The sequence below is a fragment of the Erwinia sp. MYb375 genome (assembly GCF_037479175.1).
Lineage (GTDB): Bacteria > Pseudomonadota > Gammaproteobacteria > Enterobacterales > Enterobacteriaceae > Erwinia > Erwinia rhapontici.
In genome coordinates this window covers 345,718-576,403 of sequence record NZ_JBBGZS010000011.1, presented here as the reverse complement: position 1 = coordinate 576,403, position 230,686 = coordinate 345,718, and the positions used below count along the sequence as shown (strand labels likewise).

Here is a 230,686-nt window from a genome sequence, read left to right as displayed (position 1 = left end):
CAGCGGGTGAAGTGATAGGTTTGCAGATGGGATTATCCTTTGCCACCTTCTTCGATCCGAGTAGCCGCCTGAATATGCCGGTACTGGCACGCTTTCTGGATATGCTGGCCATGCTGCTGTTTCTGTCGTTCAACGGTCATCTGTGGCTGATTTCGATGGTTGCCGACAGTTTTCATACATTGCCCATCGGCGGGGAACCGCTCAACGGCAATGCGTTTATGGCCCTGACCAAAGCGGCAGGCCTGATTTTCCTTAATGGCATGAGATTAGCGCTACCGTTAATCACTTTGTTACTCACCTTAAACCTGGCCCTGGGTTTGTTAAACCGCGTTTCACCTCAACTCTCCGTTTTCGCTATTGGTTTCCCTGTTACCTTATCAATCGGTATGGTGTTCATTAGCCTGATGATGCCGCTGCTAGCGCCCTTCTGCGAACATTTGTTCAGTGAAGTGTTCGACTTGCTGGCAACATTGCTCAGTGAATTACCTGGTAAGTAAACTTACCTATTCTCATTTTTGTGCAAAGTTATTGTTAAGCGTTGAAAATACATCTGTGTATTTTTTGGGCCATTATTTGCAGAATATCCTTAAGGAAATTCTGATAAATGCACTAGCACGATGAAAATCATTCTTATTAAAACGCACTTAGCGTATTTTATCCCCTCAAACCGATGATTTGTTGCGAAAGAGTTAACGGTTAAAAAACACTCAAATGACTGTTTTTTATGGAAATTTTATTTTTCGCGGTTTTCCTTGTTTTAAAATACATTTTCCGGCATTGTCAATGCTCTCCGCGAGTCTACACTTTCGGAAAATGAATGCTTTTAAGAATCGTCCTATCAGAGTTTTCTGTTTTCTGCGCGATAGTGTGTCGATGCAGGCAGAAAGCTGCGTCAAATGCTGTGTTAAGTCAGATTGCTAAGCGGAACCTCTGCTTTTGCACTGACCCTGGTACTCAGACAGGTTTTCACCTCGTCAAAACTCAAACTACCTGTCAGCAAGGATGAATTAAGTACCCTCGCCGTCAATGGCAAGCTTTGCTAACGCTGGGTAAATATAACAAGACCGTGAAACAGAACTCTTGCTCTCGTACCGAACGCGCGTAATTCATCGTTGATTTAAACGGATAACAAATTGGTGAGGGTCGCTATTATGCCAACGATTATTATGGATTCATGTAACTATACACGGCTAGGTTTAACTGACTATATGGCAGTGAAAGGGGTTAAAAAGAAAAATATAACCTCAGTTAACGATATTGAGCAGTTACAAATAAAGTGCCAGCAGCTTCAACCCGGCGTTGTTTTTATTAATGAAGATTGCTTCATTCATGAATCCGATGCAAGCCAACGAATCAGAAACGTTATTATGCAGCATCCTGATACGTTGTTTTTCATTTTTATGGCCATCTCTAATATCCATTTTGAGGAATATCTCTACGTTCGTAAGAATCTGATTATTACATCAAAATCGATAAAGCCGTCGACCCTGGATTCATTACTTAGCACGTACTTTCAAAAGAAACTTAATCTGTCACCTCGCTATTCTTCGGGCTTCGACGTACATCCACTGACGCTCAGTCAGACGGAGTCAAACATGCTGAAGATGTGGATGTCAGGTCACGACACCATTCAGATTTCAGATAAAATGCAAATAAAAGCGAAAACGGTGTCATCACACAAAGGTAATATCAAACGTAAAATAAAAACGCATAACAAGCAGGTTATTTATCATGTGGTTCGTTTAACTGATAACGTTACCAGCGGTATTTATGTCAACGTAAGATAATCATCCAGGGGAGGCTGGTACTCACCGGCCCCCCGCCTCCTATCAGATAATACTCATTTTGTGAGCCTGCTCGCACTTCCAGCCCTAATCCTTTTAGCCCGTATGCCGATGTTTTGTAGACGACCGGAGTATGACTTCGTCCCTACCTGACAGAGAGCAATGGATATGAAATCACAATTACAATCTAACGAACATCAGGCTATCAGCTTCTGGCAACACCTGCGTCTGGTTCCATTGTTCGCCGCCATTCTTGGCGGAATTTTGCTACTTTTTGCCCTGTGTATCGGCCTCGCCAGCTACTTTTTGATTCAGAGTAATCAGTCACTGAATGATGTGACGGAAGAGATCCAGATACGCACCGCACTCTCAAACAGCTCTAACCACCTGCGAACCGCCCGTTTAACGGTGATCCATGCAGGGGCCTCTGCCCGTATCGGTGAAATGGACGAATTCAAGGCGAATCTGGCAACAACGGAAAAGCGCATCAAAATGGCGCGCGACAGCTTTGCTGTTTATCTGAACCGTCCGGTCAAAACCCCGGCCGGCGAAGCGCTGGATATTGACCTGGAAAAACGCTTTGAAGCCTATATCAGCCAGGGGCTGGTGCCGATGGTTAAAAGCGCCAGCGATGGCAGCTTCGAAGGTGTGATCGCTCAGGAAACGGATTACACCCGTAAGCTGGATGATGCTTATAATGAACTGCTTTTCAAAGCCATCAAATTGCGTACTGAACGCGCTGAAGGTCTTAATAACGCGGCGAAGTCTCAGACCCGCGTTGGCTTTATTATGATGGCTGGCGCGTTTGGCCTTGCGCTGTTATTAACGCTGGCGACCTTTATCTTCTTGCGCCGGGTGGTTATTACCCCATTACGCCAGGCGGTAGAACGCATTGAACATATTTCTCGTGGCGATCTGACCGCGCCACTGCAAAACTGGGGACGCAGTGAAATTGGCAGTCTGGGGAATAATCTGCAGCTGATGCAGCAGGCCTTAGTGAAAACCGTTGGCACCGTGCGTGAAGGAGCCGTGGCGATTTATCAAGGCTCCAGCGAAATATCAGCAGGTAATACCGACCTCTCCTCCCGTACCGAGCAGCAGGCCTCGGCGCTGGAACAGACCGCTGCCAGTATGGAAGAGCTGACGGCGACGGTAAAACAGAACGCTGAGAATGCCCATCACGCCAGCCAGCTCGCCTCTGATGCCTCCGGCAAAGCCCGCCAGGGCGGCGATATTGTCACTGGCGTGGTAAATACCATGAATAATATTTCCACCAGCTCGAAGAAAATTGCCGAAATCACCACCGTGATTAACAGCATCGCCTTCCAGACTAATATTTTGGCACTGAACGCCGCCGTTGAAGCTGCACGTGCCGGTGAGCAAGGTCGTGGTTTTGCCGTGGTGGCCAGCGAAGTGCGCAATCTGGCGCAGCGCAGCGCCGGGGCAGCGAAAGAGATCGAAGGGCTGATTGCTGAATCGGTGGATTTGATCGGCAAAGGTTCGGCACAGGTTGGCCACGCCGGTAATACGATGGGTGAAATTGTTGATGCCGTCCGTCGGGTGACCGATATTATGGCGGAGATTGCTGCTGCCTCTGACGAGCAGAGTAAAGGCATTCAGCAGGTGAGCATGGCGGTCACCGAGATGGACAACGTCACCCAGCAGAACGCCTCACTGGTAGAAGAAGCGTCTTCTGCGGCGGCGTCTCTGGAAGAACAAGCCGCGCGCCTGACTCAGGCGGTGTCCGCATTTAAATTGAATAGCGCCGCAGTAGCCACAGTAAAAACCAGCAGCACAGGCATTAAGCCCAAAGCATTAGCCGCCCCACGGCCTGCGCTGGCGTCCACCAGCAATGACCACTGGGAAACGTTCTGAATTGTTGATAACACGGCGAAGGGGCGACCGAAAAAAAGGGTCGCCCCCCCAACGTGTTATCTGAGTGCTTAGGGGTGCGGTTCAACGAAAATGCCGTCGTCATGACCGACTTCATTAAAGAACCAGATCCCCAGCGGGTAGTCCTCGAGTGCGACCAGAAACATCGTGCCTTCACTGAAGTCCTCAACCGCGAGAACCGTCCCTTCACGACGCGGTCCGCCATCCGTTTTCACTGTTACCCGTTCATTGACCTTCATAACCCCTCCTGCGCCATTTTTGGATGAGTTTAACCGAAAATCTCCTACTGCGCAGGCACTCACATCAATGATTAGCGACGGGCAATGATCCAGACAGCATGGACGATGCCGGGGATATAACCACATATCGTCAGCAGGATATTCAGCCAGAAGGCACCTGCAAAACCAACCTGCATAAACACACCCAGTGGGGGTAATAGAATCGCAATTACAATTCGTAAGAAGTCCATAAATTCTCCATTATCTGTTTTATCGCACGGGATGACCCGCACAAAGAGTATAGCCAGGGGGGCTTCACATCACTGTCTGCGGCGGGTAAAGCTGGGTAAAGCCTTACCCCGTCAGGATTTTTCACTTTCTTTACTCTTCACAGTGAGATTTCTCACGGCATAACCCCTTAGAATATTCTTACTGCGCCAACCCCAAAGGGCAGACGGTGATGTCCATTCAGTGGGCAGCGCCCAAGTAACAAGGATTTTTGCCCGCGCAGCGCGGGCTTTTTTTTGCCAGGAATAACGTGCATTCCTTCTGAGTGCCTGACCTGATAGCCACTGGCAAAAAAAATCCCGACCAAACCAGGCCGGGATAAAAGTGTTTCTCACAGGAAATGAAGTTCGTTACATCTGGGAATTCTTTAACGTTAGCAGACTAACCGATCCTCACGTTCGGATAAATCTTAATACACCGCCTAATGTGTACAGCCTGAGAATTTTCGTACAGCTTAAACGACGCTAAGCTGCACCCCATCTGGCTTCTTATTCCTGCCGGGATAATCACGCCCGTTATTTAACCCTGTTTTTTTTAAGATAATTCCTGGAGTGAACGGAAGCCTTGCCTCAATCTCCTCCCCACCCTTCTCAGTGCAATGGCTGAGCTATACTGACGGTTCTACTGCCGATTGACCCATCATCGGCGCAGCAATATCACTCTGAGGTAGGGCTTATGCCGACGTTGCAGGACCCACTGATGATCGTCACCGATCTCGACGGCTCGCTGCTTGACCACCACACCTACAGCTGGCAGCCTGCTGAACCCTGGCTGGCACGTTTGCAGGCGAACCACATTCCGCTGGTGATCTGCTCAAGCAAAACCGCAGCAGAAATTATTCCACTACAGCGTGCACTCGGGCTAAGCGGTGCGCCTTTTATTGCTGAAAATGGTGCCGTCGTGAGTGATGGTCTCGCCCGTACGTCCTTACCACACCTTACTGAAAGCCCAGTTGATTACCCTTCATTGTGCCTGCAGTTAGCACAGCTGAAGCAGCAGTATGGCTTTAAGTTCACCGGTTTTTCTGAGGTGAGCGAAAAAGAGGTTTCCGAATGGACGGGACTGACGCCCCATGATGCTGCTCTGGCCCGATTGCGCGAAGCCTCCGAAAGCCTTATCTGGCGTGATAGCAGTGAACAGTTCGCACTTTTCTGCCAGCAACTGGAAGTCCGGGCATTGACGTTAGTTCAGGGCGGACGCTTCTGGCATGTCATGCGTCAGGGCAGCGGAAAAGGTGCCGCACTGCGCTGGCTGCTTCAGCACACCGCGCAGGGAGATAAACCGCCCGTCACCATCGGACTGGGCGATGGCCCCAACGATGCGCCGATGCTGGATGCCGTCGATTATGCCGTCGTGATCAAAGGCTACAGTAAAAATCCCATCATCCTGCAACGGCAGGACAAACATCATATCTATCATACCGCGCATTTTGGCCCCGAAGGCTGGAGCGAAGGGCTGGCGCATTTTATCACTCAGTAAACTGAGGCGATTTTTAAGGGGTAAGCGATGAGCGATTTTTACCAAAATGGCGTGATAACGAATTTTCATAATCTGACCGGACGCTCCGTAGAGGCGCTGGAAAAAGATCTGGTGCGCTTTTCACGCAAGCGCAAAATGGGGTTGATCCTGCCTTCACTCTTTTCCGAACTGGAAGGTCCCGCCCTCAGTCATATTGTCGATGAACTGGCAAAAGTCCCCTACCTGTCTGAGATCGTTATCGGGCTGGATCGCGCGGACCGCGACCAGTTTCTGCTCGCCCGCGAGTTCTTTTCGCGTCTGCCACAGCGTCATCGTATTTTGTGGAACGATGGACCTCGCCTGAAAGCGCTGGATGCGGAGCTGGACAAAGAGGGACTATCGCCTTCTCAACCTGGAAAGGGCCGTAACGTCTGGTTTTGCACCGGCTATACCCTGGCGTCCGATAAGTCGGCCTGCGTGGCGCTGCACGACTGCGATATTGTTACCTATGAACGGGGAATGCTGGCCCGCCTGCTCTATCCCCTGGCTAACCCCAGCTTTCAGTATGAATTCTGCAAAGGTTTCTATGCGCGGGTCGCCGATAACAAGCTGAACGGTCGTGTGGGGCGACTGCTGGTCGGGCCGCTGTTACGTTCGCTGCAAAAAGTGTACGGCCACTCTGAGTATCTGGACTACCTGACCAGCTTTCGCTATCCCCTTTCCGGGGAGTTCGCCATGCGCACGCATGTGTTGAACGGCATCAAGCTGCCGGGCGACTGGGGACTGGAGATCGGTGTACTGTCAGAAATATACCGCAACTACACCACCCGTCAGAGCTGCCAGGTAGAGATCGCGGATAATTACGATCATAAGCATCAGCCGCTGGCTGAAGAGGACGGCACCGGCGGTCTGAAGCGCATGAGCAACGACATTGTGCAGTCGCTACTGCGCAAAATGGCCACGATGGGGGTCAGTATCACCAGCGATTCCTTCCGCGTACTGAAAGCAACCTATTATCGCAATGCGCTGGATATGATGGAAATCTACCACCATGAAGCGACCATGAACGGCCTGACGTTCGATCAACATGCAGAAGAAGCCGCCGTCGAAACCTTTACACAGTCGATTCTTGATGCAGGACAAGCCTTTATCGAACGCCCGAATGAGAAGCCGTTTATCCCCAGCTGGGGCCGGGTACAGTCCGCCTTTCCTGATATCATGCAACGCATTTATCAGGCGGTCGAAGATGATAACAGCGGCGACGTTTAAGCTCCGCTATTAACGCAGTTACGGCCGGCGGCTTTTGCCTGATAAAGCCGGCCATCTGCCACCGATTGCAGGGCATCTATCTGGTACTCCTGCTGCTCTTCGCTGCTGCTCACGCCCAGGGAGGCGGTCACCTTCAGCGTATGAGTGGCGTCAATCAACACCTCTTTTGAGGCCAGCTTGCCGCGAATTAGCTCCGCTATTTCTACTGCCTCTACCAGCCCGGTATCGGGTAAGACAATGCAAAATTCTTCGCCGCCTACCCGTCCCAGCACATCCACTTTTCGCACGGCGCTGGCGATGATGGCCGCCGCGTGGGTCAACACCACATCGCCCGCATGATGCCCGAGCGTATCGTTCACCGATTTAAAGTGGTCAAGATCGAGCTGAATCAGAGAAACAGGCTGCTGATGACGTTCGCAGAACGCTGACAGGCGTTCAGCATGGTCGAAAAAGGCACTGCGGTTTAACAGGCGGGTCAAACCATCATAGTTCGCGCGCCAGCTCAGGGTTTCCTGAAGGGTCAATAATCGCCCGGTCATACGAATGATCGCCTGATGTGACGCCAGCAGCGTCAGGCTGAACAGCATCCACATCAGCAGCAGTATCAGCATGACCCGCCCCGCTTCACCCTGCAGCGCTTCAGGCAGGGTTTGCACATTGACCAGCAGTCCGTCGAAGTTTTGTAAATGCATCCAGGTGATTAACTGCATTCCTGAACGGATCTGCCCACTTTGGTTCGAAGTAACCTGGCTGAAAATATTGGCCACCTGTGCAGCATCGAGTCCGTGTTCCTTCAGCGATTGACCATCCGAAATCGCCACCGCGTGCTGGCGGCTATCGAACAAGATGATGCTGCCGTCCTGCCACTTGGGAAGGGCGTGCTTTAAGTACTGTTGAATGACATGGGTGGAAAAATCCATCGCCAGAACGCCATACCAGTATTGGTGATGGTCGACGGGCAGAGCCACCGTCACCACATCCCCTTCGTTATCGACGGAGCGATAGGTTCCAGACCAGCGCAGCCTGCGCTGAGGGTTTTGTTCCGGGCTGGCACTGAGGAAATAAGGGCGGTTGATAACGCGGCTGTAGCTTGTCATCGTCTCTGCATGATCGTCCGGCACTGAACTCAGATAAAAACCGGCGCGCGAGATATACCAGAGGCGGTAGTGAAAATCCTGTTGAGGATTGTTGAACTGCAGGATGTAGCTCATCTCCAGCGCGGCAGTTAGCTCATCGTTCAGGCGCTGTGGATCGCTGCGGTCGAGTAACGGCAGGCGCTGTACGGCAGCATCGGAAATTCCCGCGATCGGGATGCTGCGCTCGGTATTAATAGAGATGCTCCACAGCGGGCTTTGCCGCTCGCCAGCAAAGACGGTTAACGCATCACGGGATTTATCGGTTTCCAGCGGATCACCAAGCGCATGGCGCAGCAAATTACGAAAGAAGAACATCTCATCAATACTTTGCTGCCACTGTCGCTCAAGGTTGCTGCCCGCCTGAGTCAGCCAGGCACGCTGGGTGGTATCATGTGAAGATTTCAGCACCATTGCTTCATGCACGGTTAAAATGCTGGAGAAGGCAAAGACAATCGCAAAACACAAATGAACAATGTTTTTAGGTCGAAAAAAACGCGAATTGTTGTCAGGCATAACTTAAGCATTCTCCGCCGCTACTCTTCTTGGTTTTTACACAGTTTAGACCGCTGCCTACTGCGCAGCCAGCACGCGGCGTTCGTACGAAAGAGTGATGACATTTTTATTGATCTCCTTCAGGCCAAACCCCTTTCAACAGGGTGAAAATAGCGCTATTACTGTAAAGAGTATTCGCCTGAGGCCCTGCTGGTACAGGAGGTAGTAATGGCCAGATTTCCTAAAGGCAGTATTGTGCGCCATAAAACGGGACAGATTAAAGGTGTGGTCCTTAACGTCTTCGATCAAAGCGACCGATCCGCAGGATATTACATCAAGTGGGATGACGGAAACCACAGCTATCACGCTGAAAACGAACTGATATGGGCGAATATTGACCGCCCAAGAATGCATGATGGTCAACAATCACCAAAATAACGTGCTGCCCCCAACAAGCGCTAAAATCAAGGTATACTGCATCTAGCTGAATCGGGACCAACCGGCACGCCAGGGTTCCCGATCTCCCTTTTGTGAAGAGACCGTCTAACTTATATGTCTGAACTCTACCGTTATGACCTGCCAACCAAAGCAGGTGACCAGCGCCAACTGGGGCAACTGACTGGCGCGGCCTGCGCCGTTGAATGTGCCGAAATGGTTGAACGTCATCATGGTCTGGTGATTTTGATTGCGCAGGATATGCAGAATGCACTGCGCCTGCAGGATGAAATTAAACAGTTTACCTCCCATCCCGTGATGGCGCTGGCAGACTGGGAAACCCTTCCGTACGACAGTTTTTCTCCCCATCAGGAAATCATCTCCTCCCGGCTTTCCACTTTATATCAACTTCCCGGGCTGGAGCGCGGGTTACTGATTATGCCGGTCAATACCCTGATGCAGCGCGTTTGCCCGCATAACTTCCTGCACGGGCACGCGCTGGTGATGAAAAAAGGGCAGAAGCTCTCGCGTGATAAGCTGCGTGCCCAGCTTGAACAAGCGGGTTATCGCAGCGTAGACCAGGTCATGGCGCACGGTGAATTTGCTACCCGTGGCGCCCTGCTCGACCTCTATCCGATGGGCAGTGAACGTCCCTATCGCATCGACTTCTTTGATGATGAAATTGACAGCCTGCGTCTGTTCGATATCGACAGTCAGCGAACGCAGGAGGAAGTGACAGCGATCGACCTGCTGCCCGCCCATGAATTCCCGACTGATAAAAAAGCCATCGAGCTGTTTCGCACCCAGTGGCGCGAGCATTTTGATGTGCGCCGTGAACCCGAACATATTTATCAGCAGGTGAGTAAAGGGACGTTGCCTACCGGGATTGAGTACTGGCAGCCACTGTTTTTTGAGCAGCCCCTTCCCGCACTGTTCAGCTATATGCCGGCCACCACGCTGCTGGTGATTTCCGGCGATATGGAAAGCAGCGCTGAGCGCTTCTGGCAGGACGTCAATGCGCGTTATGAAAACCGTCGCGTCGACCCGATGCGCCCATTGCTACCGCCTCCAACGCTGTGGCTGCGTACGGATGAGTTGTTCAGTGAACTGAAGCTGTGGCCTCGCGTACAGTTGAAAACCGACCTGCTGGCTGACAAAGCTGCCAATACCAACCTGCGTTATGAAACGTTGCCGGACCTCGCCGTACAGGCACAGGCCAAAGCCCCGCTGGATGCGTTGCGCCGTTTCCTTGAGTCTTTCGATGGCCCGGTGGTGTTCTCGGTGGAAAGCGAAGGCCGCCGTGAAACGTTGCAGGAATTGCTGGCACGCATCAAGTTAAAACCCACGGCTATCGACTCGCTGCCGCAGGCCGACCAGCCCGGTCACTATCTGTTAATTGGTGCCAGCGAACACGGCTTTATTGACCGGCTGCGCAACCGCGCCCTGATCTGTGAAAGCGATCTGCTGGGGGAGCGCGTCAGTCGCCGCCGCCAGGATAGCCGCCGGACCATTAACCCGGATGTCCTGATCCGTAACCTCGCCGAGCTGCGTCCAGGACAACCCGTGGTGCATCTGGAGCACGGCGTTGGCCGCTACATTGGCCTCACTACCCTGGAAACGGGGGGGATTCAGGCCGAGTATCTGATGCTGGCCTATGCCGGGGATGCCAAGTTATATGTGCCGGTCTCGTCACTGCATCTGATCAGTCGTTATGCCGGCGGCGCAGAAGAGAATGCTCCACTGCACAAACTGGGCAGCGATGCCTGGTCACGTGCACGGCAAAAAGCAGCCGAGAAAGTGCGTGATGTTGCAGCAGAGCTGCTGGATATCTACGCACAACGCGAGGCAAAAACCGGGTTCGCGTTTAAACACGACAAACAGCAGTATCAGTTGTTCTGTGAGAGTTTCCCTTTTGAAACCACCCCGGACCAGGCGCAGGCCATCAACGCGGTACTGAGCGATATGTGCCAGCCGCTGGCAATGGATCGCCTGGTGTGCGGCGATGTTGGCTTCGGTAAAACCGAAGTGGCCATGCGTGCCGCCTTCCTGGCCGTGGAAAATCATAAACAGGTTGCCGTACTGGTGCCGACCACCCTGCTGGCCCAGCAGCATTACGACAACTTCCGCGACCGTTTTGCCAACTGGCCAGTGCGTATTGAGATGCTGTCACGTTTTCGTACCGCCAAAGAACAGACACAGGTGCTGGCAGAAGCGCAGGAGGGTAAGGTCGATATTCTTATCGGCACCCATAAGCTGCTGCAGAACGACATCAAATGGCGCGATCTGGGGTTACTGATTGTCGATGAAGAACATCGCTTTGGCGTGCGCCATAAAGAGCGTATCAAAGCGATGCGCGCTGACGTGGATATCCTGACGCTCACCGCCACGCCGATCCCGCGTACGCTGAATATGGCGATGAGCGGAATGCGCGATCTGTCGATTATAGCCACGCCACCTGCGCGTCGTCTGGCGGTGAAAACCTTCGTGCGTGAATATGACGATATGGTGGTGCGCGAGGCCATCCTGCGTGAGGTACTGCGCGGCGGTCAGGTGTATTACCTGTACAACGACGTTGAGAATATTGAAAAGGCGGCAAAACGCCTGTCGGAACTGGTGCCGGAAGCCCGTGTGGCCGTCGGTCACGGTCAGATGCGTGAGCGCGAGCTGGAACGGGTGATGAATGACTTCCATCACCAGCGTTTTAACGTGCTGGTCTGTACCACCATTATTGAAACCGGTATTGATATCCCGACCGCGAACACCATCATCATCGAACGCGCCGATCACTTTGGCCTGGCACAGTTGCATCAGTTACGTGGTCGTGTCGGGCGTTCGCACCATCAGGCCTATGCCTGGCTGCTGACGCCACATCCAAAATCGATGACCACCGATGCGCACAAACGTCTGGACGCCCTTGCGTCGTTAGAGGATCTGGGTGCCGGATTTGCGCTCGCCACGCACGATCTGGAAATTCGTGGTGCCGGGGAGTTGCTGGGTGAAGGTCAAAGCGGCCAGATGGAAACCATTGGATTCTCGCTGTATATGGAACTGCTTGAAAATGCCGTCGATGCATTAAAAGAGGGACGAGAACCCTCGCTCGAGGACCTGACCAACAATCAGACCGAGATCGAGCTGCGTATGCCTGCGCTACTGCCGGATGACTTTATCCCTGATGTGAATACCCGTCTTTCATTCTATAAACGCATTGCCAGCGCCGTGCAGCCGGGTGAACTGGATGATCTGAAGGTTGAGCTGATTGACCGTTTCGGCTTGCTGCCGGATGCGGCACGCAATCTGCTGGATATCGCGTCTATGCGTCTGGTGGCGAAAACGCTGGGCATCCGCAAGGTCGAAGCCAGTGAGAAAGGCGGTTTCGTTGAGTTTGCCGAGAAAAACAAGGTCGATCCGGTGTGGCTGATTGGTCTGTTACAGAAGGAGCCGCAGCACTGGCGTCTGGATGGGCCAACGCGTCTGAAATTTATCCGTGAGCTGGGCGAACGTAAGGTGCGGATGAAGTGGGTGCAGACGTTCATGCAGCAGATGCTGGAGAATGCCACGGGCTGACATCAAAAAAGGGACCATAAGGTCCCTTTTTATCGTATAGCGTCAACCTGCTGACTTACGCTTTATTACTCAGCACCAGCTGACCATTATCGTCTAACGGAATACGTGTACCCGGGTCATTCTCCATGCGGATTTTACCCTGCTGGTCGCCAATCTTATAAGTGACGTCATAACCCAGCATTTTTTCCTGCTTATCATAGACCGTCTTACAACGCTGCTCGGTCGTGGTGTAGGTATCACGATCCTGCAATGCACCCTGGACCTGGTTACCGCCGTAGCCCCCCGCCAGCGCCCCGGCCACGGTGGCAACATCACGACCACGACCGCCACCAAACTGGTGACCCAGCACACCACCGGCAACAGCACCCAGCACGGAACCGGCGATGCGGTTTTCATCCTGAACAGCGCGACGATGAGTCAGCGTGACGTTACGGCACTCCTGACGTGGATTCTTCAGGGTCTCTTTAATCGGCGTGGCTGAAAGTACCTGCGCGAACTGTGGGCTGCGATCGAACACATTCATACTGGCCACCGCCGCTACACCGAGTGCAGCCACAACACCAATACCAATACCCGCTAACATTGATTTATTCACAGGAAACCTCCTGACATTGTTACCGCGCATTCTTGATTACTGCGACATCCTGAACAGGTGCGGCATATTCGGCGTGCGCGACGCGCCGTGGTAATTGATAAGAATTCTGCTACCAGCCGGGGATTGTGACAATAAGAATACTGGACGAAAATCGGATCAGGCATGATAAGAGAAAGTTTTTAAGAGAGTTCTTATCAGAGGGGATGAGGGGGTGAGTCAGAAGAACGGCTTATACCCCCACAGACAGTCATCCGGGAGTATAAGCCGTTTTTTACAGCTTAGTGCAGCTTGAGGCGTGGACGGATCGCGCGGTTGATACTGCCCACCAGCACCATCAACCCAGTTTTAAAGTAACCGTGCAGCGCAACCTGGTGCATGCGGTACAGCGAGATATAGACGAAACGCGCAATACGCCCCTCGACCATCATCGAACCACGCATCAGATTGCCCATCAGACTCCCCACGGTGCTGAAGCGGGACAGTGAGACCAGTGAACCGTGATCTTTATAGACATACGGCTTCTGCGGTTGCCCTTTCATCTCCGCCAGAATATTGGCCAGCACGCGTGAGGCCATCTGATGTGCGGACTGAGCACGCGGAGGAACAAAACCACCGGACGGCAACGCACAGGACGCACAGTCGCCAATCGCGTAGATGTTCGGATCACGGGTCGTCTGTAAGGTTGGCTCAACCACCAGCTGGTTAATACGGTTGGTTTCCAGCCCACCCAGCTCTTTCATAAAGTCCGGTGCCTTGATCCCCGCCGCCCAGACCATCAGATCGGCATCAATAAATTCGCCGCTCTTGGTGTTCAGGCCTTTTTTATCCGCGCTGGTCACCATCGTCTGTGTCAGCACGCGTACACCCAACTTGGCCAGCTCGCTGTGAGCAGCGCTGGAGATGCGTGGTGGCAGTGCAGGCAGAATACGTTCACCGGCTTCCACCAGCGTCACGTTCAGCGCCTGGCTGTCCAGACCTTTATAGCCATAACTGTGCAGCTGCTTCACCGCGTTATGCAGCTCGGCTGACAGTTCAACGCCCGTAGCACCTGCGCCGACGATAGCGATATTAACCTTATCCTGCGTCCCCTCACTGGCGGAGAACTTCAGGAACAGGTTCAGCATCTCGTTGTGGAAACGGCGGGCCTGGTGTGGGTTGTCGAGGAAGATACAGTTGTCTTTTACGCCCGGCGTACCAAAATCGTTTGAGGTGCTCCCCAGCGCCATCACCAGCGTGTCATACGCCAGCTCTCGCTCCGGTACCAGCAGCTCACCCTGCGCATCGCGAATTTCAGCCAGTTGCAGACGGTTATTCTCACGATCGAGGTTGGTCAGCGTTCCCAGCTGGAAGCTGAAACCATGTTTGTGCGCATGCGCCAGGTAGCTCAGGCCGTCAATGCCTTCATCCAGCGACCCGGTGGCCACTTCGTGCAACAAGGGTTTCCACAAATGGCTGTGGTTACGATCCACCAGCGTAATGTGTGCTTTCTTCTTGCGGCCCAGTTTGTGCCCCAGCTGAGTCGCCAGTTCAAGACCTCCGGCACCTCCGCCAATGATTACAATTTTTTTCATAGGTGTTGTCAAACGACCCTCTCTAAAAGTAAACCAATCGTTAACTAAAAGTTAAATAAATAACCTTAGTAAACATAGGGTTGGCGATGTTAATTCGCGAGCTGGGGCCAGAATAACACGAGGGAATTCATCTGTTCTAAGAAAATTGATCCTGGTCAATTTTATTAGCAAAACTAAGAATAGTACGAATAAAGGCCCTGCATCCAGCCCGCCTTTAAGCGGGCATGAAGTCTGTTTTCGGGGGGAAATAAACGGGGATTAACCTAATGATTTGAACGCTTTGATTCGCGGAAGATGATGGGAGATGTTCTTGAATTTATGCCCTTCCACTTCATCCCATATCAGCTCGTAAAAATGTTGCAACGCCTCGGCACTGCGCTGGTTATCAAGCGCCTCGTCATGACGGGAAAGAATGGTCATACAGCGATCACGGTTCTTCTCACGGAAATTGCCGACGCATTTGGTGGCAATATCAACATACTCTTCCGGGCGGTCAATTTTGCCTTCCATCACTTCCTGTGGCCACAGGTTAGGGTTGAACATCACCTGGCGCACATCACACAAGAAGCCGATACGTTCAGCCCAATAGCCGCCCAGACCCACACCGCAAATCAATGGCCGTTCGTCATCACTTTGCTGCAACATCTTGTAGGTTTCTTTCAGCAGATGCTGCATATCGTGTTTCGGATGCCGGGTGCTGTAGCTGAGCAACCGGACATCCGGGTCAATAAACTGAAGTTGCAACACTTTTTCATGGTTGCCCGGGCTGTTTGAATCAAAACCGTGCAGATAAATAATCATCGTCATCCTCACCGTTGATGCGCCGCAGGCAGCCTGAAATCAGATGCCTGCCGCCGCTTTATGTTCCTGCCAGCGTTCCTGCAATTGACTCAGTGTGGCACTGGTCTCTTTCCAGCGTGTCGAGTCACGCAGTTGCTGATGGGTAAATGAGCTTCGATGGTAAAGCTGCGTCACCCTTTCAGCATTGATCGGCGACAGGTTATCCAACACGCTCACGGCACCCTGGCGATTATTACACACCAGAATCATGTCACACCCGGCATCCAACGCGGCCTGACCCCGCTCGGCATAGCTGCCCATAATAGCCGCACCTTCCATCGACAAATCATCTGAAAAGATGACGCCGTCAAAGCCCAGCTCCTGACGCAGCACGGTTTTCAGCCAGTGCGACGAACCGCTGGCCGGGCGTGGATCAACTTCAGTATAGATAACGTGGGCCGGCATAATCGCATCCAGCGCCTTTTCCGCAATCAACTGCCTGAAGATTGGCATATCATGCTGACGGATCTCGGCTTCACTGCGCGTATCACGTGGGGTTTCTTTATGGGAATCCGCACTTACAGCACCATGTCCCGGGAAATGCTTACCCGTGGTTTTCATTCCCGCGTCGTGCATCCCACGAATAAATGAACGCGCCATTTGCAGGGCAACCTGCGGATTTTCATGGAATGAGCGTTCGCCGATGGCCGCGCTGCCGTGACCAATATCCAGTACCGGGGCGAAGCTGATATCAATGTCCATTGCAATCATTTCAGAGGCCATCAACCAGCCTGCCTGCTGTGCCAGCGCCTCGGCCTGCTCACCACGATGTAATGCGGCAAAAGCCTGCATCGCCGGCAGACGCGTAAATCCGTCGCGGAAACGCTGCACACGGCCGCCTTCCTGATCAACCGCCACCACCAGACGATGACGCGAGGCCACACGGATCTGCCGCACCAGCTCACGCAGCTGCGCCGGATCGTGATAGTTACGGCTGAACAGGATCAGCCCTCCGACCAGCGGATGTTGTAAAATTTCACGCTCTTCGGCATCCAGTTCGCCGCCTTGTACATCTAACATTACCGGTCCCACACTTCACCTCTTAACCTGATGACATGCGCTGCCAGCCCTCGGCTGCCAGCGTCTTAAATTGGTGTTCGCCACTTTGCTGCCAGCGTAACTCATACCAGCTGGTCGCCAGTAGATCGAGCCACGGTAACCAACGGTCAACCTGCCGTCGTAGTGGGTCATAATCAAATTGTTGCTGCTCCGAATAATGGACAATCAAACGCTGCTGCTGCTGTGCATCCAGCCCGTTACCCATCATGATCGCGGCCAGTTCCAGCGCCACATCGCCATCGCCAGCGTACTCCCAGTCAATCAGCCGCAGGCGCCCGTCATTGACGATCAGATTCCCGCAGTGAATATCCATATGCAGTACGGCCGTGCGTAATGGTTTCGGCTCTCCCTGCCGCTGACAGCGCTTTAGCGCCCGCAGCCAGTGTATCTGGCGCCGCGCAGGCTGGCTGCGCTGCCAGTAGCTTATCAGCAGCGGCAACAGCTGTAGGGGATACCCTGACAGCGGCTGACGGTGCAAGCGGACGACTTCATTGACCAGGGGTTCCACCCACCTGTCCCACTGCCCTGTCGACAGCACTTTACCCGGCTGCCAGGCCAGAAGCAGCCAGTCCGCATTGCGTCCATAAACGCGCGGTGTAAGGCCGCTGGCGGCCAGTTTACGCAGCAGGCGGTATTCACGCTGGCGATCCACTCCAGGCATGGTCTGCTGCCCTGCGGCACGCCTGGCCAGCAAGGAAACCCCTTCAAGCACAACCTGAACACTGCAGCCGCTCAATCCCTCAAGGGGGGAAAAAGAAGCGGCGGCTCGCGCCGCCGGAAATTGTTGCATGATCAGCCGCTCAAGGGCGGGATCAGTGCACAACGGCACCGCTGCCTGACCAGATGATTTCGCCGGTCTGCACCAGCATTAACTGCATTTGCAGCGTGGGTGATTTCACCTCACCTTCCGCATTGCTGTACAGCACATACTGTGCACCCACGTAACGCGCCAGACCCACCGCTTTACTGCGTGAGACCAGGCTGTCATCCGCTGACAGACCGAGCGTCTGCTTCGCTACTGCCAGTTGTTGTGGCGTCACCAGCGTAAACTGGGTGTTATCCTTCAACGCACTTTGCAGCGCAGCCGTCGCTTTAGCACTTTGCAGGCTGCCGTTGGTGCTGTTTTTTACATTATCCACCAGCAGCACGCCGCCAGGGGTAACGCCGTCCGCTTTGAGCATCTGGGCAATCAGCGGAGAAACACTGGCTGGCCAGTTGAGGGTTTGCATTTTCGGCGGCGGTGGCACGTTCTGGCCCGGCTCTGCTTTTGGCTGTTCCGGCACAGTAATCGGTGGCTGCACCGGTTCAACGGGCGCAGGGGGGGCCGTTTCCTGTTGCTTCTGAAAAAATACACAGCCGCTCAGAAAAAGCGCCAGCATCAGCACTCCTGAGCGTTTAACGATGTTGCTGTTCACGCGATAACTCCTTACAGATACAGATAGAGACGAACTTTGCTCGCCGTCAGATTACCGGTTTGAGATGAAATTTCGGCTTTACCATGAGCGGGTACCGTCAGGGTATGAGGTCGTTCAAACGGCAAGATTTCCAGCCCTTTGTCATCATACCAATAGAAACGGTAGGTCACCTGGACCGGTTTTTCCTGCTGATTAAATAGCACCGTTGACGCGCGCTGTTGCCCTTCTGTCTCGCGGATCGTCGGTTCGTCGGTCGTGATCCCCGCTGACAATACTGACGATTCCATCACCAGTGACTGTGAGGTATTGATGGCAGTACGATCGCTGCTGCATCCGGTTAATGCTATCAGTAACGTGATGGCCGTTACGCTTGCCCGCATAGGATTATGTCCGTATTTGTTGGCGTTCAGGACGCCAGCATTGGGCCTAAAGGTCGGCCACCGACAAGATGCAGGTGGATATGATAAACCTCCTGACCGCCGTGTTTATTGCAGTTCATGATCAAACGGTAGCCGTCTTCAGCAATCCCTTCATCCTTCGCGATTTTAGCCGCTACGGTGATCATACGTCCCAGTGCGGCTTCATGCCCGGCGACAGCATCGTTAGCCGTGGCAATCAGCAGGTTAGGAATGATGAGAATATGCGTCGGTGCCTGCGGGGAAATATCGCGAAATGCCGTGACCAGTTCATCCTGATAGACGATGTCGGCCGGGAGTTCACGGCGGATAATTTTACTGAAAATGGTTTCTTCAGCCATGCTATCTGTCCTTGTGTTCATGTCGTTAACGTTATCGCAGTATGAGCGAGAGAATCGTTTTCTTTCAACCTGCAACTGACTTTTCTTTGGTTAATCGCTCGGCTTTACGGCATTTCTCTCTCTCAGCGTTGCCCTTCACCCTCTTTCTGTGCTGTCCATCAATAAAATGAACCGTCACTTTCGATAAAAACAAAACACTGTTTTATAAATTTAGATGTGTGACACACCGATGACGGCCATTTTGCCACTTTGTTGCCTCAGATGGCAAAAACGGCAAGGTTCAGCCATCGCGAACGCTCTATTTTTCCAGCATCCGTATGAGTTGTCCGGAACCTGTGGCTAAAGCCACCCCATCGCGCAAGGAGTTTTCCTGATGCACACTCGTAAGATCGGACTGGCAAATTATCTCGCCTACGGTTCCGGTGATTTTCTCGGTGCCGGCACCACTGCCCTGACCGCCGCCTGGCTGCTTTATTTTTACACCACCTTCTGTGGCCTGACGCCCATTGAAGCGACCTTTATCTTCGCCCTTGCCCGGGTGCTGGATGCCGTGATCAGTCCACTGATGGGCTTTCTCACCGATAACTTCGGCAGCACCCGGCTGGGTAAACGCTTTGGCCGCCGTAAGTTCTTTATTTTGCTCGGTATTCCCTGTGTGTTCAGCTACAGCCTGATGTGGGTCGGGGATATGAGCTACCTGTGGTACCTGCTCACTTACCTGCTGTTTGATATCGTCTACACCATGGTGCTGGTGCCCTATGAAACGCTGGTACCGGAAATGACCGACGATTTTAAGCAGAAAACGCGCTTCTCCGGTGCCCGTATCGCCCTCGCCCAGCTTTCTGCCATTCTTGCCGCCTTTTTACCGGGCATCCTGCTGGGGGTTTTCGGTAAGGACAACGCAGTGTCATTCTTCTATTCCAGCCTGGTGTTTTCCACACTCTGTGCCATCGTACTGACGCTGGTGTGGTTCTTCACCTGGGAGCGTCCGGCCGATGCTATGTCGGAAGAGTCAAAACGCGCAGAGGAGGAGAAAAAACACCTCACGCTGGGTCAGAGCCTGAAACGCCTGTATGTCGAGCTGGCATCAACGTTACGCATCCGTATATTCCGCCAGCATCTTGGTATGTATCTCGGCGGCTACATCGCTCAGGATGTGTTTAACGCGGTGTTTACCTGGTACGTGGTGTTTGTGCTGATGCAGAGTGCGCAGCTGGCCTCCAACCTGATGGGCACCATGGCGGTCCTGCAATTTATCGCGGTGATTGGCATGATCCCGTTATGTATTCGTATTGGACCTGCCCCGGCCTATCGCCTGGTGGTGGCACTGTTTGCCGCCAGTGCCCTCTCATACTGCCTGCTGTGGTACGCGGGTATGAGTAATAACCTGGCACTGCTGCTGTTGATTTCCGCGGTAGCGGGTCTGGGGCGTGGTGGCATCAACTATATCCCGTGGAATATTTACACCTACATTGCGGATGTGGATGAAGCCATTACCGGCCAGCGGCGCGAGGGGATTTTTGCCGGAATCATGACGCTGACGCGCAAAGCCTCACAGGCAGGTGCAGTGATGGTGGTCGGTATCGTCCTGCAACTTTCCGGGTTTGTCTCAGGCAAAGCGGAGCAGCTTCCACAGGTCGGCCATACCATCGTCGTTATTCTCGGTGCCGGCACGCTGGTGATGCTGACATTCGGCTTTATTATCTCCCTGCGCTTTAAACTCAATCTTGCCACTCACCATACCCTGCGCGAAGAAACGCTGAAAATGCGCCAGGCCGATGGCGTAGTTCCGCAGCAGCTGACACCGGAAGCGCGTGCCACCGTCGAAACCCTGACCGGTATGCCGTATGAGAATCTCTGGGGTAACAATAATGTTGGCTACCTCAATCGTCATAAACCTCAGGCGGCAGCGTTGTCAGAAACACGCGCCGCCTTCCCTTCTATCCGACCTCAGGAGCACCACGATGACAGTTTACCCGGTTAAGTTCAGCGCACTGCTGCGCCAGCCCGAATATCTGCTGCCGCGCACCGCGCTACAGCAGCTGATTGCCCGCGTCAGTGATAATCTGGTCGGCATTACTGATGAAAGCGGCGAATTTTTGCTGCGCCTGGATGATGGCCGGGTGATTGATACCAAGGGCTGGGCTGGCTGGGAGTGGACGCACGGCATCGGGCTGTACGGCATGTATCACTATTACCAGCAGACCGGCGATAAGCTGACGCTACAACGTATCGATGACTGGTTTAGCGCACGGCTCCAGGAGGGTACACCGACCAAAAACGTCAATACTGTCTGTCCGTTCCTGACCCTCGCGTACCGCTATGAAGAAACGCGCGATCCGTCCCTGCGCCCGGTACTGGAACGCTGGGCAGAATGGGTGATGTATGACATGCCGCGCACTGAGCATAACGGCATTCAGCATCTGGTCTACAACAATGAGAACCACCAGCAGATGTGGGACGATACGCTGATGATGAGCGTGATGCCGCTGGCGAAAATCGGCCAGTTACTTGATCGCCCGGAGTTTGTCGAAGAAGCCACCTATCAGTTTCTGCTGCATACGCAGTATCTGATGGATCGCCAGACCGGCCTGTGGTTCCACGGTTGGACATTCGATGGCCAGCATAACTTTGCCAATGCCCGCTGGGCGCGCGGTAACAGCTGGCTGACCATCGCCATTCCCGATTTTCTAGAACTGATGAACTGGCCAGAGCAACACGCCACCCGCCGCTACTTGCTTCAGGTGCTGGAAAGCCAGGTGAAGGCGCTGGCGGCGTGCCAGCATGAAAGCGGGTTATGGCATACACTGCTGGACGATCGTGATTCGTATCTGGAAGCCTCGGCGACTGCCGGTTTCGCCTACGGCATCCTGAAAGCTGTGCGTAAACGCTATCTCAGCCGTGACTATTATCCTGTGGCCGAGCGGGCACTGAAAGGTGTGATGGAACACATCAATGATGACGGTGAGCTGACGCAGGTGTCATTCGGCACCGCGATGGGCAGTGATTTAGATTATTATCGCCAGATACCGCTGACCTCGATGCCCTATGGGCAGGCGATGGCACTGCTGTGCCTGACCGAGTATCTGCGGGTCTATCTCTGAGGCATAAAAAACGGGGCGCTTTCGCGCCCCTTCTGGTCACTATACCGTGATCATTTCGAATTACGGATAAAGTCATCCATATCGGTTTTCAGGTTATCGGATTTAGTACCGAAAATCGCCTGAACACCAGAACCTGCCACGACCACACCGGCCGCACCCAGTTTCTTCAGACCCGCCTGGTCGACTTTGCTCACATCCGCCACGCTAACGCGCAGACGGGTGATGCAGGCATCCAGATTGGTGATGTTGTCTTTACCGCCGAAGGCAGCCACCAGGTTACCCGCCATTTCACTGGCGTTCCCGACAGTCTGCTCGCTGGTCGTTTCTTCACGCCCAGGTGTTTTCAAATCCAGCTTGGCGATCAGTACACGGAAAATGGTGTAGTAGACCAGGCCGTAGACGATACCCACAATCGGGAACAGCCAGATTTTGCTGCTGTTACCGCTCAGAACGATGAAGTCGATCAGACCATGCGAGAAGCTGGTGCCGTCACGCATACCCAACAGGATAGCGATTGGGAAGGCCAGACCCGCCAGGATTGCGTGGATTGCATACAGAATCGGCGCAACGAACATGAACGAGAACTCGATCGGTTCGGTGATACCGGTCAGGAATGAGGTCAGCGCGGCGGAGATCATGATGCCGCCCACTTTGGCACGGTTCTCAGGTTTCGCTGAATGCCAGATAGCAATCGCCGCGGCTGGCAGACCGTACATTTTGAACAGGAAGCCACCTGACAGCATACCTGCCGTTGGGTCACCCGCCATATAACGTGGGATATCACCGTGGAATACCTGGCCTGCGGCATTGGTGAATTCACCAATCTGCATCTGGAAGGGAACGTTCCAGATGTGATGCAGACCGAATGGCACCAGCGAACGCTCAACCACGCCGTAAATGCCAAAGGCGACGACCGGGTTCTGATACGCCGCCCACTGTGAGAATTCCTGAATCGCAGTACCAACGGGTGGCCAGATAAAGGACAGCACCACACCGAGGAAAATCGCGGTAAAACCGGAGATGATCGGAACGAAGCGTTTACCCGCGAAGAAGCCCAGATACTCAGGCAGCTTGATGCGATAGAAGCGGTTAAACATATAGGCCGCGATGGAACCGGCGATAATCCCGCCCAGTACACCCGTGTCAGCCAGGTGCTTAGCCGCAATCTCTTCGGCAGGCAGGTGAAGGACCAGCGGTGCCACGACGGCCATCGTTTTCACCATGATGCCGTAAGCAACAACGGCGGCCAGTGCTGAAACGCCATCGTTATTGGTGAAGCCCAGTGCCACACCAATCGCGAAGATCAGCGGCATATTGGCAAACACCGAACCACCGGCTTCGGCCATCACATGAGAAACTACCGCTGGCAGCCAGTCGAAGTTGGCAGAGCCAACGCCCAGCAGGATCCCCGCAATCGGCAGCACCGATACGGGCAACATCAGCGATTTACCGACCTTTTGCAGGTTCGCAAATGCATTTTTGAACATAGTGTAAAGCTCCTGAGTATGAGTGCTTTTCTTCGCGCTGTGCGCGTTGCAAAGGGGGAGGATCCTTTGCGGGTAATGCAAAATAAGGAGCGTCTTAAGCGCTCTCGGTATTTATTACGAAGGGTAAAATAAATCCGCTCAAATTTGTTTGATGGCTATCACGTTTCGTTGAACGCGTGCCACTTCTTTAGTAAAAGTTGGCGGGAAACGCCAGTTTTTTGCGCAAAAAAATGCAGCACCCGATTTAAGGGCGCTGCACTTTACGACTTTTGCTTATTAATTACGAGCTATAAAAGAAATCTCCGCCTCAATGTCAGTCTGTCAGACGCGACATTGGCACATGGAATAAGCGGGAGAAGTTTTCAGTGGTGGCCTGCGCCATCTGCTCAATGCTGACCCCTTTGACCACCGCCATGTATTCCGCCACATCGCGAGTATAAGCAGGCTGGTTTTCTTTGCCACGGTACGGCACCGGGGCAAGATACGGCGAGTCGGTTTCCACCAGCATACGGTCCAGCGGCACATGACGGGCGGCTTCGCGGATCTGTTCAGCGTTCTTGAATGTGGCAATGCCTGAGAAAGAGATATAGAACCCCATATCCAGCAGTCGGGTGGCGGTTTCACGATCTTCCGTAAAACAGTGCAACACACCACCACACTCTTCCGCTTTCTCTTCCTTCAGGATCGCCAGCGTATCTTCGCGGGCATCACGAGTATGGACGATCACGGGCTTATTCAGATCGCGCCCGACGCGAATATGTTCGCGGAAAGAAGCCTGCTGACGCACCATCGTCTCTTTTTGGTAAAAATAGTCCAGGCCGGTTTCACCCATCGCGATAACGCGCGGGTGGGCGGCCAGCTCGCGCAGTTCAGCGAAGTCATACGCCTCTTCCTGATTCAGCGGATGCACACCGCAGGAATAAGCCACGTTTGGACGTTCACCAATCAGGTCAACCATCGCTTTGTAGCCCGGCAGCGTGGTCGCTACTGCCAGCATAAATTTCACATCGCGGGCAGCAGCCTTTGCCAGCACATCCGACACATCCTGGTGCAGGGTTTCATAATTCAGGCCATCGAGGTGGCAGTGGGAATCAACTAAAAACATAATGTACTCTCTAAAGCGGTGAACCGGCAGATGCCGGGTTAAGCATGGCTTCCCAGCCCAGCAGCTGATTGGTCAGTAGCAATTCACGGTTGACGGCGACCACATTCAGCAGGCGGTCGCGACAGATAATCCACTGGCGCAGACTGGCATCAATAGCGCTGGTCGGTAACAGGGTGGCGATACGCATCACATCCGCCTGGCGATCGACGTTGCTGATAAACTGCCCGCCCCCTTGCTGCCATTTCACGGCATCGATCAGCAGTGAACAGAGCCAGCCAATACGCTGAGCGGCATCATCATGATGTAACGCGGGAAGCAGGCTCAGCATATCGCCCTGCAACGCATCAGGTAGCGCCTCGCAGACCCGATGACGTTGCTGCCAGATTTTATCGTCCAGTAACGCCAGAGCGGCAGCAGGTGCCCCCGCTGACAGGCGCAAGGCGGCAGTACGTTCGTTCAGACCGGCCGCAGACTGTTTCTGTAACCATTGCAGACTTTGTGCTTCTGCGGGGGGAGCGAGGTGCCACAGTAGACAGCGGCTGCGCAGCGTCGGCAGCAGGCGCGAGGGTTCGCGGCTACTGAGTAAAAACCAGGTATTTTTCGGCGGCTCTTCCAGCGTTTTCAGCAGCGCATTCGCGGCGGCCTCAGTCAACTGTCCGGCATCCGGCAGCCAGACAACTTTTGCCCCTCCCTGCTGCGCATGATGGTACAGCTTCTCAGTGACACTGCGGACTGCGTCAATGCCGAGTGAGCTTTTGCCTTTTTCCGCTTCCAGCCGATACCAGTCCGGATGCGTTCCGGCCAGCATCAGCTGGCACGCGTGACATTCACCACAGCTTTTCAGGCCATCAGGCCGCTTGCACATCAGCCAGCGGCTGATCCCCCAGATAAGGGCATCATCGCCCATCCCCTCCAGCGCCTGAATCAGCAAAGCATGATGGCCGCGCTGTGCCTGATGCTGGCTGAGGATCTGACGGTAGCTGTGATTCAGCCACGGATACCAGTTCATTGCTGTTCCTGTAACCACTGGTCAAGCGTCTGGCGCAGCGAGACGGTAACCTGTTCCAGTGACTGGGTGGCATCCACGGTTTTGATACGGGTATCAGCGGCTGCCAGCGCCAGATAACGGTCACGCGTGCGGATAAAGAAGTTGAGGGATTCCTGTTCAATGCGGTCCAGCGCGCCACGGGCACGGGCACGTTGCAGGCCAATTTCAGGCGTGACATCGAGGTACAACGTCAGGTCCGGGGAAAAATCGCCCAGTACTGCCTGCTTCAGGCTGCGCATTAACTCGCTGTCCATGCCGCGTCCTCCGCCCTGATAAGCCTGCGATGAGAGATCGTGACGATCCCCTACCACCCAGGCACCGCGCGCCAGCGCCGGTTTAATGACATTTTCAACCAGCTGTACGCGGGCGGCATACAACATCAGCAGTTCGGCCTGGTCGGTGACAGGTTCATCGTTAATCCCCTCCTTGATCAACTCGCGGAGTTTCTCTGCCAGCGGCGTACCGCCGGGTTCGCGGGTAAAGACAATGTCGTTAATGCCGTGGCGCTGAAGTTCGCTGACCACGGCATCGCGTGCGGTGGTTTTCCCTGCGCCTTCCAGGCCTTCAATAACGATAAATTTACTGTTCATTTTTTTCCTTCATCGCCAGGCGATACACCTGTACGGCTTTATTATGGCTGGCCAGATTGGTGGTAAAGGTGTGCCCTCCTTTTCCATCGGCCACAAAATAGAGGAAGTTGGTTTTATCCGGGTGCGCTGCCGCAGCGAGCGAGGCTTTTCCCGGCATGGCAATCGGGCCTGGCGGCAGTCCGTTAATCGTATAAGTGTTATATGCCGTGGGCGTTTCCAGATTCTTGCGTGTCAGCGTGCCTTTATAGGCATCACCCATACCATAAATCACCGTCGGGTCGGTTTGCAGGCGCATACCCAGACGCAGACGGTTGATAAATACCGAGGCGACGCGGCGACGCTCGTCACTCACCGCGGTTTCTTTCTCAATGATCGAGGCCATGGTCAGCATATCATTTTTGCTTTTATACGGCAGGTTATCCATTTTACCCTGCCATTCACTGTCAACCAGCGTCACCATGCGATCATGTGCACGTTTCAACAACGCGACATCGGTGGTGTTCGCCGTATAAAGATAAGTATCGGGATAAAACCAGCCTTCCACGCCGGCCTGTTCCCCCTCCAGCTTTAACGCGGCAGCCACCGTCGCGAGTTTGTCATACGTCAGCGTGTGTTTAATGTAAGGGGCATTGCGAAGCTGACTGAGCCATTCCTGCATACGCGTACCTTCAACGAAACGCACGGGAAATTGTGCCTCTTTACCACTGGCCAGCAGCGCCAGCATCTCCCGCACGGTCATTCCCGGCGTGAAGCGATAGGTTCCGGCTTTAAATTTCGCCAGCTCAGGTTCCAGCTTCAGCAGAACGCCAAACCACGGGCCATCAGACACGATGTGCTTCGACTCCAGTTGAGCCTCCAGCACTACGCGGCCTGAGCCTGCTGGCAGGGTAAAGATCGTTTCTTTGTTAATCGTTAACGCAGAATCAGCCAGCTGGCGTGTTTGCCAGTAACCGTATGCGGCAACCATCAGCACGAATGCGAGTAGCACTACTATCGTTTTTCGGAGTTTAGTCATGAAGGTCCCACGTCATTCATTATGGTGGTTGAGCAGACCAAAAAGCTGGCGCGATGAATAATGCCAGTTCTCAACCTGGTAAACCGGCAATACGGGCATCAGTGCGTTGGTGATCAGCACTTCTTCTGCCGACGCCAGTGCGTCAATCTCAGCACGGACTTCTGTCAGGGTGAAGCCCAGTTGAACCACCTGCTGCATCACCCATTGACGTTGAATGCCGTTCACACCGGATGTTGTTAAATCGGGGGTAAACACCTGATTTCCCGTACGCCAGAATAAATTAGCCGCACAGCATTCCACCAGCATAGCGTCACTGTCAAGCACCAGTGCCTCATCGGCGGCAGTCTGCTCAAGCTCTGTGCGGATCAGCACCTGTTCAAGACGATTAAGATGTTTTATGCCCGCCAGATGGGGATTTTTTCCCAGACGCACACTGCTGAGTGCCAGGCGCGCGCCAGTCTGACGGAGCGTATGATAGTGAGCAGGATAGTCAGAGAGAGACAGGATGCGTACTGGTTGACTGCAGCCTGTTGCGCTGTAACCGCGTCCGCCGCTGCCACGCGTCAAAATCACCTTCAGCACGGCATCGCTGCGGGTTGTCGCAGCAAAGCTCATTTCTTTTTCAAGTTTATACCAGTCAACGTCACCGATCATAAGACGTTCGCAGGCCTGCTGTAAACGCGTCAGATGAGCCTCAAGCAACCTTACCCTGCCCTGTTGAACACGCGCCGTGGTAAAACAACCATCGCCGAACTGAACTGCGCGATCGCGGATATCGATATTGTCCCGCGTGTCACCATTGACCCACATCATGCTCACTCTCCGTTATCATCAGTGCCAAGATTACCTGCCAATGCCGCCAGAATCATCTGATTGTCGCTCACTGACGACCAGAATAAAAAAAGGCCCGCACAGTGCGGGCCTTTCAATCGGACAGAACAAACTCAGATCTTACGGAAAATAAGCGAACCGTTGGTCCCGCCGAATCCGAAGGAGTTACACAGAGTGTACTCCAGGCCTTTTGTCTGACGCGCCGTGTGCGGAACAAAATCAAGATCACAACCTTCATCTGGGTTATCCAGATTAATGGTTGGCGGAACGACCTGGTCGCGCAATGCAAGAATAGTGAAGATCGACTCCACCGCGCCCGCTGCACCTAACAGGTGACCGGTCATGGATTTCGTCGAACTGACCATCACGCTGTTTGCGCTGGCACCAAAAACGGATTTCACTGCCTGCGTTTCTGCTTTATCCCCGGCCGGCGTCGAGGTGCCGTGCGCATTGATATAGCCGATTTGCTCTGGTGACAGTTGTGCATCTTTTAGTGCATTCACCATCGCCAGTGCCGCACCCGCACCGTTTTCCGGTGGAGAGGTCATGTGGTAAGCATCGCTGCTCATACCAAACCCGACGATTTCAGCGTAAATTTTCGCTCCGCGTTTTTTCGCGTGCTCATACTCTTCCAACACCACCAGACCTGCACCGTCACCCAGTACAAAGCCATCACGATCTTTATCCCACGGACGGCTTGCTGCCTGCGGGTTGTCGTTGCGGGTAGAAAGCGCACGTGCAGCACCAAATCCACCCACACCCAATGGTGTACTGGCTTTTTCAGCGCCACCAGCCAGCATAACATCAGCATCGTTATAAGCGATGATACGTGCAGCGTGACCAATGTTGTGCACGCCAGAAGTACAGGCAGTTGCGATGGAGATACTTGGGCCTTTCATGCCAAACATGATCGTCAGGTGACCCGCAATCATGTTAACAATGGTCGAAGGAACAAAGAACGGGCTGATTTTACGTGGGCCACCATTCACCAGAGAGGTGTGGTTTTCTTCAATAAGACCAAGACCGCCAATGCCGGAGCCAATGGCAGCGCCAATACGTTCAGCGTTCTCTTCGGTGATTTCCAGGCCAGAATCCTGCATGGCTTGGATGCCAGCAACAATTCCATATTGGATGAAGGCGTCCATCTTGCGCTGATCTTTACGCGAGATGAATTCATCACAATTAAAATCTTTTACTAAGCCAGCAAAACGCGTTGCGTAGGCACTAGTATCAAAATGGTCGATGAGGCTGATGCCACTCTGACCGGCAACAAGAGCATTCCAGGTGGACTCTACGGTATTGCCGACAGGAGACAACATGCCAAGACCAGTCACAACTACACGACGCTTAGACACGTTCGTCCTCCAGAGAGGGAAAAGTTGACACTGTGTGGGACGTTCAGATAAAACTCAGGCGGTCGAGTGACCGCCTGGAGATGCTCACTTATGCCTGGTGACCATTGATGTAATCAATAGCAGCCTGAACGGTAGTGATTTTCTCAGCTTCTTCGTCCGGAATCTCGGTATCAAACTCTTCTTCCAGAGCCATTACCAGCTCAACGGTATCAAGAGAATCAGCGCCCAGATCTTCTACAAAAGAGGCAGTATTAACAACTTCTTCCTGCTTAACGCCCAGCTGCTCGCCAATGATTTTCTTAACGCGTTCTTCGATAGTGCTCATACTATTAAATTTCCTATCAAAACTCGCTTTCGCGATGGTTTTCGTAGTGTATAAAATGTTGAAAAAGATGCAACTAAATCCCGGCTGGTCCAACCACGATTTTACGCTATTCTGCGGCCTTTACCCCAAATAACGCAAATATTTTCGTGATTTTCAGACCATGTACATTCCGCCATTGACGTGCAGCGTCTCACCAGTGATGTACGCGGCCTCGTCAGAGGCTAAAAATGCAACGGCATTAGCGATCTCCTGCGCGCCGCCGAGGCGACCTGCAGGAACTTCCGCCAGAATGCCCGCACGCTGATCTTCGCTCAGTGCACGCGTCATGTCGGTTTCAATGAAACCAGGTGCCACGACGTTAACAGTAATACCACGGGACGCGATTTCACGCGCCAGTGATTTGCTAAAGCCAATCAAACCCGCTTTTGCTGCCGCGTAATTTGCCTGACCCGCATTACCCATTGTTCCAACTACGGAGCCAATGGTAATAATTCGACCCGCACGTTTTTTCATCATGGCACGCATTACCGCTTTTGACAGACGGAATACTGAAGTCAGATTGGTGTCCAGGATGTCCTGCCACTCATCGTCCTTCATGCGCATCAGGAGATTATCACGCGTGATGCCTGCATTATTGACTAAAATGTCCACTTCGCCAAATTCGGCGCGAATATTTTCCAACACGCTTTCAATCGATGCGCTGTCGGTCACGTTCAGAAGCAGGCCTTTACCGTTATCACCCAGATAGGTACTGATAGCGTCGGCGCCACTTTGGCTGGTCGCAGTACCCACAACTTTGGCACCACGTGCCACCAGGGTTTCTGCAATCGCACGGCCGATTCCACGGCTTGCACCGGTTACCAGCGCAATTTTACCTTCGAAGTTCATGTTTCTCTCCGTGTTATTGTTCAAGCGCCGCTGTCAGGCTGGCCTGGTCGTTTACCGCCGCCGCTGTCAGGGTGTCAACAATACGTTTAGTCAGCCCGGTCAGAACTTTACCCGGACCCACTTCCAGCAGCGACGTTACGCCCTGGCCGGCCATAAATTCTACACATCCGGTCCAGCGCACTGGATTGTACAACTGGCGTACCAGCGCACTACGGATAGCTTCTGCTGACGTCTCGCACTTCACATCAACGTTATTCACTACCGGGAAGGCAGGCGCGTTGAAGGTCAGCTGTTCGAGTGCTGCGGCCAGTTTATCTGCCGCAGGCTTCATCAGTGCACAGTGTGACGGCACGCTGACAGGCAGCGGCAGTGCACGTTTCGCGCCGGCGGCCTTACAGGCAGCACCCGCACGTTCTACGGCTTCTTTGTTACCGGCAATCACAACCTGACCCGGAGAGTTAAAGTTCACCGGAGAAACAATTTGCCCCTGAGCAGACTCTTCACAGGCTTTGGCAATAGACGCATCGTCCAGACCAATAATCGCCTGCATCGCGCCAGTTCCTTCCGGAACGGCTTCCTGCATCAGTTTGCCGCGCAGTTCAACCAGCTTAATCGCATCTGCAAACGCCATGACACCTGCACAAACCAGCGCACTGTACTCACCCAGGCTGTGCCCTGCAAGCATTGACGGCGCTTTTCCGCCTTTTTCCTGCCAAACGCGGAAAATGGCAACAGAAGCAGCCAATAAAGCAGGCTGAGTTTGCCAGGTTTTGTTCAATTCTTCAGCAGGGCCTTGTTGCACCAACTGCCAGAGATCGTAACCCAGTGCGTCAGAAGCTTCACGGAAGGTTTTTTCCACAAGCGGATTTGTTGCAGCCAGATCGGCCAACATACCTACCGTTTGCGATCCCTGTCCCGGGAAGACCATTGCAAATTGCGTCATTGTGATTTCCTGTTAATCGCTATTTTTGCTTAATTAAAAGCGAACCAGTGCAGAACCCCAGGTGAACCCGCCACCAAAAGCTTCCAGCAGAATCAACTGACCACGTTGAATACGGCCATCACGTACCGCTTCATCGAGTGCGGTCGGCACAGATGCCGCCGACGTGTTGCCATGACGATCGAGCGTCACAACGACTTTATCCATGTCCATACCCAGTTTGCGGGCAGTGGCACTGATAATACGCAGGTTTGCCTGATGCGGCACCAGCCAGTCGATAGAAGAACGATCAAGCTTATTGGCTTCCAGCGTTTCATCAACAATGTGAGCCAGTTCAGTCACTGCAACCTTGAACACTTCGTTGCCCGCCATGGTGACGTAAGCTGGCGTGTCCTGATTCGCACGATCCTGATTAGGCAGCGTCAGCAACTGGCCATAACGGCCATCTGCATGAAGATGAGTAGAGATGATCCCCGGCTCTTCACTGGCACCCAATACCACGGCGCCTGCGCCATCACCAAACAGGATAATGGTGCCACGATCCTCAGGATCGAGCATACGAGCGAGAACATCAGCGCCGATCACCAGTGCGTGTTTCACTGCACCATTTTTAATGTACTGATCGGCCACACTCAGCGCATAGGTGAAGCCTGCGCAGGCAGCGGCGAGGTCAAAGGAAGCGGCATCATCAATTTCCAGCATCTGCTGAATCATGCATGCTGAGCTTGGGAATGCGTGGCTGGACGACGTGGTCGCTACCACGATCAGACCGATATCATTTTTATCGATACCGGCCATCTCCAGCGCGCGCTCGGCCGCATGGAAGCCCATGGTTGCGACGGTTTCGTCCGGGCCGGCAATACGACGTTCACGAATGCCAGTACGAGTCACAATCCACTCATCCGACGTTTCTACCATTTTTTCCAGATCGGCGTTAGTCCGCACCTGCTCGGGCAAATAGCTGCCCGTACCGATAATCTTCGTATACATGTACGCTCAGTCACTCTTAGGTAATACCGCTTGAAGGCGCGCAGCAATTCGCTCAGGAACTTGCCGCCGCACCGCCTGCTCTGCCTGTTGGATCGCCACAGTAAATGCGCGTTGATTGGCCGCGCCATGACTTTTAATCACGGTGCCACGTAATCCTAACAGGCAAGCGCCATTGTACTGGTCGGGATTGAGATGGCCGAACTTCTTTGCCAGACGTTTCTTGAGCCAGCGCCCCAGCAATCCCAGCCACCAGGCCTTCTTTTTACCTTCGCCCTGTGAATTCAACAGCGAAAGGAACATTCTTACGACACCTTCCATCGTTTTCAGCGTAACATTGCCCACGAAACCATCGCAAACAAGCACGTCTGTCTTACCGGTGAGAAGATCGTTACCCTCGAGGTATCCAATATAGTTAAGTTCTGGCGATGCACGCAGTATTGCCGCGGCTTCACGTATCGAACTTAACCCTTTAGTCTCTTCCTGACCAATATTAAGCAGTGCCACTCTCGGTCGGTCGATGGCTAAGATTTCCTCTGCCACCACCGCGCCCATAACGGCAAACTGTACCAGCATAGCACTGTCCGAATCGACATTAGCGCCTAAATCCAGCACCACGGTTTTCCCGTATTGCTGATGCGGTAACACGGTCATCAACGCCGGGCGATCAATGCCGTCCAGCGGTTTTAATAATAATTTAGCTAACCCCATCAGCGCACCGGTATTGCCTGCACTGATACAGGCCTGCGCCTGCCCTGCTTTCACCTGCTCCAGCGCGACACGCATAGAGCTTCCACGACTGGCGCGGATCGCCTGTGAAGGTCTGGCATCACTGGCAATAACCGATTCGGCAGCAATGATCTGCAGACGTGCCTTAAGGGCAGAATCAGCTTTGGCAAGTAATGACGTGATGGTGTCGGGATCGCCGACCAGAAGGAGATGCAGATGCGGATTTAAGGCCAGTGCCTGCAGTGATGCAGGCACTGTCACGCAGGGACCGAAATCCCCGCCCATGGCATCTATCGCCAGGGTCAAACGTGTCAAAGTAGCGCCGCGGACCGCGGAATTACTTAACGATGACCTTGCGACCGCGGTAGTAACCATCCGCAGTGATGTGGTGACGCAGATGAGTTTCACCAGAAACTTTATCTACGGAAAGAGCTGCTGTGGTCAGCGCATCGTGTGAACGACGCATGCCACGTTTGGAACGGGTTGGTTTATTCTGTTGTACGGCCATGGACCTTACTCCTATTACTTACGCTTTAAACTGGCTAATACGGCAAATGGGTTTGGTTTTTCTGCCTCTTCAGGCAACTGACCAAAGACCATGTCCGCCTCGGACACTTCACAGTGTTCAGAATCATGCACCGGAACGACAGGCAGGGCGAGAATGACTTCATCCTCAACCATTGCCAGCAGATCGGTTTCGCCAAACTCGTTGACGTTGATCGGCTCGTACGCTTCCGGCAGTGCTTCGGCCTGTTCGTCAGTGACGACCGGGCTGAAACAGTACGATACGTGGACATGCTGCGGAAAAGTCTTGTTGCAGCGTTGGCAGCACAGCGTCACTGAAACTTCGGCCGTACCTTTCAGTACTGCCAGACGCTGCTCGTCAATCGCAAACGACATGACACATTCTACATCACTGTCCACACTCACTACCGACTCGGCAATCCGCTCAACCTGCTCAGGGGTGTAAACACCCTGGTAGTCCAGGCGTTTTTGAGCGGTACGAGTCGCATCGAGAGTTAGGGGTAATTTTACCTTTTGCATAGGGCGCGCATATTAACTTTGTAACGACATAGAGTCAAAGAAAAAGGCCGTTTTGCGGCATCTTTCACCCATGATTCGCATCCAGTGCGGCGCATAGTTTAAAATGCCTGACACTGATTCGCTATATATTCTGGAAAAAATTATGCGCCACCTGGTATTAGCCTCCACATCGAGCTATCGAAAAGCCTTATTAGCCAAACTGGAACTGCCGTTTATTACCGCGGCGCCAGAGGTGGATGAAACCCCGCTGGCCGATGAAGATGCCACTGAACTGGTGGTAAGACTGGCAACCGCCAAGGCGCAGGCGCTGGCCGGACACTACCCGGACCACTTGATTATTGGTTCCGACCAGGTCTGCGTGGTGGCCGGAAAAATTTTTGGCAAACCTCTTACAGCAGCAAGGGCGCAGGAGCAATTGCGTGCAGCCAGCGGCCACAGCGTGGTGTTTTATACCGGTCTGGCGCTCTATGACAGCCGCAATACGTCACTGCAGGTGCTTTGTGAACCCTTCAGCGTCGATTTTCGCACACTGAGCGACGAGGAAATCGCAGCCTATATCAGCAAAGAGCAGCCACTCAACTGTGCAGGGAGCTTTAAAAGTGAAGGACTGGGTATCGCACTGTTCGATCGCCTGTCAGGGCGTGACCCCAATACACTGGTAGGGCTACCGTTGATTGCCCTGTGCGACATGCTGAGAAACGCCGGTGTTAATCCACTGATGTGATGGAGAACCGAAGCACGGTATGGGGCCTGGGTCAGGCATACCTGCCCGCAACAAAGTCGGTGTCCTTATGTAGGGGCGAGGCACGCCTCGCCCTGGATCAGGTTGCGGGATGCTGTTTACGCAGGATCTCCAGACAACGTTTCAGTTCGTTATCCAGAGGCGCTTCCACACGCATGACTTCCCCGGTATTCGGGTGCGTGAAGCGCAGCGCAGCGGCATGCAGGAACAGACGTTTCAGACCGGTCCCACTTAGCTGTTGGTCAAAATCGGCTTCGCCGTAGCGATCATCAAAGGCAATCGGATGCCCGGCATGTAATGTATGTACGCGAATCTGGTGAGTACGCCCGGTGACGGGGCTGGCTTTGACCAGCGTGGCCATGGCATAACGCTCTTCCACTTTAAACAGCGTCTCAGACGGCTTGCCTTCACTGTTCACCTTCACAATGCGCTCACCGCTTTGCAGGATATTTTTCAGTAAAGGTGCCCGAACCGCTTTCACATGGGATGGCCACTGCCCGCGTACCAGCGCGAGGTAATCCTTCTGCATGCCCTTCTCACGCAATTGCTCGTGCAACGAACGCAGCGCGGAACGTTTTTTGGCCACCAGCAATACCCCGGAGGTGTCGCGATCCAGGCGGTGGACTAACTCCAGGAAGCGAGCATCTGGACGCAGCGCACGCAACCCTTCAATCACACCGAAACTCAAACCACTGCCACCGTGTACGGCAGTGCCGGACGGTTTGTTCATCACGAGAATGTGGTCATCTTCATAAATGATGGCGTGCTCCAGTGCGGCCACTTTCGCCAGCTTAGGGGACACATTATCGTCTTCACGTTCCGCCACCCGCACCGGGGGAATACGCACCTCATCCCCGGCTTCCAGTTTGTATTCCGGTTTAATACGTTTCTTGTTCACCCGCACTTCGCCTTTACGCAAAATGCGATAAATCATGCTTTTCGGCACCCCTTTCAACTGGGTGCGTAAAAAGTTATCGATGCGCTGTCCTGCTTCATCAGCAGAAATGGCAATAAAATGTACGGCTGGAGTATTGGTTTTCATGGTTGGCGATTCTAAATAGTGCGCTGTGATAGCGCCACCTCTTTTTCTGTGCTTAACTGACAGAGACGGTTACCGCAGGAAGTTGTGACCGGTTTTTAGACAATCTGCTGAAAAGCACTGCAATACGTTCTAAAAGCTGAGAGAAACTTCTCAACGCGGATAAAGTCACCTTGCGATCACCGCCTTAGCAATGGAATAATATCTCCGTTTTTGACGCTAAGACTTGCGAACGTAAGGGAATAGTTAGCGTGCACCCAATAGATTTCGTGTTGCAGCAAGGCAAGCGAAAGAATCCCCGGAAACAGACATAAGTCGGTATTTGGAGATGAATGAGATCAGCCAACATGGCTGCGGCTCGAAAGATGAAGGGTGAGAAATTTTGCCGGATAGCCCATACACGCAGCAATGGCGTAAGACGTATTGTGCAATCAGGCATTTAGCGGGCTGCGGGTTGCAGCCTGGACGATAAAACGGGATTGGTTCACCTGGTATTTTACTGGCGGTTCCCCCCTTAAAAGCGCTGTTTTTCCATATGTAAAACAGGCTACCGAGTTTTTGCACCCCTTTAGCTGCTGACAACCGGGAGGTTGACGGCTTTGCGATGAGACACGGGGTCATCGGTTTTCATGTCCAGCGTTACTTTGCCCGCAGCTTTGTCACTAATGTAAGAATAATGAGTAAGTTACGATGAAAAGAATGTTGATAAACGCAACTCAGCAGGAAGAGTTGCGTGTTGCCCTCGTGGACGGACAACGTCTGTACGATCTGGATATTGAAAGCCCTGGACACGAACAGAAAAAAGCCAACATCTACAAAGGCAAGATCACTCGCATTGAACCCAGCCTTGAAGCAGCTTTCGTTGATTACGGCGCTGAACGGCACGGTTTCCTACCTCTGAAAGAAATTTCCCGCGAATACTTCCCCGCTAATTACAATTCTCACGGTCGTCCCAATATCAAGGATGTACTGCGCGAAGGTCAGGAAGTCATTGTTCAGATCGATAAAGAAGAACGTGGTAATAAAGGCGCAGCCCTGACCACCTTTATCAGCCTGGCGGGAAGTTATCTGGTTCTGATGCCCAACAACCCACGTGCCGGCGGTATTTCACGCCGTATCGAAGGCGATGACCGCACTGAACTGAAAGAAGCCTTATCGGCGCTGGAACTGCCAGATGGCATGGGCCTGATTGTACGCACCGCGGGTGTGGGCAAATCTGCCGAGGCGTTGCAGTGGGACCTCAGCTTCCGTCTGAAACACTGGGAAGCCATCAAGAAAGCCGCTGACAGCCGCCCTGCTCCTTTCCTGATCCATCAGGAAAGCAACGTGATCGTGCGTGCCTTCCGCGACTATCTGCGCCAGGACATCGGCGAAATCCTGATCGACAATCCAAAAGTGCTTGAGTTGGCTCGCCAGCATATCGCCGCACTGGGTCGTCCAGATTTCAGCAGCAAAATTAAACTGTACACCGGTGAAATCCCGCTGTTCAGCCATTATCAAATCGAATCGCAGATCGAATCTGCATTCCAGCGTGAAGTGCGTCTGCCTTCAGGCGGATCGATTGTTATCGATTCCACCGAAGCGCTGACGGCTATCGATATCAACTCCGCTCGCGCCACCCGCGGCGGCGACATCGAAGAAACGGCGTTTAATACCAACCTGGAAGCGGCCGATGAAATTGCCCGTCAGCTGCGTTTACGTGATCTCGGTGGCCTGATTGTTATCGACTTTATCGATATGACCCCGGTTCGCCATCAGCGTGCGGTAGAAAACCGCCTGCGTGAAGCCGTGCGTCAGGACCGTGCTCGTATTCAGATCAGCCACATTTCACGCTTCGGTCTGCTGGAGATGTCGCGTCAGCGTCTCAGCCCTTCTCTGGGTGAATCCAGCCATCACGTTTGCCCGCGCTGTAGCGGCACCGGCACCATCCGTGATAACGAATCGCTGGCTCTGTCCATTCTGCGTCTGATTGAAGAAGAAGCGCTGAAAGAGAACACCAAAGAAGTTCATGCCATCGTACCGGTTCAGGTTGCTTCATACCTGCTGAACGAGAAACGTGAAGCCGTCAGTGCCATTGAAAAACGCCAGGGCGGCGTGCGTGCCATTATCGTACCCAACGATAATATGCAGACACCGCACTACTCCGTTCTGCGCGTGCGCAGTGGTGAAGAGACGCAAACTCTCAGTTATCACCTGCCTAAACTGCACGAAGCAGAAATGGCGTTGCCTTCTGAAGAAGAGCACGCTGAACGCAAGCGCCCTGAGCAGCCTGCCCTCGCTGCTTTCGTGATGCCAGATGCACCGCCAGCACCACAGGAAGAAATTGCAGAAGTAGCAGCAGCCACGCCGGTTGCACAGCCTGTCGCGAAAACACCTGCCGCTGCCGCTCAACCAGGCCTGGTTAGCCGCTTCTTCAGCGGGTTGAAAAAACTGTTCGCTGCGGAAGAGAAGCCAGCAGTAGAGCCACAGCCACCTGTTGTTGAAGAAAAAACGGCCGAGGCCGCGGCACCACGTGGTGAACGTCGTAATAACCGCCGCCAGAACAATAACCGTCGCGACCGTAACGGTGAACGTGGTGAGCGTTATGGCGACCGTAATGCGGATCGTAGCGATCGCAATGGCGAACGTAACGACCGCAATGGCGAACGTAACGACCGCAACGGCGAACGTAACGACCGCAACGGCGAACGTAACGACCGCAATGCTGAACGTAACGACCGCAACGGTGAACGTACTGAACGTGCACCACGTGAACGCAACAACGAAGCACGTGAAAATGGTCGTGACGACAACCGTCGTAACAACGCCAACAAGCGCAATGCACCGCAAACGGATGCCCGTAGCGAGCGTATGGTGCCGGACGAATTTGAACGCAGCGAAACCTCGCAGCCACGTCAACCTCGTCAGGAACGCCAGCGCCGTCGTCCTGGTCAGAACCAGTAATAAACACGCCCGGTCGTACAGGAAGAGAGCATCGTTGAGCCGATCATCGAAGCCGTAGAAAATCTGGAAGCACAGGAAGAGAACGTACAGGTGATGCCGCGCCGTAAGCCGCGCCAGCTGAACCAGAAAGTGCGTATCGAGACCGCTGAACAGACCGCTGCACGCTCGTTTGAACCGCAAGAAGAAGTGACCCCGGCAGCAACGCCAGCGGTTAACGAACCTGTCGCTGAGGCTGATGATAACGACGATCGTGATGGCAACAATATGCCACGCCGTTCACGTCGCTCTCCACGCCACCTGCGTGTGAGCGGTCAGCGTCGTCGCCGTTACCGTGATGAGCGTTATCCAACACAGTCACCGATGCCGCTGTCTAACGCTGCTGCATCGCCAGAAATGGCATCAGGTAAAGTGTGGGTTTCTTATCCGGTTGCTCAGACAAGCGATCACGAAACGCATGAAGAGCATGGTCATTCAGTGGTCCCTCCTTACGGTCATGCAGAGGTTGAAACGCCGGTTGCAGAAACCACAGCCGCTGTCGAAGCCGTTAGCGCGGTAGAGGCTGTCGCTGCCACCACGCCTGTGGTTGAAACCCCTGTGGTTGAAGCCCCAGTCGAAGAGCAGGCAGAACCCGTGCAGCATGCCGAGCCACAGCCATAAAATCTGCCACAAATCACGCCGGTGATTGCTGAAGAGACGGCTGCCATCGACGCACCGGTAAACGAAGAGCCTGCCGTGATTTCTGCCGCTGACGACGTTGTCGCGAAAGAGACTGCAGCAGAAGCGACGCCTGTGGAAGACGTTCAGCCTGAGCCAACCTTCGCCGCGGTTGATGCTGTTGCGGATATCGTGGAAGAAGCCCAGCAGGCAACTGACATTGCCAGCGTTGCTCCGGTAGAAGTCAGCCCTGAAGTTGAGCAGCAGGTTGCCGAGGTGCTGCATGCACCGGAAGTGACTGAAGCACAGCAAACGGTGGCGACCAGCGAGCCGCACGCTCCGGTTCCGGCCCGTGATGAGCCTGTTGAGGCTGCACCGGTTGTTGCTGAGCCAGTGGTTGATGCTGCACCGGTCGTTACCAGCACACCTGCTGCTGCCGAACCCGTGGCCGCTGCGCCAGTGCAGAACAGCGCACCGCATCATGCTACCGCGCCAATGACGAAAGCCCCGGCTCCGGCTTACCAGCCAGAAGCACCAAGTCAGAGCGACTGGGTGCGTCCGGACTTTAACTTTGAAGGTAAGGGTTCCGCAGGCGGTCATGCGGCGACTCATCAGGCGACTGCTCCGGCAACCCGTCCTTAATACCTGATAACGCGTCAATCAAGCCCTGGCTACCTGGCCAGGGCTTTTTTTATCTGCTCTTCCCCCCTCCTTTTACTCCATTATCTCTGTGTTCACCGATCTGTTATCGCAACATATTCGTGTCTGTAAGCATACATCCCCCCGTCGTCATCAGCCTCGCGGTTCAAAACCAACAGTTCGTCATCGGGAGGTCGTTAAACGATTCGGGGCACAACGCTTCGGGAGAGGGAATAGCAGGCAAAAAAAACCCGCTGTCAGCTTTGGTTACTGGCAGCGGGAGAAACTGAACGTACCCGGTTAAAGCACGTTCAAATCTTAGAGGTCAGTCTAGGAATTCAGGTTAAACAGAGACAGTTTGGACATCTGCTGGAAGACAGTATACGAAGCCTGTAAGGCCGCCTGCTTCATGGTATAGCTGGAGATGGTCTCGGTGGTATCCGCGCCAATCAACCCACTCATCTGGGTTTTCAGGTTCAGTATGGTGTCATCACCTTTAGCATCAAGCTTACCCAGTTCATCCAGGTTCGTCCCGATCTCAGCACGCACCTTGGAGACATTTTCCTGCGCATTGCTCAGGCCACGGTTAGCTTTGCCCATCTGGACCGCCTGTGCATCAATAGCGGTCTGATCGGCATCATTCAGCGGCACTTTCAGGGATTTAATCGCCGTATCAAGAATAGTGAAGATATTGCTTTCGCTGGGTGTGCCATCAGGCTCTTTCTGCGCACTGCTGGTCAGTGAGTCAAAAACCTGCTTGCCGGTATGGTTAACGGTCAGCGTACGGCTGGCATCCACTTTCTGCGTAATCGGAGATGACCCACCGTTATAAGTGGTATCACCTGTGGTGGCATCGGTGGTAAAGGGTGCTGTATCACTTTCATAACCGGCGAACAGATAGCGGCCGTTGCCGTCTGTGCTGTTGGCCAGGTTAAGCAGTTGTGCGCGAATACCTTCCAGCTGCGTGGCATAAGAGGTGCGGTCATCATCAGACAAAATGCCGTTTGACGCAGCCACGACCGTCGTCTTGGCACTAATGATGACATCGACCACCTGCTTCAGCGTGGTTTCTTCCGTCGACTGATTCTGTGTGGCAAACACACGCGCCGTTTTATACTGTTCGGTTGCGGCCTGAGACTGTGACACCACCACCGCCTGCGCGGCCGCCACCGGATCATCCGAAGGACTGTTTACACGGTTGCCCGTAGCAAGCTGTTGGCCCACTTTCAACCAGCTTGCCTGCGAAGTCTGAATGCCGCGCATCTGCTGGTCATAGATCATGCCGGTACTGAGTCGCATGGTTTAATTCCTCAAAAAATTAGCTGACAGCACTGATGAGTGACTGAAAAATAGTAGAAGCCGTCTGCAGTACCTGGGCGTTTGCCATGTAGTACTGCTGATAGCGCGTCAGGTTGGCATACTCTTCATCCAGGTTAACCCCTGAAACCGACTGCTGCTGGTTAGTGAGCTGCGTCACAACTGCCGACTGCGTAGCACTGGTGGTTTCCAGCGTATTGGTTTTATTACCGACATTGGCCACCAGGCTGGCATACGCCTGCGTCAGGGTGCTTTTGCCGTTAATCACACTGGCAGTTTGCAGATCCAACAGCTTCTGCGCATTCTCATTGTTACTTGCACCACCGGTCGAGCTGGCCGCAGCCAGTTTGGATTCTTGCGTGACCAGCACGCTCATCCCGCTGACGACATTAGTGACAGGCTGAACGGTAAAGCTGTCTTTGGACGCTGGCAGCTGATCATACGCCACTGAGAGGCCATCGAATGACAGTGTCTTAGCCGTTGCATCAACGGTCACCGTTGATTTGGTGTTATCTGACAGACGGGTTGCCGTCCAGTTAGTGCCGTCATAGCTGACGGTGTAGTTGGAGGCCTGCACCTTGCTAGTATCAGCCCAGGTGGCAGTCAGCGAAGCACCGCCGGTATTTTTGCTGTTCGAGATCACAGATGGGCTACCGAGCGCAAAGAAAGCGCCGCCGTCCGCGCCGTCAATATCTTTCCCCGCTTCATGCTGGGTGTTAAAGCTGGTGCCCAAAGCCATCGCCAACTGGCCAATCTGGTTACGCACGCTGTCAAGATCGCTGCGGAAGGCCAGCAATCCGCCCAGTGAACCTGTGGTGATCTGTTTTTCAGAGATCTCGACTTTTTGGCCCGTTACGGAATCAACGGTCGCGATCGTGGTACGCGATGGATCGGCACTGGAAGGCACGGCCGCCAGCTGGCCGTAAGTGTCGCCCTGCACCAGAGAAATGCCGTTACCAATAGAGATATTGTAGCTACCGCCATCCTGCTGAGTAACATTAACGCCGACCAGCTTATTCAGTTCACTGACCAACTGGTCGCGCTGATCGAGCAAATCGTTCGGCTCACTACCCGCACCCGCCCCTTTCAGTTTGATGATCTGCTGGTTAACGTTAGCGATCTGTTTCGCGTAGTTATTAATCTGTTCGACAGTGGCTTTCACCGACGTATTCACACTGCTGTCGAGGTTAGATAAAGAGGTATTCGTTACCTGGAACTGATTGACTAATCCCTGCGCCTTGCCGATCACGGCCTGACGGGAAGAGGAGTCGCTGGCATTACTGGACAACGTCTGCAGTGATTTGAAGAAATCCTGCATATTGGTCGACAGCGTGTTAGTGGTACTGGACAGCATGTCGTCAATACTGGAAAGCTGGTTGTACTGGGTGGAGTAGGCACTGGACTGAGCGCTGGCCGCACGCAGCTGGTTAGTGATGAACTGGTCATATTCACGGTATACCGAGGAGACATTGGCACCGTTGCCATAGTAATTACCACCACTCAGGGTACTGTTGGCCTGAGCAAGCACGGTCGTCTGGCGTGAATAACCCGTCGCTGCATAGTTGGTGATGTTGTTACTGGTGGTGCTCAGCGCTGCAGATGCGGCGCTTAACCCGCTCATCGCGGTATTGATTAAGTTTGCCATTTCGGTTCCTTGTTCACCGGCAACTGCAGAGCCAGCATTGACGAATCGTTTGCCGGGAGGTCATTAACGCAATTCCGGCCTGAAAAGGTTATCGGTTAAGCCGGGGCAAACTTGAGCATTTCCCCGAAAAATTTAAAACAAATCGCCGATATCCTGGCTGTAGGCTTTGACCACTTTTTCACCCATATTTTTGAACTGCTGGATCATACCCACCAGCTTCTGTGCATATTTAGGATCGGTGGCATAACCCGCAGCCTGTAACGCTTGCGCACCCTGTTCCGGGGAAGAAGCGGTCGTCACGGCCGCATAGCGGGGATTGTTACTCAGCAGTTTGACGTAGTCGTTGAGGGCATCGAAATAGGAGTCGTAAACACGGAATTTTTGCTTCACCTTTTTCGCTTCACCGTTCTCAAATTCGGTGGTCATCACATCGGTAGTTTTACCCTGCCAGCTGCCCGTCGCTTTAATACCAAAGACGTTATAGCTTGGCTTACCGTCACGGGTGAGGATCTGGCGCTGCCCCCAACCTGATTCGAGTGCGGCCTGGGCCAGAATCAGGTGATGAGGAATACCACTTTGCTCACTCGCCGCCTGTGCCGGTTTTGACAGCATCGCAATAAAGTCACCATTGCCACCCGACAATGGCGTCTCTGCGCTGGAGAAACGCGGTACCGCTTTACGGACAATTTGTTCCATCGCCAGCGGAGGTAATGTGTTGATAAAGCTCTTATCCAGCGGCATGGGCACCGTACCGGATTTCTCATCCAGCGGCTTCTGCCCTTCCATCTGTTTCACGATAAGGTCAGCCAGACCGAGGCCTTTCGCCCCGATCTCCTGGCCAATCTGCTGATCGTACATTGAGGTATAAAGCCGCGTCTGCTCGCTACTCATCAGGCCATCCTGCGGTAACGCCTGGCGCATGCTTTTCAACATCATCTGGACAAACATCCCTTCGACCTGTTTTGCCACTTCGCGCGCATGCGCTTTCGGGTCATCACCGGCTAACCGTTTCAGGGTGTTCAGCGAACGGCTGTCATACGCCGCGCTGCTCAGAGACTGGCTGTTGTCGCTCATCAGATAATTTCCAGTTTGGCGTGCAGGCAACCTGCGCTTTCCATCGACTGCAAAATAGACATCAGATCGATAGGCGTCGCACCCAGCGAGTTCAGTGCACGAACCACGCTGTTCAAATTCGCGCTGGCGTTAACCGTTTGCAGTGCGCCCCCGCTCTGACGCATATCAATCTGCGTTTGCGGTGTGACCACTGTCTGACCACCGCCAAATGGCGTATCAGGTTGACTGACGTTCTGCGTCTGATTGACCGTGACCGACAGACTGCCCTGGGCGATCGCACATTGCGTCAACATCACTTCACGGTTCATGACCACCGAGCCAGTACGTGAGTTGATGATCACTTTGGCGTCCTGAATCGGAACCGAGACATCAATATTCTGGATATCCGCCAGCAGACGTACCTGAGAGGTGTTATTTGCTGTTGAGCGGATCTGCACCGTGCGGCCATCGACGGCCTGCGCCATCCCGTAGCCACCACGGCTGTTAATGGCGTCGCTGATGCGCTGCGCCATGCTGAAATCTTCCTGGTTCAGATACAGGCTAACGATATTGCTGGTGGCGAAGTTATTCGGCAATTCACGCTCAATCGTGGCACCGCCGGTAATACGACCGCCGTTCACCTGGTTGACCTGCACGCTACTGCCACCGGCCGCAGCACTGGCACCGCCGATCAAAATGTTACCCTGCGCCAGCGCGTAAACCTGGTTATCCACCCCTTTCAGCGGGGTCATCAGCAGCGTACCGCCGCGCAGGCTTTTGGCGTTACCCATGGAGGAAACCACCACATCAACCACCTGCCCCTGACGGCCAAATGCTGGCAGTTTTGCAGTCACCATCACCGCCGCCACGTTTTTCAACTGCATATTGGTGCCGGTAGGAACGGTGATCCCTAACTGCGACAGCATGTTGCTCAGGCTCTGTGTGGTAAATGGTGTCTGGGTTGTCTGGTCACCGGTGCCATCGAGTCCCACCACCAAACCGTAGCCGATCAGGGAGTTATCACGCACGCCGCCCACGGTCGTGAGATAGCGAATACGATCGGCCTGCGCCAGGGCGCTAAACCCTACCGTCAGCAGCAGGACACATCGAATCAGTACATTACGCATTAAAACCTCTTACATCGGTGATATGTTCAGGAAGAACCGTTGCAGCCAGCCCATATTCTGCGCCTCATTGATGTAGCCGTTACCGACGTACTCAATGCGGGCATCAGCCACCTGGGTGGAAACAACACTGTTGCTGGCGCTAATCGTGCGTGGGTTAACCACACCGGAGAAGCGGATAAACTCTGTTCCCTGATTAATTTCAATCTGTTTCTCACCGACCACATTCAGGTTGCCATTAGGCAATACCTGGTTAACGGTAACGGTGATGGTGCCAGTAAAGGTGTTATTCGCTGAAGCGCCCCCTTTTCCTGCAAAATCATTTTTCCCTTCTCCGGCGAAGGTGGCTTTGTCGCCACCCAGCAGTCCGACGAGGGCGCGCGGTGTCGCGCTTAAGCCGAAGCTGGAAGATCCATCACGTCCGGCATTGGCAGAAGAACTCTTACTCGCGCTGACATTTTCCTGCAGCGTGATGGTTAATGTGTCGCCAATATTACGTGGGCGGCGATCCTCGAACAGCGGCTGATAGCCGTAGTTCATCGGCATCACGCCCTGAAAAATAGAACCGTTGACCAATGCAGGTGAAGCAGGCATCGGCTGGGCCGTCGTCGAGCCTTCGACCAGTGGCTTACGGGGAACTAACGCACAACCGTTAAGCGTTAGCAGCAACGTGGCTACCAACAAACGTCCAGGCAATGAGATCTGCTGCGCCATGGATATAAACCTTTCATTACGAGAATATTGTATTAACGGGCCGGGCAAGCCCGGCACCTGTAACGGTCAATCAGTCCGTCTTACTTTTACAGCTGAGTCAGTTTCGCCAGCATCTGGTCAGAAGTACTCACGGCCTTACTGTTAATCTCATAAGCACGCTGAGTCTGGATCATGCTGACCAGCTCTTCCGCTACGTTAACGTTTGACGTTTCCACATAGCCCTGGTACAGCGTACCCGCACCGTTGTTGCCCGGGTTACTTTCCGTTGGCGCACCGGATGCCTGTGTTTCCTGATAAAGGTTTTCACCCATACTTTCCAGACCGGCATCGTTGACAAAGGTGCTCAACGTCAACTGCCCTACCTGAACCGGGTTAGTCTGGCCCTGCTGGGTCACGCTCACCACACCATCACGACTGACGGTCATGCTCAGGGCGTTTGGCGGGATCGTGATAGCGGGCTGGACCGGGAAACCACCGTTGGTAACCAGCTGACCATTCTGGTCCGTCTGGAAAGAACCATCGCGGGTATAGGCGGTGGTACCATCAGGCATCTGAATCGAGAAGAAGCCCTGACCACTGATCGCCACATCCTTCGATGAGCTGGTCTGCGACAGGTTGCCCTGATTATGCAGGCGCTCTGTGGCCACCGGACGCACACCCGTACCAATCTGCAAACCAGAAGGCAGCGTGGTCTGCTCAGATGACTGAGCACCCGGCTGACGCATGGTCTGGTACATCAGATCTTCAAATACCGCACGCTGACGTTTAAAACCGTTGGTGCTAACGTTTGCCAGGTTGTTGGCAATCACGTCCATATTGGTCTGCTGAGCATCAAGACCGGTTTTGGCAATCCATAAAGAACGAATCATCTATTATTCCTCTGATCAGCTCATTGACAGCAGCTGGTTGGCTCGTTGTTCGTTTTCATCGACGCTGGAAATCACTTTCATCTGCATCTCGAAACGACGGGCGTTGGCAATCATATCGACCATGGTCTGCGTACTGCTGACGTTGCTGCCTTCCAGCACACCCGGCATCACTTTCATTGTCGCATCGATAGGTAACGTGGCACCGCGTTGGGCCACCGCACTGGCTGAGACGCGAAACATGCCGTCATCACCGCGCGTCAGCTCACTGCCCGTGGCTTGTACCAGCTTAAGCCTGCCCAGCTGCACCGTGGCATTCGGCGCATCGCCCGGATTCAGCGCAGTAATAGAACCGTCAGCCGCGATGGTGAGTTCAGCGCCCTGCGGCACCGCAATCGGTCCGCCGTCACCCATCACCACGTTGCCCTGTACAGTAAGTTGCCCGGCAGGGCTGACTTCCATATTCCCGTTGCGGGTATAGGCTTCGGTGCCGTCGGCAGTCTGCACTGCCAGCCAGCCGTCACCCTGCATCGCCACGTCCAGCGCACGCTCGGTGTAATCCAGCGCGCCCTGGGTCATATCTGCTCCCGGCGTCGACGCCGTGACCAGCGTACGGGTAGGCAATGACAACCCTTCCACCGGCACCGCACGCGCAGCACTAAGCTGCGCACGGAATCCCGGCGTTGCGGCGTTGGCCAGATTGGCCGCCGTCACTGCCTGCTGATCGAGGGTCTGACTGGCAGCCCCCATTGCGGTATATATTGCGTGATCCATAGGGCCGTCCTGTTAACCGAATTAGCGCAGGTTGACCAGTGTGTTAAGAATCTGGTCCTGAGTTTTGATGGTCTGCGCATTCGACTGGTAGTTACGCTGCGCAACAATCATGTTCACCAGTTCTTTACTCAGATCAACGTTCGAGGATTCCAGCGCACCCGCGGTCAGCGTACCGAGGTTACCGGTGCCGGCGATACCGGTCAGTGCCTGGCCAGAAGACGACGTGGCAGACCAGACGTTGTTACCTTCTGATTTCAGGCCTTCCGGGTTAGCGAAGTTAGCCAGGACGATCTGCCCCAGCACCTGAGTCTCTTCGTTGGAATAGGTACCCACCAGGGTGCCATCATCATTGATCTGATAGCTGGTCAGTTCGCCAGGCTTATACCCATCCTGCACCGGGTTACCAAACGTGCTGGTCCCGTTGTTCTGTTGCAGGCTGCCGGTGATGTCAACGGTCAGGTTGGTTGGGCCTGCTGAACCGTTCAACGCGCCCATAGTAAAGCCCACCATGCCACTGGCTGGGGTGGTCAGATTTCCGCTGGTGTCAAAGACCAGTGGCGTGGACGTTCCCGTGGTGCCGGTTGAAGAATCAACAGGGGTAACGGTCCAGTTGTTATTCGACGTCTTGTTAAAGTACAGGTTAACGATGTGCGAGTTGCCCAGCGAATCAAACGTCGTCATTGATGATTTGGCGTTGTAGGTCGTTGAGTCGGTGATATCTAAATCCGCTAACGCTTTAACGCTATCGGTGGAGTTCAGGTTCGCCGTCATTGTCACGCCAGTGGTCGCTTTAGCTGACATCGCGGTGGTTGGCACGCTCAATCCTACCGGGTTAGCACCGGTCTGGATGGTTGGCGGGGTACCGGTAGCCGGATAACCGGTCAGCTGCAGGCCCTGCATGTTGACGATATTACGATCTGCATCCAGCGTGAACTGGCCGTTACGGCTGTAATACACCGCACCACTGGTATCCGCCATACGGAAGAAGCCCTGCTGGCTGATCGCCACATCAAGACCACGGCTGGTGGTGGTGGTGGTACCATCGTTAAAGTCCTGTACCACGGCCGCAACCTTAGTACCCAGACCCACTTTAGAACCGGCAAACATATCAGCAAACGCGACGGTGCTGGATTTAAAGCCCGCTGTAGCGGAGTTCGAAATGTTGTTACCAATAACGTCGAGGTTGCTGGATGCTGCGTTTAAGCCGCTGACTGCCTGTGAAAAGCCCATGTTGTCACTCCTGAAGCATAAATTAGTGGATTAAATAATCTGACGTACGTTTTCCAGGGTGGTCGTCCCCATGGTGCCCAGGTCAAGTACAGCACCTTTGGCCGTGCTGCTCACGCCGTTCACTAAGGCATAGTTCAACGGCTGTGCAACCAGCTGACCGGTGGCATTGCTGGCGCTGATTGAAACGGTGTATTTACCATCGGCCGCGACGCTACCATCGGCCGCTTTACCGTCCCACTGGAAGGTGTGCACACCAGCGGTTTGTGCACCCAGCTCAATAGTCTGGATCACGGCACCACTGCCATCTTTAATGGTGGCGGTGGTCGCGGTGGAAGCCTGCCCCAGCTCAACACCAAACGGCGTAGTGGTGCTGTTGCCGACCAATACCTGTGAACCATTGACCATCACGCCGTGACCAATCAGGGTCGAGGCCTGCAAGGACTGGCCGGAGGTAATCTGACCGGAAATGGATCCCAGCGTGGTGTTCAGTTTCTCAATACCACTGAGGGTATTAATTTGTGCCAGCTGCGAGGTCAGCTGACTGTTATCCATCGGATTGGTCGGGTCCTGATTCTGCAACTGGGTGACCAGCAGCGTCAGGAAGTTACTCTGCAAGTCCGCCGCTGACGTATCAGAAGAAGACGAGGAAGATTGCAGCGTTGTGGTGGCCTGCTTTTCATTTACACCAACAGCAATACTCATCGGGAAGCTCCTTATTGACCCATGGTTAAGGTTTTCAACATCATCTGTTTAACGGTGTTTAAAACCTCAACATTGGCCTGGTAACTGCGCGAGGCTGACATGGTGTTCACCGTTTCTCCTACTACATCCACATTGGGCATTTTCACGTAACCTTTGGCATCGGCCATCGGGTTACCGGGCTCATACACCAGACGCGCCGGTGCAGGATCATCGATCACCTGCGCCACTTTCACGCCACCCGTCGGGGACCCCGGTGCCGCGTCGGTTTGAAACACTACCTGTTTCGCTACATAGGGCTGACCATCCGGCCCGGTAACGCTGTCGGCGTTGGCCAGGTTACTGGCACTGACGTTAAGACGCTGTGACTGTGCAGCCATTGCCGAACCGGCAATATTAAAAATATTTAAAAGTGCCATCGTTATTGCCCCTGTAGCACAGACATCATGCCTTTAATCTGACTGCTGATAGCCATCAAATCCGTCTGATATTTCAGACTGTTATCGGCAAACTCTGTGCGTTCGCGGTCCATATCTACCGTGTTGCCGTCCAGCGCAGGCTGGTCAGGAATGCGGTACATCAGGTCCATCGAAGGCGGTTGAAGATTTTCCGCAGGAATATGGCGTGCCGACGTCACCGCCAGCGACAGCCCGGAACCCTGCGCCCGCCCTTGTTCCAGCACCTTATTCATCTGGCTGGCGAAATCGATATCGCGAGCCTGATAGCCCGGCGTGTCAGCATTGGCGATATTGGATGCCAGGATTTCCTGTCGCTGTGCACGCAGGTTCAGGGCTTCGGTGTTAAACCGTAGTGCTGCGTCCAGTTTGTCGAGCATGCGTCCTCCGCAAGTGAGAATTTAGAGCTGACAGCATAATCTCGAGGGGGAAAGGACTATCGTTTGAATAGCGCTAAAAATCGTCGCTAATTTGCGCCTTGACAATATGCATCTGAGGGTAGAATCGGTGCCATGTTGAAATTTAGGGGGTCTCTGATGCAAGGATTCACACGACTACTGGCCGTTTTACTCGCTCTGATAAGCGTCTCTGCCAGCGCTGTCGACCTTAACGCACAGCTCAATGAATTTTTTAAAAATCGCTATGGGCAAAGCGGGCAGTCTGCCGATAACCTCACCGTGGTGGTGAAAACTCCGCAGACGATGTGGCCTGCCTGTGAGCAACCGCAGTTCTCACTGCCGGGCAACAGCCGCATGTGGGGCAATATCAGCGTTGCCGCCAATTGCGATCAGAATCGACGTTATATTCAGGTACAGGTTCAGGTCAGTGGCCAGTATCTGGTTGCCACCCGCCAGGTGCCGCGCGGCGCGACGATCTCCGCCAGTGATATGCGAATGGAGCAGGGCCGACTGGATACCCTGCCCGCCCGCACCCTGACGAGTTCCGCTGACGCGGTCGGCGCTATTGCCCTGCGCGATATCAATCCTGGTCAGCCCGTCACACTGATGATGATGCGCCAACCGTGGCGAGTGAAAGCAGGCCAGATGGTTACCGTTACCGCCAGCGGTGAAGGGTTTAATATCAGCAGCGAAGGCAAGGCAATGAACAATGCCACGTCCACGCAACCGGTCAGAGTTCGGATGAGTTCAGGGCAAATCGTGATGGGTAAGGTCGACGCTAATGGGAATATTCTGATATCGCTATAAACCACTAAAGAAGGCTACAGTTCTGCCGATAGTGTTAATAACGGTCATTGTACTATTAGAATATTGAACATCAGGTTGTGAGAACCTGAGTTAACAGGAGCGCATATGAGCATCGACAGAACCCAGGCATTAAAACCGGCAAGCACTGTACAGTCACGTGATACCAATGATGTTGCCCAGCCAAAAGCGCGTGCAGCAGAAAGCAAAACCACTGAAACCACAACCGGCACTCAGGTTGTTCTCAGCGGCGCACAGTCACAGTTGAGCAAAGCCAGCTCACAGGACATTAATACAGCTCGTGTTGAAGAGCTGAAAAACGCAATTCGCAACGGCGAACTGAAGATGGACAGCGGCAAAATTGCCGACGCACTGATTCAGGAAGCTAAAGACTCACTGCAAGGTAATTAATCCATGGATAAGCTGCAAAACGCACTTGATAAAATGCTTGAAGTTCTTTCGTCGCTGGCCGATGTCATGAATGCGGAGCAAGAACAGCTCTCGGCAGGTCAGGTCAATAGCAGCTTATTGCAACGGATTACCGAGGATAAAAGCTCTCTACTGGCTACCCTCAATTTCCTGGAAGAGATGCGCCGTGACGCTGAAAAAGTCACCGGCATGCATGTGCCTTACAGCCAACACCCGGCACTGGCACGACGCTGGGCGGCTATTCAGGAACAGACGGTAAAACTGCGTGATACCAATTTACATAACGGTATGTTGCTCAACCATCAGATCAGTCATAACGAGCATGCGCTACAAGTCTTGAAGCCTTATCAGTCACAAAAATTTTATGGTCCTGACGGCCATGCGGTTACCCGCGCTCCGGTAAGCCGCAAAGCGTAATATCCGTCAACCCATGTTCGACTTTACCCCGCTGCGCCCTTGCGCTGCGGGGTTTTTCTGTTTGTTATTCTCTTACTGCGCCGTTCGGCGAGAGAAGTGGCGCGGGCGGAAGCCAAGAGCGCCCAACACAAAAAAATACACGCCCCCCCCCACTGCGCAGACCGCTGCCAGACGCAGCAAACGCGACAACATATTGCCGCTGGCCCAGTCAGGCATCACGTACATCATGCCCAGCAGCGCGGCAGCCATCACAACAACAGCAACTCCCAGACGCATCAGGAAACTGAACCAGCCCGGCTGCGGCTGGAAAATATCCTGCTTACGCAATTGCCAGTAGAGCAGCGCGGCATTCAGGCAGGCAGCCAGCCCGATAGACAGCGACAGCCCGGCATGTTTCAGCGGGCCGATAAATGCCAGGTTCATCACCTGGGTGGCCAGCAGCGTAAACAGCGCAATCTTCACCGGGGTTTTGATGTTCTGCCGCGAGTAAAAACCCGGCGCCAGCACCTTGACCACAATCAGCCCCATCAGTCCGACCGAATAGGCCACCAGCGCCCGCTGCGTCATGGCGGCGTCAAAGGCGCTGAACTTGCCGTACTGGAAGAGCGATACGGTCAGCGGTTTCGCCAGGATCCCCAGCGCTACCGCGCTGGGCAGCGCCAGCAGGAAGCAGAGGCGCAGCCCCCAGTCCATCAGTTTGGAATACTCGTCCTGGTTACCGCTGGCAAAACTCTTCGCCAGCGAGGGCAGCAGAATGGTGCCCAACGCCACGCCCAGCACCCCGGAAGGAAATTCCATCAGACGGTCAGCGTAGTACATCCACGACACCGAACCGGACACGAGGAAGGAGGCAAAGATAGTATTAATGATCAACGAAATCTGACTGACTGACACACCGAGGATCGCCGGCCCCATCTGACGCATCACGCGCCACACCCCCGCATCCTTCAGGTTAAGGCGCGGCAATACCAGCATGCCTATTTTCTTCAGATGCGGCAGCTGATAGCCCAGTTGCAACACGCCTCCCGCAACCACTGCCCACGCCAGTGCCATAACGGGAGGATGGAAGTGCGGTGCCGCAAACAACGCAAAGCCGATCATACTGACGTTCAGCAACGTGGGTGCAAAGGCGGGAACGGAAAAACGGTTCCAGGTGTTGAGGATCGCCCCCGCCAGCGACGCCAGGGAAATCAGCAGAATATAAGGAAAGGTGACCCGCAAGAGCGAAGACGTCAGCGCAAACTTGTCCGGCGTATCGGCAAAACCCGGGGCGGTAATCAGGATCACCCAGGGAGCCGCGAACATCCCCAGCACCGTGATAATCGCCAGAGCCAGGGTAAGCAGCCCGGACACATAGGCAATAAAGACTTTGGTCGCTTCTTCCCCCTGCTTACTTTTGTACTCCGCAAGAATCGGCACAAATGCCTGAGAAAATGCGCCTTCGGCAAAAATACGGCGTAGCAGGTTTGGCAATTTGAAAGCAATAAAGAAGGCATCGGTCGCCATCCCCGCGCCAAACACGCGCGCCACAATGGCATCACGCACAAAGCCCAGCACGCGTGAAAACAGGGTCATGGAGCTGACCGCTGCCAGTGATTTCAACAGGTTCATGTAATTCCTGATTCTGATATCCGGGAAGACCGGCTTGCGACAATCACGGCCCGACGATCTTCGGGCCATTTAAGGTGCGGATAGTCTACTGAAGTGAAAGGAAATAACCACAGTGGATTGTTACGGGGTTTGTGCTGTAAACCTATTCCCGCTCGGCATCACGCCATAATTTTTCGACCATACGCTGGGCCAGCAACGCCTGCTCGCCGCTGACTTGCGGCATTGTCTGATTTTCCACACAGCGGATAAAATGATGCGCCGCGCCAACAAAACCACGCTGCTCCAGTGTGGTCTGCCAGCCGGGGATCGGGTCAATACTGATCTGCCCCGCTTTCTCCTGCTGCCAGTCACGCATATCGCTGACCTGATAGACCGCCCCCTCGTCCACCGCCATCACGCGTTCCATCTGGCTGCCAGCACGACGATGCATACTGGTCGTGACCTGAACACCCGCCACGTTAAAGTGGTGTTCGGCGTACAGCATCTGCCCGCTGTCATTGGTCTGCAACGTGCCACTCAACAACTTTCCTTCCCCGCCACCCAGCCACAGCGCGCTGTCGACCACATGCAAATAGTCATCCAGCAAGGTGAAAAACAGATCCTGTGGCCCCACGCTATCACTGCGGTGTTTATCCATACGTATCGTCGCCGGTTGCACCAGCGCTGACTTCAACTGGAGATAACGTGGTGCAAAACGGCGGTTAAACGCCACCATCAGTTTACGTCCGCGTTTATCGGCGAGGTCCACCAGCCGCTCCGCCTCACTCAGCGTAGCCGCCAGGGGTTTATCAACGCAGACATCCACCCCGGCGCGTAACAGCCGATCAACGATCGCATAGTGGCTGGCGGTGGTGCTGTGGACAAACACGGCATCGCTGGCCGCCGCCAGATCGTCAAGGGAGCGGAATAAGGGAATACGATAGCTATCGCAGACCGGGCGCGCCTTTTCCTGATTCGGTGAGAATGCACCAGCAATCTGCCAGCCGTCTGTCTTCGTCAGCACCGGCAACCAGGCTTTTTGCGCAATGCCACCCAGACCAACAATCCCCACTTTTAATGCACTCATTCTGCCTCCTGCCCGGCCAGCAGCCGGGCAAGCTGCTGTTGCAGCGCCACAACCTGCTGTTCAAGGGAGACCACTCGCGCTTCCAGCCCGCTGTCATGGTCATTAACAGGGCTGGTAGCCAGTGAGCTTTCATCCACATCACCGCTAAACAGGTGCATATAGCGGCTTTCGCGTTTACCCGGTTCCCGTGCCAGACGCACCACCAGCGCACCGGATTCGCGCTGTGCCAGCCGCTCCAGCGTCTGTTCCACTTCGGACATATCAGCAAAATCATGCATACGCGTACTGCGGGTGCGCAACTCACCCGGCGTCTGTGCGCCACGCAGCAGCAGTGTTGTGATCACCGCCACTTCGGCCGCAGTAAACTTCAACTGACCAAATTCCGAGTTACAAAAACGCTGTTCATACTTCACTACCCGGCTGCCAAAACCGTTCAATGCCGTCAGCTGGTGTTTTTTCACCAGTAAATCGAGGGTGTTCTGCACATCGCTATCGGTCAGCGACATCACCGGTTCACGGTTGGACTTCTGGTTACAGGCGGTGACCACGCCGTTAAGCGACATCGGATACTGATCCGGAGTAGTGACCTGTTTTTCCAGCAGGCTACCGATGACGCGCGCTTCAACGGCGGTAAAAGGGGTTTTGATCATCTGGGGGTTACACTCCGCGCCTGTCCGGCGTCCATTCGTGGGAGGTCAGCGCCGTCAGAACATGGTCCTGCCAGCGCCCGTCAATCAGAAGGTAATCTTTGGCATAGCCCTCTTTTTCAAAACCAAGGCGCGCCAGTAAACCGCCACTGCGGTGATTGTGTGGCATGTAGTTGGCCATAATACGGTGAATGCGCTGCTGACGCTGCATATAACGAATCACACTTTGCAAAGCCTCAAACATCATCCCCTGCCCCTGCCATTTTTCCCCCAGCGAATAGCCGAGATAGCAGGCATGAAATGACCCGTGCAATATGTTGCTGAAGTTGGCCACGCCGCGCACTTCATTTTCCTCCGGGTCCATCACTGCGAAATAGAATGCGCTACCCTGCTTCTGCATTTCAGCAATCAGCCCGAGCCGCGCCTGCCAGCCGGAGGGATAACAGTGACTTTCATCACGCACGGGTTCCCAGGGTTTCAGGAAAGCGCGGTTTTCCGCATAGTAATCAGCCAGTCGCCAGGCATCACGCTCATTGACAAGACGAACCACCAGTCGATCGGTCGTCAGGCGCACTTTCGGCGCAGCAGTACGGTAGCCAAACATCTTCTCTCCTGAAATCCCTGGCCGGGTGTAAGTTTGCGGGGGGATTTATCGGCGAAAAAGCACGTTATCCCAATCGCTTTACTATAACCGCCATCCGAATCCCCGGTAAAATACTGCCGACTAAAAATTCGCAAAATTGTGGAGAAAACAACGAATGTCAGGGACAGGTTTGCCCTATGGCGGGTTCTCTTCCATACTTCCTTTGTACATTCAGATAGTTGATGATTGCTCATCATTTATCCCAATTTAAGGGGGGACCGCTTGAAACTCTATATTTATGACCACTGCCCGTTCTGCGTGAAAGCCCGCATGATCTTCGGCCTGAAAAACATTCCGGTTGAACTGGTGGTGATGATGAACGATGACGAAGCCACGCCAAACCGCCTGATCGGCCAGAAAATGGCCCCCATCCTGATGAAAGAAGACGGCAGCTGCATGCCGGAAAGTCTGGACATTGTGCAGTACATTGATCGGGTGGATCATGACCCCCTGCTGACCGGTAAAACCAATCCGGCGATCAGCGACTGGCTGCGACATGTCCACACCTATGTGAATAAACTGCTGTATCCGCGCGTTGCTGAAGCGCCGTTTGCTGAGTTCGCGACTCCGGAAGCACGCAGCTATTTTAAAAACAAAAAACAGGCCGTTGCCGGTGATTTCGCGGAGCTGAGAGAACACTCAGCAGGCTGGATTAAAAATATCAATGATGACCTGCGTAAGCTCGACAAGCTGATTGTTAAACCGAACGCGGTGAGCGGTGAATTGTCGCTGGACGATATCCACCTGTTCCCGCTGCTGCGTTCACTGACGCTGGTGGCCGGGGTGGAATACCCAACCCGCGTGGCGGATTACCGCGACAATATGGCAAAACAGACCCAGATCACCCTGCTCTCCTCTTCCGCTTCCTGACCTGTTCGGGCCGTCAAACGGCGGCCCGACACATTCCGTTGTTATTTTTCCCGGTTTCTCTCAGCGTTGTCCTGGTGACGGGCAGGCGCGAGTGGTGCATGCTATCCCCCTGCTCCGGTAGGATCGACCGGTGATTTGAAACAGAGGAACATCATGAAAAAAATACTTTTTGGCCTGAGCGCTTTACTGTTAGCGGGTTTGGTCAGCGGCTGTAATGATATTGCCCAGTACAGCATCAGCGAGCAGGAAGTTAACCAGGCGCTGGTGAAACATAACAACTACGAGAAGAATATTGGTGTCTCCGGGCTGGCCGATGCGCATATTACCCTGAGCGATCTTAGCAGCCAGATTGGCCGTGAAGAACCAAACAAAATCACCCTGACGGGCAAAGCTAACGTCAACATCAGTTCTCTGTTTGGCCCGCAGCAGGCAGAAATGATGTTAAAGATGAAAGCACAGCCCGTGTTTAATCAGCAGGAAGGCGCAATCTATCTGAAAGATATGGAACTGGTTGATGTAACAGTGCAGCCGGAGAAAATGGCAGGCGTACTGAAAACCCTGACACCGTATCTTAACGAGTCGCTGAAGAATTACTTCAATCAGAAACCGGCTTATATATTAAGCACAGACCGCAGCAAAGCAGAATCGCTGGCGAAACGCTTTGCCAAAGGGCTGGAAGTAAAACCTGGGGAACTGGTGATCCCATTTACTGACTGACAGAACAAGGCGGTACGGTCTGCCCGTACCGTTTTTTATCCCGGCGCGCATAAACCTGGTGCATTCCCCCCGTTTTATCCCTATCCTTTGTACCCGGCCAAAACCTGCCCTTTTCCCACTTTGCCGGAGCACATCGCATGACCACACAACCTCAGCAATTGATTATCCGCCGCCCTGACGACTGGCACATCCACCTGCGAGATGGTGATATGCTGGAGGCGGTCGTGCCGTTTACCAGTGAGGTGTGTGGCCGCGCCATTGTGATGCCAAACCTGGTGCCACCCGTCAGCAGCGTTGCTGCCGCCCGTGCCTACCGTGACCGCATCCTTGCTGCCGTTCCTGCCGGGCATGGTTTTACCCCGCTGATGACCTGCTATCTGACCGACGGTCTGGACCCGGATGAGATCGAAACCGGCTTCACTGAAGGCGTGTTTACCGCCGCAAAACTCTATCCAGCGCACGCCACCACCAACTCTGCCCACGGCGTGACCAGTATTGCGTCCATTGCCCCGGTGCTGGAGCGTATGCAGAAAATAGGCATGCCGCTGCTGATCCACGGTGAAGTCACCGATGCGCATATCGATATTTTTGACCGTGAAGCGCGTTTTATTGAGACTGTGCTGCACCCGCTGCGCCTGCAATTCCCGGAGCTGAAAGTGGTGTGTGAGCACATCACCACCAAAGAAGCGGCCGCGTATGTGCTGGAAGGCAATCGTTTCCTTGGGGCCACCATCACGCCTCAGCATCTGATGTTTAACCGCAACCATATGCTGGTGGGCGGTATTCGCCCGCATCTCTACTGTCTGCCCATTCTGAAGCGGAACATTCACCAACAGGCGTTGCGTGACGCGGTGGCCAGCGGTCACGACCGTTTCTTCCTGGGCACCGATACGGCGCCGCATACCCGCGATCGTAAAGAAACCAGCTGCGGCTGCGCCGGGGTATTTAACGCCCCTTCTATGCTCTCCGCCTATGCCACAGTATTCGAAGAGATTGGCGCCCTGGCCCACTTTGAAGCCTTCTGCTCCGAAAATGGCCCACGTTTCTATGGCCTGCCGCTGAATGAAGGCACCGTGACACTGGTCCGTGAGCCCTGGACCGTGGCGGAATCCGTCTCCGTTGGCCGCGACGGCCACACCCTGGTCCCGTTCCTGGCGGGTGAAACCCTGAACTGGAAGGTCGATATTTAATCGCCCCTTCCCCGGGGCACTTCGCGATAATGATTGCGCACGGTTGAATTACTGTATATATTCACAGTAATTCAACCGGAGGCTATCATGCGTATTGAAGTCACTGTAGCAAAAACCACGTCCCTGCCTGCAGGCGCCATTGATGCGCTGACGCAGGAACTCAGCAAGCGAATCGACAAACAGTTTCCAGACGGCACCAATACCATATCGGTACGCTATGCCGGAGCCAATAATCTGACGGTGATGGGTGGCGGAAAAGAAGCCAAAGATCAGATCACCGATATTTTACAGGAAACCTGGGAAAGCGCTGACGACTGGTTTATCGCCTGAGTTAATGCGGTTGTGATGTCAGGCAATACCGCTATTCCCGTTCGATTCCATAATGATTGTGCCGTTTTTGCCGGATACGCCATCCGGCTTTTTTATGTGCGCGTCTTACCGCTGAACGCTGATAGACGGCTCGGGTAGAATATCTTATTCTGAGGCTGACATTTATTACTGAGGTTTTTCCTATGGCTGCCGATAATCCAGATGAGGCAATGACGTTTGGCGAACTGCTGGCGATGATTGGTGAACAGCAACGCCGTCTGACAGTATTAGAAAATGCCTTTTCCACCCTCTCTTTCTGTCTTGATGACAAAGCTAACCAACTGTTAATACACAGTTTAAAGCTTGAAGGACAGAACCAGAACTACGATGAACAGCTCCAGCAGCATTTCATCCGTCTGGCCGGGGAACTGGAAAAACGCCTGGGTGTGTTACCGATAATACCGGATGTATCTTAAATATAACCTGTATTATCACACCTGAAATAATGCTGCCGTTCATCAGCAGGGTGATTATTTTCCACCCTGCGATGCTTAATTAGCGTGCGAATAGCGCCTGATTTTTACGCAGAACGAAATTTAAGTCTGCGAACAAAAAAACTCCTGTTATAATTAGAAAGCTCTAAGAAAAAAAGCCGCATTGAACCTCGATAAAACACTTCGTTGTCATCTTTCACGAGTAATAGGGGGTTATAATGGACAGAAACAAAGAGGTCATCCAGACACATCCCCTCATCGGATGGGATATCAGTACCGTAGACAGCTATGATGCCATGATGATCCGTCTGCACTCGCTCTCTTCCGATCATCAGCCGGCAGAAGATGCTGAAGTCGGTCAGACCTACTGGCTGACAACTGATGTTGCAAGGCAATTTATTTCCATTCTTGAAGCTGGCATTGCCAAAATAGAAGCTACCGAATACCAGGACCGTGATTACAAGAAGCACTAATCTGCAACTGAATCTTGTTTCCCAGGGCACCCAACAGGGTGCCTTTTTCATGCCTGCCATATTTGCTATTCTGCTTCAATTGCTTGATTAACAGAGGCTGATACTGATGGTTTACGATTTAATTGTGGTGGGCAGCGGCTCCGTCGGTGCTGCCACCGGCTGGTATGCCACGCAGGCGGGTCTGAAAGTGCTGATGATTGACCGCCATCATCCACCGCACAAAGAAGGCAGCCATCATGGTGAAAGCCGCCTTATCCGCCACGCCTACGGTGAAGGTGCACGCTATGTCCCAATGGTTCTGCGCGCCCAACAGCTGTGGGATCAACTGGAACAGCAGAGCGGCGAGCGCGTCATGCAGCGCAGCGGCGTACTGAATCTTGCCCCACACCACTCCGAATTTATTCAGAATGTTATCCAGAGCGCAGAACAGTTTGCGTTGAACGTACAGATCCTGAACGAAGCGGAGATCCGTCAGCGCTGGCCGCAGATCAGCGTGCCCGACGGGTATATCGGCGTGTTTGAACCACAGTCGGGCTACCTGAAATCAGAGGTTGCCGTTAAGAACTGGATCCGCATGGCGAAGGATGCCGGCTGCGCCCAGCTTTTCAACTGCGGCGTCACACAGATTGCAACCGAAGACGGCCTGCAAGCGGTCACCACCTCTGACGGCGTTTATCGTGCGCGCAAACTGCTGATCAGCGCCGGAACCTGGGTGAAAACGCTGTACCCTTCCCTGCCGGTCACCCCGGTACGAAAAGTGTTTGCGTGGCATCAGGCCGACGGTCGCTACAGCGAGGACAATAAGTTCCCGGCATTCACCGTCGAGATGCCGGACGGCATCCACTACTACGGTTTCCCCGCTGATAATAACGCCATCAAAATCGGTAAACACGAAGGTGGGCAGCCCATTGATACGCCGGATGGACGTAAACCTTTTGGCAGCGTAGCGGAAGACGGCAGTGAGCTGTTTAACTTTATGCGCACCTTCCTGCCAGGCGTTGGCGTATGCCTGCGCGGGGAAGCCTGCACTTATGACAACTCCCCGGATGAAGACTTTATCATTGATACCTTCCCCGGTGAGCCGAACCGCATGCTGATCACTGGCTTAAGCGGCCACGGTTTTAAATTCGCCAGCGTACTGGGAGAAATTGCCACCCAGTTCGCCCAGGGGAAAAGCAGCGACTTTGATTTAACGCCGTTCGCGCTGAAGCGCTTTCAGTAGTCACGGATTCAAGGCCCCTGCTTTGGGTTGCGTGTTTTAGTCGTCTTACTGGACTGGCCTGCTCCCTGGCAGGCCGTCAGGATAGCGACGTCTGTTCCGGTCCCTGTTCTAAAAACTACCAGACACCATACGGATATACTTTGCCCTTAATAAATTCTTTTGTATTTTCTCCGTATTCATAACCGTTTGAAAAACGTGTTATCCCTTTGCAAATCTCTAATTTTTCCCCGGAGAGCGTTTTCAGGACAGACGGGGTGACACGATAATTAGGCTCAAATCCTACCCCCCTTAGCCAGATAGCCACCTTCCCCTGCGGCGCCAGCCCAATCTGGATATTGTCGTAATACGCCGTTTTGCCAAGATAGTTTTTATATACGCTAGGCCTGCGCATTTTATCTACTACGTCCCAGGGGAAAGTCAGATGGGTTTCATAGACCTTTTTATCAATCACAGAGTCCCAGCAAAAAATAATATGCTTGGGCGGTTTTTCAACGTGATTCCAGTGTCCGCCAGGTGCCCGCGAAATGTCGTTCCACTCACCGATGACCTTATCCAGATCCGGGGTGTTGTTGAGCGTATTAAATTGATAAACGGTGCCAACCGCATCCTGGACCACGACAAAGGTCACCAGGGCAGGCAACGCTTTGGGCGTGAAAAAGTTGAATGTCCACTCTTTTGGCTCCGTGTTTTGAGTCGCTTTGTTGAGTTGTCCTGCTCCCTGGCAGGCCGTCAGGATCAATAGCGAAAGCAGCCCGGCAATACGTTTTATTTCCATATTCTGTTCCCGTCCATATCGTAAATCGTCCGTTGCCAGCGTTCATCCGGCCGGTTAGTAAAAGTCACCAGTTTCGCGGGCTTCACCGCCCCGGTAATACTTCCCTGCCCGTCTTGTATCACGCTGTTCCAGTTGGACGAGCAGTGAAGGTATTTTCCCGCCAGCGCAGTAATTTCCTCCGTGGTAAACCCGTTACTCGATTGACCATTGCGGACGGCGCGGCCCATCATAATCGCTTTTTTATACAAACCGGTAAGTTCGGTCGGTAATGAAAGGTTGTCATCTTTAGGCAGTATGGGTTCAAACACTACCCCCGCATCCTGCGCGGCATCGATCATCACCCGTAGCGCCACTTTTGACCAGTCATTGCGCGTGGGGCGTTCAAGGGTCAGCGCGGCGCCGCTGCGTTTTTGCAGCGTGCCGTAGCGGTCGGCGGGCATTCGGTCGTCATGCCAGGCTCTGAGTTTAATCGTGTTGCCCTGCAACAGCGGCGCAATGGCCGGAAAATGTTGCAGAGTCCTGAACACTGCCCTGGCATGCCGGTACGTTCTGGTCTCTTTATCAGAAACAGAAACCGGCACGGTTTCAAACTGCGGGCGCGTAAGGAAGCAGGCTTCATGCTCGTCAGGATTATACCCGCCGCCAATATCCGAATGCGCCCCGGGCAACACCAGCTCTGGCCACGCAGGTTTTACGCTGTTCAGTGCAAAGTTAAAGCGGCACTCATGCTGCGCGGTAATATGGAACACCTTCTCCGCCACGCCGGGACGCAGCGCGATATTCACCTCTCCGGTATCCGCGCTGTGCGGGTTAAAACCGTTAAGCGGCGTACCGATGCCCGCCACAGTATCAAATATCCCCAGAAAACGCGTTTTCCCACCGGGGGTACCCGTAAATTTAATCTCGCCCAGACCAGCGTTAATGGCCGCCATAATGGCAACATCCTGCTCGAACACCCGGTTGGCAAAATGCCGCGCCGCCGCTGCCCCCCGGCTAAAACCGAAAATATCAAACTGTAATTCTTTGATAATACAATCTTTGGCTTCAGGGAATCTGAAAAGATAATCCTGGATACCCGTTACCAGCAACGCCACCGCCTTATCGGTTTTACTGGCTACGCCAGTGTTACCTCTACCGGTTCCCATCCCGTAAGAGCTGTCACCCTTTCCGCTTTCTGTACCAATTCCTTCGATATAAATGGCACTCTGTCCATGTCCGGTATCGGTGGTAATTTTCTGGTTATACAGCGTATTCAGCCAATACACATTGGTGTAATAACCAAGATAACTTCCTGCGGCAATACCGCTATGACTCCGTTTCAGCCTTACGCACTGAGATAACGTAGATTCGGCATCCCCGTCACTCATGCCATAATGCTCGCCTGCACAGGCATTCTGACGGTCAGCACTGTTATCCGCATTATTCCCCGTCCCATCAAAAAACACCCCGATCGTCAGCGTGATTTCGCGCCGCTTTGTCTTCGCGGACTGGGCATGTTGTTGCGGTTCGTCTGCCTGAGAGGGGGCGAACAGGGAGAGTTCAATCGGCTCTGGCTTGCGCTGCGTTACGCTGGCGGGTTCTTTGCCGTAACCGTCAGGAATGGAGGAAATAAACGTCGCCCCGCAGGGGCAGGAACTGACGCTGTCGAGCGTGCCGGCCAGCGGCATCCCGCCCACTCTGATTTTGCCAGGCCCGCTGATGATGCTGTACGTCATACCGGGGTTCTTACCGCAGGAGACCAGACTGCCCTCCCGCGGAAGCTCCGCGCCACGCAGAAAGACGGTCGAGTGACCGCTCAGTACTTCCCCACCGCAGGTGGTTTTATCGCCGACGCGAAGAAAATAGCCCTTTGCCATATGCTGTCCTTAGCCCGTTTACGTTGAACATAAAATGTGCAAAGGACAACTTAACCAGAAATTTTCATAAAAAAAATACGCGAACCGGTAACCCGGTCCCCGTATTTTTACGATTTATTATCTGAGTTTGTGTATTTTCAGATGAGGGATTTACTTCTCTGTAGCCGCAGAGGTTTTCTTCCCGCGCAAACGCAGTTTATCCACCAGACGCTGCGCTTCTGCACGGCTGCCAACCGACGGCGCCGATCCTCGTAGTGGCTTGCGTGCCGTTTCACGCAGGGTGAAGACGGTGATCACCCCGATAATCCCCGCGCCCATCAGATAGTAAGCAGGCATCAGTAAGTTACCGGTTTTCTCCACAAGCCAGGTGGTGATCAGCGGTGTGGTGCCGCCAAACAGCGACACCGACAGGTTAAAACCTATCGCCAGCGCACTGTAACGAATATCGGTGGAAAACAGCGCCGGTAAGGTGGCAGGCATCGACCCGCTGAAACAGGTGTGAATCACGCCCAGGATCATCAGGCCGAGGAACACCAGCCACAGGTTTCCGGTGCCGATCAGCATCATGCACGGCACCGCCAACAGGATTAGCGCGACTGCCCCGCCCCAGATCACTGGACGGCGACCCAGACGATCGTTCCAGTGCCCCCAGAACAGCGTCAGCGGCATCATGACGAACATCACCACCATAATCAGCAGCAACGAACTCAGCTCACTCAGGCCGAGGATCCCGGTCAGGTAACTCGGCATGTAAGACGTCATCATATAGTTCGAGACGTTAAACAGCAGTACCAGACCAATACACTTCAGCATCGCCGCACGATACTTTTTCAACATCTGCCACAGGTTAAGGCGGGGTTTGCTGTGTTCCAGCTGCTCCTGCTTTTCCATATGCTTCTGGAAAGCCGGCGTCTCTTCCAGCTTAAGGCGAATATACAGGCCAAACAGCCCTAAAGGCGCAGCAATAAAGAAGGGAATACGCCATCCCCAGTCAAGGAGCGCCTGTTCCGGCATTGCCGCCGTCAGTCCGGTCACCAGACCTGCGCCCAGCAGATAGCCGCCTAGCGTACCAAACTCCAGCCAGCTCCCCATAAACCCACGCTGCTTATCGGTAGAATACTCGGCAATAAACGTTGCCGCTCCGCCATATTCACCGCCCGTCGAGAATCCCTGTAACAGACGCGCCAGCAGCAGCAGCACCGGAGCCATAATACCAATGGTGTGATAGCCAGGGATCAGGCCAATACAGAAGGTACCGATCGACATCATGATCATCGTCAGGGCCAGCACCTTCTGGCGGCCAATACGGTCGCCCAGTGGGCCAAACACCAGCCCACCGATCGGACGCACCAGAAACGCGGCGGCAAAGGCACCAAACGTTGCCAGCAGCTGTGCCGCCGGGCTACCGCCAGGGAAAAAGACCTTACCGATGGTCACAGCCAGAAAGCTGTATACCCCAAAGTCGAACCACTCCATGGCATTGCCAAGAGCCGCAGCCCCGACGGCCCGCTTCAGCATCGATTTATCGACGATGGTAATATCGTCGACACTCAACGCCGGTTTAGCGGACTTATCTTTATTCCAGAAATGTTTTTTTCGGGGCTGTTGCCCCTCTGATGTGTGACCCATTGTATGCTCCCGGTGTGACTATCAATGAGCAGCCTCATAGCTTTCGTCGCCTGACATAAAATGGAAAATAGTGAAGAGGAAGAAAGCTATAACGCAGCAAATTAAGAATGGTAATTAACGGTAAATTTTATAGTGAACGTTACTGACACGTCTTTACGGTAGACAATATCTCGCAAAAATTCAAGTTAAGAGCGATATTCACTGGCTTAATGATAAATTTCAATCACAGGCACTCCCCCTGTGACTTTGGGTGAGATCATCGCTTCAAATAGGGGATAATTACCTCTGGCAATGCATTAATTTTCATAACGATTAAACCCTGCCTGATATTGACATAACGTGACAAAAAATTGACATTACCTTAATTAAACAGCAAAAAATCAGAACATCATACTTTCATCAAACTGCCGTCAAAGCGCCAACAATAAGTCAGATAGCGCCGACACCCCCTCTATGCCTTCTGAATTACTGGGCATGATTCAATATTTTGTTCAAAATATTTCACGCCATGAGTGAATTTTAAAACCAGTAAAATTATTTGTTGATTTTGCCCTTACATCTGGTCAGTCTTATTGAAAATTCTGACAAACGGGTCTCTCAATGCAATTGAAAAATAGCGTGTTGCGTTATGGCTCACTGAGTATCGCTTTGCACTGGCTGGTGGCGGGTACCGTTTACGGTATGTTTGCACTGGGTCTGTGGATGGTCACCCAGGGCTATTATGATACCTGGTATCACAAAGCGCCGGAGCTGCACAAAAGTATCGGTATGGTGCTGTTTGTTGTGATGCTGGTGCGCGTGGTGTGGCGTTTTGTTTCGCCGCCCCCTAAACCTCTCAGCAGTTATACGCCGCTGGTGCGTTACAGCGCCGTCGCCGCCCATCTTCTGCTTTACGGCATTCTGTTTGCCATTTTAGTCAGTGGCTATCTGATCTCAACTGCCGAAGGTAAACCTATTGATGTCTTTGGCGTGCTGCCGGTGCCCGCGCTCTTCTCCGGGCTGGGTGAACAGGCCGACCTGGCCGGTGATATCCATCTCTGGCTGGCATGGAGCGTGGTGATCCTCTCCGGGCTGCACGCGCTGGCCGCACTGAAACACCACTTTATCGATCGCGATATTACGTTGAAAAGGATGCTGGGTCACCGCATCGACTAACTAACAGGAATGGAGAACACCATGCTGAAGAAAAGTATTCTGGGTTTAACGACTGCCGCACTGCTGATGACCGCAGGCACCGCCAGCGCCGCAGATTATAAAATTGATAAAGAAGGACAGCATGCCTTTGTCCAGTTCCGCATCAAACATCTGGGCTACAGCTGGCTGTACGGTACGTTTAAAGATTTCGATGGTAGCTTTACCTTTGATGAGGCCGACCCGGCGAAAGATAAAGTCAATGTCACCATTAATACCGGCAGCGTGGACACCAACCACGCCGAACGCGATAAACACCTGCGCAGCGCTGACTTCCTGAATGCCAGCAAATTCCCGCAGGCAACGTTCGTTTCAACGGGCGTAGAGAAACAGGGTGAAGGCCTGGCCGTGAACGGTAATCTGACACTGAACGGCGTGACCAAACCGGTGAAACTGGCTGCGAAGCTGACCGGCGAAGGGAAAGATCCGTGGGGCGGCTACCGTGCAGGCTTTGAAGCCACCGGGACCATTGCCCTGAAAGATTTCAATGTTAAATCCGATTTAGGCCCGGCATCCCAAGACGTTGAGCTGATTATTTCTGTCGAAGGCGTGCGTCAGTAACGCCAGACTGGCCTCTCACCGGAACATCGCCCGGTGAGAGGTCGATACACCCGGTTACTCTTCAGGCGAAGGGATGTGCATCGTGGTACTCAACAGGCCACGGGACTTGTTGAAAATCTTATTACCGTTCTCACGACCCGCACGGCGGGCACGCTGCTCTTCCGGCGGTAACGCCAGCTCTTCCATACAGATTGGGCTACAGCAGTGATTAAATTTCTCAGCGCAGCTCGGACACTGAATAAACAGCAGATGGCAGCCATCGTTCAGGCAGTTGACGTGGGTATCACAAGGCTCACCGCACTGGTGGCAGTTCGCAATAACATCCTCGGAAATTCGCTCCCCCATACGTTCATCAAAGACAAAATTTTTGCCTTTAAAACGCACCGGTAACCCCTGTTCACGGGCACGACGGGCATATTCGATAATCCCGCCTTCAATGTGGTACACATTTTCATAGCCGTTATGACGCATCCAGGCACTGGCTTTCTCACAGCGGATGCCGCCGGTGCAGTACATGACAATTTTTTTGTCTTTGTCCTGCTGCAACATGTCCACCGCCATCGGCAGCTGGTCACGGAAGGTGTCCGCCGGAATTTCCAGCGCGTTGTCAAAATGCCCCACTTCGTACTCATAGTGGTTACGCATATCGACAAATACTGCCTGTGGATCGTCCAGCATCGCATTCACTTCGGCGGCTTTCAGATAAGCACCGACATCGCTGGCATCAAAACTGTCATCCGTGATGCCATCAGCGACAATGCGCTCACGCACTTTCAGGCGCAGCACCCAGAAAGATTTACCGTCGTCGTCCAGCGCAATGTTCATTCGCAGGTCGTTCAGCGCCGGATGGAAGCTGTACAGCGCGGCTTTCATCTGCTCATACTGGCTGGCCGGGACGCTGACCTGCGCGTTAATGCCTTCTGCCGCCACATAAACGCGGCCAAACACTTTCAGCTTTGTCAGGGTGACATACAGGGCGTCGCGAAACGCGCGGGGATCGTCAATAGTGAAGTACTTATAAAAAGAGACTGTGGTACGCGGTTCGGTTTCGGCCAACATGCGCGCCTTCAGCTCTTCATTGGAAACAAGGTTATGTAACACTGGCATGGTGTACGTTCCTGCATTCAAAGAGAGGAAAAATTTGCGGCGCTATCATACCTGAGGCATGGTGGATTGTCCTTAGTCACAGCCCTTTTTCATCACAGCAATCCACAGATAATGTAAAATATTTCGTTGTAAATCGCACAATTAGCCATAATTAAACTTTTATATCTATACATAATTACTCTAATTTACTTGCGATCCGGACACTCATGACACAGCTTCCCCACTTCAATCGCACATTGCTGCATCCCCGTTATTGGTTTACCTGGTCAGGGATTATCCTGCTTTATCTGCTGGTTTTACTGCCCTACCCGGTGCTGTACTTCATTGGTTGCGGCCTGGGAAGAGTCTCAATGCGCTTCCTGAAATCCCGGGTGACCATTGCCAGACGTAACCTTGAACTGTGCTTCCCGCAGATGCCGAATGCCGAACGCGAAGCGATGGTCATCTGTAACTTTGAGTCACTGGGCATGGGTCTGATCGAAACTGGCATGGCCTGGTTCTGGCCCGACTGGCGCATCAAAAAATGGTTCAGCGTTAGCGGGCTGGAGCACATCCAGAAGGCGAAAACGGATGGAAAAGGCGTGCTGCTGATTGGCCTGCACTTTCTGACGCTGGAGCTGGGTGCGCGCATTTTTGGCATTTATAATCCGGGAATTGGCGTTTATCGGCCCAATGATAACCCCCTGATTGACTGGTTACAGACCTGGGGACGGATGCGGTCCAATAAAAGCATGCTTGACCGTAAAGACCTGAAAGGGATGATCCGCGCCCTGAAGAACGGCGATATCATCTGGTATGCTCCCGACCATGACTACGGTCCCAAAAGCAGTGTGTTCGTGCCGCTGTTCGCCGTAGACGAGGCCGCCACCACCAAGGGAAGTTACCTGCTGATCCGCAGCGGCAACCCGGCGGTGATCCCTTTTGTTCCACGACGTCTGCCTTCTGGCAAAGGCTATGAAATGGTGATCCTGCCAGAGCAGACCTCCGCCATTCCGCTGGACGATGAACGCACCACTGCCATACATATGAACCAGATTATTGAGCACGCCGTCTTAATGGCCCCCGAACAGTATATGTGGCTGCATCGCCGCTTTAAGACCCGTCCTGAAGGGCAACCCTCTTTTTACGACAACTAACGGGTCGCCGATCCGGCCTATTCCAGTATTTGAAACAGTTTTTCATTTTTTTTGATCGCACGTCGGTTAGCAGCAGGATAAGCGCGTATACTTGGTGAGCTAATAGTTCAAAAGGTGACCCTTTATTTTATGTCCACGCCCGCTGCCCCCGCTGCTGCCATCAACTGGCAAAGAAATCTGTTCGTGACCTGGATAGGCTGTTTTCTGACGGGAGCAGGATTCAGCCTGGTGATGCCCTTTCTGCCGCTCTACGTGGAGCAACTGGGCATCACCGATCCACAGGCACTGAATCTCTGGTCAGGACTGGTTTTCAGCATTACGTTCCTTTTTTCCGCGATTGCCTCCCCCTTCTGGGGCGGACTGGCCGACCGCAAAGGACGAAAAATCATGCTGTTGCGTTCGGCGCTCGGGATGGCCATCGTGATGATGTTGATGGGGATGGCAACCTCTATCTGGCAATTTCTGGCGCTGCGTGCCCTGCTCGGTTTGCTGGGGGGATTTGTTCCTAATGCCAATGCACTGATCGCCACCCAGGTTCCGCGCGGTAAAACCGGCTGGGCGCTGGGCTGGCTCTCTACCGGTGCGGTCAGTGGCGCACTGATTGGCCCGCTGATTGGCGGCCTGCTGGCCGACAGCTTTGGTTTGCGCCCGGTGTTCTTTATCACGGCAGGCGTGCTGTTTACCTGCTTTTTGATGACGCTGTTCTGCGTACGCGAAAGTTTTATTCCGGTGCAGAAAAAAGACATGCTGCACGCCCGCCAGGTGCTGAGCTCACTGAAAAACCCGCGCCTGGTGCTGGCGTTATTTGTCACTACGCTGATTATTCAGGTCGCCACCGGCTCCATTGCGCCGATCCTCACGCTGTATGTGCGTGAGCTGGCGGGACATGTCTCTAACCTGGCCTTTATCAGCGGGATGATCGCCTCGGTGCCTGGCGTCGCGGCGCTGATGAGCGCGCCCCGGCTCGGCAAACTGGGCGACCGCATCGGCCCTGAGCGCATTTTGATCACCATGCTGATGCTGTCCGTGCTGTTGCTGATCCCGATGGCATTTGTGCAGAATGCGTGGCAGCTGGGGATTCTGCGTTTCCTGCTCGGCGCTGCCGATGGCGCACTGCTTCCCGCCGTACAGTCTCTGCTGATTTATAACGCCAGCAACCAGGTGGCCGGGCGCGTGTTCAGCTACAATCAGTCATTCCGAGATATTGGCAACGTCACCGGGCCGCTGATGGGTGCGACCGTCTCAGCCCACTTTGGTTTTCGGGCGGTGTTTATCGTCACCGCCTGCATTGTGCTGTTTAACGTGCTGTATACCTGGATCACCCTACGCGGCCGTAGCGAAATGATGGTGGTGCGGGAAGAGTAATGTCATCCTCAAACCAGGGCAATATGCAGTTTTTCCAGCAGCTGGCACATCTCTTCGTCGGGCCACGCATCCACCACCAGCGTGCTGGCCAGCGAGAGATCGCCGATGGCAAAGGCCGAGGCAGAGTTCAGTTTTTCCTGCGATACCAGCACCACGGTTTCTGCGGCCCGCTCTGCCAGCGCCCGTTTTACGCAGGCCTCTTCATAGTTTCCCGTGGTTAGCCCGGCGCTTTTGTGTACCCCGGTCACCCCCATAAAAAACAGATCGGCATTGATGCGGCGTATCCCTTCCATCATCGCCGCACCGACCGTCACCACCGAATGCTTGTAGAGTTGCCCGCCAATGATAATCACCTCAATCAACGGATAATCCACCAGCCCGACTGCCACGCCCGGACTGTGCGTGACCACGGTAAAGGCCCGATCCCTCGGCAGCAACGTGATCATCTCAGCCGTGGTCGTGCCACCGTCGATCATCACTACCTGACCGGGCTGGATCAGTGCGGCCGCTTTCTCCGCCACCCGCCGTTTTGACGCCATCTGCACGCTTTTTCTCGTTTCGAAGGGGGCAATCGCGGCAGACACCGGCAGCGCACCGCCGTGAACGCGTTGCAGCAATCCTTCTGCCGCTAACTCTCTCAAATCCCGACGAATAGAGTCTTCTGATACGGAAAAATACTGGCTCAGTTCACGCGAAAGTACCTGCTTTTCGCGATCGAGCATGGCCAGGATCTGCTGTTTGCGCTGACTGGAAAGCACGATTCCCCCTTCACGATTGATCTTGATATTGCACGATTATGCATGTTAGCGTGTTTTATGTCACCACAATAAGGGCATAAACATGCAAAACATGCAGGAACGCGTACGCAACATCCGCGAGCAGCTGCTGTCGGATAACTGGTACACCCTGAAAAAATACACGTTTGAACTGCTGCGCCGCGACGGCAGCTGGCAGGAGCAAAGCCGGGAATCCTACGATCGCGGTAACGGCGCCGTGGTGCTGTTGTACCACAAAGCCCGAAAAACCGTGGTACTGACACGGCAGTTTCGCTTCCCCATTTTCGTCAACGGACATCACGGTTTTCTGATTGAAGCCACCGCAGGCCTGCTGGATAACGCCTCGCCGGAAGCGCGCATTATTGCCGAAGCCGAAGAAGAAACCGGCTTTCGCATCACGCACATCGAAAAGGTGTTCGAATCCTATATGAGCCCCGGTTCAGTGACAGAAAAACTGTTTTTCTTTATCGCCTAATATTCTGACGACGATCGTCAGGGAAGCGGCGGTGGCGTCGCGGAGGAAGGGGAAGATATCGAAGTACTGGAGTGGCCCTTTTCCCGTGCACTGGACGCCGTGCGCAGCGGCGAAATTATGGATGCCAAAACCATCATGCTGATCCAGCACCTGGCCCTTAACCCCATTTTTTAGGAAACCCTTATGAAATCACTGCAAATTTTAGTGGCAGGCCCGGTACGCAGCGGCACAGGCGACCGTGAAGACTTAATCCATGCCAACCTTGAACGTATGGAACAGGCAGCCTTAGCCATTTACCAGAAAGGGCATATTCCGCTGATTGGCGAGTGGCTGGCGTTTCCACTGGCACGGATTGCCGGGTCGCAGAAGATTGGCGATGCGATCAGTGAAGCGTATTTATATCCGGTCGCACATCGACTTATCGGCCACTGTGATGCCATTCTGCGTTTACCGGGGGAGTCACGCGGAGCCGATAACGACGTACGCATTGGCCATGAGCTGGGGCTGACGATTTATCAGCATCTGGATGAGATTGCACAAGTTTAATCGTGCCGGGGTGGCATTGAAATAAACGCCACCCCTGGTTAATCAGAAACTGATATCGGCGGCCAGGCCACCCATTAACGCATCCTGAACCTGACGCACGCCGCCCGGTTTAGTCACAACTTGCAGGTTGGGACGTATATTCAGCCAGCGGGTGGCCTTCGCGTTGTAATAGAGTTCATAGTTCCATTCCGCGCCCTGTTGCAGGGGCAGATAAGCAGGATTATGATAATCACTCACGCCGTTTGCGGCGTTCTGCCCCTCACGCATCTTTGTGTAGTCGCTGTTAACATGGATACGGGCCATGCCGATGCCGATCTCATCCGCGGGACGGGCATCAAAGGGCCCTTTCCACGCCAGTGCCAGCGACTGATAATTGTCCATCTTCGCCGTACGATGGTCGTTCATCACATACTGGAAACTCACGCTCAGACCACGCTTGTTATCACCGTCCATCGCGAACAACTGCTGCTCGGCCAGCAGATAGCCGCCGTAAGCACGTCGGTTATGCTGATACTCCCCATCCTTAAACGAGTGAAAATCCCCGCCCTCGGTGGAACTGTAGAACATCCCCAGCCGATAATTACCCTGAAGTTTGTCCTGCCCCAGCTGCGGCTTCCAGCCCAGTTCAACCGGGATCAGGTTTCCTTCGCCGTGGCCCATATCAAAACGAAATCCGTTCGCTTTTGTGTCGTTGGCACGGTTCTGGTTATAGACCCCGACCTGGAAATAAACGTCTTCGGGCAGATTGAGTTTGAACCGCCCTCCCCACTGCGATACCGGGGCGTTAAACCAGCGGTCGTTACGCCAGTGGCCCGGCTGACCGCCGCCCATCGCCCAGTTCTGGAACATTCCGACGCTGGCCGTATCGAAATCTTCGTTGGTGGTGACGCGGCCCAGCTTCACTTCCAGCCAGTGATCAAACAGCGACTGATTGAGCCAGAACTGCGTCAGACGCAGATAGTCCCCGCGTGCCGAAATACCCTGTACGTTAGACAGGCCACCGGTTCGCGGATCGTTAATATAGGGCGTAAGATTTTGCCCGTTGCGGTTGGTCAGCGTCACCTGAAACTGACCGCCCTGCCAGTTCATCAGTTTATCCAGATCGAGCTTACTGCCGAACGTCCACTGATCGGCATAGCGCATCGTGGTGCTGGTACGGTAGCCGCCGGCCAGGTTGGCTGCCGACTGCGTGGTATAGTCCACCTGGAAATCCACGCCTTCATCCGCCAGATGTTTGCGGTAGCCCGCCCAGTCACCGAGCAGCCACGGGGAATCCGGGTCAAAAGGGGCATCATTCGCAAACACAGGCGCGGCAAGAAAGAGAAGACTGCAGGAGAAACGGGTGAGAACGGTTGTGCGCGACGCTCTGCACGTTAAGGCTGATTTATCCATATCACTGATCCTGAAAAGGGGGTGAACAACCCGGCACACCGCCAGAGTCGGGGCAGATCATTTGCCCGGCGCTAATACATCATATTTCAGAAACAGAACCCCATTAAAAACGTGCGAAAAACCGCCGACAGCACACGATGCTGGCGAGCCAGAGAATTCCTGGGAGATGGAGTTGTGTGCATTCTGGTGAATGCACTGCTGATATGTGAGGACCTGGGGATGAAGCCGGCTTGAGAACAGGCTCATCCCGGCTTAAAGGGCCGGGGTGATTTACATTTATTACCCTATCGCTCTGGCGCAGAAAAATTTCATCATGCAGAATCAGCGTAAAGTGTCTTCATTGAGATTAAAGATCATGAGTAAAAAACACTCAGACATCAGCAAATTTTTAAGTTATGTTTTACGCCATCAACCTGAATCTATTGGTTTAACATTAGATAGCGAAGGTTGGACAGATATCGATACATTGATTGCCTGTGCAAAAAATGACAGTAAAAACCTCACTCGAGAGACTATTCTGTCCATTGTTGAAAGCAGTGATAAGAAACGATTTTCACTCTCAGAAGATGGATTGAAGATCCGAGCCGTACAGGGACATTCATCACAGCAGGTTGATATCAATTATCAAGAAAGCACGCCTCCTGACGTTTTATACCACGGCACGGCCACACGGTTTCTTGAGTCGATACTAATACAGGGATTAATCCCTGGATCGCGCCAGTATGTGCATTTATCTGCGGATGAAGCGACAGCATACAGCGTCGGGAAACGGCATGGTAAACCCGTTGTCCTGAAAATAGATGCCCGGGTAATGTTTAAGCAGGGCGTTAAATTTTATCAGGCAGATAATGGGGTCTGGCTGACGAAAGCGGTAGCCAATACGTTTATTATTCAGTGAAATTGTAAATTTCGATAACATATTTGAGTGCATGGTCTCAAGAGAAAGGTCGGAAATCATCTGTTTGATCCGTCGTTTCTCGTCCTCCAGATCTTTTATATTTTTAATATAAGATGTCACCATAATTAGACTTCGAGTTGTCTGGTAATCACCTCCCGCTCGTGCGAACCTGAACATCCGTTGACGCGCGACAGATGCTGGAGCGAACCGCTGCCCTGTGGGATAAAGCGCAGCAGGAGCTGTGCATTCTGACTGAATGAATATAACATTGAGCGCCCCCATGAATCCCTGAATAACCTGACACAGGAAGAATACCGGCTGATGGCTGGAAAACCGAAAATATCAAAAAAATATGTGGTATTAAAACAGGTGTACTGATAAGTCACCCCACACTTAATCCACCATACGTAATACCCGTCATCCCCCGCTTCGTTCTTAACTACGGAGCAGGTCAGCAACTGATGAGTTTATGGCCGATTACAACCGACGATTTGCGAAATCTCACCCGCATGACTTTGATGTCCATCGGCCACTTGAAAATCATCCACCCAGCTTACGGCTGGTTAAAAGATTGCTCCTGTCGCCGACCACGTCACCGGACGGCACCTTACATAGTCAGGAGTCCACATGTTTGGGGTGCAGTCTAAATATGTCGGGACTCTTCTAACTCAGAGCATTTTTCTTTTCTTCGTAATCTTGTAAATATTTTTCAATAGGGTATGCAGTTCCAAGTTCATGTACTTCACCCGTATCCTTATCAACTATAAATGGCGAATTACCTGCGAGCTGCGAAGAAAACTCCCCAGTTTCAAGGTATTCTCGAGATTGAAAACAAAAAAACCACCCTTCAGAAAAACGTCCATGCAGGGTAATAACAACCGGAATATCAGTATCTTTTAGATATTCTGTCGCTTTTTCTACAGCCTCTTCATAACTAACCATTAATTAGTCCTCAATAACTGGAATGATTCAAACTTGCTGAGATTAGCAGGTTTACCTGTTTGCCCATCAAGGAATCGGACTGTTCCGTTTTGGTTTACAACATTAAACACGTGTCCAGGTTGACCTGGTCCATATGAACCAAAAACAATCCCTCTGGAACCAGAACCTGCACTTGCCATTTGCTGTGTAATACTTTCGGGCGAAGAAATATACTTAAATTTAGTACCGTATTGTTTTTCCAAAACGGTCAAAGGAATACCGTTTTTATGGTTTACAGGCAACGCCGATGCAGGATTTCCAGCCAGAGTAGCATCGGTGGCAACAGAGCAGTTTACACAATTATGTGTTCTACCCGGTTCTGGGTATCCTGGATTAACGTTTTTAATAGAGCCAGCAGTTTCTCCGTGCGCTCCAATTCCCTTCATGCCATACACCGCGCCACCAATCGCCGCAGCGGTGTGCACCCCCGCCATGCTGGTATACAACGTTGAAGCCGTTTCTAAGCTGACGCCCCAGTTAGTGGCGATGGTCTGGATGTCTTTCGCTTTCTGCGCCTGCGCATCTGCTGTCGCATATTGCCACAGCAGATTATCGACTTTATCAGCACCCTCTTTATAAACACTGGCCATGGTGCCGATGTACTGACCATCAAGCTGGGCATCGTAACTCTTGCCCATTGCCGCCAGTTCCTGACGCATCCCCCTACAGTCCGCTGATGACAGATTCTTGCACGCCGCATCAATCGCTGCATCGAATGCTTTATCCTTCACATTCAGGTCAGTGACCAGTTTCTCTGCCTGTGCTTTCTTATCGCCTTCCAGATACGGTAGCGCCCATTTAGCATCCTGTCGTGTCTTATCATCGGGGGCTGACAGCGCATTATTATCCACCGCATTCTTGCCCGCAAGCGCTCCGGTCGTTGCGGCTGCCGAGCTGTTGCCTGCTACCGCCCCCGCGGCTCCGGCGGCAAGCGTGCCCAGCAGGCTCAGCTGCTCTTTGTCCGCCTGCGACAGTCTGGCAATCTCCTCTGGCGTGCTGGCGTGATAAAACGCTTCGGCAATAAAGCGTGTGGCCAGCTCACCGCTGAACGCTCCGGCGGCACCCGCGGCGGCATTGCCTCCCGACATCTGCGCCGCCACCGCACCCCACACGGCATGCGCCATCGCGTTGGCAACCACATTCGTGTTGCCGCCGGCATCGGTGGTTTGCGCTTTGATGACCTGCGCCACCAGTGGGTTGGCCGCTCCGGCAACCGCCTGTGAAATATTTCCGTTAACCAGTCCCTGAAGCACACCGCTTACTGCCTGAACCACCATCTGGTTCTTGCTGCCCACGCCGTAATCGGACATGGCTTTCTGATAGGCATCGCTTTCTCGTAATCCGGCCAGCCATTTGGCCCTTTCTTTTTCTGTCGCGTTATCTTTAAGCGGTGCAGCGCCTTTTTTCGCCTCTTCCAGCCCTTTGATATCGCCCATCGTGTTCACGATGCTAACCATCTGGCCGGTGATTTCCCCCACCGCCTGTGCCGTCTGTAAACGCTTCTGCTCTTTCTCTTTATCAAAAATCGGGCTGATGCTGCCGTTGGCCGAGGCAGTATCACGGCTCAGGCTGGCAACGTTCTGCTGTTGGTTAGCCATATCGCGGATAACAATCGTGCCCTGTTCTACCGCAGACTGAGTGGTGCCTTCCGCATGCCCCTTGCCGTTGAGCCCCGCCAGCAGCGTGCTGGCCGAGTTCGACAGCACGTTGCCCAGCATCTGGCCGCCCATCGACCCGCCGTTGCTCATGCCGGCGCTGATCCCGCTATGGCTGACCTTATAGTCGGCTTCATTCCCCAGGTCGCTGAAGCCCAGCGTGCCGGTTTCCAGGCGATTGTTATCTGCCCCTGCCTGGCTGGCAATCACTGCTCCGTTCAGCTGGGTGTGGTCGCCGACCTGAATATCGAACCCGCCCTTGCCCGCATAGATACCGCTCTGCTCCATGACGCTGTCATAGGTGCTGTGCATTTTGTCCTGGCTGGCATTGATATAGCCGGACGCCGTCATCGACCCAAAGGTGAAGCTGCCACCGGCGCCAAAGCTGGTCTGCTTCGAATCGTAGCGATCGCTGTCCTGCTGGCTGGTGATGGTCAGGTTGCGCCCGACATCGGCGCTGACCTTATTACCGTTCACCTGAGCGCCGGTTAACGTGGTGTCACGTCCGCTGTTCAGCGAGACGTTGCCACCGCTGTCGAGGGTGGTTTCACTCCACTGCGTCCCGTTACCGGTGTCTTTGCCTTTCGCGCCGTTGACACTGGCAAAGATGCTCAACCCGGCGCTGCCGTTGCCCACGCCAAAACTGATGCCCACGCCGCCGCCGCCGCTGGAGTTACTGCCCGTGGATTGCTGCGTATTGGCCGCGCCGGTTAACAGGATGTCATTCGCCGCCGTCAGCGTGGTGTCGCCGCCCGCTTTCAGCTGGCTGCCGCCGATAGCGATATCCCCGCTGTTAGCCGATTGACCTTTACCCGTCGCGGTAATCGCCAGGTTCTGCCCCGCATTCAGGGTCGAACCGGATACCGCATCACTCACCTGCTGCGACTGGGATTTAGACTTCTGCGTGGTCAGCGAAATACTGATGCCAATGCCGCTATTCGGGTCGCCGCTGACCTGCGCCTGCTGGCTGGCCAGTTTTGCCTGCACCCCTGAGAGCGCGGTTTTTGTCGCCTGCAGGGCCGCCAGACGACTGTCACTTTCCCCTTTCGCCGCCTGTGCAGTGGCGATGGCATTGTTGATTGCTTCACCGACTGCGCCGGAGAGCGCCAGCGTAATCCCCGTGGATTTTTGCTCGAATCGCTCGTCCGCGGTGCGCTTATCATGACCCGGCGCGATAACCACGCTGTCACCGTTGACCGTTAACGATTGACCCGCCACCAGGTCAGCACCGCTGATCTTCACGCCGTCAGCCGCGCTGACCGTCACATTGCCCCCGGTGCTGCCGACGGTACTGACGCTCTGGCTCTGGGTCGTGCCCTTCACTTTTAAGTCATGCTTCTGGCTAGAGGTGCCGATGGTGATACCAATCCCACCCGTACCCATCAGCCCGCTTTTTTTCGTTTCACTGAAACGCCAGCTGGAGTCCGTGTTGGTCGCGGCAACAATATCGATATTACTGGCCGCTTTCAGGGTCACGTTGTCGTCCCCCACCACCTGCGATCCTTTCACCAGGATATTTTTACCGGCCTCCACGCTGACGTTATCACCGCTCAGCAGGGTGCCTTTCTCCGAAGTCGAATAGTCCTCTTTGATGGTGTGGGTGGTTTTTTTGCTAAGGAATCCTTTTTTGGTTTTCGTCTCTTCTTTGTAGAAATAATCACTCTCGGTGGCCGTCGTCAGGTTGACGTCATTCCCCGCGTTCAGGGCAATATCCTGCTGTGCCGTCACCTGGGTGGCCGCGCTGTTAATATCCCGCCCCGCCTGCACCGCAGTATTGCCGCCGCTGGCAATCTCCGTGCCCTGCTGGCGCACCGCTTCGTGGATTTCCGTACGTTCGCTGCTGCGGTAGCTGTCACCTTTAGTGGTGGTGGCCGCCAGCAGATTCACATCCCTGCCCGCCTGTAATGTCACATCGTTATCGGCCACCAGGCCTGCCGCCTGGCTGTTCAGATCGCGGCCTGCCCTGAGCGTCAGATCATTGCCGCTGGTCAGCGTGGTGCGATCCTGACCGGTGACATGGTTTTCCCCTTTGCCCTTGCTGCTGCGCTGCGCGGTGTCTGCTGCATTCAGGTTGAGGTCATGCCCTGCCGACAGCGACAGATCCTTTGTCGCACTGATGGCGCTGGCGGTGGCGCTGAGATCGTTTCCGGCATTGAGCGTTAATGAACCACCCGCAGAGAGATTGCTGCCGACGCTGTCGACCTTGCCGCTGCTGGCGATGTTTTTGCCTGCATACCCGGTATAGCGACTGCTGCTGGACGTCTGATTGGCATTGATAGCAATATCGCCTGTCGCATCCAGTTTCAGATCGCCGCCTGCCGCCACCTTACTGCCGGTGACCGTAATATCCTTGCCCGCTTTCAGCGTTACGCCCTGCTGTGCGCTCATCGTTGCCGTTGTGCCCAGCTGGGTCTGGCTCATTGCCGCACCGGAGCCAAACCAGCCTTTGCTACTGGCGTTCCACTGCGTGGCCAGCGTCTGGTTATTAATGCTGCCGTCGAGGCTCTCGAGCGTCAGGGTTTTACCGCTGATAGCCGAACCGATATTGTTGATATCGCCCAGTGCGCTGAGGTTCATATCCCCGGCAGCGCTAATCAGGCCAGCGTTCAGGTTACTGATGCTGTTCTGGCTGTTGATATTCAAATCGGTTTTGGCGGCCAGCGTGCTGCCGTTGTTGTTAAGTGTTCCGGCGTTGAGTTCCACCGAGTTAGCGGCAATCACGCTGCCGCTGTTGACGGTAACATCCTTCGGCGACAGATAGAGCTTAGGCACCATCACGGTTTCGCCGTTAATCTGCGTCGCTTCCCACCAGACAATGCTGTGCTCAAGCGCAGCGACCTGTTTGGCATCCAGCGATACGCCAAATTTTAATCCCAGCGACTGCTGTGCACTGGCGGCGTTATCCAGCAGATAGCGCATCTGTTCCAGGTCAGAACCCACCCCGTTCAGATAGCGGTTGCCGGTCTGGTTAAGCAGCGCATTGCTGACATAGCGAGTATCAAAGGCCGCATCGCCCAGCAGACGATAGTCGTAGTCAGGCTTAAGATTGAGGCGATCCAGCAGGTAGGACGATCCAAGGAACTGTTTCTGGTCGGTGTAAGCACTGCGCGTTTCCTGCGGTGCGCTGCCCGGCTGTTTACCCAGTAATGCATTCAGATCGCCAAACAGGTTGTGATCCAGCTTGCCCAGCCCGTCGAGCTGTGGGTTGGTGACGATCAGATACGGGCTTTTGGGATCGCTGGCAGGAACAAAATAGCCGTTATTGCCGGTGGGCAGCGGCCACGCGCTGGTATCCACACCCTGAGCCACTGGCTGCTGCAACGAGGCCGGGTTTTTGGTAAACAGCGAAGTGCCGTTGTTATTATTCGTGCGCTGATCGGCCAGCGTCGCCAGCGGCTGACCGTTGCTGTCCAGGGCTTTGCCACCACTCATTTGTTGCAGGGCGGACTGTATCTGCGACTGCCACTGGGGTGAATTAACCGTCACTTTTTCAGTGCCGGACAGAGCCTGTTGTTGCACAGTACTGCCGATACCCTGCTGGCTGAGGGTATTGAGCACGGGTTTTGCCAGGGTACTGGTGATCGTGCCGGTATTGGCACGGGTAGTCGTATTGCTGATGTTACTGGTGAAGCTGGCGGTCAGTGCACCACCGGCCTGGATCACGGCCGTGTAAGCCGTTCCGGATTTGGTTGTAAACTCAGGCCCTCCGCTAATTTCAAAACGGAAATTACCCGACGTAATAGGTCTTCCACCTCCTGCTATGTCAGTTTTATTAACATAGGTCTGGTATCGCGAAATGATTCCGTTTTCTACGGAATCATTGTTAAGCTGATTTCCCGTGAGCTTAATCCTGTTGCCTGCCAGTAGCGAACTTGCATTATTTTCAAGATCGCCCGCTCTTACAATAAGATCACCCGCTGCGGCAATACGTGATGCCCCGCCATTTGCGGTGGCTGTTATTGATTCTGTACTAACCAACTGCTTACGAGTTTTATCTTCTTTATTTTTCAAACTGGCCGTATAGCTATTGTGACAACTATCATTACGCCCACCACCACACCCGCTCATATTCTCGTAAAGAATATCCTGTGGGTTAAAACTGCTTAACGGCACATCAACATAGCCCGCACTGGCATCGATTATATTAGTAATCTGGCGAACAACGGTCAGCCCGTCGCGCTGATTAAGCAGATGCGCGGTGGCCATCGTAATATCGCCGTTGCGCGTCTCAATGGTGCCGGAGGTGTTAATGATTTCACTGTTGGCATTGCCTGCGGCATCACGCTGCATCCACAGGTTATTGTCAGCGAGGATATCGCCGCGCTGGTTGCGGATGCTGTTGGCCTGCAGACGCATATCCTGGCCGGCATAGAGTAAGGCTGTGTTAATGATGCTGCCCGGTGCCGTCAGCGTCAGTGACCCACTGGTTCCGGTAAAGCCGGCGACATTGATATCGCCGCGGCTGGTCAGCGAGATATCGCCCCCGCCCTGCACGCTCCCGGCGTCATTGAGGTTGATCTGGCTACCGCTCAGGGTACTGGTTCGAGTGCCGGAGGTGATTTTCCCACTGTTGCTGAGGAGGCTCCCCGCGCTGAGGTTAACGCCCTGCCCCTGCATCACGCCCTGGTTGTCGATGGCACCGTTGCTGATGATCGTCAGCTGATTGCCTGCCGCCAGTGTGCCGCGATGCGTGAAGGCGTTAGCCAGTGTGGCCGTCACATCCCCAAGGGCCACCAGTTGACCGGTGGGGGAGAGTTGGTTGGCCTTCAGCGTCAGATTACCGCCACTCAGCAGTTTGCCGCCGCCCTGTTGCTCGACATTTGCGGCAGTGACATCTAGCTGCTGGTTGCCGAGCACGGTGCCGCTGTTGTTCAGTTGCTGATAGTTAACCGTCAGTCGATCGCCCTGGACACTGCCCTGATTGATCAGACTATTGCCGGTAAAGGCGCCCTGCTGTTGCGCCAGCAGCGTGCCTGTATTCTCTACCTGCGCCGCCTTAAGCAGTAGATCGGTCGCCTGTAACCAGCCCCCGTTATTCAGCTGCGACGCGTTAAACGTCAAATCATCGCTGAAAAGGAGTTTTCCGTTATTCTGTGCCGTTCCGGTGATATCCAGCCGGGTCTGTTTCCCCCCCTGAATCACACCGTCGTTGGTCATCTGCGCCGCCTGCAGCGTCAGCGCCTGCTGGCTGAACAGTATCCCGTTCTGATGATTGGTCAGGCGATCGCCGAGGACCAGCGTCAGGCCGTTATCCCCCTGTAACCTGCCGCTGTTCTCCAGCGTGCTGCCGTTCATGGCCAGCGTGTTGCCCTGAATACGGCCAGCATTCTCTATTGAGGTCGCATTCACGCCCAGCGCACCGCCGCTTAACAACGATCCGGCCTGCTGCTGTTTTAGCGCACCCGTCAGGCCCAGGGTCAGGTTATCCACCCCACTGATGGTGCCCTGGTTATCCAGCGCATCGGCCGTCAGCGCGAGATTTTTAGCCGTCCACTGCCCCTGATTGCTGAGGGTGGCGGCATGCAGTAACGCTTCACCCTGCGCACCGATCTGGCTGTTGGCAGCGGAGGTCAGCGTATCACTCAGCTGCAACTCCAGGCTGTCGGCGCTCTGTATGCGGCCCTGATTGCTCAGCGTGCGGGCGTTGGCGACAATATCCTGCGCCTGCCAGATGCCGTCATTACTCAGGCTGTCGCCGTTTATTCTCAGAGTGCCCTGGGTCAGCAGCTTACCGCTGCCGCTATAAATACGTTGCACTGCTGGTGTTGCCGCCAGCGCCATGCGTGCCACAGCGGCGGGGAGAGAGCCGAGGGTCAGGGCCTGCAACCCCACCAGCGTGCCGTTGTTGGTCAGCGTTGCGGCGTCTACCGCCAGCGTGCTGCCCTGCACCGCGCCCTGATTAGTGAAGCCAGTGGCACGCAGCGTCACGGCATCTTCGCCGAGCAGCTTGCCGGTATTGTTCAGCGTCGCAGCATCAAGCTGAATGCCGCCCTGGCTTAAAATCTCACCCGTATTCGCCAGCGTATCCCCGACCTGTGCCGAGATGCCTGCGCTGCCGATGGCCGTTCCGAGGTGCTGCCAGCTCTGCGCCGTGACGCTAACCTGCGCCCCCTGCAGGGTGCCGTCAGTGGTCAGCGTATGGCTGCTGAGTTCCAGCATGCCGCCGCTCAGGGCCTGCCCGCTGGCGCTCTGCGTCAGTTGCCCGGCGGTGACGCCAAGGTGTTGATTACCCTGCCACAGGCCGCTATTGCGGAGGACATTACCGCTGAGTGCCAGATCCTGCGCGGTAATTTTTCCCGTATTCAGTAAGCTGTCTGCGCTGACCTTGCCGTCTGCCAGGCTACGGATCTGTCCACTGTTATCCAGCGAGGTGCTGTCAAGCGTCAGCCGCTCATCGCCCTGCATCAGGCCGCCGTTGATCAATGACGTCGCGTTCAGCGCCAGCGTGCGACCTGCCAGCAGCTGGCCCTGGTTATTCAGCTCGCGCGCCGTCACATCCAGCGCTTCACTGATTTGCAGTAGCCCGTCGTTGCGCAGACTGTCAAGCGTCAGCGTCAGTCCGCCGGAATCAATCAGCGCACCGCTGGCAGTATTGACCAGCTGCCGTGTGCCTAGCGTCAGTGCGCGGTTAGCCTGCAACAGGCCGCTGTTGGTCAGCGTCTGCGCAACCGTCAGTTCTCCCTGATGGTTCATCAACAGCGTACCGCTGTTATTGAGATTGGTGCTGCTCAGTACCAGGTGACCGGCTTGCAACTGACCACCATTATTCAGCGTGGTGCTGGTCAGTTCGGCGCGGTCGCCACTCACCAGAGTGCCACCCGTGAGGTTATCGATCGTTGCGCTGTTCACCACCAGCGTATTATCACCCTGCATCCAGCCACGGTTCACCAGGCTGGCACTGTTCAGAGTCAGAGCAGGCGTGACCATCTGCCCGTCATTCACCACCGTTGCCGCATCAATGGCCAGACTGCGGGTGGCATTCACCTCCGCTCCCTGCTGGTTAGCAAACTGCTGAACCAGCGTCAGGGCCAGCACCGCCCCCTGAAGCGCACCGCCGTTGTTCAGGCTATCGCCGTCGATGCTCAGCGCGCCATCCGAGACCATATCGCCCTGGCTGGTGATAGTGTGCGCCTTCAGGGCCAGACTGTCGTTGCCCTGCAAGGTGCCACTGTTTTCGATGCGATCGCCCGAAACATGCAGTGTCGCCGCCGCTATCTGTCCGGCATTATCCAGTGACTGGCTGACGGTCGTCAGCTGCCCCTGTGCCAGCAGCAGGCCACCCTGCTGATTGTGCAGATCGAGATAATCCGCGCTGAGATTGTGCGCGTTAATTTCACCGCGGTTAAACAGGCTGTCGCCGCTCAGGGTCAGATCGCCATCGCTGGCGATCAGCCCGGCGTTATTCAGCCGTGCGGGACTCAGTGCAAGGTCACCTGCGCTGTGCAGCGTGGCACCCTGTAGGTTATCGAACAGATCGGTCTGCAATTGCAGGCTGTGGCTGCCATCCAGCAGGCCGCCGTTGGTGAGGTGCTGTGTGCTGAGCGACAGTTCGGGCGCCACCAGGGTGCCGTGGTTTTTCAGGTTGTCGGCGGTCAGGGCGATGCGCGCCGCGTTACTTTTGCCGTTATGGTTCAGGGTGGTGGCGTTGACGATGAGGTCACCGCGCGCGGCGTGGGTGCCGTTCAGCGTCGCCTGCTGCGCCGCCAGTTTGAGGTTACCGCCGCTTTGTACCTGCGCAGTGCTCTGGGTCGTCAGCGTCCCGGCATTCAGCGTCAGATCGCCGTCTGCGTTAACCTCCCCGCCCAGCTGCATCTGGTCGGCCTGCAGGTCAATCGCCTGCTGGCTGGTGATGCGTGCGCCCTGCTGCTGATTCAAACCGTCGCCGCTTAAATACACGCCGCGATCGCCCGACAGCAGTCCCTGCTGCTCCAGTTGCCCGGCATGAATCGACAGTAAACCGTCGCTGAGTATTTCTCCCTGAGCGCCCTGTGTCAGCCTGTCGCTGAGGGTCAGGCTGGCCTTCGTTCTGGCACTGAGCGTGCCGTTCTGCTCAAGCCGGTCGCCAGTGAGGGTTAACGACCCGCCGCTCAACATCTTTCCCTGATTTTTCAGCTGGCTGCCGCTGACCGTCAGGTCGCCGCTGCTCTGCATTGTGCCGCTGTTACGTTGCGTGGTGGCGCGGGCATTCAGGTTTCGGCTGGCATTCAGCGCACCGCGGTTATCCAGCGCGTCCGCGTTAAGCGTAAGATCCTGTCCGGCGGTCATCTGACCCTGCTGCGAGAGCAGGGTGGTCGCGGTGGCACGGATATCTCCGGCTGCGTTCGCCTGGCTGGCGCTATCCAGCGTCAGCGCATCGCCGCTGAGCTGAATATCCCGGCCCGCCGTCAGTTTGCCGCTCTCCAGAGCCGCTGTTTTCCCGGCGCTGATTATCACATCCCGATCGCTGACCAGCGCCGTGTTTTTCAGCGCCACGTCACCGTCACTGCTGACCGTGATGTCGCCTCCGGCTTTATGATCGCCGCTGAGCGCGACCGTCCCGGCCCGGACGCTGAGCGCCCCGCTGGCCAGACTGTTGTTCACCGTCAGTTTGCCGCTGGCATCCAGGATGATATCCCCCTGACGGGCATTAAGGTTGCCAAGGTTCACCCCCACGCCTTTGTCACTCGACACCAGGCGGATGCGGTTGGCGTACATGCCGCCCAGCGCGCCCGTATCCACCGCCACCGAGGGCTGCGGGTCCTGAGATCCCTGCGCAGTGACCTTGCCCTGCGCATCAACGCGGTTCGATCCGGCAATCACCGTCAGATCCCGGGCATGGATATCGGCGTTGATTTCAGTGGCGCGTGCGATAATGGACAGCGCATCGCTCTGGCTGGCATTCAGCCCCTGCCCTTCAACGATGATAGTGCCTTTAGAAACCGCCAGGCTGCTGACATTACCCTGGCTGTCAAAGGTTGGTTTCCCGGTGGTTAACGTCACCTGCGGCGTGTTGATAAAGCCGCAGCCGTTACAGGTGATCCCGTACGGGTTAACCACCATCACGTTCGCGGCCTTGCCCGCCACCTCGGTAAAGCCCTGCAGCTGCGAGCGGTTGCCGCCAACCACCTCATTGATGATCCCGCGCGCCTCTTTTCCTGCCTTCAGGTTCGGGTTGTTCTGGATCAGCCCGCCCAGCTGGGTCTGCGTCAGCCTGTCGGTGGCGTTATTGAGGATCAGCCCCGGTTTGCCGACATTGTAATCACTGAACTGGTTATGGGAGATCCCTGCCTGGTTTGGCGTGGCGATATTCAGCACCGGTACGCCGTTGGCCGCCTTGTCCATCTGGCTGCCCGGGGTCACCGGGGTGATGGCGGCAGCCACCGCTGGCAGCAGCGGCTGCCCGGCAATCAGCGTACAAATCAGATAACTCAGCAGACGCTGAGAACGGCGAACCGGTTGCTGATGATTGTCCATAATCCTGGCCTCTTAAAAAATCAGTGAGATGCGGTACTGCACGGTGAGGTGATCGGGCGCCAGCCAGTCCGGATAATCCAGCGGCGTGCCAACGGTAAACTGCGTGGAGAAATAGCGCTGACTGGTGGTCAGGCCAACGGCGCTGCCCCACAGGGTGCCCGCCGCCCAAGGGTCGAGGCGGTCGCTGTGCAGCCAGCCACCGTCCAGCGCCGCCAGCGCGCTGACCTGCCCCAGACCCGGCAGGGTAAACAGGGCGTAGTTCAGCTCATTACGCCAGTAGCCCCCGTTATCCCCGGAGAGATACTGCTCTTTAAAGCCGCGTACCGAGCTTTCACCTCCCAGCGTCAGGCGCTCGCTGCCGTACAGACGGTCCGGTGACCACTGGCCGTAAAAGCTGCTTAACCACCACAGGCTTTGGGTGACAGGGAGCTGATAGCTGCCGTTCAGGCTCCATTTACGAAATTCTGCCTTCGGCAGATCGCCGTTTTTCCCCTCATCGCTTTCCGCCGAAAACCACGGCATTCCCCGCGTGAACATCGGGTTCAGGGTGGCGATACCTCCGCCCAGCTTCTGCGTATGATTAATACCGATTTGCAGGCTGGAGAGTTTGCGGCTGCTGCTCTGCAACAGCGCATCGTTCAGCCAGTTACGACTGATGCGATGAGTAATGCCGAAAGACAGGCCGGTTTTGATATCGCTGTTGCGGTACAGCCCCTGATAAAGACCGAGCCGGTGGGTTTTGGTGTCACCGCGTGACAGCCAGTCAAAGCCGTTGTTGTTGATGGTGCTGAGGTAGTTGCTCCAGCTGTAGCTGTAGTCCAGCAGGCCGTAGCCATAAGGCACGCTGACCCCGGCCTGGAAATTTTGCGCATCGCGTGCGCTGGAAAATGCCGAGCTGCGGCCACCGCTGATAAACCAGCGGTCAGCCAGGCCCAGCGGATTGTTTGCCGTCAGCGCCCCGCTGAGTTGCCCGGTGCCGGTACTTTTCTGCCCGCTGTTATCCAAGCCCGCGGAGAGACTGAGCGGAAACTCCGGGGTGGCGGTCAGATTCACCACCGAGTACCCCGGCTGGTCAGCAGGCAGGATTTCAATCTGAACCGGCGTGGTACGCAGGCGATTGATCTGTTCCATTCCCTGTTCGATATCGCGCAGATTAAGGATTTTTCCTTCGAGCCCAGGGAAAGCCATATTCAGTTCACGCGCCGGGGAACCGTCAAGACGAATATGCTGTAATTTGCCTTCCAGCACCGCCAGCGTTAATTCCCCCCCGGAGAGATCCTGTTCGGGAATAAACGCGCGGCTGGTGATATAGCCACGGCTGATATACCAGTCGGAGATGCTGTGGGTGAGCTGGCTGATACTGGCCATGTCCAGACATGAACCCTGCCAGGGTGCCAGCAACTGCTGCTGGTGACGGGGGGAAATCAACGTCACGCCGGTCAGACGCAGCGTATTAACCCTGAAGCAGGGGCCGGCAGAGGGCAGCACCGGGCGCGGAGGCTGCGCGGACGGTAACGCCGTGCTGCGCTCCAGCTCATCACGCTGCTGCTGGTTTTGATCGAGGATTTGCTGCTGTTGCTGGCGTACGGCGTCACGATCGGCCGGGCTGAGCATGGCCGCTGAAAGAGTAAAACACGCACCCGTCAGCAGTAATGCCGTCAGTGTCCTTACCGGGGTTAACATCATCATGATATAAGTTAAATAAATGTGAGTAGGGGGAAAATTCAATGCGCACAGATTACCTGCTGTGAAATAAGAATAAACTTAATTCATTCAGTTTGAATACTCCCTCCAGTAATTTACGTTAAGTCAACAACACAGGCTGATTTAATTAAAATAGAAAAGATGAAAAATAATAAAGGCCGTTTACTCCTGATGTATTTAAGTAAAATTTACCCGTTCAAATATTGACCAGATATCGCTAAGCGACAGAAATTCTTGTCAATCGGCCTCATGCACGGTACACAAAATTTCTTCTTTACCGCCTTGCATCCTGACGCACAGCGACAACAATTACTCTTTACCAATAAAACCAGGGAGATGACCATGACACTTTATGCCACGCTGGAAGAAGCCATTGATACGGCACGTGAAGAGTACCTTGCTGCCAATCCGGAGGTCGACGAAGATGACGCCGCGGTGAATCAGTTCAATCTGCAAAAGTTTGTGATGCAGGATGGGGACATTATGTGGCAGGCGGAGTTTCTCACCGAGGATGGAGATGAAGGCGAGCTTGTGTCGCTGTACAGCGGTGAAGCCGCGCAGGCCATTTTTGACGGTGATTTCGACGAGGTCGAGTTACGAAGCGAATGGTTGCCTGAAAATACCCTGCATGAATGGGATGAAGGGGAATTCCAGCTTGAGCCACCTGCCGACAGTGAAGAAGCTGAAGCGGCAGCAGAAGAGTGGGAAGACAATAATACGGATGCCGATAACCGTGCCTGAGGTACGGTAAAAGGGATTACTCGTACGGACCGTGGTGCGCATCCACCGGTAACAACAAGGTATCCACCACCAGCGACAGCGGCAGGTCGATAATGGTGATCACGCGCCACGCCGTATCACGCACATCCCACTGTACGCCGGGATAATACTGATTGCCGTGCCCCTGTCCGGGCACGGTTCTGCTGATAATACTGCCACACCCGCTCAGTACCAGCACACTGACTGCCAACATCACACCGCGTAAAAACATGCTCACCACATTATTCCCGAATAAAAAACGCACTATCTTACCGTCTGTACATCACAGCGCCATAGCACTCAATGCAAAAAAAACGTAAAAAAGCCGGGACACAAGGCCCCGGCTTTTATCTTCCCGCCTGACGGGCTGACCGGAAAAGAAGGTCAGCCTCTACAAGATCGGGTATGCCATCACGTAGAGGTCGGGCATGCCCGACCCGCATACTATTTAGCGTTATTCAGCGCCAGTGGATTCAGTTTCAACGTATGGTAATGATCTAACCAGTCGTGATACTTATCGGCGTGCTGCCACAGGCGGTAATGCATGCGTGACAACGTGACCGGGTCGCTTAACAACGCCAGGCGCTGATCGCGGTCCAGCTTCGCTGGCGATTCACTGAGTGCCTGCTCAATACGACGGTCACGGGCGAAGTCGAGGATATCGCTCTTCAGGTGACGCGATGTCGCCATGGCGCTGGCCAGTGCGTTAAACGAGGGGTGGAACATGGCGTGCATAAAGCCATTATCCAGCTCACGTTCGCGGTTCAGCTCAACGTAACGATCCGTATCCACCAGTTCCTGCGGCGGGCTGAACTCTTCCGGTATCAGGAACAGTTTACCGCGCTTCGATGCCTGACCGAGCGTACGACGGCTGGACCATACCGAAACAAACGGAGACAGGATCAGCGAGAAGACAATCGGCGACAGCCACCAGAGGAAGTTAAGATCCAGCCAGCCCATACCGCCCGCCCAGACCAGGCCAAGCAGCATCTGCGAACCGTGGCGCTTAAAGGCTTCACTCCATGGCGTAGCATCATCGTCACGCTGCGGTGAGTTCCACACCACTTCCCAACCGAGGAAGGCACTGACCACAAACACCGTATGGAACAGCATGCGCACCGGTGCCAGCAGCACGGAGAACAGCATTTCCAGGAACAGGGAAGCCAGTACGCGCAGCGCACCACCGTAAGGTTTCGCGCCCTTGAACCACACCAGCACAATACTCAGCAGCTTCGGCAGGAACAACAGCACCAGCGTGGTGGAGAACAGCGCTATCGCCAGTTCCGGACGCCACTGCGGCCACACCGGGAACAGCTGGCGCGGTTGCAGGAAGTACTGCGGCTCCATCAGCGTATGCACCACCTGAAGAGCAGTGGAGAGCGCCAGGAACATAAACCACAGCGGTGCTGACAGATAAGACATCACGCCCGTCAGGAACACCGCACGGTGGACCGGGTGCATCCCTTTCACCAGGAACAGACGGAAGTTCATCAGGTTACCGTGGCACCAGCGACGGTCACGCTTCAGTTCATCCAGCAGGTTTGGCGGCAGTTCTTCATAAGAACCCGGCAGATCGTAAGCGATCCACACCCCCCAGCCTGCACGGCGCATCAGGGCCGCTTCCACAAAGTCATGGGACAGGATGGAACCGGCAAACGAGCCCTCGCCCGGCAATGGCGCCAGCGCACAGTGTTCGATAAACGGCTGCACGCGAATAATCGCGTTATGGCCCCAGTAGTGCGACTCACCCAACTGCCAGAAGTGCAGACCGGCGGTAAACAGCGGACCGTAAACGCGTGTCGCAAACTGCTGACAGCGCGCATACAGCGTATCCATACCCGACGCTTTTGGTGATGACTGGATGATGCCCGCTTTTGGGTTCGCTTCCATCATGCGCACCAGACCGTTCAGACAGTCACCGCTCATCACACTGTCGGCATCCAGTACGACCATGTAGCTGTACTGGCTGCCCCAACGGCGGCAGAAGTCATCGATGTTGCCGGATTTGCGTTTCACGCGGCGACGACGGCGGCGATAGAAAATACGCCCTTCCCCACCGACATCACGCACCAGCTCCATCCAGGCCTTCTGTTCAGCCATGGCGATATCCGGATTGTAACTGTCGCTGAGGATATACACATCGTAGTTCGCCTGCTCACCGGTACGCACCACAGATTCCCATGTGGCACGCAGACCGGCAAATACACGCCCGACATCTTCATTACAGATGGGCATGATCAGCGCGGTGCGGTGTTCCGGGTTAATCGGTTCGTCGCCGTTGGTCAGATACGAAATACTGTATTTGTCCTTGCCGATCATCAGTTGCAGGAAGCCCATCAGTGCCGTCCAGAACCCCGCAGATACCCAGAGGAACAGGATGGCAAACAGGAACAGGATCCCGGTCTGCAACACATAAGGCAGGATCTGCAACACCGACTGCTGCCAGTTCTGGTTGATCATCTCCATAGGATCGATCAACGCCCAGCCCTGGTAAGGCAGAATGGTTTTCATATACCAGGTGGCCACCACCGTCTGGAAGACGGAGAGGAACAGCAGAATATAACGACGAATAGAGCCAACATGGCGCCATTTGTCTTCATTTTTCTGCTCTTCGCGGCTGTCGTAACGCGGTGTGCTTTTACGCCCACGCAGGGAATCCCATGCACGCGCCACCGGGTTGGTCCGCCACTCTTCCGGATACATAGAAGAACGGGTGTGTTTCGGCATCGCTTTCAGCGTGGTGCGATCCAGCGCGTCTTTGTCAAACTGACGACCGCCATCAACAGAGTCAGGCCAGCTCATCTCGACACGCGCTTTTACCGATTCCTGCGGAGCATCATCGGGGCGCGTTTCGACCGGGCCGTCTTCGGCCAGCTGATAGTGCAACTGGCTGAAGGTATCGGACGGCTGTTCTGGCAACGCATCACGCAGCGCCCCTTTCCGCTCCGGGGAAAGGGGCAGCGCATCGATATATTCGTTGGGTATTACGGTAGACTTATTCATTGGCAGGCAACTGATTGCTCCAGGTTTCCGTCAGCGTTTTGTCACCGTTAACCAGTGCAGCACGCATCTCGGTCGGCTGTTTATTGTCTTTAACACGAACACGCAGCACCAGACGCCAGCCTTTGGTGACCGGGTTATAGCGCACGCTGTTTTCTACCAGCTCACCATTATTACCGATGCTCACCTGCGGCGTGACCGGGGTGTTTTCCGGCAGCTTGCTCATGTCCGGGCCAACAAAGTCGACGATAAACGCCACTGTGCCGTCTGGCTGACGCACCAGATTAGACTGTTTCACATCACCCAGAGAACGCAGCGTGCTTTTCACATAGGCGGTATCCGGCGTATGCAGCTGGCTTTCGTCACGTGTAAAGTGCAGGCGATAGGCAAACTTCATCTCTTTGCCTGGCTCTGGCAGACTTTCCGGGGTCCAGAATGCCACGATGTTGTCGTTAGTTTCATCGCTGGTTGGGATTTCGACCAGCTCAACGCGGCCTTTACCCCAGTCACCCTTAGGCTCGATCCAGCCGCTTGGGCGCAGATCGTAGCGGTCATCCAGATCCTGATACTTATCGAAATCACGGCCACGTTGCAGCAGACCGAAACCACGTGGGTTTTCCACGGTGAAGGTGCTGACGGCCAGGTGTTTTGGATTATTCAGCGGACGCCAGATCCATTCACCGTTGCCGGCATGGATCGACAGGCCGTTGGAATCATGCAGCGCCGGGCGGTAGTTCGCCACAGGAGACGGCTGGTTCGCACCGAACAGATACATGCTGGTTAACGGAGCCACGCCCAGTTTGCCCACTTTGTCACGCAGGTAGACTTTTGACTGCACATCAACGGTGCTGTCTTTACCTGGGGTGATCAGAAAACGATAGGCGCCAGTCGCACGCGGCGAATCCAGCAGCGCATAGATCACCAGATGTTTATCCTGCGGCTTCGGACGCTCAATCCAGAACTGTTTGAAGCGCGGGAACTCTTCACCGGACGGCAATGCCGTATCGATGGCCAGACCACGGGCAGACAGACCATATACCTGGCCCTGACCAATCACGCGGAAGTAGCTGGCACCCAGGAAGCTGGAAATCTCGTCTTTCTTATCTTTACTGTTCAGCGGGTACAGCACTTTAAAACCGGCAAAACCGAGGTTTTTCACGGTATCCGGATCGTGCTTCACATTGCCGAAATTGAAATATTCCGGAGAGTATTTGATCTCGCGAACGCTGTTAGCCGTCACTTCATTGAGGCGTACCGGCGTATCGAAGTACATACCCTGATGGTAAAACTCAAGTTTGAAAGGGGTCTTCAACTTGTTCCAATAGGCTTTTTCATGATTGAACTGGATCTGCTGATAGTCGGCATACTTCATATCCCGCAGCTGTGACGGTAGGTTACTTTTTGGCGCTTCAAAGCCTTTACCGGCTAACTCTTTCGCCTGTTTTGCCACATCGTCAATGTTGAAAGCCCAACTGGTGTTGGCATACATTGAAAGCAAAACTGCCGCGCCAACCCAGCGCAATTTCATCAGTTTTGGTTTATTGTTCATTTTAGTTCGCACATCCCCCCCTTTCGGGTGCTTAAATCAATGGATCCATCTTAAAGGATAATTCAGCATTCCGACAGCCTGAGCCCGTATTTGTTCCACTATTCCGAGTGGCTAATAGCCCGATTCTCAAGCGTTTAGCGGAAACAGATTCGGCTGATAGTATACGCGGGTTTGCTCTATTAAAGTAAGCGGTAAGCTTTAGACTGGTTCAGGGTGAACCGGGTGATTAACTTGTTGAATACTGGACACATATGACTAAAAAAACACCACAACGAGAATACTTTTTGGATTCGATTCGCGCCTGGCTGATGTTATTAGGGGTGCCTTTTCATGTCTCATTGATTTATTCCACACAAAGCTGGTCGGTCAACAGTGTCGCGCCCTCCGAATGGCTGACGCTGTTGAATGACTTCATCCATGCGTTTCGCATGCAGGTATTCTTTGTTATTTCAGGCTATTTTTCCTATATGCTGTTCCTGCGCTACACCCCGTCAGACTGGCTGAAGGTGCGTGTGGAGCGGGTTGGCATCCCGATGCTGACCGCCATTCCCCTGATTACGCTGCCGCAATTTTTTATGCTGAAAGAGTGGACCAGTAAGATCGGTGACTGGAGCAGCAAGACACTGTATGAGAAATATAATGCGTTGGTGTGGGATCTGATTTCCCATCTGTGGTTCCTGCTGGTCCTGATCGTACTGACCGTGGCGGGCTTTTGGCTGTTCCGTTTTCTGCGCGATGGCACCCGTGAGAAAACAGACTATTCCGAACTCACCTGGACCCGTTTAACCTGTTTTATTCTGCTTTGCAGCCTGGCCTGGGGTGCATTTCGTCGTCTGATGTTTATTTTTGCACCACAGATCCTGAGCGATGCGCTGTTTAATATGGCGGTGATGCAGACACTGATGTTCCTGCCCTTCTTTATACTGGGTGCCATGGCATGGAAATACCCGGCGATTAAGGCCCTGTTTGTTCGTCCGGTTCCCTGGACCTTTGTGGGATCGGCGCTGGCTTTTGCCGCCTATGTGGCCAATCAAACCTGGAGTAAAGGGGAAGGCTGGCTGTATGAGATCGATGCGGTGGTCTCGATGCTCATGGGCCTGTGGATGGTCAACGTGGTGTTTACCTTCGGTCATCGCCTGCTGAACTCCCACTCTCCACGCGTGACGTATCTGGTGAACGCCTCGCTGTTTATCTACCTGGTCCACCATCCGTTAACCATTCTCTATGGCATTCTGTTTGTGAAGCAGATCGACAGCAACACCCTCGGGTTCTTCGCCGGTCTGGTGTTTGTGTTTGGCATCGCCTTCCTGCTGTATGAGATCCATCTGCGCATTCCGCTGCTGCGCTTTCTGTTCTCCGGGAAACCACAGCGCCAGTAATAGCAGGGGGCGACCGTAAAAAAGGTCGCCCCTACAGCAACCATTCGATTGGCAGGCGCCATACCAGACGCACCAGCAGACGCTGTATCAGCCGGGTACGCGGCTCATGCTTATGCACCACTTCATTGGCCCCTTCCCCCGGATACTCCACCCAGTTAACCCGCCCCCATTTATCCAGACGTAGCGTCCAGGCGCGGTCGCGCATACTGCTGATAAATCGCTCGTGAATGCGCGTTGCCAGCGCATCATTCTCAATCACCAGCCCCATTTCGGTATTCAGCACGGCAGAGCGCGGGTCAAAGTTAAACGAACCGATAAACACCGTCTGATTATCCACGCTGAAGGTTTTTGCATGCAAGCTGGAACCCGAGTTCCCGGTCAGACCGCGATCGTGGCTGGGCTCACGCGTTCCACTGTGCGGCTTAAGCTCGTATAGACGAATACCGTGACGCAGCAGCTTTTTACGCCATTTGGCATAGCCCGCGTGCACAATCGACACGTCATTGGCCGCCAGCGAATTGGTGAGAATTGAAATTTTCACCCCTTTGCGCACCAGGGCCAGCAGTTGCGCTACGCCAGTGCGCGTTGGCACAAAATAGGCAGAAATGATGTCGAGCTGCTGCTGCGGTTTACCAATCACCTCCAGCAGGCGTTGCGACAACAGCGTACTGGTTCTGGCCCGTCCCAGCCCTTTGCGCGGATCGTCGCTCAACAGACGCGTTTTCGCCCAGGTAAAAGGCAGCTTTCGATTGTCTAACTGGGTCACGAACGTTGACTCATCCACCTGACGTAAATAGCGCGCCACCTGCGGGCTGTCGCGCCAGGCCTCCGGCAGTGACACCGCCGACGTCTCGCCCTCTTCCTCTTCTACCACGCGGCGCAGCGGTGCCACGGGCCGGCTCTGCCAGTAACGGTCAAAGTCCTGCGCCACTTCATCCACCACCGGGCCCACGGCCAGCACGTCCAGATCGGAAAACAGTGGTTCATCACCCACGCCAAAATATTCATCACCGATATTACGGCCACCCACAATGGTGGCCTGATTATCGACGGTGAAACTTTTGTTGTGCATCCGTCGGTTCAGGCGGGCAAAGTCCGTCAGGTAACCCAGCGCCCTCAGCGTGCGGAAGGTAAACGGGTTAAACAGGCGCACTTCAATAAGCGGGTGGCGGTTCAGTTCGCTCAGGGTCCGGTCCAGTCCCTGAGTGTTATTGTCGTCCAGCAGCAGACGTACTTTCACGCCGCGCTGGGCTGCCGCCAGCAGTGCGCTGAACAACAGCCTGCCCGACAGGTCGTTCTGCCAGATGTAATACTGAATATCCAGCGTACTTTCCGCCAGGGTGATCAGCTGATAGCGCGCGGCAAAGGCATCCAGCCCTTCGGCCAGCGGATAGACCCCACTGTACAGGGGATGCTGTGCGACCAGTGGCGTAATCGCCTGCGCCAGGCGTGTCGCGTCAGCCGGGCTGGCTGCCTGCAGTGGGTGAAGCGTGTCGGTCATCAGCAATCCTTGTGCGGTAATACGGTTATTCATCCGGTTAACTCCGGCCTGGCCCACAGTCTGTTCAGGCCTGCAAACATATAGTCTAGACTTAGCCCATCGCCTGCGTTTTATTCCCTCAGGAGAACATTATGCATGATGGACATTACCCGCCCGGTCTGTTTTCCAGCTTCTACCAGGGGAGCTTCGCCTGCTCCACTGCCTGCCGGACACCGGGCAAGCGCGCCGACCTGATGATCAGCAGCGGACATGACACGCTGCTGGAGAAAGATTATGCGCTGTTAGCCAGCCATCAGATCCTGACGGCACGCGATGGTGCCCGTTGGTATTTAATTGAATCGCAACCCGGAGAATATCACTGGGACAGTTTTTTGCCGCAGCTAAAAGCATCGGAAAAGTACGGTATTGAAATGATCTGGGAGCTGGCCCACTTTGGCTGGCCGGACGGGCTGGATATCTGGCAGCCTGAATTCGTTGATCGTTTCAGCGCCTTTGCCCGCGCCCTCGCCCGCCTGATGCGTGAAGAAGGTCATACCCGCCCGTTTATTACCCCCATGAATCAGATTTCATTCTGGTCATGGGCCGGTGCGGAAATCGCCTGGTTTAATCCTTTTGTTACCGGGCGCGGTCGCGAACTGAAACGGCAACTGACCCGCGCCAGCATTGCGGCGATGCATGCCATGCGTGAAGAACTGCCTGGGGTGCGCTTTGTACTCACCGATCCACTGGTCAACGTCGCAGCCTCCGGGTATTCCACCGCCGCCCGATTACAGGCTCAGCAACAGCATCAGGCGCAATATGAAGTCTGGGACTGGCTGGCAGGACGAAGTGAACCGGAACTGGGGGGGGCGGAAGATCTGCTGGATATTATGGGGCTGACCTGGTACCCGGACAATCAGTGGTTCCATAACGGCGACCCGCTGGAACCGCACCACCCGGACTACCGGCCGTGTAAATGTGTTGTTTCAGGAAGTGTGGCAACGCTATCAACGCCCCCTGCTGATCGCCGAAACCGGTGCAGATGCGGGCCAGTCTCAGACGTGGCTTAACCTCGTCAGTCAGGAAGGCGATCTGGCACTGAAAGCGGGCGTACAACTGGAGGGCATTTCGCTCTATCCCGTTGTTGATTACCCGGCATGGGATGATGACCGTCGCTTACCTGCCGGATTATTTGGTCTACCCGATGCGAATGGCAATCGCACCATCAACGAATCAATGGCACTGATGCTTCGCAGTCAGCAGATAAAACATCAGCAGGAGCCGATCAGGACATCCACAACGTAATGCCGAGGACAAAGATAATCAGCGTGAAAGAGGTGACAGCCAGGACCACAATGGCAAACTGCGCATCATCTAACGGTACACGAGGTTCTTTTTCAGACTCAGGTTTGGAACTGTTTTTCATGTTCAGCCACAGCGTACCGGCAAAACGATCCTGTTGGGTGCCGGTAAAAAATGAAAGACGTCCCTTTCACCAAAAAAATAAGCAACACTAACGAAAGTACACTATTCCACCCAGGTTTATAGCGTCAAAAAGTGTCAATCATTCTCAAATAATCGCGCAGGATAATAGCACAACTCCCAGTTTGATTAACGTAATAAATTGATTCATCACTGCTAAAAAAGGAATAAGATAGACTCTTTTCTTCTGAAATCAGGCAGGTGCAGTAATTCACCCACTGAACAGTCAGACAAAATGATTATCAATCTTAACTAATATTTCCAGACAAAAATAACAATAAGGGCGTTGCCGCAGCAACGCCTTAGCCGGGTCAGGACCAGCGACGGAAAATCAGGGAGGTATTGATGCCACCGAAGGCAAAGTTGTTGGACTGAATGTAGTCCGTCTGTATCGCACGGGGTTGCTGCATGATGTAGTCCAGCGCGGCACAATCCTCAGCGGGTTGAGTGAGGTTCAGCGTAGGGGCGAACCAGCCTTCACGCATCATCTCAATGCTCATCCAGGCTTCCAGCGCGCCACAGGCGCCCAGCGTGTGACCAAAATAACTTTTCAGCGATGAAACAGGCGTACGGTCGCCAAAGACTGCCGCCGTGGCATGACTTTCCGCCACATCACCACGGTCAGTCGCGGTGCCGTGGGCGCTGATATAACCCATATCCTCGGCTGTCAGCCCTGCCGAGCGCAGTGCCCGCTCAATGCAGATTTGCATGGTTTCACGCTGTGGCTGGGTAATATGCGCGGCATCACAGTTGGTATAAAAGCCGACAATCTCCGCATAAATCGTCGCACCGCGCGCTTGCGCGTGTTCCAGATCTTCCAGCACCAGTGTCCCGGCTCCTTCGCCAATCACCAGCCCGTCACGTTGCGTATCAAACGGTGAAGGCGTGCTTTCTGGGCGGTCGTTACGCTGGCTGGTAGCAAACAGCGTGTCAAACACCGCCGCTTCTGAAGGGCACAACTCCTCTGCTCCGCCGGCGACCATCACCGTCTGATAGCCGTGGCGAATCGCTTCCCAGGCATAACCGATGGCCTGGCTGCCGGAGGTACAGGCGCTGGAGGTCGGGATCACCCGGCCCCGCAGGCCAAAGAACAGTCCGGCATTCACCGCTGTGGTGTGCGGCATCATCTGCACATAGGTGGTGCCGGTAATGTTGTTAGTGTGCTTTTCCGTCAGCATGGTGGCAAATTCGCTGACCGGGCCGGTACTGCCGGTTGAGGAGCCATAAGCAATGCCGGTATCACCGTTGGTCAACACCGGGTGCCCCAGCAGACCGGCCTGCTCCAGCGCCAGTTCGGTAGCACGCGTCGCCATCAGTGAGACGCGCCCCATGGAACGGATGCGTTTACGAGTGTAATGCTCCGGCAGCGTAAAATCATCTACGGGTGCCGCTAACAGGGTATTCAGGCCATCATAAATCTGCCACTCCGGCATCTTACGGACCGCATTGGTGCCCGCGAGCAAACGCGCTGATACCGACTGCCAGTTGTCACCAAAGGCGGTCACGCCCCCCATTCCTGTTACCACAACACGGCGCATCAGAGCATCCCCCCGTTAATCGAAATGACCTGGCGGGTGACATATCCCGCGATATCAGACATCAGGTAGCTGGCCAGCCCGGCCACTTCCTCTGCGGCCCCCATGCGTTTCATCGGGATCATCTTCAGCGCCTCATCCACCGCCACCGGTTCCATCTGGATCATGCCCGTATCAATCAGGCCCGGTGCGATGCAGTTAACGGTGATTTTACGTTTCGCCAGCTCAATCGCCAGCGCCTTAGTGGCACCGATAATGCCCGCTTTGGCCGCACTGTAATTCACCTGTCCGCGATTGCCCATCATGCCGGAAACCGACGAGAGGGTAATAATGCGCCCGCCTTTGCGCAGTCCGATCATCGGCATCACACAAGGCTGGATCACGTTATAAAAACTGTCGAGGTTAGTGTGGATCACCTGGTCCCAGTCGTCATCGCTCAGCGCAGGAAATGCACCGTCGCGAGTAATACCGGCATTGCTGACCACGCCATAATAAGCGCCATGCTGCTCGATATCCGCGTCAAGACGGGTGCGGCACATCTCGCGGTCGGCAATATCAAAGCCCAGCACGCGCCCCATGCCTCCGGCCGTTTCTATCTGGTGCAGCGTATCCCGTGCGCCCTGCTCATCGCTGTGAAAATGAACGACCACGGTAAATCCATCGGAGGCCAGGCGCAGCGCAATCGCGCGGCCGATACCTTTACTGGCGCCGGTGACTAAGACAGAACGCGTCATTCCTGAATATCCTGTTGCATAAGTTGTTGAAGTTCCTGGTCATCTGGCTGATAGGTATTCAGTCGGCCATGGGCCCAGGTGTCGCCATCAATGGTGATGACGCCGTCGAAACTGCCTATTTTTTCATCGCGCATCAGCAGACTGACGCGAATATCCAGCACGCTGTCGGCGGGGAAGCTCGCCTGCTCGCTGCGGTAGCCGCGCCCCCCCAGTAACATGCCGGGACGCGGGGGATGTTGCTGTTGCTGGCGGCCATGCCAGCCTGACCAGACGCCTATCGTCTGGGCAATAATTTCAATGCCGAACCAAGCAGGCAATGCCCCCTGCGGGTTGAGAAAGGGGGCCAGCACACTGTCAGCACTGACCCGTACCCGGCAATGGGCCTCTTCGTCACTGACCATCAGCACCTGCTCCACCAGCACCATCGGCGAGGCATGCGGCAGGTAATACGCGGCGGGTTGATACTCTGACATCACGGCGTTCCTAAAATCAGGCAGGCATTATTGCCGCCAAAAGCAAAAGAGTTACTCATGATCACCGGGCGTTTCAGCGGCTCGGGCGCCGTCAGCAGACCGCAATCTGGCAGGCCGCTGTCCGGGGTGCTGGCGCTGAAATCTTGCGGCGGCAGCGGCAGGTGGCGTGTGAGGATCAGCCAGCACAGCGCCGCCTCAACAATGCCTGCGGCACCGAGCGTATGTCCGGTTAAGTGCTTGGTGGAGCTACAGGGTACCTGGTCGCCAAACAGCGCACTGACCACGCCCGCTTCAATCTGATCATTTAACCGCGTTGCCGTACCGTGCAGGTTGATATACCCCACCTGCTCCGGGGCCAGACCCGCCTGTTGCAGCGCCATAGTAATCGCGCGTTTGGCCCCTTCCCCTTCAGGATGGGGTGCCGACATATGCCAGGCGTCCGAGGACTCACCATAACCCAGAATCGCTACGGGCTGCGGCTCGCGGGTCAGCAGCATCAGCGCCGCCCCTTCGCCAATCGTGATGCCATCACGCTGCTGGCTGAACGGCACGCAGCGTTGCGCCGATAACGACTCAAGGCTGTCAAAACCGTTGAGCGGCATACGACTGAGCGTATCGGCCCCGCCGACAATCGCCACATCCGCCAGTCCGGCGTCAATCAATCGCTGCCCGCTGATCAGCGCCCGCGCGCTGGAGGAGCAGGCCGTCGACAGCGTGTAGGCCGGGCCGCTCAGTTGCAGATAGTCCGCCAGAAAACGCGAGGGATCGCCAAGCTCCTGCTGGAAATAGTGATAATTTTCGCTGTCACCGCTGATAAAACGATCGCCTTCATCCAGGCCAGATGTGCTGGTGCCGAGCACCACCGCCACGCGGTCTGCACCAAAGTGCGCGATCGCCGCCTGCACTTCCGTTTCAATCTGTGCCAGCGCCGCCAGTAGCAGCTGGTTATTCCGGCTGTTATGCGCCGCCAGCCGGGCCGGAACCGCGGGTAATTCCGCATCCACCCGCCCGGTCCAGCAGGGTTTATCGCCGATCAGCCATCCGCTGTCGGCACGCATCCCCGGTGCCACGCCGCGCACCAGGTTATCGGCGATGTCATCGGATGTTGCACCCAGCGCATTGAGCATACCCACCGCAGAAATAAACATCATCACCCGTCCAGATTCTGAATCAAGATATGGTAGCCAAAAGCAAACTGCTGAACACTGATCGGCATCCGCTGTGTCCCGCGTTGCAGGTAGCGGATCTCCGTGATCAGTTTGCCCCCGTCATCGCGCAGCTGCCGGCGGTCGCCCTGGTCTGCCAGCGTCCAGCCCGCCGGCAGGCGCGGCAACCACACGGAAACAGGCCAGTGGCTGAGCATAATATCAGCCAGCACCTGGCTGGCGGGCGGCATCTCCGGCAGGACCAGCGCCTGTTCGGTGTGAATGCCGCTGGCATCATACGTCACCCGAAACAGGCGGATGCCGAGTGATGATAACCCGGCCAGCGTCAGTTGCTGACCATCGGCACTCAGTAACACCAGCAGCGACTGCTGTTTACCCTTAAAACTCCCGGTCAGCAGCTGTTGCTGACTGAAAGCCGGATCAATGGCCGGCGGCGGTAACGTCACGCGTACGCCCGGTTTAAGCCAGGCCTGCGGCCGGGTGTCATCCGGTTTTCCGGCACAGCCCGTGAGCAGCAACGCGGCGCAGAACAGCGCCAGAAGGCTTTTCATTTTTTTCTCCGTTTCGCCGGCAGTGCCAGCGGGGACAGTAAGAACGCGGTAAAGATGCCGCTGCACAGCACAATGCCGAAACTGCTGATCGCCTGGGTACTGCTGAACACCAGCATCCCCAGCGTCAGCAACGTGGTCGCCATCGCCAGCAACACCGCCAGCAGAGAGGTTATCGGCGTCCCACGCGGATTGCTGAAGAACAGGGTGTAATTAATCCCAATGCCCAGCACCAGTACCAGCGCCAGCAGCGAAAACAGGTTAAGCGAATGGCCGGACAACGCCAGCGCCGCCAGTCCACCGCCCAGTGACAATACGGAAGGGATCACCGTCAACAGCCCCTGACGCCAGCCAAGGCGCAGCACATTGCTCAGCGCAATCGCCACCAGCGCGGCTGCCAGCAGCCAGCCCAGCAGGGTGCGGTAAAAGGCAAACAGCGTATCGAAGGTCTGTTTACGGTCAATCCAGCTGACGCCCGGCAGGCTGTCAGCCAGTTGCGCCAGTGCGGCACGATCGCTCACGCCGCTCAACGGCACCAGTACGCCGCTGCGCCCGTCAGGCAGCGTCAGCCACAGCAGACGCCAGCCTTCGCTGTTCTGACTGTTGAGCCAGGCTTCCGGCGTCAGCGGCTGCGCGCTGAGATCGGGGGCATTCACCGTCACGCCGGCCTCGTGCAAACGGGCGAGCACCGTCGGAGCCGCCTGCTGCAGCCGCTGTAAATCCTGCTGCTGCTGCGCCAGGGAGGAGAGTGGCAACAGGCGGTAACTGTTGAGCCAATGCTGACGGCGCGCATCGGCCAGTTTCGGGGCCAGCGCCTCCAGACGTTGCAAGGTCTGCTGCGGGTTATCGCCGGAAACCGCCATCCAGGTCTGATCGGCACTCTGACCGGTGAGCGCAGTGACCTGCCGCTCCACGGCCAGCAAATGCGCGGGCAGCGCCTGGAGCTGGGAAATATCATCATCAACGCGCAGCTGGCTGATCCCGCCCAGTGACAGCAGTGCCACCAGCAGTGGCAGACCGATACGCAGGCGGTTGTTGCGCCGCCACGCCGCCAGCCAGCGCCCCATCAGCGCCATCAGCGGCACCGGACGCACCGGCAAGCCTTTCACCAGCAGCGGATACCAGCAGATCACCGTCAGGCAGGATGCCGTCAGGCCAACGGCAGCGAACACCGCCAGTTGGCGAATCCCCGGGAAGGGTGCCACCACCATAATCAGCCAGGCAATGGCGGTAGTGCCCAGCGCCAGCAGCAACGCACGCATCACCTTATGCAGGCTCTCCTGCGGGGTCATATCTGCCCCGTGGACCATGCGCTCCGTGAGGTAATAGAGGGTGTAATCGGCCGAAATCCCGACAATGCTCAGGCTCATCACCAGCGTCATCAGGTGCAGCTCACCGAAGCAGAGGAGCGTGATCACCATCCCTGCCAGTGCGCCAATCCCTACGGAGAGCGCGCAAAGCAGCAGCGGTCGCGGTGAACGAAACACCGAGAAAACCAGCAGCAGCACACCAACAATGGTGGCCACCCCAAGGGTGGAGACATCATGCCGCGCCTGCTGGCTGGCATAATCACTGAACCAGACGGTACCGCGTGACAGCAGCTGTGCATCCGGGTACTGCTGTCGCAGCTGCTGCTCGATATCCTGAAGCTGGCCAACAATGGCGTGGCTTTGCTGCATATCGAACGAGCTGCTGGCCAGTTCGCCATGAATAAAGTACCAGCGCTGCTCCTGCTTATCGCGGGTGGTCAGCCAGCCGTTGCTCAGCCCGAGCTGGCTGGCATTTTGTTGCATCATTAGCTGTGCGCCACGCACCAGCATCAACGGATCGTGATTCAGTTCCTGCCCGCTCACCCCGGCAAACGCGGAATAGAGCTGTGCCAGCACCCAGTCGGCCTGGGCGGCTCCGCCGTTTTCCAGCCGTGCGCGCGTGGCGGCATCAATCATGCTGTTTCGGTGCTGAAAAGCAAATTGCCCCCAGGCCTGCTGTTGCTGTGCGTCCAGCGGCCCTTTCACCTGCTTCAGTCCGTCAAGCTGTTGCAGCTTCGTCAGCAACGTCTGTGCCACGGCGGGGTTATCCTGCTTCCCGGCGCTGACCAGCCATACCATCTGGCGGTCAAGACGCTGCATAAAGCCCTGTTGCAGGTCGGCCGGCATCGCGCCCATCGACTGAGCAGGCAGCAGCGCCAGCACGCTGCTGTTAATACGCGCCTGCGGCAGCAATGCCGCCAGCCCGGCCAACAGCAGCAGACAGACGATCAGCCAGGCAGCGGCAATCTGACGCGGTCGGTTAGAAAACAAAACGCTGCTGCTCTTCATCGGTCAGGTGAGCCGGCGTCAGGCGCTGATTGCTGAGGGTAATATCCGTACGATCGCCCTGTCGGTCATTCAACTGAATGCTGTCGAGATACGCAGCACCCTGTAAGGTGATGTTGTTAAAAAGTTTATCCAGCGGCGAAGTGGTTGGCGTCAGCACCAGGCGCCAGTGGTCCTGCCCGAGATCGTGGAAATCCAGCGCAAAGTTCTGCTCCAGGACGCTACGGTCTGCCTGAAACAGGGCGCGCAGCAGATGGTTGAACTGGAACATCTGCGGATTGCTGTCGGCAGTGACAATTTCCGGCGGCTGGCCGTTCATCACCTGGACCATACGTTTTTCATCCAGCACCAGCGTCAGCGGGAAAGGCTTCGCCTGCTGCCACCACAGCCCTTTATCCTGGGCTATCAGCAGTTGGCCACTGGATTTCAGGGGTTGCGCCATGCCTTTGATGGTGCGCAGCTGGTTGAAGTCCGCCCGTACCACCGGCTGGCTGGCAAAGCGCTGTTGCAGTGCGTCCAGCGTGACGGCCTGCACGCTGAGGCTGGTGAGCATCAGCAAGGTGAAAAGCATGTTGATCATAGCGTGACTCCCAGACGATCAAACAGGATCTGCGGCGAGACAAAGCTGATGCCCGTCTCCCCTTCGGCCACCGCAACCTGAATGGTGTAACCGGTGGTGGTACGCTGGCCGCTCTCTGCATCAAAAATCTGATAAGCGATGCGCAGGCGATTCTCCACTTCTTCAATGGTGGCACGCACGCGGATACGCTGCTCAAACGTCAGGGTGCCGCGATATTTTACCCGTGTATCCACCACGGGCCAGACGTAGCCCGAGGCCTTCATCTCGCGGTAGCCATAATTAAACTTGCCCAGCAGCGCTTCGCGGGCAATCTCGAAATAACGGAAATAGTTGCCGTGCCAGACCACGCCCATCGCATCCACATCGTGGAACGGAACAGTCAGCTCAACCTCAACAGAGAAACGCGCATCGTTTAACACCGGGAATCCTTCTCTTCATGTTCGGTCGGGGGAGCTTCCGGCAGTTGCCAGAAGTCGAAAAAATTAAACCAGTCGAGTGGCGACAGCAGCGCATGGTATTCCAGCCGCTGTGCATAACGATCGACGGCCTGCTGTAAGGCGTACTGGCGCGTCGCGCGCGGCAGTTCCAGCGGATCGGCGAACGGCTCGCAGTGCAGACGCAGCGTGCTGCCCTGACGCAGGGCAAACATCAGCATCACCGGGCAACGTAGCGCCGCCGCCAGCACAAAAGGCCCCTGCGGGAAGGGGGCCGGTTTGCCAAGAAATTTGCTCCATATCACACGACGACTGCCGCCGCGCTGGCGATTGACCGCCGTGCGGTCACCGACAATCGCCACCCATTCTCCAGCATCGAGCTTCTGCCGCAGCATGATGGCGGTTTCCGGGCCGATATGACTGACCGGGATCACATTAATACTGGCCTCCGGAGCAATCTCGTCCAGGACCTGTTTGAAGCGCTGCGCATGGTCGGTAAACACCAGCGCGTTGATCACCAGCCCACTCACCTGCTGTGCCAGTGCACGGCAGGCCTCAATATCGCCCAGATGCGAGGCGAGGATCAGTCGCCCCCCCGGCGTGCCGTGGTTGATAATAAACCCCGGCACCGGGGGCGAAATCAATGTCTTTACCCCAGCGCAGATCGCCGCGCCAGCTGGCAATTTTGTCCAGCATGGCATCACCAAAACGCAGGAAGTGGCGGAAGCTGCTCAGCGGTTTGGGCAATGTCATCTGCTGCGATTGTGCATAATCACGGATGGCATTCAGCCACTGCACGGAGGCGCGGCGCTGTTCGCCGCCGGTCAGCCAGTACACGGCGGTCACTGGCCAGAGCAACAGCGTAAAAGCCCGGCGGCCAAAGCACCGATACACGGTGAGCATAAAGCGTATGCCCCACAGCCCGCTGCGTTCCGGGATGGCTGACCAGTGTTGTGAACTTTTTCTGCGCCAGAGTAATGAAGGAATACGCGGCAGCATGCCGAAGAACAGCCGGGTGTGCATCCAGGAGATACGCAGGTTATCGCGCAGCGCATCAAAGTGTGACAGCCCGTCCTGCGGGTAGGTTACGCGGGTGGCAACGAAGTGCGAAGGCGTGCCCGCCCAGTAGAGGCGCACCATAATTTCCGTATCAAAATCCATGCGCTGACCGATGGCACGGCGCTGTGCCAGTGCCAGCGTCGGGGCCAGCGGATAGACGCGGAATCCGCACATGCTGTCTTTCAGGGAAAACGACAGGGTTTCCACCCAGACCCAGAAGTGGGTGATATAGCGGCCATACAACCGCGCCCTTGGCACCGAATCGTCATACTGCGGCTGGCCTGAGATCAGCGCTTCCGGCGCGGCACGCGCTGCCTCCAGCAGGCGCGGGCAGTCTTCGATCTGATGTTGCCCGTCAGCGTCCACCTGCACCGCATGCGTAAAGCCCTGACGGGCCATCTCCGTCAGCCCGGCCAGTACCGCCACGCCCTTGCCCTGATTGGTCGTAAGACGGTGGAGCTGCACGCCCGGCCCCACCAGCGCATCGAGCTGACGGGCGGTGGCAGCATCGCTGCCATCATCGACAATCAGTACCGGTAACGTAAACGGGGCCAGACGGGCCAATACCGAGGCCATCATCATGCCGTGGTTATAGCAGGGGATCACCACGCAGGGGCGGAACGTCTCGTTTAACACAGACGAATTTTCCCGCTACTGGCCGGGTGGAAGCCCATATCGGTCACACGCTGATACTGGAAACTCAGCCCTTTTTCAGGCTGCCAGCTCAGCGTCAGTTTCAGCGTAGCGCCCGGCAGGATCGGCTGCTGAAACTTAATGTTATCCACAGAGGCAAACTGCAGCCCTGGGGCCAGCAACGTGGTGCCATAGTGGATCACCCAGTCCAGCTGCGCCACGCCGGGCAACAGGGGCTGCTCAGGGAAATGGCCCTGGAACCAGAACAGATCGGCATCGACGCGCAACAGCAGTTCCGCTTCGCTGTCCTGCTGTTGTACCGCAAGCTCAACGGGCAACATGAAATAACTCCTGTATCTCCGGCCAGGCACGTTTGCTCTGACTGTTATGCGGGATGATCTCAACCACCCGCCAGAACCGGGGCATCGCCACCGGCTCTAACCAGCGTTGCAGTTCATGACGCCACTGGCGTTTGAGTACGTTGAGATCGCTCTGTGGCTGATGAAGCACCAGTACCACGCCAATGGCGCAGCGATCGCCGCGCACCACCTGGAGCGCCACTGCATCGGCCACCTCCGGCAGCGCCAGCAGCCGCCGCTCAATCTCACTGAGCGACACGCGTTTATCTTCGATTTTCACAATACGATCATGGCGGCCGCAGAGCTGAAAACCCTGCTCACTGAACACCAGCTTATCATCCAGCATCAGCCCCTGCGGCTGTGGGATCAGCGCCGAACGCACCCACCAGTTTTTCTGCTCATCCTGGCGGAATGTCACCCCGCTGAACGGCTGCCACGCGGTGTCATCACGCGTGCGGCTTCGGCTGGCGATGGCGCTGGTTTCGGTACTGCCGTAGATCTCTTCGACCGGATACCCGGTCCACTCCGCTACTGACTGCGCATCCCGCCAGCGCAGCGCACCTCCGGCAGAGACCGTCAGGCAGCAATCAGGGGCCGCCAGGGAGAAATCAATATGGCGCAGAAAGGCCGGGCTACTGATAAAGGCATAGCGCCCGGCGGGTTGCGCCACCAGCTGTTCACTGTAGCAGACCTGGTGGCTGTCAAATGGCAGCCCCAGCGCCATCGGCATGACCAGGCGGAAACTCAGCCCGTAGAGATGCTGATGAGTGACCGACGCAATCAGAGTGCAGCCTTGCAGACGTTCGCCCCACAGCGTATACAACCAGCGCGCCTCTTCATCCAGGCTGGCAATGGGTTTACTGACCTGCCGTGGCGTGCCCGTAGAACCGGAGGTAAACAGGATGATGGCGGCGTCAGGGGCCATCGGCGGCAACGCGGTGTCAGTCGCCCTGCCCGCCTCTTCGACCTGCCAGACCGGGCAGTCGAGGGGAAATGCCCGATCGCTCAGCACGCCGTCGAATTCCGCACTCTGCTCCGCCAGCAGTGAGGGCCGGCAGTGGCCGGGGATCAGCGGTGTTTTTCCCGCATGCAGCGCGGCCAGTAACGCCACGCTAAACAGGTAGCAGTCTTCAAAGCACAGCGCCCAGCGTTGCCCCGGATGCGCCAGCAGACGCGTGCCCAGCGCGATGACCTGTTGCTGCCACTGCTGTCGGGTCCATTCACGCGTGCCGCTGCGTGCCACGATGCCCGGCGTGGCGGTGGTCAGCCAGTCGCCCATTGGCAAGACAGGGTGACTCACCGCGCTGTCCTTACGCGCTGGCGTACACACCATTCGCCCGCCATCAACAGCCCGATTAACAGATAGCTGATTAGTCCGTTCCACCACGTCCACCAGAAAAGAGAAGTTTGCAGGCAGGTGACCAGCGCCACCCCGCCATTTATCAGAAAGAACAGGCACCAGACCTGCGTGACGCGACGGGTGTATGCCACCGCGCGCGGCGGTAAATCGTTTTCACGCAGGCGGGCCAGGCGTTCCACCAGCGGCATGGCGCTGAATAAGGAGCTGGCGAAGAGCAATAACAGAATGGCGTTCACCGCCACCGGGTACCACAGCAACAAATGATGGTCGCGCAGCAGCATGCTGGCCGCACACAGCCCGGCCCCGGCCACTGCCAGCCATTTGCCTGTCCTCGCAAATGCCCCTATCTGTCGACGCAGCCCCAGCCAGCGCAGCACAAACAGCAGTGCCATTAACGGCAGCAGCCAGTGGTATTGAGGGTGAGTAAGGCTGAAGCCGACCAGAAATGGCCACAGCACCAGCAACAGCCCGGTGAGCATACGTAGCATCAGTTCGCTTTCCCGGCCGCCGTTAACGATCAGCCTTCACTCAGCAATTGTTCTACCGCATCCACCACATCCTGCACGGTGCGTACTGATTTGAAGATCTCAGGTTTGATTTTACGGCCAATGCGCTTTTGCAGATGCACCACCATATCGACGGCATCAATGCTGTCCAGTTCGAGGTCTTCATACAGACGTGATTCCGGTTTGATATCGTCCGCATCCAGCTCAAACAGTTTGACCAGCAGGCCAGTAATTTCCTGATAAATTTCGTTCTTATCCATTACGGTCTTCTCCTGGATACAATCAGGCCGTCAGCGCAGAACGCTGGGCATGGATAAACGCCGCCAGAGTGGCAACGGAGTAAAAATGCTGACGCATCTCGTCGCTTTCAGCAGAGAGCACCACGCCGTAACGGCTTTTCACCGCCAGGCCCAGTTCCAGGGCGTCGATAGAGTCAAGACCCAGGCCGTCGCCAAACAGCGCCGCGTCGGTCTCAATATCCATCACACTCACCTCTTCCAGATTAAGCGTGTCGATGATCATCTGTTTAATTTCGAGCGTTAACTCATCCATACTGTTTCCGAATAATTATTGATGTTCTGGTGTTAATGCATTTTGCAAATAGTGAGTGAGGTGACGCGCGGCACGTGACTCCAGCTCCCCCTCTCCGGCCCAAAATGCGCTGCCGTCAATGCGCTGCTGCACGCGCACGGTGAACAGCGGTTTTTCTTCCGGTACCTGATACCAGCGGCTCTGTTTGTCGAGCATACGCTGAGTACAGACAATATGAACCAGACGCAGATCGCAACGGCATCGCACCGCAATATTCGCCGCGCCGCGCTGGAGTTTAAGGGGTTCGCCATAACGGGTACGTGTCCCTTCCGGGAACAGGATAATCGCATCGCCCTGATCCAGACGGCGCTGGCTATCCGGCAGCAGCGTTTCCCCCTGGCTGTTCACCAGATAATCCGCAGCACGCACCACCCCGGAAAGGAAAAAGTTTTTCTGTAATCCGGCTTTCACCAGGCAATCCGCTTCCGGCATCACCGACGCCAGAAACACGTAATCCACCAGCGAAGGATGATTCGCCACGATCAGACAACGACGATCCTGCTGCAACAGTTCGGCCCCTTCAATGCGGTAGTCAAACACCCCTAGGGTACGGCAGCAGCGCAGGAAAAGACGAAAACAGCGCGAGATACTGCGTCGCGCCAGGCGGCGGCGCTGCTGAGGATTGCGCAACAGCAGCAGCAGGTTAAACCACACCAGCGACAGCATCAGCCCACCCAGACCAAACAGCGTAAAACACAGGCCGGTCATCAGAATGCGCCAGTAGCGACTGAGGTAACGATAAGGTCGGGCTCGCAGAGTGAGATCAGTCATAGCGACACGCCCACCGCCAGTGCAGACGATCGCCCGGCACGCTGAAGTGCGCCTGACGTGCCAGCCAGCCGTGCAGGAACAGCAGACTTTGCGGCAGCGCGGACGACGCACCCGGCGTAGCCTGCGGCTGGCTCACACACTGACAGGCGTCACCCGGTGCCAGCAGCAATGCCACCGCATACGCAGAAAACAGCGTCAGCTCAGGAATATGCGGGTGATAGATATCAGGAATGGTGCCGTCAAAATCCACCAGCAGCACATGGTGGTAGCCCGCGGCATGTAACGCGGCCACTTCCACCATCCCCTGCTGGAAAGAGTCTACTCCGGCTGACAATGACGTTGAGACCAGCGGGGCTTCGGCGGCAATGGTCAGGCTGCCCACCGCCGCATTGTGCACCGACATCGCAAAGTCTGTCGGCGACAGATTCTGCTGTTTTGCCAGTGCCGTGAGAATGCGTAGATTACGCTCCAGTTCACCGTGACGGCTGGTAAATACCAGCGCATCCACGGGCTGACGACGCATGACAGACAGCCCACAATCCACCGCCGAGCGGCTGCCGCTGTTCAGACGCCGCGCAGTCATCATCGGCAGCTGGCTGCATTTGGCCAGTTGCTGCGTGCTGTCGATGACGGGCGGCTGCATTGCCCAGTTTTGCCAGTGCTCAGGCTCATTCAACCCGGGCGCGCTAGCCTGCCAGTCGAGGAGTGTAAAGGCTAAATTCATGCTGATTCTTCTTGCAGCGCGGGAACGTTCTCCGCCCTGTATTCGAGTAATTTGATCATGCCCACAGAGGGATCGTCACTGCGGTTCATCGGTCCATTCAGCGGCACCCGTGCCGCATGGCTAAACCACAGCATAGCGTTTAGCAACGGGTGCTGGCATTCGGAATTAACCGCATTTGCGATATAAAACGCTGTTAACGACTCACCCCATTTAATGGGTTGTCGGCCAGGCTGGCAGGATCTTTAATGCCTGAGCGAACCGACGCCTGACGATTAGGGTGTTTTTGAGGATGCCAGACGTAACTGGATGTCCTTATCGAGGTTATTGACCCAACGATTGTAATTACGGTGAATTTCACCCGGTGCGGCCATCAAGTTATTGCTACCGACATAATTGATAGAATAATGGTTCGCGCCGTAGGTAATGCGAATATCGGCGCTATGGTTACGCTGAATGATCCGCCCGGTAATCACGCCCGGCTGCTGTGGCTGCATCACCCATTGACGTGCGCGCCCGGCGTCCAGAATGGCCGTTTGCAACTGATTGTCGCTGTAATCAGCATTCAGCGTTTGATTGATATTTTTTACCGGTTCAGTGCGCGCGCACCCTGCCAGCGCAAAGGCGCATAACAGTGTGGCGAAAAGACGTGACTTTTTCATAGCATCCCTAAAAATAATCTATAATTTCCAGCTAGTTATTTGCACAAATAGCACCCATTACGGAGATTTTTTTCCGCATGACTCAGACTATTAATTGTAAAGATTCGCATAATAGCATTCGTTGCTAAGCAATGAGAAGTACTAAAGAATCCGATTGATTCCCAATTTTTTCTCGTTATTGATTGGCATCAAGGGTGCCACTGACGCTACGCTGTCGTGGGGATTGTCTGAAGGGGGCAAGGTTATGAAGCCATCAGGCTGGATAGAAATGGCGCGCGATGACGCGACGTCGATTGAAACCCTGCGCGCTCATTTTACCGGCCACGCTTACGATCCACACTGGCATGACAGCTACCTGGTCGGTGTGACCGAACAGGGTGTGCAACAGTTTCATTCGCGTCGCCAGCAGCATCAGAGCCGTCCCGGTACGGTATTTTTACTGGAACCGGGTGAACTGCATGATGGCGATGCGATCGACGAAAGGGGTTTTACCTATCGTATGCTGTATATCGACCCGCTCACGCTGCGCCAGCAATTAAGCAGCCTGTTTAGTGAGATTCCCGACCGTTTTGAACTGAACTTTGCCCGTACCCTGAGCAGCGATCGTCAACTGGCGTGGGCAACACTTCATGCCTTTCAGGCTCTGCATGACAATGAGTTGAAAATCATCAAAGAGAGCGCGTTACAGCGCCTGTTTTCTGCCCTGACACGCCACCTTCACTGGCGGCGCCCCCTTCAACTGGCTGCGCATGAGAACACCCTGGCGCTGCGGGCGCGCGATTTTATGCTGGACCACCGTTATGACAATATCGGCCTGAGCGATATGGCAGCGGCGCTGGAGGTTGATCGTTTTCGTCTGTCACGCGAGTTTCACGCTCACTTTGGCCTGCCTCCTCATGCCTGGCTGATTCAGTTGCGCCTGAGCGAAGCGCGCCGCCTGCTGTCGGCCGGTCAGCCCCCAGCCCTGGTTGCGGCACAGCTGGGATTTGCCGATCAAAGCCATCTCGGGCGCTGGTTTAAACGCGCCTATCAGCTGACTCCCGCTTTTTATCAACAGCACTGCACAAATCTTCCAGACTGAGCCGCCGCACTGATTTACGCTGCGTTTTTTCTCCGTCAGAAGGCAAAAATGATGAATGATGTTCGTTGTGTGGTGGTACTGAATAGTGCGTTAACCGTGGGCAAGGCGGCCAACGCCGCCGCGGTACTGAGCCTGACGCTGGGGCAGCGTCATCCGCATCTGGTCGGTGATGCGTTAGCGGATGCCAGTGGCCAGTGCTATCCGGGCCTGATCCCGGTGGGCATCCCGGTGCTGTCAGCCGATAATACCCAGTTGAGTGTGCTGCTTGAGTGCTGCGAAGAGCAGCAGTTTGATGCGATTATCTTTCCGCAGGAGGGCCAGATGACGGTGGATTACGCCGAATTTTCAGCTGCCGTCAGTCAGATTGCCACCGCCGATCTACAACACCTCGGGCTGGCTATCGCCGGGGAGAAGAAGGCACTGCGGAAACTGACGGCGAAACTGAAACTCTTTGGCTGATCGCAGGCCGACAGCAGCAAGCCTGCCTATCTGTTATGACGCCTGCCAGCCGCCGCCCAGTGCGCGGTAGAGATCGATCTGCGCCAGCAACAGGTTATTTTTGGCCTGCACCACACTGAGCTGGATGCTGAACAGCGTACGCTGAGCATCCAGCTCATCCAGATAGGAAGCGTAGCCATTCTGATAGCGGTTGCGCGCGATACGCAGCGCCTCCTGCACCACTTTCTCCTGTGCCTGTAACTCGGAGAGTTGCTCCTGATAGCGGGTAATGGCATCCAGATCGTTATTCACTTCACCAAACGCACTGCGCACGACTTTTTCGTAGTTGTACAGTGCCTGGTTGCGCGTGGCCATGGAGACATCAACCTGCGCGGTCAGCGCTTCACGGTTCAGCAATGGTGCCAGCACGCTGCCCCCAATACTCCACAGGCGGAACGGATTCTCCACCAGTTCATGGAGCACCGAGCTTTGCATTGTTCCGGTGGCGGTGAGATTCAGTGAAGGCAGCAGACTGGCGCGTGAAGACTGAAGTGATGCATCCGCCGCCAGGAGCTGGCGTTCGGCCTGCACGATATCCGGCCTGCGCTGCAACAGCTGAGACGGCATCACGGCAGGCAGCGTCTGCGGTGCCACGTGGTCAAAGTGGTTCTGGCGGGCAATCTGACGCGGGTTCATTCCGACCAGAATACTCAGGGCATTTTCCTGCTCAGCAATCTGATGTTGTAACAGCGGGATTTGCGCTTTCGCCGTCTGATATTCCGACTGCGACTGCACCCACTCCAGCCGCGAGGTGTAACCCGTTTCAAACTGGCGCTGTGCCAGCTTTAACGAGTTGGCACGGCTGGCCAGCGTGGCTTCCGTAACCCGCAGCTGTTCGTCGAGCGACACCAGGGTCATATACCCTGACGCCACCGAACTGGCGATGGTCAGTTCGGCCGCGCTCGCCGCCGCCTGCTGGGCTGCCAGCGAGGCTTTGGCTGCATCAATGCTGCTGCTGCGTTCACCCCATAAATCCACGTTGTAGTTGGCCTGTAACAGGCCCTGAAAGACGGTCGATTGCGCAGGCTGGCCTGTTGCCGCGGAGATAGCCCGCGCACGGCTTGCCGCCACGCCGGCATCCAGCGTTGGGAAGTTATCCCCCTGCGCTCCGCGCAGCTGAGCACGATACTGATCGACGCGTGAACGAGCGGTTAATATATCCGGGTTGTTGCGCAGCGCCTGCTCCACCAGCTGATTCAATGAGGCATCGTTAAACGCCCGCCACCAGCTCGCTTCCACCGCCGCACCCGGTCCAACCTGATTGCGCCACTGCATCGGTATTGGCAGCGCCGACGGTGCCTGCTGCACTTCCGTAGCACAGCCTGCCAGCGTGGCCGTCAGCAGCATCATCACCAGAGTTTTCGGCGCAGGCATCATTTTTTATCTCCATCCTGCACGGCCGCAGTATCGATATTGACCTCGACCGACATACCCGGACGCAGATGGGCCGTGTTATCGCTGGTGATCTTAATTCGCACCGGAATGCGCTGGGCAATTTTCACAAAGTTGCCGGTGGCGTTATCCGGTGAGATCGCACTGAACTCCGATCCCGCTGCCGGGGAGATATACTCCACCTCACCGTTAAACTGTTCACCGTCCAGCGCATCAACGTGGAACGTCACAGGCAGACCCGGACGGATGTGCGCCATCTGAGTTTCTTTCATATTAGCGACCACCCACATCTGCTGCGGCACCAGTGAGGTCAGCCGGGTTCCCGCTGTGACATAAGCGCCCTGCCGCACAGCGATTTGCCCTAACTGCCCATCACGCGGGGCAATAATTTTGGTGTTGTCGAGGTCGATCTGCGCCAGTTCCAGCGCCGCCTGCGCGCTGGCGACATCCGCCTCCAGCGAGGCACGATTAACAATCACGGTTTGCAGATCCTGACGTGAGACTTCCAGCGTGGCCTGCGCCTGCTGCACATCCGCCAGTGTCTGGCTGTTGCTGGCACGCGATGCATCGCGTTCACGCAGAGAGAGGGAACCATCAGAGACCAGATTTTCCACACGCTTCAGATCCAGCCCACCTTTTACCGCCTGGGCTTTGGCGTTTTGCAGTGCGGCATCATTGCGTTTGATCACCGCTTCCGCACTGCGACGCTGCTGAATATTATTGGCCAGCGCCGCTTTTTTCATATCCAGCTGCGCCATCGCCTGGTGCACGCGCTGGCGATAGATGCGGTCATCAATGGTCATCAGCAGGTCGCCCTGGTGGACCGGCTGAAAGTCCAGCACCTTAACCTCAGTGATATAGCCACTGACCTGAGGGCTGATAAACGTCACCTGGCCGCGCACGTAGGCGTTTTCCGTTGACTGTGTCTGGCTGGTAAAGGGCGGTAGCTGCCAGGCGTAAAGGATCACCAGTACGCCGACCAGGGCAATTCCCGATCCAAGGGCAATCGATAAAATACGCAGCTTATTATTTCTCAGACGCTCAGTGAGTTGCTGCTGTTCCTGTTGACTCATGTTTTCCCCGTGTTCCCTTCTTCGTTCCACAGAACGCTTACCGGGCAATGGTCTTGTTAAGATTTTGCATGGCGCGCTGTTCCGCTTCGGCTTCGCGTTTGGCCTGCTGCCAGTTGAGGTAACGCAGACGCGAAAGACGCCACAGCACCCAGAGTAAAGTGATCCCTGCCATGATGGCAGTCAGCATATACACATCGTTATAGGCCAGTACATTCGCCTGCAAGGTAGCAACGGTTTGCAGCTGTGCCGTGCCCTGAGCACTTTGCAGGGTGCTGTCACCCACAAGGCTGGCAAACAGATTGTTGTACTGAGCTAAACGTTCTGTCACGTTCGGGTCCAGCAGCGACAGCTGGTCACCGAGCAGGCTGGAGTGATATTTTTCGCGCCAGGTCTGGAAGGTCCCGAGCAGCGCCGAGCCCATAAGGCCGCCGAGATTTTGACTCATACCAAACAGAACCACAAAACTGACCAGATTCTTCGGCTGAGTCACCACGCTGCCCACGCCCAGCAGCATCGCTGGTGCGATAAAGAAGGAGGTACTGAAGCCCAGCAGGAACTGGCTGAAATACATATTGCTGGCGCGGGTCAACGGGCTGGACTGGGCATCCATCAGCGAGGCCACCATCACGATAATCAGCGACAGCACAATTGGCCAGCTCAGATGTTTGGGGTTAATGGTCAGCGCGCTGCAGATAATCCCCGCCGCCACGCCGGCAAGGATGGCCAGCGCCAGCCCCTGCATCTGATCGTTCAGCATACCAAGCTGTTGCAGATAACCAATCGCACCGGTGTTCTGTTCGGCCAGCATGATACGCAGCAGGATCATCACAATACCGAGACGGAAAATCGCCCCGCTGCCGAGCCAGCGGGTATTAATCAGCGGATTGCTGCGGTTGTGTTCCACCAGCACGGCGGCCGTGACCAGCACCAGCCCAAGGGCGAGGCAAACGCCCAGCCACGGCGTGCTGGTCCACCATTCAATACGCCCGAGCGACAGTACGCCGCAGAACAGCGCCATACCGGGTGCCAGCAGGAAGAAGGTCAGAAAGTCTTTCTTCTCGAAAACTTTGGTGCGCTCCCCCGGTGGCAGTTTGAGGATCAGCACCGCGCCGAGCGCCATTAACGCCAGCCCCAGCTCAAACAGGTACAACCCGCGCCACTCATCCAGTTGCAGCAGTTCCGTTGAGAACAGACGTGCGAGAGGAATGGCGAGCTGTGAGGCCCCCAGACCAATCGCCAGCGCTTTCAGGCGATGTTTCGCGGGCCACGCCTGCACCTGGTAGTAGATACCCAGTGAACTGAGTGCGGCACCGACCATGCCGTGCGCCGCACGGACGATAATCGCGGAACTGAGGTCGTTGACCAGCAGATGGAAGAACGCCACCAATACATACAGCACCAGAAACGCTTCGGTGAATACCCGCAGCCCGAACTGCTGGCGAAACTTCACCAGCAGCAGGTTAATCGAGATATTTCCCATCACATAAACGGCGGGCAGCCAGGCAATTTCGTTAGTGTAGGCACCAAACACGCCCTGCAAATTGGTCAGGTTGGCGGTCACCAGCGCGTTACTGAGCGCCCCGGTGATGCAAATCAACAGGCCAACGATGCCAAAGGCAATGCGTTTATGGGTGGGGTGCAGCGGCGTAGAGGGCGATCCGGGCAGCATGGGCTTTTCGCCAGGCGCCCACTCACGCGGAGCATAGGGATTGGATTTAATGCGGGACACCTTACTTCACCTCTGTCGCCGCCAGCAGTTGCTGCAGTACACGCTGGGTAACAGCCAGATCCCCCGCATTCACGCCAGACAGCAGCTCATTGCGCAGCGCATCAGCCTCTGTTTTCAAACGCTGATACAACACCTCGCCTTTCGGGGTGACATGCAGCAATCGTTTACGACGATCTTCAGGTGGCTGTACCCGCTCGACCAGTTGCTGCTTCACCAGACGGTCAATCAGCGGTACGACGCTGGCATCTTCCAGACCCAACGACTGCGCCAGTTCTTTCTGACTCATCGGTTCGTCCTGAAGGGCGATCGTCGCCACGGCCATCCAGCTACTCATGCTGAGACCATTATCTTTCATCCGCCGATCTATCGCCTGACGCCAGGCGTGGGCAGTAAGATGCAGCAAACGGGAGAAATTCAGTTCCTGGGTATTCAATAGGTAAGATGCCTGATAATTAGAGCTCTAACTAAACGATATGGCAATTATAGCCACGATGAGATAAAGAAAGGAAGACAACCTCGAAAGAGTGTAGATAATTCTTTTCCGCCTCGCCAGGCGGCTACCGCTTAAGGAACAGCATGATGCCCATTGTTACCCTGCGCCAGCAGCCTGAACGCCGCCATGAAATTGCTCGTCTGTTGCATAGCGAATGGTCTGAACTTGCGAACTGGTCTTCGTTAGCCGTCATCAGCCAACGTCTTGATGAGCGCAACCAGCATGACAGCGGCAGTTTTACCCTGATCGCCTGTGACACTGACGGCACGCTGACCGGCACGGCCAGCGTGATCGAATATGAGCTGGATGACAGGCCAGAACGTCGTTACTGGCTGGGCGAAGTGTTCACACCCACAGAGTGGCGCGGTAAAGGAATCGGTTCCCGCCTGGTAAACGCCTGTATTGACCGCGCCCGCGCACAACAGATAGACGCGTTATGGCTGTATACGCCGGACCAACAGGCTCTTTATCGTCGACTCGGTTGGCAGGATGTGGAACAGCGTTGGATTTCAGAAGAGTGGGTGACGGTGATGGTGCTATGCCTGACACAGCACCCGTAACTCCCCCGCTCCCGTTTTAGCCTATCGAAACCTCCCACCTCCTGCTTTCTCCTTCCGCCTGGCGGCCAGTTCCGCCGGGAAAAAAGAGCAAATGAAAGGTAAAATCTTTCATTTTTACTTTTTATTTGAAAGATAATTCATTCGTTTTGTGATCAATGTAGTTTTTTATAAACCTCTTAGGGGCTAGATTAGCTTCCACAGAAAATAACAATATCCACTGTTATCCACGTAAAGAGGTTTCATCATGATTGAAAGCATTACGCACGGAGCCGAATGGTTTATCGGGCTCTTCCAGAAAGGAGGGGACGTTTTTGTCGGCATGGTGACAGGGATCCTCCCCCTGCTGATCAGCCTGCTGGTGATAATGAATGCGCTGATTGTCTTTGTGGGCCAGAAAAGAATCGAAAAACTGGCTCAGCGCTGCGCAGGTAACCCGGTCTCACGCTATCTGCTGCTGCCGGTGATTGGCACCTTTGTTTTCTGTAACCCGATGACACTGAGCCTCGGCCGGTTCATGCCTGAGAAGTACAAGCCGAGCTATTACGCCTCTGCATCGTACAGCTGCCACTCAATGAACGGCCTTTTTCCCCATATCAACCCAGGCGAGCTCTTCGTTTACCTCGGTATTGCTAACGGCCTGACCACCCTGAACTTGCCGCTTGGCCCGCTGGCGGTGAGCTATCTGCTGGTCGGGATGGTGATGAACTTCTTCCGCGGCTGGGTGACCGATCTCACCACCTCCATTTTCGAAAGAAAAATGCACATCCAACTTGACCGTCACGTTCGTTTATAAGAGCGGAGAGAATCATGGCTAAGATTATTGAAATACATAAAGGCGAAAGTGGCTGGGGTGGTCCCTTATTTTTAGTGCCAGCACCGGGCAAAAAAATCGTTTATGTCACCGCTGGCACCCGTCCAGCCATCGTTGACCGCCTGCACGAACTGACTGGCTGGGAAACAGTCGATGCCTTTAAAGAGGGCGAACCACCGGCTGAAGAGATCGGCGTGGCTGTCATTGACTGTGGTGGCACCCTGCGCTGTGGTCTGTATCCAAAACGACGTATCCCCACCGTCAATATTCATGCCACCGGTAAATCGGGTCCTCTGGCGCAGTTTATTACCGAAGATATCTATGTGTCCGGTGTACGCTCTGGTGACATCCGCACATCCGAGGAAAACAGCGACGCGCCACAGGTTTCCCTTCCACAGGAAAAACCGATGCGAACTCAACACACCGACTATGACACCAGCAAGAAAATCACTGAGCAAAGCGATGGCCTGCTGGCGAAAGTCGGCATGGGGATGGGGTCTGTCGTCGCCGTCTTTTTCCAGGCGGGACGTGAAACCATTGATACGGTTCTCAAAACCATCCTGCCCTTTATGGCCTTCGTATCAGCGCTGATCGGCATCATTATAGCGTCCGGCCTCGGCGATTTTATCGCCCATGGCCTGACGCCACTGGCGAACAGCCCGGTCGGACTCGTAACGCTGGCGCTGATCTGCTCCTTCCCTCTTCTGTCGCCATTTCTCGGCCCTGGCGCAGTGATCGCACAAGTGATCGGCGTGCTGGTGGGCGTACAGATTGGCCAGGGCACTATCCCACCGCATCTGGCTCTGCCCGCGCTATTTGCCATCAATTCGCAGGCCGCCTGTGACTTTATCCCGGTAGGGCTTTCACTGGCGGAAGCGCGCCAGGAAACCGTGCGTGTGGGCGTTCCTTCCGTTCTGGTCGGGCGTTTCCTGACCGGCGCACCGGCTGTTCTACTCGCGTGGGCCGTGTCCGGCCTGATCTATCAGTAACTGACGGAGTGATGATGAAAACTGTCTATGAATCCACCTTTATTGCCGTTGGCGACTGTGCCATCGAAGCGCTTGAAGACCACTTCCTGATCACCTTCGGTGAAGGCGCCCCCAGTGATGTTGCGGAGTACTGTTTTATCCACCGACCTGAACAGCGTGGCGACGATCCGATTGTCGCGGGTGGCGTGCTCAGCATCGGTGAACAGAGCTGGTCGGTGACAGCGGTCGGCGATGTCGCCGGTATCAATCTGCGTGAACTGGGCCATATCACGGTGAAATTTGATGGTGCCACCACAGCCGAATTCCCTGGCACAGTGCATGTTGCAGGCCAGGCGCCAGCCGGCATTAAGCCGGGTCAGAAGTTTCGCGTTTTAAGTCATTAACAGGAGAAATCAATGGATCAGGTTGCTGTAGTTATCGGTGGTGGTCAGACACTGGGTGCTTACCTGTGTCAGGGTCTTGCTGAAAACGGTTATAAAGTTGCCGTTGCTGACCTCAATATCAGTAATGCGCAAGCCATCGCGGATGAAATTAATCGCGCGCAGGGAAAAAATGTGGCGACAGGTTTTCAGGTCGATGCCACCGGAGAAGAAAGTGTGGCAGAGCTTGCTCGCGCCGTGGATGAGACATTTGGCCGCGCCGATGTACTGGTTTACAGCGCCGGGGTGGCGCGGGCGGCCCCGATCACCCAGTTTATGCTCAACGATTTTGATTTGTCTTTACAGGTCAATCTTGTGGGCTATTTCTTGTGTGCCAGAGAGTTCGCCAGAATGATGATCCGCGACGGTGCAGGCGGCAGGATTATCCAGATAAACTCTAAATCGGGGAAAGTGGGCAGTAAGCATAATGCAGGCTATAGCGCCGCTAAGTTCGGCGGCGTGGGCCTGACACAATCGCTGGCCCTTGACCTGGCGGAGTACGGCATTACCGTTCATTCGCTGATGCTGGGCAATCTGCTTAAGTCACCGATGTTCCAGTCTCTACTGCCACAATACGCCGAAAAACTGGGGATTGAACCGGACGCCGTGGAGCAATATTACATCGATAAAGTCCCGCTAAAACGGGGCTGCGACTATCAGGACGTGCTCAACGTTCTGCTGTTTTATACCAGTGATAAAGCCGCCTATTGTACCGGGCAATCCATCAATATCACCGGCGGCCAGGTGATGTTTTAAGACCCGCCCGGCCGCACAACGCTGCCGGTTTTTTAATGGAGAACACGATGAACTCAGTGAATATGTTTATCTGCGTGGCAGGCTTCGCCTGGCTGGGGCAAATTGCTCTGGGCTGGTTACAGATGTCACGTTTTAATCATGCCCTGACGCAGCTCCCAACAGAGGGTCGCATCGGGATAGGCCGTTCTTCAGGTCGCTTTAAACCGCGGGCGGTACTGGTTATCAGCGTCGACAGCCGCCACATGATTACGGGCAACTTTGTCATGCGCGGGCTGACCGTCTTCTCGCAGCCCATCCCAGATGATGCACTGAACGGACTGAATATTCAGAACCTGGTGCCAGCTCACATTTATCCCCACAATAAGGCCATGCGCACGGCGTTGGAATTGGCCATAACAAACAAACGGTGATATCTTTCATTTTGAAAGATTTCCCTTCCTTGTTTGCTTTGTTTGTGCGAATACGAAAGGAGTCTATTGGCCTACGACAGGGAAACCAGGATGAAACCAATACAGCGGCAAGCACTGATACTTGAATACCTCCAGGGCAAAGGCCGTACTACGGTTGAAGAACTGACTATCTACTTTGACACCACAGGCACCACCATCCGCAAAGACCTTTCTCTGCTCCAGCAGCAAGGGGCAGTGATCCGCACTTACGGCGGCGTTATGCTGAACCGGGACGATGGCGACCAGCCTATCGACAGGAAAACCTTTATTAACTCGGATAAGAAAAAACAGATTGCCTCACGTGCAGCCCAATGGGTTTCTGAAGGTGATTCGCTTATTTTTGACGCTGGCAGCACCGTACAGCAGATGGTCCCCCACCTTGCTAAATTTAATAATATCACTGTGATGACGAACAGCCTGACCCTTGTTAACGAGCTGGTCGAGCTCAATAACGATCAGGTGATTCTGATGCCAGGTGGTACCTATCGCGGCACGTCCGCCTCATTTCACGGCAGTCTGGCGGAAGCCGCATTCAGCCATTTCAGCTTCGACAAGCTGTTTATTGGCGCGGACGGCGTTGACCTTAATGCCGGAGTCACGACTTTTAATGAAGTGTTCGGCGTCAGCCAGGCCATGTGCCGTGCGGCACAAAAAATTATCCTGCTGGTCGACTCGTCCAAATTTGGCCGCAAAAGTCCAAATGTGGTGTGCAGCCTCGACTCGGTAGATGTACTGATCACAGACAGCGGGATTGCTGATGATGTGGCGGCACAACTGCGTGATCGCGGCATTGATGTGATTATCGCGGGAGACAAATAATCTGATGCGTGAAATATTAATCGAAGCAGCCCGAGAGACGCTGCAAACGGAGATCGATCAGATCGTTAGTCTGCCTGACAGGCTGGATAATGCTTTCGCGGATGCCTGCACAATGATGCTGGCCTGTCGGGGAAAAGTGATCGTCAGTGGCATGGGTAAATCAGGCCATATTGGAAAAAAAATCGCGGCTACGCTGGCCAGCACCGGGACCCCGGCATTTTATGTGCATCCCGCCGAAGCCCTGCATGGTGATCTTGGCATGATTGCCGCAGGCGATGTGGTAGTGCTGATCTCTTACTCGGGTCACGCTGCCGAGTTTCGCCGCATGATGCCACTGTTACGTGCCCTGCCGGTGGGGATCATTGCCTTTACTGGCAATGCCGATTCACCGCTGGCGCAAGAGGCTGACCACGTGATTAACGTACAGGTGACGCGTGAAGCCTGCCCGCTTGGCCTGGCCCCTACCTCTTCTGCTGTCTGTACCCTGATGATGGGGGATTCGATGGCCATCGCCCTGATGAGAGCACGTAATTTTGATGAGAATGACTATGCGCGCACCCATCCAGCCGGCAGTCTCGGTGCGCGTCTGCTCTGTCGGGTCGGCGATATTATGCGGAATGGCGGGAAAATCGCCCAGGTACAGGAAGATGCATCGATAAGTGATGCTCTGTTTGAACTGACGCGCACAGGGCTGGGTCTGGTGGCGGTAACGGACCGGGATCATAAGCTGCGCGGTGTATTCAGCGATGGTGATTTACGTCGCTGGCTGCTGAAAGGCGGCCAGATTTCCGCGGCTGTAGTCGATGCTATGACCCCCATGGGCTTCAGCCTGTCCCCTTCGCAGCTGGCCTCTGAAGCGCTGGCGGCGTTCCATGAACGGAAAATTTCTGCCGCACCGGTGCTGTCGGAGGATAACCGTGTGGTCGGTGCCCTGGCGATGCATGATATCCATGATGCGGGGCTCTAAGCCCAACAAGGGCATCTGTAAATGATGTTTCATGAAAAAGATTTAGACGTAAAAAAACCGCCTTTCGAGGCGGTTACGACATTGCTTACTGCTTGTTTTTATTCGTTTTAATCGGTACTGATAATATGGTGCCCGGGGTGGGACTTGAACCCACACAGCCATAAGCCGAGGGATTTTAAATCCCTTGTGTCTACCGATTTCACCACCCGGGCATGGGTGTTAATTGGAGGCGCGTCCCGGAGTCGAACCGAGGTAGACGGATTTGCAATCCGTAGCATGGCCACTCTGCCAACGCGCCTTTAAATCTTTTTGTCATCAGAGAGTCATCTCTGGCGACTAATTTGGAGCGGGAAACGAGACTCGAACTCGCGACCCCGACCTTGGCAAGGTCGTGCTCTACCAACTGAGCTATTCCCGCATTGCCATCAGCTTTATTCTGTTTTAAATGAAATCTTCAGAACTTGCTGATTTGCTTTATCTTCTGGCTGCCTGAGCTGCCTTTCGATGCGTTGCATTCTACTGTTCTGACGCAATGAGTCAACCAAATTATCCTCACAATGCATCCGTTTGCTGCTTTTTAAGTCGCTTCGATCACCGTTCGAACAAATCGCCACGTGCAGCGCTCAAATACTGGAACATTGACCAGAAGGTTAGCACAGCGGCAATATACAACGCGGCAACGCCAACCCCCTCAACAAGGCTGTTCGGACGCCATAAAAGCGCAAACAGTGACAACATCTGGGCCGTGGTTTTGACTTTACCAATCCACGAAACGGCCACACTGCTGCGTTTACCGATTTCCGCCATCCACTCACGCAGAGCTGAAATGATGATTTCACGGGCAATCATGGTGGCAGCCGGTAAGGTGATCCACCATGAGTGGAAATACTCGGCCACCAGCACCAACGCGATCGCCACCATCACTTTATCGGCCACCGGGTCAAGGAACGCCCCGAACTGAGTCGTTTGTTTCCAGCGGCGCGCCAGATAACCATCGAACCAGTCCGTCACCGCAGCGAAGATGAAAATCAGCGCGCATGCCAGTGGAGCCCATTGAAATGGCAGGTAAAATGCCAGTACAAAGAAGGGGATTAATACAACGCGAAACAGGGTAAGTAAGGTCGGAATATTAAATGGCATAATTACGCTAACTGTTTGGACAGAGTAGAATTTGTCCCTATGTTCCTACATTGCTACGGGTGTTGCAATGCTTAGTGTTTCAGCGCATAGAAGATTTTTTCAGCCAGCGCATGTGAAATTCCAGGGATACTGGCGATTTCTTCCATCGAGGCATTTATCAACGGTTGCAGGCCTCCCATGTACTTCAGCAGCATCTGGCGCCGTTTAGGACCGATCCCTTCGATGGTTTCCAGCGCACTTGTGTTCTTCACTTTAGCCCGTTTATTGCGATGGCCTGTTATTGCATGATTGTGAGAGTCATCACGAATATGCTGGATAACATGTAACGCCGGAGAGTCTGGCGGCAAAGCGAAACCCTCCCCTTCCGGTTCAAGGAATAGCGTTTCCAGCCCGGCTTTACGATCGGTGCCTTTTGCCACCCCCAGCAACAAAGGATGATGTTTATCCCAGGTCACATCCAGTTCAGCGAAAACGTCTTTTGCCTGTGAAAGCTGGCCTTTACCGCCATCGATCAGGATCACGTCAGGGATTTTGCTCTCTTCAATGGCTTTGCCATAACGGCGACGCAGCACCTGGTTCATAGCCGCATAGTCATCACCGGGAGTGATGCCAGTGATGTTATAGCGACGATATTCACTGCGCAGTGGCCCGTTGGCGTCAAACACCACACAGGAGGCAACCGTCTGCTCACCCATTGTGTGGCTGATATCAAAACATTCCATACGACGAATAGCCGGCAACTTGAGGGTGTCGGCAAGAGCCGCCAGCCGTTGGTGTATGGTGGAATGCTGTGCCAGACGCGTCACCAGCGCGGTAGCGGCATTGGTGCGGGCCAGCTTCAGGTAACGTGCGCGGTCGCCCCGGGGTTTGCTCTGGATGGCAATACGCCTTCCCGCAAGCTCTGTCAGCGAGTCCGCCAGCAGCTCTTTTTCCGGCAACTGGAAATCCAGCAGAATATCAGCGGGTAACGTGCGAGCCTGACTGCCCTGCAAATAGAATTGACCCACAAATGTCTGCACAACTTCAGCCAGTTCTGTGCCACTGGGCACTTTCGGGAAATAACTGCGGCTGCCCAGCACCTTACCCTGACGGATAAACAATACGTGCAGGCAGGCCATTCCAGAGTCGAACGCAACGCCGATGACATCCAGATCGTCCCCCTGATTGGAGACAAACTGTTTTTCCGTGACGCGGCGCACCGCCTGTATCTGATCGCGCAGACGGGCGGCTTCTTCAAAGCGCATTTCCTGGCTGGCATGCTCCATGCGGGCAACCAGTTGGTTCAGGACCTGATCGTCTTTACCCGAAAGGAACAAGCGCACATAGTCGATCTGGCGCGCATACTCCTCTTCCGTCACCAGCCCCTTAACGCAAGGCCCAAGGCAACGACCAATCTGGTATTGCAGACACGGACGTGAGCGGTTGCGATACACGCTATTTTCACACTGGCGTACCGGGAAAATTTTTTGCAACAGCGATAACGTCTCGCGTACCGCATAGCCATTAGGGAAAGGACCGAAGTACTCCCCTTTCGCATGTTTGGCACCGCGATGGCTGGCGAGGCGCGGATGGGCATCCGCGCTAAGAAAGATGTAGGGATAGGATTTATCGTCACGCAGCAGCACGTTGTAGCGCGGCTGATAAAGTTTGATGTAGTTATGTTCCAGCAGCAGCGCTTCGGTTTCCGTATGGGTCACCGTCACATCTATCTGGCAAATCAGCGCCACCAGCGCTTCCGTCTTACGACTGGCGAGGTTCCCGCGAAAATAGCTGGAGAGCCGTTTTTTGAGATCTTTCGCTTTACCAACGTAAATAACCGTACCCGCAGCATCATACATCCGGTAAACACCGGGCTGGCTGGTGACAGTTTTCAGGAAATACTTTGCATCAAACTGATCATTCACTACTGATTAACGGCTCCGCGCTGTACAGGCCATGACGAATGGCCAAATGCGTTAACTCTACGTCACCACTGACGTTCAGTTTGCTGAACATGCGGTAACGATAACTGTTAACAGTTTTAGGGCTGAGATTGAGCTGTTCGGAAATTTCCGTCACTTTCTGGCCCTTAGTGATCATCAGCATAATCTGCAACTCGCGTTCAGACAAACTGTTGAACGGCGATTCCGCCTTTTGCGGTTCGATCTGACTGAGTGCCATCTGTTGCGCAATATCGGAGGCAATATAGCGCTGCCCCGAGTTGACTGAGCGAATCGCGCTGATCACTTCCTGCGGCGCTGCCCCTTTGCTGAGATAACCAGAAGCCCCCGCCTGCATCACTTTCGCTGGCAACGGGTTCTCTGTGTGAATCGTTAACATGATGATTTTGCAGTCTGGCGTGTAACGGATAATCTTGCGCGTCGCTTCAAGTCCGCCAATACCCGGCATATTCATGTCCATCAGCACCACATCAGCACTGTTAGCACGACACCATTTTACCGCATCCTCACCGCAGTTCGCTTCCCCAACAACCTGGATACCTTTGATGTCTTCCAGTATGCGACGAATACCTGCGCGAACCAACTCGTGGTCATCAACAAGAAAAACGCTTATCAAACGATGCTCCTTAAGTGGCTAAGGCAGGTGGCGAAAATCGCAATGGCAGGTCGATGATGTTACTACTTTTTCACGACTGTTAGAACAGAAATAATGTCGGCCTGTATACTGACGCTAATTTATCAGCAGATGCTAAATAGCGTGCAAATTCGTCATTAATGCAAAGATGTAACATGTAAACGTTAATCTTTTTAGTCGTTAAGAATACTATCGATAAGCACGATAATAAAATAAATTATAAATTACAATAAGTTGTATAAAAAATGCTATTTTTCATTTTAACACAGTCAATATTTTTCTAAATTTTAGCACTTTCTACAACTTGACATCACACTGACGCACAACCGATTGTTTTATCGTTAACCTTAACCGACTGAGTGATTTCTTCAAGCCATTATATGTTATACTTTCAAACACTTTACGTGCCTGGTAAACTAACCGGAAGCACTGTTTTTTCAAAGACTATCGGGAGAAATCATGAGCGAGACTGACTTTTCAACCAGCGAAGAAGTGCAGGCATTGGCTAATGAAGTGACGTGCATGAAAGCACTTGTCACTCTGATGCTGAAAGGTATGGGTCAGGCAGATGCCGGTAAAGTCATCATCAATATGGAGCGCTACATCGCCGCGCTGGAAGACCAGCAGCAGGCAGAAGTGTTCAGCAACACGATAAAACAGATCAAATACGCTTATCGTCAGTAATTCACCTGCCTTCCCGCCGCGTTAAACGCCCGTTGCTTTTTTATTGGTTTTGTCACACCGTAGTGTTTTAACTGACAGAACAAAGCAATGGGCTTACTTTTCAAAGCAATACTGGGTGCTGCGGTCGTGGTGTTAATCGGCCTGTTGTCGAAAACCCGTCATTATTATATCGCCGGTCTGATTCCGCTGTTTCCCACGTTCGCACTGATAGCCCACTATATTGTGGCCAGTGAGCGCGGCATCGAGGCGCTGCGAACCACCATCATCTTCGGCATGTGGGCGATTCTGCCCTATTTTATCTATCTGCTGGCACTCTGGTATTTTATTACGATGATGCGGCTGCCACTGGCACTGCTGGCAGCCGTATTGTGCTGGGGCGTAGCAGCGTGGGTGCTGATTACGCTGTGGTCAAAATGGCATGGGCAATAAATTTAGCGCCCGCGTGGCCCCCAGCTAACGGATACCCCAAGTGTAGGCAGCACTTCTTCAGGTCGGAAGCGACGCGCGCCATGAAACTTTTCAGCCAGATTCGGCTGAGCAATCGGGATTTTGACCGCAAACAGGTTGTCTTCTGACTGAATGATCCCTGGCGTGAGCGGATCATAGTTCACCTGATGCCGTTCAAACATCTGCTCCAGCATCGGCGTTGCCGCACTGTAGAGATGCTGAATACCCGATTGTCCCGCCAACTGCACCGCATGCCATAAAATGTTCAGCGGCAACTCCGCATCAATTTCAAGCCGGGCAGAGAAACGTGACATTTCCCAGACATTATCACTTTCGTTATGACTATTTTCAGCACCTTCGGCTGAACGGTTGCTGTCCGGATCCTGCCATGCCATTAAACGCGCACAACCACAGATACCAAACTGCGCAGTCCAGGCGATCAACCAGATCACATCAGAACGATCGAAGCGATCGTACTCCTGGCCCGGGGTACTGAGACGAGATGGAATCGACCAACCTTCACCTCTGGCGAAGACGCTGTAACGATAACTTCCTAATTCTGCCAGTAAAGATGACGGCATGTCCTTCAGCTTGGTCTGGATAATCTTCATTCATGATCCCCTGTCGCATTCCCTCGTGAGCGCCGCTCCTGACGGTTCGGGCAGGGTTGTTACCCTGGGCGCAGGGTAGACAACCGGGTGGCAATTCGAAACTACCAAATTTGGTAGTTGCATCCTCTTTCAGATTAAACCGATTGCTGCAGCATAAGAGGCAATTTGCGTTTTGTTTGGTGCATTAAATCGTTTTTGCATGTTTTTTTGGTGAAAATTAACGGTATTCTCTGAGATAGAGAGGATCAGTGATATTTCTGCCGATGTTTTCCCCTCTGCGGTCCATTTGAGAATTTCGAGTTCTCTTTCACTTAATTCCAGTTTCGTTGCCAGCATCGAAATATCATCCATTTCGATCAGTGCAGCCATTGACAGCTCCGAAATATACTGGAGTTTAAGTTCAAGTTCTGTCGTTAATGCTATCATTTTAGAAGGATTGGCAGACGACAACGATAATATACCTACGGATCTGTTTTTCGCCATCACGGAACAAGAAATACCGTGATAAATACCATGTTCTCTGGCTGCTTGCAGGACGTCCTGCTCCTCGGGGAGCAGATCGCCTCCCCACAACCACATCGCTCCCGGTGAACAGCACTTCTTCAACACCGGATCGCGCTGTGCTAAGTCTTGATGCAAATAATGCTCAATCCACTTCTGCGGATAATTACTGTAAAAAAAAGTTTTTGGCCGGGTAAATGGAACGGGATGGCGAATAAACAGAGCATAAAAATCGAATTCCAGCTCCCCCGCCTGCTGCTCAATTATCCTGGTAATATGAGCCATGTTGCTGCCCGTACGAAAAGCCAATTGCATCCTGTTTCGCCAACTGAAATAGTTCTCAGATGTCATTAATGCCTCAGTCCGACAGGGAAAACCCCCGCCCTGATTATAATTGTCATTGTGAATATGGCAGTAAAAAAATGAATGAAATCGAGTAAAAAAATTAATTGTTCAGAGTGATTTTTCTGACCAAAAAACAGTTTACAACGTTCAGGCATTGATCTGTTTAGGGATAAAAAATCACCAGGAAATAAGCCCCAACAATGGACATCAGACCGATAATAACCTGTGTAACATTGAGTTCTCAGTGCTACCAACAAGATACATCGATTTAACGCACCACCTACCACACCGGGTTAGAATAGGATTTTTCCTATAAACATTCAATAATTTTGCCCCATTTGTCATGGCGTTTACGCACAATAGTTTTACAGTATTTCAGGGATTTTATTCAGTAATCACAATGCGGGCAGTTCAGAATAAGGGAAAAACATACTGATATTACTATCAATTATTTCAATCTCATTACCATTTGGCTTTCATGCGATAGGTTAAAAACCATGTAGAAACAACAGACAATCCCACTGTTATGACATGGAGTTAACGCCGATAGGTACACTTTGTGTCGTCATCTCTCATCTTGAGTTTTGCTGCGCATTGCTATGCAAGAATAGGTCTTTGAGACCCCCCTCATCCTGGTACAAGCGGCATGTGTGCAACCCAACAAATGCATCAGTTTATTCTTCATTAATTGCATAGCGCTTTATCAATATTGCTCACCACTCTCTGCCTCATTTACTGTCCCCGTTATCAGGCATCTCAACGCGCTTTCAGCGGCACAAACCAAAACCGCGCATACCGAAATGAAAATGATTGGCATGTGCCGCGTTATATTCCGGTCCTAAGGCAGTACCAAACAGATCACAACCGCGGGAAAAGACGAGGTGTAACCATCGGCTGCGTTCATCACTGCCTGTCCAGTGGTTCAGTACCGTGATGCGTTCGCCGTTTTGTAAACGAAAACCGCTGAGGTCCAAGGCGTCAGCCGTGGCGTGTTCACTTAAGCGGCCTTCTGCGCGGTGATAAATATTACGACAGGCGTAGCTACCGAGGTGATCAATGCGTCTCAGTGGTGATCCCAGCACGCTGGTAGCCATAGGTTTGAGCGTTTGAGTCACCAGCATGGTGCTGCTGACCGCCAGCGTGCAGCTACTGAGGAATGTGCTGCTGACAGTCACATCGCCAAAGCCCGTTATCCTGACCGGGTCGACCAGCGGGCAACGTCCCTGCTGTGTGCCAGGTCGGGTGTAGCTCAGGTACCCCTGCGTCCGGGCCTGTTGCAGCACCGCAAAACAGGCCTCCGGATTGGCAGCCAGCCTTTTCAGTTTATAACGTGTTACCAGCGTCGGTTCATCGGTGACCGACAGAGGCGCAAAGGGATTCCAGGCAGGGGGTAAAACGCGCAACAATAGCGAACACAGCCATCCTCCGGCGAGGAGAACAGCAACCAACGTGATGAATCGCTTCACCTCCCCTCCTTTTATCCTTGCCCACAGAAGTGATGCCGGGTTTTTAAGCATATGACGCGACGTTATCGTAGTTTAGCTGCAATTTTGCTTTATCGACCGGGATTTTACGTTAAGCTCTTGATCGCACTAACCTCAACAACATCAGACATACGAAAAGCCATCAGAGCTTTCATATCTTCATCACAGGACAGGAAACCCGTTAATGGTTGATCAATCAAAAGAGGCTGCTGCCTCTGAAAAAGGGCCGGACCAGCTCCAGCGCAATCTGCACAATCGTCATATTCAGCTGATCGCCATCGGCGGTGCTATCGGCACCGGTCTGTTTATGGGATCAGGAAAAACGATCAGCCTTGCCGGGCCGTCGATCATCTTCGTCTATATGATCATCGGTTTTATGCTGTTCTTCGTCATGCGCGCGATGGGCGAGCTGCTGCTCTCTAATCTTGAGTACAAATCCTTCAGCGATTTCGCCGCCGACCTGCTGGGTCCGTGGGCAGGCTATTTCACCGGTTGGACCTACTGGTTCTGTTGGGTGGTCACCGGGATTGCCGATGTCGTGGCCATCAGTTCCTATTTCCAGCTCTGGTTCCCGGACTTCTCGATCTGGATGAGCGCCCTGTTGTGCATCGTCGTTTTCCTGTCGCTTAATATAGCGACGGTGAAACTGTTCGGCGAGATGGAGTTCTGGTTCGCGATTATTAAAATCGTTGCGATTGTTGCGCTGATTGCCACCGGCATTGTGCTGGTCGCGATGCATTATCCGTCACCGGGTGGTGGTACCGCTTCCCTGAGCAACATCTGGGATCACGGCGGGATGTTCCCGAAAGGACTGAGTGGCTTCTTCGCCGGCTTCCAGATTGCCGTGTTTGCTTTTGTGGGTATCGAACTGGTCGGTACGGCAGCGGCAGAGACGCATGATCCAAAAACCGTCCTGCCACGCGCCATTAACGCCATCCCGTTACGCATCATTATGTTCTACGTTTTGTCGCTGATGGTGATTATGGCGGTAACGCCGTGGGATCAGGTGGTGGCGGATCGAAGCCCGTTTGTTGAAATGTTTATGCTGATTGGTTTACCGGCAGCGGCGAGCATCGTGAATTTTGTGGTGCTGACCTCAGCGGCCTCATCGGCGAACAGCGGCATCTTCTCGACCAGCCGTATGCTTTACGGTCTGGCTCAGCAGGGTGTGGCACATCGCCGCTTTGGATTGCTGTCACGCCGTTCGGTGCCAACCACCGGTCTGTTCTTCTCCTGCCTGTGTCTGCTGGGCGGCGTCGCGCTGATTTATCTGATCCCCAATGTGATGACGGTGTTTACGCTGGTCACAACGGTGTCTGCCATTCTGTTTATGTTTGTCTGGACAATTATCCTTTGCTCTTATCTGGCCTACCGCAAGAAGCATCCGGAACGCCACGCGACATCCAGCTATAAAATGCCATGGGGCAAATTTATGTGCTGGGTGTGTATGGCCTTCTTTGCCTTTGTGCTGGTGCTGTTAACGCTGCAAGAAGATACCCGTCAGGCGCTGATGGTCACGCCACTGTGGTTTATCATTCTGGCGGTGGGATGGTTCCTGCGTCAGCGTAAAGCGGCCTGATAAACAGCAGGCCAGATAAGCCTTGCCTGCTGCATCAGAATCGTGACCACAGTTTATGCAGCGCCTGTCCCAGTGGCGGGCGCTGAACCGGCAAGCGTTCCGGCTTAAATGGCCCGTCTTTTAATGGCTCAGGGCCGAGATCAAAGGTAAAGTTGTAATTGGGTTCTTCACCCATCCGCAGGTCAGTGATCGTAATATGATCCCCCACCCGCTTCATCGCATAAAAACCACGACTGAACCAGACCACGCGCTGTACATACCAGTTACTGCTGTACTGTTGATACAGTGCACTGCCGTTGTCATGGGGGGTAAGCGCCAGCGGCTTATCCGGGCTCAATAACGACCAAAATCCTTCCTGATAGTCATCGGCCGCCACCACCACCACGCGCCACTGTAATGTGTTAAATGCCGTGGGCGTCACCAGCAGTCGATCGGCTTTGACCTGCTGCTGAACCAGCTGTTGCTTCACCCCATGTGTGACCCACGCCTGCGCCACCATGCTCCAGATGAGATACAGGCAGCTCAGACTTAATCCCAGTGTATTCCAGCGCCGCGCGTGACGATGTCGCCATACCAGTGCCGCTATCAGCCCGGCCAGCAAGGGCAGAGTATAAAGCGGATCAATGATAAACATGCTGCCGATGGCAAAAGGCCGATCGGTGAAAGGCAGCGCTAACTGCGTGCCGTACACGGTGGTCAGGTCAAGAAGAGGATGAGTAATCAGCGCCAGCCACACTGCCGCCCACCAGCGCCCGAATGCCTGAGGCTGGCGACAAAGACGGCTGCACAACCCGGCAAGCAGCGGCGACGCCAGCGTCAGCCAGAACAAGGCATGGCTCTCAGTACGGTGCAGGGTCATATTGCGGATGGCATCGCCGTGGTCAATAAAGACATCCAGATCGGGCAACGTACCGCAGACCGCCCCCACGGCAGCCGCCTGCCATACCGGGGCTCTACGCCCTATGACGGCAACAGCGACCGATGCGCCCAGTACAAGTTGTGAAACGGAATCCATCATCGCTCCCTGTTTATTACGGCTCTTAGCGTACGCGGATACCTTCAATCACCATACGCTGCACATTTTCGACCGTCTGATTGAAGAAATGCTCATCATTCAGCGTTTGTCCGGTTATCGCCTCAACCTGGGTGGCGAAGTCCGCATAGTGCTGAGTTGTGGCCCACAACATAAAGATCAGATGATGAGGCTGAACAGCGGACAGTTTTCCCTGCAAAACCCAGCTTTCTATGATGGCCGCCTTATCTTCAACCAGATGACGCAAATCCCCCGCCAGTTCGGCTTTGAGTAACGGTGCGCCCTGCAGCATCTCCAGGCAGAACAGACGTGAAGCCTGAGGGTGATCGCGTGAAACCTCCAGCTTAAGGCGAATATAATCGCGTATCGCCTCCAGAGGATGCTGATCGTGGCGCAGCGCGCGCAGCGGTGCCAGCCAGACATCCAGCAGGTCCTTCAGCACAGCAATATACAGTTCTTCTTTAGAGGGAAAGTAGTAAAGCAGATTGGTTTTCGATACATCTGCACGTTCGGCTACCTTATCGAGGCTGGTGCCATGAATGCCGAACTGTGAGAAAAACTCCAGCGCCGCAGAGAGAATAGCGGAACGCTTTGCAGCCACCGCACGAGAACGACGCGTCGGGGCTTTAGCCGGTAACTTATCAGTAGAATTCACCGTGACTCCATGATCCATGTGGGTTGCGGGGATAATAGCAAAACAGCTGACGCATACCTAATTAGCGCTCTCCCTTAGGCATGCACTTTAATTGACCATCCTCGCCTGCTTTTTGTGCAACCTTTTTTACCAAATGGTCTGAAATGGACCACTCATTCCACCTTAATTTTACAAAAGAAAAACAACTCACTGTTTTAAATAACAATTTTCAAACTGGCACAGCCTTTGCAATTTGATTCACAGCGCCGCTTCAAAGGAAACTGCAGGATGCATCGCAGCGCCGGGATTCACTCTTTCACGCAAGCAGAGGATGTCACATGAAAATTGGTGTTTTTATCCCGATCGGTAACAACGGCTGGTTAATTTCTCAAAATGCGCCGCAATACATGCCGACCTTTGAACTGAATAAAGCGATTGTGCAGAAAGCAGAGCATTATCACTTCGATTTTGCGCTCTCTATGATCAAACTGCGCGGCTTCGGTGGCAAAACCGAATTCTGGGACCATAACCTCGAGTCCTTTACCCTGATGGCTGGCCTGGCCGCCGTCACCTCGCGCATTGAAATCTATGCCACCGCCGCCACCCTGACCTTGCCTCCGGCTATTGTGGCCCGCATGGCGTCGACCATCGACTCCATCTCTCATGGCCGCTTTGGCGTCAACCTGGTGACCGGGTGGCAGAAACCCGAATACGATCAGATGGGTCTGTGGCCGGGTGATGAATACTTCTCACGCCGTTACGACTATCTGACTGAATATGTCAGCGTCCTGCGCGATCTGTGGGGCAAGGGTAAGTGCGACCTGAAAGGCGAGTTCTTTACCATGAACGACTGCCGCCTCAGCCCGCAACCGCAAAAACCGATGAAGGTCATCTGCGCCGGACAGAGCGATGCAGGCATGGAATTTTCAGCCAAACACGCCGACTACAACTTCTGTTTTGGTAAAGGTGTGAATACGCCGACCGCTTTCGCCCCGACGGCGGCACGAATGAAAAGCGCAGCCGATGCACAAGGCCGCGATGTCGGCTCCTATGTGCTGTTTATGATCATCGCTGATGAAACCGATGAGGCCGCACGCGCCAAATGGGAACATTACAAAGCCGGTGCCGATGAAGAGGCGCTGTCGTGGCTGACCACCCAAAGCCAGCAGGACAAACGATCCGGCAGCGATACCAACGTACGCCAGATGGCCGACCCGACTTCCGCTGTGAATATCAATATGGGTACCCTCGTCGGCTCCTATGCCAACGTGGCGAGGATGCTCGACGATGTTGCCACGGTGGAAGGCACCCACGGCGTGCTGCTGACCTTCGATGACTTCCTGCAAGGTATTGAGAACTTTGGCGAGCGTATCCAGCCGCTGATGCAGTGCCGTATCGACGTAATTGATGCTGCACAGGAGGTGGCATAATGAATAACAAACCGGCCGTTGTTTGCACCACCGCCTCCACGCAAAACGCTATCACCTTGCCCGCGCGCCCGGAAGCGATTGTCTTCCCGCCGGAGCAAACGGCGCTGATCGTCGTGGATATGCAGAATGCTTATGCCACCCCTGGCGGCTATCTCGACCTCGCCGGGTTTGACGTGTCGACCACCCGTCCGGTCATCGATCAGATCAATGTGGCGGTCAAGGCTGCCCGTCAGGCCGGGATCCAGGTGATTTGGTTCCAGAACGGCTGGGACGATCAGTACGTCGAAGCCGGCGGACCCGGTTCACCGAACTGGCATAAATCGAATGCGCTGAAAACCATGCGCCAGAACCCGGAACTGCAGGGCACGTTGCTGGCAAAGGGCGGCTGGGATTATGAGCTGGTCGATCAGCTGACGCCGCAACCGGGCGATATCGTGCTGCCTAAACCGCGCTACAGCGGCTTCTTTAATACTGCACTCGACAGCATGCTGCGCAGTCGGGGCATCCGTCATTTAGTGTTTACCGGCATTGCCACCAACGTGTGCGTGGAGTCCACCCTGCGTGACGGTTTCTTCCTTGAATACTTCGGCATCGTCCTTGAAGACGCCACCTATCAGGCCGGCCCGCTGTTTGCCCAGCAGGCCGCCCTGTTCAATATTGAAACCTTCTTTGGTTGGGTGTCTGACGTCGGCAGTTTCTGCTCGGCATTACAAACGGAACCGGCCACTGCAGCCCAGACAGCCTGACACCTGCTTTTTAAACGGAGAAACAAACGATGCCAAAAACGATTATTACCCCACCAGGCACCAGCGTGCCGATCGCCCCTTTTGTTCCGGGAACGCTGGCCGATGGCGTGGTGTATGTGTCCGGCACACTGCCGTTCGATAAAGACAATAATGTGGTTCACATAGGTGATGCCGCCGCGCAAACCCGCCACGTGCTGGAAACGATTAAGAGTGTGATTGAAACCGCTGGCGGCACGATGGATGACGTGACGTTTAACTCCATTTTTATTACCGACTGGAGCAACTACGCTGCCGTTAACGCGGTGTACGCTGACTATTTTCCCGGTGAAAAGCCCGCCCGCTTCTGTATTCAGTGCGGGCTGGTGAAACCCGATGCGCTGATCGAAATCGCCAGCGTGGCGCATATCGGTAAATAAGGAGTAACTCATGCATATTGAGCTGTCAGGCCGCGACGATCCCGGGGCCAGAACCGTGGTGTTATCCGCCGGGCTGGGCGGACTGGGGAGTTTCTGGTTGCCGCAAATGAATGCGCTGCGCGCGGCATTTCGCGTGGTGGTTTACGACCAGCGCGGCACCGGAAAAAGTCCGGATACGCTGCCTGAAGGCTACAGTATGTCGCAGATGGCCGGTGAGCTGGCGACGCTGCTGGAACAGCACAATATTATGCAGTTCGATATGGTTGGCCATGCGCTCGGTGGCATGGTTGCCCTGCAGCTGGCACTCGACTACCCCGAACGCGTGTCGCGGCTGGTGCTGGTTAACGGCTGGCTACAACTGGATGCACACACCCGTCGCTGTTTCCGCGTACGCCAGGACCTGCTGCTTAATGTCGGGGTCGAGGCTTATGTTCGTGCCCAGCCACTGTTTCTTTATCCCGCTGACTGGCTGTCGGAACATCAGGCACGTATTGAAGCTGAAGATACGCTGCATACGGCACATTTTCAGGGTATGGATAACTTGCTCAAGCGCCTGCATGCGCTGATGGCCTGCGACTACAGTTCTCATGCCGCGCAGATTACCCAGCCCGTGCTGCTGCTCTGTTCACGCGATGACCTGCTGGTGCCCTGGACCTGTTCCGAACAACTGCTGGCAGCACTGCCGCACGCCACCCTGCAACGCATGAACTGGGGCGGCCACGCCATGAGTGTCACCGACGCTTCCACCTTTAATCACCTGCTGATGGGCTGGCTGCAAGATGACAGCCTGGCCGCGAATACCGCTGATATGGAGCCACTATGGCAGAAACCCTGAATACCCTGGCACCCACCCCGCCTGTCATCGGCGTGGAAAAGCAACAGTTCCGTGATGCGATGGCGCGCCTGGGTGCCGCCGTCAATATTATCACCACCGATGGCCCTGCCGGACGTGCCGGATTTACTGCCTCGGCAGTATGTAGCGTCACCGACACGCCACCGACGCTGCTGGTGTGCCTGAATCGTTCCGCATCGGTGTATGACACCTTTAGAGAAAACAGACAGCTTTGCGTGAATACGCTGGCGTCCGGTCATGAAGCGTTATCTAACCTGTTTGGCGGTAAAACGCCGATGACCGAGCGATTTATCGCCGCTGACTGGTCAACACTGGTCACCGGATCGCCGATCCTCAGTGGCGCACTGGTGTCGTTTGACTGTCTGGTGACGCAGGTGATGAGCGTCGGCACCCACGATATTTTAGTGTGCGAAGCACAGGCACTGGTTTTCAGCGACAGCAGCCATGGCCTGATGTATTTCGATCGTGGCTACCACCCGTTACCACAACGTAGTTTCTGATCCCGGGCTTTACTCGCCGGTCAATGCAGTGCTCACACTCTGGAGATAACGATGACAGGTTCCTGGTTCCCTCAATGGTCGAAAACGACGGCGTCGACAACCGGTATTGTCGCGCCTGATGAAACACTGCCCCTCGGGCAAACGGTAGTGATGGGCCTGCAGCACGCGGTTGCCATGTTTGGTGCCACCGTGCTGATGCCTTTGCTGATGGGACTGGACCCGAACCTGTCGATCCTGATGTCGGGCGTGGGCACGTTGCTGTTCTTCCTGATTACCGGAGGCCGCGTACCCAGTTATCTGGGCTCCAGCGCGGCGTTTGTGGGCGTGGTGATCGCCGTGACGGGCTTTAGCGGTCAGGGGTTGAACCCGAACCTCAGCGTGGCGTTAGGAGGTATCATCGCCTGCGGTCTGGTCTACACCCTGATCGGTTTTGTGGTGATGAAAGCAGGCACCCGCTGGATAGAAAAATTGATGCCGCCCGTGGTGACGGGTGCCGTTGTCATGGCGATTGGTCTGAACCTGGCACCGATTGCCGTGCGCGGCGTTTCAGCCTCGATGTTCGATAGCTGGATGGCAGTCATGACTGTGTTGTGTATCGGCGTAGTCGCGGTATTCACCCGCGGCATGGTGCAGCGCCTGCTGATCCTCGTTGGGCTGATTGTCGCGTGGGCAATTTATGCGCTGCTGACCAACGGCTTTGGATTAGGGAAACCCGTCGACTTCAGCCTGCTGGCGAATGCCCCCTGGTTCGGCATGCCGCTGATCACCAGCCCGACGTTCAGTACCCAGGCCATGGTGATGATTGCGCCGGTGGCGGTCATTCTTGTGGCCGAGAACCTCGGACATATCAAGGCCGTAGCCGGTATGACCGGACGTAATCTTGACCCTTATATGGGCCGGGCATTTGTCGGTGACGGGGTGGCAACGATGTTATCCGGCAGCGTTGGCGGCAGCGGTGTCACCACTTACGCGGAAAATATCGGCGTGATGGCGGTGACGAAAGTTTACTCCACGCTGGTCTTTGTCGCGGCGGCCCTGATTGCCATGGTACTGGGCTTCTCACCCAAATTTGGCGCTCTGATTCATACCATCCCAGGACCCGTTATCGGCGGCGCATCGATTGTGGTGTTTGGTTTGATTGCGGTAGCCGGTGCACGTATTTGGGTACAGAACAATGTCGATCTCAGCCAGAACGGTAATCTGATTATGGTTGCCGTGACATTGGTACTGGGTGCGGGAGATTTCGCACTAAAAATCGGCAGCTTTACGCTCGGTGGGATCGGTACGGCAACGTTTGGGGCGATTTTACTGAACGCCCTCCTCAGCCATAAACGCGCCGCCGCACTCAGCGGCAGTAGTGTAGTGCGTCAGGATCATTAATCCCTCTGTACGAATGTGCGGGTCGGGCATGCCCGACCCCTACGAAACAATTCGGTCCACATGCCCCATCCACAGCTGAACACTTCATTCATCTCGTCGAGATGAGGCATACCATCCGTTTTACGCAGGCTTTTCAGGAGCCGCTTTTCTCCGTTTCAGCTTCAGCTCGCTGATCAGTACGCCCAGTACGATCAGCGCCCCGCCAAGCAGGGCGATACCCGGCAATCGCTCCCCGGCAATACGCCCGACAATCCCGGCCCAAACCGGCTCACCCGCATAGATAACCGTGGCTCGCGTGGGCGACACGCTGCGCTGTGCCCAGTTCATGGTCACCTGGATCAGTGCGCTGGCGATGCCCAGCCCAATGGCGCTGTAGAGCAGATAAGGACTGAACGGCGGCACCGACTCGCCATTCGGGACCATCATTACGAAGCCAAAAAGAGAAGCCGCCGCCAGTTGGATCACGGTGACGCGCTGCACATTGACTTTTCCTGCACTGGCGCTGATCAGGATGATCTCCGCCGCGATGGCCAGTGTACTCAACAACGTTGCAATCTCTCCGGCGTTGAACGCCATCTCACCGCTTTCCGGCCCCGCCAGCAACAGCAGACCGCCAAAAGCCAGCACGATACCCACCCACGACATCAGCCCGGGCATTCTGCCAAGAAAAATCCACTGTAACAGCGGCACCAGCGGCACATAGAGCGCCGTGATAAACGCCGATTTGCTGCTGGTAATGGTCTGCATGCCGTAGGTTTGCAAACCATATCCCAGGCCAATAGCGAGGCCAATCAGCCCCCCCGCCTTCACCTCATACCAGGTGACACCCCGCAGAACCCGCCATGAGATCAGCCCGAGCAACACGGCCGCCGTAGCAAAGCGCACGCCGATAAAAAAGAAGGGTCCGCTGACCGTCATGGCATGATGCACGGCGAGGAAGGTGCCCCCCCAGACCATCGTGATCAGGATCAGTACCCCTTCCTGGGGGTTCACTGCAAATTTGTAACGTGATAAAAAACCGGACATTGGCGCACTCTGCTGGAAATTTGGCGTCAGTGTGCTGCGTTCGCTGCGGGGGGTCAAGCGTTGAACATGGGGGGAATGTTTATGCCGCCGGAGAGCCCGGCGGCGGGCGGCATGGCTGCTTAGTTACCGTCATCGGTCTTACTTTTGCTCCCGCGACTGTTGCGGCCACCTTTTTCTCCTGCCAGAGAGGCGCGCTGAGGATCATTCTTAAAATTCCCCCCGCTGACCTTGCCGCCTTTACGTCCGGCTTCTGATGCTCTTTGACGGTCTTCAGCGAAATTGCCAGATCCACCACGATGTTCTGCCATTTCTTACCTCCGAATAGTTAAGACATCATACTGCATTGTGCCCGTGTTCAGCTGGCGTTGCCCGGCAACAATGGCGGCAAACGCTGGCCTGCCGCGTTGTTAAGCATAGTGTATTCAACTAATGATGCATGCCTGGCTCGCCATTTTCTGTGCCAGACCGCCCCGAATACACTGATTTACCCCCTTAATTTTTATTAATGCATTGTGGCAAAAAATGTGAGGGCGCCGTTTTTTTAAGCAAACATTGATGACACCACGGGCAGGCAACGCGCACTCTTCTATACTGACGAATCAGGCATTGAACGGACAACATCAACCACAGGAGAGCGTTATGGCAACACAACAATCGAAAGCGCATCACGTTGGCGAATGGGCAAGTCTGCGCGGAACGTCACCCGAAATCGCCGAAGCTATCTTTGAGGTCGCGAATTACGATGAGCGTCTGGCTGAAGCTATCTGGCAGCAACAGGGTAGCGATGAGGTCCTGCTGCGCGCCTTTGATAAGACCGGTGCAGATGTGCTCACCTGGGATAATAAGGTGGTTGAGCGCAGGAACGTCTGATACCCCATCGGCGGGTATCTGCGCCCGCCGTTTCAACGCTTACATTTTGCAACTGAGACTCCTCTGAGAACCCACCAACCTGCCGTCATGTCGTCTACGCTTAATGCTGGGTTGACATACTGACAGCCAGAACCCGGCTGATTACTGACACTATCCAAAGGAGGCGTAATGCCGTACCAGACGATTAATCCCGCAAGTAATAAGCTGATCAAGTCCTGGCCTGACCATAGCGACAGCCAGATTGAACAGGCACTGGCCACCGCCGACGCGCTGTATCACTCTGACTGGTCCAAAGGCGATCTCCAGCCCCGAGTGCAGGTGCTGAAAAAACTGGCTGATTTGATTGATAGCCGTGTTGACGAACTGGCCGAAGCGGCCAGTATTGAGATGGGAAAACTGATTGAGCAAAGTCGCGGTGAAGTGCAACTCTGTGCACAGATTGCCCGCTACTATGCCGAGAATGCCGGGCGTTTTCTTGCGCCAACGCCCTACCCCAGTGAACTCGGCGAGGCCTGGGTAGAGAACCATCCGATTGGCGTTCTGGTGGCCGTTGAGCCCTGGAACTTCCCGTTTTATCAGCTGATGCGTGTGCTGGCGCCTAACCTCGCTGCCGGAAACCCGGTGCTGGCAAAACATGCGCAAAATGTTCCGCACTGTGCCGTGTTATTCGAGGCTCTGGTGACCGAAGCCGGTGCGCCAGCGGGGGCATGGACCAATATCTTCGCCAGTAACGACCAGGTGGCAACGCTGATCGCTGATGACCGTGTGCAGGGTGCCGCTCTCACCGGTTCCGAGCGTGCAGGCAGCGCAGTAGCACAGCAGGCGGGGAAATATCTGAAAAAGACCACGCTCGAACTGGGCGGCAACGATGTGTTTGTGGTACTGGACGACAGCGACCTGGAGAAAGCCGTGAAGGCCGGTGTCGGTGCCCGCCTGAGCAACTGTGGCCAGGTGTGTACCGCCGCCAAACGCTTCCTGGTGCATGAGAAGGTCGCAGATCGCTTCCTGGAGAAAATGACCGAGGCATTTAAGGCGGTGAAAATTGGCGATCCCCTTGATGCCAGCACCACTCTCGGCCCACTCTCCTCCGCTGAGGCACGCGATCGTCTGCATAAGCAGGTTCAGCAGGCGAAAGAGAAAGGCGCTAACGTGCTGCTCGGTGGTGCGCCCGTACCGGGTGACGGCTGTTTCTATCAGCCCACCATCCTGACCGGCATCACCCGCGACAATCCGGCGTACTTTGAAGAGTTCTTCGGACCGGTGGCTCAGATCTATGTGGTGAAAAATGACGATGACGTGGTGAAACTGGCCAATGATTCGCACTACGGGCTGGGCGGCGCCGTGTTTACCCAAGATATTGCCCGAGGCAAAGCACTGGCTTCACGGATTGAAACCGGAATGGTCTACATCAACTCTTCCAGCAATACCGCGGCAGAACTGCCCTTCGGGGGCGTGAAACGGTCAGGATATGGCCGTGAACTTTCCGACCTCGGCATTAAAGAGTTTGTGAACCAGAAACTGGTGGTAATCAGTAAGGATTAAGGATGTATCGGGAGTCGTCTTTTTTAGCCGCTCCCGCTAACCAAAATATCGCCATTAAAAAAGGGGCGACCTGTTAACCAGGTCGCCCCTTTTCATCTCTGAACTCGGGGAGACGTCAATGCCTCCCCCCAGATCAGTTAGCTGCAGGTTTCGCGTCTGGCGTGCTTTCTGCTTTTGCTTTGTCCGCTTTCGCTTTATCCGCTGCGGCTTTATCGGCAGCCGCTTTATCTGTGGTGGCTTTGTCTGCTGCCGCTTTATCTTTTGCGGCCTGTTCAGCGGCAGCCTTATCTGCAGCGGCTTTCTCTTTCGCTGCTTTATCGGCAGCGGCTTTATAAGCAGCCGCTTTCTCCGCTGAGGCTTTGGCCTGAGCCGCTTTATCCGCGGCGGCCTGGTCTGCTGCCGCTTTGTCGGCCAGCGTCTTATTGACGACGGCTTTCTCGTCAGCCGGTTTGGCCGCCGGAGTGGCTGACGCAGCAGCCGGTGCCTGTTCAGCCACCTGTAACGGCGTTCCCTGTAACGACTTGTTCAAAACCTGGGTGAACTGGTCCCATGAACAGAAACCGTTAGCATCGGTCGGGCAACCGGCCATTTGCAGAGTGACACGCTTAGGCGGGTTATCCAGCGACAGCGCTTCCGCATCACGCAGCTGGCTGGATGTCTGGTAGACATATTCCACCTTCACCAGCTCACGGTCATTTTTCTTATCATGCCAGCGCTGGAACTGCACCATACCGCCAATCGGCGTTTGCTCATTTTGCCCTGGCAGATCATAAGGTTTGAAATCCAGGGCCGTCAGCAGTGAGGCGATATTCGAATCATGACCGACCATTAAGGTCACTTTCGGTGCAGTGGCTTTATCCTGGTCGACCAGCAAGCTGCGGATGTAGTCCACCAGCGGGGCTGCCACTTCACGTGCGACAACCGGAGAGGTGAATAACGTGTCCTGGTAACCATTTTTGATCGCCGCCAGTTCTTTCCACTGCTCAGGCGTTTTGATCTGCCCCCAGGCGACCTGCTCCATCGGGAAACCTTCGTAATATTGCAGGGTGAAGGCATCAACCAGGGAATTCCCTACCTTCAGTGGACCAGACACATTGGGTTCTTTACCGTTATCGGCACTGAATTTGTTCTGGTTATCGCTGGAAAGATCGCACTGCTTTTTACCGTCACAGGCAGGCGAATTTTTATAGTCGATAATTTTTTCCAGACGCTGGAAAGCGGGTTTCAACGCCAGCTTCTCGCCTTCACCGTTAATCGCGGTCAGCGCCTGTTTGTTAAAGTCTTCACTGCCGTTGGTGATCACCGGATTAAACACCGGGTCCATCGATCCCATCTCATCCTGATGAGAAACGGCAACATCACAGCCAGGGAAAGCCCCCGCCACAAAGAACTGGGCGGTAGCAACAGTGCGTTGCAGGCTGTTTGCATAGGCATAGATGTCGTCCGGTGCCGGACACTCACCGTCTTTTACCAACCCCTGTTGTGCCAGCCATTCGCGGGTATAGCGGCCCATATACACTTCCAGCACACCGCCTTTGGTGGTCAGCTGTCCACCCGGCACATCCCACTTAGGCCAAGCTTTTTTTGTCGCCTGCGCCAGTACGCTGCCGTTATCCGCTAAAGGAGCACGCAGGTTGTGGCGGCTCATCATCAGCACTTGCTCCAGCTGATAATCACTATCAGCAGCCCAGGCAGGAACCCCGGAAAGCGCGGAGCAAACGGCTAACGCACAAAGACTATACTTGTTGATCATGTGTGTATTCCATTGATTCAAAGGGGTGAACTGGCTGGCATAACATGCAGCGCAGAAAGAAAACAGCGCATCAGCACTGACTCACCACAACCGCTCTCCAGAGTACAAGCCAGATGCTCATAGAAAGATGAATAGTGAGAATATAGCAGACTCTGCACCCGGCGGTTTAGTGGCTTCAGGAGTTTGAAAAGAAACAAGATGTTTTTAGGAATGATCTAATCGCCCAGCCCGAGAAGAAAATAGCAGGAAGCCGGGAAAAACAGAAGGATGTTTGTCCCGGTTACGCCCTGTTTCTTATGGCTCAGAGGTATTCCACTGTAAACAGTACCTGCGCCTGAAAGCTGCCGCTGCTCACTACCGCTGCACGTCCTTTCAGGGCTGAGGAAAAATGGAGCTGATTATCGCCATTGTTAATGCGCTGCCATGCAACAGGCTGGTTATTGAGTACCTGCTGCCCGAAGCGGTCACGAACGGCAATACCCACGGTGGTGTTATCCGGCCCGACCGAAAATAAGCCGTCAGAAAACGCCGTACCCTGGAAAGTCACGCGTACCCGATTTTTCAGCGAGGTACTGCAGCGCAGCAGATCCAGCGAAAAGTCTACCGCTGCGGACTCATGGCCATTCTGCAGCGCCGAAGCGCTGACATCACCAAAGTTGACCTGGATATTTTCGGCCCCCGGAGAGATAGAGCACGGGGCATCCACCACCACACCAGAAATATTAATTTTTCCATAACCGTTATCTGCCCCTTCACAGCTAAAAGCAGCCGCCAGGCACAACCATGCTAACCCGTATCGTGTCACGATCGTTCCCCTTCTGATAATGAGGAATAAAATAACCAGTGATAAAGTTCCAGATTTTTTTGCATCCCCAGTTTCAACATCACCGAACGTTTGTAAGTACTGATGGTTTTAGGATGTAAAGCCATGCTGGCTGCAATCTGGCGTGGTGTTAAGCTGCTGCGCAAATGTGCAATGAGCATTTTCTCGCGTGGCGTAAGGACATCTTCTTTGACCGCGCGCGGATCGATAAGGGTAATCAGCCGATTTTTATCGGGTATCAGTTGCTTAAACACCTTGCCCAGTTGTTCCAGTGACTGCCTGGGGTGAAGATGCCGTGTGGGGTAACGTTGCAGGCCTGGCGGTAATCCCCTGCAGCTTTCTTCAAACGAATGATGAACCACGACTAGCTGGCTGTCTGCTGTCATCATCCGCCCGAACGGCAGCGAGGCACAGAGTGAAACGGCATCCAGTCCCGTCAGTAACAGGTCCACTTTTTTGACCGGCCTGGTCGATAGCCTCCTGACAGTATGCGGATACTGGGACTGTAGAAAGCGCAGAACCCCCTCGACAAAGAAACGGTCATGATCGAACATTACCAGCGTTAAACAGCGTGGATCGGACATCTTTTCTCCTTGATCCGAATAGCAACTGGCTTTATTGCAGACTCATTACCAATACCGCCGTGGCGTTGAATGGCCCGGTAGCCACCGCCGCATTGGAGGATCTGAGCAGCACGAAGCTGAAATCATCGCCGCCCACACCATGGGTAATCCGGCTACTGATGCTGTCGAACGGACGGACCAGTTTGCCCTGATGGTAAATCTGTACCGCCAGGTCAGGATTGGTGGTTTTAATCGCGTTGCCCGAGAAGCTGCTGACATCCGCTGATAGCGTCATTTTTATCGGCCAGCTACTGGTATCTTTACACTGATAGGGAATGTGCACTTCACGGCGGAACGGCGACAGGGTCGCGCTCTGGCTTAACTGATTACGCGCGATATAGCCAAAACTCACATCAATATCCTGCCCGTTATTGATCGCACAGGTACCGGAGGTGTAGTAAGCATCATTGGCAGCAATCACCCGCCAGTTAGCGGTAAACACGCCGCCGGCGGGCGCGCTCCATTTGTACATCTGCATACTGGCCACGACGGTACCGGCCTTGATATACACGCCGCGCCCTGGATTATCTTTCAACTGATAGAACGCTTTAACCTGCAGATCATGCCAGTTACCATCGCGCAGCTCATAAATCGTCAGCGCTGAGGTTATCGGGTTGAGATAGCGCTTACCGTTAATCTCCAGACCGCTGTTGAAAGAGGCATCCAGCGAGGTTTGATAGGTCCCGGCATTGATGCGCATATAGTCGACGTAGCGGGCAGGAATGGTGTTTTGACAGGTAAAGTATTGGGACAAATCGAACACCACTACGTCACCGATCATAATTTCCGGCGACAGGTTAACAGTGACATCAATATTGCGCTGTCCGACAGCATCAAACGCTTTACCATCGCGTTTATCGATGCAGGAAAAGGCCAGCGCCTGTAGCGGCAGCAGCATTACGATCAGCCAGAGCATCAAACGTTTCATGCTTGTGTGATGACCTTACAGGTCATCCCCTGGCAGCGGAATATCAGGCTGGAACGGCCACCAAAATCATTGACGTATTGGAGTACCGGCGCGTCCCCCAACGCGGCGGGGCTGACATTCAGCTCCACGTCAGCACGCGGGGCAACCATCACCGGGGTGAAGTCCTTAAGAGGCTCCTCTCCCTTACCGCAGCTGGCCTCGATAATCGTGATGAAGTAACCCGTTGGATTGTGCAAACGGTAGCGCCCTCCTTTTCGGACCAGCTGCACCTGCTGTTGAATCGGCGAGGCATATTGCGCGGACGAAATCTGGAGCGCCTTCGGGCGATAGAATAATTTTATTTTTGTCTGCAACGCGATTTGTAGCGTATTTGGCTGATCGGAACGCGGTGGAATTTCACGCAGGTTAAAATAAAATAACGTTTCTTTATCCTGGGAAAGTAAATTCACCGAAGAAAGCGACTGTATCTTTATCTGGCTTTTATCACCGGCCTCTATGCGCTGTACTGGCGGCAGTACCGTTAACGGTGAATTCACTTTTTCACCTTGTTCATTCTCAATCCAGCCCTGAGCGAGATAAGGAAGCCGGGGATTTTCATTGGCAATGGTCAGGCTGACCGACGGATTTCCTGCATCCAGAATAATACGGGTACGATCAAGAGAAAGAGCTGCCTGCGACCAGGATGAAAAAAAGACTATACCGGCGGCAAGGGTATTCAGCACCCCCTTGCTTGTTGACTGTTTCATTACATTTATTCCTTGGTTTGATTCTGGGGCTGGCCCAACATCGCGTGATTGCCGATACACGGCAGTAGAAGATTATCCAGCCTGTCTTTATTCAATGGCGGCAGCGTAATCTGGCACTGTTGTCTGCCATCCCAGGAGACGCTCAAATGTTCTCCTGACTGCATGCCACTCAGATAAACGCTGCCGCCATCCGCCACCAGCCCCACCGCCTGCTGACGGGCATTCATCACCTGTGCTCCGAACGGAGGGGATGTTCCCTCTTCCAGACGGATAACGGCCATCGCTTTCAATCCCGCCAGTACCGGAAAATGACGATAACCAATCGCCCCTTCGGTGAGCGTGGCGTGCACAATGGATGAGGTGACTTCGGCGTTTTCCGGCAGTTTATTAATATCAATGCCCACCTGATTTCGGTAATAGCTGCTGATATCGGAAATCACTAATTTCCCGCGGCTATTGCTGTAAACAATTCCGCCGTTGGCCCGCACTGGAATATTGGCAACACCGTCGGTATCGAGTAATAAACGCGTTCCTCCAGGAGAGTTCTGACGGTGCGCCGCTCCCCCTTTTGCTGTCGCGGTTATTCCACCTTTCAACGAGGCACCAAAGGCCTGATAATTATCTTGCTGCACATTGACGCTTCCGGTCAGCTGTGCGCTACTGCCATCATGCAGATAATATCCAGACAGGGTATGACTGCTATTGGTGGTTCCGGCACTGAGACTGTAACTGTCGTTATTATTTATCTGGTTGTAATAATTAACCTGCTGGCTGTTATTATTGCGCCCACTCGACCCGCTGTAGCTGACAGTGCCCCGATTACCAATAGGTAATGATAAAGAGAGATAAAGCCCTTTATCACTCAGTTGGTTATAACGGTTCTGCCAGGCAGAGAATGAAAGGCTGGCATTTTTCCACTGCAGAATGTCGAAGTAACGCGACAATGCCAGGCTATAGCGTTCGCTTTCCGGCCTGTCCCAATAGGTTTGACGGTTGTAACTAAGCTGCGCGCTGGTTCCCAGTGCCCGCAGATCCTGAGCCAGCGTGACGGTGTACATTTCACGGCTGTTGCTTTGCCCGCTACCGTGGCGTTCGGCATCGAGAAATGCATCCATCGTCATAAACTCGCGTTCAGAAAAGCGATAGCCGGCAAAGGTGACCTGACTGCCATAATCGTCAAAGCGTTTGGAATAGCTCAGTCGGTATGAATTCCCCTGACGGGTATCTCCCCACGGAAGTCGGGCCACCGAATGAGTCACGTCAAAAGACATGGCACCGAACACCAGCAGATCGCGGCCAATCCCGCTGGCAAGCGCCTGATAGTGCTCGCTGCCGATCGCTCCGCCATACAGCGACCAGCCGTTATTGACTCCCCAGGAGAATTCGCCGCTGGCAAACTGTGGCCCACTCATACTGTGCTGCCCGTTTATCGGCTGCCCCAGCGCCATTTTGTAACGTAGCTGTCCGGGACGCGTCAGATAGGGGATCGTCGCGGTATTAAGGGTGAAAGTCTGAACCGACCCATCCTCTTCTTCGATGCGAACCTGTAATTCCCCCAGTACTGAATCATCAATATCCTGGATGCGGAACGGCCCTGCGGCCACCTGAGTCTGATAAAGGACACGTCCCTGATGCATCACGACGACTCTGGCATGCGTACGCGCCACACCGGTAACTTCCGGTGCGTAGCCACGCAGGTTGGGAGGTAACATATTGTCGTCGGTGATCAGACTGACACCGGCAAAGCGGAAGCTGTCGAAAATATCAGAGACCAGATAGTCCTCACCGACCACCAGCCTGGCTCCGCTTTCCGGCAGCGCGCGTGAGGCAGAGTAACGCGTCCAGTCGAAGGTGTTGCGCGTAGTGCCATTGAGTGTGTCGCGACGCCCCTGCCAGTCTGCACGCAACCGCCAGGGACCGAGGTTGGCACCGGCGACACCTGTTCCGGCGGTGGTTCGCTGCTCACCGGCATGAGGGGTAAAACGGACCTGACTGTTCAAATTATAATCAAACAGCACGCCAGGGATCCCCTCATCCCAACGAGAGGGAGGATCCCAGTTGGCGGACTGATAGTTGAGGAATGCCTGTGGCACACTAATCGCCAGCGTTGTGGTGGAAAGATCGCCCCTCGCCTGCATTCCTTTCAGGCTGCGAATATCGAGGCACTTCCCCTCATGCCACCACTTCAACGCACTGACAGAATCGGATCGCAGCCCCAGTTCGCTGACGAGTTGCGCATCAAGGCACGGCAGGCTCATCTCAGGATGGTCTTCCGGTAAATAAAAATTGATGGCACGTTCTGCCAGCGGTTCGTTATTCAGACGGATATTCATGAGGTAACGACCCGGCATGATGTAGCCCTTATGGGTAAAATTCGATACATCAATATTCTGACGGTCTTCCACATCAAACAGATCGGTATTGAACTGAATGTCATCCGCATGGACACGATGACCCCACACCTCCAGTCCCAGAAAAATGGAAATAGCCAATATCCCTGTAAATTTTATTTTTAATGTTATTTTTTCAATAATTCAGCTGGCGGATAATCCTTTTTCGTCTTATAAAAAAATAAATCGCGCCCGGGATCCCGGACGCCATGTTCATCCGGCAAAAAGGATATCAGGGATAAGCCAGGGTGAAATTTGTAACCGCGGTGAATGCACCCGTGCCTACAGCAACAGGTTCATCGGTTGTACCATCACCTTTCAGTGCTGCGGTGAATTGCAGAGTGTTCGCACCACCATTAATATTCTGGGCGGTGGTGGCGGTACCCAGCTCGATTTTCTTGCCGCTACCATCGCGCAAAAGAATACTGGCACCGCTTGCTTCTCCGGTAATACCCAGTCGGCCATCCACACCGGATTTACCGGTAAAGGTCGCAGTTACCGTTTTTTTCGTGCTGTTATCGCAGTTCTGTAAATCAATGGTAAAAGGGATCGCAGTCTGCTCTCCGCCGTTAGCCAACAATGTATTTGACACCTGTCCCAGAGGGATTTTCTGATCGTCAACATTGGGCGCAATAGAGCAAGGTGCATTGACGATTGAACCGTAAAAAGTAATTTTACCACTGCCTTCATCAGCGGCATTAACTGCACCTGATGCTACAAGAGTGAAAAGTGAAATAGCAGCGATTTTTTTAATTTCCATTTAGATATCCTTGAGTTTTATCTGTCTTGCAGAATGATCCATCCTCACAAAAGCTCCGGCTTTAGTTTACTTAAATGACAGCCAGACTCATCTCGGGTATTCCGTTGTGAAGTGCCGCAATACTAATCCGATCTCTCATCAAGTCACTGTCCATTTTTGTTGTTAATTTAAAAACCTTAAAAAACATACAGTTAAATATATTATTAACATTGTGATAGCATTTTTATGTGAACCGCTATATTCAACAAAAACTAAACACATGTAAAACAAGGTGTTTATTATCCTGCTATCGAATCCATAGGGAAAAACACAAAGCAAAATATCTTAGTTGGTTGACACAACCACCTATGGCAAATAAGATAATTCTTACCAACTTTAAAATAAGAAAATAAGATATTTACGTATGCCTTTTGTTAGTAGGAAGAAGTTAGCGCTGGAAATTAAGCTAAAAAGTATGTCCAGGGAATTCAGGGAGAGGAGTAAGATTGATGATGCTATTCAATGCCACTATGATCTTTTACTTAAACAGTACTTAACTAATCCGCTCTATTTCAAGACTCTGTTCAAGGCAAACAGATTTATTGTTGGCTCTGCCATATTAGGTATCTACTACACTCGCTCCGGCAGTACGTTTAAAGACATTAAAAGATTTTGTATTGGAAATGATCTGTTCAGCAGTAATTCGCTGGATTCTTTTTTGCTTTTTTTACGCGTGGGGGGAAGACTGGAGGTTTATCGCGATGCAAAAGATAAACGTAAGCTCAACTATAAACCGACAGCGAAAGCACTGGCAGAAACCCGGCGCATGATTAACACGATGCTGCTTCCTTGTGCCATGTTATCAGATGATTTTGATCTTAATTTTTATCAGAAACATCCAAATTTTGTGCCGGAATTCTTCCGCACTTACTCAGAGATCACCCTGAATCGGTTATTTCTGCATGATTTGGTGCCAGGCAGCGGCGAGTTTTTGAGCCGCGATGGCGGTCATATGATTATGTTTAATATCTATCTGGAGAGCATCAAACAGAAATCACCGATCATTCATTACAATATTCTCAAGGCGGCTTTTTTCTGTGGCGTCTCAAGGTCACATATTCGGCGCTGCCTGCAGGCAGCAGAGCAGGTCAATCTGCTGAAGATACAGGACGAGTCACAACAGCTGGCACTTTCTCAGGAATTCATTGATATGGTAAAAGATTATTTTTGTATTTATCTGGCGACTGTTGCACACGGGCTTTCAGGGATGCGATAAAACAAAAAACCCCGCGCTGTTGCCAGCACGGGGTCAGAATGGATGGTGGAAGCGTAGAGATTCGAACTCTAGAACGGTTTCCCGTCGCCGGTTTTCAAGACCGGTGCCTTCAGCCACTCGGCCACGCTTCCACACGGTTATCAGCTTTGCTTAAGAAGAGTCTCGCTAACTGATGGAGCGCAGTATAGGGAATGTTTTTCACTTTGCCAACATTATTTTTCGCTACTTTGTTGATTTTGTGAGCATTTGTGATTGCTTGCTGTAAATTTCAGCAAAGGATGGCAAAACGGAGATAAAAGACGCAGTAGCACATCACCCGTTTTTTTATTTTGCGCATAGCAAAACGGGCCAGCTTACGCTGGCCCGTTGGATTTGATGGTGGAAGCGTAGAGATTCGAACTCTAGAACGGTTTCCCGTCGCCGGTTTTCAAGACCGGTGCCTTCAGCCACTCGGCCACGCTTCCACAATGGGGCGCACTATAAACATCCCTGTTCTGCTTGTAAAGTGAGTTTTGTATCAACCGCGTAAAAAAAAGCCTCAAACGGTTTGATTGCCGCTAATATCACCATCTTGTTTAAAGAATCAGCGGATTAGCGCGTAAAGAAGGGTAAAACGCCTTCCCCCACCGGCTTCTGCTCCTTATTCTGCATGATAGTTTGAGTCTTACTTTCGTGACCCTAAGAGGTGGTTTATGGATCGCATTGTTTCTTCCACGCGCGACAGCTCGTTACTGAGCACACACACAGTCCTGCGTAATACCTATTTTCTGCTCGGCCTGACCTTAGCGTTCTCGGCGGTGACTGCCACGCTGAGTACTGTTTACGCGCTGCCGGCACCCGGTTTAATCCTGATGCTGGTCGGCTTCTATGGCTTGATGTTCCTGACCCATCGCCTGGCTAACAGCCCGGCAGGTATTTTGGCAGCCTTTGCCTTTACCGGTTTCCTGGGTTATTGCCTGGGCCCAATCCTGAACAGCTTCCTGTCTGCGGGAATGGGTGATGTGATCGGGCTGGCATTAGGGGGCACAGCATTAGTCTTCTTCTGCTGTTCAGCCTATGTGCTGACCACCCGTAAGGACATGTCTTTCCTCTCCGGGATGCTGATGGCAGGGTTTGTTGTACTGTTGATTGCCGTCGTGGCCAATATCTTCCTTAACATCCCTGCCCTGCATATGGCGATCAGCGTGCTGTTTGTGCTGTTCTCTACCGGGGCCATTCTGTGGGAAACCAGCAACATCATTCACGGTGGCGAAACCAACTATATCCGCGCTACCGTCAGTCTGTACGTTTCTATCTACAACATCTTTGTCAGCCTGCTGAGTCTGCTGGGTATGTCACGCAGCAACTAAGTCATACGAACAATGTTAATAAAGCCCCGCACTGCGGGGCTTTATTTTTGCTGAGGCAAAAGTTTGGTAAACTGACCGCCGATTTTTAGTGTGAGGCAATGACAGTGCAGTTTGACGGGAAAGAGATTGAACGTGATGCGCAGGGATATTTGAAATCTACTGCCGCGTGGAGCGAAGGGCTGGCCCCGCTGTTAGCCGCAGAGGAAGGGATTGAATTAAGTGACGCCCACTGGGAAGTGGTGCACTTTGTGCGTGCCTTCTATCTGGAATTCAATACTTCACCCGCGGTGAGAATGCTGGTGAAAGCGATGGCACAAAAGTACGGTGAAGAGAAAGGTAACAGCCGCTATCTGTTCCGGCTGTTCCCAAAAGGCCCTGCAAAGCAGGCAACAAAAATTGCCGGACTACCAAAACCTGCCAAGTGCCTGTAAACATTAAATCGTGCTAAATCCGTGCGGAAGGTGTGCGGGATGGTGTGGCTCCGCCAGCACTTTCTCCACGCGGGCGCTGCGTGGCCCACCTGCTTTTAGCCACGCCAGCAGCGCCTCAACCTGCTGCGCCTCACCGCAGGCCAGCACTTCAACACTACCGTCATCCAGATTTTTGGCATACCCCTTCACCCCGAGCCCTTTTGCTTCCCGCTGAGTGCTGTAACGAAACCCAACGCCCTGAACACTACCGTGGACCCATACGCGGATGCAGATGATTGCCATTTTTTCTCCTCTGACCAACACCGATTGCTTTTTCGCGGTCGGCACCGGACAATATCGACTGATTCTCTGAGTGTAAGCATAGCAAAATATGACTGTTCGTTTGATTCTTGCCAAAGGACGTGAAAAGTCCTTACTTCGTCGCCATCCGTGGGTTTTCTCCGGGGCGGTTGCCCGTATGGAAGGCAAAGCCCAGTCGGGTGAAACTATTGATGTCTGTGACAGCCAGGGGAAATGGCTGGCACGTGCCGCCTGGTCACCAGAGTCGCAGATCCGTGCCCGCGTGTGGAGCTGGCAGCAGGATGAGTCGATTGACATCGATTTCTTCGTACGCCGTTTACAGGCCGCGCAGCAGCTGCGTGACTGGCTGGCGCAGCGCGATAATCTTGACAGTTACCGACTGATTGCCGGTGAGTCTGATGGCTTACCCGGTATCACCATCGACCGCTTCGGCAACTTCCTGGTGCTGCAACTGCTCTCTGCCGGTGCTGAGTATCAGCGTGCCCCGCTGATTACCGCTCTGCAGACCTGCTACCCGGATTGTGCCATCTATGACCGCTCTGATGTCAGCGTGCGCAAAAAAGAGGGTCTTGAACTGACCCAGGGCGTAGTGCTGGGTGATACTCCGCCGGAGTTGCTGCCGATTACAGAACACGGTATGAAACTGCTGGTCGACATTCAGACTGGACATAAAACCGGTTACTACCTTGATCAGCGCGACAGCCGCCTGGCAACCCGCCGCTACGCGGAAGGCCGTCGTGTGCTTAACTGCTTCTCCTATACTGGTGGGTTTGCGGTATCGGCGCTGATGGGTAATTGCTCTGAAGTGATCAGTGTGGATACCTCACAGGCTGCACTGGATGTGGCCCGCCAGAACGTGGAGCTGAACGGACTGGATGTGAGTAAAGCGAAGTTCCTGCGTGACGATGTCTTTAAATTGCTGCGCCGGTATCGCGAGGAAGGCGAGAAGTTCGATCTGATCATCATGGATCCGCCGAAATTTGTTGAGAACAAAAATCAACTGATGGGTGCCTGTCGTGGTTACAAAGACATCAATATGCTGGCAATGCAGTTGCTGAACCCGGGCGGGATGCTGATGACCTTCTCCTGCTCAGGCCTGATGGCGACTGACCTGTTCCAGAAAATCATTGCCGATGCAGCCCTTGATGCACAGCGTGATGTTCAATTTATTGAGCAGTTCCGTCAGGCTGCCGATCACCCGGTGATCGCCAGCTATCCGGAAGGAATGTATCTGAAAGGGTTTGCCTGCCGCGTGTTGTAACTTGAAAATGCTGTCCTTGCCTCCATATATAGAGATAAGGGCAACTTTTCTCAGGAGGTTACGATGATTGCCAGCAAATATGGTATCGGACAACAGGTACGCCACCAGCTACTCGGTTTTCTCGGGGTTATTGTTGATGTCGACCCGGAATACTCTTTAACCGAGCCTGCCATTGACGAGGTTGATGGCGCCGAAACGCTTCGCTCCTCACCCTGGTATCACGTGGTGATGGAAGATGATGACGGTCAGCGAGTGCAAACCTACCTCGCAGAAGCGCAAATCGCATGGGAATTACCTGGTGAGCATCCTGAGCAGCCATCTCTTGATGAACTGGCTGCCTCAATCCGCCAGCAGCTCCAGGCTCCCAGCCTCAGACATTAAAAAAACCCCGTTAATACGGGGTTTCTTCGCTATTTTTCCAGCCCCAGGCGGGGGATTTCAATTTTCGGGCAGCGGTCCATGATGACCTTCAATCCGGCTTCTCCAGCCAGAACGGCGGCCTGTTCATTAATCACGCCAATCTGGAACCACAGCGATTTTGCACCAATAGCAATCGCCTCCTGCGCCACACCCCACGCTGCCTCGGCATTGCGAAAGACATCGACCATATCAATGCTGTGAGGAATATCACTCAGTTCAGCGTAAACAGTTTGCCCCAGCAAAGTACCGCCTGCCAGCTTCGGGCTAACCGGGATGACCTGATACCCTTGTGACAACAGGTAAGCCATCACACCGTAACTTGGCCGCCCGGGTTTATCACTGGCGCCGACCAGTGCAATCGTTTTTGTCGATGTCAGAACATCAGCGATGGTTTTATCACTCATTGTTGCCTCCATTTGCCTTACTGGCTCTATTACCGCTAAGTGTGGCTTATTCACCACATTAAAAAATGCAACTCATGCGATTCTCGATTTATAGCACGATTAAGTATTTTTAAATGTTAATATGATGCCATACTGAAAGACTTTGACACATTCTTACCCCCTATATCCTTTACCCTGCTGGAGAGACAATGAAGCTGTGTATGGTTATCGCCGGACTGATAGCGATGCTGGTTGCCGCAACCGCGCAGGCAACAACGCTGAAGCTTTCAGCCGATATTGACCTGCTGGTACTGGATGGACACAAGATTTCGGGGTCATTGCTCAAAGGCGCGGAAGGTCTGGAACTGGAGCGTGGGGAACACCAATTGCTCTTTCGTGTAGAAAGAATGGTCACCCGCAACGCACAGACGCCGGTCAACTGGGTTTCAGCTCCTCAGATTGTCAAATTTACTGCCAGCACTCAGTCAGTGGTGATTCAGTTACCCGCACTGCAAACGTTGCATGACGGAAAGCACTTCGACAAAAACCCGCAGTTTACGCTAGTCAATGAACACGGTGTAGAGATTAACAGCCAGCGGGATGCGCTTCGTTTGCAGACGCAGGACGATCTCGAACAGGCAATGGTACAGTATAACCTCGATAACAAAGTGGCTTCGGTGCCACGCTTTGCCCAGCCAATGCGCCGTACCTCTCAGTCGGCTTCTGTTCTTCCCGACCCCTCAATAAGCCAGCATCCGGCCGAGCGCATGCTGCGTCTCTGGTACTTGCAGGTCGATTCCGCCACCCGTCAGCGCTTTGTTATGTTGATGAAGGCCCTGCATACCAGTTGATATCGGCAGATACCCGGCGCTACACTCAGTCCTCTGTTTACTTATTCCTCTTGCTCTACCCAACCAGGATACTGAATGGATCAGACAACCCGCACTCTACAGCCACAGAAACATATCGCGCTGGTGGCCCACGACCACTGTAAGAACGCTTTAATGCAGTGGGTGGATATCCACAAAGAGCAGTTGCAGCACCATACGCTTTACGCCACCGGAACAACCGGCAATCTGGTACAACGCGCCACCGGATTACCGGTGACGGCGATGCTGAGTGGCCCGATGGGCGGCGATCAGCAGGTCGGTGCGCTGATTTCGGAGGGGAAAATTGATGTGCTGATTTTCTTTTGGGACCCACTGAATGCGGTACCGCATGATCCCGATGTGAAAGCGCTGCTGCGCCTGGCCACCGTGTGGAATATTCCCGTTGCAACGAACCGAGCCACCGCAGATTTTATTATTCAGTCACCGTTGTTCGCCCGGCAGGTTGAAATCCAGATCCCGGATTATGAACGTTATCTGCAACAGCGCCTGAAGTAGCTCAGCCGCTGGCTGTCAGGGTTTACGTAGTATTGGTACGCCCTGACGGCTGAACTCGGCAACAAACACCGATGGATGATTACGATCATACAGCAGCCACACCTGCTGCTTCGCTCGTGTAATGGCAACATACGCAAGCCTGCGCTCCTCGGCGTCCGGAAAGTCTTCCGGGGCAGGTAACAGCGCATCTTCCATCACTGATTCTCTGGCTGCCGCCGGGAAGCCCTCATCACCTTCTGCCAGCCCCAGCAGAATGACATAATCTGCCTGCTGTCCTTTACTGGCATGAATAGTCATAAAATCAATATTGAGCTTAGGCCAGCGCGTTGCGGCTTTATCCAGTATTTCCGGGCGCAGATGGTGATAACGTGCCAGCACCAGAATTCTCTCGTCAACGGCAGCATAGCCACTCAGTTTATTCATCAGCGCTTCCAGTTGCTCTTCAGGCAACAGAGAGATGGCTTTTTTATGGCCTTTACTCAGGCTGTTGAGCGGTTTTTTTAACTGATGAGGGTTGCTCTGAACAAAGGTATTCGCGATTTCACCAATACGCTGATTAAAACGGTAGGTGGTATCCAGCACACAACGGTCGCCCTCACCAAAATGGTGATGGAAGGCCGTTGTTAAGCTCATTTCAGCGCCGCTGAAGCGATAGATAGCCTGCCAGTCATCCCCCACCGCAAACAGTGTGGTCTGTTTATTCTGACGGCGCAGTGCTGCCAGCAAAGCCGCACGCTGCGGAGAGATGTCCTGAAACTCATCGACGAGAATATGTTTCCAGGGGCTGATAAAGCGCCCTTTATCAAGAATATTCACCGCTTGATGAATCAGCCCGGCGAAATCAACTGCCCCCTCTTCTTTCAGCGCACTCTTCCACGCTTTCATCATCGGTGCCATTAATTTGACCCGTTTGCTGAACAGATCGCGGACTTCATCAGGTGCACTCTCGATCATCGCAGCCTGTACTCCGCCGTGCATACGCATCAGTCCAAGCCAACGCTCAAGCCGGCTGGCAAGGCGCCGCGCCAGGCGATCGTCCTGCCAGAAACTGCCTTCTTCCAGTTCCCACTCCAGCTCCTCTGTCAGCCACTGCCGCCAGCCGTTCGCATGCGCTTTTTTCTCATTACACTGCTGTCGCCAGATCTCAATCAGTAGCGCCTGACGCGCACCATGATCGGTTTCCAGTTTGCTGATCGTGGGGGCTTTATTACTGCCCTGCTGAATAATGTGTAAGGCCAGAGAATGGAAGGTTCGCGCCTGAATGTCTTCGGTGTGCAAACGTTCCTGGATACGTTCGTTCATTTCTTTGGCCGCCTGGCGACCAAACGCCAGCAATAGAATCTGCGAGGCACTGGCCTGCCGACGCATCATCAACCAACCTGCCCGCGCCACCAGCACGGATGTTTTACCACTGCCTGCCCCCGCCAGAACCAGCACCGCGTCCTCACCGTTAACAACGGAGCGTGCCTGGGAGAGATTAAGCGGTGACGTTTCCACCTGGTTAAAGAAATCCGCATGCTGTTCCAGCATACGGTTGGTCCATTCATTGTTGCGCTGAACTCGGCGTGCATCGCTGTTATGGAGCCACTGCTGGCAGTAAAGGTAGGGTGCGCGACAATTATCAAATTCCCCCAATCGTTCTGCGGGCAACGGCACGGCGTCAAACGCTTTACGGATCGCCAGTTGCCAGGCACTGATATCGCTGCGGCGCAGCCATTTGTCCTGTTGTTCCGCCTCATAAATTTGCTGCTGCTGTGCTAACAGGACGCTGGCTGACACATCGCTCATTTCCTTACTCCACTGCTGCCATTCCTGGTTGAGATAGTGGAAAAAGCGCTGTGTTTCACTCCATTCGGTGCCGTGAAGGCGCACAACTTTTTCGTCAGGCAGCGTAAACTCCAGCTCACCCCAAACCAGCCCACGCTTGCACTTGATTGCCAGTAGCTGATTGAACGGGATCAAATACTCATGCTTTTCACCGCTAACTTCTACACCTGCGGTCAGAAGACGCACCCGGTTATAAGGATGCTGTGCCAGATGTTTACCCAACGCTGTTGCTTTCAGTTCCATTCCGGTGACCCTGGCTGCGGTTATTTTCATCATCAGATAGTTTAACTGGCTGACGTGTACCTCTCCAGCGCTAAAACACGTTACAATCAAGGTATTGTCGGTTAATCACCGTTATCTTCTGAAGGGAAACTCGTTTATGCGCACCGTATTAAATGTTCTGAATTTTGTGCTGGGTGGATTCCTGACCACATTCTCCTGGCTGGTGGCCACGGTGGTGAGCATTATTTTTATCTTTACCCTGCCACTCACCCGTTCCTGCTGGGAGATAACCAAACTGTCTTTCCTCCCTTATGGTAATGAAGCAGTGCATGTTGATGAGCTGAATCCATCAGGTAAAAATGCGCTTCTGAATTCTGGCGGCACCCTGCTCAATATTTTCTGGCTGGTATTTTTTGGCTGGTGGTTGTGCGTGATGCATATCATGGCAGGCATCGCACAGTGTGTGACGATTATTGGCATTCCCGTTGGCATCGCTAATTTTAAAATCGCTGCGATTGCACTGTGGCCAGTAGGCCGCCGCGTGGTTTCCGTTGAGGTTGCTCAGGCCGCTCGTGAAGCCAATGCGCGTGCGCGTTTCCGCTAAGTTACGACAATGAATAAGATCATGATCGGCAATGTGCGCCGCTACGCGTTCAACAGCACCTGGCTGTACACTATCCGCATCACGCTGGCACTGGCAGGAACCACTGCCGTGCCCTGGTGGTTGCATCAGATTACCTGGACGATCCCGCTAACGCTGGGAGTGGTGGCCGCTGCACTGGCGGATCTTGACGATCGTCTTGCCGGGCGATTACGTAACCTGCTGATCACGCTGGTCTGTTTTTGTATTGCTTCCGTTTCTGTCGAATTGCTCTTCCCGCATCCGTGGCTATTTGTTGCCGGGTTAGCCCTGTCCAGCTGGGGCTTCATTTTGCTCGGCGCACTGGGGCCTCGTTACGCAACAATCGCCTTTGGCGCGCTACTGATCGCCATTTATACCATGCTGGGCATTCATTTATTTCCGCAATGGTATCTGCAACCGGCGCTGCTACTGCTGGGTGCCGTGTGGTACAACCTTCTGACCTTATCCGGACATCTGCTGTTCCCTATACGGCCGTTGCAGGAAAATATATCTCGCTGCTTTGCCCAACTGGCGCGCTATCTGGAAGCCAAAGCCAACCTGTTTGATCCCGATATTGAAGGGGATGATCACCAAACGCTGGTCGACGTGGCAATGGAGAACAGTCAACTGGTCCAACTGCTTAATCAGGCCAAAGCATCGATTCAGTCACGACTGCGCGGCGACCGTGGTCAGCGTGGCACCCGCCGGACGCTTCATTACTATTTCGTTGCTCAGGATATCCACGAACGAGCCAGCTCTTCCCATGTGCAGTATCACGCACTGCGTAAAGCCTGGGGTTCGAGCGATATTCTGTTCCGCTTTCAGCGTCTTTTATCTTTACAAGCACAAGCCTGCCGGCGACTCTCGCGCTCAATCTTACTGCGTGAGCCTTATCAGCATGATGCGCGCTTCGAACGAGTCTTTATAAACCTGCACGCTGCGCTGCATCGCCTTGAAACCGCAGAACCTGAGAGCACGGAGGTCAAAGCCATGGCCTACCTGCTGAACAACCTTAAAGCGATTGATGCCCAGCTGGCGACTATTGAATCAGAGCAAGTGCTGACAGAGGGCGATGCCCCGCATGACCAGACGCTATCCAGCGAGGGGTTGACTGGCTGGAGCGATATTCGTCTTCGCCTGAGCCGCCATCTCAGCCCGGAGTCTCCGCTGTTTCGTCATGCAGTCCGCATGTCGCTGCTGCTGTGCGTTGGCTATGGCATTATTCAGGCTACCGGGGTGCAACACGGTTACTGGATATTGCTGACCAGTTTGTTTGTCTGCCAACCCAATTACAGTGCAACGCGTCGTCGCCTGGCATTACGCATTATCGGTACAATGGCCGGGATTGTACTGGGTCTGCCGCTACTGTGGCTGGTTCCTTCCGTTGAAGGGCAATTGATGCTGATTGTGGTTACGGGTGTGCTGTTCTTCGCATTCCGCAACGTTCAGTATGCGCATGCCACCATGTTCATTACTTTGCTGGTGCTACTGTGCTTCAACCTGTTGGGGGAAGGATTTGAAGTGGCGATACCGCGTATTGTTGATACGCTGGTTGGCTGTGGTATTGCCTGGCTGGCGGTGACATTTATCTGGCCTGACTGGCGTTTTCGCCGGCTTCCTGCCGTTGCTGAACGCACCCTGAATGCGAACTGCCGCTATCTCGATGCTATTCTGGTGCAATATCACCAGGGTAAAGATAACCGGCTGGATTATCGCATTGCCCGCCGTGATGCCCATAACGGTGATGCAGAGCTGGCATCCGTTGTTTCTAATCTTTCGGTAGAAAATAAATCTGATCTGGCATTGCGAGAAGCGGCTTTCCGATTGCTGTGTCTTAACCATTCATTTCTAAGCTACATTTCTGCTTTAGGCGCGCATCGTGAGAAGCTGGAAAACGATGCCATGCTGCAACTTATGGATGATGCTGTCTGTTATGTCGACGATGTACTGCAAATTGACATCGTCGATGAGGCGAAAGCACAGCGCATGATGGACAGCCTGGCGTCACGCATACAGCACAGCGAAGCCAATGCCGAAACGAAAGAACCACTGGTCTTGCAGCAGGTTGGCTTGCTGGTGGCTCTTTTGCCTGAAATTACGCGCCTTAAAAAACAAATTGCCTTACGTGGCTAGTCTTCTTCACGCCGTTTTTTACGCTCTTGCTGAGAATTGTAGTTAAACCATAGGCGCAACTCTTCTTTCATCTCTTGCGGAAGCGCAGCATAGTGACGACCGACAATGGCACCTTGCAAGGCGAAGAGTACGGTTAATCCCAGATTTTTGTTGTTAGTACGCAGCAGCAGCCAACTTCGTTTTGCACCCTGTTGAACCAGCATCTCGATAGTTGAAATACCCACTTGACGCAGTAACATTTCCATTCTGATGCCCATATTGGGCAGGTCCTTAAGACGGCGGTTATTCTGACGCTCTCTCTGCTGTTGCTTCGCTCCCTGGAGACAAAGCTGGGAAATGGCTACCAGCTGTTCACCATCAGACCACAAGGCGCCATCAACACGATAGTAATTGAGTTCTACTGGCACACCACGCTTACTAAGGCTCAGCGGTGTCATATTACGCTCAACAATATAAGATTGAACCTCTTCACAGGCGCGAATATAAAGCTCACCTTGAGCCACGACGGCAAACACCGTTTTTTCCACCGCCAGGCAATAACCACCGAACTGTGTACGGGACTGCACTTCTCCAAGCTGAGCCAGTCGTTGTTTCGCTTCTGCAATTTTACGTTTCGAACGATCCATATTATCATCCTAAATTAATTAAGAAATAACTCATAAGGTCTCGATAAAACATACTAGAAAATAGGCAATACTCATTACAGGTTCAATGACTAATTTGTATTTCACGTGTTTACATTGTAATTTTGCGAGGTGTTACGAAAAAATTCGCTCATAAAAATAGACTCAAGGTCGCTATCCTCTACTTTAGAGGGAAAATAGCATTAAGGATTACGATATCTGCACCAGGTTAAAACCTCAATAAAAAACACGTCATTAAAAATCATTGATAAATAGTTTTTCATCCAGTTTAATAAAAGAAACGCAATAAAACTGGCGAGCAAAACGCACATCCTGGCCATAACCTGGCAAGCGAGAAAATGCGGTAAAATCCCAGCCCTTCACAACCGTTCATCACAAAAAACGCCATATTCGGCCCCTATCAGTTCCCTCTGCAGCTCAACCTGGCGGGTTGCCATGGAAAATAAATATGCTGACATTCCGTTCCAACGAGGTACAAAGCCGATGTATTCCAACATTTTTTTCATGCGAATTTTTTGGTAAAGATATTAAGTTTACATCGCTGTCCCTCCAAATGACCAGAAAGCACCAAACATCTACTCTGTTATTACGGGTTAATTTTAATAAATTAGCCCGACACCATCAGGCAAAAGTAAGTATCTCTCCTTCCTTAGCGGGAAAATAGAATATAAAAATATGTCACCACAGCGATATTATCTTTTATTCCTTTCTGGTGTAATTGTTAATGGCGATACAAAGTGCGGATCATTATGATTGATAACTGATTGTCATGAACATCAAATGTTTAAAGTTTATACTGAAAAAAGAGAATGCTTAAAATGCCAGCGAGAGCGGGGAAGAAACCCGTCGGATCTGACAAAAGCCTTAATACCTTCAACCTCTATGTACTCTGACTCTCCGTAAAAGCAGCAAAGCAGCGTCTGTTTCCTCTGAGAGGATATGTGCCAGGAAGTAAGATTAAAGGTTGATCTTTGTTCACCACACCTATACTGTATATCCATACAGTAACTTAGTGAGCGAAGACATTATGCGTACTCATTTCCTGAAATCTCAGTCTGTTAGTCGTAACATGCACGCTTCCGCATCTGCATCCTCTACCTCGACTTGTACTAATGGCCTGATCAGCGAACTGATTTACAGTGAGAATCAACCTGACATGACTCAATTGCTGCTGCTGCCTTTATTGCAGCAGTTGGGGATGCAGTCTCGCTGGCAGTTATGGCTGACCCCGCAACAGAAGCTCAGCCGCGACTGGTTACAGCGCTCCGGGTTACCTCTGGATAAAGTCATGCAGTCTCCCTACTCCGGGACGATCACCACGGTAGAAGCCATGATTAAAGCGTTGCAGACCGGGAATTACAGCGTGGTTTTAGGCTGGCTGGATGAAGAGATATCAGAAGTGGATCGTCAACGCTTGCAGGAAGCGGCAAGTTCAGGGCAGGCATTAGGGTTAATTATGCGCTCAGAAAACAGCATTTACTCCTCAGCCAGACCGCTCAATGGATTAAGAATTCACTCATCTTTGTATCATTAAGTAAAAATAAGATTTTTCTCAGACTTTATCTCTGCCAGACCCTTCTTATCACGCCAATAATGTTATGACGCGGTGGGACAATGGTTTAGCTGGGTTCTCAGACCTGTTTTTGAGCAAAGAATTCACCCTCAAATGTTAAAAAATGTGTACGAAACGCTGTTTTTTTGCTGACCATCGTCACATCATACTTGTAAGTTTGCTGGTACGTTGTAGACTTTAGCTCGCCAGGGTGCTCAATAACCTCCATTTTTTGGAAGAGTCACAATCGAGTTTCTCAACCCGGCGAAGGATTAAATCAAAGAGCTAATTTAAAGCTCATTGCCTATTTGGATGATAACGAGGCGCAAAAATGAAAAAGACAGCTATCGCAATTGCAGTGGCACTGGCTGGCTTCGCTACCGTAGCGCAGGCCGCCCCTAAAGATGACACCTGGTACACCGGTGCTAAACTGGGCTGGTCTCAGTACCACGACAAAGGTTACTACGGTAACGGTTACCAAGATAACGACGGCCCATCTCATGAAAGCCAGCTCGGTGCTGGTGCATTCGTTGGCTATCAGGCGAACCCATACCTGGGCTTCGAACTGGGTTATGACTGGTTAGGCCGTATGCCTAACAAAGGCGACCAGGTTAACGGCGCATTCAAAGCACAGGGCGTTCAGCTGGCAGCTAAATTAAGCTACCCAGTTGCTGACGATCTGGACGTGTACACCCGTCTGGGCGGTATGGTATGGCGTGCAGACTCCACCCAGCAGGTTGTTGGCGGCGATCGCATCAGCGACCACGACACCGGCGTCTCCCCACTGGCAGCAGTTGGTGTTGAATACGCAGTGACCAAAAACTGGGCAACCCGTCTGGATTACCAGTGGGTTAACAACATCGGTGACGCAGGTACCGTTGGTGCGCGTCCTGATAACTCAATGCTGAGTGTTGGCGTTTCCTACCGTTTCGGTCAGGATGATGCAGTAGCACCAGTTGTTGCTCCGGCTCCAGCTCCAGCACCAGTTGTTGAAACCAAGCGTTTCACTCTGAAATCTGACGTTCTGTTCACCTTTAACAAGGCGACTCTGAAGCCAGAAGGTCAGCAGGCTCTGGATCAGCTGTACACCCAGCTGAGCAATCTGGATCCGAAAGACGGCTCTGTTGTCGTACTGGGCTACACTGACCGTATCGGTTCAGAGCAGTACAACCAGAAACTGTCTGAAAAACGCGCTCAGTCTGTTGTAGACTACCTCGTGTCTAAAGGCATCCCTGCTAACAAGATCTCTGCACGTGGCGAGGGTAAATCTAACCCTGTTACCGGCAGCACCTGTGACAGCGTGAAAGGCCGTAATGCCCTGATCGACTGCCTGGCGCCAGACCGTCGTGTAGAAATCGAAGTTAAAGGCATCAAAGACGTTGTAACTCAGCCACAGGCTTAAGTTATCTCGTTAAAAAAACCCCGCTCAGGCGGGGTTTTTTATTGGCTGAATAGATTGAACAGAGGAAGGGATAAGCCACATTGTCGATTTTATTCAGGCTTGCCCAAAATCGCTTTCAGGTCCTGCTTCAGCGATGACATCTGGCTTGCATACTGCTCTTTGCGTTCTGCATCTTCAATTAACTGCACTATCGTCTCAGACAACGTACTATTTCGACGCTGCGCAAGACCAGCCAAACGTTGCCAAACCAGATATTCCAGATCGATAGATTTCTTACGCGTGTGCTGATGTTCGGCATTGAAATGACGCTTGCGACGTGCGCGGATAGTCTGCTTCATGCGATTTTCAAGCAGCGGGTTAATATGCTGGCTGATCCATTTCAATACCTCTACTGGTCGATTTTCCATAATCAGTAGCTCATCGACAGCGGCCTGCGCTGCACTTGACTCGATATAACGCGTGATCAATTCACCTTCACGGTGCTTTTTGACCAGGTATTTCCATTTCCATCCGCTTTCAAGATTTTCCAGTTGCTGGTATTTCATCGGAATCTCATGCTGACCACATTACGAATTAAGAATAACAGCTTTTTTTCATCAGGCTGCAAAGAAAACAGGGACATCAGCGTCAATGTTAACGCAAGCGGCGCAGATGTGCATGTGCACTGTGCTTAACAGGCTGAAATATTGTATAATGCCGCTTTTAATCATCTAAGAAAAATACGATAACTTTGACCAACAACCGATTAGAGTGGCGCGCCCTACAGCCCGATACAGAACGCTTCCAGCACCTCCTCTCGCAGGCCTATGCTGCCGATACAGAGTGCTTTGCATCCGTGCAGGCACGCCTGTTTAATGGCTTGAGCCTGCTTATGCAAACCCCGGCCAAAGTACCGCTAATGCTGGTCAAAAGCCCTGAGAGCGCTGAATATCTCGCTTTATTGCAGGATATTCTTTCATCCCTTACTGTCGATGATGATGATGATGTTGCGCCCTTATTTGGTGGCCAATATGACATCACCGAACACGCGGTAAGCTGGCGCCCGGCGGAAAACGCTGTGGATAATTTCGCCAGCGAAGGGGGTGTTCATCAGGCTGAATGGATTGAAACCGAACAACTTTTTGGCTGCGTACGCATCCATCAGTCGACGATAACGCTGTCACCAGGTCTGGTACATCGTGCCAATGGCGGAGTATTGATCCTGTCAATGCGTGCCCTGATGGCGCAACCACTGCTGTGGCTGCGGCTAAAGCAGATCATGGTTAATCAGCGGTTTGACTGGTATTCCCAGGATGAAACCCGTCCTCTGCCATTAGCGATCCCCTCGATGCCAATGCAATTCCGCCTGGTTCTGGTGGGTGAACGCGATGTGCTGGCAGATTTCCAGGATATGGAACCTGAACTGGCTGGGCTATCGCTGTACAGCGAGTTCGAAGACAATATTCAACTGGTGGACGAAGAGGAATTCAACCACTGGTTACAATGGGTACAAAGTGTTGCCCATAGTCTTGGCTATCCCTCCCCTGCACCTGATTTCTGGCCGGTGTTGATCCGTGAGGCTGCACGCTATACTGGCGATCAGGATACCCTTCCACTCGATCCTCAGTGGCTGTGTCGACAGTTACAGGAAGCCGCACTCTACAGCGAAGACAATCAGCTCACTGCCGAAAATCTTCAGGATGCCCTCAGCACGCGCGAATGGCGTGAAGGTTTTCTGCCTGAGCGAATTCGTGACGAGATCCTGCTTGATCAGATTCTGATTGAAACTGACGGTGAGATGATCGGTCAGATCAACGCCTTGTCAGTCATGGAATTCCCCGGCCATCCTCGCGCATTTGGTGAACCTTCACGAATTAGCTGCGTCGTTCATGTTGGCGATGGTGAGTTCACCGACGTAGAGCGCAAAGCCGAGCTTGGCGGTAATATTCATGCCAAAGGTATGATGATCATGCAGGCATGGTTGATTGCAGAGTTGGAGCTTGAGCAACAGCTGCCGTTTTCGGCCTCAATCGTTTTTGAGCAATCCTACTCTGAAGTCGATGGTGACAGTGCCTCACTGGCAGAGCTATGTGCGCTGATCAGTGCCCTCGCCTCACAGCCGCTTAATCAACAGCTGGCTGTGACAGGTTCCGTCGATCAGTTCGGTCGCGTGCAGCCTGTTGGCGGGCTGAATGAAAAAATTGAAGGCTTCTTCCACATCTGTAATCAACGCGCGTTAAGCGGAACCCAAGGGGTCATTATTCCTGCGGCCAACGTGCGTCACCTCTCGCTTCAACAGGAGGTGGTGGATGCCGTTCGTGAAGGTAAATTCCATCTGTGGGCAGTCTCCAGCGTTGATGAAGCTCTGCCGCTGTTAACTGGCGTGGAGTGGGACAAAGAGACAGGGCCGTGCCTCTTACGTTCGATTCAGGACCGTATCGCTCAGATTCTTCACCCTGAACCTCGCCATCGTCCGTGGCCGTTGCGTTGGTTAAACTGGTTTACGCCCGGCTGATCGGACTTGTCCGGCGTACACGTGTAAGCTAAACTCCCTGCTTCATTAAAATAAGGCTTATTGAAAACATGGTAGATAAACGCGAATCCTATACAAAAGAAGACCTGATTGCCTCTGGTCGCGGTGAACTGTTTGGCGCGGAAGGCCCGCCATTGCCAGCTGGCAATATGTTGATGATGGACCGCGTGGTTAAAATGACCGAAGACGGCGGTAACTACGGTAAAGGCTTCGTTGAAGCTGAGCTGGATATCAATCCTGATCTGTGGTTCTTCGGCTGCCATTTTATCGGTGACCCGGTCATGCCTGGCTGCCTCGGCCTTGATGCTATGTGGCAGCTGGTTGGTTTTTACCTCGGCTGGTTAGGCGCTGAAGGTAAAGGTCGTGCGCTGGGTGTGGGTGAAGTGAAATTTACCGGCCAGGTTCTGCCAACTGCGAAGAAAGTGTCTTACCGTATTCATTTCAAACGCGTGATCAACCGTAAACTGGTTATGGGCGTGGCAGATGGTGAAGTACTGGTCGATGGTAACGTGATTTACACCGCTACTGACCTGAAAGTGGGCCTGTTCAAAGACACCACCGCGTTCTAAGTCTCTCACTGCTTTCTGATATCCAAGATAACTCGAGTTGTATCAAGGCGGCAAAAGAAGGAATCCCGATGAGCTGACTGAAGTCAGTGATTCGGGTGACTAAAAGCAGCCACGCAGAGACAGCTTGAAGTATGAAGGATAAAAATGAAAACCTCCGCATAAGCGGAGGTTCTTCCCTTTCTCTGACAGGTGTTACGCGGTAACCGACCTGTCCTCCATGGCTTGTCGCCAACCTCCCAACCAGTGAGATCGAGCATCCAGCATTTGATACGGACACATCTCTTTTGAGCGTCCTGTAATGCCTGCGTGATAACCCCGTGATTGTGCCCGATCCAGGCGATCTCGTTTCTGTCTCTTCATGCCGCGTTTCCCTCATTTAGTCTGGTGGAATCTGGTGGAAAGATACAGTGGTTACGTTTCGCGCAACCACCCATAAGTTCTACCGCGACTTTCAGTAAAGATCAACGCGCAAATTTCACGCCAATGTCATGAATGTGTATCGGAGCCATGGTGGTTTCTCGCCACTGCTCGCTTAAAAAACACTGCTATCTGACTGAATGGCAATAAAAAAGCCTTTGATGCCACAGAAATCAGGTTCCGCAACAATCAAAGGCTTAGTACGTTAGTTAATTTTTTCTTATTGTTCGCGAATTATCGCATTAGCGACCTGCCCCGCAATCTCCTGCCATCCTTTAGCCAGCGTTCTTACTAACCCATCGTAACCATCTTCGCTTTGCGGTAGTACCAGCGTAAACGGCTGCTTTTGCAGTTTGCCATTGTGTTCAAGTATCCATTCACCACTGATCACCGCCTGTCCATCATAGCGACCATGGAAACCCGTTACGGTGACATTGAGCGTATCGTGTTGCTGTCCCAGTGGAGAAGACGAGACCAGCGCTCCCGGCAACGCCGTGCTGAGATTGGTCACCAGCGTTTGCTGCAACTGTTGATCCAGCGGGCTGGCCCACTGGTTATTCGCCGCAATCACGAATTGGACATCATTGCTCTGGTAGACCACACCATTCCCGGCAAGGTAATCCGGCACCGATACGCGTTCTATCCATACTGGCGTCGTCACGTTCCGACTTGCCACAACAGCCGTGCTGCCCGCCGTTGGTAATTGGTAGTAAGCCGTTTTGGGGGTGCTGCAAGCACTCAGTGCCAGCACAAAGGCTACGGGGATCCATTTCATCATTATTTCGCCCTCTTCGGCTGTGGGTCCTGACCGGGTTTGGCTTCGAATACCAACGCATTACTCTTGGTGTTGAGCGTTTTTAATACAGGCTGCAATTCACGCAGGACCTGATCGAGACGCTGCATATCTCCCACCATCTTATTGTAAGCCGGTGAGCCTGGCTGGAAGCCCTTCATGCTGCGATTTAGTTCACGCAGCGTGCTTTGCATATCCGCTGGTAGCTCTTTCATCGACTGGCTGGAAGTGATCTGATTAAGACTGTCGAGCGTTTTCTGCATTTCACGCAACGTACGCTGGCTCTCTTTCAACGTGCCGGTCGCTTCGTTCAGCAACGGATTCAGCGGCAGACTGTTAATCTTATCCAGAGATTCCATCAGCTTCTGCTGAATTTGCGCCAGGCCACCGCTGACCGTTGGGATCAGCTCATAGTCAGCAAACGTCGTCGGACCGCTAACAGGTTTCGCGTTGTTGTAGAAATCGAGATCGACATACAATGCGCCCGTCAACAGATTGGCAGACTTCAGTGAAGCTCGTAGACCACTTTTGATACCGTCTTTAAGATGCTGCTCAATATTGAAATCATTACCTAAGCGATTCTCGAAGCGGTCAGGTTCAATACGGATCAGAACTGGAATGCGGTAATCATTGTTAAGACGCTGGGCAAGGCCCGGCATGGTAAATGGCACCTCTGCGACCGTCCCCAGACGGATACCGCGGAACTCAACTGGCGCGCCTTTTTGCAGACCGCGAATAGAGTCGTTAAAGAACAGCAGGAAGTCTTTGTGTTCGGTATAGAGTGAATCCTGAATGCTGCGCTGGTCGTTGAACAACCGGTATTCAGCTTTGTTTTCAACCCGATCGCCGCGCTCCCAGCCTTCTGGTACATCAAAGCTGACGCCACCGCTGAACAGAGTCGTCAGCGATCCCATCTCTACACGCATTCCTGAAGCCGACATATCCACCGCTATTCCGCTGTCTTTCCAGAAGCGAACGTTGCTGGTCACCAGGCGGTCATAAGGCGCGGAGATAAACAACTGATAGGTCATCATGCGTTTATCGGCGTCAAAGGCGCTGGTTTCAACAGAACCCACGCGATAACCACGGAACAGCACCGGGTCACCCGCATTGAGTTGGCCTGCTTTTTCACTGTCGAGGGTAATGCGGATACCTTTAGCATCCAGCGGCGCCAGTGGGGGGGAATCCAGCAGCTGATATTGCGCCGCTTTCTCACCTTTGGCACCCGGCTGAAGTTCAATGTAGGCACCCGACAGCAGCGTTCCCAGCCCGGTAATGCCTTCACGACCAATAGCGGGTTTCACCACCCAAAAAGCGCTGTCTTCACGCAGCAGTTTTTCCATGCCGGAATTCAGCCGTGCTTTGATTTCCACATGGTGCAGATCATCGGTTAGCACGGCACTTTCGACCACCCCGACGTTAACGCTGCGGCTTTTAATCAGGGTTTTCCCCCCTTCAATACCTTCAGCGTTAGTCGTCATCAACGTGACTACCGGGCCCTGATGGCTGAAGTGATAAAACAAAATCCATGCGCCTATCAAGACGGTGACGATGGGGATGATCCACACCGGCGACCAGCGCTTTATCTTATCTACCGTGGCTACGCCGTGGTTATTGTCCGTCACTTGCAGGCTCCTCAGTCTTCTTTTCTTGTATCCGGTCCCAGGTGAGACGGGGATCAAACGTCATGGCGGCAAACATCGTCAGGATCACCACCAGGGCAAACAGCACCGCACCACTGGCTGGATAAATATTCATCAACTGCCCCATTCGCACCAGTGCTGATAACACAGCAATCACGAATACGTCAATCATTGACCAGCGCCCGACGAACTCAACAACCTCATATATTTTATGCATTTTATCACTGTCGTCCCGGTTGCTGTCGCGCTCGTTGGCGTGCCAGCACAACCAGCCGATGGCCATCATTTTCAGCGTTGGGACCATGATACTGGCGATAAAAATCACCAGCGCCACCGGGTAGGATCCATCACTCCACAGCAGGATCACGCCCGCCATAATGGTTGAGGTGATTTTATTACCCAGCGCCTCGGTAATCATGATCGGCATCAGATTGGCCGGGATATAGAGCAAGATTGATGTCATCAATAAAGCGAGTGTCCATTGCAGACTGTGCTTTCGTCTGACATGCCCATGAACCCCACAGCGCGGACACTCCAGCGTATCGCTGGCGAGTACCGCAGTACAACAACTGCAGGAACGCAGCCCCTGACGCAAGCCACTCACGGCGGGTAATGGCGTGAAGGGAAGCACAGGTAATGGGGCGACCCGCAGCCATAATGTACGGCGGTCAATACACTGAAACGCTCTAAGCTGTAACAGGCAGAACAGGCACCAGGGGATAAAACTGGTGCCAATGCCGATATCACCATAAGCCATAAGCTTTACAAAGCTCACCAACACACCGGCGAGAAAGATCTCCGCCATGCCCCAGGTTTTCAGCTGAAACAACACGCGTGCCAGAGTGCGTTTCAGCCCCTGTGGCAACGTAATATCATTCACTAAGAGCAGAATCACCAGCATACAGAAGGCCGGAACCCCCTGAACAAACAGCAAAAACAGCGTCGCAAGACTACTGTAGTCATCGGAAATCATCACCTGAGGTATTTTGGTCAGGGTGATTTCACTGCTGAGTCCGGCAACATGCATATTGATGAAAGGGAATAAGTTTGCCAGCAGCAGCATAAAGAGTGCTGCCAGCGCATAGGCTGTTGGCCGCGTTCGCGGCTCAACCCAGTTAGACTGAAGTGTGGTATGACAACGTGGGCAGCTTGCCTTGCTGCCCGGCCGGATATCTGGCAACTGTGTCATCAGGTCACACTGTGGGCAAAGCATCCATTGATGCGCGTGGTGCGACGAACACATACCTGACCCTCGGTAATTTCAGAACAGCTGTATCAGGCGCCGTTGCTTAACGACTCCAGGTATTCCCAACGTTCGAAAGCGACTTCCAGCTCCTGTTCAGCCTGGGCGAGTGAATCCAGTACAGGCTGGGTCACATCATGGGGCTGATTGAAGAAGTTAGCATCGGCAACCTGCGTCTGATACGTTTCAAGACGGGCTTCCAGCTCTTCCATTTTCTTCGGCAGTTGTTCGAGTTCACGCTGCAAATTGTAGCTTAACTTAGCCGCAGGTTTTTTTGCGGCGTCGGTTTTTGCGTTTTCCTGACGCGGCTGCGCACTGGTTGATTTTGCGCTGGCGCGGTTTTGTTTATAGGCACTACGCTGAAGCTGCGCATCGTGGTAGCCGCCAACAAACGCACCGATTTCACCATTGCCTTCAAAGATCCAGCATTCGGTCACGGTGTTATCAACAAACTGACGATCGTGGCTCACCAGCAGAACGGTGCCCTGATAACCATCAACCAACTCTTCCAGCAGCTCCAGCGTTTCCACATCGAGGTCGTTGGTCGGTTCATCGAGGATCAGCAGGTTGCTTGGCTTAAGGAACAGACGTGCCAGCAACAGGCGGTTACGCTCACCACCCGATAATGCACGCACCGGCGTCATCGCGCGTTTAGGGTGGAACAGGAACTCCTGCAGGTAGCCCAGCACGTGGCGCGGCTTACCATTTACCATCACTTCCTGTTTACCCTCTGCCAGGTTGTCCATGACCGTGCGGTCCGGGTCCAGGTCAGCGCGGTGCTGGTCAAAGTAGGCGACTTCAAGCTTGGTGCCAATATGCACGCGGCCGCTGTCAGCTTTGAGCTCATCGAGCATCAACTTCAGCATGGTCGTTTTGCCACAGCCGTTAGAGCCGATCAGGGCAATTTTGTCACCGCGTTGTACCTGGCGGGAGAAATCACGCACCAGTTGTTTACCACCCACCGCATAGCTGACGTTTTCCAGCTCGAAGACAATCTTGCCAGAGCGTGAAGCCTCTTCCACCTGCATATTGGCTTTGCCCATCACTTCACGGCGATCGGAGCGTTCGCGGCGCAACGCTTTAAGCGCACGAACACGCCCTTCGTTACGTGTGCGGCGCGCTTTGATGCCCTGACGGATCCACACTTCTTCCTGCGCCAGTTTGCGATCGAATTCGGCGTTCTGCATTTCTTCAACACGCAGCGCTTCTTCCTTGCTGGTCAGATACAGATCGTAATCGCCTGGCCAGGAAACCAGCTTGCCACGGTCCAGATCAACAATGCGCGTTGCCATGTTGCGAATAAACGAACGGTCATGCGAAATGAAGATGATGCTGCCCTGGAATGTTTTCAGGAACGTTTCCAGCCAGTCGATAGTTTCAATATCGAGGTGGTTAGTGGGCTCATCCAGCATCAGCACTTTCGGATTGCTGACCAGCGCGCGCCCAAGCGCAGCTTTACGCAACCATCCACCGGATAATGAGGACAGCTCAGCATCCCCATCCAGGCCGATTTGTTGCAGCACATCGTGAATACGGCTTTCCAGCTGCCACAGATTTTGGTGGTCAAGAATGCCCTGTAAGCGCGCCATCTCATTCAGGTTTCTGTCGCTCGGATCATCCATCACTTTATGCGAGATCGCGTGATAGGCTTTCAGGTGTTCTGCCTGTTCTTCCACACCTTCCGCGACAAAATCATACACCGAGCCCTGCACATTACGTGGCGGATCCTGCTGGAGGCGTGCCACCACCAGGTCCTGCTCATAAATAATGCGCCCATCATCCAGCGGTTGTTCGCGGTTGATGATCTTCATCAGGGTGGATTTACCCGCCCCGTTACGGCCAACCAGACAAACACGCTCGTTTTCTTCGATGTGCAGTTCAGTGTTATCCAACAGCGGCGCATCGCTGAATGAGAGGTAAGCGCCATGAATACTGATTAGTGACATAAAAACTTATTCCTTACCGGCGTGAGTGATCAGCCAGCAGTTGTGAATTTGACGATTACGGGCAAAATCCTGCGACTGTGTTTTCGCAGTGATTTCAGTAGCAGCCAGGCCAAGAGCTTCCAGGCCGGCAGAATCCATTTTGAAGCCGCGTTTATTGTTGGAGAACATTACGGTGCCCCCTTTACGCAACAGACGCTTCAGATCTTTCATCAGATCAAGATGATCGCGCTGCACGTCGAAACTCTCTTCCATACGTTTGGAGTTAGAGAACGTCGGCGGGTCGATAAAGATCAGATCAAACTGTTCATCCGCATCACGCAGCCAGCTCAGGCAGTCTGCCTGCATCAGACGGTGCTGACGCCCGGACAAACCGTTGAGACGCATATTGCGCTCGGCCCATTCGAGATAGGTTCGCGACATATCGATCGTGGTCGTGCTGCGCGCGCCTCCCAGACCGGCGTGAACGCTGGCGCTGCCGGTGTAGGCAAACAGGTTCAGGAAGTCTTTCCCTTTACTCATCTGCCCCAGCATTTTGCGGGCAACACGGTGGTCGAGGAACAGGCCAGTGTCGAGATAGTCCGTCAGATTAACCCATAATTTGGCGTTAAACTCACCAACTTCAAAGAAATCGCCCTTCTCGCCCAGTTTCTGATACTGATTTTTCCCTTTCTGTTTTTCACGGGTTTTCAGCACCAGTCGGTTAGCTGGCAGTTCGAGCACGCTGAGGGTTGCGGCAATCACATCAAATAGACGCTGACGCGCTTTGGCTGGCTCGATGGTTTTCGGCGCCGCATATTCCTGCACCACAACCCAGTCGCCGTAGCGGTCGACCGCCACATTGTAATCGGGCAGATCGGCATCGTAGACGCGGTAGCATTCAATCCCTTCCTGACGCGCCCATTTATCCAGTTTCTTGGTATTTTTGCGCAACCGGTTGGCGTAGTCTTCTGCCAACTGGCCCGCAGCGGCACCGGTCGGATTTTCCGCCAGCTGGTAGTTTTTCTGCACGCAATCCAGCGGGCCGTTCTTCGCTTTAAACTGGCGATCGGCACGCAATTGCAGGCAGCTCAGCAGCTCAGGTGAGGCACTGAACAGAGACAGGTTCCAGCCACCAAAATGCGTTTTCATAATACGGCCCAGCTGACCGTGCAGCGCAATCAACGCAGGTTCACTGTCCAGGCGCTCGCCGTACGGTGGGTTACTCAGCACCGTACCGGTCACACCCTGCGCCAGCGGGTTGGTCAACTTCAGCACATCCTGGGTCGTGAACTCAATGAGGTCAGTCAGCCCGGCGTTACGGGCGTTGGCGCGGGCACGTTCGATCACCCGGGAGTCATTGTCATAGCCGTAGAAGCGCGACGTGGTTTCCTCCAACCCTTTACGGGCGCGTTCGTGTGCTTCGCGCGTCACATCGCTCCACAGGGACTGATTAAACTGGCTCCAGCCCGTAAACCCCCAGTGTTTACGTTGCAGCCCAGGCGCACGATCGCTGGCGATCATCGCGGCTTCAATCAGCAAGGTCCCGGAACCACACATCGGATCCACCAGCGGCGATCCCACCTGCCAACCGGATCGCTGCACGATGGCCGCTGCCAGGTTCTCCTTCAACGGAGCCTGACCGGTCTGTTGGCGATAGCCGCGCTGATGCAGGCCGTCCCCGCTCAGATCCAGGGCAATGCTGGCCGTATCTTTATTCAACCAGACGTTAACGCGAATATCCGCCTGTTCGCGATCAACATTCGGGCGCGGCAGGTTTTTACGGGTAAAGCTATCAACGATAGCGTCTTTCACTTTCAACGCGCCGTACTGGCTATTACGGATCACCTCATTCAATCCGCTGAAATGCACCACGAAGGTTTGGTCGCTGCCAAACATGGCTGGCCAGTCAATCGCCTGCACCCCGAGATAGAGATCGAGGTCGCTGTAAACGCCGCATTCGGTTAGCGGCAGCAGGATACGTGAAGCCAGTCGGCTCCACATCAGACTCTGATACATCAGACGATCATCGCCCTGGAAATGTACGCCGCCCTGGACCACCTGGCAGCCTTCGGCCCCCAGCGCTTCCAGTTCACTTTTTAACAGCTCTTCGAGCCCACGCGCCGTACTGGCAAACAGAGAATTCATAGCGTCACTTATCGTCATCAGAAATTGCTGCGCATTATAGCTAATCATGACGTCATGTCATAAAGTTAGCGTTTATTACTGCAAAAACCCTGTAAATAGCAGGGGTCCGCGGTGGGCGCAATGGAGAATCGCCATGATCAGTCTGTCTCGTTTATTTGTTCATCCGGTTAAATCAATGCGAGGGATGCAGGTTTCCCATGCACAGGCGCTGAGCAGCGGTCTGGCCTTCGACCGTATCTTTATGCTGACCGAACCCGATGGCACCTTTATTACCGCGCGGCAATATCCTGAAATGGTGCTGTTTACCCCGGCGCTGATCGTCGACGGGCTGCACCTGAGTGCGCCGGATGGCAGCAGTGCGACCGTGCGCTTTGAGGATTTCCTCACGGCCCCTGCCCCAACCGAAGTCTGGGGTAGCCAGTTCACCGCGTTAATCGCCCCCGACACGATTAATCAATGGCTGAGTGATTTTTTCCCGCGCCAGGTTCAGTTACGCTGGGTCGGCCCGGAGATGACCCGCCGGGTAAAACGCTTTGACGAGGTTCCGTTAGGATTTGCTGACGGTTACCCGTTTCTGCTGGTCAATGAGGCCTCTCTGCACGATCTGCAACAACGATGTCCGGCCGGGGTGCGAATGGAACAGTTTCGCCCCAACCTGGTGGTCAGCGGTGCTGCCGCATGGGCGGAAGATAGCTGGTCGTCATTACGTATCGGGGAAATTATCTTCGATGTGCCGAAACCCTGTAGCCGCTGCGTGTTAACCACCGTCAGCACGCAATATGGCCGTAAACATTCGGGCGGCGAACCGCTGAATACCTTGCAAGGGTTTCGCAGTGCGCTGGATGGAAGCGGTGATATTGATTTTGGCCTGAACCTGGTGGCACGCAGCAGCGGTGTCGTTCGCGTGGGCGATAAAATTGAAGTGTTAACCAGCCATACGCCACGCGCTTACGGTGCAGGACGCGTAACAGAAACGCTGGAGGTTGCCACCGTTGCGACCCGCGATGTGGCCATTCACTGGCAGGGCCAGCATTTTACTGGTAACAATCAACAGGTATTGCTGGAACAGCTGGAGCTTCAGGGCATTAAAGTGCCTTATTCCTGCCGCTCAGGCATCTGCGGAAGTTGCAAAGTCACACTGGTCAGTGGGGAAGTGAAAGCGATGAAAAAAGGGGCGATACGTCAGGACGGCAGCGTATTAAGCTGTAGCTGTATTCCGGCGGGCGATGTGGTGCTGCGCTAATAGCAAGCGCGGTGACTTACACCGCGCGTGCGAAGCGAATACCATCTGCACTGGCGTGAGGAAGCAGGCGATCATGCATAATTTTAATCGCATCACCCAATACCATTCCACGACCAGCAACGGTTAACTGCGCCTGCGCCAGCAGGCACAGTGCGGCGCTGTCACCAGACTCTACCACCAGCAGACTTGCCGATTCACCGCTGTCAGAGACCTTGACGTTAACCAGTTCACCGTCAGCCGGACGCCAGCTTCCCTGGATATAGCTGTCAAAATGCCAGCTTTTAGGCATCAATGGTTTCAGGAAACGCGTGGCCACCAGCGCATTCAGCACCAGCTCTGCTCGCTGATCGGCATTCAATTGCGTATCACGGCAACGTTCGTCAAAGGTGAAAAACAGTGCAGCATCATCAACACAGAAACCGGAAACATCAAAAGCATCAGGCGTTAACATTTTGCGCGGGAAGCGGGAACGAAATAACATACCGTCCGCCAGGTCGAGCATCATACGGTCATGTTCTTCGTCGAAAAACCAACGCCAGTTATCGTCTGGTTTTATCCTCATGATGGTTCCTGTATTAATACTTAGTTACAAGTAGCCGGAAAGCATATTCCTTTTCCGGAAACCAGAGGCTTCGTTAACGCACTCAGCTCGCTCTGTAAAATGTTAATATTGCCTAAACAGAACAAAATATAAACGAGACAGCGCCGAAAATAAAGCCCCTGGCATATTTAACGCTAAATTAACCTAGAGATAAGTCACAATTTCTTTTATCAAAGGCGGACCTTTGTAAATAAATCCAGAATATATTTGCACCAGCGAAGCACCCGCGGTGATTTTTTCGCGCGCCGAAACCAGTGAATCAATCCCACCGACGCCAATAATTGGGATGCGTCCCTGTAATTCCAGCGCCAGACGGCGAACGATTTCGGTGCTGCGCAGCTGTACCGGACGGCCGCTTAATCCACCCGCTTCTTCCGCGTGCTTTAATCCTTTTACCAGCTCACGATCGAGGGTGGTATTGGTCGCAATCACGCCATCAATATTGTGGCGCACTAAACTGTCGGCCACCTGGATCAATTCTTCTTCAGAAAGATCCGGTGCGATCTTAACCGCCACTGGAACATATTTATGATGGATCTGTTGAAGATCGTTTTGACGGATTTTAATCGCCGCCAGTAAATCATCCAGCGCTTCGCCGTATTGTAAAGATCGTAAACCCGGAGTGTTCGGTGAAGAGATATTGATGGCGATGTAGCCGGCATACGGATAAATCTTATCCATGCAGGTTAAATAATCGTCTTTCCCCTGCTCTACCGGCGTGTCTTTATTCTTGCCAATATTAATGCCGAGGATGCCGTCGAAGTGGGCTTTTTTAACATTCTCTACCAGGTTATCAACGCCCAGATTATTGAAGCCCATGCGGTTGATGATCCCTTCCGCTGCAACAATACGGAACATACGCGGCTTATCATTGCCCGACTGAGGGCGCGGCGTCACGGTACCAATTTCAATGGAACCAAATCCCATCGCACCAAATGCATCAATGCATTCACCGTTTTTATCCAGACCTGCGGCCAGGCCCAGTGGGTTCTTAAAAGTCAGTCCCATGCAGGTCACAGGCTTAAAAGGGAGCGACTGACGGATCAGCCCCATCAGCGGGGTGCCGGAGATACGCTTCAACTGCTGCAAAGTCAGGTCATGCGCGCGCTCAGGATCGAGCTGAAACAGCGCCTTACGAACGAAAGGGTAATACATGGTCACTCCTGAGGTCCCGATGGAAAATCGGGGTCGTATTATCCGGGTTTCAGGGGATAAAGGGAAATGACCTGGCGCAAAAGCGGGCCTGAATCGACGGTTTTTTTACTTCATCAAGACCGTTATGCCGCGCTATATGTGCAAACTGGCAAAAATATGCCGGATAAATCATTTAAGCGTCCAAACGCGCTCTGTCAGGATGAGCCATCGGTTCTTGAATTTCGTTTATCAATAACTTTTGGTTATAAGGAGAGGTTATGCGCGTTATTACTCTGGCGGGAAGCCCCCGTTTTCCTTCACGCTCCACCGCACTACTGACCATTTGCCAGCATGCGCTGGAAAAACGCGGCGTCGAGGTTATCCCGTGGAATCTGCATAACTTCAATCCCGAAGATTTATTGTATGCCCGCTTCGACTCCCCCGCCCTGCTGGCCTTAAAGGAAGACCTCGAATCGGCTGACGGGTTGATCGTCGCAACCCCTGTCTATAAGGCATCGTTTGCCGGGGCATTGAAAACGCTGCTTGACCTGCTGCCAGAACGTGCGCTGGAACATAAAGTGGTGTTACCGCTGGCAACAGGGGGCACCGTAGCCCATCTGCTGGCCGTCGATTACGCACTGAAACCCGTTCTGAATGCACTGAAAGCGCAGGAAGTGCTGCACGGCGTTTTCGCTGACGACACGCAGATCAGCCATTACGACCGGACGCCTGAACTCTCTCCGATTCTGGCTGAGCGCCTGGCAGAGTCGATCGATACCTTCTGGCATGCACTTGCCCGCCGCCATCAACCTCTGGCTGCTGCCGTCTGAAAAGGTGACCGTCTATGACATTGTTTGCTCGCGTATTTAGCACCCTGCTGATAACCGGGCTGCTGGCCAGCCAGGCGATTGCTGCTGACGCCATCCCGGCCCCCGACCAGGTCCGTATTGGTTACCAAAAAGGCTCGGTCAGTATGGTGCTGGCGAAATCCCACCAGCTGCTGGAGAAGCGCTTCCCGCATACCACCATTAAATGGGTAGAGTTCCCTGCCGGGCCACAGATGCTGGAAGCATTAAACGTCAACAGCATTGACCTTGGCAGCACCGGCGACATCCCGCCGATTTTCGCTCAGGCCGCTGGCGCGGATCTGTTGTATGTCGGTTCCGAACCGCCAAAACCACGATCTGAAGTAATTCTGGTGCGTGAAGACAGTCCATTGAAAACCGTGGCAGACCTGAAGGGCCATAAAGTGGCTTTTCAGAAGGGCTCAAGCTCCCACAATCTGCTGTTACGTGCTTTAAAAGAGGCCGGACTGGGTTTCAATGATATTCAGCCTGCGTTTCTGACGCCTGCGGATGCCCGCGCCGCTTTCCAGCAGGGAGATGTTGACGCCTGGGCAATCTGGGATCCCTATTACTCTGCGGCCATCCAGCAGGGCGGCGTGCGCGTGCTGAAAAACGGCGATACGTTAAACCTGACCGGCTCGTTCTACCTCGCAACTCGCCCGTTCACCGAGAAAAATGGCGTGTTCCTGCAACAGGTTCTGGATACCTTTAGCCAGGCCGATGCCCTGACGCGCAGCCATCGCGAACAGAGCGTGGACCTGCTCTCAACGGCGATGGGTCTGCCAAAACCGGTCATCTCGACCTATTTCGATCATCGCCCGCCAACGGCCATTACCCTGGTCAGTGAGAAGACAGCACAGGCGCAGCAGCAAACTGCCGATTTGTTTTACACCAGCAAGCTGATGCCGGTGAAAGTCGATATTTCCAGCCGCATCTGGCATGGCCCATCACCCCATTGATTGAGGAATAACACAATGAGTCTTTCCGTATTCTGGTTTCTTCCCACTCACGGTGATGGTAAATATTTAGGCACCAACGACGGTGCACGCCCGGTGGATCATGCTTACCTGCAACAAATCGCGCAGGCTGCCGATCGCCTGGGATTTGGCGGCGTGCTAATCCCGACCGGCCGCTCCTGTGAAGATGCCTGGCTGGTTGCCGCTTCGCTGATCCCGGTCACCCAGCGTCTGCGCTTCCTGGTGGCACTGCGCCCCGGCGTGATCTCGCCCACGCAGGCTGCTCGTCAGGCGGCCACGCTTGACCGCCTCTCTAACGGCCGCGCACTGTTTAATCTGGTCACCGGGGGCGATGCGGAAGAGCTGGCGGGAGATGGCGTGTTCCTCGATCACCGTGAGCGCTATGCAGAGTCTGCCGAGTTTACCCGCGTCTGGCGCCGCGTGCTGGAAGGCGAAACGGTTGATTACGAAGGGAAGCATGTTCATGTACGTGGCGCGCGTCTGATGTTCAAGCCGGTTCAGCAACCCCGTCCCCCACTGTGGTTTGGCGGATCGTCTGATGTCGCGCAGGATCTGGCCGCCGAACAGGTTGATGTCTATCTGACCTGGGGCGAACCGCCTGAGCAGGTCAAAGAAAAAATTGCTCAGGTGCAGGCGAAAGCCGCGGCATTAGGGCGTAAAGTGCGTTTTGGTATTCGTCTGCATGTGATTGTGCGTGAAACCAATGAAGAGGCATGGCTGGCCGCTGACCGTCTGATCTCGCATCTTGATGATGCGACCATTGCCAAAGCGCAGGCCGCACTGGCGAAAACAGATTCTGTTGGCCAGCAGCGAATGGCTGCCCTGCACGGTGGCAAACGTGACCAGCTTGAGATCAGCCCGAATCTGTGGGCAGGTGTGGGCCTGGTCCGCGGCGGTGCCGGCACCGCATTGGTGGGTGATGGCCCGACGGTGGCGGCTCGTATGCAGGAATATGCCGATCTCGGCATTGAGACCTTTATTCTTTCCGGCTATCCGCACCTGGAAGAAGCGTATCGCGTGGGCGAATTGCTGTTCCCGCATCTGGATCTTAATGTCCCTTCGATCCCGCAACCGCAGATCGTTCAGGCGCACGGGGAACATGTTGCGCATGATTTTGCCCCACAAAAAGTATCGCAAAGTTAGAGGTGGAGAATGAGTAAGACCCTTAATCGTATCGGCAATGGCCTGCTGCCGTGGGCGCTACCAATTCTGCTGGTGGCGGTATGGCAGTTAGCCTCACAAATGGGCTGGCTTTCAACGCGCATTTTGCCGTCACCGGAAGCCATTGTGGTGACCTTCTGGAAGCTGTCTGCCAGCGGTGAACTGTGGCAACACCTGGCGATCAGCAGCTGGCGTGCGGCGATTGGTTTCAGCATCGGTGGGTCGATTGGTCTGATACTGGGGTTGATCACCGGTATGTCACGTCTGGGTGAGCGCCTGCTCGATACCTCCGTGCAGATGCTGCGCAACGTGCCTCATCTGGCGCTGATCCCGCTGGTGATCCTGTGGTTCGGCATTGATGAATCCGCCAAAATCTTTCTGGTCGCGCTGGGTACGCTGTTCCCGATTTACCTGAATACCTATCATGGTATCCGTAATATCGATCGGGGGCTGGTGGAGATGGCACGCAGTTATGGTCTGTCTGGCTGGAGTCTGTTTATCCAGGTGGTGTTGCCGGGTGCCCTGCCCTCCATCATGGTCGGTGTGCGTTTTGCACTGGGCCTGATGTGGCTGACGCTGATCGTCGCCGAAACCATTTCAGCCAACTCCGGCATTGGCTACCTCGCGATGAATGCCCGTGAGTTTTTGCAAACCGATGTGGTGGTGGTGGCGATTATTCTTTATGCCCTGCTGGGTAAACTGGCTGACGTCAGCGCTCAGCTGCTGGAGCGTGTCTGGCTGCGCTGGCATCCGGCGTATCAACTAAAAGAGTAAAACGCATGAGCTAATTAAACACGTCTCCGGCGCGTCTTAATGCCGGTACGCCACTGGTGATCAATGGTGTCAGCAAGCAATACAACCAGCGCACGGTACTGAATAACATCGACCTGCATATTCCCTCGGGTCAGTTTGTCGCCGTCGTGGGCCGTAGTGGCTGCGGTAAAAGCACCCTGTTACGACTGCTGGCCGGGCTGGAGAAAGCCAGCAGTGGCGAGCTGCTGGCCGGCAGCGCATCGCTGAATGAAGCACGGGAAGATATTCGTCTGATGTTCCAGGATGCGCGCCTGCTGCCGTGGAAAAGCGTGATCGATAACGTTGGCCTTGGCCTGAAAGGCAAAGCCTGGAAAGAGCAGGCGCTGGCGGCACTGGATGCCGTTGGTCTGGCAGACCGTGCTAAAGAGTGGCCTGCTGCATTGTCTGGCGGACAAAAACAACGCGTGGCATTGGCGCGAGCCCTGATCCACCGCCCTGGCTTGCTGCTGCTGGATGAACCACTCGGTGCGCTGGATGCCTTAACCCGTATCGAGATGCAGGATCTGATTGAATCGCTTTGGCAACAGCATCACTTTACCGTGTTGCTGGTGACCCATGACGTCAGCGAAGCGGTGGCGATGGCTGACCGGGTTCTGCTGATTGAAGAAGGGAATATCGGGCTGGATCTGCTGGTTGACCTGCCGCGCCCACGCCGTAAAGGATCGGTGAAGCTGGCGGAACTGGAAGCCGAGGTGCTCGACCGCGTGATGAAACGTTCACCCGTCCAACACAACCGCCATTATGCACATGGCTAAAAAATAAAAATGGGCGAAGATAGCGCCCATTTTTTTGTTTATCACTGACCGCTTTTATCAGGCGTTCAGCGCCTTGGTGATCTTCTCGAACAGATCGCCGGACAGCTTATCCAGCCCTTTCAACTGCTCCAGAGCCTGGCGCATCAGCGCCTGACGGCCTGCATCATAACGCTTCAGACGAATCAACGGCTCAATCATGCGCGCCGCAACCTGTGGGTTACGGGTATTCAGATCGCTAAGAATTTCGACCAGGAACTGATAACCGCTACCATCCGCCGCATGGAACGCCGATGGGTTTGCCGAGACAAAGGCGCCAATCAGTGAGCGAATACGGTTCGGATTGCTCAGCGTAAAGGAACGGTGATGCAGTAGTGCGCGCACCTGCGTCAGCACATCGTCAGCCGGGCTGGTCGCCTGCAGGGCAAACCACTTATCCATCACCAGACCATCCTGATGCCAGCGCTCATCGAAATCAGCGAACAGCGCCGTACGGCAAGGAAGCTGCGCGGCCATGGCAGCCGACAGGGCCGCCACGGTATCCGTCATGTTGTTAGCATGGTGATACTGTGCGCTGACCAGCTTATCGGCCTGCGCCACATCCGCAAAGGCCAGATAGCTCAGGCAGACATTCTTCAATGTGCGCTTACCGATATCCGCGTGCTCAATGCGATATTCCGGGGTCTGGCTGGCGTAATACACCGCCAGCAGCTCATCTTCCAGCTCGGTTGCCAGCGTACGCACCAGCGCCTCACGCACAACGGCGTTTGCCTGCGGGTCAATGATGTCGAACAGTTCGGCAATCTCATTTTCACTCGGCAGAGACAAGATCAACGCCATCAGCGCCGGATCGCTGGACTCCGATAACAAAACGGCACGGAATGCATCCGCCACGTGCAAGGGTAGCGACAGCGGTTGCCCCTGCTGCTGGCGGACCACGTTAATTTTGATGTAGTTCGCCATCAGGCTCTGCGCCGCATCCCAGCGGGCAAAGTCATTGCGCGCATGACGCATCAGGAAAGTGAGCTGCGCATCGCTCCAGTTGTAGTCCAGTTTCACCGGCGCAGAGAATTCGCGCAGCAGGGAAGGCACAGGCTGGAAGTAAACCTTATCAAAGACGAAAGTCTGGAAAGACTCAGTGACGTTGAGTACATGATGCACCGGATGGCCATTATGCTGTAACGGAATGACCTGCCCCTCCCCATCGTACAGCTCAATATCCAGCGGAATATGCAGCGGAAGCTTCTCTTTCTGATCGGCGGTTGGCGGCGTCATCTGAGTCACATGTAACGTGTACTGTTCCAGCTCAGGATTGTAGTCATCACGGATGGACAACACGGGCGTACCCGACTGGCTGTACCAACGGCGGAACTGTGACAGGTCAACATTGGAAGCATCCTCCATCGCCTGAACAAAGTCATCACAGGTCGCTGCACTGCCATCATGGCGCTCGAAGTAGAGCTGCATGCCTTTCTGGAAGTTTTCTTCACCAAGCAAGGTGTGCAACATGCGAATCACTTCAGAACCCTTCTCATACACCGTCAGGGTGTAGAAGTTGTTCATCTCGATCACCTGCTCAGGACGGATCGGGTGCGCCATCGGGCTGGCATCTTCAGCAAACTGTGAACCGCGCATCACACGCACGTTATCAATGCGGTTGACCGCACGCGAACCGAGGTCAGAACTGAACTCCTGATCGCGGAACACCGTCAGTCCCTCTTTCAGACTGAGCTGGAACCAGTCGCGGCAGGTGACGCGGTTACCGGTCCAGTTGTGGAAGTATTCATGACCGATAACCGCCTCAATCCCGAGATAGTCTTTATCGGTGGCGGTTTCCGCTTTGGCCAGCACGTATTTGGAGTTAAAGACATTCAGCCCTTTATTCTCCATCGCCCCCATATTGAAGAAGTCGACGGCGACAATCATAAAGATATCGAGATCGTACTCCAGGCCGAAACGCTCTTCATCCCACTTCATACTGTTTTTCAGCGAGGTCATCGCCCAGTCCGCACGGTCAAGGTTGCCCCGATCAACGAAGATTTCCAACGCGACATCACGGCCAGAACGGGTGGTGAAGCTGTCACGCAGCACGTCGAAATCACCGGCCACCACGGCAAACAGATAGCAAGGTTTCGGGAACGGATCCTGCCACTTAACCCAGTGGCGGCCATCCTCCATATGCCCGGCATCAACGCGATTACCGTTAGAAAGCAGGAAAGGATAGTGCGTCTGTTCTGCAATAATGGTGGTGGTAAAACGCGCCAGCACGTCGGGACGGTCGAGATACCAGGTAATATGACGGAAACCTTCCGCTTCACACTGGGTACATAGCGCTTCGCCTGATTTGTACAGACCTTCAAGCGCGGTGTTTTTATCCGGATGAATGTCATTGACGATTTTTAACGTGAAGGACTCAGGCAGCTGTTGTAACACCAGTGCCCCTTCTTCCTGCCGATAATGCGGCCAGGGCTGATCGTCGACATGCAACGAGATCAGCGTCAGGTCTTCGCCATCCAGGCGCAGTTCGGCGCCACTGGCCCCCAACCGTTTAATCTGGCTGATGGCGGTAACCTGCGTGGTACTGGCATCGAGATTAAACGTCAAATCAATATCGGTAATGGTGTAGTCAGGCGCACGATAATCATGGCGATTTTTGGCTTGTGGCAGTTGCGTCATAAGTCCTTCTCACGTCGATAATTAGTTAACCTTTTCAAGTCTATTCCTGTTATCACCAGGTTGCCACGTTGAATCACTGCCAATTGCGGCCTTTGCCATAAAAGAAGACATTTCATTAACAATCGCACGTATTTACCTCGACCTCTCCGTCTGAATTGTGCTGTGATTGGGTTCACTAAATATCTATTCGAGTTATACTCCTGCGACTTTTTCTTCATTTGAACCAGGGATAACGCTCTTCGCCAGAGGATGCTGAAACGCACCATGACACGACACGCTTCCCCGATTTTGACGACGCTGCTCGATACCGATGCCTACAAACTTCATATGCAGCAGGCGGTATTCCATCGGTATTACGATGTGACTGTTGCCGCCGAGTTTCGCTGCCGGGGTGACGACATGCTGGGTATTTATGTTGATGAAATAAAACAACAAATCGAAACCATGTCCGCATTAACGCTGACCGAAGATGAATTCACTTATCTCTCTGGCCTGCCGTTTTTCACCCCGGATTATCTCAACTGGCTGCGCAGTTACCGCTATGACCCCGCTCAGGTTCGCGTACGTAACCACCAGGGCAAACTGGATATCCGCATCAGCGGGCCGTGGCGTGAAGTGATTATGTGGGAAGTCCCGCTGCTGGCGCTGATCAGCGAAGTGGTGCATCGCCATCGCTCACCGCAGGTTACGCCAGAAATGGCCGTCAGCCAGTTGAAGAATAAGCTGGCGCAGTTTAAAGCGCTGACCGCCGATCTCGATATGTCACGCTTTCGGCTGATGGATTTCGGTACACGTCGCCGTTTCTCACACGATGTTCAGTTGGCGATCGTCAGTACACTGAAACAGGATTTCCCGTGGCTGGTTGGCTCCAGTAATTACGAGATGGCACGTCAGCTGGATATCATGCCGGTTGGCACCCAGGCTCACGAATGGTTCCAGGCCCATCAGCAAATTAGCCCGGTGCTGGCCAACTGCCAGCGCGCTGCACTGCAATCCTGGCTTGAAGAGTACCCGAACCAGTTAGGTATTGCCCTGACAGACTGTATTACTATGGATGCCTTCCTGCGTGATTTCGGCCTTGAGTTTGCCAGCGCTTATCAAGGACTGCGCCACGACTCTGGCGATCCGCTGGAATGGGGTGAAAAAGCCATCGCACATTATCAACAGCTGGGTATCGACCCGCTAAGTAAAACGCTGGTATTTTCCGACAACCTCGATCTGGAAAAAGCGGTGGAGCTTTACCGCCATTTCGGTCAGCGTATTAATGTTATTTTCGGCATTGGTACCCGCCTGACCTGCGATATTCCGCAGGTTAAACCGCTTAATATCGTGATTAAGCTGGTGGAGTGTAACGGCAAACCCGTTGCTAAACTGTCGGACAGTCCGGGTAAAACCATTTGCCAGGATAAAGCCTTTGTTCGCGCCCTGCGCAAAGCCTTCGACCTGCCGCTGGTCAAAAAAGCCAGCTAGCATCACTGGCCGACCGAAACAGAAGGTCGGCCACTCCGCTTTATGCCTGTCTTAATTTATAGGAATACCTCAGGGGTCGGCACACGTGTCGGCCCCAGATTCCCTCTTCTTCTAAAGAAATCTGCCTTTATTGCCGGAATTTCGCTTGTTTATCATCGCCCGGCAAGTAACATAGCAAGACCCTAAATTCGGGGTAATTCATTCAGATTAATAGTGAGAGACTTATATGAGCGTTGTGCCTGTAGCGGATGTACTGCACGGCCGGGTCGCGGTTGACAGCGAAGTCACCGTACGTGGTTGGGTGCGTACACGAAGAGATTCAAAAGCCGGTATTTCCTTTATCGCCGTTTATGACGGTTCCTGCTTTAATCCCGTTCAGGCTGTCGTTAATAATTCTCTGAATAATTATCAGGAAGAAGTATTGCGCCTGACTACCGGCTGTTCGGTGGTTATTACCGGTAAAGTGGTTGAATCTCCGGGGGAAGGTCAGAGTTTTGAAATTCAGGCCACCCACGTGGAAGTCATCGGCTGGGTTGATGACCCGGATACTTACCCAATGGCCGCTAAGCGCCACAGCATTGAATACCTGCGTGAAGTGGCCCACTTGCGCCCGCGTACCAACCTGATTGGCGCCGTCGCCCGTGTGCGCCATACGCTGGCACAGGCACTGCACCGTTTCTTCGATGAGCAGGGCTTCTTCTGGGTGTCTACGCCGCTGATCACCGCGTCCGATACCGAAGGCGCTGGCGAAATGTTCCGCGTATCCACGCTGGATCTGGAAAACCTGCCGCGCACGCCGGAAGGTAAAGTTAATTACGACGAAGATTTCTTCGGCAAAGAAGCGTTTCTGACCGTATCAGGCCAGCTTAATGGCGAGACCTATGCCAGCGCGATTTCCAAAATCTACACCTTTGGCCCAACCTTCCGTGCGGAAAACTCCCACACCAGCCGTCACCTGGCGGAATTCTGGATGCTGGAGCCGGAAATGGCCTTCGCCAACCTGGAAGATAACGCCGCCCTGGCAGAAGCCATGCTGAAGTACGCGTTTAAAGCGGTACTTGAAGAGCGCGCTGATGATATGGCCTTCTTCGCCGAGCGCGTAGACAAAGATGCCATTTCGCGCCTCGAGCGTTTTGTGACTACCGATTTCGCACAGGTAGATTACACCGAAGCCGTTGAGATCCTGCTGGCGTCAGGCCAGACGTTTGAAAACGCCGTCTCCTGGGGTATTGACCTTTCCTCTGAGCACGAACGCTATCTGGCAGAGAAACACTTCAAAGCACCGGTGGTGGTAAAGAACTACCCGAAAGATATCAAAGCTTTCTATATGCGTTTGAACGATGATGGCAAAACCGTTGCCGCGATGGATGTTCTGGCACCAGGAATTGGTGAGATCATTGGTGGTTCTCAGCGTGAAGAGCGTCTGGATGTGCTGGATGCGCGCCTGGCCGAAATGGGCCTGAATAAAGAAGATTACTGGTGGTACCGCGACCTGCGTCGTTACGGTACGGTCCCACATTCAGGTTTCGGACTAGGTTTCGAACGATTAATCGCCTATGTCACCGGTGTACAAAATGTAAGGGATGTTATCGCCTTCCCACGTACCCCACGCAACGCGACGTTCTGATTTCTGCATTAAATATAAGAAATTCATATATATACTAAGGTCAGCCTCGCTGGCCTTTTTTTATTTTTGTAAATTTAGAGTTGGTTCACAAAGTTCCGTGAATTTTACATTTTGTAATACATATTTTCTCTTTGTTACCAGAATAAGAGATTAGTAGCATTTTCGGGCTAGATTAACCAGGCTGCGAATGGAAAGATGCGTGCAGACACAGGAAGACACCAAACTCTCATCTTGGTTCTGTAAAGAATTATTGACGGCAGTGGCAGGTGTCCAAATAACTCCAATGAGGGTAATAACAAAATGATGAAGCGCAACATTCTTGCAGTAGTGATCCCAGCACTGTTGGCTGCTGGTGCCGCTAACGCAGCAGAAATCTATAACAAAGATGGCAACAAACTGGACCTGTACGGTAAAGTTGATGCGCGTCACTCTTTCTCTGATAACACTAGCGAAGACGGTGATAAATCTTACGTTCGTTTTGGTTTCAAAGGTGAAACCCAGATTAACGACCAGCTGACCGGTTACGGCCAGTGGGAATACAACATCCAGGCCAACGTTGCTGAAAACCAGGGGACTTCAGGTTCTAAAACCCGTGTTGGCTTCGCTGGTCTGAAATTTGCTGAGTTCGGCTCATTCGACTACGGCCGTAACTACGGTGTTGGTTACGACCCACTGGCATGGACCGACGTGCTGCCTGTATTTGGTGGTGATTCTGGTTACAACGATAACTTCATGGTTGGTCGTTCTAACGGTCTGGCTACCTACCGTAACAGCAACTTCTTCGGTCTGGTTGATGGCCTTGACTTCGCTCTGCAATACCAGGGTAAGAATGAGTCAGGCAGCCGCGACCCACGTGATTCAAACGGCGATGGTTGGGGTTCTTCTGTAACCTACACATCTCCAGTTGGCGTAGCAGTAACAGCCGCTTACTCCAAATCTGATCGCACTGAGACTCAGCAGACTGGTATTGGCGACGGAAAATCTGCAGAAGCCTGGTCTACTGCTGTTAAGTATGACGCGAACAACGTTTACCTGGCCGCAATGTACGGTGAAACCCGTAATTCAACCGCTATCATTTCTTCTGACGATAACTACCTGGGTGCAGTTAACAAAGAGCAGAAATTCGAAGCTGTTGCTCAGTACCAGTTCGACTTCGGCCTGCGTCCATCCCTGGCCTACGTACAGTCTAAAGGCAAGGACATCGAAACTATCGGTGACCAGGATCTGTACAAGTACATCTCTGTTGGTAGCTACTACTACTTTAACAAAAACATGTCCACCTATGTTGATTACAAAATCAACCTGCTGGATGAGAACGATTACACCCGTGCAACCGGTACCTCTACCGACAACACCGTTGGTGTTGGCCTGGTGTACCAGTTCTAATTGCCATTTAATCTCGACTTCGGTCGCGATTAAAAGTGCATCAAAAAGGGGCTTCGGCCCCTTTTTTGTTTTTATCCCTTCCCCACTCGCTTTCTGCTGTTTTTTTTGATGCAAACGCTTGGTAATTTGCCACTTGTGGCGGTACCCTGAGTCCTCACTTCGCTTTAGACTAAGCTAACGGACTTCGACTATGTTTGAACGTATTGCAGCTGCACCCGCCGACCCTATTCTTGGTTTAGCCGATCTGTTCCGCGCTGATGACCGCACAAATAAGATCAACCTCGGTATTGGCGTGTATAAAGATGAAACCGGCAAAACGCCGGTACTGACCAGCGTGAAAAAAGCTGAACAGTATCTGCTGGAAAACGAAACCACCAAAAACTATCTCAGCATTGATGGTATCGCCGATTTTGGCCGCTGCACCCAGGAGCTGTTGTTCGGAGCAGACAGTGCCCTTATCAGCAACCATCGTGCACGTACCGCACAGACGCCTGGCGGCACTGGCGCACTGCGCGTTGCAGCCGATTTCATCGCCACTCAGACCAGCGCTAAACGTATCTGGGTGAGCAACCCAAGCTGGCCAAACCACAAAAATGTCTTTGCTGCTGCCGGCCTGGAAGTGTGTGAATACAACTACTACGATGCTGCACAGCATGTGCTGGACTTTGACGGCTTGCTAAACAGCCTGAGCGCGGCGCAGGCGGGTGATATCGTGCTGTTCCATGGGTGCTGCCACAACCCCACCGGCATTGACCCAACGGCCGCTCAGTGGGCCCAGCTGGCTGAACTGTCACTGGCGAAAGGCTGGTTACCGCTATTCGACTTTGCCTATCAGGGCTTTGCCCGTGGTCTGGAAGAAGATGCCGAAGGTCTGCGTACGTTTGCTGCCAGCCATCAGGAACTGATTGTATGCAGCTCATACTCTAAGAACTTCGGCCTGTATAATGAGCGCGTCGGCGCTTTCACCCTGGTCGCTGCTGATGCAGCCATCGTGGATACCGCCTTCAGCCAGGTGAAAGCCACCATTCGTGCCAACTATTCTAACCCACCCGCACACGGTGCAGCCGTCGTCGCCACCATTCTCGGCAACAGCGCCCTGCGTGCATTGTGGGAGCAGGAGCTGACAAGCATGCGCGAGCGTATTCAGCGTATGCGTCAGCTGTTTGTGAATACCCTGCAAGAGAAAGGCGCGAAAGGCGATTTCAGCTTTATCATCGATCAGAATGGGATGTTTTCATTCAGCGGCCTGACGAAAGATCAGGTTGTGCGCCTGCGAGATGAGTTTGGCGTCTACGCGGTAAATTCGGGCCGTGTGAACGTGGCGGGGATGACACCTGACAATATGTCTCCACTGTGTGAAGCCATCGTCGCTGTGTTGTAATTTAACCGGTGGGTCTTTCGTTGCCCCACTGCTGAACATTATCGAGATCAAAAAAGCCTGCTTAAGCAGGCTTTTTTATGGCACCAATGCCGATATGCGATTATTGCAGGAACGGATTACTGATTCGTTCACGCCCCAGCGTCGACATCGGTCCGTGGCCTGGAATGAAGGTGACGTCATCCCCCAGTGGCAACAGTTTGTTATGAATAGAGGCTATCAGGTCGCTGTGGCTGCCCTGAGGGAAATCAGAGCGGCCTACACCCCCGCTGAAAATCACATCGCCAGAAACCAGCAGGCGGCCTGCTCGGTCAAAGAACACAATGTGTCCCGGCGTATGCCCCGGGCAAAGCAGCACTTCCAGAGAGGTCTGCCCTACCTGCACAGTCTCACCCTCTTCCAGCCACCGATCGGGGGCCAGAGGAGGACATTCGGCAAAACCAAACATCTGACTTTGTGTCGGCAGGCTATCGAGCCAGAATTTATCGGCTTTATGTGGCCCTACAATCGGTACAGAATAATGCGCGGCCAGTTCAGCAGCGGCACCGACATGATCAAGGTGACCGTGCGTCAACAGTATTTGCGTAAGCTCGATACCCAAGGCTGCCACTTCACGTTTAATTGTCTCTGCGTCGCCACCCGGATCCACCAGCGCAGCTTCATTTGAACCCGTACACCAGATCACCGAACAATTCTGCGAGAACGCAGTGACCGGGATAATATGATAGTCCATAACTCTCCGTTACCGGTCACCACAGGGTGCCGGAATTTCGTTTTACCAGTGCCGAACCGGCCCGGTATCAATATGCACAAAGTTACTACTTGGGTAGTATCCTACACCACCCGCCCGCAGCGAAAGTGCGGCTTTGCGTATATTGCTTAACGAAATTCCTTCAATGTGGAAATCCATCGCCTGCCCCAGCGTGTGGTAGCTATGTTTCGCTACACCGCGGGTATGCGACCGTAATGAGTTATTGGTGCCGAGGGAACGGTAGCCGGAGATCAGCTGTACCGGTTTACGACTGTCGAGCAGCGATTGCAGACGGAAGAGTTGGTCAAAAAGATGGGGATCGATGCTTTTACTTTTATTGGCCCGGTAGTCACGGAAGAAATGATTCAGTCGTGCCAGTTCATCCTTGTCATAGCTTTTACCGTTAAAAAATTCCGTTTTAAGGTTTTCACCGGTATTGAGATTATTAAGCGTCAATACACGCGGGCGGGAAGTTGAAAGCGAGGCAAAAGCCTGCCCGGGGAGCAATGCCACACCGAGCGCCGCGCCGCCTAACGTCAGCCACTTACGGCGATGAGAGTCGAATTTATCCATGAATCAGTATTACCCAGCTAAAGAATTCGGAACAGTGCATTAATTACACCGTTTCGAACCTTACCGGGGGAGAATACCTACGTCAACCCAACAAAAGTAAAACCGGCGCAAAGAGTGACAGAGCACCCTTAGCACCGGCTTTTTAGCATAAGCATTCCCTGCCCGGGAACTGCTGATTAATCAATCATTAGAGCAATAACTGACCAGCCTGCGTTAGCACCTGAGCGCCAGAACGTGCCGTATTGTCATAATTGTAAATATCTGTACGAAATTGCGGCTGGCCATCATCTGCCACCCAGGCGGTCAGATAATAGAGGTTAACCGGGATACGATGACGGATGGACACATAGCGCGTATCTCCCTCTTTCAAGGTGCTGGAAATCCGCGTGTCGTTCCAGCCCACATCCTGCAGCAACAAATTAGCCAGATCGGATGCCCGGTTCACACGTACGCAGCCAGAGCTGAGAGCACGAATATCTTTCTGGAACAGACCGTGATTCGGCGTGTCATGCAAATAGATTGCATCCGAGCTCGGCATGTTGAATTTATAGCGCCCCAGTGAATTCGTCGGACCGGGGGCCTGACGAATGCGATACGGGAATGAGGCAGCAGATACCATGCTCCAGTCAATCATCGAGGGATCAACCACCTGCGCATCACTGCTCCAGCCCGACAGTAATGTATAGTTGTGCTTATACAGGTACATCGGGTCCTGTTTGACCTTCGGCACAATATCCTTGCGCACCAGCGTGGTGGGTACATTCCACGGTGGGTTGAGGACAACGTTATTCAGCGCGCTGCGCATCAAGGGTGTTTTACGGTCAGGGCGGCCGACTATCACTCGGGAAGAGAGGATTTCATTACCGTTGACATAGTAGGCCAGTGAGTAATTAGGAATGTTCACCATAATGCCGTTGTGCATATCATCCGGCAGCAGTCTCAGACGTTGGATATTCAATGCCAGCAGCGATGCACGACGTTGCGGGGAAACATTTAACCATTCGCGGGTACGGGTGCCTATTGCCCCATCAGCCTCCAACCCTTGCCAGGTCTGGAAGCGTTTCAGTGCGGCGACCAGGTCCGGAGTATAAACATTATCAGCATTGATAGGTGCGACAGTTCCCTGCACATTACCGACATTCTGCGGAACGGCAGACTGGGGATTATTTTCTGACGGCATTGCAGACGGGCTGACGACGACATTGTTATCAACGTTCGCCTGCACAGTGGCATCGGGCTGGGCATTATCATCATCATGGACCAGCGGCGCATCAACAGGGCCCACTACTTCTTCCGTGGGTTTTGGTGGCTCGCTGTCTGCCGACATCATGCCGGTGCGTTTAAGAATATCGCGCAGCACAGGCACATCATTGCTGATCTGGCCGGGACGCAGGGTCTGCTTATCAACCAGCTGTGGCCAGGGACGGTTTTCTGCCAGCAGCGTTTTTAATGCCTGATGCATACGCACATACTGCGGATGCTGCGGGGCCAGTGAGAGAACAAAACCATTGAGGCGGTTCTGCACTACCGCGTTTTGCCACAAATTAATCACCGCGACAGACGGGGCTTCCATCTTATAAGGCACATTGCTGTACAGCCAGGTTTCCCCTTTGCTGGGAACGCCAGAAGTAAACTGCAGATAACCTAACATGGCATCAGACAACACCACATCACGTGCCAGGCCAGTAATATTCGGGTCAGTCAGCTGTTTTACCCAATGGGAAAACTGCGGTTGAACGCCGGAAATCGCGACCTCAGCCAGCTGTTGCTGGAACTGTTTTACCGCCTGCTCATCCTGCCACATCGGCTGCATGCCACGACTGGCATACAACGGTGCAAGGTTTTTCAGATAGAACGGTGCCATCCCCTGAGGGAATAAGGCGCTGAGATGCGACGCACTCTGCGAGACGCTGGTACTTTGCACAATCGGAGCAGAGACAGGTGGAATACCCGCCACAGAAGAAGACACCGGCACCAGCCAGCACAAAAGACTACAACCCAGCGCGACAGCCTGGGTGGAAAACGATTTCTGCAGCAACATCCCTTGCTCCCTGTTAAGACTGGCGGATGGGTAACCCGCAGCAATTAGTCGTTGTTATAAGTATAGAAACAGAAAACGGCATTTGCCTCTTAGGTTGCAAATGCCGTTATGCAGAGTAATCTGGACACAGAGATTTTACCACTGCGCACCATTATTTTTTACAGGATTTCGTGAATCAGGCTCCTGCCTCAACATCTTTTGCCGTTATCGTCGGTTCCGCAGCAAAGCCACGCAGGCCAACAACATGAACATGTTCAGTATTATTGAAGACCTTACGAACCAGTTTGTAAGTGGTGCCTTTTTCAGGGCTGATGTTTTCCGGTGCCGCGATAATCAGCTGCATTTCCAGTCGGTCACAGAGTTCGAATAAGGTGGCAATGGATTTTGCATCCAGACGCGCGGCCTCATCAAGGAACAGCAGACGGCAAGGGGAGATATCTTTCCCGCGCAGACGACGTGACTCTTCCTCCCAGCTTTGCACCACCATCACCAGAATAGACATCCCGGTACCAATCGCTTCCCCTGTCGATAACGCCCCACTTTCTGCACGCAACCAGCCGTCAGAGCCACGGTTAACTTCCACTTCCATCTCAAGATAGTTGCGGTAATCCAGCAATTCCTCGCCAATGGTCTGCGGTGTACGCTGGCCCATATCGATTTGTGGGTTCAGGCGCTGGTAGAGTTTTGCCAGTGCTTCGGAGAAGGTCAGGCGATTGCTCTTAAACAGATCCTGATGCTGTTCATGCTGCTCAGACAGCACATCAAGCAGCGTTGAGTGAGCTTCCCGCACGTTAACGTTGAGACGCACGCTCTTCACCTGCCCGAAACTCACGGCCTGCAAGCCCTGGTTCAACTGGCGAATACGATTCTGTTCGCGCTGAATCGTTTTGCGAATAATGTTCGACACGCTGCGCGAGCTGATGGCCAGCATCTGCTCACGGGCAGTCAGCTCTTCCGTCAGGCGATTCAGCTCAATTTCCATCTGCTCAATGGCTTCGACCGGATCATCGGTGCGAATGATATCCTGACGGATACGCTCACGCAGATGCTGATAAACCGCAATGAAGAACTGAATTTTACGCTCAGGCCGCTTCGGATCCTCCGACAGACGCAGCACGTCGCGCAGATGTTCGTTATCCGCCACCGCCAGACGCAGCGCACCTAACGCCTTATCCGACATGGAGCGCAGCTCGTCACCGCCGAGATACGCCAGCTCACGACGGTGCAGACGGCGCTCAACGCCATTGTCTTTGACCAGACGCAGCACTGCAACCCAGCCCGCCTTCGCACTCACAACCTGCTCACGGCCTATCTGGTACTCGCGCTCCAGGCGGCGTAGTTTTTTCTGCAACGCATCGATTTCGGCTTCACAGAAGGTCAGCTGTTTTTCCAACTGATTACGACGCAGGCGGTTGTTGCTCAGGGCACTGTAGAGTTCGTCACGACGCAGTCGTGCCCGCTCTTCAGCGGAGGCATCCGCCTGCACGCCGATATCCAGCATCTCTTGCTGAAGCTCCTTTAGCATGTCGCGTTTTGCGTCATAGGAACTTTTCAGCGAGGCCAGAACCTGTGAATATTGCGTTAGCTGGGTTTGATGCTGTCGTAGCTGCTCACGGGCGCGGGTACGTTCACCTTCCGCCTGCTCAAGGCGCTGGCGCAGCTTCTCATTGAGGTCGCTGGTGCCGTTGAGCATACCTGCGGAGTCGATGTAGCCAAAGTGCGCACGACGCTGCACCACTTCCGTCAGGGCAAAGGCTTGCTGACGCGCATCGCGCTGCTGCTGCTGCGCCTGCTGGTAGTCCAGTTTCAACTGGTCATGCTGCTCCGGATCGCTCTGCAGGACAGAAAGAATGGGTTCCAGCTTCGTCAACTGTGCGCCGTGCTGCTGCACAAAGCGTGCGGCTTCCTGCGCTTCATCCAGCTTTTCCTGAATCTCTTCATGACGATCCTGTAACGTATCGTCCAGCAGCAGGCTGACGCGAGGCAACAGACGGTTAAGCTGGGCAACGCCCTCTTTCGCCTGCTCGAACTGCTGGCGTTGTTGCTGGTTTTCGCTTTCATGATTCGTCAGCGCGCGCTCCACCTCATTACGGCGGGTATTGAGCAGACGCATTTCTGCTTCAGGGTCGGGCTCAAACGCCACGCCAAGGTGGCTGCCGATAAAGCGGCTAAAGGACTGATGCAGACGCTGGGTTTTCTGAACATCAAATGACAGCGTAGCGTAACGTTCGGCCAGCGCTTCGCGCTCGGCATGCAGCACTTCTAACTGGTTTTCACGAGCAGCACGGCCAAACAACGGCACTTTCGGGAAACGAGAATAGCGCCACTGGCGATCCCCCGCTTTCACCACGACCGCTTTTTCCAGCTCTTCGACATTAAATACGCTGTCATCAAACGACTGCGGATCCCCTTCGATCAGGTAGAGATCTTCCGGGCAATCGTCCAGACCGTCGAGCTGATCGCGGATCAGCGACAGGTCAGGCACCACAATCGCATGACGAGCCGGGCCGTACAATGCCGAGAAGTACGGCGCATCATCGATGGTGACATCATCATAAATTTCTGACAGCAGCACGCCACCAAAACGTTCGGCGAGGTTGTTCAGGCGTGCGTCTTCTGCCCCACCCGGCTGGCTGAGACGCTCAATCTGCTTCTCAATGTCGCGCTTACGGGCTGAGATTTCATCACGTTCTACCGTGGTTTCACGCTCGCGCTCCAGCAGTTGCTGCATAAACTCGGTGACCTGCTGGCTGTTTTCCAGCGCCTGGCCCGTTTGTTCACTCAACTGCGAGAGAATTTCCTGCGCAGCCAGCCACTGTGGTGCCTGTTTAGTCAGGCGCGCAATGCGTTCACGGAGCTGCTCCAGCTCCTGGCGCAGTGTCATACGGCGCTCACCCGCGTCCGCCACGCTTTCGCTTAACAGCTCAATCTGTGCTTCCAGTTCAGCCTGTAAGGACTCCAGCTCACTGGCATCATGCTGGCCGTGTCGCTTGCAGAAGTCACTCAGCAAACGTTCGGCATCCTGCTGTTCACGTACACGTTGTGCCAGTTCACTCAGGCGGCTGCGCAGCGGTTGTAGTTGTTCGGCATGATAACGCTGGTTGCTGGCATCCCGTAACAAATCACGCCCCACCTGCCAGGCTTCGCTACGGCTAACCGGGCCGGCAATTTTACTCACCAGTTCAAACGCCTGCTCAAACTGGCTGTGTGCGGCCTGCGCCACGCTCATTTTTTGTTCCAGCATCAGCAGCTTGTCGGTCGCTTCCTGCTCTTTTGCCTGGAAGGTTTCCTGCCATTCATCTGCGTTATCCACGCTAAGATCGCTTATCTGGCAGATTTCCTGAGCACGCTGGAGTGCCTGCAAGGCCTGCTGATACTGGATGGCCCGCGTCTGCTGCACATCCAGTGCCTGCTGGTAGTCAGCCAGCTGATTTTTCAGCTCATCCACTTCCAGCTCAGCGTTTTCGCTACGTGCTTCATTTTCTTCATGCACTTCACGCGCTTCAGCGACGACCTCATTCTGCTCTTCCAGGCGGAAAGTCAGCTCTTCGAGATCGGCATCATAACGGTCAATTTTTTCCTGCTGACGCAGTGCCGTCTGAACAAGATTGAGATGGTCGCTGGCGCCCTGATAATCCGTTTCCAGATCGCTTTCAGCAGCATTGTGCTCACTCAGTTCCCGCGCCATCTCAATATGACGATATTGTTCGGCGGATAACTGTTTACGACTGGTGAAAAGGTCATTACGCACCTGCATCGCGCCATCAAGGTGGATACGGCGCTCGTTGGCATGACGCATATAGTCGGCCGCCACGTAGCTGGTCGCTTCTGAGATCAGATGCTTAAACAGGTCGCGGTCAGACTGGGTGACACGAATCGCTTCCAGCGTCATGCGGTTTTCACGCAGCGCGGCTTCCATGTCCTGGAACGCTTTACGCACTCCGCTGTTTTCAGGCAGCAGGTAATCGCGCAGTGAACGCGTAATTGCGCTGGAGATCCCCCCGTACAGCGAGGCTTCAATCAGGCGGTAATACTTGCTACGGTCAGCGGCAGAGCGTAAACGACGCGCTACAATACCGAGGTCAAACATCACTGAATGGTAATCCGTAATGGAGTTGTACTGTTTAAACTGCACACTCTCCATCGCTTCAAACCGCTCTTTCAGTTCACTGATTGGCACCACGCGCGCCTGACGGGCATTCACCGTCTCAGTCAGAATCTCAGTCGGGTTAATGGACGTCGGCAGGCCATGAATACTAAAAGGTTTGATATCCACTTTGCGGTCACGGCCGGCAACCTGTTGCAGTCGCACCCCGACAAGCACGCGCTGATGCAACGAGTTGACCACATCGAGCACCGCGTAACAAACGCCTGGACGCAGTTTGCCGTGCAGGCCTTTATCACGGGAGCCCGAGGTCGCCCCGGCTTCCGTGGTGTTACGGAAATGCAGCAGTGTCAGGTCGGGGATGAGCGCAGTAACAAATGCCGCCATCGTGGTCGACTTACCTGCACCGTTCCCACCTGACAGCGTTGTCACCAGCTCGTCGAGGTCAAAAGTCCGGGCAAAAAAACCGTTCCAGTTAATCAGCGTCAGCGAGCGAAACTTTCCACGTTCAATCATTTATTCTTCCTCCGCGCTGTCCGGCACACTGTTTTCAGCATCACTTTCACCGTCTTCGCTTTCATCATTCAGCGCCAGACCACCGTCAAGCTGCATCGCCTCACCGTCGCGGATCATCCGCAGCTGCGCTTCACGCGCATCGTCACCGCTGCGCACATCGGCGCCAAAGCGGAAGACGGATTCGGTGATACGGAATTTACTGCTGTCATTGCCCATAAACCACACCATTCCCAGGCGACGCAGGCGGTTTAGCGACGCGCGCATCTTTTCCTGAAGTTTCTGGCGGTCAAGGTCTGAGCCGGTAGAACGCTGGTTAACCAGCTTCAGCAATTTGCTTTCATCGGCCAGCGACATCAACTCGTCGTGCAACTCTTGCTGGGTGAAGATCCCTTCATTGGCCAGACGTTCCGGGCTGAGGTAGAGATAACACAAGATTTTACCCACCATCATATCCAGCTCGGACAATACTGAACGCGGGATCAGCGTGGTGGAACGTGGCCGCAGGTAGAAAAAACCTTCCGGCGCACGGATCAGTTCAACGTTGTAACGGGCATAGAACTCTTCCAGAAACTCCTGGTAGTCCATCAGAAAGGCGTGTTGATCTAACTCTTCAATGCCAATATGGCGCCCTGCGCGTAGCTGGCTGTCCAGTGCCGGGAAAATCGGGTTGGCCAGTGCCTGCGCCAGTTTAACTGGCATCACTTGTTCAATATTTGTCGATGACATGTGCCTGCACCTTGGCTCCGTAATCATTAATCGCCTGCCATTTTGCAGCCAGGCCAGAGAAATCTGCTTCGGCCACGCCTAAGCGTACAGCCTGATCGACGACAATACGCGCCACGTCAAAGTGACGTACGCGCGGATATTGTGTCAGGTAATCGCGAATCACCGCTCCGAGATCCAGCGGTTTTTGCTGTGTTCTGTAGATGGCCAGAGCTTCTTCAATCATCGCCGCCAGCTGTTCACGGATAGCATTGAACTCTTCGTATTCCAATTCAGAAGGCAGTTCGCCTGTCACTTCCTCACTGCGCAGCGTCAATTCTTCATCACGCATATCGTACAGGCGGTCAGCATTGGCATAGGTCAGCGCCCAGGGCTGATCGAAGTAATTCTGCACCGATTGACGTAAACGCTGAGCAAAGACGCGATTTTTATCCATATCAATCGCGGTACGGATAAATTTGTGCACGTGGCGGTCATAGCCGATCCACAGGTCAATCGCCTGCTGACCCCAGCTGATAATGCGGTCGAGTTTGTTTTGCAGGTCATACACCAGCTTGTCGACGAAGCCGAGATCGGGGCTATTCATCGTGGCATCCTGGATGCGCAACAGATTGGCCTGTAGCTTATCGCCCGCAGCCTCCAGGGTATCCTGAAGTTCACGTAGCGTACCGGACGTTTCGTTCAGCAACAGTTCACAGCTGGATATCGCCGCACGCCAGTCTTTATTGAGTAACTGGGCAATATCATCTTTAACGCCCTGCTGTTGCTCATCCATGATGCGCTGGGTGATATCAATACTGTCGAAGATCTCTGCTACCGAATATTTCAACGGAGCGAACACGTTGCGGTGCCAGTGAAATTCGTCGCCATCTTCATCAGCAGCATCGGCGGCACGTTTCAGCTCACCCGCTACGATCGACAACTGCAAAGAGAGACGCAGCGTGGAGAATTCACGCTGGCGAATATAATAGTCGGTAATACCGATGCCCAACGGCGTCAGACGATAGATCGCATTACCTTCCGCATGTTCGCTGGTAAAGCGATTGAGCAAGCGCTGGCGCACCATATCGTTGATGGCATTGTTGGCACGTACCACGACAGTTTCGCTGGTCTGTTCGAAGCCTTCACTGACATGGCGGAAGGCATCAATCAGTTCGCCTTCACTCATTTCGCCATCCATGCGCTCCCCATTAAGGGTGGCAATCGCCAGCAAAAAAGCCAGACGTTCGGTTGGCAATGAGACGGAAAAATCATTTTTTCGCGCCCAGGCTACCAGCTCCGGTACAGTCTGGGAAAATTCACTCATAGTTCGTCTGCCTTATGGGTTTCCGCGCTGTAACGTGGATATAACGCCCTAAACTTAAAAACGGCTCCTGGCGGCAGTATTGCTTTTCCAGGGCCAGAACCTCATCAAACCGATCGATCTGTTTGGTTTTATCACGCATGTAGTCGTGAAAAACCCGAATGCCGGTTTTGTTCTCAATCGTAAAGCCACACTCTTGCAGCCAGCCATACACCTGTCCGGGATCCCTTGGATAGTCCGGAGACAAGGTTTTCTTTTTACGTTTGGCCAGCCCCGTTTGTAAATAACCAAAGTTGCCCAGCACCATCGTCTGCATCAGCAAGCCATTCAGGTTATAGAACATGAGCGACAGGACGCCACCAGGCTTCAGTGCATCATACAACGCCGCCAGCACCTGCTGGGGTTCCGCGACCCATTCCAGCACCGCGTGAAACAATACCAGATCAACCGGTTTATCCAAATGTTGACCGACCTGCTGAGCGCTAATTTGTTCGAATTGCATGTTACCGCTCACACCTTTTTCATCGGCGAGGCGGCGGGCACGGGAGAGCATCTCTTCGGAGACATCACAAAGCAGCACCTGATGACCCCGAGCCGCAATGCCACAGCCGGTTTGCCCTTCTCCGCCACCCGCATCCAGCACCGAAAGCGGACCGTCAGGGAACGACGTTAATAACGCATCAAGATCCTCCCAGAGAATGGCCTGGCGAATACGGCCTTTGGTGGTACCGTAAATATTCTGAGAAAATTTTTCTGCGATATCATCAAAGTTGCGATCCTGCATACAACGACTCCGGCATTCAGGGCTTTATTCTACGGGGTTACCCGGCTATTTCGAGCGGCGTTCAGACGTTACACTGTGCTCATTCACGTCATTCAGCGAAGTGAAGAGAATGCGTCAGTGCGTCTGTGGCTTGAAAGATGCGGGGTATTTTGGCATACACTGACAAATAATGAACCTTTCAGTCATCGCTTCGTGATTGTGTGATGTTTTTTCGGACAAAAGGAACCCTTTTTGATGTTTTTTGCACTGAAAAAAATTGTTGGCGGCCTGCTGCTTCCACTGCCAATGCTGCTGTTGGTGATGGCACTAGGGATTATCTTACTCTGGTTCAGCCGTTGGCAGAAAAGCGGCAAAACACTCATCTCCGTTGCCTGGGCTATTCTGTTGCTGATCAGCCTGCAACCCATTGCAGACAGGCTGCTGGCCCCCATCGAGAATCGCTATCCCACCTGGCACAATCAGCACCCGGTGGAGTACGTTGTGGTCCTCGGCGGTGGCTACACCTGGAATCCACAATGGGCGCCCAGCTCAAATATGCTCAACAATAGCTTGCCACGTCTCACAGAGGGCATTCGTATTTTGCAGGCGAACCCTGGGGCAAAACTGATCGTGACGGGCGGACATGCACAGGGCAACCCGATGAGTTCAGCAGCCGTGGCCTCACTCGTGGCGCAATCACTGGGCGTACCGCAAAGTGCAATTATTACGCTGGATAAACCCAGTGATACCGAACAGGAAGCCCTGGAAGTGTCCCATATTGTCGGGCAGCGCCCGTTTGCGCTGGTGACATCCGCCAACCATCTGCCACGGGCCATGATCTTCTTCCAGCGTCAGGGCCTGGCCCCCTGGCCAGCACCCGCAAACCAGTTGGCGGTCACGTCACCGCTGAATTTCTGGGAGCGGGTATTACCCTCATCATTCTGGCTGGGCCACAGCGAACGTGCGATCTACGAAAGCCTGGGCCGCTTGTGGCAATGGCTGAAACCCGCCGCCAAACCGTCAGTCGAGCCAGGGAAGGAGTGACTGGCTGGCTGCCGTAAAACGCGCACGGTCAAACTGCGCGGTGTGAATGAACCGCGCAATTTCCTCCCAAAGAATGTAGAACCAGCGGCGTGCGACAAACCCTTCCGCTACGGGGGCTCGCCGCAAATACTCACTGACGATGCCATCGCCTGCGCCGGATGCGCATAGCGGATACAATTCGAATTCTCGTGGTGCCCAAAGTATCGTACCGGGATTAATCATCGCCAGTAACTGATCGCCCCAGGCCTCTTTCATTATGCTGCTGAGCACCAGGTTGCCGTGAACCAGAACACAGGGATCGTCAAAATCTTTAAACAGTGCGCGCAGACTCTGACGGCTGCGATACAGCACACGTCGGTCATCCATACTGAGTAATGCCGGCCGCAGGTAGTTGAGCGTCGCCCACAACACCTCCACGCGCTGCGCATACCAGGCGGGCCAACGATTCTGCTGGGTGCTGTCTACCGTTCCCACCAGCCCATGACTGTCGATACGATGCCAGCCGAGCATCCCTTCAACAATCTGTTCCTGCAGCTGCTGCCAGCGCTCGGGGGTACGCGTGGGCGCCTCAATAGAAACGCCACCAATACGCTCTATCAGTAAGACTTCATGCAGGGGTGGCTGCTGGCTGATCACCAAACCATACACGGCAGGCACACGCACCTTCCCTTCACGCATCAGCATTGAGAGCTTATGCGCTTCCTGGGCTGCAATGCCCTTCATGTTGAAGTATTTCGCCACTAACGGCAGTGAATGACCACTGTCATCGTAAAGAGTATAGAGACTGGCGTAGGGTTGCTGGCTGATACACTCAACCCGGCTGACGGGCTCTCCCAGCACCAGTGCCAGTTCAGATCGCAGTTGTTCCATCTGCCCTCCTTATCAGGCAAGAGGTCTTATGATGGTGGGAATTGATGAGATTTGCTCCGAACTGGATCAAATTCGTCGTATAAATTGCGGGACCCGCGCAGTGGTCCCGACGCGGATTTACTGCATGGCTGCGCGAACGCGTAGCAAATCCTCTGGCGTATCAACGCCCACGCTGGGAATGGCTTTTGCCACATCAACATGGATTTTCTCGCCGTACCAAAGCACGCGTAACTGCTCCAGCAACTCGATATGCTCAAGCGGACTGGCTTCCCAACGGACATAACGACGAACAAACCCGGCGCGATAACCGTAAATGCCAATATGACGCAAGAAGTGGTCACCGATAGTGTCACGGGAAGCCGCAAAGCGCTCACGATCCCACGGGATAGTGGCTCGTGAAAAATACAGCGCATAACCGTTGGTATCACGTACCACCTTTACGGCATTCGGATTAAAGGCTTCTTCCGCTGATTCAATCGGCACCGCCAGCGTTGCCATACCCGCACAGCTGCTGGCCAGATTGTCCGCCACCTGGCGAATAATAACCGGTGGGATCATCGGTTCATCACCCTGAACATTAACAATCACCGTGTCATCCGGGAACTGGTAGTGATCAATCACTTCGGCCAGGCGCTCAGTACCGGACTGATGGTCAGGACGGGTCATACAGACCTCACCACCCGCAGCTTCAACCGCACGTGCCACATCCTGATTATCCGTGGCGACAATCACCCGTTCGGCACCGGATTCCAGTGCACGCTCCATCACGTGAACCACCATTGGTTTGCCGTGAATATCGACCAGGGGTTTACCGGGCAAACGGGTGGAAGCAAAGCGGGCAGGAATAATGGCAACAAAACTCATGGATGGCTCTCTTCAAGCGTCAATGCGCGTGCTTCAACTTCCAGCAACACAGGAATACCGTCACGTACCGGATATGCCAGGCCATCTGGTTTACAGATGAGTTCCTGCTGCTCTTTGTTGTAGTACAACTTGCCATGACAGACCGGACAAGCAACGATTTCGAGTAGACGATGATCCATAAATCCTCCGCGATACATCCAATTTTGCAATGGGCTAAGAATACCATAGCTGTACTGGTGCAGTTACCCGCTCACCACGAAAAACATGCCCGAGATTATATTTCCCAGCGAGCTGGCCAGCGGGAACGCATGGCATCAGGAAGTTTATTGACCTCGATCATCTCCGCCCCCTGCCAGCGGGCAAATTTCGTCAGAGCACGCTGCACATCATCTACGAACTGCTGGCTGACGCGTATGTGCGGTTCCAGCCATAATTGTTTGACCTCCAGCACGTTTGTCTTGCGCAGCATACGCGCATCCAGTCGTGCTTTTAACGCACCCCGATGCAAAACAGGCAGGACAAAGTACCCATACTGCCGTTTTTCCTCCGGGGTATAACATTCCAGACGATAGTCAAAATCAAACAGTTCAAGTGCGCGTTTACGATCCCACACCAGTGGGTCAAATGGCGACAGAATAGCGGTATGGGTAGCGGCTTGCGGATGAGCCAGTTGTGTAAACAGACTGTGATGGACATACATCATGCCGAGATCTTCAACCTGGACCTCACGCACTGTTTCCTGTTCCCGCCAGCGATCGATAGCCTGGAGGACCGGCGCCCGTTTCAGACGGTAATAATCTGCCAGCCAGGCCGGACGAAAGATACCCAGACTGCCCGCACTGTTATCCAGCATACGCTGTACAGCTTCCGCTTCGGTGAGTGCATGCTGCGCATCATCCCAATCGGGCATCACACGCTGACGCAGGTCATAAACGCGCTGGAACTGACGACGTTCGCTGACCATCAGCTCACCGGAGGTAAACAGATTTTCCAGGTGGCGCTTATGAGGTTTCCACGCCCACCAGCCAGGCTTCTGCCCCGCCGGAGCCGTAAAGTCAGCCGAACGAACCGCGCCATTTTCACGAATATGCGCCAGCAAACTGGCGATATCCTGCTGATGCTCATCCATCCATGCCTGGCTGTACTTCCAGCCTAATGCTGAGGGATTCAGCATGCGGTGACGCAGCAGGGGATAATCCTCAATGGGAATAAAGCAGGCTTCATGCGCCCAGTATTCAAACAGGTTTCGCTGTGCCAGCGCCTGCTCAAGCCAGACATGAGGATACTCCCCGAGACGGCTGAATAGCACAAGATAAGGGCTACGCGCCACCACGTGGATGGTGTCGATTTGCAGTAGTGACATTCGGCGTACCGCCGACAGTAAATCGTCAAATCGGGCTTTATGTGAAGGTGGGCGCAGCAAGCCCTGAGCCGCCAGCTGAAGCTGGCGCGCCTGAACAAGAGAAAGAGTTACCGCCGTCATGATGCCATCCGTAAAGTTCAGATGGCTTTAGTGTAGCGCGATGTGGAGAGTTGTGGCCGAAATTAGCGTGGAATTAATGCACTGATTTTGTTCAGTAATAGGGTGGCCTGCTCATCGGGAAGCATGGCATCAACCGGTAAATACCACCAGCTGTCAGTAGCAAAAGCGCGCACTTTGACCGCATCTTTCTCTGTCATCAGCAGTGTCTGCCCGTCGGTTATCAGGGCATTCAGGGTATCGGCAGTGTAATTCTGATGGTCAGCGAAAGAGACCTCTTTTTGGATCACAACACACTGCTGACGCAGCGTGTTGTAAAAACGTGGCGGATGGCCAATACCGGCCATTGCCACCACATTTTGCAGTTGTGCGACCGGACGACGTTCCCCTGAAAGCAGGTTCACCGCCTGGCCCGGCACTAGTTGCATCGAAAGTTCATCCGGGTGCGCATGGCCACCGTTGGCGATGACGGCGGTCACACTTTTCAGGCGAGAAGCGCGTTCCCGCATGGGACCTGCGGGCAACCACCAGCCATTACCAAAGCGACGTTCACCATCAACGACGACGATTTCAACATCACGCGCCAGAGCATAGTGCTGTAATCCATCATCAGTGATAATGACATCCACCCCGCCACCGCACACCAACGCCTCTACGGCCAGACGGCGCTGGGGAGCGACCGCGACCGCCGCCCCGGTACGCTGATAGATCAGAACCGGTTCATCACCAGCTTCACGGGTAGTGGTCTCTTCGCCCAGCACCAGCGGATAGCTTTCTGCTTTGCCGCCATAACCACGAGACACCACACCAACGCGAAAACCACGCTGTTGCAGCGCCTGTACCAGCCAGATGACCACTGGCGTTTTACCATTCCCGCCCGCAGTAAGATTACCGACGACCACCACCGGAACGGGTGCACGCCACACTTTACGCCAGCCCCAGCAATAGCTAAGACGGAGCAGATTACTGATCAGCCCGTATAACAGGCTGAAAGGCAACAACAACAGATAAAGCGCAGAGCGGCCGCTCCAGATGCGTTCAATCATTGGCCAAATTGCATCTTATGCAGTTGCGCGTACACACCACGCTCTGCCAGCAACATCTCGTGACTGCCACGCTCAACGATTTGACCATCTTCAACCACCACAATCTCATCCGCTTTTTCAATCGTGGAAAGACGGTGTGCAATCACCAGCGAAGTCCGGTTCTTTTGCAGTTCGTCCAGGGCTGACTGAATAGCACGCTCAGACTCGGTATCCAGAGCAGAGGTGGCTTCATCCAGGATCAGAATCGGGCTGTCACGCAGCAGGGCACGGGCAATAGCAATACGCTGACGCTGGCCACCTGAGAGCAGCACACCATTCTCACCAATCATCGTATCCAGACCATTCTCCATCTTACTGATAAAGTCCATGGCATGGGCCATCGTTGCCGCTTTCTCAATATCTTCGCGACTGTACTGTTCCTCACGCGCATAGGCAATATTGTTGGCGATGGTGTCATTGAACAAATGCACATTTTGCGATACCAGCGCCACCTGATTACGCAGTGAGGCAAGGGTATATTCACGCAGGTCATGCCCATCCATCAGGACAGCCCCTTGCTGCACATCATAGAACCGGGTCAACAGACTCGCCAGCGTTGATTTACCAGAACCCGAGCGCCCGACCAGAGCCACCGTCTTACCCTCAGGGATCGCCAGATTGATATTTCGCAGGGCAGGTATTTCACGACCAGGATAGGTGAATGTTACATCACGGAACTCAATGTCGCCTTTTACACGCTCAACTGTGCGCTTGCCGGTATCCACTTCCTGCTCGCTGTCGAGAATGGAGAACAACGTCTGACAGGCAGCCATACCGCGCTGGAACTGAGCATTGACGTTAGTCAGTGATTTCAGCGGACGCATCAGGGCAATCATTGACGAGAACACCACGGTGATCGTACCTGCTGTCAGGGTTTCCATCACACTCGGGAAGCTCGCGGCATACAGCACAAAGGCCAGTGCCAGCGAGGCGATCAGTTGAATAATCGGGTCAGAAATCGAGGATGCTGAAACCAGTTTCATCCCCTGCTGACGCATGCGATTACTCACACGGTTGAAGCGCTCGCTTTCGATTTCCTGACCACCAAAGATCAGCACTTCTTTATGCCCTTTCAACATCTGTTCCGCGCTGGTCGTCACCTGGCCCATGGTGTTCTGCATATTTTTACTGATATTGCGGAAACGCTTAGAGACCGAACGAATAGCAAATGAAACGATTGGTGCCAGAACGATCAGGATCAGCGACAGCTGCCAGCTGTAGTAAAACATCAAGATAAACAGACCGATAATAGAAGCACCCTCACGCACCACAGTCACCAGGGCACCGGAAGAGGATGAGGCAACCTGTTCAGAATCATAGGTGATGCGCGATAGCAGTGTACCGGTAGACTGCTGGTCGAAGAAGGCGACCGGCATGCCCATCATATGGCTGAACAGGCGGCGGCGCATGCCCATGACCACATTGCCAGACACCCAGGAAATACAGTAGCTGGAAACGTAGCTGGTAACGCCGCGAACGAGCATCAGGCCCATTACGGCAAGCGGCATCCATAGCAGTACGGCGTTGTTCGCTTTACCAAAACCATCATCGAGTAAAGGCTTCAGCAGTGACAGCATGAGTGTATCGCCAGCCGCATTAAGAATCAGTGCGACTGCAGCCACAATCAATCCCGCCTTATATGGCACAATCATTGGCCAGAGTCGACGGAAGGTCTGCCAGGTGGAGAGATCTTTATCCAGATGCATTATTTAACCAGCTTTGAATGAAATAGCCGCTCATTCTACCTGGAATCCCTGACGACGCCAAACCACTGATGATACCAACGGCTCATTATTTGTTCTCTTAACCCCATAAGTTGCCAGTTATCAACAAAAAAATGGGCACTAATCTGCCCCGAAAGGGCTGTATCATGCCATTGGACGTGATTTTTATCGTAACGTTGAATAATCTTTGCAGCAGGTAGCCGCCATGCACTGTAACGCGCGACTGATGCGACAGCCGCTGTCGCGGTAACCGCGCGTAAGAAAGGTGGGGAAGAGGACGTTCTGCTACCGTGATGTGGAACCTGCAACAAATCGGCCGACAGGCTGGCACGCTGTTCTGCGACCAGTTTTAGCTCCGCCGGGGCCTCAATGTCTCCTGTCAGCAGCACTCGCCATTTTCCGTCAGTGATGGCGACGACACAGGATTGGTTGTTCCCCTCCCCTTTTTCCTCCTCTGGTGGCCAGAGAACGCTGAACTGTAGATCCTGCCAGCGCCAGCGGGTACCTTTCCGACAGGGTAAGTCCCCCTTGCGCGCCAGAGCACTGCGTACACGCGCCGCCGGGAACGCAGCCTGCACCGTTTCCAGTCCGCCAATATGGTCAAGGTGGCCGTGGCTAAGAATAATATCGGTGACGTTTAATCCCTGCCAGGTAAGCCAGGGCAGGATCTGGCTACGGGCCGCATCCCCTCCAGGCCAGCGGTTACCAGTATCGTATAGCGTTGCCTCTCCGTTACGAGAGACAACGACGGCTAACCCATGGCCAACATCTAACATATCAACACGCCAATACGGATGGGGCCCCACTTCGCGCCAGCTACACAGCAAAAGAGCCGCACTAAACAGGCTAACAGATGAGGTACGCCACCAGCCGAAACGCAGGCTCAAAAGTATCAGCCAGCCTAACAGGCTTGCAGCACCCAACGTTTGGTCTAAAGGAAACCAGCCGCGAGGTAAATGTTGAAGAGGAATAAAAACCATAGCCAGAGAGTGGTCAACCCATTGCCACAGTAGCGGGCTGACCCACGGCAACGGATTGCACACAATCGCCACAAGAATCAACGGCACTGTCAGCATCGTGATTAACGGCACTGCCCACAAATTTGCTACCAACGCGCTCAGGCTAAACCCATGAAACAGCATCGCTTGTAGTGGCATTAATAACAGTAGCATTCCAATTTGAAGATGCAGCAAACGCAAGAGCAGCCAGCGTTTACCACGGTTAAAACGGCGAGGTAGAGGAAAAAAGTGAAACCACAGTAACAGACCCGCTACCGCCAGCGCTGACAGCCAAAGACTGTCAGAAAGTACGCTTAATGGGTCAAAAAACAGGATCAAAGCGATGCACAGGCACCATACCTGCCAACTATGGCAGTGGATAAAACGCAAACGAAGCGTACTCCAGACCAGCAAAGACAGCATTGCCCGCAGCGCGGGGGGATTGCCACCGGATAACCAACAATAGGCTAATGCAATCATCAGGCTGCAATACATAGGCAATCGGTAGCCAATACACCAGGCAGGCAACAGGAACTGAACACCACGCGATAATAACCAGCCGAAACTCGCGGCAAGGGCAATATGCATACCTGAAATCGCCATCAGATGTGCCGTGCCAGTTTCACGCAATAGCAGATTTGTTTCCCTGTCGACTTCCGCTCTTTCGCCAAAGGCCAGTGCAGAAATCAATGCCTGCCACGTCAGATGCCCATAGTTCTTTTGCGTTGCATTAATCACCCTGGCACGCCAGCTGCATTGTGAATCAATGACCTCTGTCGACACCACTCTGCCAGTGAGTGGCGTATGATTAGCCAGCGCAAAACGCTGTCGGTCAAACCCTCCTTCATTAAGCTGAGCATGCACTGGACGCAGAACAAGTTCCATGTTCCAGTGCTGTCCGGCGCAAAAGGCAATCTCCTGCGGCGAAACTTTCAAGGTTGCATAAATCGGAGGGAACAGAATCCTGTCTTTGTAGCGCAGCAGCCGTACTTTAACCATCTTCCCATCGGGTAGTACGTTGTCCACGACAATTTCTGCTTTCAACTGCCCGTGCGACAGCTCTTCTATTTGATCCAATATGACTCGCCCTGCACAGACTGCCCAGAGGAACAGGACTAATATCAGCGCCACTGCTTTTGCATAACGCCATCCGGACAACGCCAGTAGCAGAGCCAGGAACAACATGGGCAAGTCGTAGGTAGCAGCAGGAAGCTTAGGCAGGAAACTCAGCGGTAGCGTTGCGGCAATGACACTCCATGCCAGCCGGTTCACGGTTAAAAGCATGACACCTCCCTGTATCAATGATGGCCAGTGTGCAGCAATCACTCCTGGGAGTCATATGACCTGGAAGGGATTTTGAAAACGCCTCACAAACAATCTTCGCTATTTGCAAATAGCACCAAAATTTTGTGCATCAACCTATGGTTTTATTTTGGGCAAAAAAAAACGACACTAGAGTGTCGTTTTATCGATTCATCGCAATACCCTGAGGTATTAACCGCCGTAAATATTAGCGCGATCACGCAACTCTTTACCAGGCTTGAAGTGTGGAACGTATTTACCTTCCAACTCCACTTTGTCACCCGTTTTCGGGTTACGGCCAGTACGAGGTGCACGATAGTGTAAAGAGAAGCTGCCAAATCCCCGGATTTCAATGCGTTCGCCATCTGACAACGTTGTTGCCATATGCTCAAGCATCTCTTTTACCGCATCCTCAACGACTTTCGCCGGAATATGAGAGTGCTGGCCGGCAAGTCTTTCAATCAGTTCTGACTTGGTCATATAACCTCCGGTTTATCCTTGTTAGGAAAAGTTCTGACAGTAACGACGGCACAGGGCAGCTTACGCTGCCCTGAAAGCGATTACTCGCCTTTAGCTGCTTTGAAAGCTTCAGCCATTGCGCTAGAGAAGTTGCTTTCTTCCTGTTTGGTGTTAACAGTATTGATTGCTTCTTTCTCGTCAGCCTGGTCTTTTGCACGAACAGACAGGCTAACAACGCGGTTCTTACGGTCTACACCGGTGAACTTAGCTTCAACATCGTCGCCAACGTTCAGAACCAGAGTTGCGTCTTCTACGCGATCCAGCGATGCTTCAGAAGCACGCAGGTAACCTTCAACGCCGTCTGCTAATTCAACTGTAGCACCTTTAGCGTCAACTGCAGTCACTTTACCGTTAACAATTGCACCTTTCTTATTCAGAGAGATGTAGTTGTTGAACGGATCTTCTGCCAGCTGCTTAACGCCCAGGGAGATACGCTCGCGCTCTGCGTCAACCTGCAGAACAACAGCAGCGATTTCGTCGCCTTTCTTGTATTCACGAACTGCTTCTTCTCCGGTAGCGTTCCAGGAGATGTCAGACAGGTGAACCAGGCCGTCGATGCCGCCGTCCAGGCCGATGAAGATACCAAAGTCAGTGATTGACTTGATTTTACCTTCAACACGGTCGCCCTTGTTGTGGGTTTCTGCAAACTGCTGCCATGGGTTAGATTTGCACTGCTTCAGACCCAGGGAGATACGACGACGTTCTTCGTCGATGTCCAGAACCATAACTTCAACAACATCACCAACGTTAACAACTTTAGATGGGTGAATGTTTTTGTTGGTCCAGTCCATTTCAGAAACGTGTACCAGGCCTTCAACGCCTTCTTCGATTTCAACGAAGCAGCCGTAGTCGGTCAGGTTAGTTACACGACCAGTCAGCTTGGTGCCTTCTGGGTAACGTTTCGCGATAGCAACCCATGGATCTTCGCCCAGCTGCTTCAGACCCAGAGAAACACGGGTACGCTCGCGGTCGAATTTCAGAACTTTAACGGTAATTTCATCGCCAACATTCACGATTTCGCTTGGATGCTTAACGCGTTTCCATGCCATATCAGTGATGTGCAGCAGGCCGTCAACGCCGCCCAGATCAACGAATGCACCGTAGTCAGTAAGGTTCTTAACGATACCTTTAACTTCCATGCCTTCCTGCAGGTTTTCCAGCAGCTGATCGCGCTCTGCGCTGTTTTCGGATTCGATAACCGCACGACGTGAAACGACAACGTTGTTACGTTTCTGATCCAGCTTGATGACTTTGAACTCAAGCTCTTTGCCTTCCAGGTGCAGTGTATCGCGCACTGGACGAACGTCTACCAGTGAACCTGGCAGGAACGCACGAATGCCATTCAGCTCAACTGTGAAGCCACCTTTAACTTTGCCGTTGATAACACCGGTAACAGTTTCAGCATCTTCGTAAGCTTTTTCCAGTGTAATCCATGCTTCGTGACGTTTAGCTTTCTCACGAGACAGCAGAGTTTCACCGAAGCCGTCTTCCACTGCATCCAGCGCAACGTCAACTTCGTCGCCTACCTGGATTTCCAGTTCGCCGGCTGCGTTCTTGAACTGCTCTGCAGGGATCGCAGATTCAGATTTCAGACCCGCATCAACCAGGACTACGTCTTTGTCGATAGAGACAACAACGCCACGAACGATGGAACCCGGACGGGTTTCGATTGTTTTTAGGGATTCTTCAAATAGTTCAGCAAAAGATTCAGTCATATTGATAATCTTCAGGATTCTTCAATTTAACGTCCACCTGACATCCTGCCGGGTGGGGTTGTTTCACATGCTCCATGACATCCATATCACAGAGTTAGATAAATCATTCTGCAAGCCGAAGCTCATGCAGAGGTCATTAAGCGTAGTTGATATTTACGCCAGCGCGAGCTTCTCACGCGCATACTTTAATGCAATGTCGATAACCTGCTCGATCGACATCGTTGTCGAATCAAGCACTAACGCATCATCAGCCGGCACCAGTGGTGCAATGGCTCGATTACGATCTCGCTCATCACGCTCTTTTATCTCAGATAAAAGGCGCTCAAAGTTAACACTAAAGCCCTTTTCCTGCAACTGTAGCATACGACGGTTAGCACGTTCTTCAGAGCTGGCATCAAGGAAAATTTTCACTGGTGCATCAGGGAAAACCACCGTGCCCATATCGCGACCATCGGCAATCAATCCCGGAAAATCCCGGAAACCACGCTGACGACGCAGCAATGCTTCACGCACACGAGGGAATGCGGCCACTTTGGAGGCGGTGTTACTGACATCCTGAGTTCGGATTTCACCGGTAACATCTTCACCTTCCAGAATCACTTCCATTTCGCCGTTGTTAGAAACAAAACGCACATCAAGATGGGCGGCGATAGGAACCAAAGCTTCTTCAGACGCCATATCCACCTGATGATGCAGCGCAGCCAGGGCCAGAACGCGATAAATTGCACCAGAGTCCAACAGGTGCCACTGCAACGCCTCGGCCATCGCTTTACACAATGTACCTTTCCCTGCACCACTTGGGCCATCAATGGTGATCACTGGGGCTATTGCCATCATGTCGTTCTCCTGTCGGTGGAATGCCTTGGCAACGGGTGCCCAGACAAATATCGACGCGCATTATACCCCTCATGCATGAAGCTGCAACTGCGTTGGTTGCGCACCGTATTCTGTCATAGGCGGCACGCATTCCTGACGAAGATGCCCGTTACGCCAGTTGACTGATACGGGCGAGCTGTTCGAAGTAGTCGGGAAACGTTTTCGCCGTGCATTTTGGATCAAGAATGGTCACTGGCGTTGAGGAAAGAGCAACCAGGGAGAAACACATCGCCATACGATGATCGTTATAGGTTCCAATTTCAGCAAATTTAACCTGCGCGGGTGGTGTAATGCGAATGAAGTCATGGCCTTCTTCAACTTCAGCACCCACTTTACGCAGTTCAATGGCCATCGCCGCCAGACGGTCGGTCTCTTTCACACGCCAGTTATAGATATTGCGCATAACCGTTGTACCTTTCGCAAACAGGGCAGCTGTTGCAATGGTCATCGCAGCATCAGGGATATGATTCATATCCAGATCGATAGCATTAAGATCCCCACGCGTACAGGCAATAAAATCATCGCCCCACTCCACGCTGGCGCCCATTTTTTCCAGTACGTCGGCAAAACGAATATCGCCCTGCATACTGTTACGGCCAATACCGGTAACTTTCACCGTTCCACCTTTGATTGCTGCCGCGGCAAGGAAATAAGACGCAGAGGATGCATCACCTTCAACCAGGTAGTCGCCGGGTGCCTGATACTGCTGCTGGCCACGAATGTGGAACGCGCGGTAATCTTCATTCTCAACATTAACGCCAAAAGTCGCCATCAGGTTGAGCGTGATATCGATATAGGGTTTTGATACCAAATCGCCTTTAATCACAATGCGAGTATCGTTTTCGGCTAACGGTGCGGCCATCAGCAACGCCGTCAGAAACTGACTGGAAACGCTACCATCGACGGCGACTTCGCCACCGCGGAACCCGCCTTTCAGGCGCAGCGGCGGGTAATCTTCCTGCTCAAGGTATTCGACATCGGCCCCCCCTTGACGTAAAGCATCAACCAGGTGGCCAATCGGACGTTCTTTCATGCGAGGCTCACCGGTCAGAACGATGTCGTTGCTGCCCAGGCACAGTGCCGCCGCCAGAGGGCGCATTGCCGTTCCGGCATTGCCAAGAAACAGTTCCAGCGCGCCTTCTGCCTGAAGTGCACCGCCCTGACCTTCGACTTCACACACCGTGCGATCGGCAGACAGTGTGAAATGAACACCCAACGCCTGTAGTGCATTCAGCATATGGCGAACATCGTCGCTATCAAGCAGATTCGTCAGGCGGGTGGTGCCTTTTGCCAGTGCGGCCAGCAGCAGCGCGCGGTTAGACACACTCTTAGAGCCGGGAAGGTTAACGGTGCCATCGACCAGGGCGATAGGTTGTAACGTCAGGGAATCCTGCATGTGAAACGTATTCTCCAAAATAATTACAATGAAACCCCGCTGGGCTGCGGGGTTTCAGATTCAAAACTTACTGCCAATGCAGGCGTACCTTAGCCGTGGCGACGTTCGAAGTCGACCATAAAATCGGTGAGCGTTTTCACGCCCTGCAACGGCATCGCATTGTAGATCGAAGCACGCATGCCGCCGACCACACGGTGGCCTTTCAGAGCATGCAGACCTGCTGCAAATGACTCTTCAAGGAACAGTTTGTCCAGTGTGGCATCAGCCAGTTGGAAGGGTACGTTCATACGTGAACGGTTAGCGGCTACCACATCGTTGCGATAGAAACTGCTGTTATCGATGGTGCCATACAGCAGATCGGCTTTTGCCTGGTTACGTTTATCCAGTTCCGCCACGCCACCCTGCTCTTTCAGCCACTTAAAGACCAACCCAGACAGATACCATGCAAAGGTCGGTGGCGTGTTGAACATAGATTCGTTATCCGCAAGGACCTTATAATCCAGGATGGAAGGCAGCTCTTTACGCGCCTGTCCCAACAGATCTTCACGCACAACAACCAGTGTTAACCCGGCAGGACCAATATTTTTCTGTGCGCCGGCATACAACACGCCGTAACGACTCACATCGATCGGGGACGACAGAATCGTGGAAGAAAGATCGGCCACTACCACTTTATCCCCAAAATCCGGGGCTTCCGGGATAGCGATACCGTCAATCGTTTCGTTCGGGCAGTAATGAACGTAGGCAGCATCATCAGACAGCGCCCACTCGCTCATTGGTTTGATTCCGCGCAGGCCATCAATCGTCGTTTTGGCATCGATCACATTTGGCGTGCAATATTTCTGCGCCTCTTTTACTGCGCTGGCTGCCCAATAACCGCCATCAACATAGTCCGCCGTGGCATGCTGCCCCAACAGATTCATCGGGATGGCAGCAAACTGAGCGCGTGCACCGCCGTGGCAGAATAAAACTTTATAGTTGGAGGGGATTTTCAGCAGATCACGAAAATCTTTTTCAGCCTCTTCCGCGACCTGAATAAATTCCTTACTACGGTGGCTGATCTCCATTACGGAGGTTCCTAAACCCTGCCAGTTGCAGAGTTCCTGTTCAGCGCGACGAAGCACTTCTACCGGCAACATAGCCGGGCCTGAGCTAAAATTGAAAACCTGACTCATTTCCCCTCACCACTTTCAGATCAATCGGTTTTGATTCCTCTATCGGTTTTATCATTGCCACCCCGTTGCTGCAATGATTTATCAGGTCGACCGACCAGTTCACCGGCCTGCGCTGCAACAGCTTGTAGGGGAAATGCAACAGCAGACGATATTTTGTGAGGTGTTTTCCTGTTTGAAAAACAGACCCGTTATCTTTTCATCGAAAAATGACATTCTTGCCTTCATGAAATTACTGATGCCGGATAGCGATTCCGCCGGAAACCCCGTATCATTGCGCGCTTTCCGCACAATCAATAACGAGTGGGCAAAATGACTCAAACTTATATCCCAGGCAAAGACGCCGCGTTGGAAGTTTCCATCGCACGCTTTCAGCAAAAACTGCAGGATCTTGGCTTCAACATCGAAGAAGCATCCTGGCTGAACCCGGTCCCGAATGTCTGGTCAGTTCATATCCGCGATCGCGACTGCCCGCTGTGTTTTACCAATGGTAAAGGCGCGAGCAAAAAAGCGGCTCTGGCCTCTGCGCTGGGCGAATACTTTGAACGCCTGTCCACCAACTATTTCTTCGCTGACTTCTGGTTAGGCGAGAAGATCGCTAACGGCGACTTCGTTCACTACCCTAACGAGAAGTGGTTCCCATTGCCGGAAGATGACCAATTGCCAGAAGGCATTCTGGATCCACGCCTGCGTAAATTCTACGATCCGGAAAACGAAGTGAGCGCCAGCGAACTGGTTGACTTGCAGTCAGGCAATGCCGCACGTGGTATCTGTGGCCTGCCGTTTACCCGCCAGTCGGATCAGCAAACCGTTTACATCCCGATGAACATTATCGGCAACCTGTATGTATCAAACGGTATGTCTGCCGGTAATACCGCCAACGAAGCCCGCGTTCAGGGGCTGTCAGAGGTGTTCGAGCGTTATATTAAAAACCGTATTATCGCGGAATCAATCAGCCTGCCAGCTATTCCACAAGACGTGTTAAATCGTTATCCGGGTGTTGTCGAAGCCATCGCCTCACTGGAAGCAGAAGGTTTCCCAATCTTCTCCTACGACGCCTCACTGGGCGGTAAATACCCTGTCATCTGTGTGGTGCTTTTTAACCCAGCTAATGGCACGTGCTTCGCCTCCTTTGGTGCTCACCCTGACTTTGGCGTAGCGCTGGAGCGCACCGTCACCGAACTGCTTCAGGGGCGTGGCCTCAAAGATTTGGATGTGTTCACACCGCCGACCTTCGACGATGAAGAAGTCGCGGAGCACGCCAACCTGGAAACACACTTTATCGATTCCAGCGGTCTGATCTCGTGGGATATGTTTAAGGATGATGCCGATTATCCGTTCGTTGACTGGAGCTTCAAAGGCAGCACTGAAGAAGAGTTCTCGACACTGATGGACATCTTCAAGTCAGAAGATCAGGAAGTTTATATCGCGGACTATGAGCATCTGGATGTGTACGCTTGCCGTATCATCGTGCCGGGCATGTCTGATATCTACCCGGCAGAAGACCTGCTGCTGGCGAACAACAGCATGGGTGCTTATCTGCGCGATACGCTACTCAGCCTGCCGGAAAGCCGCTGGGAAAAAGCAGACTATCTGTCTCTGCTGGAGCAGTTGGATGAAGACGGGCATGACGACTTCACCCGTGTACGCGAACTGCTGGGCCTCGCAACAGGTAAAGATAACGGCTGGTACACACTGCGTATTGGTGAACTTAAGGCGATGTTAGCACTGGCAGCAGGCGATCTGGAACAGGCATTGATTTGGACTGAATGGACCATGGAGTTCAATCAGTCGATCTTCAGCGCCGAACGCGCCAACTACTATCGCTGCCTGCAAACACTGCTGTTATTGAGCCAGGAAGAAGGCCGCGACCCTCTGCAGTATCATACGGCATTCGTCCGTATGTATGGGCAGGAAGCCGTAGACACAGCTTCAGCAGCTATCAGTGGTGAAGCGCCATTTTATGGTTTGCAGGCGGTTGATAACGATCTGAAAGCGTTCCCGGCACACCAATCTCTGCTGGCGGCTTATGAAAAACTTCAGGCGGCCAAACGTCTTTACTGGAAATAATTGACTATAAAAATAGCACCCGGTTAAAGGGGGTTATAAACAGACAATATTATTTCACCGCAGCCGATCTCTATCTGCAGGTTAATAAAAGGTAACAGCGCAGGCTGTTACCTTTTTAATTGTTACAACCTGGCTATATTTACTCTCGTTTATTCACCCACTCTTTCGCGAAACACATCTGAGACTCAAATATTTTTTTAATAATTAAAAAAGTTTTATTTAAATAAAAACAACAACTTAAACAATAAACCCATGATAAAAATAGGGTCTTACCCGCGAATTAGCCGGGCCTATATGATCCACATCAAATTCTTTCCTATACTCCTTTGTTAGACTTTCCTCGCTGATTACTTTTGGGAGGACGTTAGTGTGAAAGCTGGCAACCCCTTTGATTTATTATTACCGTCAGAAATGGCGAAAGTTGCTGAAGATGCAGGTGTCTATAAAGCAACGAAACACCCCTTCACCACATTTTTTCTGGCAATTACCGCTGGAGTCTTCATTTCCATCGCCTTTGCTTTCTATATTACTGCGACAACGGGTACGGCTGCTGTCCCATGGGGGCTGGCAAAACTGGTTGGTGGTATCTGCTTTTCACTGGGTCTGATGTTGGTTGTGGTTTGCGGTGCTGACCTGTTTACTTCCACTGTTCTCACCGTGGTTGCTAAAGCCAGCGGTCGTATCAGTTGGGCGCAGCTCGCACGCAACTGGATTATCGTCTACGTCGGTAACTTTATCGGTGCCATCTTATTTGTCGCTCTGATTTGGTTTGCCGGGCAATACATGGCGGCCAACGGTGCCTGGGGACTGAATGTCCTGCAAACCGCTGACCACAAAATGCACCATACCTTCACTGAAGCAGTCTGCCTTGGCATTTTGGCGAATCTGATGGTGTGCATGGCAGTATGGATGAGTTACTCCGGTCGTAGCCTGATGGACAAAATGTTTGCCATGGTGCTGCCAGTTGCGATGTTTGTTGCCAGTGGATTTGAGCACAGCATCGCCAACATGTTTCTGGTCCCGATGGCGATCATCATTAAAGACTTTGCGACTCCCGAATTCTGGCAAGCTACCGGAGCAAGTGCAGAGCAGTTTTCGCACCTCACCGTTGGCCATTTTATTACCGATAACCTGATCCCGGTGACGCTGGGCAATATCATCGGGGGTGGTTTGCTGGTTGGTTTAACTTATTGGGTAATTTATCTGCGTGATGGCGATCATCACTGATTCACCCACTAACAGAATCTTGCAACTGTCGGTGTGATGTCACCCGGCGGGAACGTACAACGAACTTCACGTTATAAGGTAGGTATCAAATGACCGAGCTTAATCAAAAAATGGCGACAGCCTGGGAAAGCTTTGCACAGGGCGAATGGCAGACCAGCGTTAACGTCCGTGACTTCATCCAGAAAAACTACACACCGTATGAAGGCGATGAAGCGTTCCTGGCCGGTGCCACTGAGGCAACGACTGCTCTGTGGGATAAAGTGATGGAAGGCATCAAACAAGAAAACCGCACTCATGCACCGGTTGACTTTGATACTGACCTGCCATCAACCATCACCTCTCACGATGCGGGCTATATCAATAAAAGTCTGGAAAAAATCGTTGGTCTGCAGACAGAAGCCCCTCTGAAACGTGCGCTGATCCCTTTCGGTGGCATTAAGATGGTTGAAGGTTCGTGCAAAGTGTATGGTCGCGAACTTGACCCTACAGTGAAAAAAATCTTCACCGAATACCGTAAAACCCATAACCAGGGTGTATTCGATGTCTACACTCCCGATATTATGCGTTGCCGTAAATCAGGTGTGCTGACGGGTCTGCCTGACGCATACGGTCGTGGCCGTATCATTGGTGACTACCGCCGCGTAGCACTGTACGGTATCGATGCATTGATGAAAGACAAATTCGCTCAGTTCACCTCACTGCAGAGCGATATGGAAAACGGTGTTAACCTGGAAGCGACAATTCGCCTGCGCGAAGAAATTGCCGACCAGCATCACGCACTCCAGCAGATTAAAGAGATGGCAGCAAAATATGGCTGTGATATCTCTGGTCCGGCAACCAATGCAAAAGAAGCTGTACAGTGGACCTACTTCGGTTACCTGGCTGCGGTGAAATCTCAGAACGGTGCGGCGATGTCCTTTGGTCGCGTATCGACCTTCCTGGATATCTACTTTGAACGCGACCTGAAAGCAGGCGTGATCACCGAGCTGGAAGCACAGGAGCTGATCGACCACCTGGTGATGAAGCTGCGTATGGTACGCTTCCTGCGCACTCCTGAGTACGATGAGCTGTTCTCAGGTGACCCAATCTGGGCGACAGAATCACTGGCAGGTATGGGCGTTGACGGCCGTACCATGGTGACTAAAAACACCTTCCGTTTCCTGAACACCCTTTACACCATGGGTCCTTCACCGGAACCCAACATGACCATTCTGTGGTCTGAAAAACTGCCACTGAACTTCAAAAAATACGCGGCAAAAGTGTCCATTGATACCTCTTCTCTGCAGTATGAGAATGATGATTTGATGCGCCCTGACTTTGACAATGATGACTACGCCATTGCCTGCTGTGTAAGCCCGATGATCGTCGGCAAACAAATGCAGTTCTTCGGTGCGCGTGCCAACCTGGCGAAAACCATGCTGTATGCCATTAACGGCGGCGTGGATGAAAAAATGAAAATGCAGGTTGGCCCAAAAGAAGCGCCAATGATGGATGAAGTGCTGGACTACGATAAAGTGATGAACCGTATGGATCACTTTATGGACTGGCTGGCAAAACAGTACGTCACTGCGCTGAACGTTATCCACTACATGCATGATAAATACAGCTATGAAGCGTCACTGATGGCACTGCATGACCGTGATGTTTACCGTACTATGGCTTGCGGTATCGCAGGTCTGTCCGTTGCAGCTGACTCCCTGTCTGCTATCAAATACGCCAAAGTATCCACCATTCGTGATGAAGATGGCCTGGCCGTAGACTTCAAAATCGAAGGTGAATATCCGCAGTTCGGTAACAACGATTCACGTGTGGATGACATTGCCTGCGACCTGGTTGAACGTTTCATGAAGAAAATTCAGAAACTGCAAACCTATCGTAATGCAGTGCCAACTCAATCCGTACTGACCATTACCTCTAACGTGGTGTATGGTAAGAAAACGGGTAATACCCCAGACGGACGTCGTGCTGGCGCACCATTCGGGCCAGGTGCAAACCCAATGCATGGTCGCGATCAGAAAGGTGCGGTTGCCTCTCTGACCTCCGTTGCTAAACTGCCGTTTGCTTACGCAAAAGATGGTATCTCTTATACCTTCTCCATCGTGCCAAACGCACTGGGCAAAAACGACGACGTACGCAAAACCAACCTTGCCGGTCTGATGGATGGTTACTTCCATCACGAAGCCAGCATCGAAGGTGGTCAGCACCTGAACGTCAATGTGATGAACCGTGAAATGCTGCTGGAAGCAATGGAGAATCCGGAAAAATATCCGCAGCTCACCATTCGCGTATCAGGTTATGCAGTACGCTTCAACTCACTGACCAAAGAGCAGCAGCAGGACGTGATTACACGTACCTTTACACAGTCTATGTAAGTAGCCCGCGCTTATACAGGCTCCCTCAGGGAGCCTGTTCACCACCAGCCGGTTTTTTCAGTCGCCTGATACGGACGCCTGCCAAAACAGACTTAACACAGCTAAAGACTGTGTCACCGTGGAGAATTCATCGCAATGTCAGTACTCGGTCGCATCCACTCTTTTGAATCCTGCGGGACCGTTGACGGCCCCGGCATCCGTTTTATTACCTTCTTCCAGGGCTGCCTGATGCGCTGCCTGTATTGCCATAACCGTGATACCTGGGATACGCACGGTGGCAAAGAAATCACCGTAGAAGAACTGATGAAAGACGTGGTGTCATATCGCCACTTTATGAATGCCTCTGGCGGTGGTGTTACCGCATCCGGTGGAGAAGCTATCCTGCAAGCCGAATTCGTACGTGACTGGTTCCGTGCCTGTAAAGCTGAAGGGATCAACACCTGCCTGGATACTAACGGTTTTGTTCGCCGCTATGACCCGGTGATTGACGAACTGCTGGACGTTACCGATCTGGTGATGCTCGACCTTAAGCAGATCAATGATGACGTCCATCAGATTCTGGTCGGCGTATCCAACCACCGTACACTCGATTTTGCCCGTTATCTGTCCAGGCGTAACATTCGCACCTGGATCCGCTATGTTGTTGTGCCAGGCTATTCTGATGATGATGAATCGGCTCATCGTCTGGGTGAGTTCACACGCGATATGGGCAATGTTGAGAAAATCGAACTGCTGCCCTATCACGAACTGGGCAAACATAAGTGGGTGGCAATGGGAGAAGAATACAAGCTGGATGGTGTTCATCCACCGAAAGCCGACACGATGGAACGGGTTAAAAGTATTCTCGAAAGTTACGGTCACCACGTGATGTATTAGCGGTTCGGACTCATCTTCAGTGGTTAAAAAAGGCTGACCAGAAGGTTAGCCTTTTTAATGCGTGTTTTATGCGTGCGCCACAGGATTAGCATGATGATCGGCCTTACGCAGCAACATCGCCAGATATACCATGGCGACCCCGGCAATCATTACAAACAGCAAGCGGTCTGAATAGCTTTGCATCAGCATTGAGGTCATCGTCGGCCCCACCAGGCTGCCGACGGTATAACTCAGCAGCAGCGCCTGATTCATCGCAACCAGTTCGTGGTGGGCAACGGTTTCACACGCCCAGGACATCGCCACCGGATAAAGAGTAAAACCTGCGCAGCCGAGTATAAATAAGGCGGGTGCCATCGCAGCATTACTCAGCATCGCCAGAGCCCCGAGGATCACCACAAACACCTGTACCCGCAACACCAACAGACGTCCGTAACGATCGGCAAGACGGCCTACCGGCCACTGGCCAATGATACCCGCACTCACCAGCAACGCCATCCAGTAACCCACCGTTGAGTCACTCATCCCCTGATGCGAAAGATAAAGCGGCATCAGACCATATAACGAGCCCAGAACAATGCCTGAAATAATACAGCCATTGATACCAAGACGCGCATTACGCCGGCGCAACATCGGCCAGAGTCTCCCTGCGGGTGTTTCTTGTTCCCCTTCCTGGCTGGCTGTGACACGGCAAAACACCAGTGGCAGAACCGCCGCCAGAATGACACTGCTGACCCAGGGGAGCACGTGCATCAATTCAGTCGAGACTTTGCTGACCAGTAATTGCCCGATAACCGTGCCAATATAATAAATGATCATATAGGCAGCCAGCAGTCGCCCTCGGTTACGCAGCGTCCCGTTACATAACAGCGCACTTTCCACCACAACCCAGATCAGTGCACAGCCAATACCAGCCACAAAGCGCCACAGCGTCCAGGACCAGAAGCCGGTACCCAGCGCCAGTGCCAGCGTTGCCAGTGCAAAGACCAGAGAGGCGAGATAATAGCTACGGTTAAAGCCATAGCGTTTGATAACCCAACCCGCAATCAGCGTTCCCAGCAGGTTCCCGCAGTAATATGACGAACTGACCATCCCCACCTGCCAGGTCGGCAGTGCATCATGCGTGAGCCAGAGCGGCACCAGCGTATTAAGCACAGCAATAGAGACTGTTAGCAGCAGCAGGCCGCACAGCAGCACCAGAACAGGACGTGACCAGGTGGACATAATAATTGGGGGACCGAAAACGAGGGAGATTTTGCGCGCATCATGCCACTGAGCAGACGATTGGAAAAGCACAATAAAAAAGCAATAGCACGATTTGTAGCTACGCGATTTAAAATTTTTATCTTCAATGGCTTAGAGCCGTTTAGCAGAGGACTGCCGACGGAATTATCTTATTGAATTCGCATAGAATAAGTCAGAATAACATCACAATTATCCATCATTATTTTTGCTCAATCTCTGACAATAAAAAACCCGCCAGTGGCGGGTTTTCAAAACACTGTTCAGGGCGACTATCTTGCTTGTCGCCCCAAAGCTGTGGGGGATCAGCCAATAAACTCCAGGCCTTTCATATACGGACGCAGAACATCCGGCACGGCGATACGGCCATCGGCTTGCTGGTAGTTTTCCAGTACCGCAACCAGAGTACGACCCACTGCAAGGCCGGAGCCATTTAGGGTGTGCACCAGGCGTGTTGCTTTCTCACCACGTGGGCGGCAGCGTGCTTTCATACGACGCGCCTGGAAATCGCCCATATTGGAGCAGGACGAGATCTCACGATAGGTATCCTGCGCTGGCAGCCACACTTCCAGATCGTAGGTTTTGTGCGAACCAAAGCCCATGTCGCCAGTGCAAAGCAGCACTTTACGGTATGGCAGGTTCAGCAGTTGCAACACTTTCTCTGCATGACCCACCAGTTCTTCCAGCGCATCCATTGAGTCTTCAGGCCGTGTGATATGCACCATTTCAACTTTATCGAACTGATGCATACGGATCAGACCACGAGTGTCACGACCATATGCACCAGCTTCGGAGCGGAAACATGGCGTATGTGCAGTCATTTTGATCGGCAGTGACTCTTCTTCCAGGATCTCATCGCGTACCAGGTTGGTCAGCGGGACTTCGGAGGTCGGGATCAGAGCATAGTTGCTGCTGGAGGCTTCTTCTTCCAACGGACGTGTATGGAACAGGTCTTCGCCAAATTTAGGCAACTGGCCCGTGCCGTACAGGCTGGCATGATTCACCAGGTAAGGTACGTAGGTTTCCAGATAGCCATGCTGCTCAGTATGCAGATCGAGCATGAACTGGCTCAGAGCACGATGCATCAGTGCAATCTGGCCTTTCATCACGATAAAACGGGAACCGGTCAGTTTAACTGCGGCGGCAAAATCGAGGCCTGCGGCCATTTCGCCCAGCTCAACGTGGTCTCGCACCGCGAAGTCAAACTTGCGCGGCTCACCCCAGCGACTGATTTCCTGGTTTTCACTGTCATCTTTGCCCAGTGGAACCACATCCGCAGGGATATTGGGAATGGCCATTGAAAAGTCATTGATGCTGGTTAACAGTGCATCCAGCTCTGCTTTTGCAGCGTCCAGGCGTTCGCCCAGTACGTTCACTTCCTGACGCAATGGCTCGATATCTTCCCCACGTGCTTTGGCCTGCCCGATGGATTTGGATCGCGAGTTACGCTCTGCCTGCAGATTTTCAGTTTCGACCTGCAGTACTTTACGACGCTCTTCATGTGCGCGCAGCGTATCAACGTCCAGCTTATAGCCACGGCGTGCCAGTTTTTCAGCGACTGCGTCTGGCTCAGTACGCAGTAGATTGGGATCGAGCATGCTTGTCCTGTGATGATTGATTGAGTTAAAAAAGAAGGGGCGCACCGACATATCGAATGCGTTGAATTCATTGCTAACCTTACCGCAACGTCACTGTCAGCGGTAGCGTTTTGTCGGGCTATTTTGATCCTG

Annotated in this window: 206 protein-coding genes, 5 tRNA genes and 5 pseudogenes (2 of these 216 running past the window's edge); 80 read left to right on the top strand and 136 right to left on the bottom strand. The window is 53.8% G+C overall.

Annotated features, from left to right (window positions below; translation table 11 throughout):
* The 3 genes from fliR to WH279_RS05150 all read left to right on the top strand — a co-directional run.
* On the top strand, positions 1-497 hold the 3' portion of the coding sequence (fliR, locus tag WH279_RS05160) for a flagellar biosynthetic protein FliR (RefSeq protein WP_133842880.1). Its footprint begins 289 nt before the window's first position; the window shows 497 of its 786 coding nt (coding positions 290-786); the start codon falls outside the window, past its left edge; it ends in the stop codon at positions 495-497.
* 654 nt (positions 498-1,151) lie between these two features.
* Positions 1,152-1,787, top strand: a complete 636-nt coding sequence (gene rcsA, locus WH279_RS05155) for a transcriptional regulator RcsA (RefSeq protein WP_133842878.1) — start codon at positions 1,152-1,154, stop codon at positions 1,785-1,787.
* 159 nt (positions 1,788-1,946) lie between these two features.
* Positions 1,947-3,659 carry a methyl-accepting chemotaxis protein gene (locus WH279_RS05150; RefSeq protein WP_339455196.1) on the top strand — a complete coding sequence of 571 codons (1,713 nt, stop codon included), beginning with the start codon at positions 1,947-1,949 and terminating at the stop codon, positions 3,657-3,659.
* A gap of 68 nt (positions 3,660-3,727) precedes the next feature.
* Here the strand turns inward: WH279_RS05150 and dsrB are convergent, their stop codons facing one another.
* Both dsrB and WH279_RS05140 read right to left on the bottom strand, forming a co-directional pair.
* The gene (gene dsrB / locus WH279_RS05145) at positions 3,728-3,916 is read right to left on the bottom strand and encodes a protein DsrB (protein WP_339455195.1); all 189 of its coding nucleotides are present in this window, start codon (positions 3,914-3,916) and stop codon (positions 3,728-3,730) included.
* 71 nt (positions 3,917-3,987) lie between these two features.
* Positions 3,988-4,146 (bottom strand): YqaE/Pmp3 family membrane protein, encoded by a 159-nt coding sequence (locus WH279_RS05140; protein WP_200640399.1) that lies wholly within the window; start codon positions 4,144-4,146, stop codon positions 3,988-3,990.
* A 712-nt stretch (positions 4,147-4,858) separates the two neighbouring features.
* On the opposite strand from WH279_RS05140, the gene WH279_RS05135 reads away from it, so the two are divergent.
* Both WH279_RS05135 and WH279_RS05130 read left to right on the top strand, forming a co-directional pair.
* Positions 4,859-5,662, top strand: coding sequence for a mannosyl-3-phosphoglycerate phosphatase-related protein (locus WH279_RS05135; protein WP_339455194.1), 804 nt, complete (start codon positions 4,859-4,861; stop codon positions 5,660-5,662).
* Positions 5,663-5,689: 27 nt separating this feature from the next.
* Entirely contained in the window at positions 5,690-6,910 is a 1,221-nt protein-coding gene (locus tag WH279_RS05130) for a glycosyl transferase (protein ID WP_200640403.1), read from the top strand.
* On the opposite strand, the gene dgcQ is transcribed toward WH279_RS05130, so the two are convergent.
* Entirely contained in the window at positions 6,907-8,559 is a 1,653-nt protein-coding gene (gene dgcQ / locus WH279_RS05125) for a cellulose biosynthesis regulator diguanylate cyclase DgcQ (RefSeq protein ID WP_339455193.1), read from the bottom strand. The genes WH279_RS05130 and dgcQ overlap by 4 nt on opposite strands.
* Positions 8,560-8,766: 207 nt before the next feature.
* Here dgcQ and WH279_RS05120 point away from each other — a divergent pair, with 207 nt between their 5' ends.
* Together WH279_RS05120 and mfd are read left to right on the top strand one after the other, a co-directional pair.
* Positions 8,767-8,976: a hypothetical protein gene (locus WH279_RS05120; protein ID WP_339455192.1), complete on the top strand. Its 210-nt coding sequence runs from the start codon at positions 8,767-8,769 to the stop codon at positions 8,974-8,976.
* A 114-nt stretch (positions 8,977-9,090) separates the two neighbouring features.
* Positions 9,091-12,537: a transcription-repair coupling factor gene (gene mfd, locus WH279_RS05115; protein WP_339455191.1), complete on the top strand. Its 3,447-nt coding sequence runs from the start codon at positions 9,091-9,093 to the stop codon at positions 12,535-12,537.
* Positions 12,538-12,592: 55 nt separating this feature from the next.
* Here mfd and WH279_RS05110 read toward each other — a convergent pair whose 3' ends face one another.
* The 8 genes from WH279_RS05110 to hinT all read right to left on the bottom strand — a co-directional run bounded on the left by WH279_RS05110 (position 12,593) and on the right by hinT (position 18,774).
* The gene (locus tag WH279_RS05110) at positions 12,593-13,132 is read right to left on the bottom strand and encodes a glycine zipper 2TM domain-containing protein (protein ID WP_133842860.1); all 540 of its coding nucleotides are present in this window, start codon (positions 13,130-13,132) and stop codon (positions 12,593-12,595) included.
* 278 nt (positions 13,133-13,410) lie between these two features.
* Positions 13,411-14,715, bottom strand: a complete 1,305-nt coding sequence (locus WH279_RS05105; RefSeq protein WP_200640411.1) for an NAD(P)/FAD-dependent oxidoreductase — start codon at positions 14,713-14,715, stop codon at positions 13,411-13,413.
* 246 nt (positions 14,716-14,961) lie between these two features.
* Positions 14,962-15,504 carry an alpha/beta hydrolase YcfP gene (ycfP, locus tag WH279_RS05100; protein WP_200641053.1) on the bottom strand — a complete coding sequence of 181 codons (543 nt, stop codon included), beginning with the start codon at positions 15,502-15,504 and terminating at the stop codon, positions 14,962-14,964.
* A 39-nt stretch (positions 15,505-15,543) separates the two neighbouring features.
* The gene (gene nagZ, locus WH279_RS05095) at positions 15,544-16,575 is read right to left on the bottom strand and encodes a beta-N-acetylhexosaminidase (RefSeq protein ID WP_339455190.1); all 1,032 of its coding nucleotides are present in this window, start codon (positions 16,573-16,575) and stop codon (positions 15,544-15,546) included.
* Between the two features lie 10 nt (positions 16,576-16,585).
* Complete coding sequence (gene thiK / locus WH279_RS05090; protein WP_234472151.1) at positions 16,586-17,392, bottom strand: thiamine kinase; 807 nt, start codon at positions 17,390-17,392, stop codon at positions 16,586-16,588.
* Between the two features lie 22 nt (positions 17,393-17,414).
* Positions 17,415-17,981, bottom strand: coding sequence for a penicillin-binding protein activator LpoB (lpoB, locus tag WH279_RS05085; protein ID WP_200641055.1), 567 nt, complete (start codon positions 17,979-17,981; stop codon positions 17,415-17,417).
* A 47-nt stretch (positions 17,982-18,028) separates the two neighbouring features.
* Entirely contained in the window at positions 18,029-18,397 is a 369-nt protein-coding gene (locus WH279_RS05080) for a YcfL family protein (RefSeq protein ID WP_133842850.1), read from the bottom strand.
* A gap of 26 nt (positions 18,398-18,423) precedes the next feature.
* The gene (gene hinT, locus WH279_RS05075; RefSeq protein ID WP_133842848.1) at positions 18,424-18,774 is read right to left on the bottom strand and encodes a purine nucleoside phosphoramidase; all 351 of its coding nucleotides are present in this window, start codon (positions 18,772-18,774) and stop codon (positions 18,424-18,426) included.
* 373 nt (positions 18,775-19,147) lie between these two features.
* On the opposite strand from hinT, the gene WH279_RS05070 reads away from it, so the two are divergent.
* Positions 19,148-20,758, top strand: coding sequence for an MFS transporter (locus tag WH279_RS05070; protein WP_133842845.1), 1,611 nt, complete (start codon positions 19,148-19,150; stop codon positions 20,756-20,758).
* Entirely contained in the window at positions 20,739-21,878 is a 1,140-nt protein-coding gene (gene bglB, locus WH279_RS05065; RefSeq protein WP_339455189.1) for a beta-galactosidase BglB, read from the top strand. The genes WH279_RS05070 and bglB overlap by 20 nt, the downstream gene beginning before the upstream one ends.
* A gap of 50 nt (positions 21,879-21,928) precedes the next feature.
* Here bglB and ptsG read toward each other — a convergent pair whose 3' ends face one another.
* From ptsG to yceD, 14 genes are all read right to left on the bottom strand, one after another.
* Positions 21,929-23,365: a PTS glucose transporter subunit IIBC gene (gene ptsG, locus WH279_RS05060; RefSeq protein ID WP_200640429.1), complete on the bottom strand. Its 1,437-nt coding sequence runs from the start codon at positions 23,363-23,365 to the stop codon at positions 21,929-21,931.
* Positions 23,366-23,678: 313 nt separating this feature from the next.
* Complete coding sequence (locus tag WH279_RS05055; RefSeq protein ID WP_339455188.1) at positions 23,679-24,470, bottom strand: metal-dependent hydrolase; 792 nt, start codon at positions 24,468-24,470, stop codon at positions 23,679-23,681.
* Between the two features lie 10 nt (positions 24,471-24,480).
* On the bottom strand, positions 24,481-25,479 hold the full coding sequence (holB, locus tag WH279_RS05050; protein ID WP_339455187.1) for a DNA polymerase III subunit delta': 999 nt from the start codon (positions 25,477-25,479) through the stop codon (positions 24,481-24,483).
* Positions 25,476-26,108, bottom strand: a complete 633-nt coding sequence (gene tmk, locus WH279_RS05045) for a dTMP kinase (protein ID WP_200640432.1) — start codon at positions 26,106-26,108, stop codon at positions 25,476-25,478. The genes holB and tmk overlap by 4 nt, the downstream gene beginning before the upstream one ends.
* The gene (gene yceG, locus WH279_RS05040; protein ID WP_339455186.1) at positions 26,098-27,123 is read right to left on the bottom strand and encodes a cell division protein YceG; all 1,026 of its coding nucleotides are present in this window, start codon (positions 27,121-27,123) and stop codon (positions 26,098-26,100) included. The genes tmk and yceG overlap by 11 nt, the downstream gene beginning before the upstream one ends.
* A 12-nt stretch (positions 27,124-27,135) precedes the next feature.
* Positions 27,136-27,936: an aminodeoxychorismate lyase gene (gene pabC, locus WH279_RS05035; protein ID WP_339455185.1), complete on the bottom strand. Its 801-nt coding sequence runs from the start codon at positions 27,934-27,936 to the stop codon at positions 27,136-27,138.
* Between the two features lie 131 nt (positions 27,937-28,067).
* On the bottom strand, positions 28,068-29,309 hold the full coding sequence (gene fabF / locus WH279_RS05030) for a beta-ketoacyl-ACP synthase II (protein WP_133842830.1): 1,242 nt from the start codon (positions 29,307-29,309) through the stop codon (positions 28,068-28,070).
* A gap of 88 nt (positions 29,310-29,397) precedes the next feature.
* A complete protein-coding gene (acpP, locus tag WH279_RS05025) occupies positions 29,398-29,634 on the bottom strand; it encodes an acyl carrier protein (RefSeq protein WP_004157115.1) in 237 nt (78 codons plus the stop codon).
* 153 nt (positions 29,635-29,787) lie between these two features.
* Positions 29,788-30,522, bottom strand: a complete 735-nt coding sequence (gene fabG / locus WH279_RS05020; protein ID WP_062743729.1) for a 3-oxoacyl-ACP reductase FabG — start codon at positions 30,520-30,522, stop codon at positions 29,788-29,790.
* Between the two features lie 13 nt (positions 30,523-30,535).
* Positions 30,536-31,465 (bottom strand): ACP S-malonyltransferase, encoded by a 930-nt coding sequence (gene fabD, locus WH279_RS05015; protein WP_200640437.1) that lies wholly within the window; start codon positions 31,463-31,465, stop codon positions 30,536-30,538.
* Positions 31,466-31,498: 33 nt separating this feature from the next.
* Complete coding sequence (locus tag WH279_RS05010; protein ID WP_200640438.1) at positions 31,499-32,452, bottom strand: beta-ketoacyl-ACP synthase III; 954 nt, start codon at positions 32,450-32,452, stop codon at positions 31,499-31,501.
* A 6-nt stretch (positions 32,453-32,458) separates the two neighbouring features.
* The gene (gene plsX, locus WH279_RS05005) at positions 32,459-33,493 is read right to left on the bottom strand and encodes a phosphate acyltransferase PlsX (RefSeq protein ID WP_159337076.1); all 1,035 of its coding nucleotides are present in this window, start codon (positions 33,491-33,493) and stop codon (positions 32,459-32,461) included.
* 22 nt (positions 33,494-33,515) lie between these two features.
* Complete coding sequence (gene rpmF, locus WH279_RS05000; RefSeq protein ID WP_003849870.1) at positions 33,516-33,686, bottom strand: 50S ribosomal protein L32; 171 nt, start codon at positions 33,684-33,686, stop codon at positions 33,516-33,518.
* A gap of 14 nt (positions 33,687-33,700) precedes the next feature.
* A complete protein-coding gene (yceD, locus tag WH279_RS04995) occupies positions 33,701-34,222 on the bottom strand; it encodes a 23S rRNA accumulation protein YceD (RefSeq protein WP_200640439.1) in 522 nt (173 codons plus the stop codon).
* Between the two features lie 142 nt (positions 34,223-34,364).
* On the opposite strand from yceD, the gene WH279_RS04990 reads away from it, so the two are divergent.
* Entirely contained in the window at positions 34,365-34,946 is a 582-nt protein-coding gene (locus WH279_RS04990) for a Maf family protein (protein ID WP_200640440.1), read from the top strand.
* Positions 34,947-35,043: 97 nt separating this feature from the next.
* On the opposite strand, the gene rluC is transcribed toward WH279_RS04990, so the two are convergent.
* Positions 35,044-36,006: a 23S rRNA pseudouridine(955/2504/2580) synthase RluC gene (gene rluC, locus WH279_RS04985; RefSeq protein WP_200640442.1), complete on the bottom strand. Its 963-nt coding sequence runs from the start codon at positions 36,004-36,006 to the stop codon at positions 35,044-35,046.
* 687 nt (positions 36,007-36,693) lie between these two features.
* Between rluC and rne the strand changes: the two are divergent.
* Positions 36,694-40,242, top strand: a pseudogene (gene rne / locus WH279_RS04980) (ribonuclease E).
* A 327-nt stretch (positions 40,243-40,569) separates the two neighbouring features.
* On the opposite strand, the gene flgL reads toward rne, so the two are convergent.
* The 11 genes from flgL to flgB form a co-directional block, all read right to left on the bottom strand.
* Positions 40,570-41,538: a flagellar hook-associated protein FlgL gene (gene flgL / locus WH279_RS04975; protein WP_339455184.1), complete on the bottom strand. Its 969-nt coding sequence runs from the start codon at positions 41,536-41,538 to the stop codon at positions 40,570-40,572.
* A 19-nt stretch (positions 41,539-41,557) separates the two neighbouring features.
* Positions 41,558-43,201, bottom strand: coding sequence for a flagellar hook-associated protein FlgK (flgK, locus tag WH279_RS04970; protein ID WP_339455183.1), 1,644 nt, complete (start codon positions 43,199-43,201; stop codon positions 41,558-41,560).
* A 132-nt stretch (positions 43,202-43,333) separates the two neighbouring features.
* Positions 43,334-44,275, bottom strand: coding sequence for a flagellar assembly peptidoglycan hydrolase FlgJ (flgJ, locus tag WH279_RS04965; protein WP_339455182.1), 942 nt, complete (start codon positions 44,273-44,275; stop codon positions 43,334-43,336).
* Positions 44,275-45,381 (bottom strand): flagellar basal body P-ring protein FlgI, encoded by a 1,107-nt coding sequence (locus tag WH279_RS04960; RefSeq protein WP_339455181.1) that lies wholly within the window; start codon positions 45,379-45,381, stop codon positions 44,275-44,277. Before WH279_RS04960 ends, flgJ begins: the two co-directional genes overlap by 1 nt.
* A 9-nt stretch (positions 45,382-45,390) precedes the next feature.
* Positions 45,391-46,092, bottom strand: a complete 702-nt coding sequence (locus tag WH279_RS04955; RefSeq protein ID WP_133842804.1) for a flagellar basal body L-ring protein FlgH — start codon at positions 46,090-46,092, stop codon at positions 45,391-45,393.
* A gap of 86 nt (positions 46,093-46,178) precedes the next feature.
* Complete coding sequence (flgG, locus tag WH279_RS04950; protein WP_133842802.1) at positions 46,179-46,961, bottom strand: flagellar basal-body rod protein FlgG; 783 nt, start codon at positions 46,959-46,961, stop codon at positions 46,179-46,181.
* Positions 46,962-46,976: 15 nt separating this feature from the next.
* Complete coding sequence (locus WH279_RS04945; RefSeq protein WP_167864388.1) at positions 46,977-47,732, bottom strand: flagellar basal body rod protein FlgF; 756 nt, start codon at positions 47,730-47,732, stop codon at positions 46,977-46,979.
* Positions 47,733-47,753: 21 nt separating this feature from the next.
* A complete protein-coding gene (gene flgE / locus WH279_RS04940) occupies positions 47,754-48,962 on the bottom strand; it encodes a flagellar hook protein FlgE (protein WP_339455180.1) in 1,209 nt (402 codons plus the stop codon).
* A gap of 30 nt (positions 48,963-48,992) precedes the next feature.
* Positions 48,993-49,664, bottom strand: a complete 672-nt coding sequence (gene flgD, locus WH279_RS04935) for a flagellar hook assembly protein FlgD (RefSeq protein WP_167864386.1) — start codon at positions 49,662-49,664, stop codon at positions 48,993-48,995.
* A gap of 11 nt (positions 49,665-49,675) precedes the next feature.
* Positions 49,676-50,080 carry a flagellar basal body rod protein FlgC gene (gene flgC, locus WH279_RS04930; RefSeq protein ID WP_062743747.1) on the bottom strand — a complete coding sequence of 135 codons (405 nt, stop codon included), beginning with the start codon at positions 50,078-50,080 and terminating at the stop codon, positions 49,676-49,678.
* A gap of 2 nt (positions 50,081-50,082) precedes the next feature.
* Positions 50,083-50,496, bottom strand: a complete 414-nt coding sequence (flgB, locus tag WH279_RS04925; RefSeq protein ID WP_062743748.1) for a flagellar basal body rod protein FlgB — start codon at positions 50,494-50,496, stop codon at positions 50,083-50,085.
* A 156-nt stretch (positions 50,497-50,652) separates the two neighbouring features.
* Here flgB and flgA point away from each other — a divergent pair, with 156 nt between their 5' ends.
* From flgA to flgN, 3 genes are all read left to right on the top strand, one after another.
* Positions 50,653-51,321, top strand: coding sequence for a flagellar basal body P-ring formation chaperone FlgA (gene flgA, locus WH279_RS04920; RefSeq protein ID WP_339455179.1), 669 nt, complete (start codon positions 50,653-50,655; stop codon positions 51,319-51,321).
* A gap of 105 nt (positions 51,322-51,426) precedes the next feature.
* A complete protein-coding gene (flgM, locus tag WH279_RS04915; protein ID WP_200640455.1) occupies positions 51,427-51,729 on the top strand; it encodes a flagellar biosynthesis anti-sigma factor FlgM in 303 nt (100 codons plus the stop codon).
* Positions 51,730-51,732: 3 nt separating this feature from the next.
* Complete coding sequence (flgN, locus tag WH279_RS04910) at positions 51,733-52,164, top strand: flagellar export chaperone FlgN (RefSeq protein ID WP_339455178.1); 432 nt, start codon at positions 51,733-51,735, stop codon at positions 52,162-52,164.
* Positions 52,165-52,236: 72 nt separating this feature from the next.
* Here the strand turns inward: flgN and murJ are convergent, their stop codons facing one another.
* The 4 genes from murJ to rimJ form a co-directional block, all read right to left on the bottom strand.
* On the bottom strand, positions 52,237-53,775 hold the full coding sequence (murJ, locus tag WH279_RS04905) for a murein biosynthesis integral membrane protein MurJ (RefSeq protein ID WP_339455177.1): 1,539 nt from the start codon (positions 53,773-53,775) through the stop codon (positions 52,237-52,239).
* Between the two features lie 142 nt (positions 53,776-53,917).
* On the bottom strand, positions 53,918-54,841 hold the full coding sequence (locus WH279_RS04900) for a Gfo/Idh/MocA family protein (RefSeq protein WP_200640458.1): 924 nt from the start codon (positions 54,839-54,841) through the stop codon (positions 53,918-53,920).
* A complete protein-coding gene (locus tag WH279_RS04895; RefSeq protein ID WP_418903891.1) occupies positions 54,838-55,488 on the bottom strand; it encodes a DUF480 domain-containing protein in 651 nt (216 codons plus the stop codon). Before WH279_RS04895 ends, WH279_RS04900 begins: the two co-directional genes overlap by 4 nt.
* A gap of 10 nt (positions 55,489-55,498) precedes the next feature.
* Positions 55,499-56,092: a ribosomal protein S5-alanine N-acetyltransferase gene (rimJ, locus tag WH279_RS04890; protein WP_159337080.1), complete on the bottom strand. Its 594-nt coding sequence runs from the start codon at positions 56,090-56,092 to the stop codon at positions 55,499-55,501.
* A gap of 261 nt (positions 56,093-56,353) precedes the next feature.
* On the opposite strand from rimJ, the gene grxB reads away from it, so the two are divergent.
* The 7 genes from grxB (at position 56,354) to solA (ending at position 61,406) form a co-directional block, all read left to right on the top strand.
* Entirely contained in the window at positions 56,354-57,001 is a 648-nt protein-coding gene (gene grxB / locus WH279_RS04885) for a glutaredoxin 2 (protein ID WP_133842781.1), read from the top strand.
* Between the two features lie 153 nt (positions 57,002-57,154).
* Positions 57,155-57,718, top strand: coding sequence for a lipoprotein (locus WH279_RS04880; RefSeq protein ID WP_339455176.1), 564 nt, complete (start codon positions 57,155-57,157; stop codon positions 57,716-57,718).
* A 137-nt stretch (positions 57,719-57,855) separates the two neighbouring features.
* Complete coding sequence (gene pyrC / locus WH279_RS04875) at positions 57,856-58,908, top strand: dihydroorotase (RefSeq protein WP_339455175.1); 1,053 nt, start codon at positions 57,856-57,858, stop codon at positions 58,906-58,908.
* A gap of 87 nt (positions 58,909-58,995) precedes the next feature.
* Positions 58,996-59,238, top strand: coding sequence for a DNA damage-inducible protein I (gene dinI / locus WH279_RS04870; protein WP_133842775.1), 243 nt, complete (start codon positions 58,996-58,998; stop codon positions 59,236-59,238).
* Positions 59,239-59,420: 182 nt separating this feature from the next.
* Complete coding sequence (locus WH279_RS04865) at positions 59,421-59,693, top strand: hypothetical protein (protein ID WP_133842773.1); 273 nt, start codon at positions 59,421-59,423, stop codon at positions 59,691-59,693.
* A 236-nt stretch (positions 59,694-59,929) separates the two neighbouring features.
* Complete coding sequence (gene bssS, locus WH279_RS04860; RefSeq protein ID WP_133842771.1) at positions 59,930-60,184, top strand: biofilm formation regulator BssS; 255 nt, start codon at positions 59,930-59,932, stop codon at positions 60,182-60,184.
* Positions 60,185-60,290: 106 nt separating this feature from the next.
* Complete coding sequence (gene solA / locus WH279_RS04855) at positions 60,291-61,406, top strand: N-methyl-L-tryptophan oxidase (RefSeq protein WP_339455174.1); 1,116 nt, start codon at positions 60,291-60,293, stop codon at positions 61,404-61,406.
* A gap of 115 nt (positions 61,407-61,521) precedes the next feature.
* Here solA and WH279_RS04850 read toward each other — a convergent pair whose 3' ends face one another.
* The 3 genes from WH279_RS04850 to proP form a co-directional block, all read right to left on the bottom strand.
* Entirely contained in the window at positions 61,522-62,181 is a 660-nt protein-coding gene (locus WH279_RS04850; RefSeq protein ID WP_339455173.1) for a DUF2931 family protein, read from the bottom strand.
* Entirely contained in the window at positions 62,172-64,037 is a 1,866-nt protein-coding gene (locus WH279_RS04845) for a phospholipase effector Tle1 domain-containing protein (protein WP_339455172.1), read from the bottom strand. The genes WH279_RS04850 and WH279_RS04845 overlap by 10 nt, the downstream gene beginning before the upstream one ends.
* A gap of 150 nt (positions 64,038-64,187) precedes the next feature.
* Positions 64,188-65,666, bottom strand: a complete 1,479-nt coding sequence (gene proP / locus WH279_RS04840; RefSeq protein WP_167864380.1) for a glycine betaine/L-proline transporter ProP — start codon at positions 65,664-65,666, stop codon at positions 64,188-64,190.
* A gap of 600 nt (positions 65,667-66,266) precedes the next feature.
* Here proP and WH279_RS04835 point away from each other — a divergent pair.
* Both WH279_RS04835 and WH279_RS04830 read left to right on the top strand, forming a co-directional pair.
* Positions 66,267-66,821, top strand: a complete 555-nt coding sequence (locus WH279_RS04835; protein WP_133840921.1) for a cytochrome b — start codon at positions 66,267-66,269, stop codon at positions 66,819-66,821.
* A 21-nt stretch (positions 66,822-66,842) separates the two neighbouring features.
* The gene (locus tag WH279_RS04830; protein WP_133840922.1) at positions 66,843-67,418 is read left to right on the top strand and encodes a YceI family protein; all 576 of its coding nucleotides are present in this window, start codon (positions 66,843-66,845) and stop codon (positions 67,416-67,418) included.
* 54 nt (positions 67,419-67,472) lie between these two features.
* On the opposite strand, the gene trhO is transcribed toward WH279_RS04830, so the two are convergent.
* Positions 67,473-68,525 carry an oxygen-dependent tRNA uridine(34) hydroxylase TrhO gene (gene trhO / locus WH279_RS04825; protein WP_339455171.1) on the bottom strand — a complete coding sequence of 351 codons (1,053 nt, stop codon included), beginning with the start codon at positions 68,523-68,525 and terminating at the stop codon, positions 67,473-67,475.
* A gap of 206 nt (positions 68,526-68,731) precedes the next feature.
* Between trhO and WH279_RS04820 the strand changes: the two genes are divergently transcribed.
* Both WH279_RS04820 and mdtG read left to right on the top strand, forming a co-directional pair.
* Complete coding sequence (locus tag WH279_RS04820) at positions 68,732-69,661, top strand: Kdo(2)-lipid IV(A) acyltransferase (RefSeq protein WP_339455170.1); 930 nt, start codon at positions 68,732-68,734, stop codon at positions 69,659-69,661.
* Positions 69,662-69,790: 129 nt separating this feature from the next.
* On the top strand, positions 69,791-71,026 hold the full coding sequence (mdtG, locus tag WH279_RS04815; protein ID WP_339455169.1) for a multidrug efflux MFS transporter MdtG: 1,236 nt from the start codon (positions 69,791-69,793) through the stop codon (positions 71,024-71,026).
* A gap of 8 nt (positions 71,027-71,034) precedes the next feature.
* Here the strand turns inward: mdtG and WH279_RS04810 are convergent, their stop codons facing one another.
* Complete coding sequence (locus WH279_RS04810; protein WP_159337089.1) at positions 71,035-71,784, bottom strand: DeoR/GlpR family DNA-binding transcription regulator; 750 nt, start codon at positions 71,782-71,784, stop codon at positions 71,035-71,037.
* A gap of 82 nt (positions 71,785-71,866) precedes the next feature.
* On the opposite strand from WH279_RS04810, the pseudogene WH279_RS04805 reads away from it, so the two are divergent.
* Together WH279_RS04805 and WH279_RS04800 are read left to right on the top strand one after the other, a co-directional pair.
* Positions 71,867-72,451: pseudogene (locus WH279_RS04805) on the top strand (GDP-mannose pyrophosphatase).
* 9 nt (positions 72,452-72,460) lie between these two features.
* Positions 72,461-72,823, top strand: coding sequence for an NUDIX hydrolase (locus tag WH279_RS04800; protein WP_133840928.1), 363 nt, complete (start codon positions 72,461-72,463; stop codon positions 72,821-72,823).
* A gap of 42 nt (positions 72,824-72,865) precedes the next feature.
* Here WH279_RS04800 and WH279_RS04795 read toward each other — a convergent pair whose 3' ends face one another.
* Entirely contained in the window at positions 72,866-74,215 is a 1,350-nt protein-coding gene (locus WH279_RS04795) for a carbohydrate porin (protein ID WP_339455168.1), read from the bottom strand.
* A gap of 355 nt (positions 74,216-74,570) precedes the next feature.
* On the opposite strand from WH279_RS04795, the gene WH279_RS04790 reads away from it, so the two are divergent.
* The gene (locus WH279_RS04790) at positions 74,571-75,113 is read left to right on the top strand and encodes an RNA 2'-phosphotransferase (RefSeq protein ID WP_339455231.1); all 543 of its coding nucleotides are present in this window, start codon (positions 74,571-74,573) and stop codon (positions 75,111-75,113) included.
* Between the two features lie 125 nt (positions 75,114-75,238).
* Here the strand turns inward: WH279_RS04790 and WH279_RS04785 are convergent, their stop codons facing one another.
* The 4 genes from WH279_RS04785 to WH279_RS04770 all read right to left on the bottom strand — a co-directional run bounded on the left by WH279_RS04785 (position 75,239) and on the right by WH279_RS04770 (position 88,891).
* Positions 75,239-75,382, bottom strand: coding sequence for a hypothetical protein (locus WH279_RS04785; protein WP_339455167.1), 144 nt, complete (start codon positions 75,380-75,382; stop codon positions 75,239-75,241).
* A gap of 394 nt (positions 75,383-75,776) precedes the next feature.
* Complete coding sequence (locus tag WH279_RS04780) at positions 75,777-76,055, bottom strand: YrhB domain-containing protein (RefSeq protein WP_339455166.1); 279 nt, start codon at positions 76,053-76,055, stop codon at positions 75,777-75,779.
* Positions 76,055-87,202, bottom strand: a complete 11,148-nt coding sequence (locus WH279_RS04775) for a hemagglutinin repeat-containing protein (RefSeq protein ID WP_339455165.1) — start codon at positions 87,200-87,202, stop codon at positions 76,055-76,057. Before WH279_RS04775 ends, WH279_RS04780 begins: the two co-directional genes overlap by 1 nt.
* Before the next feature lie 12 nt (positions 87,203-87,214).
* Complete coding sequence (locus WH279_RS04770; protein WP_445235218.1) at positions 87,215-88,891, bottom strand: ShlB/FhaC/HecB family hemolysin secretion/activation protein; 1,677 nt, start codon at positions 88,889-88,891, stop codon at positions 87,215-87,217.
* 357 nt (positions 88,892-89,248) lie between these two features.
* Between WH279_RS04770 and WH279_RS04765 the strand changes: the two genes are divergently transcribed.
* On the top strand, positions 89,249-89,647 hold the full coding sequence (locus tag WH279_RS04765; RefSeq protein WP_167864368.1) for a MysB family protein: 399 nt from the start codon (positions 89,249-89,251) through the stop codon (positions 89,645-89,647).
* 16 nt (positions 89,648-89,663) lie between these two features.
* Here the strand turns inward: WH279_RS04765 and WH279_RS04760 are convergent, their stop codons facing one another.
* From WH279_RS04760 to WH279_RS04750, 3 genes are all read right to left on the bottom strand, one after another.
* Positions 89,664-89,897 carry a YceK/YidQ family lipoprotein gene (locus tag WH279_RS04760; RefSeq protein ID WP_234472169.1) on the bottom strand — a complete coding sequence of 78 codons (234 nt, stop codon included), beginning with the start codon at positions 89,895-89,897 and terminating at the stop codon, positions 89,664-89,666.
* Between the two features lie 212 nt (positions 89,898-90,109).
* Positions 90,110-92,668 (bottom strand): glucans biosynthesis glucosyltransferase MdoH, encoded by a 2,559-nt coding sequence (gene mdoH / locus WH279_RS04755; RefSeq protein WP_339455164.1) that lies wholly within the window; start codon positions 92,666-92,668, stop codon positions 90,110-90,112.
* The gene (locus WH279_RS04750; protein WP_171149442.1) at positions 92,661-94,196 is read right to left on the bottom strand and encodes a glucan biosynthesis protein G; all 1,536 of its coding nucleotides are present in this window, start codon (positions 94,194-94,196) and stop codon (positions 92,661-92,663) included. The genes mdoH and WH279_RS04750 overlap by 8 nt, the downstream gene beginning before the upstream one ends.
* Positions 94,197-94,465: 269 nt before the next feature.
* Here WH279_RS04750 and mdoC point away from each other — a divergent pair, with 269 nt between their 5' ends.
* On the top strand, positions 94,466-95,593 hold the full coding sequence (mdoC, locus tag WH279_RS04745; RefSeq protein ID WP_200640477.1) for a glucans biosynthesis protein MdoC: 1,128 nt from the start codon (positions 94,466-94,468) through the stop codon (positions 95,591-95,593).
* 31 nt (positions 95,594-95,624) lie between these two features.
* Here the strand turns inward: mdoC and WH279_RS04740 are convergent, their stop codons facing one another.
* A complete protein-coding gene (locus WH279_RS04740) occupies positions 95,625-97,094 on the bottom strand; it encodes a phospholipase D family protein (protein ID WP_339455229.1) in 1,470 nt (489 codons plus the stop codon).
* Positions 97,095-97,225: 131 nt separating this feature from the next.
* Between WH279_RS04740 and WH279_RS04735 the strand changes: the two are divergent.
* A pseudogene (locus WH279_RS04735) lies at positions 97,226-98,378 on the top strand (beta-glucosidase).
* Here the strand turns inward: WH279_RS04735 and WH279_RS04730 are convergent.
* The 18 genes and pseudogenes from WH279_RS04730 to WH279_RS04645 all read right to left on the bottom strand — a co-directional run bounded on the left by WH279_RS04730 (position 98,359) and on the right by WH279_RS04645 (position 113,002).
* The gene (locus WH279_RS04730; protein WP_162900974.1) at positions 98,359-98,499 is read right to left on the bottom strand and encodes a hypothetical protein; all 141 of its coding nucleotides are present in this window, start codon (positions 98,497-98,499) and stop codon (positions 98,359-98,361) included. The pseudogene WH279_RS04735 and the gene WH279_RS04730 overlap by 20 nt on opposite strands.
* Positions 98,500-98,866: 367 nt before the next feature.
* Positions 98,867-100,093 carry a beta-ketoacyl-ACP synthase gene (locus tag WH279_RS04725; protein ID WP_339455163.1) on the bottom strand — a complete coding sequence of 409 codons (1,227 nt, stop codon included), beginning with the start codon at positions 100,091-100,093 and terminating at the stop codon, positions 98,867-98,869.
* Complete coding sequence (locus WH279_RS04720; RefSeq protein WP_339455162.1) at positions 100,093-100,824, bottom strand: 3-ketoacyl-ACP reductase FabG2; 732 nt, start codon at positions 100,822-100,824, stop codon at positions 100,093-100,095. The genes WH279_RS04725 and WH279_RS04720 overlap by 1 nt, the downstream gene beginning before the upstream one ends.
* Positions 100,821-101,297 carry a hotdog family protein gene (locus WH279_RS04715; RefSeq protein ID WP_339455161.1) on the bottom strand — a complete coding sequence of 159 codons (477 nt, stop codon included), beginning with the start codon at positions 101,295-101,297 and terminating at the stop codon, positions 100,821-100,823. Before WH279_RS04715 ends, WH279_RS04720 begins: the two co-directional genes overlap by 4 nt.
* A complete protein-coding gene (locus WH279_RS04710) occupies positions 101,297-102,448 on the bottom strand; it encodes a beta-ketoacyl-[acyl-carrier-protein] synthase family protein (RefSeq protein WP_339455160.1) in 1,152 nt (383 codons plus the stop codon). Before WH279_RS04710 ends, WH279_RS04715 begins: the two co-directional genes overlap by 1 nt.
* Complete coding sequence (locus WH279_RS04705; protein ID WP_339455159.1) at positions 102,448-103,014, bottom strand: DUF3261 domain-containing protein; 567 nt, start codon at positions 103,012-103,014, stop codon at positions 102,448-102,450. The genes WH279_RS04710 and WH279_RS04705 overlap by 1 nt, the downstream gene beginning before the upstream one ends.
* Positions 103,011-105,329, bottom strand: a complete 2,319-nt coding sequence (locus tag WH279_RS04700; protein WP_339455158.1) for an MMPL family transporter — start codon at positions 105,327-105,329, stop codon at positions 103,011-103,013. The genes WH279_RS04705 and WH279_RS04700 overlap by 4 nt, the downstream gene beginning before the upstream one ends.
* Entirely contained in the window at positions 105,301-105,906 is a 606-nt protein-coding gene (locus tag WH279_RS04695; RefSeq protein WP_339455157.1) for an outer membrane lipoprotein carrier protein LolA, read from the bottom strand. The genes WH279_RS04700 and WH279_RS04695 overlap by 29 nt, the downstream gene beginning before the upstream one ends.
* The gene (locus WH279_RS04690) at positions 105,903-106,325 is read right to left on the bottom strand and encodes an acyl-CoA thioesterase (protein ID WP_159337103.1); all 423 of its coding nucleotides are present in this window, start codon (positions 106,323-106,325) and stop codon (positions 105,903-105,905) included. Before WH279_RS04690 ends, WH279_RS04695 begins: the two co-directional genes overlap by 4 nt.
* Positions 106,319-107,981 (bottom strand): annotated as a pseudogene (locus WH279_RS04685) (glycosyltransferase family 2 protein). The gene WH279_RS04690 and the pseudogene WH279_RS04685 overlap by 7 nt, the downstream one beginning before the upstream one ends.
* 47 nt (positions 107,982-108,028) lie before the next feature.
* Positions 108,029-108,373, bottom strand: a complete 345-nt coding sequence (locus WH279_RS04680; RefSeq protein WP_339455156.1) for a 3-hydroxyacyl-ACP dehydratase FabZ family protein — start codon at positions 108,371-108,373, stop codon at positions 108,029-108,031.
* Positions 108,360-109,670 (bottom strand): AMP-binding protein, encoded by a 1,311-nt coding sequence (locus WH279_RS04675; RefSeq protein ID WP_445235251.1) that lies wholly within the window; start codon positions 109,668-109,670, stop codon positions 108,360-108,362. Before WH279_RS04675 ends, WH279_RS04680 begins: the two co-directional genes overlap by 14 nt.
* Positions 109,671-109,687: 17 nt before the next feature.
* A complete protein-coding gene (locus WH279_RS04670) occupies positions 109,688-110,239 on the bottom strand; it encodes a hypothetical protein (protein ID WP_339455154.1) in 552 nt (183 codons plus the stop codon).
* A gap of 29 nt (positions 110,240-110,268) precedes the next feature.
* Complete coding sequence (locus tag WH279_RS04665) at positions 110,269-110,517, bottom strand: acyl carrier protein (protein ID WP_200640497.1); 249 nt, start codon at positions 110,515-110,517, stop codon at positions 110,269-110,271.
* Positions 110,518-110,539: 22 nt separating this feature from the next.
* Complete coding sequence (locus WH279_RS04660) at positions 110,540-110,809, bottom strand: phosphopantetheine-binding protein (RefSeq protein ID WP_200640499.1); 270 nt, start codon at positions 110,807-110,809, stop codon at positions 110,540-110,542.
* 15 nt (positions 110,810-110,824) lie between these two features.
* Positions 110,825-111,619 carry a lysophospholipid acyltransferase family protein gene (locus WH279_RS04655; protein WP_200640501.1) on the bottom strand — a complete coding sequence of 265 codons (795 nt, stop codon included), beginning with the start codon at positions 111,617-111,619 and terminating at the stop codon, positions 110,825-110,827.
* Complete coding sequence (locus tag WH279_RS04650) at positions 111,612-112,343, bottom strand: beta-ketoacyl synthase chain length factor (protein ID WP_339455153.1); 732 nt, start codon at positions 112,341-112,343, stop codon at positions 111,612-111,614. The genes WH279_RS04655 and WH279_RS04650 overlap by 8 nt, the downstream gene beginning before the upstream one ends.
* A gap of 272 nt (positions 112,344-112,615) precedes the next feature.
* Positions 112,616-113,002 carry a hypothetical protein gene (locus WH279_RS04645; protein ID WP_133840952.1) on the bottom strand — a complete coding sequence of 129 codons (387 nt, stop codon included), beginning with the start codon at positions 113,000-113,002 and terminating at the stop codon, positions 112,616-112,618.
* 244 nt (positions 113,003-113,246) lie between these two features.
* Between WH279_RS04645 and WH279_RS04640 the strand changes: the two genes are divergently transcribed.
* Positions 113,247-114,083 (top strand): AraC family transcriptional regulator, encoded by an 837-nt coding sequence (locus WH279_RS04640; protein WP_159337106.1) that lies wholly within the window; start codon positions 113,247-113,249, stop codon positions 114,081-114,083.
* Between the two features lie 51 nt (positions 114,084-114,134).
* Positions 114,135-114,542, top strand: coding sequence for a DUF2000 domain-containing protein (locus WH279_RS04635; RefSeq protein ID WP_133842085.1), 408 nt, complete (start codon positions 114,135-114,137; stop codon positions 114,540-114,542).
* Positions 114,543-114,575: 33 nt separating this feature from the next.
* Here the strand turns inward: WH279_RS04635 and WH279_RS04630 are convergent, their stop codons facing one another.
* The 4 genes from WH279_RS04630 to WH279_RS04615 all read right to left on the bottom strand — a co-directional run bounded on the left by WH279_RS04630 (position 114,576) and on the right by WH279_RS04615 (position 119,208).
* A complete protein-coding gene (locus tag WH279_RS04630) occupies positions 114,576-115,958 on the bottom strand; it encodes an efflux transporter outer membrane subunit (protein WP_339455152.1) in 1,383 nt (460 codons plus the stop codon).
* Positions 115,955-117,046 (bottom strand): HlyD family secretion protein, encoded by a 1,092-nt coding sequence (locus WH279_RS04625; RefSeq protein WP_339455151.1) that lies wholly within the window; start codon positions 117,044-117,046, stop codon positions 115,955-115,957. The genes WH279_RS04630 and WH279_RS04625 overlap by 4 nt, the downstream gene beginning before the upstream one ends.
* A 37-nt stretch (positions 117,047-117,083) precedes the next feature.
* Complete coding sequence (locus WH279_RS04620; protein WP_445235250.1) at positions 117,084-118,715, bottom strand: MFS transporter; 1,632 nt, start codon at positions 118,713-118,715, stop codon at positions 117,084-117,086.
* A gap of 61 nt (positions 118,716-118,776) precedes the next feature.
* Positions 118,777-119,208: a MarR family winged helix-turn-helix transcriptional regulator gene (locus WH279_RS04615; protein ID WP_133840957.1), complete on the bottom strand. Its 432-nt coding sequence runs from the start codon at positions 119,206-119,208 to the stop codon at positions 118,777-118,779.
* Positions 119,209-119,351: 143 nt separating this feature from the next.
* Here WH279_RS04615 and WH279_RS04610 point away from each other — a divergent pair, with 143 nt between their 5' ends.
* The 8 genes from WH279_RS04610 (at position 119,352) to WH279_RS04575 (ending at position 125,038) form a co-directional block, all read left to right on the top strand.
* Positions 119,352-119,828, top strand: coding sequence for a GNAT family N-acetyltransferase (locus tag WH279_RS04610; protein ID WP_339455149.1), 477 nt, complete (start codon positions 119,352-119,354; stop codon positions 119,826-119,828).
* Positions 119,829-120,072: 244 nt separating this feature from the next.
* On the top strand, positions 120,073-120,621 hold the full coding sequence (gene srlA, locus WH279_RS04605) for a PTS glucitol/sorbitol transporter subunit IIC (RefSeq protein WP_062743787.1): 549 nt from the start codon (positions 120,073-120,075) through the stop codon (positions 120,619-120,621).
* Positions 120,622-120,635: 14 nt separating this feature from the next.
* Entirely contained in the window at positions 120,636-121,628 is a 993-nt protein-coding gene (gene srlE / locus WH279_RS04600) for a PTS glucitol/sorbitol transporter subunit IIB (protein WP_339455148.1), read from the top strand.
* A 14-nt stretch (positions 121,629-121,642) separates the two neighbouring features.
* Complete coding sequence (locus WH279_RS04595) at positions 121,643-122,011, top strand: PTS glucitol/sorbitol transporter subunit IIA (protein ID WP_200640517.1); 369 nt, start codon at positions 121,643-121,645, stop codon at positions 122,009-122,011.
* A 12-nt stretch (positions 122,012-122,023) separates the two neighbouring features.
* A complete protein-coding gene (gene srlD, locus WH279_RS04590; RefSeq protein ID WP_259149183.1) occupies positions 122,024-122,803 on the top strand; it encodes a sorbitol-6-phosphate dehydrogenase in 780 nt (259 codons plus the stop codon).
* A 47-nt stretch (positions 122,804-122,850) separates the two neighbouring features.
* On the top strand, positions 122,851-123,213 hold the full coding sequence (locus WH279_RS04585; protein WP_339455147.1) for a transcriptional regulator GutM: 363 nt from the start codon (positions 122,851-122,853) through the stop codon (positions 123,211-123,213).
* 90 nt (positions 123,214-123,303) lie between these two features.
* On the top strand, positions 123,304-124,071 hold the full coding sequence (gene srlR, locus WH279_RS04580; RefSeq protein WP_259149176.1) for a glucitol operon DNA-binding transcriptional repressor SrlR: 768 nt from the start codon (positions 123,304-123,306) through the stop codon (positions 124,069-124,071).
* Positions 124,072-124,075: 4 nt separating this feature from the next.
* A complete protein-coding gene (locus tag WH279_RS04575) occupies positions 124,076-125,038 on the top strand; it encodes a KpsF/GutQ family sugar-phosphate isomerase (protein ID WP_339455146.1) in 963 nt (320 codons plus the stop codon).
* Between the two features lie 126 nt (positions 125,039-125,164).
* Here WH279_RS04575 and WH279_RS04570 read toward each other — a convergent pair.
* From WH279_RS04570 to uvrY, 6 genes are all read right to left on the bottom strand, one after another.
* Positions 125,165-125,250: transfer RNA gene (locus WH279_RS04570), tRNA-Leu, on the bottom strand.
* A 12-nt stretch (positions 125,251-125,262) separates the two neighbouring features.
* Positions 125,263-125,336 (bottom strand) — tRNA-Cys (locus tag WH279_RS04565).
* A 44-nt stretch (positions 125,337-125,380) separates the two neighbouring features.
* A tRNA-Gly gene (locus tag WH279_RS04560) sits at positions 125,381-125,456 on the bottom strand.
* Positions 125,457-125,629: 173 nt separating this feature from the next.
* Positions 125,630-126,178, bottom strand: coding sequence for a CDP-diacylglycerol--glycerol-3-phosphate 3-phosphatidyltransferase (gene pgsA / locus WH279_RS04555; RefSeq protein WP_200640612.1), 549 nt, complete (start codon positions 126,176-126,178; stop codon positions 125,630-125,632).
* A 71-nt stretch (positions 126,179-126,249) separates the two neighbouring features.
* A complete protein-coding gene (uvrC, locus tag WH279_RS04550; RefSeq protein WP_339455145.1) occupies positions 126,250-128,082 on the bottom strand; it encodes an excinuclease ABC subunit UvrC in 1,833 nt (610 codons plus the stop codon).
* Positions 128,075-128,734: a UvrY/SirA/GacA family response regulator transcription factor gene (gene uvrY / locus WH279_RS04545; protein WP_339455144.1), complete on the bottom strand. Its 660-nt coding sequence runs from the start codon at positions 128,732-128,734 to the stop codon at positions 128,075-128,077. The genes uvrC and uvrY overlap by 8 nt, the downstream gene beginning before the upstream one ends.
* A gap of 477 nt (positions 128,735-129,211) precedes the next feature.
* Between uvrY and WH279_RS04540 the strand changes: the two genes are divergently transcribed.
* Together WH279_RS04540 and WH279_RS04535 are read left to right on the top strand one after the other, a co-directional pair.
* Positions 129,212-129,436 (top strand): DUF2594 family protein, encoded by a 225-nt coding sequence (locus WH279_RS04540; RefSeq protein WP_339455143.1) that lies wholly within the window; start codon positions 129,212-129,214, stop codon positions 129,434-129,436.
* A gap of 87 nt (positions 129,437-129,523) precedes the next feature.
* Positions 129,524-129,865 (top strand): GlpM family protein, encoded by a 342-nt coding sequence (locus WH279_RS04535; protein WP_339455142.1) that lies wholly within the window; start codon positions 129,524-129,526, stop codon positions 129,863-129,865.
* A gap of 2 nt (positions 129,866-129,867) precedes the next feature.
* On the opposite strand, the gene WH279_RS04530 is transcribed toward WH279_RS04535, so the two are convergent.
* From WH279_RS04530 to WH279_RS04520, 3 genes are all read right to left on the bottom strand, one after another.
* Complete coding sequence (locus tag WH279_RS04530; protein WP_339455141.1) at positions 129,868-130,494, bottom strand: autoinducer synthase; 627 nt, start codon at positions 130,492-130,494, stop codon at positions 129,868-129,870.
* A 129-nt stretch (positions 130,495-130,623) separates the two neighbouring features.
* On the bottom strand, positions 130,624-131,346 hold the full coding sequence (gene sdiA / locus WH279_RS04525) for a transcriptional regulator SdiA (RefSeq protein WP_339455140.1): 723 nt from the start codon (positions 131,344-131,346) through the stop codon (positions 130,624-130,626).
* A gap of 761 nt (positions 131,347-132,107) precedes the next feature.
* Positions 132,108-132,806 carry an extensin-like domain-containing protein gene (locus WH279_RS04520; RefSeq protein WP_339455139.1) on the bottom strand — a complete coding sequence of 233 codons (699 nt, stop codon included), beginning with the start codon at positions 132,804-132,806 and terminating at the stop codon, positions 132,108-132,110.
* 202 nt (positions 132,807-133,008) lie between these two features.
* Here WH279_RS04520 and cycA point away from each other — a divergent pair, with 202 nt between their 5' ends.
* Positions 133,009-134,403 carry a D-serine/D-alanine/glycine transporter gene (gene cycA / locus WH279_RS04515; protein WP_339455138.1) on the top strand — a complete coding sequence of 465 codons (1,395 nt, stop codon included), beginning with the start codon at positions 133,009-133,011 and terminating at the stop codon, positions 134,401-134,403.
* A gap of 34 nt (positions 134,404-134,437) precedes the next feature.
* Here cycA and WH279_RS04510 read toward each other — a convergent pair whose 3' ends face one another.
* The gene (locus WH279_RS04510; RefSeq protein WP_339455137.1) at positions 134,438-135,418 is read right to left on the bottom strand and encodes a metal-dependent hydrolase; all 981 of its coding nucleotides are present in this window, start codon (positions 135,416-135,418) and stop codon (positions 134,438-134,440) included.
* Between the two features lie 25 nt (positions 135,419-135,443).
* Entirely contained in the window at positions 135,444-136,109 is a 666-nt protein-coding gene (gene rutR, locus WH279_RS04505) for an HTH-type transcriptional regulator RutR (protein ID WP_339455136.1), read from the bottom strand.
* Positions 136,110-136,408: 299 nt separating this feature from the next.
* Between rutR and rutA the strand changes: the two genes are divergently transcribed.
* From rutA to rutG, 6 genes are read left to right on the top strand one after another with little or no spacing between them, the layout of a single operon-like run.
* The gene (gene rutA, locus WH279_RS04500; RefSeq protein WP_339455135.1) at positions 136,409-137,500 is read left to right on the top strand and encodes a pyrimidine utilization protein A; all 1,092 of its coding nucleotides are present in this window, start codon (positions 136,409-136,411) and stop codon (positions 137,498-137,500) included.
* Positions 137,500-138,246, top strand: a complete 747-nt coding sequence (gene rutB / locus WH279_RS04495; RefSeq protein WP_339455134.1) for a pyrimidine utilization protein B — start codon at positions 137,500-137,502, stop codon at positions 138,244-138,246. Before rutA ends, rutB begins: the two co-directional genes overlap by 1 nt.
* Before the next feature lie 29 nt (positions 138,247-138,275).
* Complete coding sequence (gene rutC / locus WH279_RS04490) at positions 138,276-138,662, top strand: pyrimidine utilization protein C (RefSeq protein WP_200640625.1); 387 nt, start codon at positions 138,276-138,278, stop codon at positions 138,660-138,662.
* A gap of 10 nt (positions 138,663-138,672) precedes the next feature.
* Positions 138,673-139,497, top strand: coding sequence for a pyrimidine utilization protein D (rutD, locus tag WH279_RS04485; RefSeq protein ID WP_200640626.1), 825 nt, complete (start codon positions 138,673-138,675; stop codon positions 139,495-139,497).
* The gene (gene rutF, locus WH279_RS04480) at positions 139,482-140,015 is read left to right on the top strand and encodes an NADH-dependent FMN reductase RutF (protein WP_339455133.1); all 534 of its coding nucleotides are present in this window, start codon (positions 139,482-139,484) and stop codon (positions 140,013-140,015) included. Before rutD ends, rutF begins: the two co-directional genes overlap by 16 nt.
* Positions 140,016-140,066: 51 nt before the next feature.
* On the top strand, positions 140,067-141,395 hold the full coding sequence (gene rutG, locus WH279_RS04475) for a pyrimidine utilization transport protein G (protein WP_339455132.1): 1,329 nt from the start codon (positions 140,067-140,069) through the stop codon (positions 141,393-141,395).
* Positions 141,396-141,515: 120 nt separating this feature from the next.
* Here the strand turns inward: rutG and WH279_RS04470 are convergent, their stop codons facing one another.
* A complete protein-coding gene (locus WH279_RS04470) occupies positions 141,516-142,421 on the bottom strand; it encodes a DMT family transporter (RefSeq protein ID WP_339455228.1) in 906 nt (301 codons plus the stop codon).
* A 119-nt stretch (positions 142,422-142,540) separates the two neighbouring features.
* Complete coding sequence (locus tag WH279_RS04465) at positions 142,541-142,729, bottom strand: general stress protein (protein WP_133840977.1); 189 nt, start codon at positions 142,727-142,729, stop codon at positions 142,541-142,543.
* Positions 142,730-143,060: 331 nt separating this feature from the next.
* On the opposite strand from WH279_RS04465, the gene WH279_RS04460 reads away from it, so the two are divergent.
* Positions 143,061-143,291 (top strand): YccJ family protein, encoded by a 231-nt coding sequence (locus tag WH279_RS04460; protein WP_133840978.1) that lies wholly within the window; start codon positions 143,061-143,063, stop codon positions 143,289-143,291.
* 168 nt (positions 143,292-143,459) lie between these two features.
* The gene (locus WH279_RS04455) at positions 143,460-144,833 is read left to right on the top strand and encodes an NAD-dependent succinate-semialdehyde dehydrogenase (RefSeq protein WP_200640632.1); all 1,374 of its coding nucleotides are present in this window, start codon (positions 143,460-143,462) and stop codon (positions 144,831-144,833) included.
* Between the two features lie 133 nt (positions 144,834-144,966).
* On the opposite strand, the gene agp is transcribed toward WH279_RS04455, so the two are convergent.
* The 7 genes from agp to WH279_RS04420 form a co-directional block, all read right to left on the bottom strand.
* Positions 144,967-146,586: a bifunctional glucose-1-phosphatase/inositol phosphatase gene (gene agp / locus WH279_RS04450; protein WP_339455131.1), complete on the bottom strand. Its 1,620-nt coding sequence runs from the start codon at positions 146,584-146,586 to the stop codon at positions 144,967-144,969.
* 301 nt (positions 146,587-146,887) lie between these two features.
* Entirely contained in the window at positions 146,888-147,391 is a 504-nt protein-coding gene (locus WH279_RS04445) for a fimbrial protein (RefSeq protein ID WP_339455130.1), read from the bottom strand.
* Positions 147,388-147,861: a LuxR C-terminal-related transcriptional regulator gene (locus WH279_RS04440; RefSeq protein ID WP_339455129.1), complete on the bottom strand. Its 474-nt coding sequence runs from the start codon at positions 147,859-147,861 to the stop codon at positions 147,388-147,390. Before WH279_RS04440 ends, WH279_RS04445 begins: the two co-directional genes overlap by 4 nt.
* A gap of 163 nt (positions 147,862-148,024) precedes the next feature.
* A complete protein-coding gene (locus tag WH279_RS04435) occupies positions 148,025-148,960 on the bottom strand; it encodes a fimbrial protein (RefSeq protein WP_339455128.1) in 936 nt (311 codons plus the stop codon).
* Positions 148,957-149,706 carry a fimbria/pilus periplasmic chaperone gene (locus WH279_RS04430; protein WP_339455127.1) on the bottom strand — a complete coding sequence of 250 codons (750 nt, stop codon included), beginning with the start codon at positions 149,704-149,706 and terminating at the stop codon, positions 148,957-148,959. The genes WH279_RS04435 and WH279_RS04430 overlap by 4 nt, the downstream gene beginning before the upstream one ends.
* Positions 149,707-149,711: 5 nt before the next feature.
* Positions 149,712-152,198, bottom strand: coding sequence for an outer membrane usher protein (locus tag WH279_RS04425; RefSeq protein WP_339455126.1), 2,487 nt, complete (start codon positions 152,196-152,198; stop codon positions 149,712-149,714).
* Between the two features lie 130 nt (positions 152,199-152,328).
* Entirely contained in the window at positions 152,329-152,856 is a 528-nt protein-coding gene (locus tag WH279_RS04420; protein WP_200640640.1) for a fimbrial protein, read from the bottom strand.
* Between the two features lie 403 nt (positions 152,857-153,259).
* Here WH279_RS04420 and WH279_RS04415 point away from each other — a divergent pair, with 403 nt between their 5' ends.
* A complete protein-coding gene (locus WH279_RS04415; protein ID WP_339455125.1) occupies positions 153,260-154,111 on the top strand; it encodes a hypothetical protein in 852 nt (283 codons plus the stop codon).
* 43 nt (positions 154,112-154,154) lie between these two features.
* Here the strand turns inward: WH279_RS04415 and WH279_RS04410 are convergent.
* Positions 154,155-154,242, bottom strand: a tRNA-Ser gene (locus tag WH279_RS04410).
* 245 nt (positions 154,243-154,487) lie between these two features.
* A tRNA-Ser gene (locus WH279_RS04405) sits at positions 154,488-154,575 on the bottom strand.
* Positions 154,576-154,803: 228 nt separating this feature from the next.
* Here WH279_RS04405 and yccA point away from each other — a divergent pair.
* Both yccA and tusE read left to right on the top strand, forming a co-directional pair.
* Positions 154,804-155,460, top strand: a complete 657-nt coding sequence (gene yccA / locus WH279_RS04400; protein ID WP_133840988.1) for an FtsH protease modulator YccA — start codon at positions 154,804-154,806, stop codon at positions 155,458-155,460.
* Between the two features lie 104 nt (positions 155,461-155,564).
* Positions 155,565-155,891 (top strand): sulfurtransferase TusE, encoded by a 327-nt coding sequence (tusE, locus tag WH279_RS04395; RefSeq protein ID WP_200641071.1) that lies wholly within the window; start codon positions 155,565-155,567, stop codon positions 155,889-155,891.
* Between the two features lie 3 nt (positions 155,892-155,894).
* On the opposite strand, the gene yccX is transcribed toward tusE, so the two are convergent.
* Complete coding sequence (gene yccX, locus WH279_RS04390; protein WP_200640642.1) at positions 155,895-156,173, bottom strand: acylphosphatase; 279 nt, start codon at positions 156,171-156,173, stop codon at positions 155,895-155,897.
* A gap of 88 nt (positions 156,174-156,261) precedes the next feature.
* On the opposite strand from yccX, the gene rlmI reads away from it, so the two are divergent.
* Positions 156,262-157,452, top strand: a complete 1,191-nt coding sequence (gene rlmI / locus WH279_RS04385) for a 23S rRNA (cytosine(1962)-C(5))-methyltransferase RlmI (RefSeq protein WP_200640643.1) — start codon at positions 156,262-156,264, stop codon at positions 157,450-157,452.
* Between the two features lie 63 nt (positions 157,453-157,515).
* Positions 157,516-157,833, top strand: coding sequence for a heat shock protein HspQ (gene hspQ, locus WH279_RS04380; protein ID WP_200640644.1), 318 nt, complete (start codon positions 157,516-157,518; stop codon positions 157,831-157,833).
* Positions 157,834-157,862: 29 nt separating this feature from the next.
* On the opposite strand, the gene WH279_RS04375 is transcribed toward hspQ, so the two are convergent.
* Positions 157,863-158,276, bottom strand: a complete 414-nt coding sequence (locus tag WH279_RS04375; protein ID WP_339455124.1) for a CoA-binding protein — start codon at positions 158,274-158,276, stop codon at positions 157,863-157,865.
* Positions 158,277-158,464: 188 nt separating this feature from the next.
* Between WH279_RS04375 and WH279_RS04370 the strand changes: the two genes are divergently transcribed.
* Together WH279_RS04370 and WH279_RS04365 are read left to right on the top strand one after the other, a co-directional pair.
* Positions 158,465-159,106, top strand: a complete 642-nt coding sequence (locus WH279_RS04370; RefSeq protein WP_339455123.1) for a YccT family protein — start codon at positions 158,465-158,467, stop codon at positions 159,104-159,106.
* 75 nt (positions 159,107-159,181) lie between these two features.
* Positions 159,182-159,640 carry a methylglyoxal synthase gene (locus WH279_RS04365; protein WP_200640647.1) on the top strand — a complete coding sequence of 153 codons (459 nt, stop codon included), beginning with the start codon at positions 159,182-159,184 and terminating at the stop codon, positions 159,638-159,640.
* A gap of 15 nt (positions 159,641-159,655) precedes the next feature.
* On the opposite strand, the gene helD is transcribed toward WH279_RS04365, so the two are convergent.
* Positions 159,656-161,710, bottom strand: coding sequence for a DNA helicase IV (helD, locus tag WH279_RS04360; RefSeq protein ID WP_339455122.1), 2,055 nt, complete (start codon positions 161,708-161,710; stop codon positions 159,656-159,658).
* A 136-nt stretch (positions 161,711-161,846) separates the two neighbouring features.
* Here helD and WH279_RS04355 point away from each other — a divergent pair, with 136 nt between their 5' ends.
* Both WH279_RS04355 and yccS read left to right on the top strand, forming a co-directional pair.
* Positions 161,847-162,293: a YccF domain-containing protein gene (locus tag WH279_RS04355; RefSeq protein WP_339455121.1), complete on the top strand. Its 447-nt coding sequence runs from the start codon at positions 161,847-161,849 to the stop codon at positions 162,291-162,293.
* Positions 162,294-162,302: 9 nt separating this feature from the next.
* Entirely contained in the window at positions 162,303-164,444 is a 2,142-nt protein-coding gene (yccS, locus tag WH279_RS04350) for a YccS family putative transporter (protein ID WP_339455120.1), read from the top strand.
* On the opposite strand, the gene WH279_RS04345 is transcribed toward yccS, so the two are convergent.
* On the bottom strand, positions 164,441-165,070 hold the full coding sequence (locus tag WH279_RS04345) for a TfoX/Sxy family DNA transformation protein (RefSeq protein ID WP_339455119.1): 630 nt from the start codon (positions 165,068-165,070) through the stop codon (positions 164,441-164,443). The genes yccS and WH279_RS04345 overlap by 4 nt on opposite strands.
* A 252-nt stretch (positions 165,071-165,322) precedes the next feature.
* Positions 165,323-165,451 carry a hypothetical protein gene (locus WH279_RS04340; RefSeq protein ID WP_339455118.1) on the bottom strand — a complete coding sequence of 43 codons (129 nt, stop codon included), beginning with the start codon at positions 165,449-165,451 and terminating at the stop codon, positions 165,323-165,325.
* Positions 165,452-166,115: 664 nt separating this feature from the next.
* On the opposite strand from WH279_RS04340, the gene sulA reads away from it, so the two are divergent.
* Complete coding sequence (gene sulA / locus WH279_RS04335; protein WP_339455117.1) at positions 166,116-166,622, top strand: SOS-induced cell division inhibitor SulA; 507 nt, start codon at positions 166,116-166,118, stop codon at positions 166,620-166,622.
* A gap of 349 nt (positions 166,623-166,971) precedes the next feature.
* The gene (gene ompA, locus WH279_RS04330) at positions 166,972-168,042 is read left to right on the top strand and encodes a porin OmpA (protein WP_200640658.1); all 1,071 of its coding nucleotides are present in this window, start codon (positions 166,972-166,974) and stop codon (positions 168,040-168,042) included.
* Between the two features lie 89 nt (positions 168,043-168,131).
* Here the strand turns inward: ompA and matP are convergent, their stop codons facing one another.
* A complete protein-coding gene (matP, locus tag WH279_RS04325) occupies positions 168,132-168,587 on the bottom strand; it encodes a macrodomain Ter protein MatP (RefSeq protein ID WP_200640659.1) in 456 nt (151 codons plus the stop codon).
* A 185-nt stretch (positions 168,588-168,772) separates the two neighbouring features.
* On the opposite strand from matP, the gene WH279_RS04320 reads away from it, so the two are divergent.
* A complete protein-coding gene (locus tag WH279_RS04320; RefSeq protein WP_339455116.1) occupies positions 168,773-170,536 on the top strand; it encodes a Lon protease family protein in 1,764 nt (587 codons plus the stop codon).
* 68 nt (positions 170,537-170,604) lie between these two features.
* Entirely contained in the window at positions 170,605-171,123 is a 519-nt protein-coding gene (fabA, locus tag WH279_RS04315) for a bifunctional 3-hydroxydecanoyl-ACP dehydratase/trans-2-decenoyl-ACP isomerase (protein WP_133841003.1), read from the top strand.
* A gap of 192 nt (positions 171,124-171,315) precedes the next feature.
* Here the strand turns inward: fabA and rmf are convergent, their stop codons facing one another.
* From rmf to rlmKL, 6 genes are all read right to left on the bottom strand, one after another.
* On the bottom strand, positions 171,316-171,483 hold the full coding sequence (rmf, locus tag WH279_RS04310; RefSeq protein WP_072277417.1) for a ribosome modulation factor: 168 nt from the start codon (positions 171,481-171,483) through the stop codon (positions 171,316-171,318).
* A 277-nt stretch (positions 171,484-171,760) separates the two neighbouring features.
* Positions 171,761-172,318 carry a membrane integrity-associated transporter subunit PqiC gene (gene pqiC / locus WH279_RS04305; RefSeq protein WP_339455115.1) on the bottom strand — a complete coding sequence of 186 codons (558 nt, stop codon included), beginning with the start codon at positions 172,316-172,318 and terminating at the stop codon, positions 171,761-171,763.
* Entirely contained in the window at positions 172,318-173,958 is a 1,641-nt protein-coding gene (gene pqiB, locus WH279_RS04300) for an intermembrane transport protein PqiB (protein ID WP_200640665.1), read from the bottom strand. Before pqiB ends, pqiC begins: the two co-directional genes overlap by 1 nt.
* Complete coding sequence (pqiA, locus tag WH279_RS04295) at positions 173,945-175,219, bottom strand: membrane integrity-associated transporter subunit PqiA (RefSeq protein ID WP_339455114.1); 1,275 nt, start codon at positions 175,217-175,219, stop codon at positions 173,945-173,947. Before pqiA ends, pqiB begins: the two co-directional genes overlap by 14 nt.
* Positions 175,220-175,251: 32 nt before the next feature.
* Positions 175,252-177,165 carry an ABC transporter ATP-binding protein gene (locus WH279_RS04290; protein ID WP_133841007.1) on the bottom strand — a complete coding sequence of 638 codons (1,914 nt, stop codon included), beginning with the start codon at positions 177,163-177,165 and terminating at the stop codon, positions 175,252-175,254.
* A gap of 6 nt (positions 177,166-177,171) precedes the next feature.
* Entirely contained in the window at positions 177,172-179,289 is a 2,118-nt protein-coding gene (rlmKL, locus tag WH279_RS04285; protein WP_133841008.1) for a bifunctional 23S rRNA (guanine(2069)-N(7))-methyltransferase RlmK/23S rRNA (guanine(2445)-N(2))-methyltransferase RlmL, read from the bottom strand.
* Between the two features lie 133 nt (positions 179,290-179,422).
* On the opposite strand from rlmKL, the gene WH279_RS04280 reads away from it, so the two are divergent.
* Positions 179,423-180,532: a YcbX family protein gene (locus WH279_RS04280; RefSeq protein ID WP_339455113.1), complete on the top strand. Its 1,110-nt coding sequence runs from the start codon at positions 179,423-179,425 to the stop codon at positions 180,530-180,532.
* Between the two features lie 16 nt (positions 180,533-180,548).
* Here WH279_RS04280 and WH279_RS04275 read toward each other — a convergent pair whose 3' ends face one another.
* Both WH279_RS04275 and pyrD read right to left on the bottom strand, forming a co-directional pair.
* Positions 180,549-181,094 carry a cell division protein ZapC gene (locus tag WH279_RS04275; protein ID WP_200640669.1) on the bottom strand — a complete coding sequence of 182 codons (546 nt, stop codon included), beginning with the start codon at positions 181,092-181,094 and terminating at the stop codon, positions 180,549-180,551.
* A gap of 183 nt (positions 181,095-181,277) precedes the next feature.
* Positions 181,278-182,288: a quinone-dependent dihydroorotate dehydrogenase gene (pyrD, locus tag WH279_RS04270; RefSeq protein WP_339455112.1), complete on the bottom strand. Its 1,011-nt coding sequence runs from the start codon at positions 182,286-182,288 to the stop codon at positions 181,278-181,280.
* A gap of 257 nt (positions 182,289-182,545) precedes the next feature.
* Here pyrD and ssuE point away from each other — a divergent pair, with 257 nt between their 5' ends.
* The 5 genes and pseudogenes from ssuE to ssuB all read left to right on the top strand — a co-directional run.
* Positions 182,546-183,097, top strand: coding sequence for an NADPH-dependent FMN reductase (ssuE, locus tag WH279_RS04265; RefSeq protein ID WP_133841012.1), 552 nt, complete (start codon positions 182,546-182,548; stop codon positions 183,095-183,097).
* Positions 183,098-183,111: 14 nt separating this feature from the next.
* Positions 183,112-184,071 carry a sulfonate ABC transporter substrate-binding protein gene (locus WH279_RS04260; RefSeq protein WP_339455111.1) on the top strand — a complete coding sequence of 320 codons (960 nt, stop codon included), beginning with the start codon at positions 183,112-183,114 and terminating at the stop codon, positions 184,069-184,071.
* Positions 184,072-184,086: 15 nt separating this feature from the next.
* Entirely contained in the window at positions 184,087-185,232 is a 1,146-nt protein-coding gene (gene ssuD / locus WH279_RS04255) for an FMNH2-dependent alkanesulfonate monooxygenase (RefSeq protein WP_339455110.1), read from the top strand.
* Between the two features lie 9 nt (positions 185,233-185,241).
* On the top strand, positions 185,242-186,024 hold the full coding sequence (gene ssuC, locus WH279_RS04250; protein ID WP_339455109.1) for an aliphatic sulfonate ABC transporter permease SsuC: 783 nt from the start codon (positions 185,242-185,244) through the stop codon (positions 186,022-186,024).
* Positions 186,025-186,038: 14 nt separating this feature from the next.
* Positions 186,039-186,818 (top strand): annotated as a pseudogene (gene ssuB, locus WH279_RS04245) (aliphatic sulfonates ABC transporter ATP-binding protein); the annotation flags it as partial.
* A gap of 57 nt (positions 186,819-186,875) precedes the next feature.
* On the opposite strand, the gene pepN reads toward ssuB, so the two are convergent.
* Entirely contained in the window at positions 186,876-189,491 is a 2,616-nt protein-coding gene (pepN, locus tag WH279_RS04240; protein WP_339455108.1) for an aminopeptidase N, read from the bottom strand.
* Positions 189,492-189,755: 264 nt separating this feature from the next.
* Between pepN and pncB the strand changes: the two genes are divergently transcribed.
* The 4 genes from pncB (at position 189,756) to WH279_RS04220 (ending at position 195,355) form a co-directional block, all read left to right on the top strand.
* Positions 189,756-190,961 (top strand): nicotinate phosphoribosyltransferase, encoded by a 1,206-nt coding sequence (gene pncB / locus WH279_RS04235; protein WP_200640684.1) that lies wholly within the window; start codon positions 189,756-189,758, stop codon positions 190,959-190,961.
* Positions 190,962-191,187: 226 nt separating this feature from the next.
* Complete coding sequence (asnS, locus tag WH279_RS04230; RefSeq protein ID WP_133841019.1) at positions 191,188-192,588, top strand: asparagine--tRNA ligase; 1,401 nt, start codon at positions 191,188-191,190, stop codon at positions 192,586-192,588.
* 300 nt (positions 192,589-192,888) lie between these two features.
* Positions 192,889-193,974, top strand: a complete 1,086-nt coding sequence (gene ompC / locus WH279_RS04225; RefSeq protein ID WP_339455107.1) for a porin OmpC — start codon at positions 192,889-192,891, stop codon at positions 193,972-193,974.
* Positions 193,975-194,164: 190 nt separating this feature from the next.
* The gene (locus tag WH279_RS04220) at positions 194,165-195,355 is read left to right on the top strand and encodes an amino acid aminotransferase (RefSeq protein ID WP_339455106.1); all 1,191 of its coding nucleotides are present in this window, start codon (positions 194,165-194,167) and stop codon (positions 195,353-195,355) included.
* A gap of 100 nt (positions 195,356-195,455) precedes the next feature.
* Here WH279_RS04220 and WH279_RS04215 read toward each other — a convergent pair whose 3' ends face one another.
* From WH279_RS04215 to cmoM, 7 genes are all read right to left on the bottom strand, one after another.
* Positions 195,456-196,085, bottom strand: coding sequence for an MBL fold metallo-hydrolase (locus WH279_RS04215; protein WP_339455105.1), 630 nt, complete (start codon positions 196,083-196,085; stop codon positions 195,456-195,458).
* 42 nt (positions 196,086-196,127) lie between these two features.
* Positions 196,128-196,676, bottom strand: coding sequence for a YcbK family protein (locus WH279_RS04210; RefSeq protein ID WP_200640688.1), 549 nt, complete (start codon positions 196,674-196,676; stop codon positions 196,128-196,130).
* A gap of 187 nt (positions 196,677-196,863) precedes the next feature.
* On the bottom strand, positions 196,864-198,717 hold the full coding sequence (ldtD, locus tag WH279_RS04205; RefSeq protein WP_200640690.1) for a L,D-transpeptidase: 1,854 nt from the start codon (positions 198,715-198,717) through the stop codon (positions 196,864-196,866).
* 175 nt (positions 198,718-198,892) lie between these two features.
* On the bottom strand, positions 198,893-203,338 hold the full coding sequence (gene mukB, locus WH279_RS04200) for a chromosome partition protein MukB (RefSeq protein WP_339455104.1): 4,446 nt from the start codon (positions 203,336-203,338) through the stop codon (positions 198,893-198,895).
* On the bottom strand, positions 203,339-204,064 hold the full coding sequence (mukE, locus tag WH279_RS04195; RefSeq protein WP_339455103.1) for a chromosome partition protein MukE: 726 nt from the start codon (positions 204,062-204,064) through the stop codon (positions 203,339-203,341).
* Positions 204,045-205,367 (bottom strand): chromosome partition protein MukF, encoded by a 1,323-nt coding sequence (mukF, locus tag WH279_RS04190; RefSeq protein WP_133841026.1) that lies wholly within the window; start codon positions 205,365-205,367, stop codon positions 204,045-204,047. The genes mukE and mukF overlap by 20 nt, the downstream gene beginning before the upstream one ends.
* On the bottom strand, positions 205,360-206,148 hold the full coding sequence (gene cmoM / locus WH279_RS04185; RefSeq protein WP_339455102.1) for a tRNA uridine 5-oxyacetic acid(34) methyltransferase CmoM: 789 nt from the start codon (positions 206,146-206,148) through the stop codon (positions 205,360-205,362). The genes mukF and cmoM overlap by 8 nt, the downstream gene beginning before the upstream one ends.
* A gap of 234 nt (positions 206,149-206,382) precedes the next feature.
* On the opposite strand from cmoM, the gene elyC reads away from it, so the two are divergent.
* Complete coding sequence (gene elyC / locus WH279_RS04180) at positions 206,383-207,171, top strand: envelope biogenesis factor ElyC (RefSeq protein WP_200640701.1); 789 nt, start codon at positions 206,383-206,385, stop codon at positions 207,169-207,171.
* Here the strand turns inward: elyC and WH279_RS04175 are convergent.
* The 12 genes from WH279_RS04175 to serC all read right to left on the bottom strand — a co-directional run bounded on the left by WH279_RS04175 (position 207,148) and on the right by serC (position 221,175).
* Positions 207,148-208,041, bottom strand: a complete 894-nt coding sequence (locus WH279_RS04175) for a YcbJ family phosphotransferase (protein ID WP_339455101.1) — start codon at positions 208,039-208,041, stop codon at positions 207,148-207,150. The genes elyC and WH279_RS04175 overlap by 24 nt on opposite strands.
* 117 nt (positions 208,042-208,158) lie before the next feature.
* A complete protein-coding gene (gene kdsB / locus WH279_RS04170; protein WP_339455100.1) occupies positions 208,159-208,905 on the bottom strand; it encodes a 3-deoxy-manno-octulosonate cytidylyltransferase in 747 nt (248 codons plus the stop codon).
* Positions 208,902-209,084 carry a Trm112 family protein gene (locus WH279_RS04165; protein ID WP_023654621.1) on the bottom strand — a complete coding sequence of 61 codons (183 nt, stop codon included), beginning with the start codon at positions 209,082-209,084 and terminating at the stop codon, positions 208,902-208,904. The genes kdsB and WH279_RS04165 overlap by 4 nt, the downstream gene beginning before the upstream one ends.
* 95 nt (positions 209,085-209,179) lie before the next feature.
* Entirely contained in the window at positions 209,180-210,388 is a 1,209-nt protein-coding gene (locus WH279_RS04160) for a winged helix-turn-helix domain-containing protein (protein ID WP_339455099.1), read from the bottom strand.
* Positions 210,389-210,450: 62 nt separating this feature from the next.
* On the bottom strand, positions 210,451-211,431 hold the full coding sequence (gene lpxK, locus WH279_RS04155) for a tetraacyldisaccharide 4'-kinase (RefSeq protein ID WP_339455098.1): 981 nt from the start codon (positions 211,429-211,431) through the stop codon (positions 210,451-210,453).
* Positions 211,428-213,176: a lipid A ABC transporter ATP-binding protein/permease MsbA gene (gene msbA, locus WH279_RS04150; protein ID WP_339455097.1), complete on the bottom strand. Its 1,749-nt coding sequence runs from the start codon at positions 213,174-213,176 to the stop codon at positions 211,428-211,430. Before msbA ends, lpxK begins: the two co-directional genes overlap by 4 nt.
* A 35-nt stretch (positions 213,177-213,211) precedes the next feature.
* Positions 213,212-215,476 carry a ComEC family protein gene (locus WH279_RS04145; RefSeq protein ID WP_339455096.1) on the bottom strand — a complete coding sequence of 755 codons (2,265 nt, stop codon included), beginning with the start codon at positions 215,474-215,476 and terminating at the stop codon, positions 213,212-213,214.
* 210 nt (positions 215,477-215,686) lie between these two features.
* Positions 215,687-215,974: an integration host factor subunit beta gene (ihfB, locus tag WH279_RS04140; RefSeq protein WP_062743871.1), complete on the bottom strand. Its 288-nt coding sequence runs from the start codon at positions 215,972-215,974 to the stop codon at positions 215,687-215,689.
* Between the two features lie 80 nt (positions 215,975-216,054).
* Positions 216,055-217,728, bottom strand: a complete 1,674-nt coding sequence (rpsA, locus tag WH279_RS04135; protein ID WP_133841034.1) for a 30S ribosomal protein S1 — start codon at positions 217,726-217,728, stop codon at positions 216,055-216,057.
* A gap of 153 nt (positions 217,729-217,881) precedes the next feature.
* Complete coding sequence (gene cmk, locus WH279_RS04130) at positions 217,882-218,565, bottom strand: (d)CMP kinase (protein WP_133841035.1); 684 nt, start codon at positions 218,563-218,565, stop codon at positions 217,882-217,884.
* A 148-nt stretch (positions 218,566-218,713) separates the two neighbouring features.
* Complete coding sequence (gene aroA, locus WH279_RS04125) at positions 218,714-220,000, bottom strand: 3-phosphoshikimate 1-carboxyvinyltransferase (RefSeq protein ID WP_159337132.1); 1,287 nt, start codon at positions 219,998-220,000, stop codon at positions 218,714-218,716.
* Between the two features lie 89 nt (positions 220,001-220,089).
* Positions 220,090-221,175 (bottom strand): 3-phosphoserine/phosphohydroxythreonine transaminase, encoded by a 1,086-nt coding sequence (serC, locus tag WH279_RS04120; RefSeq protein ID WP_339455095.1) that lies wholly within the window; start codon positions 221,173-221,175, stop codon positions 220,090-220,092.
* 309 nt (positions 221,176-221,484) lie between these two features.
* Here serC and ycaO point away from each other — a divergent pair, with 309 nt between their 5' ends.
* The 4 genes from ycaO to pflA all read left to right on the top strand — a co-directional run bounded on the left by ycaO (position 221,485) and on the right by pflA (position 227,717).
* Positions 221,485-223,242: a 30S ribosomal protein S12 methylthiotransferase accessory factor YcaO gene (ycaO, locus tag WH279_RS04115; RefSeq protein WP_200640724.1), complete on the top strand. Its 1,758-nt coding sequence runs from the start codon at positions 221,485-221,487 to the stop codon at positions 223,240-223,242.
* A gap of 369 nt (positions 223,243-223,611) precedes the next feature.
* Positions 223,612-224,469 (top strand): formate transporter FocA, encoded by an 858-nt coding sequence (gene focA, locus WH279_RS04110; RefSeq protein ID WP_159337134.1) that lies wholly within the window; start codon positions 223,612-223,614, stop codon positions 224,467-224,469.
* Positions 224,470-224,558: 89 nt separating this feature from the next.
* On the top strand, positions 224,559-226,841 hold the full coding sequence (pflB, locus tag WH279_RS04105; RefSeq protein ID WP_339455094.1) for a formate C-acetyltransferase: 2,283 nt from the start codon (positions 224,559-224,561) through the stop codon (positions 226,839-226,841).
* Positions 226,842-226,976: 135 nt separating this feature from the next.
* Positions 226,977-227,717 carry a pyruvate formate lyase 1-activating protein gene (gene pflA / locus WH279_RS04100; RefSeq protein WP_200640726.1) on the top strand — a complete coding sequence of 247 codons (741 nt, stop codon included), beginning with the start codon at positions 226,977-226,979 and terminating at the stop codon, positions 227,715-227,717.
* A 66-nt stretch (positions 227,718-227,783) separates the two neighbouring features.
* Here the strand turns inward: pflA and WH279_RS04095 are convergent, their stop codons facing one another.
* From WH279_RS04095 to WH279_RS04085, 3 genes are all read right to left on the bottom strand, one after another.
* Entirely contained in the window at positions 227,784-228,938 is a 1,155-nt protein-coding gene (locus WH279_RS04095) for an MFS transporter (protein WP_200640728.1), read from the bottom strand.
* Between the two features lie 323 nt (positions 228,939-229,261).
* On the bottom strand, positions 229,262-230,554 hold the full coding sequence (serS, locus tag WH279_RS04090; RefSeq protein ID WP_133841043.1) for a serine--tRNA ligase: 1,293 nt from the start codon (positions 230,552-230,554) through the stop codon (positions 229,262-229,264).
* Between the two features lie 96 nt (positions 230,555-230,650).
* Positions 230,651-230,686 carry the 3' portion of a replication-associated recombination protein A gene (locus WH279_RS04085; RefSeq protein ID WP_200640732.1) on the bottom strand. The gene runs 1,308 nt beyond the window's last position, so the window shows 36 of its 1,344 coding nt (coding positions 1,309-1,344); its start codon lies beyond the right edge, outside the window; its stop codon occupies positions 230,651-230,653.

Excerpts from the sequence above, each read along its gene's own strand:
- rlmI (WP_200640643.1), top strand. The coding sequence starts at position 156,262 with ATGACTGTTCGTTTGATTCTTGCCAAAGGACGTGAAAAGTCCTTACTT.
- WH279_RS04865 (WP_133842773.1), top strand. The coding sequence starts at position 59,421 with ATGGCTGCCGATAATCCAGATGAGGCAATGACGTTTGGCGAACTGCTG.
- pflB (WP_339455094.1), top strand. The coding sequence starts at position 224,559 with ATGACCGAGCTTAATCAAAAAATGGCGACAGCCTGGGAAAGCTTTGCA.
- lpxK (WP_339455098.1), bottom strand. The coding sequence starts at position 211,431 with ATGATTGAACGCATCTGGAGCGGCCGCTCTGCGCTTTATCTGTTGTTG.
- WH279_RS04650 (WP_339455153.1), bottom strand. The coding sequence starts at position 112,343 with ATGAATTTAGCCTTTACACTCCTCGACTGGCAGGCTAGCGCGCCCGGG.
- WH279_RS04165 (WP_023654621.1), bottom strand. The coding sequence starts at position 209,084 with ATGGATCATCGTCTACTCGAAATCGTTGCTTGTCCGGTCTGTCATGGC.
- WH279_RS04435 (WP_339455128.1), bottom strand. The coding sequence starts at position 148,960 with ATGAAACGTTTGATGCTCTGGCTGATCGTAATGCTGCTGCCGCTACAG.
- flgC (WP_062743747.1), bottom strand. The coding sequence starts at position 50,080 with ATGGCACTTTTAAATATTTTTAATATTGCCGGTTCGGCAATGGCTGCA.
- lpoB (WP_200641055.1), bottom strand. The coding sequence starts at position 17,981 with ATGCTGGCGCTTTTTCTGAGCGGCTGTGTATTTTTTCAGAAGCAACAG.
- WH279_RS04670 (WP_339455154.1), bottom strand. The coding sequence starts at position 110,239 with ATGCTACGTATGCTCACCGGGCTGTTGCTGGTGCTGTGGCCATTTCTG.
- dinI (WP_133842775.1), top strand. The coding sequence starts at position 58,996 with ATGCGTATTGAAGTCACTGTAGCAAAAACCACGTCCCTGCCTGCAGGC.
- msbA (WP_339455097.1), bottom strand. The coding sequence starts at position 213,176 with ATGCATCTGGATAAAGATCTCTCCACCTGGCAGACCTTCCGTCGACTC.
- WH279_RS04780 (WP_339455166.1), bottom strand. The coding sequence starts at position 76,055 with ATGGTTAGTTATGAAGAGGCTGTAGAAAAAGCGACAGAATATCTAAAA.
- WH279_RS04640 (WP_159337106.1), top strand. The coding sequence starts at position 113,247 with ATGAAGCCATCAGGCTGGATAGAAATGGCGCGCGATGACGCGACGTCG.
- flgB (WP_062743748.1), bottom strand. The coding sequence starts at position 50,496 with ATGCTCGACAAACTGGACGCAGCACTACGGTTTAACACCGAAGCCCTG.
- WH279_RS04375 (WP_339455124.1), bottom strand. The coding sequence starts at position 158,276 with ATGAGTGATAAAACCATCGCTGATGTTCTGACATCGACAAAAACGATT.
- WH279_RS04820 (WP_339455170.1), top strand. The coding sequence starts at position 68,732 with ATGACACAGCTTCCCCACTTCAATCGCACATTGCTGCATCCCCGTTAT.
- WH279_RS04705 (WP_339455159.1), bottom strand. The coding sequence starts at position 103,014 with ATGAAAAGCCTTCTGGCGCTGTTCTGCGCCGCGTTGCTGCTCACGGGC.
- WH279_RS04420 (WP_200640640.1), bottom strand. The coding sequence starts at position 152,856 with ATGGAAATTAAAAAAATCGCTGCTATTTCACTTTTCACTCTTGTAGCA.
- bglB (WP_339455189.1), top strand. The coding sequence starts at position 20,739 with ATGACAGTTTACCCGGTTAAGTTCAGCGCACTGCTGCGCCAGCCCGAA.
- rutF (WP_339455133.1), top strand. The coding sequence starts at position 139,482 with ATGGCAGAAACCCTGAATACCCTGGCACCCACCCCGCCTGTCATCGGC.
- acpP (WP_004157115.1), bottom strand. The coding sequence starts at position 29,634 with ATGAGCACTATCGAAGAACGCGTTAAGAAAATCATTGGCGAGCAGCTG.
- flgD (WP_167864386.1), bottom strand. The coding sequence starts at position 49,664 with ATGAGTATTGCTGTTGGTGTAAATGAAAAGCAGGCCACCACAACGCTG.
- sdiA (WP_339455140.1), bottom strand. The coding sequence starts at position 131,346 with ATGACATCTGAGAACTATTTCAGTTGGCGAAACAGGATGCAATTGGCT.
- ptsG (WP_200640429.1), bottom strand. The coding sequence starts at position 23,365 with ATGTTCAAAAATGCATTTGCGAACCTGCAAAAGGTCGGTAAATCGCTG.
- ldtD (WP_200640690.1), bottom strand. The coding sequence starts at position 198,717 with ATGTTGCTGCAGAAATCGTTTTCCACCCAGGCTGTCGCGCTGGGTTGT.
- WH279_RS05055 (WP_339455188.1), bottom strand. The coding sequence starts at position 24,470 with ATGTTTTTAGTTGATTCCCACTGCCACCTCGATGGCCTGAATTATGAA.
- proP (WP_167864380.1), bottom strand. The coding sequence starts at position 65,666 with ATGGGTCACACATCAGAGGGGCAACAGCCCCGAAAAAAACATTTCTGG.
- WH279_RS04785 (WP_339455167.1), bottom strand. The coding sequence starts at position 75,382 with ATGTTATATTCATTCAGTCAGAATGCACAGCTCCTGCTGCGCTTTATC.
- WH279_RS04635 (WP_133842085.1), top strand. The coding sequence starts at position 114,135 with ATGAATGATGTTCGTTGTGTGGTGGTACTGAATAGTGCGTTAACCGTG.
- yceG (WP_339455186.1), bottom strand. The coding sequence starts at position 27,123 with ATGACTAAACTCCGAAAAACGATAGTAGTGCTACTCGCATTCGTGCTG.
- WH279_RS04145 (WP_339455096.1), bottom strand. The coding sequence starts at position 215,476 with ATGCTTTTAACCGTGAACCGGCTGGCATGGAGTGTCATTGCCGCAACG.
- kdsB (WP_339455100.1), bottom strand. The coding sequence starts at position 208,905 with ATGAGTTTTGTTGCCATTATTCCTGCCCGCTTTGCTTCCACCCGTTTG.
- WH279_RS04765 (WP_167864368.1), top strand. The coding sequence starts at position 89,249 with ATGACACTTTATGCCACGCTGGAAGAAGCCATTGATACGGCACGTGAA.
- WH279_RS04770 (WP_445235218.1), bottom strand. The coding sequence starts at position 88,891 with ATGATGATGTTAACCCCGGTAAGGACACTGACGGCATTACTGCTGACG.
- tmk (WP_200640432.1), bottom strand. The coding sequence starts at position 26,108 with ATGAACAGTAAATTTATCGTTATTGAAGGCCTGGAAGGCGCAGGGAAA.
- rutB (WP_339455134.1), top strand. The coding sequence starts at position 137,500 with ATGAATAACAAACCGGCCGTTGTTTGCACCACCGCCTCCACGCAAAAC.
- WH279_RS04680 (WP_339455156.1), bottom strand. The coding sequence starts at position 108,373 with ATGTTGCCCGTTGAGCTTGCGGTACAACAGCAGGACAGCGAAGCGGAA.
- WH279_RS04620 (WP_445235250.1), bottom strand. The coding sequence starts at position 118,715 with ATGCTGCCCGGATCGCCCTCTACGCCGCTGCACCCCACCCATAAACGC.
- pncB (WP_200640684.1), top strand. The coding sequence starts at position 189,756 with ATGACACGACACGCTTCCCCGATTTTGACGACGCTGCTCGATACCGAT.
- yccA (WP_133840988.1), top strand. The coding sequence starts at position 154,804 with ATGGATCGCATTGTTTCTTCCACGCGCGACAGCTCGTTACTGAGCACA.
- WH279_RS04760 (WP_234472169.1), bottom strand. The coding sequence starts at position 89,897 with ATGTTTTTACGCGGTGTGATGTTGGCAGTCAGTGTGCTGGTACTGAGC.
- WH279_RS04880 (WP_339455176.1), top strand. The coding sequence starts at position 57,155 with ATGAAAAAAATACTTTTTGGCCTGAGCGCTTTACTGTTAGCGGGTTTG.
- WH279_RS04660 (WP_200640499.1), bottom strand. The coding sequence starts at position 110,809 with ATGGATGAGTTAACGCTCGAAATTAAACAGATGATCATCGACACGCTT.
- cmk (WP_133841035.1), bottom strand. The coding sequence starts at position 218,565 with ATGATGGCAATAGCCCCAGTGATCACCATTGATGGCCCAAGTGGTGCA.
- sulA (WP_339455117.1), top strand. The coding sequence starts at position 166,116 with ATGCGTACTCATTTCCTGAAATCTCAGTCTGTTAGTCGTAACATGCAC.
- ycaO (WP_200640724.1), top strand. The coding sequence starts at position 221,485 with ATGACTCAAACTTATATCCCAGGCAAAGACGCCGCGTTGGAAGTTTCC.
- WH279_RS04595 (WP_200640517.1), top strand. The coding sequence starts at position 121,643 with ATGAAAACTGTCTATGAATCCACCTTTATTGCCGTTGGCGACTGTGCC.
- yceD (WP_200640439.1), bottom strand. The coding sequence starts at position 34,222 with ATGCAAAAGGTAAAATTACCCCTAACTCTCGATGCGACTCGTACCGCT.
- bssS (WP_133842771.1), top strand. The coding sequence starts at position 59,930 with ATGGACAGAAACAAAGAGGTCATCCAGACACATCCCCTCATCGGATGG.
- WH279_RS04700 (WP_339455158.1), bottom strand. The coding sequence starts at position 105,329 with ATGAAGAGCAGCAGCGTTTTGTTTTCTAACCGACCGCGTCAGATTGCC.
- WH279_RS04275 (WP_200640669.1), bottom strand. The coding sequence starts at position 181,094 with ATGAGGATAAAACCAGACGATAACTGGCGTTGGTTTTTCGACGAAGAA.
- srlE (WP_339455148.1), top strand. The coding sequence starts at position 120,636 with ATGGCTAAGATTATTGAAATACATAAAGGCGAAAGTGGCTGGGGTGGT.
- yccS (WP_339455120.1), top strand. The coding sequence starts at position 162,303 with ATGAATAAGATCATGATCGGCAATGTGCGCCGCTACGCGTTCAACAGC.
- fabD (WP_200640437.1), bottom strand. The coding sequence starts at position 31,465 with ATGACGCAATTTGCAATGGTCTTCCCGGGACAGGGATCGCAAACGGTA.
- pqiA (WP_339455114.1), bottom strand. The coding sequence starts at position 175,219 with ATGTGTTCGTCGCACCACGCGCATCAATGGATGCTTTGCCCACAGTGT.
- thiK (WP_234472151.1), bottom strand. The coding sequence starts at position 17,392 with ATGCAACAATTTCCGGCGGCGCGAGCCGCCGCTTCTTTTTCCCCCCTT.
- WH279_RS05135 (WP_339455194.1), top strand. The coding sequence starts at position 4,859 with ATGCCGACGTTGCAGGACCCACTGATGATCGTCACCGATCTCGACGGC.
- pflA (WP_200640726.1), top strand. The coding sequence starts at position 226,977 with ATGTCAGTACTCGGTCGCATCCACTCTTTTGAATCCTGCGGGACCGTT.
- WH279_RS04260 (WP_339455111.1), top strand. The coding sequence starts at position 183,112 with ATGACATTGTTTGCTCGCGTATTTAGCACCCTGCTGATAACCGGGCTG.
- yccX (WP_200640642.1), bottom strand. The coding sequence starts at position 156,173 with ATGGCAATCATCTGCATCCGCGTATGGGTCCACGGTAGTGTTCAGGGC.
- agp (WP_339455131.1), bottom strand. The coding sequence starts at position 146,586 with ATGATCAACAAGTATAGTCTTTGTGCGTTAGCCGTTTGCTCCGCGCTT.
- WH279_RS04160 (WP_339455099.1), bottom strand. The coding sequence starts at position 210,388 with ATGACGGCGGTAACTCTTTCTCTTGTTCAGGCGCGCCAGCTTCAGCTG.
- serS (WP_133841043.1), bottom strand. The coding sequence starts at position 230,554 with ATGCTCGATCCCAATCTACTGCGTACTGAGCCAGACGCAGTCGCTGAA.
- WH279_RS04610 (WP_339455149.1), top strand. The coding sequence starts at position 119,352 with ATGATGCCCATTGTTACCCTGCGCCAGCAGCCTGAACGCCGCCATGAA.
- pgsA (WP_200640612.1), bottom strand. The coding sequence starts at position 126,178 with ATGCCATTTAATATTCCGACCTTACTTACCCTGTTTCGCGTTGTATTA.
- ssuD (WP_339455110.1), top strand. The coding sequence starts at position 184,087 with ATGAGTCTTTCCGTATTCTGGTTTCTTCCCACTCACGGTGATGGTAAA.
- WH279_RS04365 (WP_200640647.1), top strand. The coding sequence starts at position 159,182 with ATGGATCAGACAACCCGCACTCTACAGCCACAGAAACATATCGCGCTG.
- WH279_RS04720 (WP_339455162.1), bottom strand. The coding sequence starts at position 100,824 with ATGACGCGTTCTGTCTTAGTCACCGGCGCCAGTAAAGGTATCGGCCGC.
- WH279_RS04280 (WP_339455113.1), top strand. The coding sequence starts at position 179,423 with ATGATCAGTCTGTCTCGTTTATTTGTTCATCCGGTTAAATCAATGCGA.
- WH279_RS05070 (WP_133842845.1), top strand. The coding sequence starts at position 19,148 with ATGCACACTCGTAAGATCGGACTGGCAAATTATCTCGCCTACGGTTCC.
- WH279_RS04575 (WP_339455146.1), top strand. The coding sequence starts at position 124,076 with ATGCGTGAAATATTAATCGAAGCAGCCCGAGAGACGCTGCAAACGGAG.
- WH279_RS04835 (WP_133840921.1), top strand. The coding sequence starts at position 66,267 with ATGCAATTGAAAAATAGCGTGTTGCGTTATGGCTCACTGAGTATCGCT.
- WH279_RS04355 (WP_339455121.1), top strand. The coding sequence starts at position 161,847 with ATGCGCACCGTATTAAATGTTCTGAATTTTGTGCTGGGTGGATTCCTG.
- srlA (WP_062743787.1), top strand. The coding sequence starts at position 120,073 with ATGATTGAAAGCATTACGCACGGAGCCGAATGGTTTATCGGGCTCTTC.
- aroA (WP_159337132.1), bottom strand. The coding sequence starts at position 220,000 with ATGCAGGATTCCCTGACGTTACAACCTATCGCCCTGGTCGATGGCACC.
- mfd (WP_339455191.1), top strand. The coding sequence starts at position 9,091 with ATGTCTGAACTCTACCGTTATGACCTGCCAACCAAAGCAGGTGACCAG.
- WH279_RS04540 (WP_339455143.1), top strand. The coding sequence starts at position 129,212 with ATGAGCGAGACTGACTTTTCAACCAGCGAAGAAGTGCAGGCATTGGCT.
- WH279_RS04900 (WP_200640458.1), bottom strand. The coding sequence starts at position 54,841 with ATGAGTGCATTAAAAGTGGGGATTGTTGGTCTGGGTGGCATTGCGCAA.
- WH279_RS04470 (WP_339455228.1), bottom strand. The coding sequence starts at position 142,421 with ATGTCCGGTTTTTTATCACGTTACAAATTTGCAGTGAACCCCCAGGAA.
- dgcQ (WP_339455193.1), bottom strand. The coding sequence starts at position 8,559 with ATGCCTGACAACAATTCGCGTTTTTTTCGACCTAAAAACATTGTTCAT.
- hspQ (WP_200640644.1), top strand. The coding sequence starts at position 157,516 with ATGATTGCCAGCAAATATGGTATCGGACAACAGGTACGCCACCAGCTA.
- WH279_RS04655 (WP_200640501.1), bottom strand. The coding sequence starts at position 111,619 with ATGACTGATCTCACTCTGCGAGCCCGACCTTATCGTTACCTCAGTCGC.
- WH279_RS04955 (WP_133842804.1), bottom strand. The coding sequence starts at position 46,092 with ATGGCGCAGCAGATCTCATTGCCTGGACGTTTGTTGGTAGCCACGTTG.
- WH279_RS04830 (WP_133840922.1), top strand. The coding sequence starts at position 66,843 with ATGCTGAAGAAAAGTATTCTGGGTTTAACGACTGCCGCACTGCTGATG.
- mukE (WP_339455103.1), bottom strand. The coding sequence starts at position 204,064 with ATGTCATCGACAAATATTGAACAAGTGATGCCAGTTAAACTGGCGCAG.
- ycfP (WP_200641053.1), bottom strand. The coding sequence starts at position 15,504 with ATGATTATTTATCTGCACGGTTTTGATTCAAACAGCCCGGGCAACCAT.
- WH279_RS04725 (WP_339455163.1), bottom strand. The coding sequence starts at position 100,093 with ATGCGCCGTGTTGTGGTAACAGGAATGGGGGGCGTGACCGCCTTTGGT.
- matP (WP_200640659.1), bottom strand. The coding sequence starts at position 168,587 with ATGAAATACCAGCAACTGGAAAATCTTGAAAGCGGATGGAAATGGAAA.
- mukF (WP_133841026.1), bottom strand. The coding sequence starts at position 205,367 with ATGAGTGAATTTTCCCAGACTGTACCGGAGCTGGTAGCCTGGGCGCGA.
- WH279_RS04175 (WP_339455101.1), bottom strand. The coding sequence starts at position 208,041 with ATGGAACAACTGCGATCTGAACTGGCACTGGTGCTGGGAGAGCCCGTC.
- ssuC (WP_339455109.1), top strand. The coding sequence starts at position 185,242 with ATGAGTAAGACCCTTAATCGTATCGGCAATGGCCTGCTGCCGTGGGCG.
- WH279_RS04790 (WP_339455231.1), top strand. The coding sequence starts at position 74,571 with ATGAGTAAAAAACACTCAGACATCAGCAAATTTTTAAGTTATGTTTTA.
- pqiC (WP_339455115.1), bottom strand. The coding sequence starts at position 172,318 with ATGATGAAATGGATCCCCGTAGCCTTTGTGCTGGCACTGAGTGCTTGC.
- WH279_RS05120 (WP_339455192.1), top strand. The coding sequence starts at position 8,767 with ATGGCCAGATTTCCTAAAGGCAGTATTGTGCGCCATAAAACGGGACAG.
- srlR (WP_259149176.1), top strand. The coding sequence starts at position 123,304 with ATGAAACCAATACAGCGGCAAGCACTGATACTTGAATACCTCCAGGGC.
- trhO (WP_339455171.1), bottom strand. The coding sequence starts at position 68,525 with ATGCCAGTGTTACATAACCTTGTTTCCAATGAAGAGCTGAAGGCGCGC.
- WH279_RS05080 (WP_133842850.1), bottom strand. The coding sequence starts at position 18,397 with ATGCGGGCAAGCGTAACGGCCATCACGTTACTGATAGCATTAACCGGA.
- solA (WP_339455174.1), top strand. The coding sequence starts at position 60,291 with ATGGTTTACGATTTAATTGTGGTGGGCAGCGGCTCCGTCGGTGCTGCC.
- flgL (WP_339455184.1), bottom strand. The coding sequence starts at position 41,538 with ATGCGACTCAGTACCGGCATGATCTATGACCAGCAGATGCGCGGCATT.
- WH279_RS04960 (WP_339455181.1), bottom strand. The coding sequence starts at position 45,381 with ATGCGTAATGTACTGATTCGATGTGTCCTGCTGCTGACGGTAGGGTTT.
- rutC (WP_200640625.1), top strand. The coding sequence starts at position 138,276 with ATGCCAAAAACGATTATTACCCCACCAGGCACCAGCGTGCCGATCGCC.
- WH279_RS04795 (WP_339455168.1), bottom strand. The coding sequence starts at position 74,215 with ATGGATAAATCAGCCTTAACGTGCAGAGCGTCGCGCACAACCGTTCTC.
- flgG (WP_133842802.1), bottom strand. The coding sequence starts at position 46,961 with ATGATTCGTTCTTTATGGATTGCCAAAACCGGTCTTGATGCTCAGCAG.
- dsrB (WP_339455195.1), bottom strand. The coding sequence starts at position 3,916 with ATGAAGGTCAATGAACGGGTAACAGTGAAAACGGATGGCGGACCGCGT.
- WH279_RS04710 (WP_339455160.1), bottom strand. The coding sequence starts at position 102,448 with ATGATGTTTATTTCTGCGGTGGGTATGCTCAATGCGCTGGGTGCAACA.
- rpmF (WP_003849870.1), bottom strand. The coding sequence starts at position 33,686 with ATGGCCGTACAACAGAATAAACCAACCCGTTCCAAACGTGGCATGCGT.
- WH279_RS04585 (WP_339455147.1), top strand. The coding sequence starts at position 122,851 with ATGAACTCAGTGAATATGTTTATCTGCGTGGCAGGCTTCGCCTGGCTG.
- flgE (WP_339455180.1), bottom strand. The coding sequence starts at position 48,962 with ATGGGCTTTTCACAGGCAGTCAGCGGCTTAAACGCAGCATCCAGCAAC.
- pyrD (WP_339455112.1), bottom strand. The coding sequence starts at position 182,288 with ATGTATTACCCTTTCGTTCGTAAGGCGCTGTTTCAGCTCGATCCTGAG.
- ihfB (WP_062743871.1), bottom strand. The coding sequence starts at position 215,974 with ATGACCAAGTCAGAACTGATTGAAAGACTTGCCGGCCAGCACTCTCAT.
- fabA (WP_133841003.1), top strand. The coding sequence starts at position 170,605 with ATGGTAGATAAACGCGAATCCTATACAAAAGAAGACCTGATTGCCTCT.
- WH279_RS04465 (WP_133840977.1), bottom strand. The coding sequence starts at position 142,729 with ATGGCAGAACATCGTGGTGGATCTGGCAATTTCGCTGAAGACCGTCAA.
- pabC (WP_339455185.1), bottom strand. The coding sequence starts at position 27,936 with ATGATGTGGGTCAATGGTGACACGCGGGACAATATCGATATCCGCGAT.
- serC (WP_339455095.1), bottom strand. The coding sequence starts at position 221,175 with ATGAGTCAGGTTTTCAATTTTAGCTCAGGCCCGGCTATGTTGCCGGTA.
- WH279_RS04695 (WP_339455157.1), bottom strand. The coding sequence starts at position 105,906 with ATGATCAACATGCTTTTCACCTTGCTGATGCTCACCAGCCTCAGCGTG.
- murJ (WP_339455177.1), bottom strand. The coding sequence starts at position 53,775 with ATGAACCTGTTGAAATCACTGGCAGCGGTCAGCTCCATGACCCTGTTT.
- flgJ (WP_339455182.1), bottom strand. The coding sequence starts at position 44,275 with ATGAGCGACAACAGCCAGTCTCTGAGCAGCGCGGCGTATGACAGCCGT.
- pyrC (WP_339455175.1), top strand. The coding sequence starts at position 57,856 with ATGACCACACAACCTCAGCAATTGATTATCCGCCGCCCTGACGACTGG.
- WH279_RS04800 (WP_133840928.1), top strand. The coding sequence starts at position 72,461 with ATGAAATCACTGCAAATTTTAGTGGCAGGCCCGGTACGCAGCGGCACA.
- cmoM (WP_339455102.1), bottom strand. The coding sequence starts at position 206,148 with ATGCAGGATCGCAACTTTGATGATATCGCAGAAAAATTTTCTCAGAAT.
- pepN (WP_339455108.1), bottom strand. The coding sequence starts at position 189,491 with ATGACGCAACTGCCACAAGCCAAAAATCGCCATGATTATCGTGCGCCT.
- srlD (WP_259149183.1), top strand. The coding sequence starts at position 122,024 with ATGGATCAGGTTGCTGTAGTTATCGGTGGTGGTCAGACACTGGGTGCT.
- flgN (WP_339455178.1), top strand. The coding sequence starts at position 51,733 with ATGGATAAGCTGCAAAACGCACTTGATAAAATGCTTGAAGTTCTTTCG.
- helD (WP_339455122.1), bottom strand. The coding sequence starts at position 161,710 with ATGGAACTGAAAGCAACAGCGTTGGGTAAACATCTGGCACAGCATCCT.
- flgK (WP_339455183.1), bottom strand. The coding sequence starts at position 43,201 with ATGGCAAACTTAATCAATACCGCGATGAGCGGGTTAAGCGCCGCATCT.
- WH279_RS04845 (WP_339455172.1), bottom strand. The coding sequence starts at position 64,037 with ATGGCAAAGGGCTATTTTCTTCGCGTCGGCGATAAAACCACCTGCGGT.
- WH279_RS05130 (WP_200640403.1), top strand. The coding sequence starts at position 5,690 with ATGAGCGATTTTTACCAAAATGGCGTGATAACGAATTTTCATAATCTG.
- WH279_RS04645 (WP_133840952.1), bottom strand. The coding sequence starts at position 113,002 with ATGAAAAAGTCACGTCTTTTCGCCACACTGTTATGCGCCTTTGCGCTG.
- WH279_RS04345 (WP_339455119.1), bottom strand. The coding sequence starts at position 165,070 with ATGGATCGTTCGAAACGTAAAATTGCAGAAGCGAAACAACGACTGGCT.
- rpsA (WP_133841034.1), bottom strand. The coding sequence starts at position 217,728 with ATGACTGAATCTTTTGCTGAACTATTTGAAGAATCCCTAAAAACAATC.
- WH279_RS04455 (WP_200640632.1), top strand. The coding sequence starts at position 143,460 with ATGCCGTACCAGACGATTAATCCCGCAAGTAATAAGCTGATCAAGTCC.
- WH279_RS04290 (WP_133841007.1), bottom strand. The coding sequence starts at position 177,165 with ATGTCACTAATCAGTATTCATGGCGCTTACCTCTCATTCAGCGATGCG.
- rlmKL (WP_133841008.1), bottom strand. The coding sequence starts at position 179,289 with ATGAATTCTCTGTTTGCCAGTACGGCGCGTGGGCTCGAAGAGCTGTTA.
- WH279_RS04945 (WP_167864388.1), bottom strand. The coding sequence starts at position 47,732 with ATGGATCACGCAATATATACCGCAATGGGGGCTGCCAGTCAGACCCTC.
- WH279_RS04625 (WP_339455151.1), bottom strand. The coding sequence starts at position 117,046 with ATGAGTCAACAGGAACAGCAGCAACTCACTGAGCGTCTGAGAAATAAT.
- hinT (WP_133842848.1), bottom strand. The coding sequence starts at position 18,774 with ATGGCTGAAGAAACCATTTTCAGTAAAATTATCCGCCGTGAACTCCCG.
- rluC (WP_200640442.1), bottom strand. The coding sequence starts at position 36,006 with ATGAAAACCAATACTCCAGCCGTACATTTTATTGCCATTTCTGCTGAT.
- WH279_RS04850 (WP_339455173.1), bottom strand. The coding sequence starts at position 62,181 with ATGGAAATAAAACGTATTGCCGGGCTGCTTTCGCTATTGATCCTGACG.
- WH279_RS04535 (WP_339455142.1), top strand. The coding sequence starts at position 129,524 with ATGGGCTTACTTTTCAAAGCAATACTGGGTGCTGCGGTCGTGGTGTTA.
- ompA (WP_200640658.1), top strand. The coding sequence starts at position 166,972 with ATGAAAAAGACAGCTATCGCAATTGCAGTGGCACTGGCTGGCTTCGCT.
- WH279_RS04415 (WP_339455125.1), top strand. The coding sequence starts at position 153,260 with ATGCCTTTTGTTAGTAGGAAGAAGTTAGCGCTGGAAATTAAGCTAAAA.
- WH279_RS04730 (WP_162900974.1), bottom strand. The coding sequence starts at position 98,499 with ATGAAAAACAGTTCCAAACCTGAGTCTGAAAAAGAACCTCGTGTACCG.
- mukB (WP_339455104.1), bottom strand. The coding sequence starts at position 203,338 with ATGATTGAACGTGGAAAGTTTCGCTCGCTGACGCTGATTAACTGGAAC.
- mdtG (WP_339455169.1), top strand. The coding sequence starts at position 69,791 with ATGTCCACGCCCGCTGCCCCCGCTGCTGCCATCAACTGGCAAAGAAAT.
- WH279_RS04740 (WP_339455229.1), bottom strand. The coding sequence starts at position 97,094 with ATGACCGACACGCTTCACCCACTGCAGGCAGCCAGCCCGGCTGACGCG.
- ssuE (WP_133841012.1), top strand. The coding sequence starts at position 182,546 with ATGCGCGTTATTACTCTGGCGGGAAGCCCCCGTTTTCCTTCACGCTCC.
- WH279_RS04220 (WP_339455106.1), top strand. The coding sequence starts at position 194,165 with ATGTTTGAACGTATTGCAGCTGCACCCGCCGACCCTATTCTTGGTTTA.
- rutA (WP_339455135.1), top strand. The coding sequence starts at position 136,409 with ATGAAAATTGGTGTTTTTATCCCGATCGGTAACAACGGCTGGTTAATT.
- WH279_RS04990 (WP_200640440.1), top strand. The coding sequence starts at position 34,365 with ATGCGCCACCTGGTATTAGCCTCCACATCGAGCTATCGAAAAGCCTTA.
- WH279_RS05150 (WP_339455196.1), top strand. The coding sequence starts at position 1,947 with ATGGATATGAAATCACAATTACAATCTAACGAACATCAGGCTATCAGC.
- mdoC (WP_200640477.1), top strand. The coding sequence starts at position 94,466 with ATGACTAAAAAAACACCACAACGAGAATACTTTTTGGATTCGATTCGC.
- asnS (WP_133841019.1), top strand. The coding sequence starts at position 191,188 with ATGAGCGTTGTGCCTGTAGCGGATGTACTGCACGGCCGGGTCGCGGTT.
- ompC (WP_339455107.1), top strand. The coding sequence starts at position 192,889 with ATGATGAAGCGCAACATTCTTGCAGTAGTGATCCCAGCACTGTTGGCT.
- rmf (WP_072277417.1), bottom strand. The coding sequence starts at position 171,483 with ATGAAGAGACAGAAACGAGATCGCCTGGATCGGGCACAATCACGGGGT.
- flgA (WP_339455179.1), top strand. The coding sequence starts at position 50,653 with ATGCAAGGATTCACACGACTACTGGCCGTTTTACTCGCTCTGATAAGC.
- rcsA (WP_133842878.1), top strand. The coding sequence starts at position 1,152 with ATGCCAACGATTATTATGGATTCATGTAACTATACACGGCTAGGTTTA.
- WH279_RS04675 (WP_445235251.1), bottom strand. The coding sequence starts at position 109,670 with ATGGGCGACTGGCTGACCACCGCCACGCCGGGCATCGTGGCACGCAGC.
- WH279_RS04215 (WP_339455105.1), bottom strand. The coding sequence starts at position 196,085 with ATGGACTATCATATTATCCCGGTCACTGCGTTCTCGCAGAATTGTTCG.
- WH279_RS04210 (WP_200640688.1), bottom strand. The coding sequence starts at position 196,676 with ATGGATAAATTCGACTCTCATCGCCGTAAGTGGCTGACGTTAGGCGGC.
- WH279_RS04530 (WP_339455141.1), bottom strand. The coding sequence starts at position 130,494 with ATGAAGATTATCCAGACCAAGCTGAAGGACATGCCGTCATCTTTACTG.
- WH279_RS04430 (WP_339455127.1), bottom strand. The coding sequence starts at position 149,706 with ATGAAACAGTCAACAAGCAAGGGGGTGCTGAATACCCTTGCCGCCGGT.
- WH279_RS04460 (WP_133840978.1), top strand. The coding sequence starts at position 143,061 with ATGGCAACACAACAATCGAAAGCGCATCACGTTGGCGAATGGGCAAGT.
- cycA (WP_339455138.1), top strand. The coding sequence starts at position 133,009 with ATGGTTGATCAATCAAAAGAGGCTGCTGCCTCTGAAAAAGGGCCGGAC.
- WH279_RS05140 (WP_200640399.1), bottom strand. The coding sequence starts at position 4,146 with ATGGACTTCTTACGAATTGTAATTGCGATTCTATTACCCCCACTGGGT.
- WH279_RS04095 (WP_200640728.1), bottom strand. The coding sequence starts at position 228,938 with ATGTCCACCTGGTCACGTCCTGTTCTGGTGCTGCTGTGCGGCCTGCTG.
- flgM (WP_200640455.1), top strand. The coding sequence starts at position 51,427 with ATGAGCATCGACAGAACCCAGGCATTAAAACCGGCAAGCACTGTACAG.
- WH279_RS05010 (WP_200640438.1), bottom strand. The coding sequence starts at position 32,452 with ATGTATACGAAGATTATCGGTACGGGCAGCTATTTGCCCGAGCAGGTG.
- elyC (WP_200640701.1), top strand. The coding sequence starts at position 206,383 with ATGTTTTTTGCACTGAAAAAAATTGTTGGCGGCCTGCTGCTTCCACTG.
- mdoH (WP_339455164.1), bottom strand. The coding sequence starts at position 92,668 with ATGAATAAGTCTACCGTAATACCCAACGAATATATCGATGCGCTGCCC.
- WH279_RS04665 (WP_200640497.1), bottom strand. The coding sequence starts at position 110,517 with ATGGATAAGAACGAAATTTATCAGGAAATTACTGGCCTGCTGGTCAAA.
- fabG (WP_062743729.1), bottom strand. The coding sequence starts at position 30,522 with ATGAACTTCGAAGGTAAAATTGCGCTGGTAACCGGTGCAAGCCGTGGA.
- holB (WP_339455187.1), bottom strand. The coding sequence starts at position 25,479 with ATGAACTGGTATCCGTGGCTGAATCACAGCTACCGTCAGATCCTCAGC.
- WH279_RS04775 (WP_339455165.1), bottom strand. The coding sequence starts at position 87,202 with ATGGACAATCATCAGCAACCGGTTCGCCGTTCTCAGCGTCTGCTGAGT.
- rimJ (WP_159337080.1), bottom strand. The coding sequence starts at position 56,092 with ATGTTTGGCTACCGTACTGCTGCGCCGAAAGTGCGCCTGACGACCGAT.
- WH279_RS04630 (WP_339455152.1), bottom strand. The coding sequence starts at position 115,958 with ATGATGCCTGCGCCGAAAACTCTGGTGATGATGCTGCTGACGGCCACG.
- rutG (WP_339455132.1), top strand. The coding sequence starts at position 140,067 with ATGACAGGTTCCTGGTTCCCTCAATGGTCGAAAACGACGGCGTCGACA.
- rutR (WP_339455136.1), bottom strand. The coding sequence starts at position 136,109 with ATGGATCATGGAGTCACGGTGAATTCTACTGATAAGTTACCGGCTAAA.
- WH279_RS04510 (WP_339455137.1), bottom strand. The coding sequence starts at position 135,418 with ATGGATTCCGTTTCACAACTTGTACTGGGCGCATCGGTCGCTGTTGCC.
- rutD (WP_200640626.1), top strand. The coding sequence starts at position 138,673 with ATGCATATTGAGCTGTCAGGCCGCGACGATCCCGGGGCCAGAACCGTG.
- WH279_RS04370 (WP_339455123.1), top strand. The coding sequence starts at position 158,465 with ATGAAGCTGTGTATGGTTATCGCCGGACTGATAGCGATGCTGGTTGCC.
- WH279_RS04715 (WP_339455161.1), bottom strand. The coding sequence starts at position 101,297 with ATGTCAGAGTATCAACCCGCCGCGTATTACCTGCCGCATGCCTCGCCG.